This window comes from Pseudomonas marincola (assembly GCF_900682675.2).
GTDB classification, from domain to species: domain Bacteria; phylum Pseudomonadota; class Gammaproteobacteria; order Pseudomonadales; family Pseudomonadaceae; genus Aquipseudomonas; species Aquipseudomonas marincola.
This window is the reverse complement of sequence record NZ_LR215729.2, coordinates 1368834-1596279: the sequence shown is the minus strand read 5'-3', so window position 1 is coordinate 1596279 and position 227446 is coordinate 1368834. Positions and strand designations below refer to the sequence as shown.

Here is a 227446-nt window from a genome sequence, read left to right as displayed (position 1 = left end):
GCTTTGTTTGAGCGCGTTTTTCCAGCTCATCGCCCATTGTTTAGGAAGGCTGCATGTCCACCCCCCCAGTTCGCGAACAATTTCTCGTTATCAGTGCACTTGGTCTCAACGCTATGGAGTTGACCAACGTGCTGTGCCGCGCCAGCAATGAAAACCGCTGCGCCGTGGTGAGCACACGCCTGAGCCGGCATGGCGAGTTCAGCGCCCTGGTGTTACAGATTTCCGGTAACTGGGACGCCCTGGCACGCCTGGAAGTAAGCCTGCCTGGCCTGGCCAAGAAGCACGATTTCACGGTTAACGTGATTCGCAGTGCGCCCACAGACGTGCGCCCGCAAGCGCTGCCGTATGTGGCGTATGTGAGCTCGGTTTACCGCCCGGACATTCTCAACGAGTTGTGCCAGTTTTTCCTCGACCATAACGTCGAGCTCGAAAACCTTACCCTGGACACCTATCAAGCCCCGCAGACCGGCGGCACGATGCTCAATGCCACGCTGACAGTAACCCTGCCCGCCGGCACGCAAATCAGTTGGCTACGTGATCAGTTCCTCGACTTCGCCGATGCGCTGAATCTGGACGCATTGATCGAACCGTGGCGCCCGCAAAATCAGTAGGAGGTTATATGGCTGTAGCAATCGACTCTCCGGTTAGCGACTTTGAAGCACCGGCCACCAGCGGAAAAACCGTGAAACTGTCTGACCTCAAAGGCCAGCAGGTGGTGATTTATTTCTACCCGAAAGACAGCACGCCGGGCTGCACCACCGAAGGTCAGGGCTTTCGTGACCAGTACGCCGAGTTTCAGGCGGCCAACACTCAGGTATTCGGCATCTCGCGTGACGGCATCAAGTCGCACGAGAACTTCAAGGCCAAACAGAGTTTTCCGTTCGAACTGATCAGCGACAAGGACGAGGCCGTGTGCCAGTTGTTCGACGTGATCAAACTGAAGAAACTCTACGGTAAGGAATACATGGGCGTTGACCGCAGCACCTTCCTGATCGACAAGGACGGTGTACTGCGCCAGGAATGGCGTGGCGTTAAAGTGCCGGGCCATGTCGACGCGGTACTGGCTGCCGCACAAGCCTTGAACAAAGGCTAAGCGTCAGCCACACAGCGCTGAGCGAGACACCAACAAAAACCCCGATAACTGCACGCAGGTATCGGGGTTTTGTTTTTTCAGTCAGCGCACAACGCTAGGACCACGCGATTAACGCGGCTCGGGCAACGGCGGGCAGTCTGGTTGCTGAACACCCTCGACCCGCGGCCAGGCATCGAGCAACGCCTTGAACAAGGTTGCCAGCGGAATGGCGAAGAACACACCCCAAAAGCCCCACAGGCCGCCAAACAGCAACACCGCACAGATAATCGCCACTGGGTGCAAATTGACCGCTTCGGAGAACAACAGGGGCACCAGAACGTTGCCGTCCAGCGCCTGAATCACCGAGTACACCAGCATCAGGTAGAGGAACTGATCGCCCCACCCCCACTGGAACAAACCGATCAGCGCCACCGGCACGGTAACCACCACAGCACCGATGTAAGGCACCACCACTGAAAGCCCGACAAACAACGCAAGCAATGCCGCGTAGTTAAGCCCCAGCCAGGCGAACGCGATGTAAGTCACCACGCCGCAAATGATGATTTCGATAACCTTTCCGCGGATGTAGTTGGCGATCTGCCGATTCATCTCGGCCGCCACATGACTGATCAGCGAACGCTGCTGCGGCAGATGGCTGGTAAACCACTCGGCAATCATCTGGCGATCCTTGAGGAAGAAGAACACCAGAATCGGCACCAACACCAGATAGATCATCACGCTGACCAATACCGGCAAGCTCGACAGAGAAAACGACAGCACCCACTGGCCGATCTTGCCCGCCTCGCCCTGCACAGAGGCAATGGCCCGCGCCACCTGATCATTGCTGATCACGCCGGGATAGCGTTCTGGCAGCATCATGAACAGCGACTGCCACTTGCTCAACATGCTCGGCAGCTCATTGAACAGATTGCTCAACTGATGCCAAAGCAAAGGCAGCAACACCAGCAGGATCAGCACCAACGCGCTCATGAACAGTGCAAACACCAGCCATACCGCGAGCGAATGCGGCAGGCGTAGGCGCTCAAGCTTGGCAACCAGGCCCTGCATCAAAAAGGCCAGCACCAAGCCGGTCAGCACCGGCGCCAGCATGCCGCCGAACGTCAGCACCGCAGCAAAACCCAGCACCACCAACAGCGCCAGAATGACCGCTTGCTCATCGGAGAAATAGCGATGCAGCCAGTCACGCAATACTTTAAGCATCAATGTTCCTTAACAGTAGATTGTGGGGCGCTCAGGCCTTGCACAACCAATAACGATACACACCATTATCAACTTCTTCATGAACCAGCTGATGCCCGGCCAGTTTCGCAAACGCACGAAAATCGCGCTGTGAACCAGCATCAGTTGCGATCACTTTGAGCACCGCGCCGCTGGCCAATTGATTGAGGGCGAGCTTGGCCTTGAGCAGCGGCAGCGGGCAACTCAGCCCAGTGGCATCAACCTCATCATCGAAGGCCAGCGCTGGCTGATCGGCAATATTCATTAACAACTTCTCCAAGACACGCGGCTTTCGGGCATTGTCCCACCGTTGCCAGCACATACCAATGGCGGAAGCACTGGCAGAGGCCCACCGCATTTATTGTTCGGGGCCGCGAAACATACGCCAAGCCTGTTAAATCTCCAAACCCAATAGTGCGTTCAATACCGGCCAAGGCGAATTGAATCAGCAACAGTCCTTCCCACACCCGCGTCTGCCCAGCTACAGTAAGCCTTTGTTCGCAAAGAGCCTCGTGCATGAATTTTCTGCGACCCACTCTGCTGTCACTGCTCTGCCTGAGCGCTTTTTCTGTTCAGGCGGCCAGTGAACTGCCGTCTCTAGGCGATGCCAGCTCCTCCATCGTCTCACCACAACAAGAACATCAGCTTGGCCGTGCATGGCTGGGTCTGTTGCGTGGCCAGGTTAGCCAGCTGTCCGACCCGCAACTGAAAGACTTCGTTGAAAGCAGCGTTTATCGCCTCAGCGAAACCAGCCAGGTGCAAGACCGTCGCCTCGAATTCGTATTGCTCAACAGCCCGCAAATCAACGCCTTTGCCGCGCCTGGCGGGATTATCGGCGTCAACGGCGGCCTGTTCCTCTACGCCAAGACCGAAGCTGAATATGCCTCGGTGCTCGCGCACGAATTGGCTCACTTGTCGCAACGCCACTTTGCCCGCGGTGTTGAAGCGCAACAGCGCATGCAGTTGCCGGTAATGGCCGCCATGCTGGCAGGTATTGTCGCCGCCGCAGCGGGTGCAGGCGATGCCGGCATTGCCGCTATCGCCTCGACTCAGGCTGCCGCGATCCAGGAGCAGCAACGCTTCTCACGGCAGAACGAACAAGAAGCCGACCGCATCGGCCTGCTCAACCTGGAGAGAGCCGGATACGACCCGCTGGCCATGCCGCAGATGTTCGAGAGCCTGATGCGCCAGTATCGCTACGACCGCATGCCGCCCGAATTCCTCCTCACTCACCCGGTTACTGAGTCGCGTATTGCCGACACCCGCAACCGCGCCGTGCAGTACAAAAGTGATCAGAAGCTGATTGAGGACACCCTGCGTTATCAGTTGATGCGCGCCCGCGTGCAACTGATTTATGAAGACACCCCCGGCCTTGCCGCCAAGCGCTTTCGCGCCATGCTTGATGAAGACCCGGGCAACGACGCTGCGCTGTATGGTCTGGCCATCGCACAGATTCGCAGCGGCCAGCAACGGAGCGCCGGCCAGGCACTGCAAACGCTGCTGAAAAAAGCGCCAAACGATATCACCTACAACCTTGCCCAGTTTGATCTGGACGTCGCCGCCAGACGCCTGGACGCCGCACAGGCAAGAATCGACCGCATGCTCCAGCTGTACCCGAAAAACTACCCGCTGAATCAGGCCCGGGTAGACCTGCTGATGAAGCAAGGCAGCAAGGATAACGCCAAGCGCGCACTGGATGACCTGCTCAAGAGCCGGCCAAAAGACCCGGACGTGTGGAACCAGGTCGCCGAAGTTCGCGGTCTTACGGGCGATACCATCGGCCTGCATCAGGCGCGCGCCGAGTATTTTGCATTGGTCGGTGATTACAAGCAGGCCATTCAGCAACTGGACTTCGCCAAACGCCGGGCCGCCAATAACTTCCAGCTGGCTTCACGCATCGACGCCCGCCAACGCGAGATGATCGAAGAAAAGCGAATGATCGACGAGATGCTCAACTAAGCGCGGCGACTAATCAAAGCCGCTGCGCCTGAGGATTGAGAAAATTCAAAGGTTCAGCACATAAACAAAAACGCCCGATGCACATGCATGCATCGGGCGTTTTTGTTTACGGTGCGGTTTAAGCCCGTTAAGCGTTACCCGATTGCGCCAGACGCGCTGCCTGTGTGAAGTCGAGCATGCGCTTGAGCGGCTTGATGGCCTTGGGAATCAACACCGGATCAACGAAAATCTCGTTGCTGCCCTCACGCAGGCACTGCAACGTGCGCTGCAACGTGTTCATGGCCATCCACGGGCAGTGTGCGCAACTGCGGCACGCTGCACCATTGCCGGCAGTAGGCGCCTCGACAAAGACTTTATCCGGGCACAGCTGCTGCATCTTGTAGAAAATGCCGCGGTCGGTGGCCACGATAAAGGTCTTGTTCGGCAGCGTTTGCGCCGCCTTGATCAGTTGGCTGGTGGAACCAACAGCATCGGCCAAGTCGATCACCGCCGTCGGCGATTCCGGGTGCACCAAAACGGCCGCATCCGGATACAGAGCCTTCATGTCTTCAAGCTGCTTGGCCTTGAACTCTTCATGGACGATACACGCGCCATCCCACAGCAGCATATCGGCACCGGTCTTGTTCTGAATGTACCGACCCAGATGCTGATCCGGCGCCCAGATGATGGTTTCGCCGTTGTCCATCAGATGCTCGACAATCTCGACCGCACAGCTTGAGGTCACGACCCAATCCGCTCGCGCCTTCACCGCAGCCGAGGTGTTGGCGTAAACCACCACAGTGCGTTCGGGATGCTGATCGCAGAACGCCGAGAACTCATCAACCGGGCAGCCCAGATCGAGCGAGCAAGTCGCCTCCAGCGTTGGCATCAGCACGCGTTTTTCCGGATTGAGAATTTTCGCCGTCTCGCCCATGAATTTAACGCCGGCTACCAGCACCGTCTGTGCGGAATGCTGATTACCGAAACGGGCCATTTCCAGCGAGTCGGAAACGCAGCCACCGGTTTCTTCTGCCAGCGCCTGCAGCACCGGGTCGCAGTAATAGTGAGCGACCAATACGGCGTTCTGCTTTTTCAATTCAGCCGCAATCTCGGCCCGGTAAAAGGCCTCTTGCTCCGGCGTCAGCGCAACGGGCTGCTTGGCATCTAGATGTGCCTGCACCAGGAGGCGTTCGGAAATCTGTGTCATGTCATCTGGCCTGTAAACGGACTATCAGCACGAAATTCGAGTATACGCGGCGCACAGGCCGCGTGAACGTATTCAGACGGGAAACCACTCACGTGACAGCCCGAGGCGCGAAGGACAAGTTGAAGCGCCTAAAAGATCGCGCATGATAGTTTTTCATAATTAATATGGAAAGCATCATTCACCGCGCAGTGCCCGCTGCGCCAAGCTGGCGTTATCCGGCAACCGCACCACCGCTGCAAACGAGGCGCGACTGCCGTTAAAAGCTGCAGACGAAAAAAAACCTGAAATTCACATTGGCTGTGTATTTCAGGTTTCTTTACCTTCTTGCGAAGGATATCTGGTGGGTCGTGTAGGATTCGAACCTACGACCAATTGGTTAAAAGCCAACTGCTCTACCAACTGAGCTAACGACCCGATGTGCGCGTATAATACTGATTTTTATCAGGATTTCAACACCCAACAAGAAAAAATTTACACATAGCGGGTTGCATCGGCCACACCAGCCGCAGCAAAACCGGCTGCGCGCAGGCTGCAACTGTCGCACTTGCCGCAAGCGCGGCCATCGTCATCGGCCTGGTAGCAGGAAACGGTCTGGGCATAATCAACGCCGAGGGCAATCCCCGCCGCGACGATTTCAGCCTTGCTCATATTCTGCAGTGGCGCCTGAATGCGGAAACCGTTGCCTTCAACACCCGCCTTGGTTGCCAGATTGGCCATGCGCTCGAAGGCCTCGACAAACTCAGGCCGGCAATCGGGATAACCCGAGTAGTCCACCGCATTCACGCCAATGAAAATGTCGCGTGCACCCAGCACTTCTGCCCAACCCAGCGCCAACGACAAAAACACGGTATTGCGCGCCGGTACGTAAGTCACCGGAATGCCGGGAGCTGGTGCGGCGCCTGCTGCGTTCTCGGGCACGGCAATGCTGGCGTCAGTGAGCGCCGAGCCACCCATGCCATTAAGGTTCAGGCCGATCACCTTGTGCTCGACTACGCCCAACTGACGAGCGACTCGTTCTGCCGCTTGCAGTTCGGAACGGTGACGCTGGCCATAATCAAAACTCATGGTGTAACAGCTGTATCCATCGGCCTTGGCCATCGCCACAACAGTGGCCGAGTCGAGCCCGCCCGACAGCAAGATAACGGCTTTTTTATCACTCATGATTTTCCTCGCGTGTTTCACGCCGGCGCAGCGCTTGCTGCACCGGCTAAAAAGAATAGGCAATTAAGCGGGTGGTCACTCGACTAGCCGCTCGCGGCTCAATGGCCGGCAGCATCGTCCCAGAGAATTTTGTGCAGTTGCAGTTGCAGGCGAACCGGCAAATTGTCGGCCACGATCCAGTCTGCAAGATCACGCGCCGAGACCTGCGCGTGGCTGGGCGAGAACAACACCTCGCCTGCCCGCTCGTTCAGCCGGTATTCGATGAGCTTGCTCACCGCCCAGCTGTAGTCTTCACGCGAGCAGATCACGAACTTGACCTGATCGTTACGGCTCAGCCACTGAATGTTGTCGTAGCGATTGCGCGCCACCTCAGCCGAGCCCGGCGTTTTCAGGTCGAGCACTTTGCTAACGCGCGGATCGACTGACGAGACGTCAAGCGCGCCACTGGTCTCCAGCGAGACTTCATAGCCGGCGTCGCACAGCTGTTGCAGCAAGGCAATGCTGTTGGGTTGCGCCAGCGGCTCGCCGCCTGTCACGCAGATATAGCGAGGGTTATAAGCCGCGACGCGGGCGAGGATGTTGTCGAGTGACATGATCTCGCCGCCAGTGAAGGCATAGGCGGTGTCACAGTACTGACAACGCAGGGGGCAGCCGGTCAGGCGCACGAACACAGTCGGTAATCCGGCTGTACGCGTCTCCCCCTGCAACGAGTAAAAAATCTCGGTAATGCGCAGGGTATTTTGCATAAGTGCCACGGGCGTGACGGCTAAACAGGCCATCCGCCTCCGTTGCTGGAAAGAACCGGAACTCTACTGCCGAGCAATAAAGCCCCAATGAAAAGCCCGCGATTCTCGCGGGCTTTGGGAAAACGCTTGAAGCATGGGTTTATTGTAAACGCTGTAAATCACGTTGCGCCAACTGCGCCGCCGAAGTGCCCGGATATTGGGCAATGACTTGCTGCAGAATGCCTTTGGCCTTGTCGGTATTGCCCAGACGTTTCTCGACGTCTGCCAGTTTGAACAGCGAATCCGGCACTTTGCTGTGCTGCGGATACGCCTGACTGACGCGGGCAAATGCCTGACTGGCACCTTGCAGATCGCCCTTGGCAAGATTCACTTCACCCAACCAGTACTGCGCGTTACCGGCGTACTGGCTGTCTGGGTACTTACGCAAAAACGCGGTAAAGGCCTGGCTGGCCTTATCGAAGTCTTTGGTTTTGATCAGGTCGAAGGCAGCGTCGTAAAACAGCTTCTCCTTCTCCGGATCTGCAGGCGCGCTAGCCGCTGACGACGCTTGCCCGGCATTATTGCCAGACGCGGCCTCAGGGGTGCCAGCACTGGCATTACTTGAATTCTGGGTGGCAGCCGGTGCGGCCCCACTGCTCAGTCGCGAATCGAGATCTTTATAACGCTCAAGATTCTCTTGTTTCATGCGACGGATTTCATCTTGCTGTTCTTCAACCATCCCGCGCAAACGCCCGAGTTCATCTTGCATTTGCTGCAACTGGTTGAACAACATGCCTTGCGCTGAGGCCGGGGCCGAAGCCCCGCCCCCAACGTAGGCGCCGCCCGTGTTGTTGCTATCAGATGTATACATGGCGCTGCCGCCATTGTTATCCACCACAGGAATCTCAGCCTGCGCCAGAAGCGGCAAACTGAGTGCAAAAACGGCTACAACACGGCGGCAATTTCGCATGTCGAATTACTTACGCAGTTCTACGCGACGGTTCTGAGCCCACGACTGCTCGTCGTTGCCAGTAGCAACTGGACGCTCTTCGCCGTAGGAAACCAGTTCCAGCTGTGCAGGCGAAACGCCCTGCAGAACCAGGTAACGCTGAACGGCTTTAGCACGACGCTCGCCCAGGGCGATGTTGTATTCGCGGGTACCGCGCTCGTCAGTGTGGCCTTCCAGAGCTACGCGCGAACCGTTAGCTTTCAGGTCTTTGGCGTGAACGTCCAGAGCGCGCATGGCTTCTGGCTTCAGGTCAGAGCTGTCGTATTCGAAGTAGAAAGTAGTGATAGCGCGCAGTGCCGCTTCTTCGCTCAAGCTACCGTCTACGGAACCAGTGTCAGCACCGTAACCAGCGTTCGGGTCTACAGCGCCTTCGCCAGCGGTGTCGCCACCTTTAGACGAACAACCAACGGCTACAGCCAATGCCAGGCTGAGTGCTGCAAACTTGCCAAATTTCAACATATCCATCATGTAACTCCTCAAGAACCCCAGTGTGTTAAGCAAATTGTTTTAAAGCGCCGCATCAGTTCAGGAAAGGGGACCAGGAAGGCTCTCGAACTTCGCCTTGAGCGGTAGGAAGAGGGAGCCTTACGCGACCGTTCACGGACGCTAACATCAAGACTCCCCGACCCTGCTGGCGGGTTGCGAAGATTATCATGGTGCCATTAGGCGCAACAGTAGGCGACTCATCCAAATTTGTATCTGAAAGAATTCGCACATTGCCGCGCTGCAGATCTTGTGCTGCAACTTTAAAGTTGGTGAAACCTTCCTGGCGATGAACCATTACCAGGGTTTTTTCATCAGCAGATAATTGCGGACTGGCGTTGTAGTTTCCTACGAAGCTGACCCGCTCAACCGAACCACTGTTGATGTTTGTTTTGTAGATCTGCGGCTTACCACCACGGTCAGACGTGAAGTAGATCGTCTGCCCATCTTTACCCCAGAACGGTTCGGTATCGATTGCGTAATGGTTGGTCACCCGGCGCAAGCTCTTGGAGCCCATGTCCATTACATAAATTTCAGGATTGCCATCGCGCGACAAGACAAATGCCAGGCGATTACCATTCGGCGACCAGGCCGGAGCACTGTTCAAGCCTTCAAAGCTGGTGATTTGTTCGCGACGACCGGTGTCGATGTGCTGCACGAAAATACGCGGGCGGCGCTGCTCGAACGACACATAGGCGATGCGATTGCCATCCGGTGCAAAGCTTGGCGACAAGATTGGCTCACGCGACTGTAACAACGTCACTGCACGCGCACCGTCGTAGTCCGAACGTTGCAAAGTGTAGCGGGTGTTTTCAGCCGAGAAGCGTTCAGCGGTGACATACAGCAGACGCGTCGAGAACGCGCCCTTGACCCCGGTGAGCTTCTCGAACGACTGATCCGAAATATGGTGCGCCATGTCGCGCAGCTGCTCGGTCGTGCCGCCGACGCTGCCGGTCAGAACCTGCTGCTGGGTGGCCACGTTCAACAGGGCGAACTGCACCTGAATACGGCCACCGCTTGGCACCATATTACCGACCAGCACATATTGCGCGCCCAGCGCTTGCCAGTCGCGGTAGATGACCTCGCCTGCCGTGGTCGGCAAGCTGATCATGTTCTGCTTTGGAATCGGCTCGAACACGCCGGAGTTGCGCAGGTCCTTGCCAATAATTTCGGCAATATCATCGGGCAACACGCTGCCGCCCTGCCATCCAAATGGCACAACGGCGATCGGCGTCGCGCGATCGGTACCCGAGCTGATCACCAGTGGATCAGCTGCCTGAACTGCGCCGACCATCATGGTCAGGCTCAGCAGGACGATACGTATCAGGGTATTCACAGATCTAAATCCTCCGGTTTGAATACAGCACGACGTTTGCGGTAGAGCTTGTCGAACGTCGCACGGTCAAGTTGTTGCATTTCAGAGATACGACCCACGTTACGCACCGCCTGCACGGCTGAGCTGTCGAACGGTCCATCGCCACTTGAGCGAGTAACACTGGCGTTGGTGATAGTGCCATCCGGTAGCATCTCTATCGTGACTTCTACGCTCATCCCGTTACGGGCTGAAGGTGGACGCCGCCATTGCTCACTCACCAGCTTGATTATCAAATCATCCAGATTACCGGCCACCTGATCACCTACGGTATCAGCCATTGCCTGCTGATGGGTTACATCATCCGACAACAATTCGGCCAGTGCCGCTGCCTTCTTGTCTTCCAGCGCTTTGCGCTTGGCCTCTTCGCCTGCCTTTTTCTTGGCGGCCTCATCGGCTTTCTTCTTGGCATCTGCAGCCGCTTTCTTCTTCGCGTCTTCAGCAGCCTTTTTCTTAGCATCTTCAGCCGCTTTCTTCTTGGCGTCCTCAGCTGCTTTCTTTTTAGCGTCTTCAGCGGCCTTTTTCTTGGCCTCTTCTTCGGTTTTCTTCTTGGCTATATCGGCCTGCTTCTTCTGTTCTGCAGCTTTTGCCGCTTCAGCCTTCTTCGCAGCATCAGCTTGCTTTTCGGCTTCTGCCTTTTTAGCCGCTTCGGCTTTTTGAGCCTCATCGGCCTTCTTTTGTTCCGCCGCTTTTGCCGCCGCTACTTTCTGCTGCTCGGCCTTTTTCTGCTCCAGCTGCTCTACCTCGTACTGTGGAGCCGAGGTTTTCTTGGTTTCGCCAGCAATCTTCTGATTCGTTTGCTGGGTGGCCTGGCTTTGCGATTTCAACTGGTACAGGGTCGCCTGCACAATCGGCCGCGCAGGCGGCAGGTCCGGTGCAAAAGCGAAGCTGACAAAGAGCATGCCGAAGATCAATACGTGCAGGGTTATTGCCCACACTACCGGCCAAAAATAGCTCTCTGACGTTGTTGGCTCACGTTGCTCACGCATCAAGGGGCCTCAGTTATCAGCCCGACGTTACCAACGTCAGCCTTCTGCAAGCCGCCCATCGCTGACATCACCGTGCCGTAATCAACAGATTTATCACCGCGTACAAACACCTGCACTGTTTTGCCCTGACGACGGCTTTCGGCAATGATCGCCGTGACCGCTTTGGTCATGTCATCAAGGGTTACCGCCTTATCCTGCACGGTATCAGTATCAACCTCGGTGCCCATATTCCAATAGAAGGTCTTGTCGGCCTTGATCGAAATAGTCAGCACCTGCGAATTATTGTCTTGCGGCAAGGCTTCGCTGCTGACTTTCGGCAGATCGACCTTAACGCCTTGATTGAGCATGGGCGCAGTCACCATGAAAATAACCAGCAGCACCAACATCACGTCGATGTACGGCACCACGTTCATTTCGGCGACTGGCTTGCGTCTGTTACGAATTCTGGCCATGGCTTATAGAACCTTTTGAGTGAGCCAAGGACTTATTCGTCCGATGCGTGAACTTTGCGGTGCAGGATCGCCTGGAACTCATCAGCAAAGGTGTAGTAACGGGCAATGAACATCTCACCGCGCGACGAGAAGCGGTTGTAGGCAATAACGGCCGGGATCGCGGCGAACAGGCCAATCGCGGTGGCGATCAGTGCTTCGGCAATACCTGGCGCTACGGTTGCCAATGTTGCCTGCTGCACGGTGCTCAGGCCGATGAAGGAATTCATGATGCCCCACACGGTGCCGAACAGACCCACATACGGGCTGGTTGAGCCAACGGTGGCGAGGAATGGCAAGCTGGTTTCAAGCTTCTCTTCTTCACGCGAAATGGCTACGCGCATGGCGCGGGCAACGCCGTCCATGACCGCATCGGGATCGACATTGGTTTGCTGACGCAGACGCGAGAACTCTTTGAAGCCGGCGCGGAAAATCTGCTCCAGACCTGAATCCGGGTCCGGGTTGCTGCCCGCCTGACGATACAGCTTGGACAAATCGATACCCGACCAGAAACGCTCCTCGAAGCTGTCGAGTGCGCGCTTGGCGGCACGCAACATGGTGGTACGTTGGAAAATCATCACCCACGAGGTGACCGAAGCCGCCACAAGGGTCAGCATTACCAGCTGTACAACCAGACTGGCATTGGTGATCAAACTCCACATCGACATGTGGTCAACGGCGTTGGCTTCCACGCTTACTCTCCTGCTTCAGGTCGACCCGCGCCACCCTGCTCGGCAAAAGCCTTACGCAGCATGTCCGGAATGGCCCGGGGTTTTAAATTATCGGCGCGCACACAGGCCACCAGAAACTGCCCTTCACAGAGCAGTGCATCATCCACAACCCGCCGAACCTGTTGACGAAAACGCAGGCTTGCACGGTTTAATTCAATAACTTGGGCACTGACCTCAATTTCATCATCCAGCCGTGCCGGTGCGTGGTAACGCACCTCGGTTGAATGCACGACGAATAACAGGCCCTCACCTGCGAGCGTGTGCTGGGAGAAGCCCAGATTACGCAGTCGCTCGGTGCGAGCCCGTTCCATAAACTTGAGGTAATTAACGTAGTAGACGATACCGCCGGCATCGGTGTCTTCATAGTAGATACGACAACGATGAGCGAACGGCGGGACTCCGTTTTGTGCGCGCATACTCTAGTGCTAGCTCCTCAACTTGCCAATGGGTCTGAGCAAGTATTTTTAACTATTTTTTTCGCCGCCTGACGCCGAGGCAGTAAGCCGCAGTTCTGAGACCGACATGTGGCACTTTGATTCACTCAAATGGGAAATTTTTTCATTCCCCGCCGAGCTTAGCGCAAGTTGTGCTTATTCATCCGCCGCATCAAACAGGTCAGCCGTCGGCAAATCGCCCATCCGCTTCGGCGCATTCAAACCAAAGTGTAAATAGGCATGCCGGGTCACGACCCGACCGCGCGGTGTACGCATGATGTAGCCCTGCTGAATCAGGTAAGGCTCCAGCACATCTTCAATGGTGTGACGCTCTTCGCTGATGGCCGCCGCCAAGCTGTCTACACCCACCGGCCCGCCATCGAACTTCTCGATCATGGTCAGCAGCAAACGCCGATCCTGATGATCAAAGCCGCGCTCATCGACATCCAGCAGGTTCAGCGCCAGATTGGCGATCTCCCGGCTGATATCGCCCTTGCCGCGCACTTCGGCAAAGTCGCGAACCCGACGCAACAGGCGATTGGCGATTCGCGGCGTGCCGCGTGCGCGCCGGGCAATCTCGACAGCGCCCTGCTCGACAATCGGCAAGTTCAAAATGCCGGCGGATCGCTGAACAATCGTCGCCAAATCTTCGGTGTTGTAAAACTCTAACCGCTGCACGATGCCGAAGCGATCACGCAGTGGATTGGTCAGCATGCCCGCCCGTGTCGTAGCGCCGACCAGCGTGAACGGCGGCAGATCGAGCTTGATCGAGCGCGCCGCCGGACCTTCACCGATCATGATGTCGAGTTGGAAATCTTCCATCGCCGGATACAGCACTTCCTCGACGATCGGCGAGAGGCGATGAATTTCGTCAATAAACAGCACATCGCCAGGCTCCAGATTGGTCAGCATGGCTGCCAGATCACCTGGCCGCTCCAATACAGGGCCGGATGTGCTCTTGATGGAAACGCCCATTTCTTCGGCGATGATATTGGCCAGCGTGGTTTTACCCAGACCAGGCGGGCCAAAAATCAGCGTGTGATCCAGCGACTCTTTGCGCGCCCGAGCTGCTTCGATGAATAACTCCATCTGCTCGCGCACAATCGGCTGGCCAATGTATTCGGCCAGGCTCAGCGGGCGAATAGCACGGTCAACCTGCTCATCACGGTCACGCGTGCTGGCGGTAATAAGGCGGTCAGCTTCGATCATTTAGCAATCATTCCCTTCAGGGAGGCGCGAATCAATTCTTCACTGCTCATGCCGTCCTGCTTAACGGCCGACACCGCGCGGCTGGCTTCCTGCGGCTTGTAGCCCAATGCAATCAGCGCACTCACGGCGTCATTTTCAGCGCTCGGGGCAAGGCTTGGCATCGCACTCGGCAGCACCAATCCAGCCATTTCCGGCACAGTTTCCCATGCTTTGAAGTGGTCTTTGAGCTCAACCAGCAGCCGCTCGGCGGTTTTCTTGCCAACGCCCGGCACCTTGACCAAGGTGGAGGTATCTTGCGCCTGCACGCAACGCACCAACTCATCGACCTCTAACCCCGACATCAAGGCCAGCGCCAATTTTGGGCCGACACCATTAAGCCGAATCAGCTCGCGAAACAGCTCACGCTCACGACGCTCGAAGAAGCCGTACAACAACTGAGCATCCTCGCGCACCACTAAATGCGTGTGCAGGGTTACCGGCTCGCCCAGCGCGGGCAGGCGATAAAGGGTCGACATGGGGACTTCGAGTTCATAGCCAAGGCCATTTACATCGACGATCAGATGCGGCGGTTGCTTTTCCGCCAAGGTGCCGCGCAAACGTCCAATCACAGCTACATCCTTGAATGTTCAGTCATGCTCAGGCTATCGCCGAGCGCGAATACTTTAAATTTGATCTAAACCCACCATTGCACAGCAACCAATGCCGCGCAATTACAGACGCAATCGCCCGCCCCGGCGCTTGGCCCCCGCCAAACCATGGGGAATAAGGCTCTGGCGATGATGCGCGTGACACAAGGCAATCGCCAGCGCATCCGAGGCGTCGATTTGCGGTTTTTTTACCAGTTTGAGCAAATGCATGACCATCATTTGCACTTGCTCTTTATCCGCCCCGCCGCTGCCCGTAACGGCCTGCTTGACCTGAGTGGCAGTGTACTCAGCCACGTCCAGCCCTGCCTCGACACCCGCCACAATCGCAGCACCCCGCGCCTGGCCCAGCTTGAGCGCCGAGTCGGCATTACGCGCCATGAATACTTGCTCGATGCCCATGGTTACCGGGCCGAATGTTTCGATAACTTCACGCACGCCACGGAAAACGATTTGCAGTCGCTCGGGCAACGGGCCGCTGCCGGTGCGAATACAGCCGGACGCCACGTATTCACAGGTGCGCCCCGTGTCGCGGACAATGCCGTAACCGGTAATACGCGACCCCGGATCAATGCCAAGAATCAGCGTCACGCCCGACTCCCAAACCACTCACGCTGCAACAACCCAACCACGTGGAACTCCTTGCTGACGATGCAGATGAACTCTTTATAAAGCTTAAGCCCAGCTGTTGCGCAGATAAAAAAAACCGGAGCAAGCTCCGGCCTTATTCTTTGGAACATCTGAAGAAGATCGCGAGCGACAAGCGCACTCGGCAAAACCTGCCTTGCGGCGTCCTTCTTCGGCTGCATCAACCCAGCTGAACCATAACTTCTTCAGGAATATCAGCATTGGAGTAGACGTTCTGCACATCGTCGAGATCTTCGAGCATATCGATGAGTTTGAGCACCTTCTGCGCCGTCTCGACCTCGGTCAATTCTGAGTAGATCGACGGGATCATGCTCACCTCAGACTCTTCGGCCTTGTAACCAGCAGCCGTTAACGCCTCACTCACCGCGATAAAATCGGCAAAGCTGGTGAACACATCCACCGAACCGTCGTCGTTGGTGACCACATCATCCGCACCGGCCTCAAGCGCAGCCTCAAGCAATGCCTCTTCATCAACGCCTGAAGCAAAGCTGATCTGCCCTTTGCGGTCGAACATGTAAGCAACCGAACCATCGGTACCGAGATTGCCGCCGCACTTGGTGAACGCATGGCGAACCTCTGCGGCCGTGCGATTGCGGTTATCGGTCATGGCTTCAACGATGATGGCTACGCCATTGGGCGCGTAACCTTCATAGCTGAGCTCCTCGACCTTGTCGCCATCGGTTGAGCCAACACCACGAGCAATGGCGCGATCAATCGTGTCTCGCGTCATGTTCGCCGTCAGGGCTTTATCAACGGCCAGGCGCAAACGTGGATTATCCGCAGGGATACCACCGCCCTGACTGGCCGCAACTGTCAGTTCACGAATGAGTTTGGTGAAAATCTTGCCGCGCTTGGCGTCTTGACGACCCTTGCGGTGCTTGATGTTCGCCCACTTGGAATGACCTGCCATAACAACTCCAACCTTATTACCTGTGAGCGCCGGGAAACCCGGCGCTCAGTCTTGTTGCGGTTTTACTCAGCCTTTGGCTGCTCGCGCAAACGGATGTGCAGCTCGCGCAGGGCCTTGTTATCCACTTCACCCGGCGCTTGCGTCATGACGCAGGCAGCACTCTGGGTTTTCGGGAAGGCGATAACTTCACGAATCGACTGTGCACCAGTCATCAGCATCACCAGACGGTCCAGACCAAATGCCAGGCCACCGTGTGGTGGCGCGCCGAACTTCAGGGCGTCGAGCAGGAAGCCGAACTTCTCTTCCTGTTCAGCCGCTTCAATGCCGAGCAGACGGAAGACCGCTTGCTGCATTTCCTTGCGGTGAATACGGATCGAACCGCCGCCCAGCTCGGTGCCATTGAGCACCATGTCGTAGGCACGCGAGAGCGCGGTGGCCGGATTGGCCTGCAGCTCATCCGGTGTGCACTTCGGTGCGGTGAACGGGTGATGCAGCGCGGTGAAGCTGCCATCTTCGTTCTCTTCGAACATCGGGAAGTCGACAACCCACATCGGCGCCCACTCGCAGGTCAGCAGATCAAGGTCGGTGCCGAGCTTGATACGCAGTGCACCGAGCGCCTCGCAAACGATCTTGGCTTTGTCTGCGCCGAAGAACACGATGTCGCCGTCAACCGCGCCTACGCGATCAAGAATGACATTGAGGTTTTCCAGCGGGATGTTCTTGACGATAGGCGACTGCAAACCTTCAACGCCGCTCGCACGGTCGTTGACCTTGATGTACGCCAGACCGCGGGCACCGTAGATGCTGACAAACTTGGTGTAATCGTCGATCTGCTTGCGCGGCATGCTCGCGCCGCCTGGCACACGCAGAGCCGCAACGCGGCACTTCGGATCGTTGGCCGGGCCGCTGAATACTTTGAATTCAACGTCCTTGAGCTGATCAGCCACATCAACCAGTTCCATCGGGTTACGCAGGTCCGGCTTATCGGAGCCGTAGCGGCGCATGGCCTCTTCGAAGGTCATGTGCGGGAACTCACCGAACTCGACGTTCAGCACTTCCTTGAACAGCTGGCGCACCATCTTCTCGGTAATGCCCATGATCTCGGTTTCGTCGAGGAAGCTGGTCTCGATGTCGATCTGGGTAAATTCCGGCTGGCGATCAGCGCGCAAGTCTTCGTCACGGAAGCATTTGGCGATCTGATAGTAACGGTCGAAACCGGCCACCATCAGCAGTTGCTTGAACAGCTGAGGCGACTGCGGCAATGCGAAGAAGCTGCCCGCATGGGTGCGGCTAGGCACCAGATAGTCACGTGCGCCTTCTGGAGTTGCGCGAGTCAGGATCGGCGTTTCCACGTCGAGGAAGCCGTTTTCATCCAGGTAACGACGAATGCTGGTGGTGATGCTGGAACGCAACTTGAGCTTGGCGGCCATTTCCGGGCGACGCAGATCGATGAAGCGATAGCGCAGACGAGTCTCTTCGCCCACATCGCTGTATTCGTTCAGCGGGAATGGCGGGGTTTCAGCTTCATTGAGCACTTCGAGGTCATAACCCAGCACTTCGATTGCGCCAGAGGCCATGTTCGGGTTTACCGCACCCGCCGGACGCAGACGCACCTTACCGGTGATCTTGACGACATATTCGCTGCGCACCTTATCGGCGGTGGCAAATGTCTCGACACGGTCAGGGTCGAAAACCACCTGCGCCAGACCTTCACGATCACGGATATCAAGGAAGATGACTCCGCCATGGTCGCGGCGACGGTGGACCCAGCCGCAAAGGGTGATTTCTTGACCGTCCAGGCTCTCGTTCAACTGGCCGCAATAGTGGCTGCGCATCATGATAGTAATCGCTTCTCTGAGTCTTGATTTCGTTGGGCCGCGAGCGTCGCGGCGCGCTATATCTGGCGGTACTGCCACGCTCTATTCCCCTGTTAAAGGATGACGCGAAGCAGGTACTGCGATGTTCTTGGTTTACCCGTCACTGCATAAACCGTGGCAAAGGGCGAGATTATATAGCGTTCGGACAACTCTTGCAGCCGCGAGCGTTGCTAGCCGTCACATGCCAGTAATGTACCCGGCAATAAATGGTCTCGACAGCGCCCGGCGCACCATTAACAATAGAGAAATTGCGTGCAGCCATGGCGTTATGTGCAATCATTTTGATAGCTGAGTGAACCAAAACGGACTAAGAAGCCTCTACATATAACGCATCTGGCATAAGCTGAAATCATCCGGCAACGGCTCGCGTGCTAGCCTCGGGCTAACGAACGCAGCAGCCCCGCCCAACGTGAAAGGAGAAGTGGCATGGAAATCAATATCGGTATCAACGAGCAGGATCGTGCCGCCATTGCAGAAGGCCTGTCCCGCCTGCTGGCTGACACTTACACCCTGTACCTGAAGACCCATAATTTTCACTGGAACGTCACCGGCCCGATGTTCAACACCCTGCACCTGATGTTCGAAGGTCAGTACACCGAATTGGCGCTGGCAGTTGACGATATTGCCGAGCGCATCCGCGCTTTGGGCTTCCCGGCTCCCGGTACTTATGCAGCCTACGCGCGCTTGTCTTCTATTAAAGAAGAAGAAGGCGTGCCAAGCGCTGAGGAAATGATCAAGTTGCTGGTTGAAGGTCAGGAAGCTGTCACCCGCACAGCGCGCGGTATTTTCCCGCTGCTGGATAAAGTCAGCGATGAGCCGACTGCCGACCTGCTTACTCAGCGCATGCAAGTGCATGAGAAAACCGCATGGATGCTGCGCAGCCTGCTGGCAAGCTAAGCCTTGCACCCGAAAAGCCCGGCGCCGCCGGGCTTTTTCACATCAAATGGCCACCACTCATCGTATCCACACCCGCAAACCTGTGAAATCACCCCTCAAAAAAGCCCGACACATTTGAGTACCCCCAAGCTTTGCTGTTAAATACGCCGCGTGTCGCTGCCCCTCATTCTACGGGCAACGCATAGGCAGATTTCGCACGTTCTCCAAGCCTTCTTCTCTGTGGCAACACCTGCGAATCCGCTCTTCCTAGTGATCCGTATCTTATAAGTGAGCTGAACCAACATGCTTAAAATCGTCCACCTGGTAACAGGTATCGCCGCGTTACTCCTTTCATTCGTACCCGCTCTGGGCAATACCGCCCCATCAATGCTGCAACATCCTGACGCTCTGTATCTGATCCTCTTTGCCATGACCAGCCTGATTCTGGCTCCGCAACTGCCAATCTGGCATCAGGGCTCCCGTGCTGCATTGCAGAATCTGGTCTCTGTACTGTTAATTCTCGCCACCGCTCTGCAAGCATTGGCTTTGCTGGCCCCACTGACAGAAATCGCCGGCCAGCCAGCAATTCTCTTCAGCCTTGCCATTGCCGCCCTGGGCGTTTTGCTGCACCTGATAATCAATATTCGCTTGCAACCACGCACCAGCAGCAAATCAACAGCTATTGCTGGCGACCGTGAAACAGGCACCGTGAAGTGGTTCAATACATCCAAAGGTTTCGGCTTTATTTCGCGCGACTCCGGCGATGATATTTTCGTCCACTTTCGCGCAATCCGCGGCGAAGGCCATCGTGTTCTGGTCGAAGGCCAGCGCGTAGAGTTCTCGGTCATGCAGCGCGATAAAGGCCTGCAAGCTGAGGATGTTATCGCAGCACTGCCAACTCGCCGCTAAGCGAGACTGGCCATAAAAAAACCCGCAATAGCGGGTTTTTTTATGCTCAAGCGAAACTCACTGATTAGATTTCAATAATGCGGCGGTGGCGCGTCGTCCTGGGAAATACCAGAGCCAGCACTCAACTCCTCCTGACGTTTGGCAAGCATTTCCAGCTGCAAGCGCATACGCTCCAAGACCTTTTGCTGCGCAACCAGCTCATCATTCAACGCCTGGATAGTGTCATCCTGAAATGCCAGACGGCTTTCAAGCTCATTGATACGCTCTTCAGTCGTCACTTAGCCACCTCGGCAAACGTGAAATCGTCTGCCAGCACGCCGCGCAACTTGGCCGTGATCGCGGCTATCTGCTCATCGCTGTAGGGTATGGCCGAATGCTTCCCCCAAACAGGAGCAGGCCATGCCGCATCAGCGCGACGCCGAACAATCACGTGCATGTGCAACTGCGCCACCATGTTGCCCAGCGTCGCAACATTCATTTTATCCGCGGCAAAGGTGTCCTTGAGGGTAGCCGCCAGCTCGCTGGTTTCATTCCACAGCAGCGCCTGATCGGCCGTGTCGAGCTGAAATATCTCACTGACCTCTTCGCGCCTGGGCACCAGAATAAACCAAGGGTAATTGGCATCATTCATCAGCAATAACCGACACAGCGGAAAATCCCCGATCAAGACAGTGTCTTGCTGCAGTCGTGAGTCCAAGGCAAACATAAACTTCTCCGGTATCGCCATTAATAGTGATCATTCTAGCGGCTCAGCCGGCCAACTGCGCCGCCGTCAATAAGACTGCAACAACAATTCAGCAGAATGAACCTGACATAGCCGTAAGTTTACCCGCTTCGCCTCAGCCACGCGCCGTTGCGCTGAAAACCCGAGACTCCATGAAGGGCACCGACGCACCAAAATACGGCGAATTTCATTAACTTAAGCGCAACCCGTGCACCATTTTGTTACCACTTAGCACTTGAAAGCTCAAAAAATGTTACCTGCTGGCCACTTAACAGCATAAGTTGACTTTAAAATCAGAAAAAACGACACCCACAAACAGCTTCACATCGGGACTTATTTTGCACCGTTAAATACAGCGCAAAGCACCGGATTAAAGGGCTCAAACGGTGATCGAGACACTCTAAAAGAGGCTGCATTTGAGGTTTTCAAATATTTATTAGAGCAACTGCGCATTTTGTGCACGACTCTTGCTTTCTGTCACTGCAATGCCAGACGGGTGCCATTCCCACTAGCAAAGCAACTTGTAAATAGTATAAAAATAGCCGAAATGGGTGCTTTAGAAAGCCCATGGGAAACTATAGAATTGCGACACCCTTCAGTTATATTTGCGACACCAAGCTGAAGAAAGCGCAACGTTAACAACGCAAGTATCGCCATAATTAGTCGCGTGTTATAAGTTTAGCGCCGACACAAAAAGAAAGAGCCGCCCATACAACAATTAATTGGGTAGCGCAACTCTTCTAAACCAAAGGAGCAGTCACGATGCAAGTGATGAAGTGGAGCACAATCGCCCTGGCAGTAGCCGCGGGCTCGACGCAGATGGCTTTCGCCTCTAGCCAATCCGAATCGAACGGTTTTATCGAAGACAGCAGCTTCGACATCTTCAACCGCGTTCTGTACATGAACCGTGACTTCCGCAACGGCGCTAGCAACACTGCTGGCTCTGGTAATGGCTACCGCGAAGAAACTGGCTGGGGTCTGCGCACCCTGTTCGAATCTGGCTTCACTCAAGGCACCATCGGTGTAGGCTTTGACGCTCACACTCTGAGCAGCCTGGCACTGGACAGCGGCCGTGGCCGTTTCGGTACTGGCCAGTTCGATCAGTCGAGCGACGGCAGCGCTGAAAAAACCCAGACCGAAGTTGGTGGCGCGATCAAGTTCCGCGTTTCCAACACTGGCCTGAAATACGGTAGCCAGTTTGTTGGCAGCCCAGTGTTCAGCACTGACGACAGCCGCATCCTGCCAGAAGTTGCAACCGGTACTTACCTGGTCAGCAACGAAATCGAAGGTCTTGAGCTGTCTGGCGGTCGTTTCACTGCAATGAGCAGCCAAACTTCGACTGACCGTGACACCTTCGAACTGAAAGCAGCCAACATCTACGGTGCAAACTACGCCTTCACTGATAACCTCAGCGCTGGCCTGCACTACTCTGACGTTGAAGACTACTGGAAAAAGACTTACCTGAACGTCAACTGGAACCTGCCGATCGCAGAAGGCCAGAACCTCAACTTCGACGTTAACGGTTACCACACCAAGGGTGACGGCCAGGAACTGGGCGCTACTGACGACGGTAAAGGCGGCCTGTCTACCGATAACGACCTGTGGAGTATCGCAGCAGCTTACGGTATCGGCGCTCACACCTTCACCGTTGCTTACCAGCGTTCTACTGGTGATGCATCCCTCTACAACTACGGTGTAGACGGCGGCGGCACCATCTGGGTTGCCAACTCGGTTCAGTACTCTGACTTCGTAAGCCGTGACGAGCAGTCTTACCAGGCTCGCTACGACCTGAACATGGCTGAATACGGCGTTCCAGGCCTGAGCTTCATGGCTCGTTACATCTACGGTGACAACATCGACACTGGTGTTGCTGGCGAAGAAGGTAAAGAGCACGAGTTCGACTTCGAAACCAAATACGTGATCCAGAGCGGCGCAGCTAAAGACCTGTCGTTCCGTATCCGTAGCGCGATCTACCGTGCCAACGATGCACAGAATGACTTCTACTCTGCTGACGTGAACGATTTCCGTTTCATCATGGACTACCCGCTGGACGTGATGTAATTCAGTCTTGACTGAATAGCAGCACACAAAAAACCCGGCTTCGGCCGGGTTTTTTATTGCTCAAAATTTAAACAAACAGCAATTAAACAGGATTAAAGCGGCAGTGCATAAGTCCCTGTTACATGCGCCACTAATTCGCCTTCATTGCCTGCGCTGTAAAGCAGAACTTCACAAACTGCCTGACGCTTACTTAAGCGCAAGATGCGTGCATCGGCCAATAAGTCTACCGGCTGAGGCTTGACCAGAAAGTTGATATTCAAATTAGAAGTGACTGCCATTTCGACTCGCCCCAGTCGTCCCATCACGACGGCATACATGGCCGCATCGGCCAGCGCCATCATGGTTGGCCCTGAAACAGTGCCACCGGGGCGCACCAATCGGGTGCTGAATGGCACACGCGCCAACACCCCTTCCGAATCCAGCCGCTCAATGCGTAAATCCAGATCCTGCGCCATCGGCAAACCGGCATGAATTACGTCTTGTACTTCTTGTGCTGTTAACACACGCCCCTCCCTATGCCCATCTATAAGCTGCATCCTATACGCAACCGAATCATCACCGTACAATGCCGACCTAATAAAGTCTTTGCAATCGGTAGACCCGCCAATCATGCGTACCAGTCAATTCCTGCTCTCGACCCTGAAAGAAACCCCTAGCGATGCCGTAGTTATCAGCCACCAGTTGATGCTCCGCGCCGGGATGATCCGCAAACTTGCCTCCGGCCTCTACACATGGCTGCCGATGGGCCTGCGCACCCTGCGCAAGGTCGAGAAAATTGTGCGTGAAGAAATGGACGCAGCAGGCGCATTGGAAGTATTGATGCCCGGCATTCAGCCTGCCGAACTGTGGCAGGAGTCTGGCCGCTGGGAACAGTACGGCCCAGAATTGCTGCGCATGAAAGACCGTCACGGCCGTGATTTTTGTGCAGGCCCAACTCACGAAGAGGTGATTACCGACCTCGCGCGTAACGAGCTGAACAGCTACAAGCAGCTGCCGCTGAACATGTACCAGATTCAGACCAAATTCCGCGACGAAATCCGTCCGCGTTTTGGCCTGATGCGTGGCCGTGAGTTCATCATGAAAGATGCCTACTCTTTCCACGCCGACCAAGCTTCGCTGCAGGTCACCTACGACCGCATGCATCAGGCTTACTGCAACATCTTCAGCCGCCTGGGCCTTGATTTCCGCCCAGTACAGGCCGACACCGGCTCGATCGGCGGCACCGGCTCACACGAATTCCATGTACTCGCAGACTCCGGCGAAGACGACATCGCGTTCAGCGACAGCTCGGATTACGCCGCCAACATCGAGAAAGCCGAGGCCATTCCACGCGAAACCAGCCGCGGCGCAGCAACCGAAACAATGCGCCTGATTGATACGCCGAACACCAAGACCATCAGCGCTCTGGTTGAAGGTTTTGATCTGGCCATCGAAAAAACCATCAAGACATTGGTCGTGCATGGCGCCGAAGAAGGCAAGCTGGTTGCGCTAATTGTGCGTGGCGATCATGAGCTTAACGAAATCAAGGCCGCCAACCTCGAGCAGGTCGCCAGCCCGCTGGTTATGGCCAATGAAGATGAAATTCGTGCAGCGATTGGTGCAGGTCCTGGCTCCCTTGGCCCGGTCAATCTGCCAATTACCTGCATCATTGATCGCTCGGTTGCGATGATGAGCGATTTCGCGGCCGGTGCGAACATCGAAGACAAGCATTACTTCGGCGTTAACTGGGAGCGCGATCTGCCGCTGCCGGAAGTGGCAGACCTGCGCAACGTGCTGGCCGGTGATCCGAGCCCGGACGGCCAGGGCACACTGGTTATCAAGCGCGGCATCGAAGTCGGCCACATCTTCCAGTTGGGTACCAAGTACAGCCAGGCCCTCAACTGCCAGGTGCTGGGCGAAAACGGCAAGCCCGTTACCCTGACCATGGGTTGCTACGGCATCGGTGTTTCCCGCGTGGTCGCGGCGGCTATTGAGCAGAACTTCGACGAGCGCGGCATTCTCTGGAATGACACACTGGCGCCGTTCCAGATCGCGCTTGTGCCACTGCGTTACGAAACCGAAGTGGTACGCGAAGCAACCGATAAGCTGTATGCAGACCTCACCGCAGCCGGCTTTGAAGTTTTGCTCGATGACCGTGACAAAAAGACCAGTCCGGGCATCAAATTCGCAGACATGGAACTGATCGGCATTCCGCATCGCATCGTGGTCAGTGACCGCAGCCTTGCCGAAGGTAACGTGGAGTACAAGAGCCGCACGGAAACCGAGGCTCAGGTGATCCCCGCCGCAGACATCATGGCGTTTATTCAGGCCCGTATCAGCCGCTGATTTCAGCACCATTACCAAGAGTCATCATGCTCAAGCGAAACACCTTGCACCTGGGCGGCGCAGCACTCTGCTGCGCCCTCTTCCTCAGCGGCTGTGCCAACCAGCTCCCGCAACGCAGCGAACACGAGGAACGCATCGAGCGTAAGTTGCTCGATCACAGCCTGCTAATCGATGCCGGCGAACCCAAGACACTGGGTTTGCCGCAACGGCGCGTGCGTGTGCACGAACAAAAAACCTTTGAGGTAACCGCCTTCGAGGTCACCCGCCGTTATGATCGCTACACGCCTTATCAACCGTGGCGCGAACTGTACGAGATCCCTCTCGGTGCGGTAGCAGTCGTGGCCGGCGTGGGCGCCAACGTATTGAATGTGGTGCTGCTCGGCAGCCTGCCGGATACGGTCACCAAGGACTGGATCAGCTACGGCTTTGCCGGGCTCAACCCGTTCATCAATGCCGAATCCAATGGCCGCTCACAGCAGAATCTGGCGAGTATCGACGAGCAACGCCTGGATACGCGCATGGAGTACACCAGCATGCCGTGGGCTGAGCGCCCGGTCACAGTCACCGCTGCCGGCAAGGATCACGAACTGCTCACCGACCGCAACGGTATCTTGCGCATCAACTTGCTCGACAATCCCTTTGCCGATCAGGACAGCGCTCGCCTTGGCACACTGCTGCTCACCGTCACCGACGAGCAGAGTGATACCAGTGCGCACGCCAGCCTGATTGTCAGCCATACCTTGCGCGGCAAATTGGATGAGGCGCACCGCCTGATCTACGACGACCTCGAAGGCGATGACACCGCTGAATGGGTGCATCGGGTGAAGCGGCTATCCGAACTGGGATTGGAAGAAGAAGCCAGCGAGCTTGAACAAAGCCTGATCGAGCTGACACGCAACGACCCTGAACTTCAGGAAGGCTTTCTGAGAGCCCTGACCCAGGATGCCGGCCGCCTGGTTGCGGACCCTGCATCGCTGTAAACAAGCCAACGGCCCGCGTATCCAGCGGGCCGGTCTCGGTATTATCGACGCACAATGAAACCGGCAATGCCTTGCAGCGGTTGCTCTGTAAGGCTGACCTCGCTGACGTCAGCTGCTTGCGGCCCTTGCTTAAGCCACTCGACAAACGCCTCGACAGCGTCCTGCTCGCCCTCACATAAAACCTCAACGCGTGAATCTGCAAGGTTACGCGTCCAGCCGTTAAGCTCAAGTTCTTCCGCCTTTTCAGCGGTTGCCTGGCGATAGCCAACGCCCTGCACAAGACCGCTGACAAACCCATGCATACAGATTTGCGCCATACCTTATCCCTCGTCACGCAGTGCTTGCAGGCGCTTGGTAATGCCCGCAGCGGTTTGCTCACCCAGCAGCCGTTCGCGCATCTGGCCTTTATCGTCGACTATATAGGTGACAGGTAATGCCTCGGCGCGCGGCAATTTGAAGCGTGGCGCCGGATCTTCTTCAAGAACCGTAAACTTGATACCCATTGCATCACTCGCCGTACCTAGCTCTTTACCGCGCAAGGCATCAAAATTAACCCCCACGACCTGCACGGATTCCTTTGCCAGCTGACTGCTCAAGGCATTAAGCTCGGGGATCTCGGTGCGGCAAGGTGCACACCACTCGGCCCAATAATTAATAACCAGCCACTGCCCTTGCAAACGTTCAGCCGCGACCTTCTGACCGTGTTGATCAAGCCCGACATCGTCGCTGCAGGCGATAAGAATAAGACAAGCAAATACCGTTATGGATGAACGTAGAAACGTCTGGAAAGCATTACCCATGCATTCGATCCTCGTGCGCTCGGGGGTGGCATGACACTCGATGCCTTGCGTCTGGAAGTGGCGGAGATAAGTGAGCAAAACGCCGACTCATTGACTGATCTTAGCCTGCAACTGGCGCAAGCTCGGGAGATGCCGATTGAATCGGCCCTCAGCAGCATCACGCGCTTACTGCACCGCCATAATCGCAGCCCGATGACCTTACTAGAAAGGCAAAGGGCACTGCAAAGTTTCAGTGACGCGTTCCGTCACTACTCCAGCCAGAACTCAAGCCAAATCCGGCTTGGCCAGGCCTTCATCCAACTCTGCGAAGAACTGGCTACGGGCTTTAAAAGACTGCTGTTGCAGATACTTCAGAGCAAGCATCCTTCACGCCCTCATCTGGCGTGGTGCCTGTACATGACGCTGCAATTTCTTGCCCAGAAGATGCTGCGTAACCACCAACTGTATCAGGAGCCGCACCCCAACTTATGGCGTGACAGCCACATAATCTACTGGCTTGGCCAGCATCAGCAATGCCTTGACGATCCCATCGCGGCGGCATTCGTACCTACTCCGGCCGATACCTTGCGCGGCCTTTACCAGCAAATGCTGCTTGCCGCGCTGAGCAACCCTTTCCATCTGGCCGAAAACCAGTGTCTGGAACTGTTCAGTGCACTCGCACCGTTAGCTCAACATGCTGTGCTGTTGCCTTGGGAGCGTGAAGACGATCCCAGTGGCCCGACAATTGACCTGACTGAATCACAGCCTTATCTGACGGTCACACAAACGCCAGAGGGCAGCGTCGAGTATTTGCGTCGCTTTGAATTGGGCGCGCTGTTAATCGCCTTGCAGGAGCCTTCCCCCCTGCAAAGCAGCAAAGAGCACGCATTACTGCAGGAGGTTCAGCAGCACTGGCTGGGCCGCCAGCAACGTCGCCACCAACGCCTAGAGCACGAGCAGAGCTGCCATTTGGTCGCCGGACTACAGGCTATTCACGCGCAGCTGTTAGAACAGCGGCCCATGAAAATTCCAGGACTGATTCAGGATGCCAGCCCAGGCGGCGCCCGACTGCTGTGCAGCGCCGAGCAGAAGACCAAGATCAGCGTCGGCCAATTGGTCATTTTACTGACTGACAGCGTGATCCCCACGCTGGCACTGGTGCGCTGGCGTCACATCAACGCCGAGGGCATGCACTTCGGGCTGCGCTACCTAAAAGGGCTGCCCAAGCCCATCTGGCTGCGGCGCACGCCCAGCGCGCAAACCCATCCGGGCATTTTGCAAAGCACACCGGCGCAAGACAGTGCCTGGCATCATGGTTTATGGCTGCCGACCGGGCAATTTGTCGAGGGCGAGAACGTCTGGCTGCAAATGAACAACATGCACCACCAGAAAATACTGCCGCTGCCAACGGCGAACCTCGAAACTGTTTGCGTCACGCGCTATCCCGTAGTGCTTTGAGGCTCACCTTGTAACCAGCTGCTCAGGCTGTCATCAAACAGACGGCCCTGCTCCTCATCAAGCTTGAGCAATGCCTGACGAAATGCCGGATACCAAGGCTCGTCGAGATTTTCCGGCAACTGTTCCGGGCGCGGCAATGGCCACGGGCTGTGGTTAATCAGGCGCTGCATGCTGTAGGTATTGATATCGCGGCTCAACAACCAGCGCCCGGCCCCGATTGGTGCAACCAGATGCTGGCGCTCCAAGTATTCCAAGGCCTCCTCCCATTCATGCTCAGGCAAATTCCAGCCTTGGCGTTGAACATCACGCAACCGCACCTTCAGGCCGGACTGCTGACGATCATGGAAAACCCGCAGGATACCGAGCACAACCAACAGCTTGGGCATGGCCAACTTGCGCCACTGATACGAGGATGACAGGTTGCAGACCAACTCTGCACCGATCAGCACAATCAGCCAGGACAAGTAAATCCACAACAAAAACAACGGCACGGTGGCAAACGCTCCGTAGATGAGCTGATAGCTCGGGAAGATCCGCACATACAAACCAAACAGCGATTTGGCCACTTCGAACAATACTGCCGTGAACAGCCCGCCAATCAGAGCGTGCTTCAACGGCACGCGCGCATTCGGCACCGTGGCGTAAAGCAAGGTGAATGCCGCCGTACTGAACAGCAACGGCATAAAGCGCCAGAGCAACTCGGCGTTGATCAACGCGTCAGGCCCGGAAAGAAGCGCCAACGAACCCACATAGGTACTGATCGCGAACCCGGCACCGAGCAGGATCGGCCCCAGACTCAAGATCGCCCAATACAGCAAAAAACTCGAAACCCCGCGCCGTGGCTGACGCACGCGCCAAATGGTGTTGAAGGTCTTCTCGATGGTGACCAGCATCAAGAACGCCGTGACCGCCAGAAAAATCACCCCGACCCACGTCAGCTGCCTGGCCTGCGTAGTGAAGTCGCGCAGATAGTCCTGCACCATCTCGCCGGCGGACGGTACGAAATTATGGAAAATGAATGTTTGTATTTGCTCGCTCATGCCCTGAAACGCGGGCACGGTTGAAAGCATCGAGAAGGTCACGGTCATCATTGGCACCACCGCAAACAGCGTGGTGTAGGTCAGCGCAGCCGCATTGTTGGCGCCCCGATCCGCCAGAAATCGCTGAATCAGAAACCGCCAGAATTCGATCCAGTTTTTAAAACGCTGAAGCATGCCCTCTCCTTAGCCAACAGCCATAGCGTTTAAGACACGCAATGCGCCGAGGTGTTCAGACTTACACCCCTCATGAGGTTAGAATAGCCGCCACCTGATGCAACATGCGAGCCCTCTCATGACCGATCTGACGCTATATCACAACCCGCGCTGCTCCAAATCCCGCAGCGCCTTGCAGATACTCGAAGAACGCGGCCTGACTCCGACCATCGTGCGCTATCTCGAAACGCCGCCTAGCGCTGATGAACTGACAGCGCTGCTGCGCAAACTCGACATGCCGGCCCGCAGCCTATTGCGCACCGGCGAAGAAGAATACAAAGCCCTTAATTTGGCTGATGCCACGCTCACCGAACAGCAGTTGATTGACGCCATGGCGGCCAATCCCAAGTTGATCGAGCGACCGATTCTTATCGCCGGTGATCGCGCCATTGTCGGCCGACCGCCCGAGCGGGTTCTGGAGATTCTAGCGTGAGCACACCTTACGTACTGGTGCTGTATTACAGCCGCCACGGCGCAACCAGCGAGATGGCTAAGCTAATCGCCCGCGGCATCGAAAAAGCCGGCATGGAAGCCCGCTTGCGCACCGTGCCCGCAATCTCGACCGAATGCGAAGCGGTTGCCCCGGCAATTCCTGAAGAAGGCGCGCTGTATGCAAGCCTCGACGACCTGAAAAACTGCTCAGCTCTGGTGCTCGGCAGCCCTACGCGCTTTGGCAACATGGCTGCGCCACTCAAGTACTTCCTTGATGGCACCAGCAGCCTTTGGCTAACCGGTGAATTAGTCGGCAAACCTGCTGGGGTATTCACCTCAACCGCCAGTCTGCACGGCGGTCAGGAAACAACTCTGCTGTCGATGATGCTGCCGCTGCTGCACCACGGCATGCTGATAACCGGACTTCCTTACAGTGAGTCTGCCCTGCTCAACACCCAAGGGGGCGGCACACCTTACGGTCCGAGCCACTATGCTGGCGCAGACGGCAAGCGCGCGCTGGATGAACACGAGAAAACCCTGTGCCGCGCACTGGGTGAGCGTATAGCCCGTACCGCAATCAAACTGGAGGCCGGTCGTGGCTAAAGCGAAAAAACCACTGCCGAGCCTTGAGTGGCTACAGCCACGTGTGCAAGCCAGCCGCATCATCAGCCTCGTGCTGTTCGTAGCATTGGCGCTGCTCATCGCAGTGTGGAACCTGGGTTTCGCCGATCTACACGGCGCCCGCACCTGGGTGGTCATGTGCATCCAGTTACTGCCATTGCTGCTACTCGCGCCCGGTATGTTTCTGGGCCATGCACGCGGTCATGCGTGGACCTGCTTCGTGATCAACCTGTACTTCATACAGGGCATCCTCGCGGCAATCGACCCAAGCAGGGCCGTGTTTGGCGTGCTGGAAACCATCATCAGCTTCAGCCTGTTTTGCAGCGCCCTTCTATACACCCGCTGGAAATTTCAACAAGATCGAAAGCTTTCTGGTGAGTGATGTAGGAGCCACTGTGAAGGGCTGCGCGGCGCGATTGCGGCGTTAAAAAGCTGCTCAAAATGCTCATTTACTTTACGTAAACTCCGCGTTTGAACAGCTTTTTGCCTTGCACTCCCACCGCTCGTACCTACACAAAGGCTCACCCGAAGGCCGCGTGAAGCTGGAAGCTTAATTAAGGGCAGAGGCTTTGGTTAGAAGCAGAGCTAAAGATGGACGCAGGTGCAGAGCGCGTCCCGCTCCAACCAAAAAATCGCGCTTTTGCCTTAGAAGCCCTTAACCAAAAGCCCTCCCGCTCTCCAGCCCTACGGGGTTTTGTGACGGGGAAAATCTGGTTTTCTGGCGAGGCGAGCGTAGGCTAGGCAAGGCCGATTCGTGGGCGGGGCGCGAAGCTTACTCATGTAAGTGAGCGTTCCGAGCGCTAATCCAACGCAGCATGGCGCAAAGATGGCGCGAGTGCTGCGCCCCCACCAAAAAATCGCGCTTTTGCCTTGAAAGCTCTTAACCAAAAGCCCTCCCGCTCCCCAGCCCTACGGGGTTTTGTGACGGGGAAAATCTGGTTTTCTGGCGAGGCGAGCGTAGGTCAGGCAAGGCGGATTCGTGGGCGGGGCGCGAAGCTTACTCATGTAAGTGAGCGTTTCGAGCGCTAATCCAACGCAGCATGGCCAAGCGCAGCCGCCAGAAAACAGATTTTTACCAGCCGAGGGTTTCTTTTAGGAACGGAATTGTCAGCTTGCGCTGGGCTTGAAGGGAAGCATGGTCCAGGCGCTCGAGCAGATCGAACAGCGAGTTCATGCTGCGCTCACCGCGCGTGAGAATGAAGCGCCCTACTTCATCACTCAGGTGTAGCCCGCGGCGCGATGCACGCAACTGCAGGGCACGCAATTTGTCTTCATCTGAGAGCCCTTGCAGCTGGAACACCAGCGCCAGAGTCAGGCGAGATTTCAGATCGGGTAGTTTGACGGCCAGCTCACGCGGCGAACTGTTCGCGGCCAGCAGCAACTTGCGGCCACTGTCGCGCAGGCGATTGAACAGATGGAACAGCGCTTCTTCCCAATCCTTGCGCCCAACCACACACTCCAGATCGTCAAGGCAGACCAGCTCGCAACGCTCAAGGTTGTCGAGGAGCGACGGGTTGAAGTCATCAACCTGACTGAACGGCAGATACACCGCCAACTCACCACGCTGCTCGAAGCGCAGGCATGCAGCCTGGAGCAAGTGGCTACGGCCAACACCGTTATGCCCCCAGAGATAAATAAGACTTTCCGCCCAGCCGGCTTCAGCCTCACAAAGACGCTCGACATAGCCTAGCGCCGCAGCGTTAGCTCCGGGATAGTAGTTGGCAAAGGTGGCGTCATCACGCAGACGCACACCGAGTGGCAGCTGAATTGGGTTCATGCGGATTTTGGCGGTTCCTCAGAATCGCCAGCAGGCTCTCCATAAAGTAGTCAAAGTTTATAGGCTTCGGAGGGCTGTGTCATTGCTGAATTTTTCTGCTCGATTCAAAGGCTTAGGCTCTCTAGCCCGCTCAAACTTGGACCATAGCCCCCACCGGTTTTAGACGGCCTCCCTCACAAGAAGGCCACCGATCAAGCTGCCTGTCGATACAGCAATGAACCCGCCGAAACTCCTCCTAATCAGTCGATTGGCTCTTCGACTCCATAGGCGCGTGAGTGCTTATAAAAGACATGGGCATGACGTAGCAAAACCATGATAACGGCTGCTGCAGGCAGGGCTAAAAGTACGCCGGTGAAACCAAACAGCTGACCTCCGGCCATAATTGCGAAGATGACCGCCACCGGATGCAGGCCGATACGGTCACCCACCAGCCAAGGCGTGAGCAGCATGCCTTCCAGCATTTGCCCGACAATAAACACGCCCGCGATTGCCAGCAGCGGATAGAGATCAACGCCAAACTGGAATAAACCGGCGGCCATTGCCGCGCTCACGCCGACTGCAACGCCCAGATAAGGCACGATACTGGCCAGACCGGCGAGCACGCCGATCAGTAAGCCAAGCTCCAGGCCGATGCTCATCAGGCCGATCGCATAGATGGTTCCCAGCGCCACCATGACCATTAACTGGCCGCGCAAGAAAGCACCGAGTACTTCGTGACACTCGCCCATCAAGCCAACTATGCGCTTCTCGCTGGAACGTGGCAGCATGCCGCGAAGTTTTGCCATCATCACGTCCCAATCGCGCAGTAGATAAAAACCCACCACCGGAATCAGGAACAGATTTGCTAGCCAGGCGACTACCGCCACGCTAGAGGCAGTGACTTTAGACACGATCAGCCCAACGAAATCGGTGGTCTTGCCAAGATTGCCCGACAACGCCTGCTTGAGTTTGTCGAACTGCCAGAAATCATCGGATAGCCCTAGTTTAAGCTGCAACCACGGCAGTGCGCTGTGCTGAACCCAGTCGATAATCTGGGGAAGTAGTTCGTAAAGGCGCATTAGCTGCTTGCCCAGAAGCGGAATCAGCACCAAAAGAGCCACCATCGTGACCAGCGTGATCAGCGCAAATACCACAACTACGCCCCAGGTACGGGACATTCCCCAGCGTTCGAACCGGTCGACCAGCGGGTCGCCGAGGTAGGCGATAAACATGCCGACGACAAACGGCGACAGGATCGGCAGCAGCAAGTACACCAGCCAAGCCGTCAGTAGCAGCCCAGCCAACCATAGCCAACGTGTTGATTCCTTCATGCAAGCGCCTCAACCGAGTATTAAGAGAAAAGATCATACGACTATAAAAGAAACAAACCGCCAGAGGTTTTCGGGCGGTTTGGGAGAGTCATCACTGATAACAGTGAATTAGCTGGAAACGACTTACCAACTAAAGCGCAGCACATCGGAGCGCGGCACAATTTGCGGCTCCGGCGCTTCAGGTTGACCCTGTTCAGCGGGATCTTGCGACGGCTCTTGCGCTTCGGGAGCCACTTCATCCGCAGAGACTTCGCGCAAATTGAGCAGGCCCAGTTGAGCGCGAAGTTGATCGGCATTGGCCTTGACCCGATAAATCAGACGATCGCCTTCAACCTTGCTCAGCGTAGCGTCGAAAGGCTCAAGGGCCTGTTGCAGTTCGGCATAGCGTGAAAGATTGGCGCCTGATATCTCAACTGTCAGCGAGCTCGAAGCACTGGCAGCCACCGCATAGCGTTTGGCCAGACGCTGACTGACTTCAAGCAGCACAGCATCACTCAACGACGCGAGGTCTTGCCCGCTGGCATTGCCCTGCTCACGCTCAGTGCCGACCCAAAGGCTCCATTCGGCGCTCCACTTCTCGGCACTTTGCGTCGCGGTCACCGCCAGTAGAGAATCGGCACCGTAGCGTTCGGAGATCGGCTCTAAGGCATCGGGCTGACTGGCCGCAAGGTTTTCAGGCGTTGCCACCAGTTGCTCACTCAAGTCAGCCAGCGGCATGCGTACCGGCAAACCGCGATGCTGGGCGGACTGGCGAATCGTTTCAGCGCTCTCTATACCGTCGCCGACCAGGGTGTTGCCGTATTCGTCCTGATTGAGCCACCAGATCAGAATCAGCGGACGGTTACTGCCCCACAGCGAGAGGCCGGCCTGACGCAATTCGCGATCGGTGCTGACCGGGTCGAAATCGACCTGCAGACTGCTGCCCTCATAACCGTAACGGCTGATAATTTGCTGCGGGTCTTTCTTCAGCTCCGCCAGAGCCGGTTTCTGCGCGGCATCGGCCTGGCCGGTCAAGCGCAGAACCAGCGTATCGAATGCACGACCGATGGCTTCATCGCGCTCGGCAGGCTGCTGACTGCTAACCGGCTCAAGGACCTGATAAAGGTCGGTCACCGTTGCAGCAACACCTGTGAGGCTGAACAGCGAACAACTCAGAAGGAGCAAGCGGGCAGTCAGTCGCATGAATAAGGCTCTCAATTGGCGGGTCACGGGTATCACACCGTAATAGAGGATAGTTGGGAACCCGTGAAAAAGTACTGCGTGGGATGTTGGCCTGCGCCGCAACAAGAGCGGCTCAATCTGCACATTGGCATGGGCATGAATCGCAACCGCCTGCTTTACAATCCGTCGCTTGTGACCTTTTCAAGGACTCCATGATTTTTGGCACTTGGCGCGCCGATAAAACTTAAAACAGTATCTGGGCTGCTGATTGACCCTCACAACGGCTTTTTGTTCGAGTCTGCAGAAGTAACGTTAGCGACTAAAATTAACATTTTGCCCGACGATATGCAGGCTAAAGCTAAAACAACCACTCGCCCGCTGGCAACCATAGCTGCGCGTGGGTGGCCGCTAGGGGGCAAGCCTGATAAAATCGCGCGCCTCGAAGAGCGGTAGCATCTGCTGCCTGAGCTTATCCGTATTTTCCTTTAAAGGCCTGGATCTATGAGCAAGCAACCCTCCATCAGCTACAAGGACGCAGGTGTAGACATCGACGCAGGCGAAGCCCTGGTTGAACGCATCAAAAGTGTCGCCAAGCGCACTGCTCGTCCGGAAGTCATGGGTGGCTTGGGCGGCTTTGGCGCCCTTTGCGAGATCCCGGCTGGCTACAAGCAACCGGTGCTGGTTTCGGGCACTGACGGCGTGGGCACCAAGCTGCGCCTGGCACTGAACCTCAACAAGCACGACAGCATCGGCCAGGATCTGGTCGCCATGTGCGTCAATGACTTGGTGGTATGTGGCGCCGAACCTCTGTTTTTCCTCGACTACTACGCCACCGGCAAGCTCAATGTTGACGTTGCCGCGCAAGTGGTTACCGGCATTGGCGCAGGCTGTGAACTGGCGGGTTGCTCGCTGGTGGGCGGCGAAACGGCCGAAATGCCTGGCATGTACGAAGGCGAAGACTACGATCTGGCCGGTTTCTGCGTCGGTGTTGTCGAGAAAGCTGAAATTATCGACGGTTCGAAAGTCGCGACTGGCGATGCGCTGATTGCCCTGCCGTCTTCCGGCCCGCACTCGAACGGCTACTCGCTGATCCGCAAGATCATCGAAGTAGCTGGCGCCGATATCGAAAACATCCAACTCGATGGCAAACCGCTGACTGAGCTGCTGATGGCGCCGACGCGCATCTACGTCAAGCAACTGCTCAAGCTGATCAAGGACACTGGCGCGGTCAAAGCCATGGCCCACATCACCGGTGGCGGCCTGCTCGACAACATTCCGCGCGTTCTGCCGGAAGGTGCTCAGGCCATCATCGATATCGCCAGCTGGAATCGTCCAGCGGTATTCGACTGGCTGCAAGAGCAAGGCAACGTCGACGAGCACGAGATGCACCGCGTACTCAACTGCGGCGTTGGCATGGTCATCTGCGTAGCGCAGGATCAGGTTGAAACCGCACTCAACACCCTGCGCGCTGAAGGTGAGCAACCTTGGGTGATCGGCCAGATCAGCAGCGCAGTTGAAGGCGCTGAGCGCGTTGTTCTGAACAACCTGAAAAGTCATTGATGCCAAGTACCTGTAATGTAGTCGTACTGATATCGGGGTCTGGCAGCAACTTGCAGGCCCTGATTGATGACATCCAAACAGGTGACAACCCAGCCCGAATCAGCGCGGTCATCTCCAACCGCGCTGATGCATACGGCTTGGAGCGAGCCAGGGCGGCGGGAATCCCCGCTTTCTCTCTGGATCACCGCCAGTTTGCCGACCGCGAAGCCTTTGACGCCGCCCTGATCGAGCTGATCGATCAAAACAGCCCGGATCTACTGGTTCTGGCCGGTTTCATGCGGATACTCACCAGCGGTTTCGTGCGTCACTATCAAGGCCGGCTGCTCAACATCCACCCTTCTCTGCTGCCCAAATACAAAGGGTTGCACACGCATCAGCGCGCGCTTGAAGCCGGGGACGGCGAGCACGGCTGCAGCGTTCACTTTGTGACCGAGGAACTCGATGGCGGCCCATTGGTCTTACAATCAGTACTGCTGGTTAATGCCGATGACACCCCGGCCAGCCTTGCAGAGCGTGTACACGTACAAGAGCATGTAATTTATCCGCTTGCAGTTCGTTGGTTTGCACAAGGCCGCTTGCACCTTGGCACGCAAGGGGTAATGCTTGATGATCAGCCACTGCCTGCCAGCGGCCACCAGATTCGAACCTAGGAGACAACATGCTTCGAGCCTTACTGTTCGCCCTCGCACTTTTCAGCACCTCGGTGTTTGCTGGTGAGCTGAAACCTTTCTCTGCCAGCTACACCGCTGACTGGAAGCAGCTGCCCATCAGCGGCTCTGCTGAGCGGAGCCTCAAAACCCGCGATGACGGCACCTGGCAACTCAGCTTCAATGCATCCATGCTGGTGGCCAGTCTGAATGAGGAAAGCACTTTCCGCATGGATGAGGCCGCAATCAAACCGCTGAGCTACACCTTTGAGCGCAGCGGCTTGGGTAAAGGCAAGAAAATCGAACAGACCTTCAATTGGGAAGCCAAGCAAATCACCGGTTCAGATCGTGGCGACCCGATCAAACTGCCGCTCAATGCTGGCCTGCTTGATAAGTCGACCTATCAGATCGCTCTGCAAAATGACGTGGCTGAAGGCAAAAAGACCATGAGTTATCAGGTGATCGACGGCGACGAAGTTGAAACCTATGACTTCCGCGTTCTGGGTCAGGAGGCCGTGAATACCAAGGCTGGCATGATCGACGCGATCAAGGTTGAACGCGTGCGTGACCCGACTCAAAGCAAGCGCAAAACCACCTTATGGTTTGCCAAAGACTGGGGCTATCTGCTGGTCGCACTCAACCAAGTTGAGAAAGACGGCAAGGAATACCAGATCATGCTGCAAGAAGGCACAGTTGAAGGCAAAACGGTCAAAGGCAAATAATCTTTGGCACATTAAAAAACCGTGCATCGCCCGGTTTTTTAATGCCTGAAACTTGAGCTTGAAACACCGTATTAGTCGCCAAAAACACTATCTGGGTGTTCGGCTTGCGGCGGTGTTTGCCATCATCACCCTTACCAGCGCAATGAAACCGCCCAAAAACGCCCCTAACACTAACCCCAATGTGACAATCAACAGTTTCTTGGGCTTGGTCGGTGCAAGCGGCTCGATGGCTGGCTGATCAACGATGACCAAGTCTTGCAACAGCAATTCCGGTTTCAATTCAGTTAGGAAAGAGATTTCCTCGTTCCACTTAGCCAGCTTCTCCAAGAACAGATCATCATTATCACGCTTTAGCAGCGCCTCAACCTGACGGTTTTCCTTGAGCATCCGCAACTTCATCTCAATCTCACCAATACGCTCTCCGGTAAAATCATCGGATTCACGCAGGCTCAATGCTTCACGCTCAGCGCTAAGGGCTTCTGTACCCATGAAATACAACGGAATCCGTTGATTATTGACTTCGGTGCGGATCGTATTGCCCTGCGACTGATTGCGTTCATCGCCCATGGATGAGGGCGTGGCGGGTTTATGTATGCCCAGCTTCTCAGCAATCATGATGGCTTCGCTGAGCTGCTTGATACGATTCTCGCGCTTGAGCTTTAACTCCTCACGCACGCTTGCCAGTTCATCATTCAAATTGGCGCGCATGATGCTGTCAGCCTCCAATAACTCGGCAACCTTCGACTGTTTGGTTGTTTCATAGCCTTTTCGCGCAGAGACGATTTTACTTTGCAGCTTGTTCAGGCGGTTTGCGATTAGCGTATTAATCTCCGAGGCAATACGCTTACGCACATCGGCGGTTGCAAAGCTGATCATGCCATTGACCACAGCCGGCCCATCCACGCCTTGTGGGTAGACAAAGCTCAAGCCGACATAGTTGAACAACGAATCAGGCTTTTTTAAATCCGGCTTTAGTATCGTAAATGCAGTTTTATTCAACTGCTGAAAAGCCTGCTCCAGCGACTCACCTGGCCGCTCAACCGCCTTGAAAAGCTCAGGGTTTTCCTGGAAAAACGCATAGCGCGTGGAATATGACTCTAGCGCTCCACCAATACGCTTGAGCACTTGATCGCGATCAATTTCATGTACACCGGTGAGATTAAGCTGATCGAAGCTTTTCAGAGAGGTGGCTTTGAGCACACTCTGCGTCTGATAAGAAGGCGTGGCTATCTGTACATAAGCAACCGCAGCCAACCCAACCAACCCCATAACGCCGAGAATGATCAGGCGTTGCTTCCATAGATCCTGGACCAGGTCGACTAAATCAATTTCATCGTTTTTATATTCAACATCCTGGCCTGCATTAGCACTCATAAAGCTTCCATACTGTAAGTGACGTAGACATCCTGATCTACAAAGCCTGAGGCAGGATCAGCAATCGCTGATACAAGACACTGAGCCGTCAGGAGACGCCACAAAACATATAGCTAATACTGTTATTCGGCCCGCATAAAAGCTGCTTTTCCGTATGGAAAAATAACTACCAGCAGCTTTCAATACTAAGGGCTGGCGGGGCTGCCCTGCGCGGGAGACTATCGCCATAAAGCAGTTATGGTGAAAGTAAAAACTGATCTCACATGGTAGAAAAGAGTGCATCGCCAGTAGATCGGACCCTGACCTATAGCCGTGCCTGACAAGAAAACTAAATAAAGGGCATTCGGTTCAAAGTGTACTTATTACGACGGAAAGTATCTTCAGAAGATATTACTGGCGCACTCAATCCGAGCGAGAAAACGGACCACGTTTTATATAGGACACTGGAGAATATATCGAATAGACGTAAACCTATAGCCCGGATGGACATTACAAGATTGCCGGACGAGGTCCGGCAATCTGTCTTATATCCAACTTTATACAGGAAGCGGGTTAAGAATCTCAATTGGACGTACGAGTGAACGTTTAACAACAGAACGACACAGGCTAATGAACACACCCAACATACCGCCCAATATCAGACCTAAAGCAATAATCAAAATTTTCTTAGGCTTAATTGGCGAAAGCGGAATTACTGCTGGCTGGTCTACTTCGACGATATCATTGAGCAACAGTTCTGGTTGAAGCTTATTCAAATACGAGATTTCCTCTTCCCAAGATGCCAATTTGCCCATGAAAAGATCGTCATTTTCTCGTTTACGCAGGGCCTCAATCTCACGATTGTTGCGTAACATCCGCAGTTGCTTCTCTATCTCTCCAACATGGGCATCAGTAAAGTCATCAGAACTACGTGCCCGCAATGCTTTGCGCTCAGCCGCCAGCGCAGCTGTGCCCATGAAGTATAGAGGAATCTGCTGATTATTAACTTCTGTTCTAATCAAATTACCTTGGCCGGAACTGTCCATATCACGCATTGATGATGGAGTTGCAGGCTTATGTATACCTAACTGCTCAGCAATCATAATCGCTTCAGATAGCTGCTTAATACGATTCTCTCTGCGCAGCTTGAGCTGCTGCCGCAGCCCATTAAGCTCATCCATGAGATTTGCGCGTTTTACATTATCAGCCTCAAGTAACTTTGCAATCTTTGCTTGCTTGGTAATTTCATAACCTGTACGCGCTGCTGCGATCTTATTTTTCAACTTAGCCAAACGGTTAGTGAGGAGCGTATCAACCTCGGAATATATTAATGCACGCTCTTGCTCAACTACGTATTCTATCAAGCGATTAACCACTTGGACGCCATCCACTCCCTGAGGGTAAACGAAGCTCAAGCCTACATACTTGGAGAGAGAGCTATCCCTTTTGGGATCTGGTTTTAATACGGTAAATGCAGTCTGATTGATTCTTTCAAAAGCCTCATCGAGTGATTCATTCGGATGTTCCAGCGCGCTAAACAACTCCTGATGTGATTGAAAAAAAGCATATCGCGTGGAATATGACTCGAGCGACATCCCTATCCGGCTTAGCACTTCGTCCCTATTAACTTTATAAACACCTGTAAGGTTTAGCTGGTCGAAACTCTTTAGTGAAGTCGGCTTAAGAATACTTTGCGTCTGATAGTAAGGTGTTGCCAGAAATGCATATGCAGCTGCTATCAACCCTACGGCCCCCATAACTCCAGCAATCAACCAACGCTGGCGCCATATATCTTGAAAGATAGCAACCAGATCAATTTCATCATTGCTAAAGCTTGGTCCAGGGCTAACATGCGCGTTCATTTTTCATCCTTTATTTACAGTAGCAATCTTCAACCCAAGCCCAGCACCATGCCGGTAGCGCACGTAGAATGCTTAAAATCTCATACGACCTCTTCGGGCCGCGAGAAGATAGCACTTTGATATCATCCTGACAAACCCTTGATTTAATTGATTTATTCCCTTAGAAGTCCGCAAATCCTGTGAGTAAAAGACGGTCAAAACGCTGTAAGAATGAGAGAACCGCATGAGCTGTCTTGCCAGCTAAAACCCGGCCATCCACTAGGAGCTTTGCCAGCAAGGAGCACAGGAATGGGATAGCTGTTCGGTATAGCAAATACCAGGCAGGCAGCAATGGAGCCGACTAATTGCTCCCCTTAAAAAAACACCCCGCAGGAAATTGAAATTCGTGCGGGGTGTTTTAACCTCAAGCGCTGATTTAGCGCAGGGTCACCACATCAGGTCATCCGGGACTTGGTAGGCCGCGTACGGATCATCGGCGTCTGGTGCTTCGGTTGGGGTGTTGAGCAGGATGATGCGGTGCGGGTCGCGCTCCTGAATTTTCAAAGCGGCTTCGCGCGGGATCACTTCATAGCCGCCACCATGGGTGACGATAGCCAGCGAGCCGCTGCTGAGTTTGTTGCGCATCAGTTCATTTACCGAAATACGTTTTACCTTTTTGTTATCAACAAAATTGTAATAGTCCTCGGTTGTCAGCTTCGGCAAGCGCGACACTTCGATCAACTGTTTGACCTGCGCAGCCTTGGCCTTCTGCTCGGCCTTTTCTTTCTGCTGGCGATTCAGCTCCTGATCGCGAGCCAGCTTTTCCGCTGCAGCCTGCTGGGCGGCGAGCTGCTGAGTCTGGTCTTTTTCTATCTGACCTTTATGCTCCATGCGCTTTTGCTTTTGCTGCTGTTTGCTGACCTGCTTGGCCTGCTTCTCATTGACCAGACCGGCTTTGAGCAACTGGTCGCGTAGTGATAGAGCCATAACCTTCCCATACTCACAATCATTTGATGCGCAGTGACTCGCCACGCGCACCTGCAAAATTCAACTTAACAAGCGGAGGCAGAACCCAGCTTTTCGAGTTTCTTGGCCTCGCCCCAAAGTGCATCCAACTCTTCCAGATCGCAATTTTCAATGGCGCGCCCGGTTTCGCGCAATGCCTGTTCGATAAAACGAAAGCGTCTCTCGAACTTGATGTTGGCAGCACGCAATGCCGACTCAGGCTCAACTTTAAGGTGTCGGGCCAGGTTGGTCACGACAAAAAGCAAATCACCTATCTCTTCGGCAATCGCATCCGGATCATTTTCGCTCATTGCCTCCAGTACTTCATCCAGCTCCTCGCGCACTTTATCCACCACAGGCAATGCCTCGGGCCAGTCAAAACCCACCTGCGCCGCGCGCTTTTGCAGTTTGGCTGCGCGGGTGAGCGCAGGCATTGCCGCTGGCACGTCATCGAGCAATGAGAGCTGTTGCGGCTCACTGGCACGCTCGGCGCGCTCCTCGGCCTTGATCTGCTCCCAGCGCTGCTTCACCTCAACGTCGCTTAACGTCACTGAGCCGGGTGTTGCATACAGATCGCCATCGGGGAACACATGCGGATGACGACGCACCAGCTTGCGGGTAATCGAGTCGACGACATCGGCAAAGCCAAAGCGCCCTTCCTCGCCTGCCAACTGGCAGTAATAAACCACCTGAAACAGCAGATCACCCAATTCGCCGGGTAAGTGCTCGAAGTCAGCGGACTCAATCGCATCGGCGACTTCATAAGCTTCTTCAAGGGTGTGCGGCACAATGCTTGTGTACGACTGCTGCAAATCCCACGGGCAACCATGCTGCGGGTCGCGCAGACGGGCCATGAGGTGAAGCAAGTCAGTTAGTTGATACATCGGTAACTCCGTCATACGGCAAAGGGCTTTCAGCGCGGAAGTTGCGCACTCAGCGGTTGCAATCCGTAGCGCGACAACAAACGAGTCATGCGACCGTCGCGCTGGAAACGCTGTAAACCGGCTTCAAAAATATCACGGTAGCGCTTGCTGGACTCCAGGGCCGGCGAAAATGCCAGATAAATGGGCAGCGAATTTGTCCGACAACCGACCTCTTGCAGTTGCTCATCTGCAGCTCTGTGACTGAGGTAATGCGCCATGACCCAACTGTTCTCAATCGTGGCATCGATACGGCCCATGCGCACTTTATCGACATTGATGGCCAAGGCGTTGTCACCCGAAGCGAGTTGAACCCTGCGCGAGTCTTGCTGATGGCTATGGATATAGCTGTCCAGCTCAGCGCCGTAGCTGTAGCTGTTAATGGCGCCGAACGAAATCGATGCCAATGACTCGACACCGCCATAACGCCAGGCATTGTCTGGGCGGGAGAAAAAGCACATTTGAGAAATGCCGGGCGCGGTTGCGGTGAACACAAAGCCGGGCGCATCTTCCACGCCCGCACCAATCAGCGCATTGAGCTTACCGCGACGCGTGTCGTGCACGGCACGGGCCCAGTTGATCACCCGGTATTCGACTTGAATTCCGGATTCAGCAAAAATCTGCTGCGCCAACTCGACAAACAGTCCGGGCTGTTCGGCATCTTCAGGGCAGTTGATCGGACACCAGACGTCACCCGCGATAACCAGTTTCTCCGGGGCCTCGTCAGCATACGCAGCGCTGCTTAGCAGCAAACCCAACGCCCAGCCGAGGCGAACGGCAGAACGTGTCATCAGCGGTGTTTGTCCATGCTTGGCTCATCCACTCAGTCAAAGGGGCTCGCTACGCACACGGCCGACCGCGTCCAGCCAACCTTTATACAAGCGTTCACGGTGTTCAAGGCTGATTGTCGAGGCGAAACGCTGCTGACAATTCCAGTGTTCAGCAATCTCTTCTAGGCTGCTGTACACGCCCGCCTGCAAACCTGCCAGATACGCCACGCCCAACGCCGTGGTTTCGGTAACCTGCGGGCGCTCAACAGTCACGCCAAGAATATTGGCGAGGAACTGCATCAGCCAGTTATTTTCGACCATGCCGCCATCAACACGCAACGCACTTGGCGCAGCGGCGCCGTCCTGACGCATAGCCACAAGCAGATCCAGGGTTTGATAGCAGACCGATTGCAAACCGGCGGTGACGATCTCTTTGATCCCGGTATCACGCGTCAGGCCGAAAATTGCCCCCCGCGCTTTCGGGTCCCAGTAAGGCGCGCCCAAACCGGTGAAGGCTGGCACCAGATACACCCCGCACGCATCGCCAGTCTGCTCAGCCAGCGCTTCACTCTCGCGGGCATGACTGATCAGTTTGATTCCGTCGCGCAACCACTGCACGGCTGCGCCCGCGACAAAAATACTGCCCTCGACCGCATAAGTGACCTTGCCATCGAGGCGGTAGCCAACCGTGGTCAGCAATCGATGCTGGGAAGCCACGGCCGTGTCGCCGGTGTTCTGAATCATGAAACAGCCGGTGCCGTAAGTGCTCTTGATCATGCCCGGTTTGAAGCACGCCTGACCGAACAACGCTGCCTGTTGATCACCGGCAACCCCGTAAACCGGAATGGCCGCGCCGAACAACCCGGCCTCGGTACTGCCAAAATCAGCCGCGCAATCCAGCACCTCCGGGAGCATATTGCGCGGGATGTCGAACAGTGCCAGCAGGTCTTCGTCCCACTGCTGGGTGTGAACATTGAACAACATGGTGCGCGACGCATTGGTCGCGTCAGTCTTGTGCGACTTGCCGCCTGTGAGATGCCACAGCAGAAAACTGTCCACCGTGCCGAATCGCAACTCGCCGCGCTCTGCCCGCTCACGCGCACCGGGGACGTGCTGCAAAATCCAGCGCAACTTGGTCGCGGAAAAATATGGATCGATCAGCAAACCGGAAGCTGCCGCCACCATGGGCTCATGCCCGGCCTCTTTCAGCTCGGCGCAATAATCCGCCGTGCGCCGGTCTTGCCAGACAATCGCCGGGTAGATCGCCTGACCATTTTCAGCGTCCCAGACCAGTGTGGTTTCACGCTGGTTGGTAATGCCGATGGCAACGATATCCGCCGCATCAACGCCGCCTTGCGAGAGTGCCTTGCGACAAACATCCAGCGTGGTTTGCCAGAGCGCCTGCGGGTCATGCTCGACCCAGCCATCCTCAGGGAAGTACTGTTTGAACTCCTCCTGTGCACTGGCAACGGCCTTGCCCTGCTTGCTGAAAACAATGGCGCGACTGCTGGTCGTGCCCTGATCGATGGCTAGCAGGTACTCAGGCATGTTCATCCCTTATTGTGATTGTTGCAGCGCCAAACGCGCGTCTTACTCGCGGCCAATACTGGCGAAAGCGGCCTGCGTGTATTGCGCGAGAACGGCAGCGGCCAATTCAACCTCAAGCCCACGCCGCCCAGCACTGACATAGATGCTCGGATAATCCTGCGCGGTCTGATCGATAAATGTGCGCAGGCGTTTCTTTTGCCCCAGCGGGCTAATCCCGCCCAGTAAATAACCGGTTGCCCGTTGCGCCGCTTGGGGGTCCGCCATGTCGGCCTTTTTAACACCAGCGGCATGCGCCAAGGCTTTCAAATCCAGGCTACCCGCCACCGGCACGACAGCAACCAGCAACTCGCCCTTTTCACTGGCGGCCAGTAGCGTCTTGAATACTCGTTCCGGCTGCAGGCCGAGCTTTTCAGCTGCCTCAAGCCCATAAGAAGCCGCTTTGGGGTCGTGCTGATAGCTGTGAACCGTGTGCGCGGCCTTGGCCTTTTTCAGGAGATCTATAGCTGGAGTCATGTTCGATTGTGAAAAAGTAAGCTGAAGTATGCTTACATTAGGGTCTGATACGGTTTTAGTGCAAGCCGATATGCAAGCTTCGTGAGGCTGAAATCAGTTTGCAGTCGTCCACAGTGATGCGATCCGAGGGATCATGCGAATGAGTCTGACGCCCCGTCAAAGCGAGATACTCAGGATTACTCAGGCGCAAGGCTACGCCAGCATTGATGAGCTGAGCCAAGCGGTTAGCGTGACCCCGCAAACCATCCGCCGCGACATCAATCAACTGGCCACGCTGGGCCTTTTGCGGCGCACCCACGGTGGCGCGGCCAGTGAAGCCTCAAGTACCGAAAACACGGCGTACACCATGCGCGCCCAGCAGATGCGTGACGAGAAACGTCAGATCGGCGAAGCCCTCGCCGCGCATATTCCCGACCACTGTTCGCTGTTCATCAATATTGGCACCACCACCGAAGCAGTTGCTCGGGCGTTACTCAAACACAAGGGCTTGAAAGTAATCACCAACAACCTGCACGTCGCGGCCCTGATGAGCTGCAAGCCGGATTTCGAAGTATTACTGGCCGGAGGCACGGTGCGCGCAGACGGCGGGGTTGTCGGGCAAGCCACCGTGGATTTCATCCGCCAGTTCAAGGTCGATTACGCCCTGGTTGGAATCAGCGGGATTGATCATGACGGCAGCCTGCTGGACTTCGATTACGAGGAAGTGCGCGCCTCGCAAGCCATTATCAGCAATGCAAGGCATGTGTATCTGGCTGCCGACTCCAGCAAGTTCGGACGCAATGCGCTGGTGCGCCTCGGCGGGATAGAACTGCTGGACCGGATATTCACCGACGCCAAACCCAATACCGAACTAATGAAACGCCTCAAAGCGCAGAACGTACAGGTTGATTGGTAACCATCTTCTGGTATGTATGGGGTTCTGACGGCTGGCCTGGTTAATCACAGAGGGTTCAACTAGGCTAAGTTCGAAAGTGAACATTTAAAGTTCGATTTCGACCACAGGTGTTGCCATGCTCCCGCATTCTCAGCCTCATCCTCCTTTTGCCGAGGTCTACGATCTGGCGGTAATCGGCGGCGGTATCAATGGCGCAGGCATTGCTGCAGATGCAGCGGGCCGCGGGCTGAGCGTTTTTCTGTGCGAGAAAGACGACCTTGGCGAGCACACCTCCTCGGCCAGCAGCAAACTGATCCATGGCGGCCTGCGCTACCTTGAGCACTACGAATTCCGACTGGTGCGTGAAGCGCTGGCGGAGCGTGAAGTGTTATTGGCCAAGGCGCCACATATCATAAAACCCATGCGTTTCATCTTGCCGCACCGGCCTCACCTGCGGCCCGCTTGGATGATTCGCGCCGGTTTGTTTCTGTACGACCATCTGGGCAAGCGAGAGAAACTGGCAGGCTCGAAAGGCCTGCGCTTCGATAGCCAAAGCCCGCTTAAAAGCAGCATCAAACGCGGCTTTGAATACTCCGATTGCTGGGCCGATGACGCCCGCCTGGTCGTTCTCAACGCCATGGACGCCCACGAGCATGGCGCGCACGTGCACACCCAAACCCGTTGCATCAGCGCCCGCCGCACCCGCGGTGTATGGCACATTCACCTGGAACGCAAAGACGGCACGCTGTTTGCGATTCGTGCGCGCGCGCTGGTCAATGCCGCCGGCCCCTGGGTTGCGAGCGTGTTGAGTGAAGAACTGAAACAGCAATCGCCTTACGGTATTCGCCTGATCAAGGGCAGCCACATAATTGTCGAGCGCCAGTTCGAGGGTGATCAGGCCTACATCCTGCAAAATGAAGACCGTCGTATCGTCTTCGCCATTCCTTATCTGGGTGCATTCACGATGATCGGCACCACCGATGAGGAATATCACGGTGACGCCAACCATGTAAGCATCAGCCCCAGCGAGACTCAGTATTTACTCGACGTGGTGAATAATCACTTCAAGCGCCAACTGAGCCCGGAGGACATTCTGCACAGTTTTTCCGGCGTGCGGCCGCTGTGCGATGACGAATCGGATGACCCTTCCGTTGTCACCCGTGACTACACGCTGTCGATATCGGGCAATCCCGGTGAGGCGCCGCTGCTCTCGGTGTTTGGCGGCAAGCTCACGACCTACCGGCGACTCGCCGAATCGGCGCTGGAGTTGCTCGCGCCGTTCTTCCCCAAGGCTGGCCCCGAATGGACCGCCGAGCACCCGCTGCCGGGCGCTGAAAACATCACCGATGCCAACGAACTGGGTGAGCAATTGCAGCGTGAACACGAATGGTTGCCCATCGCGGTGGCCCAGCGCTGGGCGCACAGTTACGGCAGCCGGAGTTACTCACTGCTGAGTAATACCCAAAACATTCGCGACCTCGGCCAGCATTTTGGCGCGGGGTTGTATAAGCGCGAAGTGGACTACTTGTGCGAGCACGAATGGGCAATCACCGCGCCAGACATTCTCTGGCGCCGCAGCAAACTGCAACTGTTCATGAGCCCGCAAGAGCAAGCGCAACTGAGCGCCTACCTTGAGGCCAAGCTGGCAGTCGCCGCCGAGAGCGCGCTGATCAGCTAAGGCGTCGCGAACGATGTTTAGAGATTGGCCAGGTGATCGTCTTCCATGCGTTGCTCTTGCAGATACGGGAGCACCGCCGACAACAGCGGCGCCTTGAAAGCCTCCTGAAAGCGGTGCGCAAGCCCTGGAATCAGACGCAACTGGCTGCCCTTGATATGCGCAGCAACATGCACACCATGCATCACCGGCAGCAGCGGATCGGCAGTGCCGTGCACCACCAGCGTCGGCACCTGGAGTTTGTTGAGCATGTCGACGCGGCTCGGCTCGGCCAGAATGGCCAGTATTTGCCGCTCGACACCTTGCGGATTAAACGCACGGTCGTAAGAAACCTGCGCTTCGTGCAACAACGCCTGACGGTCATCGGTCACCGACGGGCTGCCCAAGGCTGCGAGTAGATCCGCCTGCTGCTCAAGCGCGGCCTCGCGATTGGGCGCTTCACGGCGCGCCAGTAATTCGAGCAACTTCGGGCTGGGTGCCGGTAATCCCGCCGCGCCAGTGCTGGTCATTATCAGGGTCAGGCTCTCGACCCGTTGCGGCGCTATATCAGCCAAATGTTGAGCGATCATGCCGCCCATGCTCGCACCCAGCACATGGAAGCGTTTAACCCCGATGGCATCCATCAGACCCAGTGCATCGCCGGCCATATCACGCAAACTGTAAGGTGACGCCACTGTCAGGCCCAGGCGATATCGCAATGCCTCGTAGGCCAGATTAATGCCCGGCGCTGGCTGACCAATCCAGGCACTCAAACCGACATCGCGATTATCAAAACGGATCACCCGAAAGCCTTGTTCACAAAGCGGTTTTACCACTTCATCGGGCCAGTGGATCAACTGCCCACCCAGGCCCATGACCAACAGCAAAACCGGATCACGTTCGCGACCAATGCTCTGATAGGCAAGGCGCACATCACCAACATCGACCATCTCGGTCGGCACGCTGGTATTGCAACGGTCTGCTGCCTGAACTGAAAAGCCGCAAAAGAGTGCGACCAGAAAAAATACAACACGCATAAAACACCCGAAACGCAGAACCCCATTAGGACGCGAGTTTGATGTTATTCAGGCGAGCGCGCTGCCACACTTCGATGACACTTTAATGAACCCTGCCCAGCGGTCATCGCTTAAACCGAAAAAACCCGCCCTACCGTTAAACGGCGGGCGGGTTTGGGCTTAAGCGCTCAGCGCCGCCCGCAGTTGTCGGGCAGCGGAGACCATGTTGATCAGCGCGGCTTCGGTTTCGGGCCAGGCGCGGGTTTTAAGGCCGCAGTCCGGGTTTACCCACAGCCGCTCGGCGGGAATGCGTTTCACCGCCTTGCTCATGAGTTTGATCATCTCGCGGCTGTCGGGCACGCGTGGCGAGTGAATGTCATACACGCCGGGGCCAATGTCGTTGGGATAGGCGAACGCCTCGAACGCATCCAGCAACTCCATGTCGGAACGCGAGGTTTCGATGGTGATGACATCCGCGTCCATGGCCGCAATCGACTCGATTACGTCATTGAACTCGCTGTAGCACATGTGGGTGTGAATCTGCGTTTCGTCACGCACACCCGAAGCGCACAGGCGAAATGCCTCGGTGGCCCAATCGAGGTAGCCTTGCCACGCAGCCTTGCGCAGCGGCAAGCCTTCGCGGAAGGCCGCTTCATCGATCTGCACGATACGAATGCCGGCCGCTTCCAGATCGACAACCTCATCGCGAATGGCCAGCGCCAACTGTTTGGCCTGCACTTCACGGCTGACATCCTCGCGCGGGAACGACCACATCAGCATGGTGACCGGGCCGGTGAGCATGCCTTTCATCACCTTGTTGGTAAGCCCTTGGGCGTAGCGGATCCAGTCCACTGTCATCGGCTGCGGACGGCTCAGGTCTCCAACAATGATTGCAGGCTTCACGCAGCGCGAGCCGTAGCTTTGCACCCAACCGAAGCGGGTAAATGCATAGCCATCGATTTGCTCGGCAAAGTACTCGACCATGTCGTTGCGCTCGGCTTCACCGTGCACCAGCACATCCAGCCCGAGGTTCTCCTGAATCGTCACGGCGTGGCGGATTTCGCTGTACATGGCCTCGGTGTAGTCACTGCGCGAAAGCTTGCCCTGCTTGAATGCCTGACGCGCCAGGCGAATCGCCGGGGTCTGCGGGAACGAGCCAATGGTTGTGGTCGGGAACGCAGGCAATTGCAAGCGGCTGCGCTGCAACTCGATACGCTCGGCAAACGCCGAAGTACGTTGGCTGTCAGCGGCGGTGATGGCAGCGAGGCGCTGATGCACAGCCTCTTTATGGATACGCGAGGAACTGGCGCGACTGCGCTGAATATCGGCGCTGTGCTCTAGCACACGGATAACTTCAGGCGATTGCGGGTTGTTCAGGGCCTTGGTCAGAACCGCAATCTCTGCGCATTTTTGCACGGCAAACGCCAGCCAGCTTTTCAGCTCATCATCGAGCTGGTCTTCACGGCGCAGATCGACCGGGCTGTGCAGCAACGAGCAAGAGCCTGCCACCCAAAGATTGCCCGCGAAGCGCTGTTCAGCCTGCTGCAATTGCGACAAGGCAGCTTCAAGGTCACAGCCCCAGACGTTGCGACCGTTAACCACGCCCAGCGACAGAACTTTATAGGCTGGCAGACGATCGAGCAGCATCGGCAATTGCTCTGGCGCGCGCACCAGATCGACGTGCAAGCCATCAACCGGCAAGTTGACTGCCAGGCCGAGGTTGTCTTCAAGGCCGCTGAAGTAGCAGGCCACCAGCTTTTTAAGCGGCGCGTGCTGGATCAGGTTATAGGCGCGCTCGAAGGCGTTCTTCCAGTCCTGCGGTAAATCGAGGCCCAGAATCGGCTCGTCGATCTGCACCCATTCCACGCCCTGAGCGGCCAGACGCGTGAGAATTTCACCGTACAGCGGTAACAATCTGTCGAGCAGCTCAAGCTTGTCGAATGCCTCGCCCTTGGCCTTGCCCAGCCACAGATACGTTAACGGACCAATGACCACCGGCTTGACCTTGTGGCCCAGCGCATGGGCTTCGTCCACTTCCTCAAACAGCTGCTCCCAGCTCAGTTGGAACTGCTGATCGGCAGTGAACTCCGGCACCAGATAGTGATAGTTGGTGTCGAACCATTTGGTCATTTCAAGTGCATGTCCGGCACTGTCATGCTGGCCGCAGCAGCGCTGGCTCACTCCACGCGCCATGGCGAACAATGTGTCGAGGCCCGGCGCGCCCGATTGCGGCTTGAAGCGCTCAGGAATAACCCCGAAGCTCAGCGAATGAGTCAGGACCTGGTCGTACCAGGCGAAGTCGCCGACGGGCAGCAGGTCCAACCCGGCGTCTTTTTGCAGCTGCCAATGCGCGGCGCGCAATTGTTTGCCGACCAGGCGCAGGCCAGCTTCGTCCAGTTCACCCTTCCAATGGGCCTCCAGGGCTTTTTTTAACTCTCGGTCAGCACCGATGCGCGGGAATCCGAGGGAATGTGACACGGCCATGTTTAAACGCTCCTGTGTAAGTGATGGCGCTATTGTCGACAAGGCCCCCTCATGAAACAAACTCAAGATATTCGCTTTCATCTGTAATATTATTCATGATTGAATCAATCGCTATTGCGCCACCCGTTCGCTCACCCGCTTTACTGCCGAGGCCACCATGCTTGAATTACGCCACTTGAAAACCCTGCACGCGCTGCGCGAATGCGACAGCCTGGTTGAGGCTGCCGAGCGCTTGCACCTCACTCAGTCGGCGCTTTCGCATCAGTTCAAGGAGCTGGAAGAACGCCTCGGCATGCAGCTGTTCGTGCGCAAGACCAAGCCGGTGCGCTTTACCAGCGCCGGTCTGCGTTTACTGCAATTGTCCGACGCAGTACTGCCCATGCTGCGCAGCGCCGAGCGCGACTTGTCGCGACTGGCCGGCGGCACGGCAGGCCGCCTGCACATGGCGATTGAATGCCACAGTTGCTTTCAGTGGCTGATGCCAACCATCGACCAGTTTCGCGATGCCTGGCCGGAAGTTGAACTGGATCTGGCCTCAGGCTTCTCGTTCGCCCCTTTGCCGGCGCTGGCCCGTGGCGATCTCGATCTGGTTGTAACGTCCGACCCGCTAGAGTTGGCTGGGATTACCTATGTGCCGCTGTTCACTTACGAGGCCATGCTCGCGGTCGCCAACCAGCATGCGCTGGCGGGCAAGCCGTGCATCAACCCGCAAGACCTTGAGAACGAAACCCTGATCACCTACCCCGTCGAACGCGACCGGCTGGATATATTCACCCGTTTTCTGGAGCCAGCAGACGTCGAGCCGGCGCAAGTGCGCACCTCGGAGCTAACGGTGATGATGATGCAACTGGTCGCCAGCGGCCGGGGCGTTTGCGGCCTGCCCAATTGGGCTCTGCATGAATACAGCTCACGTGGCTACGTGACGGCCAAACGTCTGGGCGATAAAGGCCTGTTTGCCACTCTGTACGCTGGGATCCGGACCGACATGCTCGATGCGCCCTTTATGCGCGACTTCCTGCTGACCGCCAAAGACACCTCGTTCTCCAACCTCGAAGGCGTCAGCGTCGCACGTTGATACATGGCGTCTGGCTCGAGGCTGAGCCGATATCTTAATGGCGCGGCCAATGCCGTAAGCCCAACGCGCGCGTGCACTGATGGATGAAGCGAGCGGGCAGCTTGTCTGGGCGGTGAATGCCCGAGCCGAGAATTGAAAAGCGGGTCTGAATCCGTGGATTTGGCTGCGGGCCTTGCTCACCTTGCCCACGGGTCATAAGTGCCAAAGCTCCAGACATGCCCTTCCGGATCGCGGCAGGTGAAACCCCTGCCGCCATAACCTTCATCCTTGATGTCGATAACGATTTCAGCACCTGCGGCCACCGCGCGGCGGTACAGCACATCCGCATCATCCACCAGCAGATACAGGCTTTGTGTGCAACCGCCTGCTTGCTCGGGCGAGCGCATCAGCCGGCCGTATTCAGAGTCCACCATTGAGCCGAGCATCAGCATGCTGTTGCCCAGTGTGAGTTGTGCATGAGCAATGCCGCCGTGGCGATCGCTGACGACCAGATGCCGGGTAAAACCGAAGTTCTCGCACAGCCAGTCGAGCGCAGCGGGGGCATCCCGATAACGTATGCAGGGAATCAAACAGCTCTGTTGCACCATCATTGCCTCCTCGCCCGCCGCAAATAGCTCAACGCAAAACCGCTAATAGACTGCGCTCAGTTGCCGCCGGCAGACTCAAGCAGGAGCAGCAGCGACGCCGGGTGTTCACTGCCTGCAACCTGAGGTTGTCTCAACCAGTGTAGTTGCCAGCCGCTGCCGGCCAATAATTGCAGCCACGATTCGGTTGTTCGGTAGTACCACGGCATGGGCTGCACAAAACCACCGGCCAGGCTTGCGAATGTCTCAATCTGCCAACCGTCGCTATAGCCCCAGGCTGGCATTGCCGCTTTTGGATGCAAGGTCTGAATCAGCAACTTGCCCTGCTTCGCCGTCAGCCCGTGCAAGGCCTGTAACAAGGGGCCCAATTGTTCTTCGAGCAATGCAAAGTTAGCCACCAGCAGGTCAAACCGGCCTAACTGGGGCATGCCCGCTGCAAGCTCGGCATAACTGCACAGCTGATAACGGCCAGTATTGGGATCTGCACGGCGCGCCGCCTCGATCAGGGCGTGCGAACCATCGATGCCGACCGCCTCAATGCCTTGCTGGCTCATCGCGCGGCACAGCCAACCCTCGCCGCACCCGATGTCGAGTGCGCGCTGCGGCTGCACTTCGCCAATGGCCTGAACAATTGCTGCATCGGTGGCCAAACGCCGGCTGGCAATGCGTTGCCCGCGCACCGCATCAGTCCACGCCTGCGCATTGGCTTGCCAGCTCGTCTGCAACTGCAAGGGATAGTGTTCGGGGGGTTGTTTGGGCATTTATCCACCACCCAGCGCCAGGTTATTTTGCAGCTATTATTGGCTCATGGGTTGGCGGCTGCCACTGCTTAATGCGCTGCCTGCGCTGGACCAATTAGCGCCTGACGGATGAAGCACAAGGGGCAGTCATGTTATCGTTCGCTATTGGCTGAAGCAGCCCTGTGGAGCGGTCCATGAAATTTATACACCAGCGTGAGCATTTGAATGAGGATGACATCGTCGTCATTGAATGCTCGCAAACCTGCAACATCCGCCTGATGAGCGATGCCAACTTCCGCAGCTTTAAAAATGGCGGTCGCCACAGCTATCACGGCGGTGCGTTCGACAAGTTTCCGGTGAAGATCAATGTGCCCAGCACTGGCTTCTGGAACATCACGATCGATACGGTCACGCGCAAAGCCATTAGCGTAACGCGCAAACCGACACTCACGCACTCGATCAAGTTTGTGCGTCGCTCACCCTCGAAAATGAGCTAAAGCCGAACCCAGCTCGCAGACCTTCGTGATCCGCAGGCTGTTCAAGCTTGCAGTTCTACACGCAAATTCATCACTGTTTGCCGCGCTCTGGCGGCGAGCCCATCACCCTTCGCCAGCACCGAATCGCCCCTGCGCGAGGTTTTCGGTTGTTGGCTGCAACTCAGGTATGCAACTGACCCAATGAACAGCGACGCCATCAGCACTTTGCAGCAGCAACTCAGCAGCGCCTTGAGCAACCCGCCCAGCGAAACCCGCCGGATATTCCATGGCCGCGGTTTATGTTGGCCAGGCCTTGAACATGTCACCGCAGACTGGCTGCAAGGTATCGTATTGGTAGCGTTGTTTCGCGAGCCTGCTCCCAGTGAAATGGCGGCGCTCAAGCGCATGCTCAGTGCATTGATCGAAGCGCCCGAATGGCAGCACAGTGGTGCTCATACGCTGTTATTGCAGCATCGTTACCTGCCCGACAGCGCCACCGAGTGGATCTGTGGTGAGCTGACAGACACCTGGCAGATCACTGAAAGCGGCTTGCGCTACCAGCTCGATATCGGCAAGAAGCAAAACAGCGGGCTGTTTCTCGACATGCGCTATGGCCGTCAGTGGGTTCAGCAGCAGGCCAGCGGCAAGCGCATTCTCAACTTGTTTGCCTACACCTGCGGTTTCTCGGTCGCCGCCATCGAAGGCGGTGCAGAGCATGTGGTGAATCTGGACATGGCGCGCTCAGCCCTGAGCCGTGGGCGTGACAATCACCGGCTTAACGGCCACGACCTGAGCAAGGTCAGCTTTCTTGGCCATGAGCTGTTCAAGTCGTGGGGCAAGGTTAAAAAGTACGGCCCGTATGATCTGATCATCATAGACCCGCCCTCTTTCCAGAAAGGCAGCTTCGCACTGACCCGCGACTATCAGAAGATCCTGCGCAAGTTGCCAGAGCTGCTCAGCGCAAACGGCACTGTGCTGGCCTGTGTAAACGATCCGGGTATCGGCCCGGACTTCCTGATTGAGGGCATGGCGAATGATGCGCCAGCGCTGCGCTATGTCGAGCGTCTGGAAAACCAGCCTGAATTCAATGAGAGCGACCCGCAAGGTGGCCTCAAGGCGCTGGTATTCAAACTCGGGGCTTAAACAACAACGGCGCTGTTTGCAATCTGCAAGCAGCGCCGCTGAGCCAACCGGGTGAAGTCAGAAGCTCACCGCCAGCCCCAGCGAGTAGCCGGACACGTTGTCACCCAGAACGTGACGCAAAACCAGACGGGTGCGGGTGATGAACAGGTCGTAGGCGCTCGAGTCGAATTCAATGCCAAGGCCCACTGTTGAAAGCCGGTCAAAGCCCAATGCGCCGCGCTGATCGCCCAGATACTCTGAGTGCGAAAACTCCAACACATAACGCAACGGGCGCTGCATCACCACAAAGCCGGTCGGGGCGCGATAGCGTGACCACAGGTTAGCGGTTTCAGCGTTAGCCTCCCCGTCAACCACATCATCGCCAGACAGCGTTTTCAGGTGCACGTAGCTGTAGCGCAGCTCGACATCGGCCTCGTAATCCGGCCGCACCCGCTCCCAGTCCAGCATCAGCGAGCCGCCTAAACCACCGGCCGCCAAATGACCGCCGTCGAGAAAATCAATTTGCCGATCGAGTTTGCGCTCAATCAGCAACCTCCCGGCGTTGATATCACTGGTCATGTAGCCTAATGCAAAGTTGGCTATCGGCCGGATCACCACCTCTTCGCTCAAAGGAAAATCCCAGCCGATGCCACCTGTGGCCGAGATCGTGTTCCACTTCACCGGCAACACCCGTGACTCGTTACCGCCACTGGCAACAAATTTCGGGTCATAACGGCTGTATCCCAACGCCCCTTCAAGATACAGCGGTATCTCTTTGCTCAGGGTAGCGCCGCCGCCTAACTGGGTCATGCTCAGATCGGGATTACCGCCCTGCTTGTCGTTAATCTGCAACGAGCTGGAGGCCAGATCCGGAGTGATCGAGTACGCCATCAGGGCCAGTACGCCGTTGGTTCGCTCTTCAAGATCAACATCCTGAAGCACCAGCGGCAAGGCGTAAGCCGAATTAACGCCACACAAAGACAGCAGCAAAAACGAGGATGTTTTGAGCATTTTGCGTCGTTCAGTAGTTGGACGAGAGCAGTCTAGCGTGCCGCGCACATTTGCGTCAGTGGCTTTTTCTGTGCCAATTGCGCACCCCGAAAACTGTTTAACGGCGCTGTTGCTGCACATACAACGCCTCGACTTTTTCCCTGGCCCAAGGCGTGCGGCGCAAGAAGGTCAGACTGGACTTGATACTCGGGTCGCTCTTGAAGCAGCGAATATCAATGCGCTGGGCAAGGCCGTGCCAGCCAAATTGCTCGACCAGCTGATTCAAGATGGCTTCAAGTGTTACGCCATGCAGTGGGTTTTTCGGTGTTTGCGTCATGGCGAACCTGATAATCAAAGAAATAAACAGCGCCACATTAGCCAAGTGCGCCGATAAGCGGAAGACCGGGTATTACCCGGTCACGAAAAAAAACCGGCCCACATCAGCGACATGGACCGGCTAAAAAATCGTGCTTAAGCTGTTTCGGTGTGAGTGCAAGCGTGTTCAGCACCCGCACCGAATGGCGTTGATGAGTTGATCAGGCGTCCTGATACTCTTTCTCAGCTTGGGCGAAACGCGCCTGCATGGTCTGCGACGGGCCTTTGCCCATCAGGCTGAAGACCACAATTGCCAGCGTTGCGAGAATGAAGCCAGGAATGATCTCGTAAATGCCCAGACCAACGTAGTTCTTCCACAGAATCACGGTCAGAGCACCGACCAGCATACCGGCCAGCGCGCCGTTGCGAGTCATGCGGCTCCAGGTAACCGAGAGCAGGACAACCGGGCCGAATGCAGCGCCGAAACCAGCCCAGGCGTAAGACACCAGACCCAGTACGCGGTTTTCCGGATTGGCCGCCAGCGCGATAGCAATCAATGCCACCAGCAGAACCATGCCACGACCTACCCAGACCAGCTCAGTCTGCGAAGCGTCTTTACGCAGGAAGGCTTTGTAGAAGTCTTCGGTCAGGGCGCTCGAGCAGACCAACAGTTGGCAGCTCAAGGTACTCATTACAGCAGCCAGAATGGCCGACAGCAGAACACCGGCAACCCACGGGTTGAACAGCAGCTTGGCCAGTTCAATGAACACGCGCTCCGGGTTTTCAGTCACAGGACCGGCAACTTCCGGGTGAGCGGCGAAGTAGGCAATACCGAAGAAACCAACAGAAACGGTACCGATCAGGCACAGGATCATCCAGGCCATCGAAATGCGACGGGCTGCAGGAATGGTTTTCACCGAATCAGCCGCCATGAAGCGCGCCAGAATGTGCGGCTGGCCGAAGTAGCCCAAGCCCCAGGCCATCAGCGAGATGACGCTGATGAAAGTCATGCCCTTGAGCATGTCGAAATTGGTCGGATCTTGCAGTTCGATGGCCGCAAAGGTCGCATCAGCACCGCCAGTCGCGATCATCACCATGACTGGGGTGAGGATCAGGGCGAAGATCATCAGAGTGGCCTGTACGGTGTCAGTCCAGCTGACCGCCAGGAAGCCACCGATAAAGGTGTAGGCGATGGTTGCCGCAGCGCCAGCCCAGAGTGCGGTGCTGTAATCCATGCCAAAGGTGCTTTCGAACAGGCGTGCACCGGCTACCACACCAGAGGCGCAATAGATGGTGAAGAACACCAGAATTACCAGTGCCGAGAAGATACGCAGCACGCGGCTGTTGTCTTCAAAACGGTTGGTGAAATAGTCCGGCAGGGTCAGTGCATTGCCGTTGTACTCGGTTTGCACACGCAGGCGACCGGCAACAAACAGCCAGTTGAGGTACGCACCGATAACCAGACCAATTGCGATCCAGCTTTCGGAAAGACCTGACATATAAACAGCGCCAGGCAAACCCATGAGCAGCCAGCCGCTCATATCGGAAGCACCAGCCGACAACGCGGTTACGTAACTGCCGAGGCTACGGCCACCGAGGATGTAGTCAGAAAGGTTCTTGGTTCGCAGGTAGGCGAATAGGCCGATGCCTATCATGAGCGCGATGTACACCACGAAGGTGACAAGCATTGGAGTGTTAGCGGTCATTGGGGTGTTCCCCTTCGGTTGTTGTTTTTTCGGCAACGGGTTGTGCCCGTGCCCTGCGTGGCAGTTGGCAACTCAGGTGTCAGTCGCCAGATAATCCATGGTACCAAACAACCTGCGCGCACTCGTTTAGAGAGCTGGCGCGAGGTTGAAGTGCAGTGTACGGCTCACACATTGATGGAGCGCAAAGCCCTGCACAGTCAAATGGATGGCGGAATTTAGTGGCAGAACCCCCCACACTTCTTATCTGAACCTCTGGAGTTTTTACAAAATACTACGATCCATGGAACTACCTGCTGGGTAAAAAGTCGCTGAAATCTTCTGAATATCAGTTAGAGGCCCGAACTAGAAGGCTTGCTGAAACACGCGCAAGCGTAAACCTGACTGAACCGACAATTGCTGATATTCAGCAAATCCCATGCTTTAACCCTAGACGACCACCCACTGATCGCCCAATTGAATCAACGGGCCAGCACATGGGCAGTCGCAAAACCCTAATATTGATGGGGGTTTCAAGCTAATTAGTGGCGTGATGATGGTGCGCAGGGTCATGCTCCATGGCCGACATTTCGGCCTCTTTAGTTGGCAGAGGCTGCACCCGTTGTGTCTCGTCCTCCAGGTATCCCAGCAACGCTGCAATCGCCTCGTCGCCAAGGCGCAGGTTGGGCATCGCGACTTGGTTGTACTGCTGATAAAGCTCAGTGGCGATTGGATCTGACTCGGCAAGCATTGTGTCCGGTTCTCTCAACCAGCGCTGCAACCACTGCGGGTCACGTTTGCGGGTTACGCCGATAAGATCCGGGCCAATTTCACGCAAACCTGCTGCCACGCTATCGGCACCGCCAAGCGTGTGGCATGCGGCGCAGCGGGTACGGAAAATTTCCTCGCCGGTTGATGGCGGACGCACCTGCGGCGCATCTGCATAGTCGGTGGTTTTGGTGCTGTGCTTCCAGTTGTGCAGGGTATTACCCAGTTGATAGGCCAGAATGTAGGGATTTTCGAAGGGCGATGTTTTCATCCAGCGTCCAGTCTGTTGATTGCCCACAATCAAGCTGAGGTTATGATCTTTATTACCCTGATCATCGACCCCTTTGAGAAACAGCCCGAGCTTTTCGCGCAACGCATCAATCTCATCCTTGTTGCCCGTGAGAAACAGCCAGCCGGGCGCTACGTGGAACTTCTCCGCGTAGTGTTTGAGTACCTCTGGAGTGTCGGTTTGGGGGTCAATACTGATCGAGTAGAAGAACACATCTTTGCCGACCCGGTCGCCCAGCAACTGCTGCACCCGACGCAACCGCGCAGTCTCCAGCGGGCAGGAGTCGGTGCAGGAGGTGAAAATAAAATTGATCGCGACGACCTTGTCCTTTATCAGGTCATCATAGAAATGCACGGTCTTGCCGTCCTGGGTAATCAACTCGGTATTGGGGAAGTAATCCTGTGCCCAAGGCGAACCACTGTCGTCAGCGCTTGCAGCGTGAAACCAGCACGCCACGCTCAGCGCACCCGCGCAGCGCAGTAGATGATTGGCAAATCTATTACAGGTGATCATGGTCGGGACTCCTGATCATATCTTTCGGGCTATGAGAGTGAGGGAGCCGCACAGCGGCAGGCTCCCTGCATTGGGTTCAACGGTTTTTACCGCTGCCCTTTCCTCCACCACTGCTGCCTCCTCCACTGGCGCCGCTGCCTCCACTGCCACCCGAGGTACCGCTGCCGCCAGTGTTGGTGACCACAACGCTGAGCGGACCTGTGCCATCTCCGTCGCGGAAAGTCGGCAGCGCCGCAGACGCCACATACTCGACACCATCCCAGGTCGGTAGCGGGGTTGGCATGAGTTGGAACTGCCCCGGATGCTCGATATCCCAGCGCAGCAGCATGGCGTTGTCTTCATGCTGAGTGTTGTGACAGTGCTCCATATAGGTGCCGGCAAACTCGCGGAAGCGTACGGCCACCTCAACGTTATCGAGGCTCTCGTCATCTGAGCCGATGCGATAAACATCCTTGCGCGCCCACTTTTCCCACTCGGGCGGCGCCTTGCCGCCACGACTCAGAATCACCCCTTCCTCGAAATGCACATGCACCGGGTGGCTCCAGCCATTGCCGCCGTTCTGGATTTTCCAGACTTCCAGCGTACCCAGGCCCTGCCACCCAGCATCGGTCGGGCCATTAGCCAGTTGGATCGAGCTGGATATCCTGCGGGGATCCATGTTGTAGCCAAACCCGCCATCCGTCTTCACCGTCCATGGGGCTGAGTCTGTGCCATCCGAACGCCCGAAGATGAACGAGCGGTGACGAGCCTGGCTGAGCGCCAGTTTGTCAGTCGCATTGTCCAGGTGAATAGTCAGCGGGATCATGGTTTTGCCCGCAGCTTTGCCCGGTTTTGCAGGTTCATAGGCCACCGGGTCCATGCTCAGATCCTGACCAGTGTATGGCTGCACGTTAAGCTGCATGAACGCCCCGACAACAGGATCGCCCTTGTCCCATGCCGGGCCTTTGCTGGTTTGCTTGATTACCGGCTTGTAGGTTTCGCTGAGCACATCGGCCAGGGCTATGTCGCCTTTTGGGCCTTTACCTGTGTCGTGCGCCATGACGTTGACGAAGTAAATCTTGTCGCCCGGTTTGATACCGTTCTTGGCAAAGTTGATGATGATGTCGTAGCGCTCGGCAATCCCCTGCATCGGCAGAATCGCGAAGTTGTCCTTGGTGTCACCATCGGCATCAAGATCCAGGGTGCCGTCGAACGGAACGGCGTGCTCCATGATGTTGCCGTCGTTGGCGATCATGTGAAACGGAACCCGTGCGTAGGAAATATTGGAGTTTTTCGGCCCCTGAAACTCCCCGCCCTTACCCTTGATCTCACGTACCACGGCAAATTTGAAGTAGCGAGAAACCGAGCCGTTGAGGATGCGAAAACGATAACTGCGTGCCCGCACATTCATCGTGGGTTTGTACTGCCAGTTGACGAGTATCTGATCTCCCAGAAAACCATCGGTATTGAACGGGTTGAACCACAACTGGCCGTTCTGATCCCAGGCCTTATCGGCGATAAGCAGGTTGACGTCATAGTCGCGATTGCCCCAGGACATGTCTGCACCACTGGGAAAACGCAGGTTAACGCCATCATCGATGGCCTCATTACCCCGATCAATCGCGCTGTAGTAGTTCATCATCGCGGCGTTGCCCTTGTAGACATTCTGCGCGGTGAAATCGAGCATATGATCGTGGAACCAGTGGGTGCTCATGGTTTCGTGCCAGTCGCCACGAATCTTGATCGTGCCGTTGTCACAGGTTTTCAAACCGGGATTGCGATCATTCACCCACAGGGTTTCACCTGGCGAACAGGGAAATGCCGCGCGCGGGTCTTCAGCCGCCGTATTAATGGTGTCGTAGCCGGCCAACTGCATTGGCCAGCGGTAGTCGTAATACTGGCCCGGGAAGAAATACGCATTGGCGTAGCCGTCACTTTCAGCGGGTGTGTGGCCGTTGTGCTCATGCGTACTGATGGTGTGCAAACCGAAACCATGGTTGGCCGCGGGATCAATCGGCAACGCATTGTAATGACGCATAAGCACCGGTTGACCATAACGCACCATGAGCAACTTTGGCGGCATGGTGCCGTCGAAGGTCCAGACCGAATTGTGGTCCTGTATGGGCATGCTCGGGTGGAAGCGTACATCGATGCCTTTAGTGCTGGCTGTCGACGCGTCATGGCCATCGGGATGGTAGTAAAGGCCGCCTGGCCCATACTCGCCATGGCCGTACTCATGGTGTTGCCAACTGTCACGCAAACCAGAGTTGGTTCTTGCCCCGGCCTGCACGGTTTTGTAGGCCACTTGCGGGTAGAACTCATTCCAGCGCTGATGCGACCAGCCTTTGCCGCCAGGCCGTCCCTCAGCAGGTGAATCGACCCGGCGATTGAGAAATGCCTCGATCAAGCTCTGCCACGGATTATGGTCCAGCACATTGGCATACTGGCTGGGGAATGGCGTCAGCCCCGGCTGCTTGAGGAAGGCATCCAGCTCGGCCCCGTCCGGGCCACTGCGTGCCACATTATCAGGGTCCTGCGCAGGCGCTGGCCCGACTTTGGCAAGCGGGAACATCATCGGCGCGGGTGGAGTCGCAGGGTCCAGCTTGACTGGGCCAAATTCCTCGAACATCAACAGTTGCTGGGTGTAGGGCTGCGCGCCGAATAAAGGGCTCGGCAAGCCGTTGGTGGGGTAGTTGAACGAGGTTTGCTGCGCGGGTTGCAGAATATTCTCAACCAACGGCGTCGACTTATCGCCCTTCACCTCGTCAGGCAAGTCAAATGAGCCCTCGTTGGCGTCCGGCATTGTCAGCAGGTCGCTCAGGGCCTGGACCGGATCATCAGCTGGATCGGTATACGCGGATGGATCAGTTACCGGCGGTTGGTCCACATCATCGATGGGGCTTGCGTGCGCACCGGTGATGCCCAATATCAGGCATAGGGCCGAGGCAATTCTGGTCAGTTTGAAGGGCTGCCCGCAGATGGCTTTGTACGGTGTTAGCGTGTTCATTTTGATCACCGTAAACACAATTAATGAAGGGTCTTATCGTGTTATCGGAGTCACCCAGCGGACCGTATAACCTTGATTGCGAGACAGCAAAAACCCATCGAACCCTGGCTACGGTCGAATACATGCGCAAAGAACAGCGCTGGACTGAATCCGTGATTAAGCCGGATCGCTTGAAGTGGGTGGCCCGCAGCAATGCCAGCCGGCGTGAATCGGCTGAAAGAGATGCAGCGTTTGAATATGGGCCAGAACAACTGACTTCTGAGGCACGCTGCAAAGGCGGAACGAGTTGCCGTTTGGGCTCGATGTTGATCGACTCATTCGGTTAGCCCTCAGCTGGTGCTGAATTGAACCCGCAAGCGGGGTTAATCAGTAATCAGCAAGGGCCATGCCAAAATGTTTCAATACATTTCAAGAACAAAGATACTGGCCTCTAGCCATATTTAATGGCACTTCAACGTGTCATTTGCCCTGCCACCGGCTTGCTATTAAGCCTTGCGGGGATACGTCCCCACTATCGGGTGGGGCCATCACCCCGGGACTGGGCGCGCCTATTGACGACCCTGGATGGTCTGAACAGGAAGCCGGGCGTTACTGGTCGATAACTTCGCCGCGCATTGGCGCCAATTGCGCGAGTAAACGGTTCTGGGCTCGCACCGGAACGTCCAGCGTATCCATTGCGTCTTGCAGGTCTTCGACCAGCGCGTTGAAATCACTCGGCGTCAGATTCTGGCCTTTGTGGCTCTCGGCCATGCTGTCCCCGGTGTACTCGCATGGCCCGCCGGCCTCAACACAGAATTGCTCGATGAGCTTTTCGCGCAGGCGTTCGATATCGACGTTTTCAAAGTGCTCAACAATGCGTGAGTCGCGGGCAATATTGAGCAGCATGCCCTCAACGATCCGGGTAATGCCTGGCAATTCACCCAAGTCTCGATAGAGGCTGTCATCCTTGACCGGTGACTGCACGCAACCAGCCAGCAACAACACGGCGACCCAACCGCTTAGACGTCTCATCAAAAACTCCCCTGAACCGACAGGTACACCGCATCCTGATTATCCAGCGTGGCAATCTCGCCCAGTCGCGCATAAGCCAGCACAACGGCCGCATGCTTGCTGGGGAAATAGCCGACGAAGACATCGGCCCAGTCGCTCTCACCGGCAAAACTCAGGTTGTCCGGTTTCTCCCGGTACTCCACGCCTACCGCCCAATGGCGATCCGGCAGCACGGCCACCGAGCCTTCTTTGAGCACCGAGCGACGGTCGCGGCGATCACCGCCAAAGCCGAGAATCCCCAATTCATTGGCCCGGCTGTAGCGCAGGCCACCATTCAGCAGCAGGTTGTAGCCAAATGCGCCACCGAGAATCAGCCGGCTGGCGGTGAGATAACCTTCTACATCTTCATCGCGCTGCGCGCCGATCAGTTGCGGAATCAGAAAATCGCGGTTCTTTTTGTACTGCACACCCAGCGCTACTTGCGGGAGCTGGTCGTAGATCAGGTCCCCGAAGAGACGCACTTTTAGGCCGAAAATATCCTGGCTCAGGCTGTTCTCCGGCAAGTTCAGATCGCGCGCCAAAGTGCCAAGATCAAAGCGCTGGCGGGCGTACGACAACTCCACACGGTTATCAAACGAAGCCGCCACACCGACAGCGTCGAGCCGGTAGTCGGCCGTTTCAACCCGGCTGGCAAATACATCCGCGCCCCACTCGCCGCGCTCACCGTAGCCAGCCAACACTGCCCAAGGCGTAATCCCGCCGCCTGCTGCGCCCTCCAGATTTGTTGCGCCACCCGTTGCGAGTAAACGCCCAGCATCTGCCGTGGCCAATGCCGGCGCCAACGCAATGCAGGCTGCGCCAAGAAACTGCTTAACACCCATGACTCAGAGAACCGTTTCAGCGGATTGAATAGGCGCCTGCTCAAGCCACGCCACGAAGGCCTGCGCGGTCAGGGGCTTGCTGATCAGATACCCCTGAATCACATCGCATCCCCAGCGCTTGAGCAGATTGAAACTACGTTGATGCTCCACCCCTTCGGCCACAACCTTGAGGCCGAGGCTGTGACTCATCTCGATGGTTGAACGGACGATTACAGCATCCTCGCTCATGTCGTTGAGTTCGCGGATAAACGACTGATCGATTTTCAGCTCCTGCACCGGCATACGCTTAAGCTGCGCCAAAGAGGAATAGCCGGTGCCGAAGTCATCCACCGACAGCGATACGCCACAATCGCGCAATCCGTAGAGGACTTGCAGCGCCACCTGTGGATTGAGCATCACCCCGCTTTCGGTGATTTCAAAGGTCAGCTGTGCCGGGTCTAGCGCATGCTGCACCAGCAGGGATTTAATCCGTGCCGGCAGTTGCGGATCGAGCAAATCTTCAGTCGAAATGTTCAAGGACAAATCAACCTTCAGTCCCTGCTGCTGCCATTCGGCCAATTGACGCATCGCCTCGCCGATCACCCAATTGGTGAGCAATTGAATGCTGCCGCTGCGCTCAGCCAGTGGAATAAATTCTCCGGGAGAAACCATGCCGAACTGCGGGTGTTGCCAGCGCAACAGCGCCTCAGCCTGGATGATCGAGCGATTGGCAATGTGGATCTTGGGCTGAAAGTGCAGGCACAACTCGCCCTGTTCGGAGGCGTGGCGCAGGTCGCGAATCAGCTGCATCTGGCGCTGATGCGCGGTATCACGACCGCGCTCATAAACCTGAATCCAGCCGGGCGACTGCCCTGCATCGGTACAGGCAAGACGCGCCCGGCGAATCAGCTCATCGGGCGTGTTGCCATCGCCCGGATAGCTGGCGATGCCGATGCGCAGCGCCAGCGAGACTTCATTACCGCCCAGCACCAGCAGGTTTTTCAGCTGTGGCTGAATACGGTCTGCAAACGCCACCGCACTCTCACTGTTGGCGTTTTCCAGCAACAGCAAAAACTCATCAGCAACAATTCTTGCCAGGCTGTCGCCCGGGCGTAACACCGCGCTCAACCGCTGCCCCAATTGCTGCAAGACTTTATCGGCGTTCGCCGGGCCTTGCGTTTCATTGAGGGTGCGAAACTCGACGATGCTCAGGTACAACAATGACACCGGACGCTCGGCAGTTAGGGCGCTGCCAAGGCGCTCTGCGGCCAGAGTCCGGTTGGGTAAGCCGGTTAAACCATCGTGCAGAGCATTGTGCGCAAGCTGGCGTTCTCGCTCAGCGATGCCGGACTGCATCTGCTGGAACGACTTTGCCAATCGGCCCAGCTCATCGCTGCGCTGCACCTGCAGCGGCACCTGATAATCGCCACGCCCAATGCGCTCGGACACCTCGACCAACTCACGGACCGGCCGCGAGATATTGCGCGCCAACAACAGCGCTCCCACCAGCGAGGCCAGCAAGGCGGCCGAGGCAATCAGCAATATGTGATTATCCAGCGGGACAAACGCCTGCTGAGCATGGCTCAGGGATTTATACAGCAGGGCTTGCACCGCATAGCCGTCACCGCGGGCCAAGACCAACTGCTGGCGGAGAAAATGCTGGCCATCGAGCATGACCCGGTCTTCGCGGCTGGCCGCGCTTGCCAGTGAATCCGCCGGGGAAAAGTCATGCATCGCATCTGGCAAGGTACTCACCCAAATATCCGGCAAGCCGTCCTGACTGCCTATAAGCGACAGATCAAGGTGGGTGAGCGCTTGCAAATCGCGGGTAAAGTTTTCATCGACCCGAAAACCCATCAGCACATTGGCAATCGGCACGGGCGCTTTGACCACTGTCTCGACCAGCAGGTAGATCTGCCCCGCAAGCGGCATCAGATAAGTGCGCAAGGCTTCATGCATCTGCACCGCGCTGTTGGTGCTTAAACGCCGACTCATCGCCTCGTTGAGCTCAGGCTGGGTACTGACCTGAATCGCGCCGTCGAGGTCGAGCAACATCACCACTTCTGCGTGAATGCGTGCACCGTGATTGGCCAAAGCCGAGCGGATGGTGGCAGCGTCTTCACTGGCCACCGCCTGTTTGAAGCCAAAATCGGCGGTGAGCACGTTGACCGCATCACTAAGCTGCTGCTCACGCACCTCAAGTAACTGCTGGAAAACTCGCGAGCCAATTTCCAATTGCTCACTTGCCTGAGCGCGCACGGCCACACCTGTGGCTTTTTGCACGGCCAGATACAACGAGCCAATGACCACCAGCAACAGCAGGACCAATACGCTGGCGATACGCGCCTGAAAACTACTGCGCAGCATTGCGTTTGGCTTTATTGAATGCATCGCCGAAGCTGCTGACGGGCGCTTCAGGAGCAACTGCGGCCGAAGCGGCAACATCAAAGTTAAAGGTTTGGCTAAGCCCCTTCGCCCCCAGCTCTAGCTCGCCTCCCGCCACCGGCAGCATCTTGGCGTTCTGCGGATGCCACAGCGTGGCCTCGTAACGGCCCTCGGGCAGGTTCTCAAGGCTGAGCTTGCCCTGTGCATCACTGACCGCGAACCACGGGTCATCAGTGATGTAGACATAGCCCACCATCCAGTCATGAATGTTGCAGCCCAGCACCACAACGCCTGGCGTATCAAACACCACCGGCTCGCTTGGCGTGCCCTGATAGAGGCGCAACTCAAAGCGCTTGGCCGGCGAGAAACTGTAAACGTGATGGCGGATGTTATCGCTGTTGGGGAACTTGACCGCCTCGCCCGTGCGCACCACCAGCACGTTGGGCATAAACTGCCGGTCGACCTGATCCATGACATCGGTTGAGACCGAGTGCGCAGCACCAGCAGAACCGCGCAGCGTCAGCACCGCATTGGCCAACGGCTTGCCCGCTGCGTCCAGCATTTGCGCCTGCAGGGTTGCCGCGGCCGCAGAGTTAACGCTCAGGCACGCGCAAGCCGCCAGCAATACCGGCAATTTAAAGGCAGATACAACGCAGTGATTAAAAACTCTGAGCAGGTGCAAACCTGTTTTCCCCCAAACAATCCCGGTACTCACCGAAGTTAGTCCCCCGATGAGGGCTGATCTCGTCACCCAAGCAACTGCGTCTGAACAGTGAATATCGACTGGCGGAGGGAAAACTTGAGGGGCGTCAGGCTTCGTCTGTGCGCAGGCGTTTTGGGGTCAGGCCCATGTACCGGCGCATGGCGGTGGTCAGGGCGCTTTGTGATGAGAAGCCGCATTCTTCGGCGATTCGGATCAGCGGCAAGTTGGAACTGCGCAGCAATCGCGCCGCACGATCAAGGCGGTTCTTCAACAGGTACTGATGCGGGCTCATGCCCACAGCGTCCTTGAACTGCACATGGAAGTGACTCGGGCTCAGGCAGGCGACCTGCGCCAGTTCGGCAACGCTGATACGCCGGGCCAGATGGGTACTGATGTAGGCATCGATTTTCTGCATATCCAGCGCCGCATGCACCCGCGTGCGCTGCTCGCCGAACACGCGCAAATGCAGGGCGCGCAGCAACACACCGCCCAATGAACGCGTGAGCATTGGATCACTGCCGTAGCGTTCAAGCTCGGCGCCGGCGTAACTCAAGAGGTTCTGGAAATCGGGGTCGAGCTGCGGATAACGCGGCGCATCGAACAGATGCGTGAGCAGTTGCAGGTCGTTGGCGCTGATTTCCGACTCGTGCAGGTCAACGATCAACATGCGGTTGTCACCCACCCCGGCAAACTGATGATCCGCATCACCGGGCACCAGACAGGCGCGCATGCGGCACACCTCACCGCCACACCCATTAACCTCGAACTCAGCACGCCCAGAGAGCGACAACACCAGTTGATGGTGGTCGTGGGTGTGTTCATGCGCTTGGTTATCGAGGCAGGTAAGACGGGCGTTAAACATGGGCACAAAAAGGTAATAATCTGCAAAAGCGGAGTTTAACCGTTTGCAGGCGCAAACAGCAGTACCTGCGATCAGCAGAGTTGGGTTTGCAGGTGTTATGCCGAGCCCCCGATTGAAAACGGCAAAGTCGTCCCCCATGTTGTTTCTATACAGAAATCACAGGTGCCGCATGAACGATCAACCCGATATCGAAATCGTTGAAGAGCAAGACGCCCAGTCAAGCAACAGCCTGGCCCTGCCGCAGCACCGCTTGCCCGACAAGCTTTATGTCATCCCGATTCATAATCGCCCGCTGTTTCCGGCGCAGGCGCTGCCGATTATCGTCAACAAAGAGCCCTGGGCCGAAACGCTGCAGCGTGTGGGCAATACCGAGCATAAAAGTCTGGCGTTGTTCTTTATCGACAATCCGCCCACCGACGGCAGCCTGCTCGACCCCGATGCCCTGCCCGAGCACGGCACGCTGGTGCGCATTCATCATGTCGCCGAAGAGGCAGACAAGCTGCAATTTGTTGCCCAAGGCGTCACCCGTGTTCGCGTGCGCGGCTGGTTAAGCCGCAAACCGCCGTATCTGGCCGAGGTCGAGTACCCCAAGATCAACCTCGACTCGCGTGACGAGATCAAGGCCTACGGCATGGCGCTGATCAACGCGATCAAGGAACTGCTGCCGCTTAACCCGCTGTACAACGAAGAGTTGAAGAACTACCTCAATCGTTTCAGCCCGAATGATCCGTCGCCGCTGACCGACTTTGCCGCCGCGCTGACCACAGCGCCAGGTGTGGAGTTACAAGGCGTGCTGGATACCGTGCCAATGCTCAAGCGCATGGAAAAGGTGCTGCCGTTGCTGCGCAAAGAGGTTGAAGTAGCGCGGCTGCAGAAAGAAATCTCCGCCGAGGTCAATCGCAAGATCGCCGACCATCAACGCGAGTTCTTCCTCAAGGAGCAGTTGAAGATCATTCAACAGGAACTGGGCCTGAGCAAAGATGACCGCAGCGCCGACATCGAGCAGTTCAATCAACGCCTTGAAGGCAAGACCGTGCCGGACGCGGCGCGCAAACGCATCGATGAAGAACTTGGCAAGCTGGCCATTCTTGAAACGGGCTCACCCGAGTACGCCGTGACCCGCAATTATCTGGACTGGGCAACCGCGCTGCCCTGGGGCATTTACAGCGAAGACCAGCTGGACCTCAATCATGCCCGCCAAGTGCTGGATAACCACCACGCGGGCATGGATGACATTAAATCGCGGATCACCGAGTTCCTCGCTGTCGGCGCGTTCAAGGGCCAGATTGCCGGCTCAATCGTGCTGCTGGTCGGCCCGCCCGGCGTGGGTAAAACCAGTATCGGTAAATCGATTGCCGAGTCGCTTGGCCGGCGGTTTTACCGTTTCAGTGTCGGCGGCATGCGCGATGAAGCCGAGATCAAGGGCCATCGCCGCACCTACATCGGCGCCATGCCGGGTAAATTGGTGCAGGCGCTGAAAGATGTAGAGGTGATGAACCCGGTCATCATGCTCGATGAAATCGACAAGATCGGCGCCAGCCATCAGGGCGATCCGGCCTCGGCGCTGCTCGAAACCCTGGACCCTGAACAGAACGTCGAATTTCTCGACCACTACCTCGACCTGCGCCTCGATTTATCCAAGGTACTGTTCGTGTGCACGGCCAACACCCTCGACTCGATCCCCGGCCCACTGCTGGACCGCATGGAAGTGATTCGCCTGTCCGGCTATATCGCCGAAGAAAAACTGGCGATTGCCAAGCGTCACCTGTGGCCCAAGCAGCTTGAAAAAGCCGGCGTGCCGAAAAATCGCCTGAGCATCACCGACTCGGCCTTGCGCGGCGTCATCGAAGGTTATGCCCGCGAAGCCGGTGTGCGTCAGCTGGAAAAGCAGCTGGGCAAATTGGTGCGCAAGGCAGTGGTGAAACTGCTGGAATCGCCAGACAGTAAAGTGAAAATCGGCAGCAAGGAGCTTGAAGAGGCGCTGGGCAAACCGATGTTCCGTAAGGAGCGGGTGCTTGCCGGCGAAGGCGTCGTGACCGGTCTGGCCTGGACCAGCATGGGCGGCGCGACGTTACCGATTGAAGCCACCCGCATTCACACGCTCAATCGCGGCCTGAAATTGACCGGGCAATTGGGTGAAGTGATGAAGGAGTCGGCCGAAATTGCCTACAGCTACATCAACTCGCACCTCAAGCAATTTGGCGGCAAGTCCGGCTACTTCGATGATGCCTTTGTCCACCTGCATGTGCCTGAGGGCGCGACCCCGAAAGATGGCCCGAGCGCAGGCGTGACCATGGCCACAGCCCTGCTCTCTCTGGCTCGTCAGCAGGCACCGAAAAAAGGCGTGGCCATGACCGGCGAATTAACCCTCACCGGGCAAGTGCTGCCGATTGGTGGTGTGCGCGAAAAAGTCATTGCGGCGCGTCGTCAGAAAATCAGCGAGCTGATCCTTCCGCAAGCCAATCAGGGCGACTATGAAGAGCTGCCCGAATACCTGCGTGAAGGCCTGACCGTGCACTTCGCCACACGCTTCAGTGATGTCGCCAAGGTCATGTTCAAGTAACCACCCGCCGGTTGCTGCAACCGCGACACCGCATGTGCGCGGCTTGCAGCAATCACCGAGATAAATCCACTGAGGGCTTACTTTCAGCCCCAATCACCCGCTATGCTGCTGGCCATTGCCAATTGTCGGAGTTGCCAATGTCCGCGCCAAATCGCCTGTTAATGCCCGTAGTCCTTGCGATGCTCGCAGGGTGTGCAAGCCAGCCGAGCAGTATCAATCTGCAAAAAAGCAGCCAGTGCCCAATCGAGTTGAACAGCAATCAGCAACTCATCCTGACGCTGCCCAGCAACCCAACCACCGGTTTCCGCTGGGTCGTCCAAGATGCTGCGCCAAGCGTACTCAAAAGCCTCGGCCCTGAGGTTTACAGCAACCCGGAAGAAGCCGGTCTGGTCGGCAGCGCCGGTCAATCGACCTGGCGCTTTAGCGTTCTGCAGTCGGGCACAGGCCGTCTGCTGCTCACTTATCAACGTCCGTGGGAAGCCGACGTAGCCCCGGAAAAAACCTTCGACTGCGAAATACAGACTCGCTGATACTGGCCGCGCGCCGCTAATGCGCGCAGCAACGTCTATCGCTCTGCAAGGTGGCTGCCATGCGTTGGTTAGTACTCGGTCTGATTGCCAGTGTTGTGTTCATTGTCGCCCGGGCAACCGGTTCGGCTGAGCTTGCGCTGCTCAGCAAAGGCGTCCCGGTCATTGCCATGCTCTTCTGGCTGGCAAACGCACCGGCGGGCCGTTACCGGCGCTGGATTCGTATTGGCCTGCTGTGTTCGCTCGCGGGCGACGTGCTGCTCGAATGGCCGCACGATCTTTTTGTGTTCGGTCTGGGCGCCTTTCTGCTGGCTCATCTGGCCTATTTGCGCGCCTACCTGACTGACTGCAAACAGCCTGCGTGGCTGGCACTATTACTCGCGTTGGCAGTGGGCGGCTCGATGTTCAGCGTACTGGCGAGTGCAGGGCTGGGGCCGATGCTGATTCCGGTTGCCTGCTACGCAACGGCGATTGGCGCTATGCTCTGGCGCGCACTGGCACGCCTGACAATGCAGCCCAAAAACCGCAACAACGCCCTGCTCGCTGCGGTCGGCGCCTTGTTGTTTGTGTTCTCCGACAGCCTTATCGGCATCAACCGTTTCGTCGCCCCGTTCGACTCCGCCGGTTACTGGATCATTGTCAGCTATTGGCTGGGGCAATGGGCAATCAGTGCGTCTGCACTTCACATCTCTGCGCAGAATCCGCAGCAAACCTGCGCAACTTCGACTATAGAAACTAGGCAGGCCTGAGTCTTTAAACGCCGACCTGTAGAACCTCTGGAAAAATGCCAACTAAAACAACAAAAGGGCAATAGCGCCTGCGCTTGAATTGCCTGCAACCTCATCGACGACGTGTGGTTGATTATGAAAAAACTGCAATTGTTGTTAGCGCTGGTCCTGCTCGGTTTATTCAGTGGCTGCGGCAGCATGCTTCCCAGTGAACGTTCCGAGGCGCGTTCACCATTCACCGATTATCTCGACGCGGAAGCGAGATACAACCAGGCCGTTACCGGCAAGACAACCCGCAGCGAGCTGTTCGCCCTGGGCTTCGATCCGCTGGCGCAAGGTAACGGCAAAATGCTCTCGTTCATCGACATCCGCCAACTCTTTGTGCAGGCCAACATCCCGATTGAGTACCTGCCCGAAGGCCTGGTCGAATGTCTGGAGGCCAAAGACCGCTGCATTGGCTACTCATTCGATTTCACCAAAACTGACTCGGCGCGCGTTGGCAGCTTCTGGGCAGACGTTTTGAACTTCAAGAAAGAACGGGAAATTCAGGGCTGGTCGTTTCGCGCAATCTTTGTGTTGATCGACGACACGCTGGTGCACAAGGTCAGCAATGGCGAGCCGAACATTCGCCGCCTGGAGGTCAAACGCAATCCTCTGGGGCCGCTGCAGGGTGCAGGCGAGTACTTTTCCGACCAGTTGAAGTAGCCATGCGTCGCCTGTACAGACGCGCAAGCGCTGCAAACAGCGGCTTTACGACGCAGTAACACGCGGTGCAGTACTTTTTCACAGCCTGCTTCGCTAAAATGTCCGGCTTTGCAGACCTTTATCGGTATCGCCGTGAACAAACAGCCAGATCGCATCTTTGCCCAGCCCTTGGAACAGGTGCCCGATTTCACCTTCAATGAAGACGTGGTTCGGGTTTTTCCTGACATGATCAAGCGCTCGGTGCCCGGCTACCCGACGATTGTCGAAAACCTGGGTGTAATGGCCAGCCAGTTCGCCCAACCGCACAGCGTGCTTTACGACCTGGGCTGCTCACTGGGCGCCGTCACTCAGGCGCTGCGCCGGCATGTGCAGATTGAAGATTGCCAGGTAATTGCGGTCGATAACTCCAGCGCGATGGTTGAGCGTTGCAGCGAGTATCTGCATGCACAAGACTCGATGTTTCAGGAGCTGCTGCCAGTCGATGTGATCGAGGCGGATATTCTCAATCTCGATTTTCAGCCGACTTCACTGGTGGCGCTGAACTTCACCTTGCAGTTCATCAAGCCGGAACAGCGCCTGGAGCTGCTGACCCGGATTCGCCAGGCGCTGATGCCCGGCGGCGCCCTGCTGCTGTCGGAGAAGCTGTGCTTTGCCGATGCCGAACAACAGCAACTGCTGACCGATCTGCATATCGCCTTTAAACGTGCCAATGGCTACAGCGAACTGGAGATTGCGCAGAAACGCAGCGCAATCGAAAACGTGATGATTCCCGACAGCCTTGAACAGCACCGCGAACGCTTACTGGCGGCCGGTTTCAGCAAAGTCATTCCCTGGTTTCAATGCCTTAATTTCGCCTCGATGATTGCCCTGCCATGATCCGCAAACTTGACCTAGACGCGCTGCAACAACACCTTGCCGGCACCCCGTTACAAGAGTGGAGCGCTGATCTTCCGGGGCAAATAGACGCCAAGCTGGCCATTGGTCACGGCGACTTGCAGCGCTGGCATAACGCCGTGGAGGCCTTGCCCGCACTCAGCGTTGAGCAACTTGAGCTGGTGAAAAATTTCAGCTTCAACGGCCCCTGTGACGAGCCAACCCGTGCACAGCTAAAAAGCGCCCTGCAGGGTTTGATTCCCTGGCGCAAAGGCCCCTTCCACCTGTTCGATGTGCATGTCGATACCGAATGGCGCTCAGACTGGAAGTGGCAGCGTGTGGCGCCGTATCTCGACCTCACCGGCAAACGCGTGCTGGATGTCGGGTGCGGCAATGGCTACTACATGTGGCGCATGCTTGGCGCGGGTGCGGCCAGCGTGGTCGGGATCGATCCGAACTGGCTGTTTCTGTGCCAGTTTCTGGCGATGAAAAACTATTTGCCAGACCAACCCGTGTGGCATCTTCCGCTGGGTTTCGAGGAGCTTCCGGCCAAGCTGCAAGGCTTTGATACAGTGTTCTCGATGGGCATTCTGTATCACCGTCGCTCGCCGATTGATCACCTGTTCGACCTCAAGGATTGCCTGGTCAAAGGTGGCGAGTTGGTGCTGGAAACGCTGGTGGTTGAAGGCGATGCGCAGCAAGTGTTGCTGCCTGAAGACCGTTACCAGCAAATGCGCAACGTCTGGTTCCTGCCCTCGGTACCGGCACTCGAATTGTGGCTGCGCCGCGCCGGCTTTACCGATGTGCAGTGCGTGGATGTCAGCACCACCTCGGTTGCCGAACAACGCTCGACCGAATGGATGCGTTATCAGTCGCTGCCCGAGTTTCTCGACCCGGCCGACCATAGCCGAACCATCGAAGGCCTGCCTGCGCCCATGCGCGCCGTTATCACCGCGCGCAAGCCGTAACTGCAAGCAGGTGCGTGGCAATCGCGCGCACCTGCACACGCCACGAGTCGATAAAAACCGACAATCTGTAGCTGTCCGCCGTCTGCCAGCATTTGCTTGGCCGGACGATTGCGGTAGGCTCTACGCTTCATTGAAAGGAGGTATTTCCCCATGGCTAAAGCCACTGCCCGCCACATCCTGGTTGCAAGCGAAGACAAGTGCAACGAACTGAAAGCAGCCATTGAAGGCGGCGCTGATTTCGCTCAGATCGCCAAAGAAAACTCCACCTGCCCATCCAGCCGTGATGGCGGCAACCTGGGCTCTTTCGGCCCTGGCCAGATGGTTAAAGAATTCGACACCGTGGTCTTCAGCGCTCCGGTAAATGTCGTTCAGGGTCCGGTGAAGACTCAGTTCGGTTATCACCTGCTGGAAGTTACCAGCCGTCAGGACTAAGCCTGTCGCGTGGCGCATAGCCATGCACGGACTCGCTCCAGACTAAAAAACCCCGGTTTGCTCACCTTGCAGCGTTGCCAAGACGCCAGGTGAACAACCGGGGTTTTCTTTTGACTGTGTTGCGCACTAATGCTGGCGGCCGGGTCGGGTCAGCCCCAGACGCTCGATGCGATAGCGCAACATGTCGCGGCTCAAACCGAGAATTCTCGCCGACTTGGTGACATTCCAGTCGGTTTTGTTGAGGGTTTTAATCACCATGTCGCGCTCGACTTCAGGCAGATTGAAGCCATCCATTTCCTCCTCACCCGCCTCATTGTGCGCGGCCTGAGCCACAGGCTCGCGGCACTCCGGCTCCATCAGGCTCGAACAGATAACCAACTGGCTGGGGCCGATAATCGTGCTCTGCGCCAACAGCACACTTTGCTCAAGCATATTGCGTAGCTCGCGCACATTGCCCGGCCAGCTGTATCGCTTGAGCAGGCTCTCGGCCTCGGCGCTGAATTGCAGCCCCGGCTTGCCGTAGCGCTTGCAATGCATGGCCAGGAAGTGGCGTGCCAACAACAGCACATCATCGCCACGCGCGTACAGACGCGGCACTTTGATGGAAATGATGCGCAGCCGGAAGAACAGATCACGACGGAACTTGCCCTGCTGAACCATCTGTTCAAGGTTGCAGTTGGTCGCACTGATGATGCGCAGATTGACCTTGCGCTCCTTGACCGAGCCCACACGGCGAATGGTGCGGTCCTCAAGCAGCTTGAGCAATTTGGCTTGCAGGCTCAGGTCCATCTCACCAATTTCATCAAGAAACAGCGTGCCGCCATCTGCCGCTTCGACCAAACCCAGCCTGCGTTCCTTGGCGTCGGTAAATGCGCCTTTCTCGTGACCAAACAATTCGGCCTCGATCAGATGAGCCGGAATCGAGGCGCAGTTGAATTCGATAAACGGCCCGCTGCTGCGGCCGCCGCCAAAATGCAGTGCTCTGGCGATCAACTCCTTACCCGTGCCGGTTTCACCTTCAACCAGAACCGCAGGCAACTCGGCATCGGTCATGCGGCTTTCGGCGTCGAGCAATTGCTGGATAATCGACTTCAAGGCCTTCATCGGCTCTGAATTACCGATAAGCGCCTGCTTGCTCGACTCCTGAGAATCACGCAGCTGATAAAAAGACAGCTTGTGTTCGAGCCGCTGCGCATCGAGGGCCTTCTCGATAAGCAGTTTCAGCTCTACCAGCGCGACAGGCTTGGTCAGGTAATGAAATGCACCGGCCTTCATTGCCTCAACCGCGTCATCAATATTGCCGTAGCCGGTCATCATGATCAGTTTGATCTGCGGCGCACTGGCGTGCACCTTGGCCAGCAACTCGATGCCGCTGATGCCGGGCAATGAATGGTCGGTGAGCATGACATCGGGTTGCAGCGTGGGCAGAAGCTCAAGCGCCTCTTCGGCTGAATGACAGACATGCGCCTCAAAATTCTTGCGCTGCAAAAATGTCTGGATATTTTCTGCCAACATCTCATCGTCTTCGACGATCAAAATGCAATGTTCCATATCGCCTCCCCAGGCTCAAATTGATTCATCTCAATGGGCGACCTGCGACTACCCGCGGCGTCACGCGTTCAAGCCCGCCTGCCTGAATAACGCCCGCATCCAAACTGCAAATCCGCGCTTGTGCGTACTCTGTTTACTGGTTAAGTATCTCTCACGCCGCCTCAGCAGCCCGATGCTGCTGACCCTGCGAGGCAACCTTGAAGTCGAGCACCACGGTCGTGCCGTGCTGCTCTTTGCTCGACAACGAAATCTTGCCGCCAAAGCGTTCCATGATTCGTTTGGCCATCACCAGACCCACCCCCAAGCCGCCTTGTTTGGTGGTGTAGAAGGGTTTAAAGGCCATTAACTCCTGCTGGCGCGACATGCCTTTGCCGGAGTCACTCACGGTCAGAGTCAGCCGACGACCCAACTCGACCACCTCAACCTTGGCGCGGAGCACCCCGCCCTTGAGCATGGCCTCTATCGCGTTGGAAATAAGGCTATTAAGCACTTGCCGCAGCATCATCCGATGACTGACCACAAAAGCGGATGAGTCGATCGTGATCTCTGCCTGAATATTGGCCTGACGTAATTGCAGCTCAAAGCTGCTCAGGCAATCCTTGAGCACCGCTGCAGGATCAACCACCTCGATTTCACCGCTCAGCGGGCGTGAAGAAATCAGCAAATCGCGCACCCAGTTCGACATCCGGTCGACCTGGCCAATAATGTCGGCGAGATTTTTCGGCGGTTTGCCGTCATACATTTCCTGCGCCAATTCCGCACTCGAACGAATAGTCGCCAGCGGATTGCGCAGGCTGTGGGCCAATGCCGAAGACATTTCGCCCAGTGCCACAAATGACTCATTGGAAACCAGTTGTTGGCGCTGCGAGTCGAGCAAGATCGCGGCGCGGCGCACAATCCAGAACAAACCAAAGTAAATCAGCGCGCCGCCAATCGCTGTTGATATCCAGATGACCCGGTAGCCGCGCTGCAAACGGGCGATCAGGTCTTGCGGCTCCTTGTAGACCTCGACCATCGTAACAACGGAGCCATTGTGATCCAGCATCGGCACGTAGTTCTCGATAAATAACTCTTGCGGGGCGTGAGGAAACTGTTGCTCGGCATGCGATTCGTCCGCGTGATTGTAGCTGGAAACGACTGACTCACGCGTGGCAAAGGCCTTGTCTAAATCTTGGTTAATAATGGTCTGGCCAATCAGTGAGGGATTGCTCGACCAGATGACCACATGGTCAGCAGCATAAATATTGGCTAAGAGGGCGTCGGGGAGATTGGCGATATGGTCGAAGAACTCGGATCGAGCCCGCTGTCGCTTTTCGGCCACAGCTTGCGAGTAGTTTTTGTCGTTGCGTGGATCAATCACCTCGGACATCACCATATTACCCAGCCCGTGATGGCGGATTTCGGTGGCCCCAATTGCGCGGATGAATTGGGCTGTGAGCATGGCGTCACGCTCAATGCTCTCTTTAACCACGAACTGAGTAGAGATAATCCCTAATCCAACCGCCACTGTTCCGACGATGACCAGACTGATCAGGGAAAACCAGCGCAGCAAATTGAATGAGCGACTGCTCAGTTTCTCATCCCTCCAGGGCGTTAATTTGCTCAGATCGAAGGCAACGCACATGGGGAATTCCGGCTGTTTTTTATTGTCCTGAGTTGTTTATAGCTCATGTTTTGAGAAATATTTAAATCATTATTTGGTATTAGGCTTTAAGTAGATATAACCGGCTCTGGAACAGTTGATCGCCGGTTTTTTAACGCCAAATAATCCTTCAGTTTTCCCAGTCATCCGCGCCCCGCCAAAACCCAACTTTGGGGAAAGCCCCCCTATTCCCCAGCCCGACAAAATTCGCCGCCTGCAAACATCAACGCCTTACAACCACCGTTTTAGAGCGGTCAATCGTTGTTTTTTGATACATGGTATGGATGTTGCGGTACGGCTTGCAGCGTGTCGGTGGCCCCATCAAGCCGCAAGAGACACGACACACTGCAAGAGGACGCACTCATGCACACCAAACTGAAGGTACCTGTGTCTGCTCTATGCCTTGCCTTAGCTGCAAGTCAGGCAGCGCAAGCTGATTTGTTTGCAGTAGATCCTGGCGCTCCTGCCGGGGAGTACTTGGCGGAAAATGGCTTTTTCGCAGCTTGGTATCAAGACACTCACGGTCGAACCCTTGACCTGTGTTTATCCAAAAATCTCAGTTCACGCGTACCGTCAACGCCGGACGCGCCCTCTTATATGTGCTCGCTATTGCCCAACCCGGGCATTTTCGATGACACCCAACCGATGGTGTTTCCGAATAATTTCCCGGATGAAGCATTCTGGTTCACCGGCGATGCCGCAATCGTCGACGCCGCATCCGGCATAGACCTGGCCTACATTTCGGCAGTTGAGGCGGCATTTGGTGGCGGCGACCCCGCGCCTGGCGACCAGATCAGCTTTGCCCGTATCCGGATACGGGTCGATGTGCCCACGCCCGGCACATACACCATTACCCACCCCTACGGCGTCGACATTTTCGATGTGACGGCTGACGACTTCGGCACCGACGGTAATCGCGCCATCAACATGACCCGCGATGTCGGTATTGGCGCCCCCCAAACCTACACTGGCGCGCTGGGCGGTGATATCGGCCCGTTCCTGCGCAGCGTCAACGGCCCTTACACCGAGGTCAACCCGGACACTGGCGCTATGGAAACCTTCATTGGTGACCCTAACTTGCTTGAAGCGGTAACCGGCAGCCCGTTCAACACCAACTTCGTTCGCATTGAAGGCCCGGGCGGGATTGACCTGAGCACCACCGACTTTGCCATTTCCGGCAAATTATCCAGCGTGGTTCGCCCAACTCCGGCACTCGTAGACCGGGCAACCTACTCGCGCAGCAACAGCCAGCAAGGACCGCTGAACGCCCAACAGGACGTCTTCCTCAAAGCGCCACCGCCTCCCGCCAAAGCCAGCTATGTGGATACCGGCGGTGCAACCGTGACCATGACCGAGGCGGACTCGACCGGCAACTGGTACGGCCAATCCAGCGTCAACCCGAGCTTGCCGGCAAACGTTGAGCTGACCGTCGACAACAGCTTGGCGATCGCCAGCAGCACGCCCGCAACGCTGGTCCAGCCATTGGTCGATCACGTGACGATCAGCACGGCGACCTATGGGTTGAGCTCCGGCCAGTTGATTGTTCAGGCCAGTAGCAGCGACCAGGTCAGCCCGCCAACGCTGTCGGTGTTTAACAGCAGTGGCGACTTCATTGCCACGTTAAGCAACGGTTCGACCCAGACCGGTATCAGCCCAATTCCACCGGCGAGCATCACCGTTCGCTCATCAAATGGCGGCTCGGATACCGAAGAAGTGGTCATCCTTCCATGACGGTTGCGCATCAGAATTTGCGCCAGGAGGCATCATGAACAAGTTGCCCTGCATGTTTATCTCATCCCTGAGCCTGATCGCTCTTGCCATCAGCAATGCTCAGGCTGAGTTGGGTGCGGTCGCCCCGCCACCCTACACCCCGGCAACCGGCGGCTACCCCGCATGGTATGAAGATACCAGTGAGCCGGAGGCCGAGCGCCTCGATCTCTGCCTGTCCAAGGCCGAGCTCACACCGGGAGCAGGTTACCTCTGCATCCTGCTGCCCAACCCGGGTATCTTCGATGACACCAAACCCATAGTCTTCCCCGACAACTGGCCAGACGAGTCATTCTGGTTCCTGGCCGAAACCACCATCCCGGAAGGTGCGGTGGCAGGCTATGAAATGGACGCCTATGTGGCCGGTATTGAAGCCGCGTTTGGTGGTGGTGATCCATTACCTGGCGATCAGGTGAGCTTTGCGCGGATTCGTATACGCATCAGCGTGCCAGTCGCCGGAACTTACACCGTGACTCACCCGTATGGCGTCGACACCTTCAATGTGACCACGCCAGGACGTCGCGCCATCAACATGACCCGCGACATCGGCATCGGAGCGCCCGGCGACTTCAGCGGCGCACTGGGCGGTGACATTGGCCCGTTCCTGCATGGAGTGGGTGGGCCATATCTGGCGCAGAACCCGGAAACGGGGCAGACCGAGACATTTATCGGTAACCCCAACATTACCGAAGCCGTCACCGGCAGCCCGTTCAACACCAACTTCGTCAGAATTGAAGGCCCGGCCGGGGTGCTCGAAACCAGCCTGTTCAGCGTGTCGGGCAAACTGTCTGATCCGCGTGATCCGCTGCCGCTGGAAATCGAACGTGCAACCTACCGGCGCACCACGAGTGGCACCCAGATAAGTGTGTTCGCAGATTCGGCGTCCAACAGTGACGTTTGCTTCCGCGAAACCCTCGATCTGGTGGATGGCCTGCCGCCTTCTCCTTGCCTGACCGACATGACGGCCAATAACAGCGGCAAGTACTTTGGCCATAATTCGGCGGCAACAACGCTGCCACCCTTTATTGTGGCCACGAGCGTGGACCCGAGCGGCGCCAAGCAGCAGACATCGCTCTCAAGCAAACTGGCTGACGTCGTTAAAATCAGCACTGCAACCTACTCGTGGGATGACCAAACGCTGCGCGTCACGGCCACGTCCAGTGACGAGGTACAGGTGCCAGATCTGGCCGCGCCCGGCTTCGGCAGGCTGTCGAAATCGGGGACTCAGCAAACCCTCGAAGTCAGCGACCTCAGCCAGCCGCCTGCCACCGTCACGGTCAAATCGGCAGCTGGCGGCAGCGATACCGAAATGGTCAGGGTCGTGGGTACGGCGCCAGCACCAACCGACAATGAGTTGCCGGTTGCAGTGGATGATGCGGCGGCGACCTCATCAGGCGTGCCAATTTCAATCAACCTGCTGGCCAATGACAGCGACCCGGACGACAACACGCCGTTGACCATTGTCGACCTGGGTCAGCCCGCCACCGGTTTGGGCAGTGTTGCGCTGAATGGCACAACCTCGGTGTTGTATACCCCGCCGTTAAACGTCACCACGCCACTCACCGTGACGTTCAGCTACTCCGTGCAGGATGCACTCGGCGACAAGTCGGCAACACCGGCGACCGTGACCGTTACCGTCAGCCCGAACCTGCCGCCAACTGTGGTCAACGACGCTGTAACCACACTCAATGCGCCGATCACCATTGATGTGCTGGCCAACGACACCGACCCGGAAGGCAACGTGCCGCTTAGCATTAACGGCTTCGGCCAACCCGCCGCCGGCCAGGGCAGCGTGACCAGCAATGGCACAACGCTGACCTACACCCCGCCGGCCACGGTAACGACGGCGTTCACCACGACATTCAGCTACACCGCCCGCGATTCACTGGGCGCGGTATCAGTGCCGGCGTCGGTCAGCGTCACGGTTAATCCGCCACTGCCACCGGCCGTTGTGGAAAACCTGACGGTCACCACCGCACAGGTCACCCCGCGCTCGAACAATCGCTTCACGTGGGACATCCGCGGCCAGACGTCGATCACCAATGGCAACGTGATGACTATCAGCGTGACCACCGCCAATGGCCTGCAGGAACTGGGCACGACGGCTGTTCCGGGCACCGGCCGCTGGCGGCTATCGCTGACCTCGACAGAAGTAGTGCCAAGCGCCAATCCGGTGATCTCGGTCAGGTCTTCAGTCGGCACGGTGGTTCAGCAAGCATTGGATGTGCGTTAAGCAGTCGCTCAGTGGTTGAGGTGCGTCTTACCGCGCACCGCAACAGCCGGGCAAAACAGCAGGAGGGTTGAGCATGCAAAGGCCAAGATTAGCAAGCCAACTCTCCGCCATTTTACTGGGGTTTTGCGGGCAGCTTAACGCGGTACAGGCCGCCGACCTCGCCGACAACTTTGACCTGGCTGACAGCTCGAGCGATATCGCCACGCCCAGCCAGTTAACTGCAAACCAGCTCGCGTTGATCAGCCAGGACGGCCAGAACAATGTGGCGCTGATTGCACAGCATGGCCAGTCGATACTGGGCGAGATCGTGCAATCGGGCAGTAATCAGGAAGCCTACATCCTGCAGGAAGGCATTGGGCAAATGGCTTCAATCACACAGCAGGGTTATGCCAACGAGGCTTATATCAGCCAAAGCGGTGCCTATAACCAGGCGCAGATCAGCCAAAACGGTGCCTACAACAGCGCACTGATCGAACAAACAGGCACTGGGCAAGCCAGCAGTATCGCCCAGTATGGAAACAACCAGAGCGTGAAGCTCTACCAGTACCGTTGAAAGTGCTTAATCGATCCTATTGCTCGAAGAGCACGCTAAAACCAGGAGGCAATGCCATGTTCCAGTTCAAACCACTTGCTGTCGCAGTTCTGGCCATCGTGAGCCTGCCTGCACTCGCAAACAACAGCACTTCAACCCAGACTCAAGAGGGCGAAGATCATATCGCCGATGTGTTCCAGACTCAGGCCGGTCGCAGCCAGGCTACTCAGACCCAGGACGGCAGCGGGCAGATCGGCTGGATCGAGCAAGAGTTTGGCCGCAACCGCGCTGAGCAAACCCAGTCGGGTGATACCAACGACAGCTTTGTACTGCAAAGTGGCGAAAGCCGCAGCCGCTCGGTGCAGGTCCAGAATGGCTCCCTTCAGGGATCAGCGAATTTCCAGGAGGGCGGTAGTGACAACTTGATCCGCTCCAATCAGGGCGGCTCGTCGCACTTTGGCAGTGGCACGCAGTTATTCGAAACCAACAGTGAGATGCACCTAAGGCAGCGCGGCAATGCCAACGAGGCCGATCAGTATCAAGCCGACGGTGAGCGCAACAACGCCACTATCGACCAGCGCGGCAGCGGCAACATGGCCTCCACGGACAGCTTTCTTCAGCGTGACAGCCAGATGACCATCAATCAAAACGGCGATGCAAACGAGGCGTTCATTTATCAGGACGAAGGCGACTTCACCACGGCCACAGTGGATCAAGTTGGCGCGCAGAACGTGGTCGATGCCTTTCAAAGTGCTCAAATGAATAGTCATTACACGTTGACTCAGACCGGCAACTTGAACGGTGCTCAAATCGATCAGACTGCGGGCACCGACAACCTACTGACCATCACCCAGATTGGTAATGGCAACGAACTGGCGGCCGAGCAATACAATGCAAGCATGATGACGGCGTCACTGACGCAAAACGGCAGCGTCAACTACGCCGAAGCCTATCAGGAAGGCACTGGACACGTGCTGACCGTCAACTCGACTGGTACTGGTAACGAGGTCTACGCCGGCATCGTCTCAGGCTCAAATGGCCAATATGGTACTGGACAAACTGCAACCCTGACCCAAAACGGCGAATTCAACGCCATCACCCTGACTCAAGACGGCCTCCAGCAACTCGCAGTGCTGAATCAGACAGGCAGTGAAAACTCGATGGAAACCAGCCAGGGAGGCACATCGAATGAGCTGTATTTCTCCCAGGACGGTGAAGGCAACCAACTGTTGGTTGACCAGACTGGCACCGACAACTTGGTAGACGGCACCTCGACGGCTGATTTCAGCAGCGTCGAAATTACCCAGTCGGGGGCCAATAACCAGTCGCTCACCGAGCAATCGATTGGCAGTGATAACAGCATCGTGGTCAGCCAGACTGACAACGCCAACCTCTCGTCAGTCTTCCAGGCAGGCTCATTCAACAGCGCCACGGTGACTCAGTCGGGCAATAACATGATCTCCACCATTACCCAGAACGGTAACGGCAACACCGCTAACGCGGTTCAGCAATAACCATCCACCTCGCGTGTTGAGGTGTTAAAGACTGCCGCCACTTTGGCGGCAGTCTTGTGTTCAGCCCATGGATTTAACGCCTTCCCTGCCCCGCCCTTTAATAACGCTTAACTTCTGTGGCTGAGGCCCACGGCCGTGGGTGTTTAACTTTGATTACGGCGCGGCGCAGGCGAGGCAACGGCCCTGCACAAGATGCGGCCGGTAACTAAGAAGTCAGTTATTAAGCGAACGCAGATATATTCACTGCATCGGGTCGCGTTTGCGCCGGGCGAAGATCGCCAGACGCAAAGGTTATGCGTGCTATTGCACTTGGGTGAGGTACTTGTCCAGCGAGGTTTGATCGAGCTTTTGACCGTCTGCCATCTGCCACAGGTTGCTGTTAACGCCTTGCACGACGATATGCGCAACCGCCGCTTCAATGGCCGACAACACACACAGCTGCGCTGGCTCATTGGTGGTGTATCCGGCCTCGGCTTCGAGTAGTTTCTTGAACTCGACAAACTTGAAGACCCCGGCATTGCGCGCCACTGAGTAGATGGTTTTCGAGGTCATCACATTGGCCAAAACCATGCCGGTGCGCACATCGACTGCGCGCAGGTTCACCGACACCTGATCGACCCGGTATTCGCGGCCCAGACTGATGCCCAGATACGCCGCGCCCTCGCCCCCCGACCGCACGTTGGTGTCGTAGGCAATAATGCCGCCCTCCAGCAAAATGTTGGCCGCTTGCAGCGGCGGCAACTCGTTCTGGATATTCACCGGGGTATTGGGTTTGTTCTGCGAGGCGCGGATGATCTTGCGTTCAGTCAGCACGTTTTGCAGTCCTTCGCGTTCCAGCACACGGAACCAGCCGCTGGCTTGCAAGGCATCCACCAGCATGCTGCCCGCACCTTGGGTGACACTGGTTGAAAATGAGCTGGCCGGGGTCGGTTTGTACTGCCCGGTCTGATCGCGAAAACCATAAACCGCTGCGACCAAACGGCCTCTTGGCCGGGGCAGCGCCAGCAGATCGTAATAAGTCGAGGCGCGTGGGGTCAGGGTCGGCGTGTCTTCCTCCACCTCGGCGGGCATTGGCTCGCGAACGGCACAACCGTGTAATGCAGCTACCATCATGACCAACAGCATTGTTTTTTTCATGGTCCGGGCATCCTTGGGCACGCTGAACTTAGTTGGCGTTGAGGCCGTTGACTTCGATGACTGAAATTTCACCGGTCAACTTGTCGGTGATCTGCACGCTCAAAGCGCCATCAACATCCACAAAGTCGATAAGGAATGAATCAGTCGAAAGGCTGCCGGTATTGCCAGCTTCAATGTTGGTGAGCAGTTGCGAAAGCAGGCGCGACTCCAACTGACTGCTGAACCGTTCAAGCGCCGTGGTGCCGGTGAACGATGAGCGATCTATCGCGTCGGGGTCGTCGTAATCGTTCTGCGCCTGTGCCCGGTTCAGCAGCCAGGTGCCGTTTAACGGGTTGCCACCAAAGGTCGGGTTCACCGGCGTATAAACCAACTCGGTGGCCAGCGCCGCAGCACTCGATACCAGGATGCTGAAGCTGGCACTCAAGGCTATATGCTTACTGTTCATAGCTCGTCCTTATCCATGTCGATGGTGTCTTGCAGCAGGTATTCGATTTTCTGCCGGGTAATTTCTTCCTGAATAAAATCGGCCGCTTCATAAGCTGTGGGCTGCAACTCGGCGGTATTCGGCGCAAGGAAACGCCGGTAAAGGATGCGCCCTTCATATTCGATCCAGATCAGGCTGCCCCAGCGTGCGGAAGGTCGCTCGCGTACCACCAGATTGAAATCCATGCGGCTGGTATCGCGCAGGCGTTCGGTGAAGAAGCGGTAAAACTCATGACCAATGTTGGAAATACTGTTATCGACAATGAAGCCCTTGAGTTCGTCTTCACTGCTGGCTTGCGCAGGCGTCAACAGGCCCAGGCTCAAGCAGACAATAAGGCCGCTGTTCAACAGACACTGATGCGCCAATGGCGAACGGAACATCGTCAGCCCCTCAAGGCAGTTGCGCCTTATTCGGGTTTGCCGGGGTGTTCTGGCTGAGCCCCTGCATGAATGACTTATCGGCGACAAACTGCCAGTCCGAATAGTGTTTCATCCCTTCAAAATCGACCCACTGCGCCGGGAATTGCGCTTGCTTCATCGGCGCCTGTTCCGAGCGGCTGTACACGCCGGCAATCCGCCCATCAAACGACTGGATCAAGCCCCAGTCGTTGCTGCCAGTTATCGGGTCGGCATAGAGCTTGCGCAAATGCCGCTGGCGAGACGGAAAACGCGGGTCTTCAATCAGCTCGTCAAGGGTTTGCGGGTACTGGGCAACGCCTGGCGATACTTGATAATAGTGGCGCAGCGCCTGGGCATATTGGCTGCCCACCCAAAGCAAATCCTGTTCACGCAGGCGCTGGCTGGTGGTTGACCAGAGTTGCCCGGCACCAGCCAGCGCAGTGCCCATAAGCACGATCAGAAACAGCACGGCAAAGTAGCTGAAGCCCTGTTGCCGCCGGCCAAAATCACCACTGCGCATACAAGCTCCCATCCCGCGCCTTGCCACTCGCGCCGCTTTTAATATCGCCAACTGAGCCGCTCACGCCTTCTGGCGGCGGCACAATCACCCACAAATCGCTGCGTTCGGTGATCGGATCGAGCGGCATGTTGCGCAAGTAACGCTGCTCGACCAACTCCTCAATCGACTCAGGGTAATGACCTTTGTCGCCGTAATACTGATCCAGCGAGTCACGCATCACCGCCAGGCTTTGGCGCAGCGTGGTTTCCTTGGAGTTATCGAAACTGGAAAAGTAACGTGGCACCGCAATCGTCATCAGCATCGCGATGATCGACATCACCACCAGCAGTTCTATAAGGGTGAAACCTGCATGCCTGCGCATCGCATTACCACTCCGAATAGGGAATCGAATTGAGCCCGACCAGCCGGGACTGCGAATAAACATCGAACACATCCTCGCCGGAGCGCGGATCATCCGCCGGGCTGTCGTAGGACCGCAGCCCCCAGACCTCGGCGATGTCCTGTTGTGGCGGGGCGAATGGATCACGCGGAATGCGCCGCAAAAAATAGATCTTGCCGCCCTTCACATCGCGCAGATCACGCACCCCGTCGACCAGAACGCTGAGGTTTTCGGGGTAGCCCGAACTGGACAGCGACTTCTCGATATGACCGGCATCGGCGGCCATCTTGTAGGCGTCCAGTGCATCGCGTAGCTGGTGCAGCGCGGTTTTCAGCTCCTGCTCCTTGCCCCGGCGTACCACTGTCTCGGTGAGAGGAGCGGCAATACTGGCGAGCAACGCGATCAGGGCCATGGTGATGACCACTTCGATCAGGGTGAACCCGCGAGTTGCTCGTTTCATGGCAGCCGCCTCAAGGTTTCACAGTGACAAACTGCTGCGTTGGCAGCGTGGCGGCAATCAAGCGTTTGTCCTGACCGATGCCGGAAAATTTGATCACTTGCATCGAGGCCTGCTGATCCTGCGCATCCGCGCTTTGCAGGGCCCGCACCCGCACTTGCAACAGGCCGCCGGAACCGGTCGCACCTGCCGCGCCGCTGCGAATTTGCGAGACAGAAACCACACCGGCCTGCTCATCAAGCCGTGGCGTGAATGATGTTTGTGCGCTGTCGTGCTGGAGCAAGCCGCCTTCAAGCACCTCAAGTACCTTCAACCGCGCGGGGTCGTAAGACAATTGCAAGGAAGAACTGTGCAGCGGTTGCCCGGCTTGCGCCTGGAGCACGAACACCGCTTCCTCGCCGGCGTGCATCTCGCTCGGCATGACCCAGCTCAAGCGCAGATCTTCGCTGGCAGCCTTGACCGGCACGACTAGCGGTTGCGCCTTGGCAGGCACTGCCGGTGTGCTAACTGGAGCCGGTGTTACGTATGCCGGCGCACTCGGCGGTGCGCTGTAATCGGCCATCTGTCCGAACCGCGAAGCCGACTGCACACGCATGCTGCTCTCAGTGCCGGTGGCAAACTCCATGTCGCTGGGGCTCTGATACGGCAGATTGCGCACGATGCGCGGGCGAATCGACAGCACCAGCTCCGACTTGTTGTTGGTGTCTTTATTGCTGCCAAACAAGCGACCAACTCCCGGCACATCACCCAGCCCCGGAATCTTGTTGCCGGTGGAGAACTGGTCATTGCGCATCAACCCGGCGAGTACCTGGGTTTCACCGTCACGCAGGCGCAAGGTGGTGGTCGCGTTGCGGGTATCGACCTGAACCGGGATGGTGCCCTGGCGCGTGGCTTCAAGCGGTGTGGCGTTACTCACTTCAAGGGCAATCTTGATCGCCACTTCATCGTTGAGGTAAACCGTTGGCTGCACTTCAAGTTTAAGGCCGACGTCCAGATAAGTGATGCTCTCAGTAATCACCGGCCCTTGTGTGGACGGCACCGACGTGGCGCTGATAATCGGCACCCGCTGACCAATGTGGATGCGCGCCTGCTCGTTGTTGCTGACGCGAATGACCGGGCTGGCCAGGGTATTGATGTCGTTATCCTGCGCATTGATACGCAACTGCGGCGACGGCGAAATGCTGATCCGCCCCGAATCAATGCCGCGCAGTTGATCAAGAATGCTCACGGCCGAACCGTCATCGTTGATCACGCCGAAGGTGTTCGGCCATTGCAAACCGAGATCGAGAATACGCTGGGTGGCGACTTCCATGACCTCGACTTCCAGCACCACTTCCGGGTTGGACTGGTCCTGTGCCTGGAACAGCTTTTCAGCCATGCGCACGGCATCAATGGTGTCACGCATGGTTAAGGTATTGAGGCGCTCATCAATAAACACATCGCGGGTTTTGAGCATGGTCTTGACCATATTCAACGCACTGTTGGCGTCGATATTGGTCAGGTAGAACGTGCGCATCACCAGATCCTGATAATCCTTGAGCTTTTGCGGAGAATCCGGGTAGATCAAAATGGTGGTGTCGTTAACCACTTTCTGGTGCAGCTGGCTCTGCTGCAGGAGCAAGTCGATTGCCGACTCTATCGGCACCTGCCGCACGAAAATGGTGGCTTTGGCATCGGGCCGCACATCCTTGTCGAAGATGAAGTTCAGCCCCGAGGTTTTCGCCAGCACCTCGAAGATGACCTTGAGATTGGCGTCGCGAAACTCAAGATTGATCGGCCGGCTCAACTGCGAACGCAACTGCGGATAAGGCGCCTCTGAGCGGCGCTGGAGCAGTTCGATGTCACGCTGCAATTGCTGAGCGCCTTGGTGCTGCGGGTCGAGCGCGTAAATGTTTCTGACCTGATGCTGCGCACCGGTAATATCGCCCCGGCGCAGCGAGGTCTGGCCCTGCACCAGCATCGCGTCAATCGACTTCAACGCTGCAATCTGACGCAGCCCCTCAGCCGCTCTGGAGTTCTGCGGGTCGATGCCCATCACGCGCTGATAACCCTGAAACGCCATGGTGTAATTGCGCTGGGTGTAGTCCTGATCGGCCTGACTCAGCAGCGTCTCGATAATTCGCGCGCGCTGGGTGGTCAGGGTCATCTGGATGCGGGTATCTCGCGGTGCTTCGCGGGCGGCCTCCTCCAGCCGGGCGAGGCCTGCCTCGTACTGACCAGCCTCGATCATCTGCATGCCATCATCATGGGCCTTGTTAGTCGCGCAACCGACCAGAATCAGCGCCAGACACAAGCTTTTGCAAGCCAGACGTGTAGCCTTCATAAGGTGCTCCCAACAGCCAGAGACTGGGAAATTTTCAAGGGCAGATACAGCAGGGTCATTTGCTCCTGCGTGATCCTTTGCACTTTGTAGGTACCGCCAATCACATCGCCAACCCGCACCACATGCACTTGCTCGCCCTCCTGCAAAAACACCTGCAAACGGGAGTGGTCTTCAAGTTTGCCGATGAAGTGAAAAGGTAAAGGTGGCGCACTGGGGCGGTAGACCACAGGCGCGACTGGCGCGACAGCCACCGGCTTGAACTGGGGAACAACTCGCCAGCTGCGCACGGCAAATAAATCCGCCTGCGGAACACTCGCAGGCGCGCTTTTAGCCCCGGAACCTGCGCCGTTTTGCTCGCCCTGCTGCGCCGCAACGGATGGTTTCTGCAGGCGCGAGGCCGGGTCTGTTGGTTGAACGGCCAACTCGTCATCACCGGCAAAAAAGTACTCGGGGATCAGCGCAACCAATGCTGCTGCGCCGAGAAAGATCGCCCAGTAAAGCCCGCGACGGCTGTTCATATGCGCCTCGACAAATAAAGCGTCATGCGCACCCGTCCATCGAGCTGAACGTCGGCAATCTGCTTGCGTTTGATGTCTACGTTCTCCAGCACCAGCGCCGGCACCTGACTCAGTACAGCGTGCAAAAAGCGCCGTAACTGCGGATAACTGCCACTGACCGGAAGCAGAATCTGGTAGCGCGCCATGCGTGTTTTGGGATCGACGCCGAGTGAGTATTCGCCGCGGGCCAGGGCAATGTTCTGCAATTGCGCCTGGGTGTAGATCTGGTCAATCGCCCGTGTTGCTTCGGCCTGCTGCGGAAGCATGCCGAGAAAGGTTTCAAGCTCACTGCCTTCAGCGGTGGGCGGCGGCAAAATGCCGTCTTTGATCTGGTTCAGGTACTGCTGGGTTTGCACCACTTGCAGGCTGATGTGCTGGAGGTTTTCGCGGGCCGGTAACAGCGCCAACAACGCATACAGCAGCGCCACCAGCATCAGGGCAATACCCGCCAGGCCCGGCCAACCCAGACGCTGCATGTATTCGTAGGCGATGAGCTTATTGATAGCCATGACTATTCCACCAGCCAGGTTGCGGACAGGCTGAAACGCACCGGGCGCTCAGGCATCTGGGTCAGGGTTTCGTGGCTTAACAGCGAGACATCACGTAATTGTTGGGTGTTCTCCAGGCTGCGGTGAAAGGCCAGCATGGCCTCCAGATTGCGCGCCTCGGCGGTTAAGCGCAGTTGCTGCTTGCGCGCATCCGGCGCTATCGAGAGCAGCGCGATGTCGTCACGCGGCATGCTTTCGAGGCTGTTGAACAAGGCATTCCAGGGCAGGTTCATCTCTGCAGAGATACGCCGCATCTCGGCGATACTGACATCGCTACCCTGCCTGCCCTTGCTGGCGACGGAGGCTTTCGCCGGCTTGCCGCCGTTCAACTGTTGCTGCATATAACTCAACTTGGCCGACTCCACGTCGCCAGCCTTGCTCACCAGCAGGTGGGTGACCAGCATCGCTGCCGCCAGCGCGCCACCCAATGCCAGCAAAGACCAGCCCAGCCTGGATGCAATCGCCTGCGGTTGAAAATCGAGCTGAAGTTCGCGCATTTCAGTCCACCGCCCGGGCCATGTTGAACAACGCATCTTCACGCTCGCCCGTTGGCAGCGGCAGCGTCAGCGCATGCGTACTCACGCCGCATACCGGGTGTGGCGGCTTGCTGTTGCGCGCCGGGGCATGCAGGTAAACCGAGTCGAAATCGAGGTTTTCCAGCATCTTCAGTTCATGCTCACGGGCGATCAGCGCACTCAGGCTGGCGTCGGAGTCATCACTGCTTATCGAGCGAACGCTTACCCAGTGGCCACCGTGGGCCTGGATCAAATTGCTGCGGTGGGGCTCGGCCAGGAGAAACACGAAATCATCTTTACGCAACGAATGGCGGAAATGATTGAACGCGGCCATCAGATAAGGCTGCAAGCTGATCAGTCGCATGCCTTCATGGCTGACGATCGTGCGCAGTTGCTCAACCATGGTGTCGGCCATCACAGCGGCCAGACGCGATTGACCCGCAGGCTCCGGCGAAAGAGTCAGGCTCCAGCCCTCGCCCAGTTGGCCGTAGATTTCTTCAAAGCAAATCCGCGCATAACCCTGCAGCTCCTGCGGGGTGCTGATGTGCTCGCTCCACGGCACCAGGCAAAAACGGATGAACTGATTGGACAACAACACGGTGATTTCAGCGCGCTTGCGGCTGTGCACATGCAGTATCAGTTGCAGCGCATTGAGCGCATCGGGCCATTCGGCCGCCCGCCCGTCGGCAGGCTGCACATCCTTGCGTTCAAGCATGCGCAGTTCACGGCCGTGACGGCGAAAAAGGGCAGCCTGCTCCAGGGTTACCACCGCGACAAAGGAATCACGCGCTAAAAGTGACACGATTGATCTCCTCCAAGGTGGTTTTGCCCTCACGCACCAACTCCAGTGCAGTTGTGCGCAGCAACCGCAGCCCGCGCTTGCACGCCTGCTCCTTGAGCTTGGCGATGGGCTCACGGTCAATAATCAGTTGGCGGATTTCATCGTCGAGTTGCAGCAGTTCGGCAATCGCTGTGCGCCCGCGATAGCCCGTGCCACGGCAGCGCCCGCAGCCGGTGCCGTGGACAAAGTGGTAATGCGGGGCATCTTCAGGATTGATCCCGGAAGCTTGCAGCTCCTCAATTGAAGGCGTTACCGCTTGCGCGCAGGTCGGGCACACCAGACGGATCAGCCGCTGCGCCAGCACCGCGTTGAGTGCGGCGACAAAACTGTAGGGGTCGACTTCCATCTGAGTGAAGCGGCCAATCACATCGAACACGTTGTTGGCGTGGATGGTGGTAAATACAAGGTGGCCGGTGAGCGCGGATTGCACGGCGATTTGCGCGGTGTCGGGGTCACGGATTTCACCGACCATGATCTTGTCCGGGTCGTGGCGCAGTATCGAGCGCAGGCCACGGGCAAACGTCAGGCCCTTTTTCTCGTTCACCGGAATCTGCAACACCCCTGGCAGTACATACTCAACCGGGTCTTCGATGGTGATGATTTTATCCACGCCGTGATTGATCTCGGTGATCATCGCGTACAAGGTGGTGGTCTTGCCGCTACCAGTAGGCCCGGTCACCAGCACCATGCCGTAAGGCTCAGCCGCCAGACGCCGGAGTTTCTTCATGATGCCGGCTTCAAAGCCCAGTGCCTCCAGGCTTACACCGTGCACCTGATCGGCCAGATCCTGTTTGTCGAGCACCCGCAAAACGGCATCTTCACCAAAGATGCTGGGCATGATCGACACCCGAAAATCGATTTGGCGGCCATTGATCGACACCTTGAAGCGACCATCCTGCGGCACGCGCTTTTCACCGATATCCAGCTCGGCCATCACCTTGACCCGGGAAATAACCTGCTCGGCAGTTTCGATACCCTGCACCCGGCTGATGCTGTTGAGTACGCCGTCAATCCGGTATTTGATCACCAGACCGCTGCCGGTCATGCCCAGATGAATATCGCTGGCGTGGATTTTCAGCGCATCGTAGAGCGTGGAGTTCACCAGCTTGACCACCACACTTGAATCTTCGCTGATGCGCGCCAGCGACAGCGTTTCAACATCTTCAAGCTCGCTTACGTCGCTGTCTTGCGCGTCGAGCGAATCGACCGCGTGGTAGCTCTCTTCCTGACGCGCCAGATACCCGCTCAAATCCGCAGGGTGCACCAGATACAGCGGCGCGCCATTGAGGCACTCGTCAATCCAGGCCAGGCGGGCATTATCGAAGGGGTCGGCAAATACGCCCACCAGCGTGTTGCCCAGATGCACCATGACAAAATCACGTTTGAGTGCCTGCGCCAGCGGCACCCGGTCGAAGGCAGGAATGCAGGCGAACAAGGCGTCGCAGGTCAAAACCGGATAGTGCAGCGTGGCGCCAAGGCGCCGGACAAACTGCGCCGACTCAAGCCCGGCCAATGCTTCAAGCGTATCGACAGTGCGTTGCTGCCCAGCCGATTCCTCGCGCGCCCGAGCCAGTAACGCCGCCTCGAAACGCGTTTCAATTGGCAGCGGGTCAGCAACCGGTGATGCCTCTACAGCGAGGGAAAGCCTGTCCATACCGCACCCTCCAAGTTCCACAGCGCAAACCACAAACCCGTTGCATTGCCAGGCACTTAACCTGGCGGGCTTGAACCTGTTACGGCCACATTTGCGTCCTTGCAGCGGAGGGTGTTCGTCTGCCAGCAACGATTCAGCGGTGAGTGCTGTCACCTCTATCGATCAAGTTTTTCACTGCACGACCGAGGTCTTTCAGTGGAAACGGCTTGAACAATATCTGCTCGATACCATGTTGCAGGGCCTTGGCACTGACTTCCCCGAGCGGCTGCGCTGTCACCAGCACACATTTACGCCCCCAGCCATTGCCAATCGCATCGAGCACCTGAAAACCCTCCATATCCGGCAGGCGAAAATCCAGGACGATTGCCGCGGGCTCATAGATTCGGGCGAAGCTGATGGCTGTCAGGCCGTCATCCGAAACCAATACTTCAAGGCCCATCAACTCCAGATAATCCTTGAAGTTCTGCGCGAGTACATGCTCGTCCTCAACCACCAGAATCCTGTTGTTCAACGGTGTTGCTCCTAGCACTGAATTCTCGGGAAGTGCCTGATGCGGAATAAAGTGCTCACCTGAAATCAGGGATTGCACGCTTCATGCCAGCCACTGCTCTTTTGAGTATTGCTGTAGTCAGCTGATTTCACTGAATTTTTTTCGAAAGCGCGCGCCCACCCAGCACCCCCAATAATGGGGCAAATGGTTTTTAGGTGAAGCAGCGCCCCCAGAAACGGGGATTGGTTGGAGCATTACAAACCGCTGACGACCTCAATCTTGCCGGTGGCGGTCAGTTGCTTGAGTGCGGCCTCGCGCGCCTCTTTGCGCCGCTGATCATGGAGAAAATCACGTACCAGTTGCATGCCCTGCTCTTTGGGGAGCGGGCTGGGAGGCAGGTAACTTTCCAGTTTGATCAGGTGCCAGCCGAACACGGTTCTCACCGGCTGGCTGACCTCGCCGGGCTTGAGCGCAAAGGCGGCGTTCTCAAAGGCGGGCACCATCGTGCCCCGCGAGAAGTAACCGAGGTCACCACCCGCCGCTGCTGTGGAGTCCTGCGAGTGTTGCTCGGCCACTTCGGAAAAGTCCGCCCCGGCCTCTATCTGCTCGCGCAAAGCCAGCAACTCCTGACGCGACGCTTCATCTGCTTCGGGGTCTGCCGGGTCACTGGCTTTTAACAACAGATGCCGGGCCCAGACCTGCTCGGGTTTTTGCAGGTGCTGGCGATTGGCGTCATACACCGTTTGCACCTCGGATTCAGCGGCCGGATCTACCTCGCTGAGGGCTTCTAGCATCCGGCTGGCGACTAATTCATGGCGCAAGTAGTCGGTGAAGCTCTGGGTATCAAATCCGGCATTGTTCAGCTCGCGCGCGAACGCCTCTTCACCGCCGAGGCCCTGCTTGAGCATGGCCAGCTGCTTGTCGATTTCCGCATCGCTGACACTGATGCCGCGGCGCTGCGCCTCCTGCCAGAGCAGCTCCTTGGCAATCATCTGGTCGAGGGCTTCACGTTTCAGCCGCTTGTAGGTGTCGGGATTGCGGATCCCGCCCACGCTACGGCCCTGCGCTTGCAAGTATTCGCTGAAATATCGCTCCAGCCGGAAATTAGTGATTTCAGCGCCGTTCACTCGCGCCGCAATGCCGGTTTCCCCGCCCTGAACGGTGCCCGCCAGCAACAGCATCAACACCCCAACACGGCCCAATATGCGCATGACGGCGCCCTCTAAAAATCCGAATCTACCGAGATGTACTGCCCTAACGCCTGAAACCGTTGCGCCTGACTGTCGACCATGACGATATGAGCGCCCGAGGCACCCACTCGCTGGCCAGGCCCGAAGCTCAACTGGGGCGTGAGGCCGGTGCGAAAGTTGTGCAGGTTTTCCAGCGCGCTCACCAGCTTTTCCCGGCTGGCATCGCGCCCAGCGCGCTTAAGCCCCTCGCTCAGTAGCAACGCGGCACAGTAGGCACTGACTTGCAGCGCGCCATGCTGGTTGCCCAGACCGCTTTGCTCGCGAATCGCTTCAAGCGCCTTTAGCCCTTCTGGCGTCCAGTCTGATGGCACAAAGGGATACGCCAGAAACACCCGCTGACTAAAGCCTTCGGCAATCCCCAAAGCCCCGCCCGCCACCTGCGCGGAAACTGCCAACAGATAAGGGTGGCGCTCGGCCTGATTAAGCCGCGCTGATAGCTCGCTGAAGGTGTTCGATAACCCGAGGAAAAACACCGTGCTGGCATCCGCCAACTGCGCTGCCGTGTCACTGAGTCGCTCGGTTTGGTAGGCCTGTAGCTGCACGTTGGGCCAGCCATCATGCTGCAAGCGCTGCTGTAACCGTTGCGCCAGCTGTTGCTGGGACGCTTGTTGCTCATAAACAATCAATACAGTGCCAGGCGCGGGGGTGAGCGACTGGCTGGCAAACTTGCCCAGCGCCTGCAACTGCTCGACCACGCCGGGCAGAGGCGCAAATATCAAGCGGCTTTTCGGCCCTTCGGTTTTCAGCTCCAGCGGCCCAATCAGCGGCACCCCCGTGGGTTCCAGCAACTCGGCATATTGCCCATCCAGCGCGGGAGCCAAGGGCGATAACAAGGCAAACACCTGATCATCCTCAAGCAATGCGCGCAGGCCACGCTCAGCGCTCTGCCGGTCGCTGCCCGCGTCGGCCACCAGCAGTTGCAACTGGCGGCCGTGAATACCGCCGGCCTGATTAACCTGATTCACAGCACCTTCAAGCACCTCGCCGACAACCTTGCCCAGTTCGGCTAACGGGCCTTGCTGTGGCAGCAGCGTACCGATGCGCAGCACATCATTCTGCACACCGGGATCGCGTTGCTCTTCGAGACGTTTGAGGTAGGCGGTGAGATTACTCATGTCGCGCATCGACATGATGAACCGTGGCATCGCCGGGTCGAGCTTATTGCCCCCCGGATCAATCCCCTCGCTGACGGCCCGCGCCAACGATGCATCGGTATAGGCCGGGTGAGTGCGGCCATTACTGGCTAACGTGGAAAAGCCCATGGTCAGTCGACGCCAGGTAATATCTGGCGGCCGCACGCCGCCTTCCGGCCGTCCGCGTCCATCTGCACCGTGACAATTGGCGCAAGGCACAACCGCTGCCGGAACCTGCGCACCGGAGGCGCCAACCCTCGCAATGACTTCACCGCCCCCCGCGCTTATGCCTTGGGTAAAGAGTTGTTGACCCGCAGCCTCGCGCTCGGTCAGCTCCAGCGCCACGGCCAAAGTGCTGGTGAGCCAAAGGCTGCAAAGCAGCCCGATAAATTTGCCCACGGCAGGCTCCTTGTCTAACGCCCGGCAATCGGCATTGAGAGCAGCTGCAAGCGCTGAGCGATTGCATCAACCGGTGCGTCCGGGCGGATCTTGCTCCATTGCTTGTGCGCCACATCGCCCGCAATCAGTTGGGTCGAATGCTGCTCTGGGTTCTCGATAAAATGACCCAGACGCTTAAGCACCAAGTCCATATTGGCCTGCGTGCCGGTAAGGAAAACCCAGTTCGGTGAATCAGCCCCTTGCTTGCGGGCGTACTCGGCGAGCACTTCGGGGGTGTCACGCTGCGGGTCACTGGTGAGCGAGATGAAGGTGATTTTGCTGGCCTTCTCCTCGCCCATGGCCTCGCGCACTTCCCTGAGCTTGCGGGTAATCAGCGGGCAGGCGTCTTCGCAGTGGGTGAAGATCACGTTGAGCATGACAATACGGTCTTTCATCACATCGCTGTAAAACCGTACTTCCTCGCCATGCTGATTAAGCAGGACGGTATCGGTGAAGTAGGTTTGTGCATCATGCGTGCCGCTGACTTTCACCCCCTGCACGGCTGGAGTCTTGTTCTCGGCCGCGCCCTGGGCGTGGTTTTCATGGTCTTCGTGAGCCAGCGCCAGACCACTGGCCAAGGCCAGCCCTAGTGCCAGCAGCAATGCGTTTCTCATGGTTGCACTCCACTGTTGCCCGCGATGTGCTGGGCTTCGTACTCGACGCGACTGAGCTGGATTTCCTGAATTTTTGCGGCCAGCGTATTAGGGTCGGCAAAGCCGTAGAAACGTGTCCATTTACCGGTGCGGCCATCGCCCACCATGATCAGCGCCGGATGCTCCTTCAAATCAGGCGACCAGGCGCCTAATTGCTTGAGCGTGTCGGTGATCGCCTGAGGCTTGCCGGTTAGCCAGCTCCAGTTATCCCCGGCACTGTAATTTTGCGCATAACGGCGCAGCTGTTCCGGCGTGTCGCGCAACGGATCAACGCTGATCGAGACCAGCTGCACCTCTGGTCCACCGTTGGCTTGCAACTGCTTTTCGGTTTTTTTCATGATCGCTGAAACGACCGGGCACACTGTTGTGCAACTGGTGTAGATAAAGCCCATGAGCACGATCTTGTCCGCCACCAGATCCTGCTCGAGGTGCACGGTCTCGCCGTTCTGATTGAGCAGCGGCACGTCAGCGAAGGTTACGCTGGCACTCTCTTGTTTAACGGCTGCCTTTTGCGCCGCCATGTGCTCAGCATGGCCGTCCATATCATGCCCGGCGTGCTCATCCATGCTGTGCGCAAACGCCGGTGCAGCGTTCAGCGACAGCGCCAACAGACTTGCAGTAAAACCTGTGAGAAACCCTTGCATGGCTCTATCCTCATCCAGCTCTGATCAATTGCTTGCAGTGGACTGCGGTTTAACGGCTTGCACGCGCAGGCTGCTGTACGCCTGTGCGCCGAAAGGCAAGTGCAGAGAGTCAGAGCCGACATGCACGAAGTAGACACCGGCTTTACTGATTGCCAACGGCGCTTCATAAACGCCATCACCCAACTCGGTCGCGACAACCTCATGCGACTGCGACGAAGGCGCCATGAAGTAACGCACGCGCAGGTCGGTGACGCCGGTGCGCGGGCTGTTGTCCCGGCCCTGAGTGACTCTGAAGCGCGCAACGGCGGGAGCGCCAAGCGTAATGACCGGACTCTGTTTCAGGTATTCGATGCGCGCCTTGGCGTAGACTTGCTGCAACTGCGGATTGGGCTGCACGTCGGTGGTGAAACAGTGAGTCAGTTCGGGCTGATTGATCATGAAAGCAATATCCAGTGGCCCGGATGCCGGCAGCTTGATGCGTGTGCTGTACAGGCCCGGTTCAACCTCACGCAGGCTGCGGTCAACCACTGTCACCGCGCGCGCACTGTGGCCGCGATTGAGGTAGCCAAACATGGGCGCATTCATGCCTTCCATGTAGAAATAGGTGGTGTTGTCGACGGGGTTCACCACAAACACGGCATTGTCGTCCTGGCCCTGCCCCATGCTTTCAGCCAAGGGCAAATCACCGGCCAGCTTGGGCGCTGAAGGACCTGCCTCGAAGCTTTGCAGAATCGGTTTCTGGCCCTCACCCAGGCTCGACAGATTGACCATGCTCACCCGTGAAGTTGCCAGCCCGCGGATATAGGCATAAGCCTTGGTGAACACCAGTTGATAAGGCTCGGCGACAACCTCAAGCGAGTGCATGACCTTATCGCTTGCGGCATCGATCACCACGGCGCGGTCTTGCATGGTGTTGAGCACAAAACCGTAGCGCCCTTCCTGACTGAATTGCAGAGGCCCGATACCCTGGCCAACCTCGATGACTGTGCGCACTTTCAGGCTCTTGGCATCAATCACGGTGATTTCACCTTGCTTGCCGTCCGTCACATACACCGCTTGTGACAGCGGCGAATAGCTCAGCGCCAGCGGTGCAGGGCCCGTTTCGAGCGTGGCGAGCAGTTTCAGGCTGGCGATGTCGATAACACTGACGGTGCCCGATTGGCGGTTGCTGACAAAGGCGTGGCGCGAATCATCGCTGAAAGCGATCTCGTGATGGCCTTTGCCAGTGGCCAGACTCAGGGCGATTTTGCGGGTCTGCATATCAATCACCGTGACCCCGCTGCTGGCCTCATCGGCACTGTTATTGCCGACCCAGAGATAGCGCTCGTCTGGTTGCAGCGCCACCCGAAACGGCTCCACGCCCGCCGGTACGCTGGCCTCCACCTGAAACTTTTCGGTGTCGACGATTGCCACTTCACCGGCACTCGGCATGCTCACGAACAAGCGCTTGTCGTCACTGCTTACGGCCCAGTCCATGGCCGGCTTTTTCAGCATGATCACCGCCATGGTGCTGGTTATTCCGCCCAGCGAGGTGTTCGGGTCGATCACCGTGATGCTGGCATCCTTGTTCAGCACCATCAGGTAATAGCTGTTCAGGTCCATCAGCGGCTTGGCATTGAGCACGCCTTTCAAATACAGGCCAATGCGCGATTTGCACTGCATCTTCTGGCCTTCGGCTGAAATGCCGGCCTGGCCCTGATCCAACCACGCGCCTGGCGCTATGGCGGATAACGGTTGTCCGGAGGCCACATCGCTGACGCGAAATTGCACATCTGCCAGCGCGCCCTCGATCAGACCCATGCCGGGGCTGACCGGTTGCAGATTGAAGGTCACGGCGACGCCATCCCGTTCAATCCGATTGGCATCGGCAGCTTGCGCCTTAAGATCAGCTTTCGGCGCCGCGCCAGCTTGCGAGGAGGCGCGGGCTTCGCTGATGTATGCCGCGCCGCCAGCGATGGCAAACACGACCAGCAGCATGCATGAGGCTTTTCTTATATTGTCCACGGCTACTTCACTCCTTGGCCCTGCCTAATCCCCAGCTGGAACCTCCGCAAAGAGGCTCCAGCGCTGCATGCCTTGCTCAGGGAGCCGGGGTTTGATCGGGTTCATCGCTGACCCGCAAAATGCCCCACAGCCCATTGGCATTGCCCTGCCCTGCATAGTCGCGATACAGGTAGTCACCCGGGATCGCGTTACCGCCGCCGGCACTCGGGAACAGCATGCTGAAATGCGCGGCCGGCAATACGCTTTCCTGGGCACCGATAAAGGTGCTTTCCGGGTTCCAGCCAAAGCGCACGGAACCCACGCCCGGGTATTTGGTGGGGTAGCCGTACTCATCGCGGTATTCCGACTGGAACGGCGAACGTGCCCAGTCATGCCCGGTGAGCTGGAAAATACTGCCGCGGCTGCCACCGGTTGGCAGCACCACATGGGTACGGAATGGCTGGCCCGGTTTTACCCGCAGAATCGGAGTGACCGGATCGCTGCCCACCAGCGCATTGCTGTAAGCCATGTGCGCATTCAGCGTGTCGCCCCAGCCACCGCCATTGGCGCGGCCAAACGGTGCGTTGGGCGGCAGTTGCAGGCGATACCAAAGCGGCTCGGTCTGGTAGTTGATGGCCATGCCCGAGTTATCCTGCGGGTCGCCGCCGACACCAAAGCCTTCCGACGCAATATTTTCCAGCGGCCTGCCACTGGCCCAGCGCGGGTTCAGCGATTTCTGCCAGACCAGCGCAAAGTCGCGGTACGACGAACCCTCCAGTTGTTTCACCGTTGCAGCAGCGCGCATGCCCGGGTCTTCTGTCCAGGTAGCGCCTTGCGGCACGATGCTCATGGCGCCGCCGAGGCCTTTCTGGCCTTGTTTGATCGGGTCTGCCGGGGTGATGGCCAGCCCGCCAAACTCGATTGGCGTGGCGTTGATGTTATCGACCGCACGGCCGAGACGAACCAGTGGCCGGCCTTCCCGCTCAAGGTGCCCGGCGTAGAACTGATAGGTTTTAGTCGGGTACTCTGCCGCGCTCGAGGTTCTCGGCGCCACGGTCTGCACCGGGTTGATCCCGACATTGGCGCCGTCGGAACGGGTGATGTCGTAGCTCAGCAGTTGTGCGTGGATGCCAACGTGGCTCGACGGTTTGATCAGGTTATTGCTGAACGTGGTGGCGCCGTTCGAGCTGTTGCGGTCACGCTTGACCACACCCGCCATGATCGCGGTTTGCGGCAGGTCTGGCATGTCCACCGGCAAGCGGTTTTCGAGGATCACGCTGATGCACTCGCCCGCCGCGGCGCGCAATACGATCGGCTCGATTGGCACGTTGTTTTTCAGCTTGCCGTTTTTGTTCAGGTCATCCTTGCGCACATACATGATCGCGGTCGGGTCATGCAGCGGCCCGCTCTGGCCGCCAATGGTCGAGATTGTGCCATCCTCTTCGCTGATCACCGTGACTTGCGCAATGCTCACCTCGCGGGGGTTGTACACCAGCGTGCCGCCGTTGGGTTTGAGCGCGCCCCCGACATGCATGCCAGCACCTTGCGGATCATCGATGCTCAGGTTCAGCGGATTTTTGAGGATGTCGTTGGCCAGCGCCGCGACAATCTCATACTCGCGCTTGACGGTTGGCCGCTGCCCCACTCCATTCGGATTCGGGGTATAGCGCGGGCAAATACCGTCAAATGAAGAGGTGTTGCGCGCCGACACCGGATGCGGATTGTTCGGCAGGGCAAACAGATCCGTACGCGGCTCACTGTAGTTGCGCATCACACCCCACATGCCGTTCCAGTAACCTTCAATCGAGGCGTCCATCGAATACAGGTAATCACCTGTCGCACTGGCCGAACCCGAGCTCAGGGAAACCGGTGCGGCAAAGCCCATCTGCTCGGAGATACCGACCATTTGCGAGGCGCGCCATCCCGAGTTGGAGCTGCTGCCATAACCAGTCCCGGTGTGCAGCCACTTGACGCCATGCAGAGTCACGTTGTGCTCCTCTTCGTGGCCACCGGCGTGCACCCGCAGCCGCACGTTGTCGCCCGAATAGGTGCGCAGCAGCGGTGTAAACGGATCACCCGGCAGGTCGCCCGCCTTGTTGATATGCGGCGGGAACAGCGTGGTTCCGCCAGTCGGGCCCACTGCGCTGGTGATAGCGCTCGGCGCCATGTTCATGGCGGCGATGGCGCGGTCGGTACGGGTTTGCAAGGCGTACGCAAGGTCGCCTCCCAGCCCGGCAGCCTGCATGCCAGGTTTGCCATCCGGCGCCATCCGGTTCGGGTCGTAAACCCGCAGAGCCACCGGTTCGTTGCGGTAATTGACCACGAAGATTCCCGGATCATCCACCGAAATGGCTTGCGGGCAAGGCCGGCTTGGGCAGCCCGGACTCACACCGCCAGGCAACTCGACAGTCTGCTCCAACTCCGTGCTGGCAACTCCCCGTGCAGGCGGGTTGATGGCGTAGCGGAAGGTGTCTGCGGTGGCCGGATAGCTGCCCGGATTAGGCACGCCATCAGGCCCGGCGCCCACATAAACCCCGGCTTCATAGGCATGCTGGAAGTCGCTGTATTCCAGGAAGAACTCACGGAAGGTGTCGTTCGAACCGTCGCCATTGACATCGTTGGTGGCGATCACCGCCTGCCATGAAGTCGGCCCGCCATCCTGACGACCAGCGGCATACAACGGCTGGCCGGTTTCAGCGTGATACCAGGTCGAACCTGCAGGTTCGGTGAGCACGGTGGCGTAAAGACCGACCTGCTGGTGAGTCGATGGGCCAAGGTGGTCGTGGGTGAAGATATTGCCCAGACCGCGATCGACGTTGTGCACGTTGACCACCGGATCGGCGAACCAGCGCTGCATGGCCGTACGCGCGCCGATCCAGTCGGGCCGGTTGTACTGGCCGAAGAACGGGTGCGCCTTGGCAATCGGGCAGTCCGCGCTGCCGTCACGCGGATCACCGGCGTGGCAGGCATTGAACTCACGGATGGCTTCAATGCGCTCAACCACACTGGACGGGGCCAGCAAGCCGTCTTCATAGTTCCAGCCATTGGCTGAACCATCGGCAGCGGTAAGGTCCCACTTTGGCAGGTGGATATGTTGGCCGATCACATCAGTCGGGGTGCGCACCTGATAATCATCAAGTTCATAGGTGCCGGGAATCAGGTTGGTCTGCTGATACATGGTGCAGTCAAAGGTGTTCATGCGCATCACGAACGGTTCAGGCGGACGCTGCTTGTTGATCACGCCCCAGGCATCTTCCCAGAGCGCCAGCATGCGAGTTTGCGGGAAGTGATAGCCGACCTTGTTGAACACCGCATCGAACTGGATATTGGCTGCTTTGTAGAGCCGCGGCTTGTCGGCAGTAAAGGTCGAGCCGCCGGTAAAGCTCATGCCATCGAGCCGCTCACCACTGTTGAACTGGCCAATGCCGTTAGCGGCAGTCAGCCGTTTCTGATTATCGTCAATGCACGGCTCGTAGTAAGGCGCGCCGGCCACAGGCAGCGAGCCATTGGTTTTAAACACCTTGGGCACGACTTGCATATCGGCCATTACGGCAAAGCTCGGGTGGCTGGGCTTGGCGTGATAAGCCATCGCAGCCTGCTCGACATCAGTGCCCTGCTCCGGATAGAAAACCGGCTTGGCGCGGGTGATGGTTTTCGAGAAATCCAGCGCATTGGTGACCACTGTGGCCTCCCCGCCAGCGGCTTCACCTTCGAGTGAATGGCGCGGCAAGCCACCATCCCAACCTCCGGATTGGGCCGGGTCAAGATTGCTCCACAAGGCGTTACCGGTGTCGCGCAGCTGTTGCGCCAGCGTCGCGTCGAGCATGTCCAGTGGCGGGGTTGGCGGCCGCTGGCCTACGGTGCTTTCCATACCGGCAATCCAGAATGGGAAGCCCGGGTTTTTCAGATTGCCATCGGCGTTGTAGTTAGCCGGGCTGCGATCAACCAGCGCCACCGAGCCAATAATCTGGCTGTGCGCGACGTTGTCGTCATCGCCTTCATGCTCCTCGTCATCATCCGTTTCGGCCAGCAAACGCTCGCTGACTTTCGGCACCACAGCCACCTTGCCAGGCATGGGCGGCATGGCTTTACCGGGCAGTGGTACAACGGCCGGAATCGGTGTACCGGCGATTATCTCTCCGTCTGGCAGCGCCCGTGATCCGGCGGCTGGCAAGCCACTGCGCAAGGCGAAAGGCTCGCTGTGAAAACCATTCTCGCCCTGGGCCGAAACGTCGAGTACGGTGCCCTCTTCAAGCACGTCGTGAATGCGCCACATCGCCCACATGCCTTGAGCAAAGTGCGGGTAGAAATGGCAATGGTAGATGGCATCACCCGCCACCCGATTACGGTTGCCAGAACCGCCGTTGGCGATTTCGTAGGTATATCCGGCGCCCGAACCAATACCCTGCGCATCGACATAATCGGAGTCATCGTCATTCGGGTTGAACAGCCACTGATGCCCGTGCAGGTGGAAAATATGCTGTTCGGAGCCAACATGGGTGTTGCGGAATTTGACGAAATCGCCGGTGTAGCTGTGGCTTACATTTGAAGGTTCGGCCGGATACAGCGCCATGTTCGCCTTGATGCCAGTGGCTTCTGGCGGAGGGATTTCACCGGGACGAATATTTTCCAAACCAACGTTGGCCGGCACATCCACCAGCATGGCGACATCGCCCACGGTATGCGCACTGAGGAAGAACTCCTCATAGGCACAGGACAAGCAGTCATGCATCGGCCCGACGCCCAGGCGGTTAGCCACAACCTCCGCGCCCATGCCGCCCGAACCGTAGTTGATCATGAAGCTGTCGCGGGTCGGCTCCAGTACATGCTGGAACACCGGATCGGCCCAGTAACCGGGAAACGCCTGCGCGGCGGCGGCTTCATCGTGGAAAGCGCTGGCAAAGTCGCGGAACGGTTCCAGTCGGTTAGGCAGGGCCGGATTGCGCTTGCCGATGCTCTCCAGCGGGTAGGTTGCAGCCGGGAAGCTGCCGTCTGCATTTGGCCCCAGCACAATCGCATCGGCGTCGGATGAAATGATCTCGTTGTTATCAATCATCGCCAGCACCGGACGCCCGGCCTTGCCCTCGCTGGCCCAGGGTTCGCCCATTGGAAAGCGCGCCTGATAATCGACGATTGGCTGGCCGGCTGGCGTACGTCCGGTAGTGGCCAGACGCAGCTCTTCTTCGGTCACCACGTTGCGGTAAGTACGCCCGCCTTTGGGCACGACCACGACCTGGGCAAACAAACCATTGGCATTGTTGCCAGACGAAGCTTCACCGCCGAAGGTTGCCCCTTGGCTGGTGGCCACAAATGCACCTTCATGTTGTGCGTAAAGGGTGTAGGAGCGGCTGCCTCCCGGCGCAATCAGCGAGCTCTGGTTGCGCCCCACGTTGGTTGAGGTGTCGTCGATTGAATTGACCGGCTGCAGGCCGTTAACCTGAAAACCAACGTGGCGATCCGCTACCTGATCGTCAATCTTCATTGGGTTGAGCGGGTCAAACTCCGCCTCGTTGGCTTCGTTTTCTTCCTCTTCTGGCCCGTCAAATTCGCCGTCGCTGCGCGGATTGGAATGCGCGGTCAGCAGATTTTGCAGGTTGATCGTGATGCAATCACCCTCAGCCACCCGCAGAACCAGAGGCCGTGGGCGTTTATCAGGACGCAGGGTCACCTCGCCCGGCACGACCATGCCGCCCTGTGTGAGCGGCACCTGATTGGCATCGACGACATCGCTGCGCAACGCGAACATCATGCCGTTGATATTTTGCGCACCGAGACGGTTGAACATTAACGGCTGGTCGATGGCGACGATGTTGGCGACCAGATTGCGCTCACAGCTGATTGCAGCCTGAGCCGTCTGCTCGAGCCCGCCAACACCCACTGCCAGCGCGATAGCCAGCAGCGGATGGTTGAATGTAAAGGATGAGCGGCTACGACCCAGACTGCTGCCATTGTGTTGGGACTTACTCGAAAATATCCGTTTCATCTTGGCTGACCTCAAGATCGGTTCATCGTCGCCAATAGGCCTACAACCGTTGAGCAATCCCTATGCCAATAAAAAATCCGTTATTTTTCATGTACTTGTAAACCAACATCAGGTGTCTTGGGGGATTTGCCCCAGCAACCACCCCCAAAACCCCAGTTGTGCTGGCTGAAAAACAAGAACAATCCATGGCGTGGTGATTAATTAAAAAGTATTAATGAGCAGAAATGGCGCCTCCCCGGATCTGGGGAAAATCGCCCACATGCGGGCAGAGCAAGGCTTACATCGGCGCGGCTGTGACCGCCGCCTGCAAGCGCTGAAAACGTTCGAGAACAGTGGGTACGTACCGCTGGGTTTCCGGGTACGGCGGGATCACGCCGCCGCGTTTGAGCACAGCACCGGGGCCGGCATTGTAAGCAGCCAGCGCCAGCGACATATCGTCATTGAACAGGCTCATCAGGCTTTTCAGGTAGCGTGCGCCGCCGCGAATATTGGCGGCCGGATCCCATACATCGGCGACGCCCATGTCACGCGCAGTCCCCGGCATTAGCTGCATCAAACCTGCAGCGCCCTGACGTGAAAGTGCGTTGGGATCGTAGTTCGACTCGGCGCTGATAACCGCATGAATCAAGGCCTCAGGCAGCTGATTCTCACTGGCTGCAGCGCTCACTAAGGCGTTGTATTGCTCACCGCTGGCGCGCATAACGGTGGCCGCTGGGGCCGCCGGTTTGGCCAGCTCGATCTTGGGTTCTCGAGCCACCCGCTGGTAGTTCGAATTGGCTTTATAGATGTTGGTCAGAGTAATGCTGCCGTCCTTATCGGTGACCATGTAGACGTCTGCCTGCGCCCCTTGAATGCTGATACCAACCCACAGCACGAACCCTGCAAACCAGCCGACATTGCTCATATTTCACCCTCCGTTGCGAGCCATAAGCAGCGCGCCCCACAAGCCGCGATTGCTCACTTGCAGCGACGCTACACGCAAAGCACGTGCCGAAATCGCCGCAACCAACCACAAGCCACTGCGCTTGCACGCCTCTTGCATAGCTGCACAAAAGCGTTTGCACATGCACCCAACTTCAATGGGTAAAGGGAGATCGCAATGATGAAACGGGATACTAATTTCCGGCCTGCTCGCACCCAGGGTTTCACGCTGCTGGAACTGCTGGTGGTGTTGGTGGTTCTCGGGCTGCTTGCCGGCATTGTGGCGCCTAAATACTTCAGCCAGCTGGGACGTTCCGAGGTCAAGGTAGCCAAGACCCAGATTGAGGGGCTGGGCAAGGCGCTGGATATTTACCGGCTTGAAACCGGCCACTACCCCACGACTGAACAAGGCCTGGCAGCGCTCAATGTTGCCCCCAGCGACGAGCCGAAATGGGCCGGACCTTACCTGCACAAAGGCATCCCGCAAGATCCCTGGGGCCGGGATTACGTGTACCGCTCGCCCGGCGAAAATGGTGAGTTCGACCTGCTCTCAATGGGCAAGGATGGCCAGCCCGGCGGCGAAGGTGATAACGCTGAAATAACCAGCTGGCAATAGCAGGCGACGATCATGCGCATTCTGGTTAAAGGTGTCGGCAAGCAAGCGACCATCATCTCGCAAGTCTTCGAGGCGCCGAGCCTGCTGGATGCACGCAGGCTGGCGGAGGAGCAAGGCATCAAGGTTCTCGCCGTGCGCGGCGAACAACGCCTGCGCCTGCCCGGCCTTAAACCGCGAGAGAGTTTTTCCTTGCTGTTGTTCAGTCAGGAACTGACGACGCTGCTCAATGCGGGACTGGCCCTGATCGATGCGCTGGAAAGCCTCGCCGAGAAGGAATCGGCGCCACAGGCACGGCGCATTCTGAATGATCTGGTGCGCCTGCTTTATGAGGGCAAGTCACTGTCGCAGGCACTCGCCCAGTTTCCCGAGGTTTTCCCATCCTTGTACGTCGCGCTGGTTCAGTCCAGCGAGAAAACCGGAGCGGTGGGTGAAGCATTAGGCCGCTATGTGTCTTATCGCAGCCGCATGGATGAAGTTCGGCAGAAAGTGATCAGCGCATCGATTTATCCGGCCCTGTTGTTCATTGTCGGCTGCGGGGTTTTACTGTTTTTGATCGGCTATGTGGTGCCGCGCTTCAGTCTGGTGTTCGAAAGCGTTGGCAGCAACATGCCCTGGCTCTCGCAAGCGCTGCTCAGGTCCGGGCAGTTTTTGCACGAGCATCAAAGCGCGTTGATCAGTGCGTCATTGGCGCTTTTGCTACTGAGCGTTTTTTTACTGCGTCAGGACCGTGTACGACTAGCGCTCAGTCGCCTGATTGAGCGAGTACCGACAATCCGCAATCGCATCTTCATTTATGAGCTGGCGCGCTTTTACCGCTCGCTGGGAATACTGCTGCAAGGCGGGATTCCAATCCTCACGGCAATGGCCATGGTGCGCGGTTTGCTCGGCGTCAGTTCAAAGGTCAGGCTCGACCACGCCAGCGAACAAATCCGTGAGGGCCATTCGTTGTCGAGTGCTTTCGAGAACAATCAGCTGTCTACACCGGTGTCCATTCGCATGCTTCGCGCGGGCGAGCAGTCGGGCAATCTCGGGGAAATGATGGAGCGAACCGCGAACTTCTATGACGAGGAAACGGGCCGCTGGATAGAGTGGTTCGTGCGTTTGTTCGAGCCGATTCTGATGACATTTATCGGCCTGATCATCGGCGTTATCGTGATTCTCATGTACATCCCGATTTTCGAGCTGGCCTCGAGCATCCAGTGAAAATCAGCCGCTCAAACCAGACTCTGATTGACCCCACCAACAGAAAACCGGCAGCCTTGCAGCCAAATGACGGGCAACAGGCTGCCAATGAACAAGTCCACAGTAAGCGAAGACATCTACTCCAAGCTGGTCAACGAAGAAGACGCGCGCGTTTGCAGCGAGATCAGCGAAAGCCAATGCAGCAACCTTCCGGCAAATTTTTTGCTGATGGTGATCAGCCACTTTTTCTCCAAACTCGGTGACGCGCTCGCCAGCCCCAAGGTGGTTTTGCCCTGGGTGATGCAAAGCATCAATGCACCGCTGTACCTGATCGGTTTTTTGGTACCGATTCGCGAATCCGGCTCACTGATCCCGCAACTGTTGATTGCCAGCTACATTCGCCGGGTGCAAGTGCGCAAGTGGATCTGGGTCGCGGGGAGCCTGATTCAGGCGGCCGCGATCAGCAGTATTGGTCTGGTGGCATGGCAGCTCGAAGGCAGTTCCGCTGGTTGGTCGATTATTGCCCTGATAACTCTGTTCAGTCTGGCGCGCGGCCTGTGCTCGGTCGCCTCAAAAGATGTGATTGGCAAGACCATCCCGAAAACCCGCCGTGGCCAGGTCAATGGCTGGTCGGCCAGTGCCGCAGGTTTGGTCACGGTTGGCGTGGCTGGCGTCTTGCTGCTCAGCGGCGAAAGCCAGCCGACCACGCTGATGTATGCCCTGCTCATCGGCGGTGCAGGCTTGCTCTGGATTATTGCCGCGCTGTTTTATGCACAGATAAAGGAGCAGCCCGGGGCAACGGAAGGCGGTGGTAATGCATTGCGCGAAGCCATCCAGCGCTTATCGATTATGCGCGACGACAAACCCTTCCGGCGTTTTGTAATCACCCGTTCACTGTTGCTCTGCTCGGCACTGAGCGCGCCCTACTACGTGGTTCTGGGGCAAAAAAATATCGGCACCGCCGCCTCGCTATTGGGACTGTTCATGCTCGCCAGCGGCGCTGCGAGCTTGTTTTCGGCACCGATTTGGGGGCGTTTTGCCGATGTCTCGAGCCGGCAAGTAATGATCATCGCGGCGCTGATGACCTCAGCACTGGGCCTGGCTGTTTATCTGTTGCAAACCCTGCACAGCGACTGGCTGGCTGTAAGCTGGGTACTGCCAGCGCTGTACTTCATGCTCAGCATCGCCCATCAGGGTGTGCGCATTGGCCGCAAGACCTACGTTGTGGACTTGGCCGAAGGCAACAAACGCACCGATTACGTTGCTGTCAGCAACACCTTGATAGGCCTGATTCTGCTGCTGATGGGCTTTCTGGGCGCACTCGGCGCAGTGCTCGATGTGAGTGAAATCATCTTGCTGCTTTCAGTGCTCGGCGCCATTGGCGCGGCCATGGCCATGACCCTGCCACAAGCCGAATAAACCAGCGCGCAGGTCGGCGCAAACCCTCGGAATAGAAGGCTTGCGCACCGTTGATGCGGACAAAATCAACCCGTCCGCCGCGTTGACAAAGACTAGTAATGCATAATTTGCCGCGCTTTTAGAGTGCCATCGGCGGCCGAAGGGATTAAAATACGCGTTTTCGTCGCGCGCGCGTATTAATGCCTCGGCCCTGAGCCTTGAGGTTACCGGCCGCGCCTAATCTTCATTCATTTAGAGCAAGAGAATCAGCCATGGGTGCACAGTGGAAAGCCAAGCCTAAAGAAGCCGCGGCGAATGCCAGGGGAAAAATTTTCGGGCGTCTGGTCAAAGAGATCATGATTGCTGCGCGTAACGGCGCTGATCCGGACACCAACCCCAAGCTGCGTCTGGCGATCCATCAGGCCAAGAAAGCCTCGATGCCCAAGGAAACGCTCGAACGTGCGATCAAGAAAGGCGCGGGCCTGCTGGGTGACACCATCAGCTACGAAAAAACCACCTACGAAGGTTTTGCACCGCATCGCGTGCCGGTCATCGTCGAATGCCTGACCGACAACGTAAACCGCACCGTTGCCGAAATCCGCGTACTGTTCCGTAAAGGCCAGCTTGGCGCATCCGGCTCCGTGGCCTGGGATTTTGACTATCTGGGCCTGGTCGAAGCCTCGCCAGCATCCGATGACGCGGATGCCGAATTGGCAGCCATCGAAGCCGGTGCTCAGGACTTCGAAGATGCCGAAGAAGGCGCCACTCTGTTCATGACAGACCCAACCGACATGGACACTGTGTGCAAAGCCCTGCCTGAATTTGGCTTCACCGTGAACTCGGCGGTGCTCGGCTACCGCGCCAAGAATCCGGTCACGGTCAGCGGCACGGAGCTGGAAGAAGTTGAAGCGTTTCTTGAAGCCCTCGACGGCCACGACGACGTACAGAACGTTTACGTCGGTTTAGCGGTCTGATCACTGCAAACAACCCTAATACGGCGCAGTAACCCGTACTTCCCGATCATCCTGTCGGCGCATACCCAACAGGATGGGGACTAGGTTGTAATCATCAGCGCGTGTTCCTGCGCTAAGCGCTGCTGGCCTGCACGGTAATTTCACCGTGCAGCAAGGCTGGCATGCATACATGGACGTATGCTCAAAAGGAGTTCTACCTTGCGTAACGTCATTCTTATTGCCGCGTGCCTGCTGGTCGGCGCCTGCAGCAGCCCTGCCCACAACGACCATCCGCAACGGCTTGTCGACGGCAGCAACCCGATTGCCAAAAGCAATATCGAAGCCATCCACAACGCCGATGTGATCCCGCTGCCGCTGCATACCGATGCAACCGACTCCATCTGGAAAATTGGCGAAGAGCAACCGCGCATGGACTTCGGCAGCTCAATCTCGAACTACCGGGTCTTCTCGATCAAGCTCAAACAAGGCGAACACTACAACCTCAACGTCAGCTCCAGCTGCCTTGATGACTGCCTTGGCGTGAGCAAGTATGCGCTGAAACCAAGAGCCATGCTGATGGATGCATACGGCATTGTGATTGCGGGCAAGCCCTCTCGCGCCGCCAGCGAAGTCGGTTCAGTGTCTTTGGGCTGGGAAGGCGAAGCCCCTGAAGACGGCACTTACTACCTGTTGGTTGCCGCCGACAACGAAGACACCGGCAAAGCCATTGTCATCGACAACATCTGGCTGAACAATTCACCGCTGATGTCCGTTCAGGTTGGCATGAACAGCCCATCATTCAGTGAAATGAACGCCTACGCGACTGAAAGCAACTAAGACGCCCCGCCGTACTTCAACGTGGCCCCAAACCTTGGGGCCACGCGACATTCCCCCCTGAATCTGCAGCATCGGCCTGACGATAATCACTATCATGGCTAATGATTTCTGCCGCCCACAGTTTCTCAATACGCTAAGCGCACTAAAAGAAGCTATTGACGCCTGGGTGCCCAATGAAACGTATCGTGACTATCGCCTTGCTGGCATTAACCGTGTTGCTTGCTGGTTGTTCGTCTCAGCCAGAAAAGGTCGAGCGCGCCTATACCGATGCCGAGATCAAAGAGTTTGCGCTGGAGATGCTCAGCCGCAGCGGCCTGCCTTATGAAGAGTATGAAAAGCTGCGCCGGGCCATCGAGAACCCGCAGCACCGCATGAGCAGAACCAGCCGCGAACTCGATGCACTGCGTGATAGCGCCACACGCGGCGAATCACGCAGCTAGCCGCGCAACCTTGCCAATGCCTCTGTGCATCGGGGCGATGGATAAAGCCAATTAACCACCGGCCGCATTGCGCGTTATCCTCAACGCATCAACTTGAGGGAACGCACATGAACAACGACGCCGCCAACACCGATAACGCAGCCGAACTGGATGACCAGACCCTGGCATTCGCCGAGCGGGTATTCGATCTCGCCCGCCACGGTGACACGCAAACGCTGGCCGAGATGCTGGCTCAGGGCCTACCCGTCAACTTGCGCAACCACAAAGGTGACAGCCTGCTGATGCTGGCCTGTTATCACGGCCACTTGGAAACTGCGCAGCTGTTGCTAAATCATCAGGCTGATCCGGAGCAGCGCAACCTCAATGGTCAGTCGCCACTTGCCGGGGTGATTTTCAAAGCCGACATGGCGATGATGACGCTGCTGCTCGACCACGGCGCCGATGTTGAGAGCCCGACCAGCGACGGCAAAACGGCCTTGATGATGGCCGCCATGTTCAACAACATCCCGGCCATTGAACTGCTGATTAGCCGCGGCGCCAATCCGCTGAGAGCCGACGACAGCGGGACAACCGCCCTGCAAGTCGCCCAACGCATGGGTGCAACCCAAGCCGCAGAGGCTCTGGCTGGCAAAGCCTGAAACGCACTAATGAACCTCGCCGGTGCAGCCTATTGATCCGGAGCAATATCACTGGCGCGCCGACGCCTTAGCCTTGTGCGCTTGCTGCTGCGCGGCAGCAGACACCCTTTCGGCTAATGGCGAGGCATCACAATGAGCATCACATCAAGCAGCATTTGCGCGGCAGCGGATCAACTGCAGGGTTTTGTCGGCTTCAACCGCAAAACCTCAGCCTATATCGTTCGGTTCAGCGAAGATGCCTTCGGCATGGACATCCCGGACGACAGCATCACCCCAACCCATGAGTTTGTCTGGCAAGCGCTTACCGGTGGGGTTATGCAGCTCAAGCGCGAGCGCCTGCAAATGCTCCTCGACTTGCACCTCGACGACCGGATCAACATCACTGAACCCTTACGGGTGTATCTCAGTCGCGAAGACCTGCCTGAAATCAGCGCACAGCGGCATATCTGCAAGAGCAATGGCTGAAATCTGCTGAAAGCCCCCAACACTCAAGCCGGCAGTGGCCTAGACTGAACAGTGATCCTCATGCAAATCAGGAGGTGCAGATGCCGCACGACTGCATGGCAACACCGAGCCACTATTCAACCATTTGAATTGCCGAGGTGAGTATCATGAGTAAAAGTCTCGATGCGAAAAAGCAGGCGAAGAAAAAGCCGCTGAAAACCGCACACGAAAAACGCCTGGCCAAAAAGCAACGCCATTCCGGCACCACACTGCTGGGTAATCACTCCCCGAATCAATAAGCCTGTTTACCTGTGCGGGCAAAGGCTCGCACAGGTAATATCCGCGCATGAAACCGCCGCACATTCGTTGCCTACCCACCGCATTAACGCCTCTGGCCGACAAATTCTATCGCGCCCAGCGCTCGCCCATGCGCACCAAGCAAGCAGATCAGGTTTGGGTCGCCGAGAGCGACGAGATTGTTGGCGCGCTGTGTTTACGCACGGTCGCCGACGGCTTCTGGCTGACCAGCCTGTTGGTCGCAGCAACCCGGCGCAATCAGGGAATCGCCAGCCACTTGCTGGATCGCGCTTTGGCTGAGGTTGAGGCACCCGTCTGGTTATTCTGCGGCCCGGCGCTGGCCGATTTTTATGCCCGATTACACTTCAAGCCAGCAGCCGACCTCCCTGTGGAACTGGCCGAGCGACTGAGTCGCTACCAGCGCACCAAGTCACTCATCGCCCTGCGCTACCGCTAATCACAGCGCCATGCTTTCCACCTGAGGCGAGATGCAGCGCAACTCATCTCAGGCGTCGGTTATATTGAGCCTATGCCCGCGCCGTCGAACGCTAAAATCACGGTTGGACGAGCATATCTGCCCTGAAAATCATAAATTCTCGGCATGAAGGCCCTGTAACATTTACCCAAAAGTCTCGTCTATTAACCAAGCCCTCAATGAGACTGCAGTCATGAAGCGACGTGCACTGATCCAATCCATTGCGCTACTGCCCGCTGTGTCCCTGCTCGGCAATTTCGCGCAGGCGGCCGAAACCGATCCGGCCAGAACGCCGACCGTGAAAATGCTCGATAAAGACCATGAACAATGGCGCGAGCAGGTTTCTGCCGAAGCCTACGATGTGCTGTTTGAGGAAAACACCGAACGCCCCGGCAGCAGCCCGCTGAACCATGAAGAGCGTGAGGGCACATATATCTGCGCTGCCTGCTATTTGCCGCTGTTTGAGAGCAGCAACAAATTCGACAGCGGCACCGGCTGGCCGAGCTTTACCCAGCCGATAGCAGGCCACATGGCCACCAAACGCGACTTCAAATTGATACTCCCGCGCACCGAATATCACTGCGCGCGCTGCGAAGGTCATCAAGGTCACGTATTCGATGACGGACCGCCGCCGCGTGGCGAGCGCTGGTGCAATAACGGCCTGGCACTGAAATTCATCGTCGCGGGCGAAACCTTACCGCCACTCAGGAGCTGAACATGACTCTGTCGCTAACGCATTGCTGCAAACCCATCGCAGGCACCCTGCTGTGGGCTGCATTAAGCACTGTATTGATGGCTTGCGGCGCGGGCTCTTCACAAGCCGAGCAAGCGGCTGAGCCCGTGACCAATGCCGCGCCTGCCGAGTTTCAGGGCAAAGCCGTGTTTGCTGGCGGCTGCTTCTGGTGCACCGAGTCCGACTTCGACAAGATGCCTGGCGTTATCTCGACCACATCTGGCTACACCGGCGGTGAGGTGAAGAACCCAACCTACGAGCAAGTTTCAGCCGGCGGCACCGGGCACATTGAATCGGTGCAGGTGGTCTACGACACCCGCAAAACCAGCTACGCCAAGTTGCTCGAAGCATTCTGGCCAACCATTGACCCGATCACTGCCAACGCTCAGTTCTGTGACCATGGCACCCAGTACCGCAGTGCGATCTTCTACGCCAACGAGAAGGAGAAGGAACTAGCAGTTGCCTCCAAGGAAGCGCTGGACGCATCGGGGCGATTCAAGCAACCCGTAGTTACCGAAATTCTTCCCGCCACCACCTTCTATCCGGCCGAGGAATACCATCAGAACTACCACAGCAAAAATCCCCTGCGCTACAACTACTACCGCAGCGGCTGCGGCCGTGATGACCGCCTGGAACAACTGTGGGGGAAGAAAGGCTGAGGGTTGAATCGCCCAAAGCCGTGTAGGCATCTATGCTATCTACCTTGAGCGCCCCAACCTTGCAACCAATGCAGTTGCAAGGTTGAGGCCTGAAGCCAAGCAACTGAACCGATAATTAAAGCGTCAGGCTGCATAGGACTTACGGCCTGCATCACCACGAGTAGATACATCATGTCCAAGTATCTGATTTCGTTTCCGAGCGCCGCAATGGTTGTCCCGGAAGGTGAGTGGGAAGCCGTGACCCGGGATTCGCACGCGGTGATTCAAGAGGCGAAAGCCGCCGGTGTTTACGTATTCGCTGGCGGTATCAACGATGCTGAACCCACCCTGCTCGTCTCAGCCGACGGCTCGACCACAATCGGCGGCTATCCAGAAGCACCAGCACTAAACGGCGGCTTCGCCGTGCTCGAATTGCCCTCCCGCGACGCTGCCATCAAATGGGCCGCACGTCTCGCCCAAGCTTGTCGATGCGACCAGGAACTGCGCGTGTTTGGGTTTGATCCAGAATCTTGATATTTGATCGTAGAACCGTGCCATGCCACGGTTTGAAGCTGTAGATTTCTAGCCAGCTGCTGGATGCGACTGGCAGGAACCGGCCAAAAGCGGACGCTCCTGCTAGTAATGACCGATACGACAAAACTTAGCTCTTCAAACACAAAACTTACCGGCGCACATCAAACGGTTTCCACCCACCGTCGATATTGACGAGTGCGAAGTGCCATACCGAGCTGTTGCAGGATAAGCGCACGCAGCGGTGAAACGTTCGGATCGGGCTTTTTCGCGCGACTCAGCTTGCGCAACTGAAACTTCACTACCGCCATGTTTGCCAAGGATGCGATGGCTTTATTTTTCCAGGTAATCGGCGGCAATTGCGGAGCATTGTCTTTGCCCAGCAGCCAGTCCCGAGGCAAGTTGGGATCGATGGCTAACGCTGTTCCGATCCCAACCATATTAACGCCGCTCTGCACGACGTTTTCCGCCACCGCGCGGCGACGTATACCACCGGTCACCATTACCGGCATTCTGGCAACTGTTTGGATATCACGGGCGAACTCGACGAAGTAGGCTTCGCGAGCCAGCGTGCGACCATCGCGCGCCTCCCCCTGCATAGCGGGCGCTTCATAACTGCCTCCGGATAATTCCACCAAATCCACACCAAGGCCATTGAGCAGCTCAACGACCTTCTTCGCATCATCGGCGGTAAACCCTCCCCGCTGGAAATCGGCGGAGTTGAGCTTGACCGCCACTGCGAAATCCGCAGAAACCACAGCCCTGACCGCCTTGACGATTTCGAGTAACAGGCGCGCCCGATTTTCTAGGGAACCGCCCCATTCGTCCGTCCTTTGGTTGGTCAACGGCGAAAGGAACTGGCTCAACAAATAGCCATGGGCAGCGTGGATTTCCACGCCGGTGAATCCGGCTTGTTCGCCGAGGCGCGCGGTGTTCGCAAAGCGTTGGATAACTTCCTTAATCACGCCGGAGGTCATCGCGTGAGGCATGGCGAAACGCTTGGACAGTTTGCCCAAATCCAGCGGCACGGCCGACGGTGCCCATGTTTTTTGCCCAAGATTGGACTGCATCTGCCGCCCTGGGTGGTTGATCTGCAACCAGAACTGCGCACCGCCGGATCGACCAATACGTGCCCAACGCTTGAACTTGGCCAGTTGCTGATCGTCCTGCAAAACTACGCCACCCGGTCCGGTCATGGCGCGGCCGTCGACCATCACGTTGCCGGTGATGATCAGGCCTGCACCACCATCGGCCCACGCTTGGTAGAGACGCATCAGTTCTTCGGAGGGTGCCTGATCGGCGTCCGCCATGTTCTCTTCCATGGCGGCTTTGGCGATTCGGTTCTTGATAGACGAACCGTTTGGAAGCATCAGGGTGTCGAACACATTCATGGGGCAGTCCTCAACTGGATATGAGGCTACCTTAAGATTGAAGTCAACTTTAAGGTCAACATCTTTTTTCCGAATCATTCGATGTTCATCGCGCCAGATCCTGGCAATTGCGTCACCAGCTCAGCACCTAACAACAGTGCGGGTGTGTAAGCCCCGCCAGTCGGACGCATTTGCAACAGGTAATCAACCACCGCCAATGCAGCGTCGATGGTCAGGCTGTAGACGTTCGCGGTATGCAGGCGCGCGGTTCTGCACTCACCGCGGGCGTTGCGAGCCTCGCCCCAAACATAGGTGCCTTGATCTGCGCGTTTTTCCTGATCTGGGCCGACCACGGTTTTTCCAATTCGTGCTTTGAGCAACCGCTGCACGAACGACAAACCCAGCAACGGACGAATCCAATTAGCAAACCGGGCGCAGCGGATCATGCCTGCGGAACCAGGGATGAAAACTTCGATGTTGGCAATACCGGTGGTGTGCCAAGCAGTGGAAACGTCGCCCCATGGAATAGTCATTGCCAGCTTTTCTCCGGCACCAAAGTCGATGCGACGCACTCGGTAGGCCAGCGGCACCGAGGTGATTTTGCCGTCACGGCGAACCTTGCCACCCTGCGCCATACCCTCAATTGAAGTCTTAGCAGTACCGGGCGAAAAACTTGAGCGCGAATCAAAACCCAATGCCAGATGCGTAGCATCCGGCATCGCATTTTTCAATGCAGCGGCTACACAGTCCGTAGGGACCACATCGAAACCGACGCCTGGGCAAATGACCACGCCCGCCGCCCGCGCACGTTCATTCAGGGATTGAGCGTGCTCGAATACGGCAATCTCGCCGGTGATATCCAAATAATGTGCATTGGCACGCAAGCATGCTTCCATCATCGGAACGGCGGTCGCTGAGAACGGCCCTGCACAATGCAGAACCAAGCCATGGCCTTTGATCTGAGCAAGTAAACGTACTTCGTCTTCGAGTCCAAACACCCGAGCCTCAAGACCCAACTCCCGAGCCAGGGCTTCAACTTTGTCTCGGCTACGTCCCGCCAGTACAGGTTTAAGCCCACGTTTTACAGCATCACGAGCGATCAACTCGCCGGTGTAGCCGTTGGCTCCATAAATCATCCATTTCATTTGCGTATCAAAGTTGTCTAGCTGACTCATGCATGGCTCCCGAGTGGATTAGTGACGAGCGTTATTGCCTTGCTCATTGAGCATCAGACGCTAGCGTTAAAGTCAGGTTGAGGGTCAAGTTGAAGCGAGCAGCTACCAGTGGAAATTATTTGCAGAGGCGGGGGTTGACCTTAAAGCGAGGTTTAAGGTTAGCATGCGCCGACCTGCTTGATTGATGGAACCCGGATGATGCTCAAGACCTTTGTTTCTTATGCGTTGGTACTGATAGGTAGCGCTTTCATGACATTTGCAAATGCTGACACCGCCCCTTCCACAATGACTGCCAAAAATCGCCAAATTCTGGTGATTCTGACCAACCACTCCAGCTATCCCTCACGAACCGATACGACGGGGTTGTGGCTGACTGAGCTGACGCATTTCACCGACGTAGTGGAGGCAGCTGGCTACAGCACAGTTTTTGCCAGTCCCAAAGGCGGTGCGGTGCCTCTAGATGAGCGCAGCCTCGGTTGGTTGTACATGGACAAGGCCGCCCGAGAGCATTTGCAGTCCCCTGCCTTTCGCGCTCGCCTGCAAAACACACTGCCGATCGCCGATGTCGATCCGTCCCAGTTCAGCGTCATCTACTTCACCGGGGGCCATGGGGTGATGTGGGACTTCCCCAATAATCCTGACCTGCGGCGTGTCGCCGAAACCATCTACAACCAAGGTGGCATCGTCTCCGCAGTCTGCCATGGCGTAGCGGGTCTGTTGGATCTGAAGGATGAACAAGGCCAATTGATCATCAAGGGTAAGAACATCACCGGTTTCTCTGATCGCGAAGAACTGCTCTCTGGCATGAAAAGCCAGGTGCCCTTCTTCCTTGAGGACAAGTTGGTGAGCCAAGGGGCGCGGTACCGCAAAGGCTGGCTGCCATTCACGTCATTCGCCATCACTGATGGAAGGCTTGTCACCGGCCAAAACCCTCAATCGCCCAAAGCCGTAGCTGAAGCCGTGATGGCGGTGCTCTCAGGCGACAACGTAGCTCGCTGAACCCTCAAGTAGTTCCCACCACCCGGAGAAAGACCGATTGAAACTCGCAAGCGCCGTATTAACAGGATTGCTGTTCAGCTCAATTGCCAACCATGCGTTGGCGGGGACGCCTGAAATGCTCAGCCCGACTGAAACCAACACAATCGATATCGCAGGCCACACAGTGCCGGTCGTCAAGGGCGGCTTGTACGACCGTTATCGCTCGAATCCTCCCTTGTCGGTGATTGCAGCAGAACTGCCGGGTGTTGATTTGAGCTGGTTCAAAGGACTGGAAAAGCACAAGGTAGACATTGGCTTCGAGTCATACTCTCCGAACTTTTATTACCAGAACAGTCGGGTAACGGCTGTTTACACGGCCGACCTGGACGCACTTCGGGCATTGATGCCGCCGGAAGTATTGGCAACCGTACACCCCCTGCAAATCTGGCCGGGTCGCGGCTTGATTGCGTTTACCGCGTACACCTATGAGCATTGTGATAACGACGCCTATAACGAAGTGGCCGTGTCGATCATTACCAACAAGCCAGGCAAAGCCAATCTGGGCCCGTTCACACTGATTGGCCAGTCGATGTCTGGCGACTTCTGGGGCTATGTGCTCAAGCTGCCGGTCAATACCGAGCTTGCACGGGTGCGCGGTGTCGTCGGTTACAACCTGCCTAAATGGCTGACCGGTATTGACCGCAAAGAAGATGCCCAATCTGTGGTCTATGACATCACCGACAGCCAGACCGGAAAAGTCGACGTGTCCTTCAAAGCGAAGAAACTCGACAACCTCTCTCGCGATGTCGACATCGTCACCAGCAGCTTCACCAATCTCGATCATCAGGGCCAACTGGCATACGGGTATGCGGTTTCCCGCCAGCTCAGTCACGGCTCCAGCCGCGACGCTGATTCGGTCACCCTCACGCTGGGCGACGGCAGTCTGTCGAATTACCTCCGTGCCATGAAGCTGGGGAAAATGATGAAGTACGAATACGTGCCAGAGTTCCAGAGTGCGCTTTATGCGCCCAAGCCACTCGCCAGCCTGATTGGCGAGCGCTGAGACCTTTTGCGCCTGTCAGGCTCCGGAAGCCTGACGGGTGTGTTTTTTTGTAGAAGACGTTACCGCGGGCCTATCTGAAGCTTTGCCAACCCCCTCTTCACGCAGACGATTTATCAGCATTTGAGCATTATCCCCACACGCCATGCCGTCGGGTTTATCTTCGATGCCCTTGATGACGACCAGAAGTTGAGCTTTGTTTTGCGCTAGCCGCTCCTGCAGAACGCTGATTTCTTCCACCTTTTGCTTAAGTCCAGTGAGCAACTCGTCGTGCCGCCAGCCACTGGCATTCATCGGCATCAGTTGCCGAATCTCCTCCAATGAGAAACCTGCCGCTTGTGCGCCGGTGATGAGTTCCAGTACCCATTCGGTATCGGGCGCGTAGTCCCGGTAGCCATTAGCCTTGCGCTCAACGGAGCTGATCAAGCCACTGGCCTCATAGAAACGGATGCGTGACGGTGCCAGTCCGCTAATTTTCGCCAGTTCGCCTATTCTCATACATCACCCTGAAAAATCTATTGACCTTAAAGTTGACTTTAAACCTAAAGTCATCGAGCGGCCAAGCGCAACGTGTGACTTGGTCGTCATGGCGTTCGTGAGTAAGCGCAGGCTAATCCAGCAACGCACTCTGAACTGCCACCGGAAGGGCTGCATGCTATTAACTCAAGGCCATGATCGGAACGCGATTCGATGAAGGCCTCCACTTCATTCAGGAGATACGAACATGGGGTATGTCACTACAAGAGATGGTGTTGAAATCTTCTACAAAGACTGGGGGCCACGCGATGCCCAGGTCATCTTCTTTCACCACGGATGGCCACTGAGCGCGGATGATTGGGACGCGCAAATGCTCTTTTTCCTGGGTGCCGGTTACCGGGTTGTAGCACACGATCGGCGCGGTCACGGGCGATCCAGCCAGGTCTGGGATGGACACGACATGGACCACTACGCCGACGACGTCGCGGCCGTAGTTGATCACCTGGGTGTACAAGGCGCAGTTCACGTCGGGCACTCCACCGGCGGCGGTGAAGTCGTTCACTATATCGCTCGCCATGGCGAAGACCGCGTCTCGAAAGCGGCCATCATCAGTGCCGTGCCACCGCTGATGGTCCAGACACCGACCAATCCTGGCGGCCTGCCGAAGTCAGTGTTCGACGACTTGCAGGCACAACTGAAAGCCAACCGGGCACAGTTTTACCACGACGTTCCTGCAGGGCCTTTCTATGGCTATAACCGCCCGGGTGCAAAGACCTCCGAGGGCATTGTCTTGAACTGGTGGCGACAAGGCATGATGGGATGTGCACAAGCACACTATGACGGGATAGTGGCGTTTTCTCAGACCGACTTCACCGAAGATTTGAAGAGCATCAAGATCCCCGTCCTGGTAATGCATGGTGATGATGACCAGATCGTGCCTTATGAAAATGCAGGGGTTTTGTCGGCCAAACTTCTGCAAAACAGTACGTTGAAAATCTACCCGGGCTTCCCTCATGGAATGCCGACAACCAACGCCGAGACGATTAACGCAGATCTGCTGGCATTCGTGCGGAGCTAAAAAATGGGGCGGGTTAATCCCGCCCTTTTTCCCCTTGCGACTCCAAGATCAGATTTTGAATTCCGCAAAGTGCATAAGAAATGCGTTAACTGATTGTCCGCTATTGGCCGATTTCGGACCACCGCGGCCAACTGCTCCCGAAACAGACAAACGACCCTGTCAATACAAAGAATTATCATTTATATTCGCATCTAAATCGCATTGCCTCAGGCCCCGCATGTCGCTGGAGTCCGCTAAATCCTCTCTTATCAGCACGCTGGTGCGTCATTACGACGAGCTGGTCGAGCGCGTTCGCCGGCGTTTTGGTGACGGTGGTTTTGCCCATGAGGTGATCCACGATGTTTGTGTTCAACTCCTCGAAAAGCAGCAAAAGGAGCAACCGCGAACGCCTTTGGCTCTGCTGCACAAGATTTCTCACGATCAGGCTATCAGCCGTTACCGCAGTGAACGCCGGCGCCAGGCGTGGATTGTCACCCTGCCCGATCTGCCTGAGCGCGAATCTGAGGCACCCTGCGCTGTTCGGCAATACGCCGCGAGCGAGGAGCTGGAGTTGCTCACCCAGGCCATTGAAGCACTGCCGCCGCGCTGCCAAATGGTTTTTGTTATGCATAAAATCCATGAACTGCCGCAAGCGGAAGTTGCCAGACAAATGGGAATTTCCTTGAAGACAGTGGAGAAACACCTGCGGCTGGGGCTGGCGGCTTGCCGCGCGCACCTTGGTCGCACGACGTTAGAACCATGAACAAAGCCAAGTCAGCCATGCCCAAACAATCGCCGGACGATGAGCTGCTGGCCCGTCATCGTGACGCGCTGCGCAATCGTTTTCCGCTGCCTACGCCCAAGCCCCGAAAAAAGGCCAAATCAGCAAGCGCTGCGGCCTGTGTTCTGTTGCTGGCGGCGGGCTTGGTGTGGCTGGATCCGGCTTATCACCGCGAGCAGTTCCGCGCGCCCCAGGGCGAGCACCTGCAGGTGCAGTTATCCGATGGCAGCCAGATAATGCTGGAGCGCAATAGCCGCATCACGGTTGAGTGGCACTTACGTTCCCGGCGCGTGCAGCTTGAGCAGGGACAGGCAATGTTCGATGTCGCTAAAACGGTTGTCCGGCCGTTCCAGGTGACTGCTGGTGAGGCCCGTGTTCAGGTGCTGGGCACGCTTTTCAGCGTTGCTGACTTCAACCAAAACGTGCGTGTCACGCTGGTACGCGGGCGTGTTTCGGTAAGCACTCGCGACGATCCAGAGCACAGTGTGACGCTGCTGCCTGATCAACAGATAGACGTGTCGAAAAACCAATTACAGCAAGCAGTGCCTGTCGATGTGAACGCTGCGAACGCCTGGCAAAACGACCAACTGGTGTTTGATCACACGCCACTGGCAGAGGTGCTGATGCTAATTCAGCGCTACTCCCCTCGCCCGGTCATTCTTGATGAACCAAGCCTGGCCAACCTTACACTGAGCGGTGTGTTCGATACGCGTAACGTTGACGCGCTGCTCAGCGCCCTGCCCGAAGTTTTGCCAATCGCCCTCAACAGCGCAGCCGATGGCGAGATTCACGTCGTGGGCAAGGCTAAATAATAATATTTTCGGTTGGAGGTAGGGTTTTGGTCTGCCCATGACGGCTTATAGGTCAGACCCTACATTCCAAGGAAAATAATTAATGAAGCACCGCCTGCCCTTGCAGTTGTCAGCACTCACCTTCAGCTTACTGCTCGCCATCTCGGCGCAGGCTCAGGAGGCTGTCGAGCTGGACTTGCCCAGCGCCTCTCTGGACCAAGCCCTGAATACTCTGGCCCGCCAAACATCGGTACAGATCCTGTTCGCCAGTGACATTACCGCAGGTAAAACCGCACCCGCCATCAAGGGCCGCTACACACCCGAGCAAGCACTGGAGCAGCTGTTGAATAACAGTGGCCTGCAATCAAATGCGCGCGGCGAGCAGACATTCATCATTGCCCCGGCAGAATCGGCGACTGCGCATAACCCCACTGAAACTACGCAACTTGGCAGCATGGTAATCAAGGGCGATGTTCTCGGCGGCGCGACCGACTCTGAAATTTTAAGCTACTCAGGCAGCCGCTCCAGCGTCAAATCTGCCGACCTGACAAAGGCCAGTGTGCGCGGCGTCGATGACGCATTGCAGCGTGTACCCGGAGTCAAGATATTCGATGAAACCGGGACCGGCGCACTGCCACAAATAGCGGTACGCGGGCTGTATGAAAGTCGCAGTGGGCGGGTGCAAGCGTTGTCCGACGGCGTACCACTCGCTCTCGCACCTTACGGCCAAACAGGGCTTTCGCTGTTCCCGGTCACCCTGGCGACCGTCGACAGACTAGATGTTGTGCGCGGCGGTGCAGCCGTCCAGTACGGCCCAAACAACGTGGGCGGGGTGATTAATTTCATCAGCAAACCTATTCCACGCCAAACAGAAACGACCCTGCAGGAGAGAATCACCTTTAACGCGGGGGGCCGTCAGCTTTGGGATTCCTACCTGGGCACCGGCGGTTACCTCACCGACAACTTCGGTTTACAGCTCGACCTGAACACCATCAACGGAGAAACCGGCCGCGAGCATTCGGATACCGATATCCAGAACTACCGTCTGCGCGGCCAGTGGGATATCAATGACAACAGCGACTTGAGCTTCGGCTTACAGCACTACAAAGCCGACATGGATCTGGCCGGTGCTCTGAGTGTTGAGGACTATAAAGACGACCCACGGCAGTCAACGCGGCCACTGGATCGCTTTGAAGGTGATACCGACCGGGTATGGGGAACCTACACCCAACAATTTGGCGCAGCGGGCCCTTTCGATTCGATTGAATTCAGCTGGACCAACTTCGCGCACAACAGCTATCGCAACTTCATCATTGGCCTGCCCTTCACCCCGGACGGTACAGCCGCAACCAAGCAGGACGCTCCGCGCGACTTCAAAGTATGGGGCAGTGAGCCGCGCCTGAGCATGACCATGGACGGTGAAAGCGTCAGCCAAACCTGGCTATTGGGCGCGCGCTACGTCAAGGAAGACATCGACTACGAAGTCAACCGACAGAGCCTCGCGACCGGCCAAACTCAGGCCTTCCGGGACTGGACTTTCAATGATGACGCCAAAGCCTTTTACCTGAGTAACGCCATCAGCCTGTTCGACAACCAGCTCACCATCACACCCGGCGTTCGGTACGAGCACGCCACCATGAATTACGACGATGGCATCACCGGCTTCAAAAACGAAAACGTCGCCAAGGAGTGGCTACCCGGCTTGACCCTTGGCTGGCAGGCCAGTGAGGAATGGTTCATCTACGCCAATGCGCAAAAATCCCTGCGCCCGCCGCAGGTTACCCAAATCGTCAAGGAAGGCGACGTTGGCGCTGAACTGGCGTGGAATTATGAAACGGGTGTGCGCTACACGCCATGGCAAGGCTTGCGCGTTGACATGGGCCTCTACCGCATCGACTTCGATGACCAGATCTCCTACAACGCCACCACAGACCGCTTCGAAAACCTTGGCAGCACCCGTCATCAAGGTCTCGAAACAGAAGTGTTCTGGACGCCAAGCGCCCTGCCGCAACTGGATCTGCATGCCAGCTATGCCTATCTGGACGCCGAGCAGCGCAACGGCAGTTTCAAGGGCAACGACGTGCCCTTCGCCTCCAAAAATCAATTCTCCATCGACGGCCGCTACCGCTTCGCCGAATACTGGACCTACAGCCTCGACGGACTTTACGTCAGCAGCGCCTACACCGATGCCGCGAACACCACCGATGAAAACAGCATCGCCTCGGTAGGGGAACTGCCCGCCTATTGGCTGTGGAACACGGCTATTGAGCGTGAGTTCAAGCTTCAGGACCAGAGTGTTCTAACGGCGTCTGCGGGCGTGAGCAACTTGTTCAACCGCGAGTATTACTTCCGCGGCATCGACACCAGCCCTTGGGGCCGCCAACCGGCGCCCGAGCGTTCGTTGACGCTCGGCGTTAATTATCGTTTCTGAGGGGGGAAAAGTTTGCAGGAGACAGGGAGTAATTGGGGCAAGCCTCAATTGCTCCCTGTCTAATCAGTGGCGCAACCTATACAGCCTCCCGGATGCATTGGGAAGCTCTGCTGCAGGCGTAGATTCAAATCACACAGTCATTCAATCAGCTATATAGGTCGGGATTATTCATCCCGGTCATTTTACGATGCCAATGGTGTCGCCCAGAAAACTGCCTTTCACCTCACGGTCAACGAACTCGCGCATATGCGAGACGAAACTCTGCTGGATGTTTGAGAGCCGGCCCTGAGAAGGCATTAGCATATTGAAATCAACCTCAATGGACGGCGCAAAAGGACGAAACACAACCCCCTGCCCCTTGTACTCCAGCGCACTGATCGCATCGACCAACGCCAAGCCAGCGCCCAGTTCAACAAATGCGCACATGGGCGCAGACAATTGCGTTTCCAACTGAAGCCTGCGCGACACGCCATGCGCTGAAAATATGGCATCGATGTGGTGTCTGGAGCCGACCGCGCTCGGATAGGAGATAAAGGCCTCGCCTTCAAGGTCTTCCGGAACCACAACAGATTTCTCTTGCAGTCGATGCCCGGCAGGCATTGCACAGAGCAAATTCGATCGCAGCAGTTGTTCGCCGCGCGGGCACAGATAAGTACTGGGCTCCGCAATAAAACCCAGATCACAACGTTGCCCGATCACCTGATCCACAACTTCTTCAGACGACTGCACGACCAGACACACCTGCGCATGGGGATGTTGCTCGACAAACGCGCAAATGGCCCGCGGTAAAAATGAAAGACCCAGTGCCGGCGCGCAGACGATGCGCAGCGACCCGCGGGTGAGGCTGCAGATTTCTCTCGCCGCGCGGGCGATACGCTCAACACCGACCAGAGAGCGCTGAACCTCTTCATACAACACCAGTGCTTCCGGAGTCGGTCGCAGTCGGCCCTTGATGCGGTCGAAGAGCGGGAAGCCAATATCTTCCTCAAGCGCTGAAATCAACCGAGTCGCGGCCGGTTGAGAAATGTGCAGCGCTTCTGCCGCACGCGTCACCGTCTCTCCCACGATGACTGCCCGGAACGCTTCAAGCTGACGAAGGTTCATTCAGCAACCCATAACAAATAAACATAGGCTTCATAAAATAAAGCATTTTTCAGTTACCGATAAGCCCCATAGGATTGATCTAAACCAATAGAGCCTCCGCGATCAGTGGCCTATATGAATCTTAGCGCCATAAAATAATGAGCAATCAACCTATGCACAAATCGCAAACAGTTGTCGTCGGTGGCGGCCTTTTGGGCATGACCATCGCTTACGGGCTTGCGCTCAAAGGGCAACAGGTTTGCGTTTTGGACGAGGGCGACAGCGCTTTTCGGGCGTCCAGAGGCAACTTCGGCTTGATCTGGGTGCAAAGCAAAGGTTACGGCATGACCCCTTATGCCCACTGGACCCGACAAGCAGCTGCACTATGGCCTGAATTGGCTGGCAAGCTCTTGGCCGATACCGGCATTAATGTGCACCTGCGCCAGAATGGCGGGTATCAGTTGTGTTTGTCGCAAGCCGAGCTCACTGAAGAAGTTCACCGCTTGCAGTGGCTGCAATCTGCTTTAGGTGACTACCCCTTTGAGGTGCTCGAACCGAATGAATTGCAGAAACGCCTCCCACGGATCGGCCCGGACGTTATCGGCGCCTGCTTCTCCCCCATGGACGGCCACGTTAATCCCCTCAAGCTGTTCAGTGCCTTGCACCACGCCTGCCAAGCACGCGGCGTGCACGTTCTACACAACTATGCCGTCGATGGAATTGAAGCTTTCGGCAACGATTTTCTGATCACATCGAACGCTCGCGAGCTGCGTTGTGAGCAACTGATACTGGCTGCAGGACTGGGAAACAAAACGCTCGGAGCCCACCTTGGGCATGACGTACCAGTAGCCCCTAGCCGTGGACAAATTCTGATTACCGAACGAGTTGAGCCATTCCTTGATATTCCCACATCAACCGTCCGGCAAACCGATGAAGGCACCGTCCAGCTCGGCGACTCGGCCGAGTCCGTCGGTTTCGATGACCGCACCAGCACAGCGGTGATCGCTGACATTGCGGATCGTGCAGTGCGCAGCTTTCCGTGTCTGGCCAACGTCAATCTGGTGCGGGCGTGGGGGGCTTTGCGCGTGATGACCCCGGATGGCGGGCCGATCTATCAAGAGCTGTCACATGCGCCCGGCGCGCACTTGGTGTCCTGCCACAGCGGTGTAACGCTTGCTGCCATGCATGCCCTGCGACTCGCACCGTCAATAGCCACAGGCACTGCGCTGCCGGAACTGGCGTCTTTCGGACTCGGACGATTTAGCGCCAACGCAGAGGTTCATCATGCCCACTGAAAGCTTGTTTACCCCATTAGCCAATGCTCAGTCTTGGGTAACCATCGACTACGAAGGGCATCAGCTCAGGGTTCCGCAAGGTATTTCCATCGCCGCCGCCTTGCTCGCCAGTGGCGTGCGCCACTCGCGTACCACGCCTGTTCAGGGCGCTAACCGTGCACCATTTTGCATGATGGGCGTGTGTTTCGAGTGTCTGGTCGAGGTAAATGGTGTGCCCAACCGCCAAGGCTGTATGACGCTGGTAAGCGACGGCCTCAGGGTTCGACGTCAGCTCGGGGCGCGCAAGCTGGCGCCACTTTGTGCCGAAGGTGACTGCGATGAAAACTAAAGCCGTGGATCTGTTGATTATCGGTGCGGGGCCAGCCGGTATGAGTGCCGCTGTCGAGGCGCGCAACAACGGCTTATCGGTACTGGTGCTGGATGAGCAGCCAGGTCCTGGCGGGCAAATCTACCGCAACATTAGCAACACCGACGCCCAACGTTCACAGATACTCGGCGCTGACTACAGCCATGGGCGTCATTTGGCACAGGCGTTTTTGGCCAGTGATGTCGAGTATGTCGCGCAAGCCTCGGTGTGGCAGGTCACTGATCAGAACCAAGTGCATTATTTGCATCAAGGGCAATCGCGAGTAGCCCAGGGCCAAAGGTTGCTCATCGCAACGGGCGCATACGAGCGTCCAATGCCGATTCCGGGCTGGACCCTGCCTGGCGTCATGACTGCTGGCGCGGGTCAGATATTGCTCAAGAGTGCGGCTATGGTACCTGCCGGCCCTGTCGTTCTTGCAGGGTGCGGGCCTCTGCTCTACCTGCTGGCCGTTCAGTATTTGCAGGCTGGTATTTCCCTTGCAGCACTGGTCGATACCAGTAGACACAGCGACGTGCTCAGTGGTTTGCGCCATATACCTAAAGCCTTGAAGGGCTGGCCGGATCTGCAAAAAGGCCTGTCACTACTCGCAACATTACGTAAAGCCAAAGTTAAGCATTACAGGGGCGCAACAGCGCTGCGTATTGAAGGCAGCGCACAAGCCGAAGCCCTGAGTTTCAGCAGCGGCGGTGATGAATATCGCATTGCCTGCAACCTCGTCATGTTGCATCAGGGCGTAGTGCCTAATACCCAAATCAGCTGGTCTCTGCGTCTGCAGCACCATTGGCAGAACGAGCAATTGTGCTGGCAAGCTGAGCGCAATGCATGGGGCGAAACCAGCACGTCCGGGATATTCATAGCCGGCGATGGCGGCTCCATTGGCGGTGCAATGGCGGCTCAGGCACAAGGACGAATCGCAGCACTGGCTATCGCCTGTCAGCTCGGCCGACTAGACAGCTCCAGCCGGGACAAGCTTGTAAAACCCTACCGGAAGGCGTTGCACCGCTACATGGCGGTGCGCCCTCTCATCGATGCGCTATATCGCCCGCGCGACGAGAACCGCATTCCTGAAGACAACGTAATTGTTTGTCGTTGCGAAGAGGTCACCGCCGGCACCGTACGCAGCCATGTGCGTCTCGGTTGCCTGGGCCCAAATCAGATTAAAGCCTTCAGCCGCTGCGGCATGGGCCCCTGCCAAGGGCGCCAGTGCGGCTTGACCGTAACCGAGATTATTGCCGCCTCCGGCAACGTTAGCGCAAGTGAAGTGGGTTATTACCGCATACGCGCGCCTTTGAAGCCCATCACCCTGAAACAGCTTGCACAACAGCCCAACAAAAACCTCAACCAGGAGTTGTCATGAGCAATATTGAGCATTTCGACAGTAACCCGAAACTAAGCCGGGTTGTTGTTCACCAGGGCGTCGCATGGCTCAGCGGCATCGTCGCCGACGACTGCGGCCAGGACATCAGCGGCCAGACACGACAGGTACTTGCACGACTTGAAGCCCTGCTGGCTTCAGTCGGTAGCGACAAGTCACGCGTGCTCAGTGCCCAGATCTGGATGAAGGAAATGAAGGCCGATGTTGATGCAATGAATGCCGAATGGATCGAATGGTGCGAGACGCCTCCTCCGGCACGCGCTACATGCCAGGTCAGCTTCGACGATCCCGATATTCGCATCGAGCTCATCGCCACCGCCGCCGTCTGAACAATCCAGCAATCCCTAAGCAATAACAACAACACTCTGGAGTTTTCATGAACACGAAAAATATAGTCCGCACGCTGGGCCTGATGACACTGATCGCTATGGGAAGCAATGCTTACGCTGAGAACGGCACCATGCGCGTCGGCATTGAAGCGGCTTACCCGCCCTTCGCGTACAAAACCCCGGACAATAAAATCCAAGGGTTTGATTACGACATTGGCGAAGCCATTTGCGCTGAAATGAAGGTCAAATGCGAATGGGTAGAGGTTGAGTTCGACGGGCTGATTCCTTCACTCAAAGTCCGCAAGATTGATGCAGCCATCTCATCGGTTTCAATCACACCGGACCGCCTTAAATCAGTCGATTTCACCAACAGCTACTACCGCCTTCCCGCGAAGATTGCGGTTCGCAAAGACAGCGCCATCAAAGCAATTCCAGAAGACCTGGCGGGTAAACGCATTGGTGTTCAGCGCTCAACCAACTTCGACCGTTACGCCACAGAACACTTCCAAACAGCAGGTGCCGAAATCATTCGCTACGGCAATCAGGCCGAGATCTTCCTCGACATGCTGGCTGGGCGCCTAGACGCCACCATGGCAGGCTCGATTGCCATTGAAGAAGGCTTGCTGAACAAGCCTGACGGCGAGACGTTCGGGTTCGTAGGCCCCGACTACACCGACACCAAATACTTCGGAATGGGCGCGGGGATTGCCGTGCGCAAAAACAATCCACTGACACAAGAAATCAACCAGGCGCTGACAACCATACGTGCCAATGGGACATACGACTCCATTCGCAAAAAATACTTCTCTTACGATATCTACTGAGAACGGCCGTGCTGCTTTCGCCCCTGGAAATGTTTGCGTTAGAAAAGCTTCTTGAGCAGACAGGCACAAGCGGCCTGGAATTATCGCCCAGTCATTTCAGCGCGCTTGGCCGGGAGTTCACTGCAGCCGGCTTTTACACCCTCATCAAATGCCATGAGCAGCATGAACTCATGCTGCTCGGCAAAGAACTGAGTGTGGCGTTTACCCATCACGCCTTGAAGCGTGGTGGGTACTTTATCTGCTGGCTTGAGGACAACTTCACACTTTGCCTAGAAGGTGTGGCGAACCACCAGGATTGGTCTTCCGAGGTATCACCAGAAAGCCTCGCCATTCTCTGGCGCCAGCCCTAGCCGACCTGTTGCTGCCACTGCCCTGTCGGGCCCTATACGCGCAGCGTCTACGGCCAATTCTTTCCCCTGAATATCGCGCGCTACTCTTTCGGCACCACTGCATTTACTTCTGGCAATTGCCCACTCATGCGGTGCAGGAAGTCGATGAGTACCTCGACCTCGGATTCACTGAAGTTTGCCAGCAGTAACCGCTCCCTTTCGAGGGCTGTTTCCAGCACCCGGTCGTGTAATTCACGCCCTGAAGGGGTGAGCGTTACGGTGTGCCGCCGGGCATCTTTGCTATCGACTTCGGTAGACACAAAGCCTTCGCGCTCGAGCATCTGCAGCGAGCGACTCACAGCACCTTTGTCGAGCCCAATCACCTGAACAATCCGGTTGGCGCTGATGTGATCCTCCACAGCAAGCATTGCCAGCACCCGCCACTCAACGATGCCAATGCCAAAGTGCTTGCGATAGCAGGCGGATGCCCCGCTGGACATGTTGTTGGTGAGGAATGTGAGCAGAGCGGGAACGTAACGTTCGAGATTAAGTGGGGGCTGCGCCATGACAAACGGATCCGCTGATTTATTTTAATTGGTTGACATCGCAACTAAAATTACTAAGATTAGAGTCACTCAAAGATATCGCGTCGGCATCATAGCCCAGGCGCCAGAACAATAAAATTATGAGGCTCATCGCCATGAACAGCCCGCATTGGCTCCCTCCTCCCTGAGCTGAGTCGCGTTTATCACGCGGTCGCTGAAACCGCCTAAATCCATTTTATTTTTCAAACACTGCATTACTGCGGTGGCGGGTACGCTCATGCTCGACGTTTATGTGTCACGTAAAACCACTGAAGCTGAAGATGTTTGCAGCTTCGAATTGACGGCTGCCAATGGCGCGCAATTACCGGCCTTCACCGCGGGCTCGCACATCGATGTGCAAGTTGCGCCAGGGCTGACCCGGCAGTATTCACTGTGCAACCCGCCGCATGAGCGCGAGCGGTATCTGATTGCGGTGCTCAACGAGCCGGCATCTCGTGGTGGCTCCAAGGGCATGCATGTCGACATACCTCAGGGCGCACAGCTGAAGATCGGCGAGCCACGCAACCTTTTCGAGCTCGACCTGACAGCGGAGCATTACGTGCTGTTCGCCGGCGGGATCGGTATTACCCCCATTCTTGCCATGGCGCACGATTTATTGGCAGCCGGAAAGCGTTTCGACCTGCATTACTGCGGCAGATCTAAAGAGCGCCTGGCCTTCCTTGATTTGTTAAGCACGACGCCTTTCGCCAAGCACGTGCATGTTCATGTAGACAACGGCCCAGCCGAACAGCGTCTGGATGCAGCGCAGATACTGCAATCGCCCACAGCAGGCGAGCAACTTTATGTCTGCGGCCCATCCGGGTTTATGGCCCACATTGAGTCAACTGCCAAAGCCTGTGGCTGGCACGATCAGCAGATTCATCGCGAAGATTTTGCGGCCCCTGTGCAGGTGCTTGAGGGGGATCAGCCGTTCGAAGTTGAGTTGACGCGTTCCGGGCAGATCCTGGTGATACCGGCAGAAAAGACCGTACTCGACGTGCTGTTAGAGAACGATATCGAGATCGAAAGCTCCTGCGAGCAAGGCATCTGCGGATCATGCATTACACGGGTTTTAGCCGGTGAGCCGGATCATCGCGATCAATACATGAATGCCAAGGAGCATGCCCTCAACGATTGCTTTACCCCGTGCTGCTCGCGCTCGCTCAGCCCCCGGCTGGTGCTCGATCTGTAACCCCTGACAACAATAAGCCTGATAGTTGGAGAGCCTGATGAATACCTCACACGCCCAGTCGCAAGCCATCGAAATAGGTGCGCCCTCTGAAACGCTACCAAAATTTCCATTGAACCAATGGTACGTAGCAGGCTTTGCCTGGGAGTTGAAAGACAAGCCACTGGGCAGAACCCTGCTTTGCAAACCGATTGTTTTGTTTCGGACTGCCGATGGCCAGGCTGCAGCGCTGGAGGATCGTTGCTGTCACCGCGCTTTACCTCTGTCGCACGGCACGCTTGAGGAACAGGGGCTGCGTTGCGGTTATCACGGTTTGCTGTTCAACGGCTCAGGCCAGTGCCTGGAAGTGCCGGGGCAAGCCAAAATCCCTTCAAAAGCCAAGGTGCCAGCGTTCCACGTAAGAGAACGTGACCAGATTATCTGGATCTGGTTTGGCAGCCCAAATCAGCCAGAGCCGACAAGCGAGCCGCCAGCGTATGACATTCATAGCAGTGGTGAGTATCTCTTTGACGGCGACGTCTATCACTACGATGCGCCTTACCAGCTCATCCACGACAACCTGCTGGACTTGAGCCATCTGGGTTACGTGCACCTGCGCACTATTGGGGGTAATGCAAGCGTGCACATGAATGCGCAAATGAACGTTGAAAGCACCGACACCAGCGTGACGGTGACCCGCCATATGCCGGGCTCGGTTCCGCCGCCGACCTATTCGGCGGCCTACCCCTTCAAAGATAAAATTGATCGCTGGCAGGAGATCGAGTTTCACGTATCGCACCTGCGTATCTGGACCGGCGCCATCGATGCGGGCACAGACTCACTGGACAATCCCCAGCGCGAAGGCTTTCACATGCGCGGTTTCCATGGCGTAACGCCCGAAACGGAAACGACCAGCCACTACTTCTGGACGATGGCGACCAACCCAAAGAGCAATGAGCAGGAAATCAAGGCAAAAGTCATTGAGCAGACGGCCATGACCTTCGATGAAGACAAGGTTGTGATCGAAGCCCAGTACCGCAACATGCTTGAGTTTGGCCCAAAGCCGATGGTCGACATTCACGTTGATGTCGGTGCAAACCGCGCGCGCAAGATTATCGAGCAACTGCGTAAGGCAGCTTGCTGATCGGCAGTCGAGGCGGCTCAAACCGCCTCGACTCCGGGCTGGGCGCCGGGGTTGACTCAATTGGTGCCGTTGAGAGGAATTGAACCTCCGACCTACTGATTACGAATCAGTTGCTCTACCAACTGAGCTACAACGGCGCAGAGTGCGGCGCTGGGGTTTGGCGGAGCTTTTTCGCGGCGCTCCCCTGCCTTTGCCAATGGCACTCAAAGACAAGGGAAATTCTAGCAGCGCCCGGGCCAACGGCCAGAGGGATTACTTGCGCAGCAATTCCAGATAGTCGGCATGAATAGCGATATGGCCGTCTTTATACAGACCGCCAATGGCCTTCTTGAAGTTGCCCTTGCTCACGCGGAACATGGCGCTGATGGCCTCGGGGGAGCTCTTGTCGCTGAGGTCCAGACGGCCATCGTTTTCGCGCAGTTTGCTGAGAATCTGCTGGGCCAGGCTGCCGGCTGCTTCTTCACCGATTGGCTGCAGGCTCAGGCTGATCTTGCCGTCGCCGCGCATCTCCTTGATGAAGCCTTTTTCCTGCATGCCACTGCGCACAAACTTGAACAGTTCGTTCTTGTGGATCAGGCCCCAGTGCTTGCCGTTGATAATGGCCTTGAAGCCCATGTCGGTCTGGTCGGCCACCAGCAAATCGACTTCCTGGCCCGGCTTGTAATTGGCCGGTTCTTTATCCAGATAGCGATCAAGGCGCGCAGTCGCGGTGATGCGTTTGCTGCGTTTATCGAGAAATACGTGCACAACGCAGTAATCGCCCACTTGCAGCGGGCGCTTTTCTTCGGAATGCGGCAGTAGGAGATCTTTCGGTAAACCCCAGTCGAGAAAAAGCCCGACGCGGTTGATATCGACAACCTTGAGGCTGGCAAAACCGCCCACCTGCACTTTCGGCTTCTCGGTGGTGGCGATGTATTTATCTTCACTGTCGAGGTAGACGAATACATTCAGCCAGTCTTCCACCTCGCTCGGTGTGTCGCTGGGGATGTAGCGTTTCGGCAGAAGGATTTCACCTTCCGCGCCACCATCCAGATACAAGCCAAAGTCAGTGTGTTTTACCACCTGCAAGCTATTCATTCGTCCAATCAGGGCCATGCTCATCTACCTCGTTGCAAGGGCGTCATTCTAGCTGATATGGCGTTTATTTTGTTATTTCAAATCAGCGCAAGCCACCAGCCAGCCCAGGTTTAAACGCGACCAGACCGGCGGTTTAAAATAAACCAAGGGTCAAACCGCAGCTCATCTATAATTACAAATAACCATAAATAACAACGACTTATATAAATATAATGATTTTATAAATGCAATATAAACTGAATTTAAAAAAGCCTGCATTTAATTTCGGAGTGTATTTATAAAGATATTGTCAAGTATTTAGTGTACAATCTTCGGCCAAATTAATTTTTAAACAGGTTAATGGCCGTCATGCGCGTAAAAGCATCCAACAGCAAGCCCAAGCCCGCCCCAGCAGTAGAAACCAGCGCTTCGATCGACGCGCAGATTGCTAACTTCCTCAAGGCCGGCGGTGAAATCCAGCAGATCGCCAAAGGCGTCAGCGGCCAGGTCTACGGCGCTAGCAAGCAAATCACCATCGGCAAGAAATAAGCCCGCTCACGCCGACTTATTTACAGCTGATTATTAGGGAGCCTCTGAAAAAGCTAGCGAGCGACGGGAACGCACCGCATGAAAGCTGCACATAGCTGCACTTTCAATCGCCAACCCGAGCGCAGTACTTTTCCAGAGGTTCCTTAGCGTTTTGCTCGCAACGACAAAGCGCTGACTACCGCTCCAGCCCACGACCCCACCGCCCCACATATATTTGCAACGGCTACTGGCAGTTGGCTCGCGCATGTTTCAAAATTATGGCAACCCACCTTCGTGGTAAATCTGGCATTGCCGACAATCTGCAGGCCATGTCATTGGAGTTTCCGTGCGTTTTCTCAGCCGCTGGCTGCAACAGCCTATCAGTGCATCGCTGGCCTTAGCCTCCCTGCTCCTGCTAATCCCTATGCTCAGCCGTTATTTCTTCGGCTGGACGCAACCCTTCGGCTATCTGTCGGACCTTACAATCGGCAGCGCACTGCTGATTCTGCTGGCGCGCCGCAGCCTTTGGCTGAGTGTGCCGATTGCGCTGTTCTGGAGTGTGCTGACCTTAAGCAGTGCTGAGCTGATCAGCGCTGTCGGGCGCATGCCCGAAGTCGGTGATCTGCATTATCTGACAGATGCCCAGTTTGTCAGCCGCTCGACTGAAGGCAACGGGCTCAATCACCCTGTGCTGGCGGGCGTCTTGCTGCTCAATCTACTGGTTTTTGCGCTGCTACAATTTCGCCAACGCAAAGCAGGCGTTCAACCGGTGCGCCTGCGCTGGTTACTGCTGCCGCTAACGCTGTTTATCAGCCATAACCTGTTGCAGGCGCGAATCCCCAGCGACGCTGCGCAGTGGGCTCAATTCAACTTGCCGCACAAGCTGCTGGTCGCCGGTATCAACAGCGCGAGCGCGCAGCTCGACTCGATGTTGAATGGCGATCAACCACCCGTTGCGGTGGATATCAGCGCCCTGTCGCGCCTTGACCTCAACGGCGCACCGTTGCTCAGCGGGCCGGGTAAAGCGCGCAACGTATTGATTGTCACGCTGGAGGGCATACCCGGCGCGTATATCGAACCGAGCCGCCATGCATTGCGCAGCCGTTATCACGAAGACCTGATGCCGCGCCTCAGCGCTTGGGCGCATCGCGGCATGCTCACCAGCGATTATGTACTGCACAGTCATCAGACTATTCGCGGCCTCTACGCGATGCTCTGCGGTGATTACGCCAAGCTCGACTCGGGCACCCCCAAAGGCGTCGAGTTACTGGGCCAGGCCCAACGCAGTGAACACTGCCTGCCCGCCCAGTTGCGCGCGAACGGTTTCAGCACCCACTACTTGCAAGGCGCAGGCCTGCGCTTCATGGCCAAAGATCAGATCATGCCGCGCATGGGCTTTGAGAAGACGCTGGGCCGCGACTGGTTCAAGAATGATGCGTACCTGGAATTTCCCTGGGGCATGGATGACAAGGCCTACTTCGAAGGCGCCCTGAACTACATCGAGCAACTGCGCCAAACGCCAGATAAACCCTGGATGCTGACGCTGCTGACGGTGGGCACGCACCAGCCCTATTCGGCGCCAGCAGACTACCTGCAACGCTACAGCACGCCCAAACAAGCGGCGGTGGCCTACCTCGATGACGCCATTAGCGACTTCCTCGACGGTCTCAAAGCCCGTGGCGTACTCAAGGACACGCTGGTTATCGTCACCTCGGATGAATCGCACGGCATCGAAAATGTCCGTCTTGCCTCAGCCTGGGGTTTCAACCTGATTCTGGCGCCCGAGCAAGAACAATTACCCGCGCTTAAAACCGGAACCTATGGCCACGTCGACCTGACTGTCTCGATACTCGACTATCTGGGCCTGGCGCCGCCACAAGACTTGATTGGTCGCTCCATGTTGCGCGACTACAGCACGGGCCGCTCGATCATTTCCTACACCAATGGGCTCCTGCGCGAACATGACGGCACGGTCCTGACCGAGTGCGACTTTCAGAATGTCTGCCGGCGCTACGCCAGCACGCGGTTCATCAGCGACCGCGCTGAGTATCTGGGCCGCTTTACCGGTGTACAAGCGCAGGCATTGAGCCAACGGGCAGCCTTGCTGGATCAATCGCTGCAGCACAATCAAAGCAGCCTGAGCTACCAGTTCGCCAACAACCGGCCAATCAAATTAAGCGTTGAGCCCGGCAATGACTGGGCCGACAATCTGGTTGGCGCACAATACCTGCTGCTTCCCAAAGGCAGCCACACTCAGGTTACCTTGCGCATTCGTGCGGTAGGCCTCGACGCCGCAGGCGCTCACCTGCAACTCAAGGCCAAGGAATACGAACGCGATGTAAGCCTGCCGATTCCCGAGTTGCCAATTCTCACCGCCGACCAGCCACTGGAAGTCGAGTTTGCGTTCGACAATCTGGATGCTCGCAAGGCGTTCTCGTTTCATCTGCTCGGCCAGGGCAATGGCGCCATCGAGATCATCGACTTCAGTGTCGACACGGTGCCGCTCAACGCCAAGCTGCTGGCGGCGCAGCAAGAAGATGGCGCCCCCGAAATTGAACCCGAAGCATTGCTCGACGACCCTAAACCGGGCAACCCCTAAGCCGCTAGCGGTTTGTGCAGGCAATAAAAAACCCGCTGCGATGCGGGTTTTCTATTGCCTGCGCGCGTGATTACTCGGCGCCTGGCTCGGCCGGTTTGCGGCGCTTGAGCGGGGCCAAGCCGTCTTTACTCACCAATACTGGCGCGTCGGACTTTGGCTTGTTGATCGTGTTGCGCTTGCTTGGCGACTTGGCTGCCGGTTTTTTCGCAGCGGCCTTCTTGCCGGTTTTAGCGTCGGTCTTTTTCTTCTTGGTGCCGGCCGCCTTGCCAGACGCCTTGAGGTTCTTAGGACCCTGATACAGGCCTTTGTGCTCCTTGATGTTACGACGCTCGAAACGCTGCTTGAGGTAGCGCTCAATGCTCGACATCAGGTTCCAGTCGTTGTGGCAGATCAACGAGATTGCCAGACCTTCGCCACCGGCACGGCCGGTACGACCGATTCGATGCACGTATTCATCGCCCGAGCGCGGCATGTCGAAGTTGATCACCAGATCCAGCCCGTCAACGTCCAGACCACGGGCGGCGACGTCGGTTGCCACCAGAATCTTCACCGCGCCCTGACGCAAGCGATCAATCGCCAGCTTGCGGTCTTTCTGATCCTTTTCACCATGCAAGACGAACGCTTTGTAATCGCGCGCAACCAGTTTGCCGTACAGACGATCAGCCTGTACGCGGGTATTGGTGAAGATAATCGCCTTGTCGTAAGTCTCGTTGGCCAGCAACCAGTCGACCAGCAATTCCTTGTGGTAGTTATGGTCGGCGGTGATGATTTGCTGGCGCGTGCCTTCATTGAGCTGGCTGACGCTGTTGAGCTGCAAATGAGTTGGATCTTTCAGCACCTTGCTGACCATCTCACGCAGCCCTGCACCGCCACTGGTGGCAGAGAACAACAGCGTCTGGTGCTCACCGTTGCACAGCCCGGCCAGACGTTCGACATCTTCGGCAAAACCCATGTCGAGCATGCGATCGGCTTCGTCTAGCACCAGCACTTCAACTTCATCGAGCAACAGGTTGCCGGCGTTGGCATGTTCGATCAGGCGACCAGGGGTGCCGATCAGAATATCCACACGACGCAACATCGCTGCCTGCTGTTTGAAGTCTTCACCGCCGGTGATCAGGCCAGCCTTGAGGAAGGTGAACTGAGCAAAGCGCTCAACTTCCTTGAGGGTTTGTTGCGCCAGCTCGCGGGTTGGCAGCAGGATCATCGCGCGCAGGCACACACGCGGCTGCGAGCCACCGTCGCCGAGCAGGCGGCTGAGCATCGGCAATACAAAGGCGGCGGTCTTGCCGCTGCCAGTCTGTGCAATTACCCGCAGGTCATTGCCTTGCAGGGCAGCCGGAATAGCCGCCACCTGCACCGGAGTAGGCTCGACAAATTTAAGCTCGGCCACGGCTTTAAGCAGGCGTTCATGCAGGGCGAATTGGGAAAACACGGGGTAACCTCGACAAAAAAACTGGACTCAGCCGTATAGCGTAACGTTTTCCTGAGCGTTGGCCGAGTTTCTTTACAGATTTGCCGTAATTATTCATGGATATACACTGATATTTGCTTGTCGAAGATCGTACAAGACAATTTCTGGAGATATTTATGCTCGGGTCATCAAGCCTGTTCGTTACTGTCAGCCTCGCAATCGCGCTGGGTGCTCAGCCTGTATTGGCCGCCCCCAAGCACGACAAGCATGGCGGCAACCATGACAGCGACATCAGCATCAACCTTAATGGGCCGTCCATCGATATTGGCCGCGTGCGCGTCATTCTGGGTGATAACCGCGACCTGATCGGCCCGGCCAGTTCGCTGCCGCCCGGCATTGCCAAGAACCTTGCGCGTGGTAAACCGCTGCCGCCGGGCATCGCCAAGAAGTTTGATAATCGCCTGATCGGCAAGCTGCCGCGCTATGACGGCTACGAATGGCGCCAGGCCGGTACCGACGTGGTGCTGGTCACGCTGGCGACCGGGGTGATTTACGAAGTACTGAGAAACGTACTCGACTGATCCGCAGCGGGCGTCTCAATGAGATGCCCGACCTTCACGTAAATCAGGCAGCCTTCAGTTGAATACGGCGTGTGCACAGAGCCATGCGGATTACGCAGCCAGGTGCCCGCCGGATAATCACCGAACTCGTCCTGAAATACCCCTTCGAGCACCAGAATTTCCTCGCCGCCCATGTGCCGGTGCGCCTTGAATTGAGTGCCTGGCGCCCAGCGCACCAAGGCCGTGTGCACGGTGGCGAAGCTGTCGAGCGGCAACACGCTCAAACCCGGCACCAGCCCCGGTTGAAACTCGGCGCTGCGGGTATCAATGCGCTTTACCGCTTGATCATCGGGTTGCTGGTAGCAGAGTTTGACCAACAGCAAACAGCCGTCTGGGCTCGCCGGTGCATGCTGGCTGCCCGGTGGATTCTTGATCCAGAAACCGCGCGGATACTCGCCAAACTCATCGGTAAACGTGCCGTCGAGCACCAGAATCTCCTCGCCCGCAGGATGACTGTGGCTGCGAAAGCTTGAGCCGGGCGCGTACCGTACGATTGAGGTGGCCTTACCGCTCTCGGCAGCAAAGCGCTCCAGCGGGCGCCGCTCTACACCGGCAAGGGGTGAAGGCAGCCACTCCAGCGTGTTGCTGTCGACGACCACACGCTTGTTGATATCGGCATTTACCTGCACCGCATTACTCCTTGAGAATCAGTCTTCAGATCAGTTTCTTGCGCTGCTGTTTAATCAGCAGACGCGTACTATCAAGTGCAACCAGAATCACCGCAATCCAGATCGGCACATAGGTGATGAGTTGCTGGCTATCAATACTTTCGCCCAGAAACAACAACGAAACAGCGAATAACAGCACCGGCTCGACGTAACCGAGAATTCCGAATAGCCCCATCGGCAGCAGTCGGCTGGCAACCAACATGGCCGCGAAGGCCAACGTTCCGAGTAATCCCAGCCCCGGCAGCAGCAACCACAATTGCGGCGCTTCGGTGAAAGCCGCCTCAGGCCCGAAAGCGACAATGATCCAGATGGCCAACGGCGCCAGCACCAGCATTTCGAGGATGAAGCCGGACAAAGAATCCAGCGCCATCCAGCGACGCAGCATGAAGTAAGGCGGATAACCCAAAGCAGTCACCAGCGTTACCCAAGAAAATGCCTGCGTACGCCACAGCTCATGTGCCACGCCGCAGGCGGCAAAGAACACGGCAATCTTGATCAGCGGCCGCAAGCGCTCACCGTAGAAAACCCGCCCGGACAACACCATGGCCAGTGGCAGGAGAAAATAGCCCATCGACACATCGAGCATTTTGCCGGACAGCGGCGCCCAGACAAACAAGCCCCACTGAATGCCAATAAGAATGGCGGCAACCGGCAACGCCAACATCAGCTTGGGTTCACGCCTTAATCGCGTGAAAGCGCCGCGCAACAGCGGCCACTGGCGGGTCAACAGCACCAGCAACAGAATCGCCGGTATTGACCACAACACCCGCTGCGCAAAAACCTGCACACCGTCCAGCGGTGCCAGCCATTGCACATAGCCAGGAATAAGCGCAAATAAAATGGAGGCGCCGACCGAAAACGTCACCCCACGACCCGAAAGATTCATCCGCTAACCTTGGCGCCAGGCATCATGCCTTGGCGGGTTATGAACAGGGAAAGTGCAATCACCGCGCCGCCGATGCTCAACCGGAGTAAATCGGCATCGCGGTTCCACAGCAACAGGTTGACCAGCAATCCAGCCGGCACCAGCGCATTATTCATCACAGCCAACGTGCCACCGTCGACCAGACTCGCACCTTTATTCCACCAGTAAAGACCAAGACCCGACGCCACGAGGCCAAGCCACGACAAAACCGTCCATTGCGTGACCGTGTGCGGCAGCTTTTCGCTGTTGCCGAACAGCAGGAATGCCGGCAACGCGACGGCCAACGCACCGAGGTAGAAATAACCGAAACGCCGATGCTGAGGAATCGGCGACGGGAAGCGCTGCAGCAGGTGCTTGTAGAAAACCTGCCCGGCAGCAAAGGTGGCATTGGCGATTTGCAGCAAGAAGAAGCCGTAATAGAAATCCGCACTGATGTGGTCGAAGCGAATAATCGCCGCCCCGAATACCGCAACCACAGCGGCGAGCAGCGCCCACGGATTGAAACGCCGATTAATCGCATCCTCAATCAGGGTCACATGCAGCGGCGTAAGAATGGTGAACAGCAAGACTTCGGGCACGCTGAGCACACTGAAACTCAGGTACAGGCACACGTAGGTGATACCGAACTGCAGGGCGCCAATCACCAACATGCCCTGAATAAAACGCGGCTCGACGCCACGCCAGCGCGTCATCGGCAGAAACACCAAGCCGGCAATGACGATGCGGGTCAGCACGGCAAAATAACTGTCGACCTGACCGGCCAGATATTCGCCGATCAAACTGAATGAAAACGCCCACAGCACGGTTACAAAAACTAGATATCGCATGGCCACCCCTTTTGCAGGCGGCGACCTTAGCGTGTCCGTGGCAATTGAACAATCGTGAGGCGCTGCGAAAAAAATCGCCGATAAAAAACCGGGCAAGCCGACTCAACCTCCCTGCAGGAGTTGAAGCGCCTTGCCCGGTTTGCAAATCAGCTTGCGACGAAAGCTAGCTGATGTGTGCAGCTGTCAGCGTGAAGGCTTGGCTCAAGCCACTTCAGCCATTTTCGCCTTGGCCGCAGAGATACCTTTTTGCTGATGCTCTTCACCCAGATTCAAGCCTTCGGCGTGAATGAAGCTGACATCGTGGATGCCGATAAAGCCCAGCGCCTGACGCAGATAGGGTTCCTGATGATCCAGTGCGCTGCCAGCGTAAACGCCACCGCGTGCGGTCAGCACAAAGGCGCGCTTGCCAGTCAACAGACCTTGCGGGCCGTTCTCGGTGTACTTAAAGGTCACACCGGCGCGCAACACGTGGTCGAGCCAGGACTTGAGGGTGCTCGGAATGGCGAAGTTGTACATCGGCGCAGCCAGCACCAGCACATCGGCGGCCAATACTTCATCCGTCAGGGTATTGGAAAGCTTCAGCGCAGCCTGTTCGGCAGCGCTTTGCTGATCCGCCGGAGTCATCCAGCCGCCCAGCAGGTTGCTGTCCAGGTGCGGAACCTGATCAACCGCCAGATCACGAACGGTGATTTGATCCGCCGGATTAGCGGCTTGCCACTGCGCAACGAAGTCTGCGGTCAGTTGACGAGAGATAGAACCTTGCTTGCGCGCACTGCTTTCGATTACCAGAACATTAGCCATACTGTTTGACTCCATCGAGGGATGTTTGTTGTCGATGGAGCTAAGACTAATCAGGTTAAAATCGATTAAAAAGCGCAATATATTGCTTTAACCAATCGACAATATTGATTTATAAGCGAGCGGGCTCTAGTCTGGCTTAAGCCAATTTACGCGCACATTTCAGCCGTTTCTCTCAACTTCACAGACGACGCTTACGCGCAGCTTGATAATTTTACGAGAGAATTTGATCGATAAATTGGTGTCTTCGCCACCAGACAACGCGGCGCTGCGGGTACGCGGGGCTTCTGGTCCGTTGCGGAAGGTGGCTTTGCACTTGGCGTCAGCCTGGCCGTAGTTGTAAAGAACAACCGCGCCCATGCTGTCGTCGATCTCAAGGCCGGTCACTGAAACCTCGGCACCGTTGAGTTTTTTATCAATTTCGATCGGGTAGGCGAAGGCCGTTAGCGGTAAAAGTGCAATCAGTGCGCAACAAATTTTTTTCATGTTCTGGCTCCTGGAAGTAGCCGCCAGTGTAGAGCGAGATGCTCCCGGTGTGCACCCGAGCTGATCTATAAACCCGAATTAGCCTGCTGAATAAGGAACACACGACCCATGAAAGCGCCGCGCGTAACCCTCGATCAATGGCGAACATTACAAGCGGTAGTCGATCAGGGTGGATTTGCCCAGGCGGCGGAAATCCTCCATCGCTCGCAATCATCTGTCAGCTACACCGTCGCACGAATGCAGGACCAGCTCGGCGTACCGTTGCTGCGCATCGATGGCCGTAAAGCGGTGCTGACCGAGGCCGGCGATGTTTTGCTGCGCCGCTCGCGGCAACTGGTCAAACAAGCCAGCCAGTTGGAAGACCTGGCCCATCACATGGAGCAAGGCTGGGAAGCCGAAGTCCGTCTGGTTGTGGATGCGGCCTACCCCAACGCCAAACTGGTTCGCGCCCTCACCGCCTTCATGCCACAAAGCCGTGGCTGCCGGGTTCGTCTGCGCGAAGAAGTGCTTTCGGGAGTCGAGGAAATTCTCAAGGAAGGCACAGCCGATCTGGCCATTTGCGGCTTCAACATTCAGGGTTATCTGGGCGCAGAACTGGGCTCAGTCGAATTCATCGCCGTCGCCCACCCGGATCACCCATTACATCGCCTCGGCCGGCAACTGACCTTTCAGGACCTCGAATCGCAAATGCAGGTGGTCATTCGTGACTCGGGCCGCTTGCAGCCACGCGACGTTGGCTGGCTGGGCGCCGAACAACGCTGGACGGTCGGCAGCCTGGCCACCGCCGCCGCCTTCGTTAGCAGCGGGCTGGGGTTTGCCTGGCTGCCGCGCCACGTCATTGCACGTGAACTCAACGACGGTCAGCTGAAACCATTACCGCTGGATCAGGGCGGCAACCGCAACCCGACATTCTTTCTCTATTCGGACAAGGAGAAGCCGCTGGGTCCGGCAACGCAGATTCTTGTCGAACTGATTCAAAAATTCGACGCGGCGCCGCTCAACGCAGAATTTGCATCCCCACCCTCCCCAGTCTGAAGGAACAGACCCCATGTCCTATTTCGATAATGATGGTTGCCAGCTGCACTACGAAGAATACGGTGAAGGCAAACCCCTGCTGCTGGTGCACGGGCTGGGCTCCAGCACACTGGACTGGGAATACCAGATAGGCGAGTTGGCCCGTCACTATCATGTTTTCGCTATCGATCTGCGCGGCCATGGCCGCTCAGACAAACCCCGCGAAGCCTACAGCATGGAAATTTTCGCAGCCGATGTGGTGGCGCTGATCGAACACCTGAACTTGCCGCCCGTGCATCTGGTTGGGATTTCCATGGGCGGCATGATCGGCTTTCAAATCGCCAGCCAGAACGTCGAACTGCTCAGCAGCCTGACCATTATCAACAGCAGCCCCGAGGTCAAAGCCAAGAAGCCGGCGGATTACATTCAGATCGCCAAGCGCTGGACGCTGGCTCGGGTCATGAGCCTGGAAACTCTGGGCAAGGCGCTGGGCAAGCTGCTGTTTCCCAAGCCGGAACAAGCCGACCTGCGCAGAAAGGTCGAGGAACGCTGGCCGCGCAACGACAAGCGCGCTTATCTGGCCAGTCTCAACGCCATTATTGGCTGGGGCGTCAGGGAACACCTTGCACGAATCACCTGTCCTACGCTGGTGATCAGCGCTGACAAAGACTACACGCCAGTCGCACTGAAACAGGCCTACGTCAGCGAGATGCCTAATGCACGCCTCGAAGTCATCAGCGACTCGCGCCACGCAACGCCGATGGATCAGCCACTGGAATTCAATAAACGCTTGCTTGCCTTTCTTTCGGAAGTCGACACAATCAACAAAAACCCCGCATAAGGATCTACCCGAATGTTGAAAAGACTCGTCCTTGCTGCCTGCTCCATGCTCCTGGCGACTAGCCTGCTGGCCGCTGAAAATCCCAAGGTGCTGATGACCACCAGCCTGGGTGAAATCGAGATTGAACTGAATCAGGAAAAAGCGCCGTTGAGCGTGAAGAACTTCCTCAACTACGTGGATACCGGGTACTACCGTAACACCCAATTTCACCGGGTCATCCCCGGCTTCATGATTCAGGGCGGCGGTTTCGATGCCAACATGAAACAAAAGCAAACCCAGCCATCGATCAAGAACGAGGCCAATAACGGTCTGCACAACGTGCGCGGCACCATCTCCATGGCCCGCACTCAGGTTGTCGACTCGGCCACCAGTCAGTTCTTCATCAACCACAAGGACAACGCCTTCCTCGACAACGGCTCGCGTGACTTTGGCTACGCCGTATTCGGCAAGGTAACCAAAGGCATGGAAGTGGTCGACAAGATCGCCCAAGTCCCGACTGGCACCCGTGCCGGCATGCCCAACGTGCCGCAAACGCCAGTGATGATCGTCGACATCAAGCGCCTGTAAATCTTCGTTGCACCCTTCTGACCGGGCACATTCAATTGCCCGGCCAGATTCCCGCCACAAACGACTACTCCCTGATAGGCTAAAGCCCATTCCCTTCAGCCAGGACGGCGCTGATGCTATTTCGTTTTTTCGAGTCGCGGGTCGATGTCTTCAAGAACACGGCTGATGAAGCGCCGCCGCGCAGCATTGCGGGTTTCTACTGGCACTATTTGAAGCAGGTCTGGCCACTCTTCCTCGCCTTGCTCATCGTCGGTGTCTTCGGTGCGCTTATCGAAGTTTCGCTGCTTAACTTTGTAGCGCAACTAATCGACATGGCCCAGGCCACGCCAAGCAGCGAATTTTTCAGCCGCTATCGCAACGAATTGCTGTGGATGCTCTGCGTGGTGATGATCATCCGCCCCGTGGTATTTGGCCTGCACGATCTACTCGGCAATCAGGCGATTACGCCCAACCTGACCAACCTGGTTCGCTGGCAAAGCCATCGCTACGTACTCAAGCAAAGCCTGCGTTTCTTTCAGAACGACTTTGCCGGGCGTATCGCTCAACGCATCATGCAGACAGGGCCGTCGTTGCGCGACTCGGCAATGCAGGTGATCGAGGCGCTGTGGCATGTGGTGATCTATGCCGCCGGCGCGCTTTATCTGTTTGCCGAAGCGGACTGGCGGCTGATGGTGCCGTTGCTTGTGTGGATTTTGGCCTACTGCTTATTGCTGACCTATTTCGTCCCGCGTATCAAGCAGCGCTCAGCCACCGCCTCGGCCGCGCGCTCCAAACTGATGGGCCGTGTGGTCGACGGCTACAGCAATATCAGCACCCTCAAGCTGTTTGCCCACACCCGTGAAGAGCAAAACTATGCGCGCTCAGCGATGCAAGAGTTGCTCGACAAGGTGCGCATTCAAACCCGCACGGTGACCGCCTTGGATGTCAGCGTCACGGCCATCAATGGGCTGCTGATCGGTGCGACCGGCGCCCTCGCCTTGTGGCTGTGGAGCAATCAGTTAATCAGCACAGGCGCAATCGCCCTGGCGCTGGGACTGGTGATCCGCATCAACAGCATGGCGGAGTGGATCATGTGGGTGGTCAATGGCATTTTCGAGAACGTCGGCACCGTGCAAGACGGCATGAAAGCGATTGTGCAGCCCCGCGAGGTACAGGATCGCGAAGACGCTCAACCACTCAACGTGCGCCACGGCAGTGTGCAGTTCGACAGCATCGGCTTTCACTACGGCAAAACCGCAGGGGTCATCAGCGACCTGAGTTTGCACATTGAGGCCGGTGAAAAGATCGGCCTTATCGGCCCCTCTGGGGCAGGCAAGTCAACCTTGGTCAGCTTGCTGTTGCGCCTCTACGACCTGCAAACCGGACGCATTCTGATCGACGGCCAGGACATCGCCAATGTGACCCAGGAAAGCCTGCGCGCACAAATTGGCGTAGTCACTCAGGACACCGCCCTGCTGCATCGTTCTATTCGCGACAACCTGCGTTACGGCCGTCCCGCGGCCAGCGACAGCGAGCTGGACGCAGCAATGCGTCAGGCCCACGCCGAGGACTTCATCAAGGCACTTGATGACAATCAGGGCGGCAAAGGCCTCGATGCTCAGGTTGGCGAGCGCGGGGTCAAGCTCTCAGGCGGCCAGCGCCAGCGCATTGCAATCGCCCGGGTGTTGCTCAAAGACGCGCCGATTCTGGTGCTGGATGAAGCCACTTCGGCGCTGGACTCAGAAATTGAAGTGGCCATTCAGGAAAGCCTCGACACGTTAATGCAGGGAAAAACGGTAATCGCCATTGCCCACAGGCTGTCGACTATCGCCCGCATGGATCGCCTTGTGGTGATTGATCAGGGCCACATTGTCGAAACCGGCACTCATGCCGAGTTGATCGCCAAAGGTGGGCTGTACGCGCGACTCTGGCAGCATCAAACCGGCGGATTTGTCGGCGTTGAATAAGCCGCTGAGCATGCCAGTCGACGATTAGACAAATAGCTAGCTTGCTTTGTAACCAAACATTGCATAATCTCGGGCTCAGGGTGTGACAAATGGTCGCGACCAGCTTAACCCCTCTTGCTTGAGCCTTCGGGCTTTGCTCGTGCTTTTGAATCTGAGGCTTCTGAATCAATCCTTCAGACCCACTCGATGACAATTGCGAGTTTCAGTTGATGTGTTACTTCCAGAATTAAGGAAAGGCCATTATGAAAATTGCGTCAGTCGTTACAGCGTTCATCACCAGCCTTGCACCTGCTGCATTTGCGGCAGAAGTAGACCGCGAGCCCGGCTCAGGGATTCCGGCAGTTAAATATCAATACGGCATGCAAGTAGACATCAGCAAAGTCCTGTACCGCACGGACAACTCGAAGAAAGTAGGCGTTGTACCGGTCAATGTTGTGTATGAGGACAGCAAAGGCGAAATCCACAAAATTCAATTCCTGGAGTGGGGCAACGGCCCGCACAACGTATAACGCCTTGCCCTGACCTGCCGCAGGTACAGGTCAGGGCTAACGCGACCTCAGTCGCTGGTTTGCTGGCGATAAGGCAGCAGGCTACACGCCTCTTTCGCATACTGGCTCACACCCTCCCGCTCTTCCTGTAAGAAATCCGCAACCGCATTGCGCAGCCCCGGATGGCACAGGTAGTGCCAGGAACGGGTGATCACCGGTTCAAACCCGCGAATCAATTTATGCTCACCTTGCGCACCCGCATCGAAGCGCTTGATGCCGTGGGCGATGGCGTAATCCATGCCCTGATAAAAGCACGTCTCGAAGTGCAACCGGTCAAACTCGCCAAGGCATCCCCAGTAACGGCCATACAGGCTATCGCCATCGATCAGGCTGAATGCCATCGCAATCGGCTGGTTGTTCTGAACAGCCATGACCACGCGAATACTCTCTGGCATGTTTTGCGCCAGCAGGCTGAAAAATGACCGCGTCAGATACGGCAACTGACTGCGCACCCGATAGGTGTTGGCGTAGCAGGTATATACGAAATCCCATTCCAGCTCAGACAACTGACTGCCGGTACGCCAGTCAAAATCGAGGTTCTGTGCGGCCACCTGCTCACGCTCCTTACGCATTTGTTTGCGCTTGCGTGAACTGAGGGTGTCGAGGAAATCCTGAAAGTCGCGATAACCGCGATTGTGCCAATGGAACTGACAACCGTAGCGCTCCAACCAACCTTCACGCCCTTGCAGCAGCCCATCAGCCTTGGGATCGGTGAAGTTGATATGCGCGCTGGATAAACCACGCTCAGCCAAGGTTTCTGGCAGCACATCGAGCATGTTGCTCAATGCTTCAGGCGTACCGAGCAAACGTGCACCAGAGACGGGCGAAAACGGAATCGCGCAGAGCAGTTTGGGATAGTACTGAATACCGGCCCGGGCGCAGGCATCGGCCCAGCCGTGATCAAACACATACTCGCCATAGGAGTGGCTTTTCAGGTAGCCGGGAATGGCCGCGCAGAGCGTGCCTTGTGCATCAAACCACGACTGATGCGCAGGGCTCCAGCCCGAGCGCCCTCCCACACTGCCGCTGAGTTCCAGCGCTTGCAAAAAGGCATGGCGCAGAAATGGCTGACCGGCTGGCACCAGTGCGTCCCACTGGCCCGGATCTAGATCGTCGATGGAACAAGGCTGTGATGTTTTCATGGCCGCAGTCTGGCCTTTTGCGCAGATGAAAAAAAGCCCCGCTTGAGAGCGAGGCTTAAAAAGAGCACCAATTGTTGCTCTGCGTCGAGACCTGCGCAGGCAGTCGTTACGCAGGTCAACATGAGCCGCAGGGGCTCATGCGTCGATCACTCGTACTAACGTGTCTTAGAACACGTATTGCATGCGCATTACGAACGCATCGCCATCATCGTCGCCAGCGGCGTTTTCGATGTTGTCGGTGTTGAGCATTACGTAGTTAGCAGCAACTTTGACCGCTTCAGTGGCGTACCAGTTAAGGCCCACAGTGTGGATGCTGGCTTCGGTATCGCCGACCTGGCGGGTAGCAGTCGAGGTCACTACGTTGCCATCATCGACATTGATGTGGTCGTAACGGTAGAACACTTCCCAGGCACCGAGTTGCTTGTCTTCAGGCTTAACGATGTCGAACTTGGCGCCATCGAGCTTGTAGCCGCGAGACTCACCAGTAAGGGTGTATGCCACCTGACCGTAGTAGCCGTCGGTGTCGATGTCTTTGTAAATCGCGTTATCGGCTTTCAGGGTGCGGGTCAGGTATTCACCCTGAGCCGAGAAAGGACCCATTGCCCAGGCCAGTTCAGCGCCCCAGACCGAATCACTTTCGAAGTCACCAGCAACGCCCTGGAAGCCACCGAATACAGCGCGGTTGCCATTGGTACCGGCATCGTTACCGCCGTTGGTGGAGACACCGCGCACGGTCAGACGTGGACGAATACGGCCATCGACAGCTGTGTCTTCAAGGTCACGGCTGGCGTAGTTGACACCCACATGCAGGACATTACCCGCTTCAGCCATCGGCGCGAATACACCGCGCAAGTTGAACTGCTTAACGCTGTCGCCATCGGTATCGTTGGCGTCTTTGGCGCTGATACCGCCCGACAACCAGAACATGTCACCGGCAACGCCACTGGCTTGAGCACCAAGGCCGTTCTCGTGGCCGTTCACCCAGTCAGCCACTTCATAGGCTGCGTTACGCTCGATAGCGGTGATCGACTTGGAGCTGGTGGCTTTTTCCAGACCAAAGTCCGGATCGAAACGGCCAAACTTCAAGTTAAATGGTTTGAAACCGGTGTAGGCAATCGACGCTTCATCGAAGTAGCCGTCATCCGAGTTGCCGGCGTTGTGCGCGAAATCGTAGCTGATTGCGTACTTCCAGTCGGTGTAAGCAACACCGCTGATTTCCAGGAATGCGCGACGGAAGTAGGCTGCGTCTGCGGTTTCACCGTTTTTGGTGTAGAAACCATCGAAGCGGCTGTAGTCGGCTTGCAAACGGCCGCCCAGCTTGAAGCTGAATTCTTTGTCGGTAGTGGCTACTTCAAGACCGCCTTTGGTTTTGACAACAATGTCAGCCCCATCAGAAGTCACAGTGCCGGCGAATACTTGCGTGGAAACAGCCATTGCCAGAGCGGTGGCAGCGACACCGGCGAAGTGCTTACAGATCATCGAAAAATTCCCCTATGGACTTTTAGTCGTAAAACACACGAGTGTTTGAGCTCGTTTGTGTGGGGGAATCTTGGCGGTGAGATATGTCAGCTCGGTTGCTGATATATAAAGATTTTGTGACAACGGAACTTTTTTTACTTCGAATACTTATAAGCAGCTATAAGCACCCGCGACTGCAACCCGCGAGCAGTCGGGACTATCGAGGAGTGGCACAGATTAACTCTGATGATTACCGCGCTGCTTTCCTTGTCGGATTTCAGACAAGCGAGCAGCCAGCGAATCAAGTGCGGCAGACTCCTCAACAGGGAGCCTGCGCACAACAGCCTGAGAAAGGCGCATGTGTTTGATGAAGCGGCGACAGTTGATGCACATGAGCAAATGCGTGCGCATGGAAATCCGCGTTCGCAGACTCATTCTGTTGTCGAGCAAGTCGCCCGAACGCTCAACCAGTTGCTTGCAAGTCAGCATTTACCTGTTTCCTCAAAATGCTCCAGGGTCGCGAACACTTTAAGGCGCGCCCGGTGTAGTAGTACCCGAACATTTGAGAGCGATATATCAAGAAGATTACAAATTTCTTCCAACTCCAAGCCCTGCCGTTCACGCAGCAACAACACACTGCCCTGAGAGGCCGACAGACTTACCAATGTTTTTTCCAGGCACTCGCGGAGTTCGACCTCCATGAGCAGCTTCTCGGGAGTATCCTGATGCCACGCATGCGGGGCCAGTAACCAGTGGCCATCATCCGCGAAATGTTCATCGCCGATGGTGCCATGCGGGCCGGGCAGGTCGTCAATCAGAACCTCCCGGCGATTATGCTTCAACCGAGTTTTAGCTGTATTGGCGGTGATGGTCAGCAACCAGGTTTTGAGGCTCGAACGCACCTGAAAACCATCGAGATTATTGACCACAGCCAGCCATGCATCCTGGACGACTTCATCCGCATTACGGCTGCCCACAATAGCAAACGCAACCGCACGCATTGCCCCCTGATAGGTGGCAACCAACTCCCTGTATGCTTTTTGCTCGCCCGACAGAAGCCGTGCGAGTAAAGCGCTATCGTCCGGATAATTCATCAAATTTTGCGCAAAATCACACTGCCAATCGAGTAGCCTGCGCCAAACGAGCTCAGCACACCCAGCGACCCGACCGGCAGATCATCCTGATATTTATGCAGAGCAATCACTGAGCCTGCAGAGCTGGTGTTGGCATAGGTGTCGAGAATAACCGGCGCCTCACCTGGCTCGGCGTCACGGCCCAGCAACTTGCGCGCAATCAGCAGGTTCATGTTGAGGTTGGCCTGGTGCAGCCAGAAGCGCTTAACGTCATTGACGCTCAACTTGTTCTCTTCAAGGTGGGCAGCAATCAGTTCGGCCACCATCGGGCAGACATCTTTGAATACCTTACGGCCTTCCTGCACGAACAGTTTGTCGCGGGCGCCCTGGCCCTCTTCTGCTGCGCGGTTGAGGAAGCCAAAGTTGTTGCGGATGTTGTTGGAGAACTGAGTCAGCAATTTGGTGCCGACAATATCGAACTGGTAGGCGGAGGTCGCCTGATCCTTGCGCTCGATAATCACGGCAGTCGCCGCGTCACCAAAAATGAAGTGGCTGTCGCGGTCGCGGAAGTTCAGATGTCCGGTGCAGATCTCCGGGTTAACCATCAGGATCGCGCGAGCCTGCCCCAACTGAACACTGTTGGTCGCAGCCTGAATGCCGAACGTTGCCGACGAGCAGGCCACGTTCATGTCATAACCGAAGCCCTGAATGCCCAGCGCCGCCTGAACTTCGATGGCAACAGCCGGATAAGCACGCTGCAGGTTCGAGCAGGCGACAATCACGCCGTCGATGTCGGCAGCGGTTTTACCCGCACGCGCCATAGCTTCCTGAGCGGCGCCAATGGCCATCTCGCAAAGAACGCCCCACTCATCATTTGTGCGCTCGGCAATCCGCGGCACCATGCGCTGCGGATCAAGGATGCCGTCTTTGTCCATGACGAAGCGGCTCTTGATGCCCGATGCTTTCTCGATGAATGCACTGCTCGATTCAGTGAGTGGCTGCAATTCACCGCGGGCAATGGCATCGCTATTGTCCGCGTTGTATTGGCTTACATACGTATTGAATGATTCAACCAGCTCGTCGTTGGAGATGCTATTAGCCGGGGTATAAAGGCCGGTACCGCTAATGACGACGTTATGCACGGTCATTCCTCTAGTTCACTGCCGCTCAGGCGGCCAATTATGCATACACCCGCAGTTGGCAGACCGCAGGTACTGTATTTTTCATGCTGGCCAAATTGTTGGTTCCAGCGCTATACAACAGAGTGTGCCACAGCCAGAGCCTTGAAGCCTCGTAGCCTGTAGAGCAAATATGACAATTACGCGCATTTCAGGCCCCCGCCCCGCTCAACCTGAGCAGGACCAAGCCGTGTCAACTTCCCAGCAACTCGGCGGCAAAGAGCTGAACCTGTGTGTTCAGGGCACGCTCACACCTGAAGCAGGGTACTTATATGATCACTTTAGCCAACAACTATCAGCGCCGAGCCCTGAGATTTATCAGGCCCATAAATTGCGGGCATAACGCCAGCACTTAAAAGCTGTCTAGTTTTATCCATACAGGGTGCAAGGTCAAATTAACCCGACGGGCCATCGAGCAGGCCAATGCGGACTTATACCGAACTATCAGTTGGTCATCTGCTGCAACAAGCCCTGAATGCTGGCACTCCAAAAGGCCTGATTTTGCCCACGGGATAACCTGAGCGCTTATTTCGGGTTACATTCAGGGCCATGAGCCGCTATCAGGAAACCAGCATGAATTTTTCACTACTCAGCCGTTACTCATTCTTTGCATCCTGCGTTTTATTCACCCTTATCAGCCTGGCATTTTTGGATCACCACTGGATGTGGCCACTGACGCTGATCGGCGCTGCATTGAGTGCGGTGGGCATCGTGGATTTGCTGCAAACGCGTCAGGCGGTTCGCCGCAACTATCCCATTCTGGGCAATATTCGTTATCTGGTCGAAACCATTCGCCCCGAGATTCGCCAATACCTGCTGGAAGCGGACAACGACCAATTACCCTTCTCGCGCTCGCAGCGCTCACTGGTCTATGCACGCGCCAAGAATCAGGGGGCCGATAAGCCTTTTGGTACGCTACTGGATGTATACGAGACCGGCTTTGAATTTATCAGCCACTCGATGCGCCCTGCTCCGCTCGTGGACCCGAACAATTTTCGCATCGACATTGGCGGCCCGCAGTGCACTCAGCCCTACTCGGCCTCGCTGCTGAATATCTCTGCCATGAGTTTCGGCTCGCTCAGCGCCAACGCCATTCGCGCACTGAACAAGGGTGCAAAGCTCGGTAATTTCGCCCACGACACCGGTGAGGGCAGTATCAGTGCCTATCACCGTGCCCACGATGGCGACCTGATCTGGGAGCTCGGCAGTGGCTACTTTGGTTGCCGCAGCAGCGACGGTCAATTCGACCCGGAGCGGTTTGCCGCTCAAGCCACCTCGCCACAGGTTAGGATGATCGAGATCAAGCTCAGCCAGGGTGCTAAACCGGGCCATGGCGGTATTCTGCCGAAGCACAAGATCACTGTTGAGATATCCGAAACCAGGGGTATTCCAATGGATGAGGACTGCATTTCCCCTTCTCGTCACAGCGCGTTTTCGACGCCTGTCGAGTTGCTGGAGTTCATCGCCAAACTGCGCGATCTTTCAGGTGGCAAACCGGTCGGCTTCAAGCTTTGTCTGGGGCACGCATGGGAATTCATGGGCATCGCCAAAGCCATGCTCGAAACCGGAATCCTGCCTGACTTCATTGTGGTCGATGGCAAGGAAGGCGGCACCGGCGCGGCCCCCGTGGAGTTCACTAACCATATTGGCTTGCCGCTGCGTGAAGGCCTGTTGTTCGTGCACAACACACTGGTCGGCATCGGCCTGCGCGACAAGATCAAGATAGGCGCCAGCGGTAAAATCATCAGCGCCTTCGACATCGCCCGCGTACTGGCGTACGGCGCCGACTGGGCCAACTCGGCGCGCGGTTTCATGTTTGCCATCGGCTGTATCCAGAGCCAGTCGTGCCACACCAACAAATGCCCGACAGGTGTCGCTACGCAGGATCCACTGCGCCAGCGCGCTCTGGTTGTCGAAGACAAAGCCGAACGCGTGCACAGTTTCCATCGCAATACCCTGCACGCCTTTGCCGAGATGCTGGCGGCGGCAGGCCTTGATCATCCGGCGCAACTCGAAGCACGCCACTTGGTGCAACGTATGTCGGCGAACGAAATCAAGCTACTATCGCAACAGCACCTGTTCCTCAAGCCAAACGAACTGCTCGGCGAGCAAAATTGCGGCGAGTTCTACCAGCGCATGTGGCAACTGGCCCGCGCCGACAGCTTTGAGGCAGCAAACGTTTAAGACGGAGTCACGACGATGGCATTGCATGTTTGGCTGATTTATCTGGCGGCCGTTACCGGATTATCACTCACTCCCGGCCCGAACGGCCTGTTGGCGCTGACTCATGGCGCACTCTATGGCCATCGTCGAACCCTGTGGACCATCAGCGGCGGCGTGATCGGTTTTGTCGCGCTGATGGCCCTCTCTATGTTTGGCATCGGCGCCCTGCTGAACGCGTCGGCCAATGCCCTGATCATTCTTAAATGGATTGGCGGCGCTTACCTGATCTGGCTCGGTATCGGACTGTGGCGGGCGCCAGCAATCAATCTGCAGGCTCCTCAGGGCCAAGCGTTGAAAAGCTCGAATGCCTTGTTCCGTCAGGGCCTGTTTTCGGCGGTATCCAACCCGAAAGTGATTCTGTTCTTCGGCGCGTTCCTGCCGCAATTCATTCAACCCAACGAAGACTTGCTGCTGCAATTCGCCGTTATGGCGCTGACGTTCGCAGTGGTAGAAGGCTGCATCGAGTATGTGCTGGCCCATGCCGCTCACCGCATCCGCCCCTGGTTGCAGCGCCGTGGCAAAGCCTTCAATCGTTGCTGTGGCGGCCTGTTTGCGGCAATGGGTGCGGCGCTGCCGCTGACTCGTTAATGGCAAAGAGCGGCCAGTTCGGTTGCTGCAGGCGTTAGTCAAGTCAAGATCACTAATAACGTATAACAACGTAAAGCATGGTCCTAGAGCGGTTCTGCACTTACTTTCAGGGATAAAGCGGCCGATAATGCCGCGCCCGAAAAAGCCGTCTGCGGAAACCTGTTTATGTCCCAAGTCTCACCCGAATCCCCGTCGCGCCTCAGCACACGCGCCATCATATTAATTGAGTTAGCGCTCGCGCTCGGTGGCTTCGCGATCGGCACCGGGGAGTTTTCGATCATGGGCTTAATGCCCAATGTCGCGCAGGACTTATCGATCACCGAACCGCAGGTCGGCAACGTCATTAGCGCCTATGCGCTGGGTGTTGTGGTTGGCGCGCCGATTCTGGCAATTGTCGGCTCGCGCTTGTTGCGCAAACATCTGTTACTGCTATTGATGGGCATCTTTGCGGTCGGCAACTTTGCCAGCGCCTTCGCGCCCGACTATCACTCGCTGATGATTGTGCGCTTCTTTGCCGGCTTGCCGCACGGCGCCTACTTTGGCGTCGCCATGCTGGTCGCGGCCTCAATGGCGCCACCGCATAAACGCGCCAAGGCCGTCAGCCGTGTACTCATGGGCCTGACCATTGCCATATTGGTTGGCAACCCCATCGCGACCTGGTTGGGCCAAGTACTCAGTTGGCGGTATGCGTTTGCGCTGGTCGGCTTGATCGCCCTTATGACCGTCATCATGGTCGCGATCTTCATGCCGCTGGACAAACAACAAGCGCGCAGCAATCCGCTGTCGGAAATGCGCGCGTTTAACCGCCCGCAAGTCTGGCTCGCGTTGGCCATTGGCTCCGTCGGATTTGCCGGCATGTTCTGCGTGTTCAGCTACATGGCGCCAACGCTGCTCGAAGTCACCCATCTCAGCGCCAACTGGATTCCCTTCGCGCTAGCCGCGTTTGGCTTGGGCGGGATTGTGGGCAACATTGCCGGCGGCTGGCTGTTCGATAAGCTGCAATTCAAAGCCGTGGCCTGGCTGTTGCTGTGGAGTGCATTGGTGCTGATGCTGTTCCCGTTTGCCGCGCATTCGGTGTGGACTGTATTCCCGGCCGTGTTTGCTGTCGGCACCATGGTGTCGCTGTCTCCAGCGCTGCAAACTCACCTGATGGACGTCGCGCATGGCGCACAAACGCTGGCAGCCGCCTCCAACCATGCGGCATTCAATATCGCCAATGCCCTTGGCCCATGGCTCGGCGGCCTGGCGATCAGCGCCGGTTACGGTTGGACCTCAACCGGTTACATAGGCGCCGCCACGGCACTGGCCGGTTTGCTGATATTTTTCTGGGCATGGAAAGTTGAAAAGGATGTCGCTCAGGCCAAGGCCTGAGCGCTCCAGACCGCGACTTAGCCGCTCGTGTAAGCAGTGGCTAAGGAGCGCGATTTTACCATTTGAGTCACAACCGTTGCGGTTTGCTCTGGCTGGCAGGCCAATAATCATCGGCAATTAGCCGCTGTTGGCAAACTGCCAACGCGACAAATAGATCAGGCTTCGCGAATCAGGCTGTTCAGCCCAGCGACGCGCTCGTTGATCTGCGCTTCCAACGCCTCGATCTGCGCCTGATGTTGCGCTTGCAGTTCGATTTGCTGGGCACACAGTTTCAACGCGGCGAGCACCAACAGTTTCTCGCCCACCAGAGTGGGTGACGCCTGCTTGGTTTCGGCCAGTAGCTTCTTCAGCATCAGTGCCGATTCGCTAAGCGCCTCAGCTTTGCCTTCTGCTGTTTTGATGCTGTATTCACGCCCCAGAATATTGATTACCGAGACGTTCTCTTCGCGCATGCGATTCATTGATTAGGCGCAGCCTCTGCTGATTGACCGGCGCGGGCCAACTCGACCAGCGCCTGAATCCGCGCGGCTGTGGCTCCGTGTAATTCTTCTTGCTCAAGGGCGGCTAGCTGCAACGTCTCGTTTTCTTCCTTGAGGGTCTGCAACTCTTTGGTCAGCGTCGCATTGCTGCCCTGAAGCGTTTTATTCTCTTGCAAAAGAGCACCGACAAGCTGTTCCAACTGACTTAAATTGTTTTCTAACATAATGATTACTCAGGTCTTTTGCACGGGCCGCGACAATAAAGAAAACTCGCCGAAGAAGCCATACACCTGCGGCCCTTTGACCCTATAAAAACAGATGAATGCCCTCGCGTTGCTCAGCGCTTGCTGAAATCATCGCCGGTGAGTCAGTTAACGAGTCTGCTCCGACCCGCCGCCTGCCCCCGAGTTCAATTGCAACAAACGCCAGTTGCTGCTCAGCCTTGATCGGTGCGGTTATCAGGTAAAAAGGCCATCAAGTCGCGGCAATCGATTTGTTCCGTGGCCAGGAACCGATCTGCGTAACGCATACACGCGCCAGAGCGAATGAATATACTCAGCAAATTGGCGTCCAGATGCCCATCCGCGCACATCCCCGACATGATACGCAGCGCTTGCGACAAGGTTTTGCTCGGTTTGTAAGGCCGGTCACGCGCGGTCAACGCTTCAAAGACATCGGCAATCGCCATCATCTTGGCCTGCGGGCTGAGTTGTTCGCCGGTTAAACCGCAGGGATAGCCCTTGCCATCGATGCGTTCGTGATGGCCGCCCGCAATCTCCGGAACCTGTTCAAGCCCATGCGGAAACGGCAAGGCGTTGAGCATCTTGATGGTTTGGATGATGTGCTCGTTAATCTTGTAGCGCTCTTCCTCGGTCAAGGTGCCACGGCGTATCGACAGGTTTTTCAGCTCGCCCCGGTCATACAAATACTCGGGCACCTGCATGTTGAAACCGAAGCGGTTGTCAGGATCGAGACAATCAGCCGCCGGCCGGGCAATTTTGTGTTCCGGCCGATCCGCCAGCAAATCCTCCCACACCGGCAACTCGACCACGGGTTGCGCCTCTTTACGGACGCGCTCTTCGCCGGAAATGCCCAGACGATCATCCAGCGTGCGCAGCCAGCGGCGCTTGGCGATGGCCTGCAACCGCTGCAATTGTTCCTCACCCAAAAATTCGCTACCGGTGTTGCAGCGAGCAATAAACGCAAACTCCTCATCCAGTTGCTGCCACTGCGCATCTCGCGCGGCGATGGCCTCGGCACGGTCAGCGCCAGCGTTCAACGCCTCCAGATAATCGATCTGCGCATCGCGCTTGAGCACCTCGAAACGCAGGCGTATTTCATGAATCCGGTCGTAGATTGTCTCAAGCTTGGTGGCCTTATCGACCACATATTCCGGCGTCGTCACCTTGCCGCAATCGTGCAGCCACGCGCCGATGTGCAGCGCATGCCAGTCATCATCGCTCATATCAAATTGCGCATACGGCCCTTGCGTCTCGGCACAGGCCGCCTCGGCCAACAACTTGGCGGCCTCCGGCACACGCTCGCAATGGCCGCCGGTGTAAGGGCTCTTGGCATCGATTGCGCTGGCGACCAACTGAATCAATGACTCGAACAACGCCTTCTGCTGCCCGATCAAACCCCGCGTTTCAAGGGCCACGGCAGCAAACCCGGCTAACGCCTCGATGAAGCTGATATGCGCATTATCCAAGGCCTGCTCAAGGAACAGCACCAGCGCTCCAACGGCCTGCCCCTTGCGGTTGAACAGCGGCACCGTCAGTGAGGCGCTGGCCGGCAAGCCGAGTTGGCGGCAGTGCTCGGCATTTGCCTGGGAGTGGATCGATTGCTTGCGAGCAATGGCATCCGTCACCGAAAACATCAGCACAGCGCTGTCCAGCTTATAAAACTTCAGCGGGCAGGTTTCCCAGAGCCCATCGGCCAGGCGCAATGATTCAACGCCATCAACCGCCGTGCGCACATAGAGCAAACCGCCGCGCGCATGCGAGGCCTCGGTCGTTGCGCGCAACAGCGTTGCCATTAAATGCTCGAAATCGGCATCGCCGTTCAGGCGGGTAATGATGTCAATGAACCCGGCCAATGTATCGCGACTGGCGGAGAGCGCAGTATTGAGCTGCTGCATCTCGTAGATTTCGCTTTTAACATCATCCGCACGGGCAAAATCGAAGAAACGCAGGCGTTCAGCCCGGCGGGTCAACCTGATAATCGGCTCGGTAACGGCACGTGACAGCCAAATGGCCAACGGAATGCTTAGCAGCAAGATCGCCAGGGTTTCCAGAAACATCCGATCACGAACCGAGCGCACCTCAGAGAGCAGATCATCCTTGGGCACTGCAGCGCCAAGGTAAATGTTTGAAGTGCCGGTATTAGGCAACCGAACCAACTCAACCCGCCATTCCTTATCGTTTTGCACAAGCTCTTCGAGGGCGACTTCTTGCTCCTGCTTCGCCTCCAGCTGGTCGAGCAAACGCGAAAAGGTGCTCATTACAGGTTTTTTCAGGGTACTCAAACGCGGCGCGTGAGCGGGCCTGCGGTCATACAGATCGGGGTCGTTACTGGCCAATATCTGGCCCTGACGGTTGACCAGCACCATCCTTGCATTAGGCGTTAGCTGGCTGCGGATCAGGCTTTCATCCAGCAGCCTGTAGTTCAGGTCGGCGCCCACCACCAACTGGTCATCATCGGACGCCTTGGCGATCGTGATACCCGCTGTATCCTTCAGATAAAACCGGTAAGGCCGCGTGCGAATCATCTGGTCGACGCTTATCGCCTGCTTAAACCAGGGGCGCTCACGCGGGTCATAATTCTCGACGTCGCGCGCGGGCACACGCATTATTTCGCTGAGGTCGGCACGCAAATAGACGGTTTGCAGATTCGGTACATCGGCCTTGCGCACAAAGTTCTGCGAAACATACACAGTCCCGGGCGGGGCCGTTTCTCGCGCCGGCGGATCGGCATGGGCCAATTCAGCCAGCGACAGGTAATTTCCCTGGTTGTCTGCGTAGTAGAAAGAAATCGCCGCGGGAGCTGCCCGCAACGCGGCCTGCAGCATGGGCAGCGCGCGCATACGAGCGGTCTCGTCGGGGGTCCGCAAAAAATCGGTGAGTACCAACAGGCTCAAGCCTTCGCGCACCGTCGACAGCAGGTAATGGAACTCGACAGCGGTGTCTTCCGCGGCGTTATAGGTTTGTTCGAGGGATTTATCGTAGACAGTCTGAACCGTGCGCTCATACGAACGCACGGCAATGGTCGCACCCACCGCGCTAACCAGCACGACCATTGCACACACAGCATAAGTGCGCAGCGACCATCCTCTGAACTTGAGCATACATATCCCTTGTTAGCCTTGCGGCTGAGCGTGTGCCCCGGAGTATAAGTATCCGAAGCGGCTGGATTGATCGCGCCCTGTTACAGCCCCGGCAACAACCAGCGTGTTGCTGCTAGAACAATAGACAAACTTCAGGCAACTGTTCAGACGAGGTGACGATACAAGCAGCAATGTTGCTGCCTGCATCGAAGGATAGCCTCAGAGGGCGCCGATACGCTGCTGCAATCGCGCCTGCAGCGCTTCCAGCTCAGCCTTGTCGGCCATCTTGCTGGCATGAATAGCCAGGTCTTCGCCGGCAAATCTTGGAATCACGTGAAAGTGCAGATGGAAAACCGTTTGTCCGGCTGGCGCCCCGTTGAACTGGGCAATCTGAACCCCCGCGGGCTCAAGCTCGTCGGTGAGTACCTGCGCGAGGCGCTGAACCACGGTAATCAACTGGCTGAGTTTTTCCGGCTCGATATCCAGCAGATTACGCGCTTCGACGTGCTTCGGAAGCACCAGGGTATGGCCGTATGACTGCGGGAACAGATCCAGGAACGCCAACACATCATCATCTTCGTAAATCTTGTAGCACGGTGCATCGCCACGAATGATTTTGGCAAAAATGTTTTCTGAATCGTAACTGCCATGCAAGCTCATTTAGGCGCTCCTTAATCGATGGATGGAGATTCAAACATACCGGTTTGGACACAACGGCCCAAGCCTATTAATGGGTCAGACATGTCTGCCTGATTGCTCAGGCCTCGACATTGTTCCATTGCTTGCTCAGGCGCTTATCAGACACCGGAATCTTGGTTCCCAGTTGTTGGGCAAACAGCGAGACACGGTATTCCTCCAGCATCCAGCGATAGAGCAGCAATTGCTCGTCGCGCTTGCCCTCCTGCAGATGCTTGGCCAGCCGGGCACTGTATTGCTGCCAACATTGCGCAAGCTCGCCACTCCAGACCCGGTCGCGCTGCACTTGCGAGCCGAGTTTATCCAGGCGCTGCTCTATCGCCCGCAAGTAGCGCGGCAGCTCTTTAAGCCACACCGCCGGAGTTTCGCGAACAAAACCCGGATACACCAGATTGGCCAGCTGCTGCTTGATATCGTTCAGGGCAATGGCCTGGGCCAGATCAATCTTGCCCTTAAAGCGCTTTTGCAGGCTGTGGTAAAGCTTGAGAATTTCCAGCACCAGCCTGGCCAAACGCTCGGCATGCTCGACCCAGTCGCCGCGTTTGCTGGCCAATGCAGCCAGCGCCGCACCGTCACGCGGTAAAGGTTGCTGCCCTTCAAGCATGCAGCTGTCGAGACTGGCTAAGAGGATATCTTCAACCAACGCATCAACCCGACCCAGCTCGCGGTACAACAACCCCAGCTCGGTCAGCCCGGGCAATTTGCCGCGCAGGAACTTGGCCGGTTCTGCCAGTTGCTGCAGGAGCAAGCGTTGCAGTGCACGCCGGTGCTGAAACTCAGCTTCGGCGGCTGTCGAGAAACGCCCTTCCTTGACGCTGCCGGCCTCTTCGACCAGTGCTGGATACACCGTCATGGTCAACCCGGCAACTTGATGCTGAGTCTTTTCGGCGACCTCGGCAAAGCCCTTGGCCTCGATAGGCTTGTCGGCTGTTTTGCTTTGCGGAATCGCCAATGCAGCCTGGCTGGCTTCACTGAAGCGCGCCGTCAGCTCGGCCAGATCACGGCCTTCGCCGAGCAACTTGCCACGGGTGTCCACCACCTCGATATTCATTCGCAGGTGGCTTTCAACAGCGCCAGCAGACTCGGCCCACGCCTCATCCGGCACGCGCGCGCCGGTCATGCGTTGTAACTCGCGGCCCAACGATTGCGGCAGGCTGCCCTCGCCAAAGGTGATCTTGCTGAGAGCGGCCGCCACAAAGTCCGGCACCGGCACAAAATTCTTGCGCAGCGCCTTTGGCAAACCCCGCACCAGCGCCATGCATTTGGCCTCAAGCAGACCCGGCACCAGCCATTCGAGACGCTCGGGCTGCAACTGCGGTAGCAACGGCGCAGGCACCCGTACCGTGACACCGTCACGCGGGTGGTTAGGCTCGAAGTGGTAACTCATGGGTAACTGCAAATCGCCCAATTGCAGGGTATCCGGATACAGGCTGGCCGTGACCTCCTTGGCATCACGCGCGAGCACATCTTCCTCGCGCATGATCAACAACTGCGGGTTCTTCGCGCTTTCGCGCTTGTACCAGGACTCAAAGCTGGCGGTCTGATAGATATCCGCCGGAATGCGCGCATCGTAGAACGCGAACATCGCCTCTTCGTCCGCCAGAATATCCCGGCGCCGCGCCTTGGCTTCCAGTTCGTCGAGCTTTTCCAGCAGTTGGCGATTGGCGGACAAACAACGCGCCCGCGAATTGATTTCGCCACCGACCAGACCTTCGCGGATAAACAGCTCACGCGATACCACCGGCTCAATCGGGCCAAAGTGCACAGGCCTGCGCCCGACCACGATCATGCCGTACAGGGTGATTTGCTCGTAAGCCACCACCTGCCCGCGCTTCTTTTCCCAGTGCGGTTCAAAGTGATTTTTCTTGATCAGATGACCTGCCAGCGGCTCGATCCAGTCCGGTTCGATCTTGGCGACCATGCGCGCAAACAGCTTGGTGGTTTCGACCAATTCTGAGGCCATCAACCACTGCGGACGCTTGCGGCCAATGCCAGACGAGGGATGAATCCAGAAGCGCCGTTGCCGCGCGCCCAGGTAATCGCCATCTTCGGTCTTCTGCCCGATCTGGCTGAGCAAGCCTGCCAGAATCGCCTTGTGCAGCGTTTGATAGCCCACCGATTTCTCAGCTGCCGAAAGCTCCTCGCCCTCAGCAGCCTTGGCCTTGGCGGCAGCGGGTTTGTTCGCCGCCGGCTTGGCATTCAATTGCAGGTCGCGGCTGATCAACACCAACTGGCGATGAGCATCGCGCCATTCACGCAAGCGCAAATAGTTGAGGAAGTTCTTCCGGCACCAACTGCGCAGCGCACTCGAGCCCAACGCCTGACGCTGCTCCTCAAAGCCTCGCCACAGGTTGACCAGCGCGGCGAAGTCCGAGTCCACGTCCTTCCATTGCGCATGGGCCTGATCCGCTGCTTGCTGGCGGTCCGATGGGCGTTCGCGAGGGTCTTGCACTGATAGATTACTGGCAATAATCAGCACTTCATCGAGGCTACCCAACCGCGCGCCCTCAAGCACCATCCGGCCCAGACGCGGGTCAATCGGCAGGCGCGCCAACTGGCGTCCGAGCGCTGTCAGCTGGCCTTCACGGCTAACCGCCGAGAGCTCCTGAAGCAGGTTGAAACCGTCACTGATGGCCTTGCCATCTGGCGGTTCAATAAACGGGAACTGGTTAATCTCACCCAGTCGCAGATGCAGCATCTGCAGGATTACCGCCGCCAGATTGGTCCGCAGAATCTCGGGATCAGTAAACTCAGGACGCGAGTTGAAATCTTCTTCGCTGTAGAGGCGGATACAAATCCCCGGCTCCACCCGCCCGCAACGGCCTTTACGCTGATTGGCACTGGCTTGCGAGATTGCCTCAACCGGCAATCGCTGGACCTTGGCGCGGTAGCTGTAGCGGCTGATCCGCGCCGTGCCGCTGTCGATCACATAGCGAATACCGGGCACGGTGAGCGAAGTTTCGGCGACGTTGGTGGCCAGAACGATTTTGCGCGCAGGCATCGGCTGGAAAATTTTCTGTTGCTCGGCCGGCGTCAGGCGCGCATAGAGCGGCAACACCTCGGTGTGTTTCAAATTGGCCTTGCGCAGCCAGTCGGCCGCTTCGCGGATCTCGCGTTCACCGGGGAGAAACACCAGCACATCGCCGGGCAATTTGCCTTCACTGCGCTCGAACGCAGCAATCTCATCAATGCTGGCGAGCAGCGCCTGATCGACAGACAAGTCTTCCTCGACCTGATTGCCCTCTTCGTCCTGCTCGGCGGCCAGCGGGCGGTACCAGGTTTCAACCGGATAAGTACGCCCAGACACTTCAACAATCGGCGCGTCGTTGAAGTGCTTGGAAAAGCGCTGCAGGTCGATGGTCGCCGAGGTGATGATCAGCTTCAGATCGGGCCGACGCGACAACAGGGTTTTCAGGTAACCAAGCAGGAAGTCGATGTTCAGGCTGCGCTCGTGCGCCTCGTCGACAATGATCGTGTCGTACTTTTCGAGATAGCGGTCATGCTGGGTTTCGGCCAGCAAGATACCGTCGGTCATCAGCTTGATCAGGCTGCGCTCGTTGCTCTGGTCTTCAAAGCGCACCTGATAACCGACCAACTCGCCCAGCGGCGTGCCGATCTCTTCAGCTACGCGGGTTGCCACACTTCTGGCGGCCAATCGGCGTGGCTGAGTATGGCCAATCAAACCATGCGTGCCGCGCCCCAGTTCCAGGCAAATCTTCGGCAGCTGAGTGGTCTTGCCCGAGCCGGTTTCGCCGGCAATCACCACCACTTGGTGTTTACTGATTGCCTGCTTGATCTCGTCGCGCTTGGCTGCAATCGGCAGCGCGTCGTCGTAACGCATCGGCGGCACGCTGAGCTTGCGTGCCTCAACCTTGGCACACGACTTCTGAAAACGCTCAAGCCACTGGGCCTGCTTCTGCTCATCGGGCTGCTTGCGCAACTCGTGCAATTGCCGGCGCAAACGATGCCTGTCGGCAATCATCGCCTGATCAAGGTTTTTCAGTAATGAGTCATAAGTCGGTGTGACGTCGGTCATCGGGCTATCGCGGCTGTCGTGTCTAGCCGTCAATTGTCGCAGATTTCCAGAGTTGGGTCAGGCCGCGATGGCACACAGGTTTTGGATGCCCGATGTTGCGCAAACCAGCGCCTGCGTGATTGCGTTCAGCACAAGCCCGCGTATCGATTTGGCGTCAGATCAGTGGGCTGGCCCGGTAGCCGGGTGTGAATGGGCCGACAACAGCTCGTCAAGAACGCCCAAATTGAAATGCCGCTGCAGGGTCACAGCGAAGAACTGCTCAGCGATCTGCGGAATTTCAGTGTAAAGCTCGAGCGCCCCTGCGCGTAATTCGTCCTGCACCACAACGGCCGGCAACAGCGCCACGTCACCGGAGTCCCGCGCCAGAAGGCGGAGCATGGCCATGTCGTCGACCTCGGCGCAGATCTGCGGGCGCAAACCGCGACTGTCGCAAAACAACTCGAACTGGCTGCGAATATCACTGCTGCGCCCCGGCACGATGAGCCGCACATGCTGCAAATCGCGTTTCAAATCGAAAGGCTGCGCGCCGCTGCGGGGTGGGCCGACCAGGCAAACCGTTTGCCGGTCCAGCACCTGACAACGCCAGGAACGCTGGGCGTCTGAACTGACGGCGGTGTTGCTCAATACAATGTCCAGCTTATGCAGCGCCAGACGCTCCAACAACTCGCCAAGACTGCCCGACTCCAGCGTTATGAGCACATCACTGCGCCCCAAAAACGGCCGTAGTAAGTTCTCCTGAAAGTTACGCGATAGGGTCGCAACCGCACCGATGCGTAGCTTCTGGTTGGCCTGCTGAGCGCCCTGTAAGGTCATCTGCAATTCGTTGCCAAGAGCAAAAATGCTTTCTGCGTAATCCAGCGCCAGCTGACCAGCCTCGGTAAGCAACAGGTTTCGGCCCGAGCGAATGAACAAGGCGTAGCCAAGTTGCTCCTCAAGGGCACGAATTTGCGTCGACAATGCCGACTGCGCGACATGCAGTGACTGCGCGGCGCGGGTCAGGTTGCCTTCCTTGGCGACGGCCCAGAAGTAATGCAGATGATGGAAATTCAGGCGGCGCATGATTCGTTCTTTATTAAAGATGAATATGTTCTATTCAATCTATTTTAATTAAAAATGCAACTACTGGAAACTGAACCTGCCGATCACCCGCGGAGGTTTCCCGATGCAACACTTGCTCCCCCAATTGAGCGCCCTGCTCCCCTGGATTTACCTGCTGGCCATGTTGCCCGTGGCCTTGAGCCCGGCGCGCCTGGCGATTAACCACCTCTGGTGGCCCGCACGGCTGGCCGGTTACGCGGGATTTCTCGTGGTGCTCGCAGCTCTTTTTCAGGCGCTGTTGAACGAGCGAGAAAGCGACCGTCTGGGCCTGGCCATGGCCACGCTGATCAGCCTTTTGGCATTGGTCATCGTTGAATATTCGCGGCGCTATCTGGACGGCGAGCAAGGGCAGAAACGCTATATTCTGGCGCTGCTCGGCACATTGACGGCGGTGGCCGTGGTCGTCACTACTCACGATGTGTACGTGTTAATCGCGGCCTGGATCATTTCCAGCCTGTGCCTGCATCAACTCCTGACCTTCTACCGCGACCGTCCCATGGCTCAGGTTGTGGCCCACAAGAAGTTTCTCGCCAGCCGCCTGGCTGATCTCTGCCTGATCGCGGCAACCGTGCTGCTGGTGAACGCCAGCGGCGACAGTGCAATTGCCGTGATCCTCGATGAAGTCGCCGCACGCCTGCAAACAAGCGGCGCGCTGGGCTGGGATTTGCAGCTGGCGAGCGTGTTATTGGTTCTGGCGGTAATACTCAAGTCCGCACAACTGCCGGTTCACGGCTGGTTGATTCAGGTGATGGAAGCGCCAACGCCGGTGTCGGCCCTGCTCCATGCCGGAGTGGTTAACCTTGGCGGTTTTGTCCTGCTGCGATTCGCGCCGTTGCTGTCCGCCGCGCCCGTCGCACACACTTTGCTCGTGGTTGTCGGCGGTCTGACCGCGGTGCTCGCTGGCCTGGTGATGATGACCCGCATCAGCATCAAGGTACGCCTGGCTTGGTCGACCTGCGCGCAGATGGGCTTGATGCTCTTGGAGTGCGGTCTGGGGCTGTACGAACTGGTGCTGGTCCACCTGCTGGCACACTCGCTGTACAAGGCTTATGCGTTCCTCGAAGCGGGCGACACAGTTAGCCGTGCGCGGCAACAGTCGCTGCAGCCGCGCAGCTCACCCGCAAAACCAAAGATCGCGCTTGTGGCGCTGGTTGTGGCTGGGGCTTGGTTGGCGCTGCTGCACGGCCTTTGGAGCATGCTGCTCCCTGCGCATCAGTTGCCGCTGATCGCGCTGGGCATTCTCACCATTGGCCTTGCTCCTTGGTGTATGCGCCTCTGCGGAGCGCTTTACAGCCTGACGACGCTGACGCTCTTACTCGGCTGCTACCTGCTGTGGCACTCGGCCGCCGCGCACATTTTGGGCGCGAGCCCGGCGACGAGCGCGCTGCAACAATACCTCGGCGTGTTTGCACTGCTGCTGTTTCTGGGCCTTTACGTGCTGCAAGCCTTGATTATGAGCCAACCCGACAGCGTGCTGGCTCGGCGACTCTATCCCTGGGCGTTTGCCGGCTTCTATCTGGATGAGCACTTTACCCGCCTGACCTTCCGCCTGTGGCCGATTAAAAACCCACAGCCTGCTAAACCTGCAACTGGAGAAAGCCAATGACCGCGTTCGAACCGACTCCCTGCTCTAACAAGGCGGCGCTGCATGAAATTGCCCGGCAGGCCTGCGAACGCATTGCGCCGACCTGGCCGCTGGACCAGATGATTGCCGTCAACCCACTGTGGGAGCGGCGCGACCAGCCTTGGGCGCAAGTCGCTGAACAACTCTGGCGCCGCGCGGGTTCACGCCTGACCCTGAGTGCGGCCGACTACCGCGCTGCCTGGCAAAATGGCCAGATCAATCAACAGCACCTGACGCGGGCGCTGGCTGAAACGGCGCATACCTGGTCGCCTGAGCAGCTGTTGCAGTTTCTTGATCAGCCGGCTGAGTCCGCCCAAACCTTGCCACTGCTGGAAGACATGGCCAAAGCCGAGATCGCAGTGCCGGGCTGGCCCGCCTTGATCACCCAGCAAATCGGTCAAAGTTGCGCCGCCTGGTTCGACGAGAATCAGGCCGACTGGCATCCGCCGAAGAAGACCAGCCTGTACCACGCCTGGCGTGAATCGATGCTGCAGGACCGTGGCTTGAGCGTGCTCAGCGCTTGCCGATCTCTGGGCGCGCGAATTGCCGAGTTGCCAGAGGAGCCACAGGCTGCCCTTGAATCGGCGGTTGAACATTTGGGCATAGCTGAGCATGAGCTGAGCGAGTGGTTTGACTGCCTGTTGCTGCGCAACCTCGGCTGGGCGTCGTGGTGCGCGTACAAGCGCTGGCAAGCCCGCCTCGAAGGGGGTGACGATCCTGTTTTGCTAGACCTGCTGGCTATTCGCGCCGCTTGGGAATGGCTGGTTGACGACCGCCAGCGCGACGCTGACAGCGGCTGGAGCCAATGGCGCACTGCATGGCAAGCCGCACGCAAACAGCCACTTACAGCACAGTGGCAAGCGCTGCAAGTGTGGCAGCGGGCAGAAGAACTGGCCTGGCAAGAGCAGCTCCACGGCATGTTGCTGACCCCCGTGAAACCTTCGAGTGTGGCTGCGCCAATCGCCAAGGTGTATTTCTGCATAGATGTGCGCTCAGAGGTATTTCGCCGGGCCCTTGAACAAGCTTGCCCGCAAGTACAGACCGGCGGTTTCGCCGGCTTCTTTGGCCTGCCTGTCGCCTATACCCCCCTGGGCACGCAAGCGACACGTCCACAACTGCCGGGATTGCTGGCGGCGCAATTCAGCGTGACAGACAGCAGCGGCGACACCGACCGTGACGCGGGTCTGGCCCGTCAGCGCAATTCGCGCCTGCAACGTGGCGGACGCTGGCAACTGTTTGAGCGCCTGCCCGCCTCGACATTCTCCCTGGTAGAAACATTGGGCCTGGGTTACGCCGGCGCTCTGCTCGGGCGCACAGGGGGTTTCCTGTCGCGCTCAGCCGCACCGGACAGCCACGCTTTGCGGCCACGCGAGTGGCAACAGTTAAAGCCGTCGTTGCCGGTCATTCCACTGGAGCAGCGCACGAACGTGGCGGCGCGCATTTTGCGCGCGATGAGCCTCACGCAAAACTTTGCGCCACTGATCGTGCTGCTGGGGCACGCCAGCCAAAGCACCAACAACCCACAGGCCGCTGGCTTGGATTGCGGTGCCTGCTGCGGCCAAAGCGGCGAGGTTAACGCCCGTTTGCTGGCGGACTTGCTGAATGATCCGCAGGTGCGCAAGGGTTTGCTCGACGAAGGCATTGAACTGCCAGACGACTGCCGCTTTCTGGCAGGGGTGCATAACACCACCACCGATGAGATTCGGGTGTTTGACAGCGAAACGCTGACCCAGCGTTTACAACCTAACTGGCAGACACTGCGCCGGGCTTTGGATGATGCCGGCGCACGTGCGCGGCGCGAACGGGCTGGCCTGTTAGGGCTTGAGGGCCTCAGCGAAAAACCGGCAAAGCTGCTGGGCAGCGTGCGCCGGCGTGGCACGGATTGGGCGCAGACCCGCCCAGAGTGGGGCCTGGCCGGCAATGCCGCGTTTATCGCTGCGCCGCGCTCACGAACCCTTGGGCAGAACTTGAAGGGCCGCGCCTTCCTGCACGATTACGACTGGCAGCAGGACCCCAGCGGCAAGGTACTGGAATTGATCATGACCGCGCCGATGGTGGTCGCTAACTGGATCAACCTGCAGTACTTCACCTCCACCACCGACAACCTGCGCTTTGGTTGCGGCAACAAGGTACTGCACAACGTAGTCGGCGGGCGAATCGGGGTATTCGAAGGCAATGGCGGCGACTTGCGCACCGGCCTGTCACTCCAGTCATTGCATGACGGCAAGCGCTGGATCCATCGCCCATTGCGCTTGACGGTGGTGATCGACGCGCCGCAGCGCATGATCGACAAGGTCATCGCCGAGCATGCCGTCGTCCGCGATCTGGTGATCAATGGCTGGCTGCATCTGCAGCGAATAGACAGCTATCGCAGCGACATCTGGGAACGTCGCACGGCTGAAGGCTGGCAGCCGATGCCTCGTTGAGAAAACAGGACCGCGCCGGCCTGCGCGGTCCTTTTCAGACGTAAACCGATACTGCCGCGATTTCCCTTTCGTCGTTTTACTCAAAGCCCATGATCCGGTCTCAGGAGCTTGAGTCTTGCTGCTTCTCTGCGATTGAGAGAGAACGAGCTGTGCCCGAATGGCGCAACAAACCAATCAGGCAAGCGAATGGCAGGCCCGCGACAAGCGGTCGTGAACAGCGGCCCAACTGTCCAGTTGCGGTGGCGTCTGGATATAGATGTACTCAAGGCCCAAAGCATCCAGCTGATAAAGCGCCGCATAAAAGCCGGCAGCGTAGTGCTCGGGATCAGAGCCGAGATTGATTGCCGGGCCAGTGCTGGCGTGTACCTGATCGCACCAGATCCAGCCATTTGCCTGATTGCTCAGCGCATCGAAAGGAAGCTGGGTAAAGCGCTGCGCCGGGGTTGTTGGCGCATAGTGACGCAGGTGCTGGCCCGGAGCCCGGATACCGCCAGCGGCCTCTTCAAGCGGCTCGCTCAGTATTTGCTGCAATTGCATACGGCTGAGCATGCCGCTGCGCAACAAGCGTGGGCTGTCATCCGCTAGCAGGCTGACAATGCTCGACTCCAGACCAACCTGGCAGGGGCCTCCGTCGAGAATAGTCAGCTCGCTGTGATGAAACTGCTTAGCCACATGCTCGGCACAGGTCGGGCTGATTGACATGTAGCGGTTGGCCGATGGCGCCACCAGACCACTGCCAAAGCTGCGCAATAACGCTTGGGCCATTGGGTGCGCCGGCACACGAAGCGCCACGCTGTTCTGCCCGGCGGTCACACAGCGCAATACATCATCGCGCGCTGGCAGTACCAGCGTTAACGGGCCAGGCCAAAAAGCCTCCATCAGGCGCTGGGCTTGCGGGGTAACCTCTGCGGCCCATCGACTCGCTTGCCCGGCATTCTCAATATGCACGATCAAGGGGTTGCTGCTGGGGCGCCCTTTCAAGGCAAAGACTTGGTTGACGGCGCGCTCTTGCAGTGCGTCAGCCGCCAGACCGTATACCGTTTCAGTAGGCATGGCGACCAAATGGCCGTCCCGCAGATGCTCTGCGCACAGTTCGATGTCTTGGGTGATGGTTGGCATGGCTGAAAGGGTTCTGCGTGTAAGTATTGCCCGCTCAGCAGGAGGCTGTGCGTGGCACATATAAGGGTTTGAGATCGTATTTTATTGGCGGTTTCGGGTTTACCGCGAGTATTAATGCTGCAAAAACTAAAAAACCCGCCGAAGCGGGTTTTTCCAACAATCAGAATCAGGCCTTGGCCATCTTCTTCATTTCTTCGTCACGCAGTTCGCGACGCAGAATCTTGCCGACGTTGGTCATTGGCAAAGCATCACGGAACTCGACAGCGCGCGGAACCTTGTAGCCGGTGACGTTGGCACGCATGTGCTCCATCACGGTTTCCTTGGTCAGCGTTACGCCTGGTTTGACCACGACAAATACCTTGATCGCCTCACCCGACTTCTCGTCCGGTACGCCGATGGCAGCGCATTGCAGCACGCCCGGAATCATCGCCAGCACGTCTTCCAGCTCGTTCGGGTAAACGTTGAAGCCCGACACCAGAATCATGTCTTTCTTGCGATCGACAATCTTCAGGTAGCCGTCTTCCTGAATCAGACCAATGTCACCGGTCTTCAGCCAGCCTTGCGCATCGAGAATTTCAGCCGTAGCTTCCTGGCGCTGCCAGTAGCCCTTCATGACTTGCGGGCCTTTGACGCAGATCTCGCCGATCTCGCCAACGTCCAGGTCTTTGCCATCGTCATTGATGACTTTGCACAGCGTTGAAGGCAGCGGGATACCGATGGTGCCCAACTGGATCGCGCTGAACGGGTTAACCGTCGCAACCGGGCTGGTCTCGGTCATGCCGAAGCCCTCACAGATTGGGCAGTTGGTCACTTCTTGCCAACGCTCAGCAGTCGCCAGTTGCAACGCCATGCCGCCAGAAACAGTGAGTTTCAGCGAGGAGAAATCCAGCGCGCGGAAACCTTCGTTATTGCTCAGCGCGACAAACAAGGTATTCAGACCTACAAATACGCTGAACTTGTAGGGTTTGATTTCCTTGATCATCGCCGGCAAGTCACGCGGGTTGGTGACCAGCAGGTTGTGCGCGCCGATGAGCATCATCGCCATGCAGTTAAAGGTGAACGCGTAAATGTGATACAGCGGCAGCGGGCTCACCGCGACCTCACAACCTTCGTTGAGGTTTGCACCCATCAGGGCACGCACCTGCAGCATGTTGGCGACCAGATTGCGGTGCGTCAGCATTGCACCCTTGGCAACACCAGTAGTGCCGCCGGTGTATTGCAGCACGGCAATGTCTTCACCTTTCGGCGCGGACTCACGCAGGATCTTGCCGCGACCTTTGTCCAGTGCATCGAGGAAGCTGATGGCCTGAGGCAGGTGATACGGTGGCACCATCTTCTTCACGCGCTTGACGACGGTGTTAACCAGAATGCGCTTGAAGGTTGGCAGCATGTCGCCAACTTCGGTGATGATGACCGTTTTTACCCCAGTTTTCGGCACAACTTGCTCAGCAAGGTGGGCCATGTTCGCGAGGCAAACCAGTGCCTTGGCACCGGAGTCGTTGAACTGATGCTCCATTTCGCGCGCGGTGTACAGCGGGTTGGTGTTGACCACCACCAGACCTGCACGAATGGCGCCGAAAATAGCGACTGGGTATTGCAAGATGTTCGGCATTTGCAGGGCGATACGGTCGCCGGGCTGCAAATCCGTGTGATTCTGCAAGTAAGCTGCGAAGGTACCGGAGAGCTCGTACAGCTCGCCGTACGTGAGCGTTTTACCCAGATTGGTGAAAGCCGGCTTGTCAGCAAAACGTTGGCAGGATTGCTTCAGTACCGTTTGAACATTCGGGTACTGATCAGGGTCGATTTCGGCAGAAACCCCGACTGGATACTTATCCTTCCAGAAGTTTTCGATCATGGAAGCCCACTCCTCAGCAACAGCTTTAATCTAGACCGCGCATAACATGACGGTTGTTTGTTGTTAATATTTCGGCTCGTTGAGCCTAAAAGCGCGCCGAGATTATCAGCTTTACCAGAAAGCGACTAGCACCAAAAGCAGGCTAAAGAGTCATAAAAATGACCAGCATGACAATACTGGTCATTTTTTGAGGTTCTTCACAAACCCAGCCACACGAGACCCAGCAGGGCCGCGCCTTAGCTGATGTCGCGAAGCTCACGACGTAGGATTTTTCCTACCGGGGACATGGGCAAAGCATCTTTGAAGACGATCTGTTTAGGCACTTTGTAGCCGGTGAAGTTCTCCCGGCAGAACGCCTTGACCTCTGCTTCGGTGAGGCTCGAATCACGTGCAACGATGAACAATTTCACCGCCTCGCCGGATTTTTCATCGGGCACGCCCACCGCGGCACAACTCGCCACTTTGCTGTTGGTCAGCATCACGTCTTCAATTTCGTTCGGGTAAACGTTGAAGCCCGAGACGATGATCATGTCTTTCTTACGATCGACAATACGCGTGAAGCCGTCCTCGTCGATTATCGCAATGTCACCGGTCTTGAACCAACCATCGGCATCGAGCACTTCGGCGGTGGCCTCTTCACGCTGCCAGTAGCCTTTCATCACTTGCGGCCCTTTAACGCACAATTCGCCGCGCTCACCCAGTCCCAGGTCTTGGCCTTCGTCATCGATCACCTTGAACGCGGTGCCTGGCACGGGAATGCCCACGGTGCCCAGACGCGCCCGCTCACCATAGGCGTTGGTGCTGGCGACCGGCGAAGTTTCAGTCAGGCCGTAGCCTTCAACCACGGTGCAACCGGTGATTTCTTTCCAGCGCTCCGCGGTCGCTTTGACCAGCGCGGTGCCGCCCGAGTTGGTCAGCTTGAGGCCAGAGAAATCCAGTGACTTGAAGTCCGGATGGTCCATCAGCGCGACAAACAGGGTGTTGAGCCCCAGCAATGCAGTGAAGCGCCACTTGGACAACTCTTTGATGAAGCCCGGAATATCGCGTGGATTGGTGATCAGTACGTTGTGGTTGCCATTGACCATCATGCACATGCAATTCGCGGTGAAGGCATAGATATGATATAGCGGCAGCGGCGCGATCATCACCTCTTGCCCCTGCTTCATCAGTGGCTGGCCGGCATCGTCCAGCTGGGACATGCAGGCATCAACCTGCAGCATGTTTGCCACCAGATTACCGTGGGTCAGCATGGCCCCTTTGGCAACGCCAGTCGTGCCGCCGGTGTATTGCAGCACGGCAATATCATCCAGCCCGGCTTCGACCGCCTTGACGCCCTGCCCCATCCCCTTGCTCAGGGCGCTTTTAAAGGAAATAGCCTGCGGCAGATGGTAGTCCGGCACCATCTTCTTGACCTTCTTGACCACGGTGTTGACCAGCCAGCCTTTCATCGCCGGCAGCATGTCACCCATGCGCGCTTCAATCAGGTATTCAATTTGCGTATCGGGCAGAACTTCCTGCACCAGCTTGCCGAACATGTTCAGGTAAACCAGCGCACGCACGCCAGCATCCTTGAACTGATGGCGCATTTCGCGGGCGGTGTACAGCGGGTTGGTGTTCACCACGATCAGCCCGGCGCGCATCGCCCCGAACACCGCGACCGGGTACTGCAGGACGTTGGGCATTTGCACGGCGATGCGATCGCCCGGCTTCAAATCCGTGTGTTTCTGCAGGTAGGCGGCGAAGGCTGCCGACTGGCGCTCAAGATCAGCGTAGGTCAGGGTAACGCCCATATTGCTGAACGCGGGGCGGTCAGCGAAGCGCTTGCAAGAACGCTCGAACACCTCGACGACCGACTTGTAAGTGTCGAGGTCAATTGTGTTGGGCACTCCCGGTGCGCGTTTATCATTCCAGAAATCGGGCTGCATTATTTTTATCCTCTCCCCTGAATTTCGCCCTGCCTGAGGGCACTCATCCGAACTTAACAGCTATGCAGATTAGCGCCTATATATATGAGCCTTAAATCATTACTGTGAATCTTTGTAACTGGCCCAACGTATTGCTACATCACGATGCTCTATTTCGGCCCATCCGGCCGATCAGGTGCAAAGTCGGGAACTCGGCGGGAATAACCTTGAACATTCCCAGATGCGCATTTCTAGTCCTACAATGGCGATTCCATGCAGGCTAAGGAATCGCCATGCAGCACCAATCCTTCTGGCTCAACAGCAGTGACTCTCAGCCGATTTACGTGAACCACTGGTTCAGCCAGCAGCCGCCCAAGGCGGTGGTGATGGTCGCTCACGGCATGGCCGAGCACAGCGGCCGCTATGCAAGGCTGGGCGAGGCATTGGTTAATGCGGGCTATGAACTCTACGCCCACGACCAACGCGGCCACGGCCAAACAGCAAGCAAAGGCACGCAAGGCCATTACGCCGATGCCAACGGCTGGGAGTTGGTCATTGACGATATCGCCCGCCTCAACCACACCATTCGCCAGACTCACCCCACCGCGCCGATTTTTTTGCTCGGGCACAGCATGGGCAGCTACATTGCCCAGGCCTACCTGATGAGCCACAGCGCCAGCTTGCAGGGTGCAGTGTTGAGCGGTTCAAACTACCAGCCGGCAATGCTGTACAAGGCTGCACAGACCATCGCCCGAATCGAGCGCAAACGCCAAGGCCCGAAAGGCCTTAGTGCCTTGATCGATAAGCTGTCATTCGGCTCGTTCAACAAAGCCTTCAAGCCTAATCGCACCGAGTTCGACTGGCTAAGCCGCGATCCCGATGAGGTCGATCGTTACGTGAACGATCCGCTTTGTGGTTTTCGCTGCACCAATCAGCTGTGGATAGACCTGCTCGGCGGCTTGCAGCACATCAGCTCGGTCAAAAACCTGGCAAAAATAGACAGCAGCCTGCCGCTTCTGGTGATCGGCGGCAGTGACGACCCGGTCAGCCAGGGCAAACGACTCGATGATTTAGCGGTCGCATTGCGCATGGCCGGCAACCGTTATGTGCAACTGCAGGTCTACCCGCAAGCACGCCATGAATTATTCAATGAAACCAACCGTGACGAGGTCAGTGCATTTCTGATCCAGTGGCTTGATCAGGCGCTTAGCCTGCCCCGCCACTCACACCCCTCACTTCAGGAGATTCTGTCATGAGTCAACTCAGCAACACCCCTTACGAAGAACTCACCGTAGGCCAGACCGCCAGCTACAGCAAAACTGTCGAAGAGCGTGATGTGCAATTGTTCGCCGCTGTTTCGGGCGATAACAATCCCGTGCACCTGGACCCGGAATTTGCCGCCGAGAGCATGTTCAAGGAGCGCATTGCCCACGGCATGTTCAGTGGCGCCCTGATCAGCGCCGCCGTCGCCTGTGAGTTGCCAGGCCCGGGCACTATCTATCTTGGCCAGACCATGCGTTTCACCTTGCCGGTGAAGCTTGGCGACACCCTCACCGTGCGTCTTGAAATTCTCGAAAAGCTGCCAAAATTCCGCGTTCGCATCGCCACTCAGGTGTTCAATCAGCGCGACGAGATGGTTGTCGACGGCGAAGCTGAAATCCTTGCGCCACGCAAAGCCCAGACCGTGACCATGCCGACAATGCCGCAAGTCACTGTCAACTAAGCATTCCTGCCAGCGTACGTGATACGCCGCTGGCAGCGTTCAAGCTGGTGCATAACTAAAAAGCTACGCACCAGACTTGACCACGCCTGTTTATCATTCACAATAAACCCCGTTAAAACTGTCTACTTTGCAACTTCTGTTGTGCAAGCAGCACAAACCGCTTTGTAACTATCACCCAGCGTGAAGTGCATTTTCGCGAATACGCAGTCTGGCACGCCGCCTGCTATGAAGAATACTTCACTGACCCTGTGGAGTTCCGCGCATGACCCCTTCCAAGATCGACAGCGACTACCCGCTCAGCGAGGTTCCGCAAGGTGCTCGCAAAGGCCTGTTTTCGACCTCAATTCTGCTCTTCGGCTTCACCTTCTTCACCGCCACCATGTTTGCCGGCGGCAAGATCGGCATGGCCTTTGATTTCACCTCGCTGATCTGGGCCGCCGTTATCGGCAACCTGCTGCTCGGGCTGTACGCCGCCGTGCTCGGTTACATCGCCTGCCGCAGCGGCTTGAATTCGGTACTGATGGGCCGCTTCTGCTTCGGCGAAGTCGGCAGCAAGCTGTCTGATGTGCTGCTCGGTTTCACCCAGATCGGCTGGTATGCGTGGGGCACAGCCACCATCGCCATTGTGCTGGTAAAAATCCTCGGCTTGCCGCAAGGATTGACCATACCGCTGATGGTGCTGTTCGGTTTCGGCTTCTGCATCACCGCGTTCATCGGCTACAAAGGCCTGGACATGCTCTCTCGCGTGGCCGTTCCGGCGATGATGATTCTGCTCGGCTGCTCACTCTGGATTGCCACGCGCGATGCCGGCGGCATGACCGCGCTGATGGCCATTGAACCGAAAGAAAGCATGACCCTGAGCGTGGCCATCACCATGGTTTTCGGTACTTTCGTCAGCGGCGCAACACAGGCCACCAACTGGACGCGCTTTGCCAAGAGCGGCCGCGTGGCCATGCTTTCGAGCCTGCTCGGGTTCTTTATCGGCAACGGTCTGATGATTATTGCCGGTGCCTACGGCGCAATCGTTTATCAGCAGCCCGACGTAGTCGAGGTGCTGGTATTGCAAGGTTTGTCGATGGCCGCTGTGGTCATGCTGTTCCTCAACCTCTGGACCACTCAGGACAACACCATCTACAACTTCGCCGCTGCGGGCTGCAATTTGCTGCGTACCAATCGCCGCAAGTTGGTGACTCTGGTTGGCGCTGGCATTGGCACCTTGCTGGCGATTGCCGGCATGTATGAAATGCTGATTCCGTTCCTGATTCTGCTCGGCTCGATCATTCCCCCAATTGGCGGCGTGATCATGGCGGACTTCTTCTATGGCCACAAAGGCCATTACCCGAAACTGCAGGAAACCCAACTGCCGGCATTCAACTGGATCGGCCTCAGCGCCTACACCATTGGCGCCGTGTGCGCCTACCTGTCGCCATGGATCGCACCGATTGTCGGGATTGCAGTGGCTGCGCTGGCCTATATCGTTCTGAGCAAACTGCTGAGCGGTGCCACCAACGGCGCAACCAGCGCATCAGGCCCGGCCAACTAATGAGCCTTACGGTCGCGGATGTTCTGGCCCTGCCCGGCCTGGAAAGCATGCGCCTGCGCGCTGGCCAAATCGCACAAAGCAATCCGGTGCGCTGGCCATATGTTGCCGAGAACACCGATATCGCCGAATGGATCATGGGCGGCGAATTGGTGTTTGTCACCGGCATCAACCATCCGCGCACCGAGCAAAACCTGTTGTCACTGGTGCAGCAGGCGCATGAGCGGGCGGCCGCCGGGCTGGTGATATTGACGGGCCCGGAATACATCCGCCAAATCCCGCCCAGCGTGATCGATGCCGCGCAGCAACTCGACGTGCCGCTGATTGAGCAGCCCTACGCGCTGAAAATGGTCATCGTCACCCAGGCGATTGGAACCGCGCTGGTGCAAGCGCAAATGCTCGGCCGCTCGCGCCAGCATTTGCTCGAACAACTGCTCGAAGGCGACGTGCAGTCTCTCGAGGCGCTGCGCCAGCGCGCGCAAAGCCTTGGTTTGCCATTGGCAACCCCGAGGCAGGTGGCGCTGTTCAAGCTTGAGGGCAGTGAACGCCTGCTTGAACAACTCTCTGCGGAAGACGCCGAACTGCGCTTGCAAGACTGTCGTGAGCGCCTGCAACAGAGCCTGCTGCAACAGTTGCAGGCGCTGGGCGACACGCTCTCGCCAGTCTGTCAGGGCGAACATTGGATTGCCCTGCTCCCGGCCACCAACAGCCTCGATCAGCAACACAACCGTGAGGCAATGTTGGCCTTGCTCAATCAACTCAATCCGAGCCTGGCTCCGCTGCGCCTGTATCTGGGCCTCAGCACGGGCGGTCACGGCCCCGAACGCTTCGCGCACGCATTGAATGAGGCCCGTCAGGCACTGGTTGCCGCGCAGTCTTTTCCAGAGCGTCTGGGTGTTTGCAGCTTTAATGAACTGGGCGCACTTGAATTGCTCGGGGCGATTCGTGACCGCAGTTTGCTCGACCAGTTCGTCGACAAGGTACTCGGCCCGATCATCAGTGATGACGCGCGTCATGAGCCGGTGCTGATGCCAACGCTTGAGGCCTGGTTTCAGGAAAACGGCAATCTGGCGCTGGCCGCACAACGCCTTGGCGTCCACCGTAATACCTTGAGTTACCGCACCCAGCGCATCGAATCGCTGAGCGGCAACTCGTTCAGCAATCCTCACGACCGCCTGAATATCAGCCTCGCCTTGCTGATTTGGCGCTTGTCCTCTTCCCGCCCTGCCAGGAGTACCGCATGAATATCATTAACGCCCGCCTTCGGGGCCGCGACGGCCTGTTTCGGATTACCCTTGAGCAGGATCGAATCAAAGAGATCAGCGCGCAAACCCCAACCATCAGCAGCAACCCTGGCGACTTGGATGCGACGGGCAATCTGGTTATCGCGCCATTCATCGAGCCGCATATTCACCTCGACGCCACGCTGACCGCCGGTGATCCATCGTGGAACATGAGCGGCACGCTGTTCGAGGGCATTGAGCTGTGGGGTAAACGCAAAGCCACAGTCACCCACGAAGACACCAAACAGCGTGCGAAGAAGACCATTGGCATGCTGGTCGAGCACGGCATCCAGCATGTGCGCACCCATGTTGACGTTACAGACCCAACCTTGAGCGCACTCAAATCGATGCTTGAGGTGCGCGAAGAAACCCGCCATCTGGTCGACATGCAAATCGTCGCGTTCCCGCAGGAAGGCATTGAATCGTTCAAAAATGGCCGGGCGTTGATGGAGCAGGCTGTCGAGTTGGGCGCGGATGTGGTCGGCGGCATTCCGCACTTCGAGAACACCCGCGATCAGGGCGTTAGCTCGATCAAGTTTCTGATGGATCTGGCCGAACGCACCGGCTGTCTGGTGGATGTGCACTGCGACGAAACCGACGACCCGCACTCGCGCTTCCTTGAAGTGCTGGCCGAAGAGGCCCGCGTGCGTGGCATGGGCAGCCGGGTAACCGCCAGCCACACCACGGCGATGGGCTCTTACGACAACGCTTACTGCTCGAAGCTGTTTCGCCTTTTGAAGATGTCCGGCATCAACTTTGTGTCCTGCCCGACCGAAAGTATTCACTTGCAAGGGCGCTTCGACACCTACCCGAAACGCCGCGGCCTGACCCGCGTCGCCGAAATCGACCGCGCCGGCATGAACATCTGCTTCGCTCAGGACTCAATCGTCGACCCGTGGTATCCGCTGGGCAACGGCAACATCATGCGTATTCTTGAAGCTGGCCTGCATATTTGCCACATGCTCGGCTACGCCGACCTGCAACGTGCGCTGGACCTGATCACCGACAACAGCGCCCGCACCCTGAACCTTGGCGACCGTTACGGCATTGAAGTGGGCCGCCCAGCCAACCTGTTGATTCTCTCGGCGCCTAACGACTACGAGATGATCCGCAGCCAGGGCCACGCGCTGACGTCGATCCGTGCAGGCAAGGTACTGATGCAACGCACCCCGGCGCGCATCGAGCGTTTTTAAGGCGCGGGTTTATCCGGTGCTGGCTTGGCCAGCACCTTCACGCTGGCGGTCATGCCGGCGCTGAGTTCGAAGTCTTCGGGCATTTCCAGCAACTTGATGCGCACGGGAATCCGCTGCGCCAACCGCACCCAGTTGAATGTCGGCTCGACATTAGCCAGCAACTGCCCATCCGGGTTGGAGTTACGGTCGGTAATCCCGCGACTGATGCTCTGGACCTCGCCTTTAAGCGGCTTGCCCGAGCCCATCAACCAGATTTCAACCGGCGCGCCAACGCTGATTTTCGACAGTTTGGTCTCCTCGAAATAGGCCTGCACGTAGAACGAAGAGTCAGCGATCAGCGCCATGATCGACTGCCCGGCGGTGACGTAATTACCCTGCGCCAGCTGCAAATTGGTGACATGCCCGCTGCGCGGCGCGAGCAGCTTGCTGCGGGTCAGGTTGAGCTGGGCTTGTTTCACCGCCGCTTGCGCTTCGTGGTATTCGCCACGGGCAATCTGCGCAGTGATCTGAGCGTTCTCGCGCACCTCGGCGCTGATCGCCTGCGGGCCAAGGCGCATCCGCCGTGAGGCCTCATGCTCGCGCAAATTGAGCTGCTGCTTACGCGTTTCCTGCACAGCCTTGGCTTGTTCCAGCGCCACGGCATAACGCTCGGGATCAATGCTCACCAGCAGGTCGCCGGCTTTGACCGTCTGGTTGTCACTCACCGGCATCGACACCACAGCGCCGGAAACATCGGGAGCAATGGTCACAACATCGGCGCGCACGCGGGCATCACGGGTCCATGGCGAGTACATGTAGTACTGCCATACCCAATTGCCGGCGAATAACGCGGCCACCACCAACGCCAACGTTATGCCAACTCGAATCGTTGAACCCATGAACTTCTCCCCTGCTTCGGCAACGCCGCAGCGTTGCTTCCTGGTTGACCAATACTAGTGCCCGAGCACCGCTACAACCGCGGCCAGCACGCAAATAAATAATGCGAAATCAAACAGTGCTTCGTGCCAAATCCAGCGGGTAAACCCCACACGCTGCAACAGCCACCGCAGCAAGCCGGTCAATAGCAGCGCCAGCACCGCGTAAATCAAAAAGGGGCTGAGCAGCACGCCACCCACCGACCATTCATGCAACCCCATAAGCCTCCCCTTGTATGGCGCGCCAGTGCCGCCAGCCACCGCGCAATTGCAAAAGTGCAGCTTGCGCCAGACGCAATTCAATCCGCGATGGCTGACTGCGAATAGCGGCCAGCAGTCGCTCACCAGCCTGCTCCAGTGCGTCTTCACGGCCATTGTTCGGGCCATCGAGCAAGAACTCTTCGAGACACGCCATGAAGTCGCTCTCGACCGCTTCCAGCCCGGAACCCGCAGCCGCGAGGCAGCCGCGCAGGTGGATTAACTCATCCCCCAGATCAAGGCTGGCGACACCATCATCCCAGCGACTGCGTGTTGCATCCGGCAGCGCCGGGTAATGCCGCGCCAACTGCAACAAGCGGTCAGCCATGCGCCCACCAAACCAGTTCTCGGCATCGACCAGGCGGCGATTGGTCAGCCGCGCCAAATCCGCGCGAATGGCCTTGAGCAAGCGCTGCCCATGCCATACCGGATTACGCAGCGTCACCAGATTGAACGCCAATACCGCAAAACCGACCCCGATCAGCATGGCCAATGCACTGTTGAGGAAGTAGTCGACATCGTAGGCCATGCTGTTTTGCGGCGAGATCAGCACAATGAAATGCAGGCAGAACGAGGTCGCCGTGGCGCCAATTTTCGGGTTGGCCATGCCCAGTGCGCCGAAGAACAAAGGAGCGCCCATGACGATACACAGCATGGGGAAACCGGTGACCTGCGGCAACAACAACTCGCCGGCCACAAATGCCACGGGGATCGCCAGGAGAATACCGCGCAGAAACATCATGCCGATTTGCGCCGCGTTATCACGGCTGGCAAACAGGCTGCAAACCACCGCGCATAACAACAGTGCGCCGGATGCCGCTGTCCAGGCTGTTGCGATCCAGAATGCCGACAGCGACAAGAAAGCCAGCGCACTGCGTGCCCCGTAAACCGCCGAAGTCTGCCAGTCGCGGTGCCATGACAAAGGCTCCGGCGCATCATCGGGGGCGACGCCCACCTCAACGGCGTGCAACGACTCGCTCGCGGTTTGCACCCGGTGCATCAACAGCGCCAGACGCTCCAGACAAAATTGCTGCTCGGCGCTCCAGTGCGGCTCCAGCGCCTCTTTCGAGAGCTTTTCCGCCAGCACCTGAAATTGCTCAACCTGCGTTTGCTGGAGCACCTCACTCACTTGCGAACGCCAGGTTTGCAAGGCATCGGCCTGCTCAGACGACAATTGCCGCCATTGACGCGCCACACCCCGGGCCAGGCGCAAGACCCCGAGCAGGTCACGACTCAACACCCGCAGTGCCGCCGCCCGTTGGCGGCCGCGATTGCCTTCGAACCAGGCGTGTTCTCGCTGCGAGTCCACGGCCACCAACCGGCCCAGGACCTCGAGCAAGCCCCTGCGGGCGTGCGCTTCGCCGTTAAGCGCAAGACGCGCCGCGTTGATCCCCGACTGCCAGGCAACCTGGGCTTGCTGGGCGAGTTGGTGCTCAACCCTTTGCGGCCAGAGAATGGCGCTGACCAACGTAGCGCAGATAATGCCCAGACAAATTTCGGTGCTGCGCGCCACGGCCTGATCAAACACAGTCAAAGGCACCGAGATCGCAGGCAAGGCAATAATTGCCACCGTGTAGCCCGAGAGCAAAAATGAATACGACCAGGCACTGCGCAGCATGGTGGCGGCAGCGGTACACAGCGCCAACCACAAGCCCAAGGCCCCCAGAAACAACCATGGGGTTTGCGCAAACAGCGCGATGAACACCACTGAAACCGATGTACCGATCAGCGTGCCAACCAAACGCGCCAAGCCCTTCTGCACCACCATGCCGGATAACGGTTGGGCCACGATGAAAGCAGTCATCAGCGACCATGAGGGTTCTTCGAGCCCAAGGCGCATGGCCAGCCAAAGCGCCAGTAAACCGCCAAGCACAGTCTTGATCGCGAATTGCACCGCTTGAGTTCTTGGCGCGAAAAGCGCCAACAAGGTATCGCGCATGGCGGGAACCAATAGGATTACACAATAAGAAGGTAGCGGATCACGGCCAGAACGACAGTGATAGCAAGCAAACCATTAGCCTGCTAACTATATACAATGAAGTATATGAAGGGAAAGATGCCGCCGCAGGCTTTTTGTTCTGCCACGGCGAAATGCCACTACTTCATGGCGAAGAGTGCTGAAAAAAGCCAAAAAAATAGGCGACTTAATGAAGTCGCCCAAACTGCCTTGCGTGCTCTTGATCGGAAGAACCAGACCCTATTTGTGGTCGTGAGCGTCCTTCCAGATGAAATATCCGACACCGCCGAAGAAGACGAACATGAGCGCTACCACGGCAACACCAGCGAAAACGACATGATCAAAAAACATAAAAGCCTCCTAAGGACTAACCTTGTCTCGATGGCTTAAAGTTAAAGGATCAGCGCAAAGCAAAACTTGACTTGGATCAACAGGCCGCAGGCATTGGCGAGAGCAAGCTATAGACACTGATCTGGATCAAGAAAATCAGCGGTAGATGAGGGAGTTAGCGCTTCTTGGGTTTCTTGCCCGGCTTCTTTTTAGCCTTGCTAAGAGGCAGCACCTGCTCGAAGACCTTGCGCATGTCATCGAGTTTTTTGTCGTGCAGGTCATGGATGCGCTTGCTGCGCTCGGTCGAAAAGTCGATCAGATTATCGTCGCCACTCATGCTGGTAACCGTAATAAACGAAAGGTCAAATTCAGGCGAGGCTCGCACGCACTGCGGGTTTTCGCCACCTGATGCTGCCAATGATGCTGTGTTGGGCCGCGCATGACCAGTAGCGAGCCGTGTTCAAGTGCAAGCGAATGTTCAATTCGGCTCTGGCCTTTGCGGCGCAGATCGAAGCGCCGCGTGCCGCCGAGGCTCAACGAGGCGATCACCGGATTGCGCCCCAGCACGGCCTCATCATCGCTGTGCCAGCCCATTGAGTCCTGTCCATCGCGGTAATAATTCAGCAGCAGCCCATTGAATGGCTGGCCTGCGGCGGCCTCCACTTGCTGGCGAATCTCACTGAGCAGCGGCGTCCATGGAAACGGCACATGGGTGTAACCGCTGTAGCGGTAACTGGCCTCGGCATCGCCATACCAAGCCTCCAGGCGGGGCACGAGGTGGCGCTTGCCGTACAGCTGCAGTTCGGGTTGCTGCCAGGGCGTCTGTTCGATCAGTTGCTGCAATAGCTGACTCGCACGCTCCGCGTCCAACCAGTGCGCGTGCCATTCAAGCTCGCCATCGGCTAACGGCAGAGTGCTCTGGTCAAACAAACTCATGGGTGTTCCCGGCAATTGCAGGTGATTTGAGATAATTGCAGGCCTCAAACTTCAATATCAACCCACACGCCCTGACGCGGCAAGTCGTCCTCGATTAGTGGATGCTCAGCTACAGGTTCAGCCGACTCGGCCTCTTCCTCGCCGTCCGGCGCAGCGTCCATAACCTGACGCTGGCGGCGACGCTGTTCTTCGCGCAATAAGTCCTGAACATCCTGAGGATGGCGCTTATCGAGATTCAACGCGCTCTCGCTCGACGTCTCGGCAGCCGGCGTCACGGCGGCAACCACCGGTTTGGGTTTATTGACATCTTGCTGCGCCGTTACGGGCGGCAGGCTCTGCGGTATCGGCGGCAACATGCATTGATTCTCCTTTTGTCAGACTGTCGGCCCCGGTGATCACTACTTGAGTCGAGCCTCGCTACACTTTTGCCATTAATCATAAGCGGAATCTGATAATGCGCCTTGGGTCTTGGGTCTCGGTTCCGTTACCATAGTCGGCTTTTTCACGCACAGGAGACAGGCATGGCGCAGTTTGAACCGGGGCAACGCTGGATTAGTGACAGCGAAGCGGAGCTGGGCTTGGGAACCATCCTCATGCAGGAAGGCCGCATGCTCACTGTGCTCTTCCCGGCGACGGGCGAAACACGCCAATACGCGGCGCGCAATGCACCGCTGACCCGCGTGCGCTTTTCTCCTGGTGACGAGATCACTCATTTCGAAGGCTGGAAACTGACCGTACAGGAAGTCGACGATATCGACGGCCTGCTGGTTTATCACGGCCTCAATGAGCAGCATCAGAGCATTACGCTGCCGGAGACTCAGCTCTCCAACTTCATCCAGTTCCGTCTTGCCAGCGACCGCCTGTTTGCCGGGCAGATTGATCCACTGGCCTGGTTCGGCCTGCGTTATCGCACGCTCGAATTCACCAGCAAACAACTGCAGTCGAAACTGTGGGGCTTGGGCGGCGTGCGTGCCCAACCGATCGCGCACCAGCTGCACATCGCCCGCGAAGTAGCCGACCGGGTTGCGCCGCGCGTACTGCTGGCAGACGAAGTGGGTCTGGGTAAAACCATCGAAGCCGGTCTGGTTATTCACCGCCAACTGCTTTCGGGCCGTGCCAGCCGCATCCTGATTCTGGTGCCGGAAAACCTCCAGCACCAGTGGCTGGTCGAAATGCGCCGCCGCTTCAACCTCGACGTCGCCCTGTTTGACGCCGAACGTTTCATCGAAAGCGATGCCAGCAACCCGTTTGAAGATTGCCAGCTGGCGCTGGTCGCGCTCGAGTGGCTGCGTGAAGACGAGAAAGCTCAAGACGCATTGTTCGCTGCCGGCTGGGATTTGATGGTCGTCGACGAGGCCCATCACCTGGTTTGGCATCCGGAAAAAAGCAGCCCGGAATATGCGCTGGTCGAACAGCTTGCCGAGGTTATCCCAGGCGTCCTGCTGCTCACCGCAACGCCAGAGCAATTGGGACAAGACAGCCACTTTGCGCGCTTGCGCCTGCTCGACCCGCACCGTTTCCATGACCTTGAAGCGTTCCGCGCCGAAAGCGCCAACTACCGCCCGGTTGCCGAAGCTGTTCAAGAACTGCTCGACCACGGCCAGCTCTCTGCCGGTGCGCATAAAACCGTGCATGACTTCCTCGGCGCCGAAGGCGAAGAGCTGCTGGATGCGGTGAACAAGGGTGACGCCGAGGCGTCTGCGCGACTGGTGCGCGAGCTGCTCGACCGCCACGGCACCGGCCGCCTGCTTTTCCGTAACACCCGCGCGGCGGTACAAGGCTTCACCGAGCGCGAACTGCACCCCTACCCGCTGCCGAGCCCGGACGAATACCTGGAGCTGCCAATTGGCGAGCACCCGGATCTTTATCCCGAGGTCAGCTATCAGGCCCAGCCTGAGGTTGAGGACGAGCAGCGCTGGTGGCGCATCGACCCACGCGTAGAGTGGTTGATCGACACCCTGAAGATGCTCAAGAAGTTCAAGGTGCTGGTGATTTGTGCGCACGCCGAAACGGCCATGGATCTCGAAGACGCCCTGCGTGTTCGCTCCGGCATCCCGGCGACTGTGTTCCATGAAGGCATGAGCATTCTTGAGCGCGACCGGGCAGCGGCATACTTTGCGGACGAAGAGTTTGGCGCTCAGGTACTGATCTGTTCGGAAATCGGCAGCGAAGGTCGCAACTTCCAGTTTGCCCATCATTTGGTGCTGTTCGATCTGCCGGCTCACCCGGATCTGCTTGAGCAGCGCATTGGCCGTCTCGACCGTATTGGCCAGAAGCACCGCATTCAACTGCACGTGCCGTATCTGGAAAACAGCCCGCAAGAGCGCCTGTTCCAGTGGTATCACGAAGCGCTGAACGCGTTCCTCGCAACTTGCCCGACCGGCAACGCGCTGCAGCATAAGTTCGGCAGCCGCATGCTGCCACTGCTTGAAGGCGGTGATGACGGCCAATGGCAAGAACTGGCTGACGAATGCAAAGCAGAGCGTCTGCGCCTTGAAGATGAACTGCACGCTGGCCGCGACCGCCTGCTGGAACTCAACTCGGGCGGTGCTGGCGAAGGCGAGCAGCTGGTCGAGGAAATTCTCGAACAGGACGACCAATTCGCCCTGCCGATCTACATGGAACAGTTGTTCAACGCTTTCGGTATCGACAGCGAAGACCATTCCGACAATGCCCTGATCCTGCGCCCGAGCGAGAAAATGCTCGATGCCAGCTTCCCGCTGGGCAGCGACGAAGGCGTGACCATCACTTATGACCGCGACCTGGCATTGGCCCGCGAAGACATGCAGTTCCTCACGTGGGAGCACCCAATGGTTCAAGGCGGCATGGATCTGGTGCGTTCAGGCTCAATGGGCAACACCGGCGTCGCGCTGATCAAAAACAAGGCCCTCAAGCCAGGTACCGTTCTGCTTGAGCTGCTTTACGTCAGTGAAGTAGTAGCGCCACGCGCACTGCAATTGGGTCGCTACTTGCCACCCGCTGCATTGCGTTGCCTGCTCGACGCCAATGGCAATGATCTGGCCAGCAAGGTGGCGTTCGAAACCCTCAACGACCAGCTCGAAAGCGTGCCACGCGCCAGCGCCAACAAGTTTGTGCAGGCGCAGCGTGATGCGCTCAACCCGCAGATCAGTGTCGGCGAAGACAAGGTTTCACCGCGCCATCTGGAGCGTGTTGCCGACGCTAAACATCGTCTGGCGGCTGATCTCGATGAAGAGCTTGCCCGCTTGACCGCCCTGCAGGCAGTCAACCCGAGTGTGCGCGACAGCGAACTGGAAACCTTGCGCCAAATCCGCAGCAAAGGCCTGGCAGCACTGGACAAGGCAGCGCTGCGCCTGGAAGCCATTCGGGTGTTGGTCGCGGGATAAAGAACAGTCCAGGGTGCCCGAGTAACCTTGTTTTTTTCAGGGTTTTAGGGCACTAATGGAGACTGTCTCTTTACAAGGTTCAAGCAAACGGACTCGAGTACAGGCGCGGGTGTTCTACACTTGGCTTTCAGATGATGCCCATTTGATGGCACACTGCACACCAGTACTCGACACTCGCCGATTGCGAAAGGAATCCATGAGCGCGATACGCCGCTTCTGCCGAGCGACCAAGCTCGGGAATCTGCTGATTATCACAACAGTCCTGCTCTGTTGTCTGACATCGCCTCTCGCCGCTGCAGAACCTATTCGCCTGCAACTCCGCTGGCTGCACCAATTTCAGTTTGCCGGCTATTACATGGCCAAGGAAAAAGGCTTCTATCGCGAGGCCGGCATGGATGTGGATATCGTTGAGGGTGGGCCGAATGCGCCCAAGGCCATCGACAGCATGCTCTCCGGCGAAAGCGACTTTGCCGTCGCCAACAGTGGATTGGTGATCGCGCACATGCAAGGCAAGCCGGTGGTTGCACTGGCGGCGATCATGCAAAGCTCACCCAGCGCCTGGATTGTGCTGGCGGACTCAAATATTTTCACGCCGCTGGACCTTGCCGATAAGCGCCTGATGCTGCTGCCCTTGCCGGAAAGTGCCGAGCTGCGCCTGACCCTGTTGCGCGAAGGGATAAGCCTCAACAACCTGAACATCACCAACGCCAGTTTCAATCCACAGGACCTTATCGATCACAAGATTGATGCCTACGACGGCTACAGCACCAACGAGCCCTTCTGGCTCGAGCAACAAGGTGTGCCGTACCGGCTGATCCGGCCCCGCGAATACGGGGTCAACTTCTACAACGACATCCTTACCACGCGCACAACCCTGATCGAGCAACGCCCGGAGATGGTCGACGCCTTTGTTCGTGCGAGCTTGCAGGGCTGGCAATACGCGCTGGATCATATCGAAGAAACGGTTGCGGTTATCCACGCGCAATACGCGCCAAACAAGAGCCTTGAGCACCTGCGCTTTGAAGCCGAGGCAATCCGCGAGCTGGTGATGCCGGAACTGGTGCAAATCGGCCACATGAACCCGGGACGCTGGAAAACCATCGCCGCCAGCTATAAAGAGCTGGGCATGGCCGATGGTCCGCTCGACCTTGAGCAATTCATTTATCACCACAAAGAACCCGTCGATTACAGCCGCTTGTATGCCTTGCTCGCTGCCAGCCTGCTGGTGTTATTGTTGGTGGGCGCATTTGCCTTGCGTCTGGCGCGACTGACACGCCGCCTGCGCCGAGAGGTGTCCGCGCGGATAGAGGTTGAGCACGAACTGCTGAAAACCAACCAGCAATTGGAAAAACTGGCCAATACCGATCGCCTTACCGGCTTGTGGAATCGCCTTAAGCTGGAGGAAGTCGCCAACATCGAAATCCGCCGTGCCGAGCGCTACGACTTTGCTCTGAGCCTGCTGTTTTTTGATATCGATCACTTCAAGGCCATTAACGACCAATACGGTCACGAGGTTGGCGATCAAACCCTGGCCTGCCTCAGCGAGCTGCTCCAGCAGCACCTGCGCGAAGCGGACAGCCTCTGCCGCTGGGGCGGTGAGGAGTTCCTGTTATTGATGCCGCACACCGATCTTTCGCAAGCCAGCAGCATGGCTGAAAAACTGCGCAGCCTGATCGCCAATACGCCGATCACGCCTGAGGTGTCGTTCACCGCAAGCTTCGGGGTGGCCCAATGGCAAAAGGGGCAAAACCTTGACGAACTGATCCAGCAGGCCGACCAGCGCCTGTATCGCGCCAAGGCGCTGGGACGTAATCGGGTCGAGGCCGGCAATGTGACCGTGGTCGCCTCAACCCAATAACCGCAGCAGGCTTAGCTGACGAGGGTTTTGCGCCACTCAGCTAACCAGCCCAGACTCGCCGCCGTGCCCGCATCGCCGGGACGATATTCCGCCGCGATCCAACCCTGATAAGCACTGGCTTTCAGCGCCGCCATTGCCGGTGCAAAATCGACCTCACCGGTCCCAGGTGCCCCGCGTCCCGGACAATCGGCAAATTGCACGTGGCCAATTCGCCCGGCCAACAAGGCAACTCCGGCGTCCAGCGCAATGCCCTGCCGCGCCATGTGATAAAGGTCGTACTGGGCCATGAAGTTGGGATGATCAACCAGACGAATCAACTCATCCAGATGCTCCGGCGTGTTGATCAGAAAGCCTGGCATATCCAGCGGATTGATCGCCTCTGCGACCAGTTTAATGCCCAGCTGTGCAAACGCTTCTGCGCTCTTGCGCAGGTTGGCGCCCAGAGTGGCCAGCGCCTGCTCACGACTGACGCCCTGAGCAAGACGTCCCGGCAAGATATTCACCGAGGCCGGACGCACCATCGCGGCGTAGCTGAGCGTCTGCTCCAGCGCCGCATCGAACTCGGCCTGGCGTGCCGGCACGGCGGCAAGACCAGCGCCGCCATCCATGAAATCACCGGCTGGCAAGTTGATCAGCACCAGCGGCATGTCTGCACGCTCCAGCGCCTCCTTGAAGCGAATCGCCGGGACTTCATACGGGAACTGCACTTCGACACCGTCAAAGCCAGCCACGCGAGCGGCCAGAATGCGCTCGATCAGCGGGACTTCGGTAAACATCATCGACAGGTTTGCAGCGATTTTCATGCCTTCGGCTCCCGGTACATTTCAATCAGGGTGGATGGGTCTCGCGCCGCGTTGCCCTGACTGGCATGCAGGCGCATCAGTTGCGCAGCCAGGCCAGTCGCGGGCGTAGACGACGCGGTTTCGCGGGATAGTTTGACCGCTGTATCGAGGTCTTTGAGAAGTGTACGCACATGCCACTTGATCGGCTCAAACTCGCTGCTGGCCATCTGCGGTGCGAGAATCTGCAGTGGCTTGGAGTCGGCGAAACCGCCGGCCAACGCCGAGGCAATCAGCGTGGCATCGACACCCGATTTTTCCGCCAAGGCCACGACCTCGGCGATCACCAGCGCGTTGCAGGCGACGATCATCTGGTTGCAGACCTTGGTCACCTGCCCGGCGCCAACATCGCCCATGCGCGTGAGGCGCTGACCTAAATTATCGAGCAGCGGCCGCACCCGTTCGATGTCCTCCACGCGGCCACCGGCCATGATCGCCAGCGTGCCGTTTTCAGCGCCCGGCGTACCGCCGGATACTGGCGCATCCACCCAGCGCATGCCGGTGCGCTGCTCAAGCTCGGCGGCCATCTGCCGGGTTGCGCTGGGCTCAAGGCTGGAAAAGTCCACCAGCAACTGGCCGGGCCTGGCATTCTCGACAATGCCGCCCGGGCCAAATACCACCTCGCGCACCACGCTTGTATCGGCCAGACACAGCATGATGATCTCGGCATCGTCACACAGCTGGGCCGGGCTGTTGACGGCGCGGGCACCGGCATCGAGCAGCGGCTGGCATTTGTCCGGCGAGCGATTCCACACCGTCAACGGATAGCCCGCCGCAAGCAAGCGGCGGGTCATTGGCAGGCCCATCAGGCCTATTCCGGCAAAAGCTACAGCAGGCAGCGACCCAGACATAAATGACTCCATGGTTGGCGAGGGCTTATCTTAAACCCAAAGCCGGTTCGTCATTCACCCTGTTTGCCGATTAGACTAGGGGCTCGCAGGCCTGCAGAATACTGGTGTAAATCGCCATCTGTGGCCTTGATTGACCCTGCTTAAAAATAAGGAATCCCATGAACATCAGCCGTCACGAAACCTCTGCCCGCATGAGCCGCGTAGTTGTCCACAACAACACTGCCTATCTCTGCGGCCAGGTTGCAGAAGACCGCACGGCGGGCATTGAGGAACAAACCCGGACCATGCTGGCCAAGGTCGATGCGCTGCTGGAATCGGTTGGCAGCAGCCGCAAGCACATCCTTTCCGCCACTCTGTACATCAAGGACATGAGCTTGTTCGCCGGAATGAACAGCGTATGGGACAGCTGGGTTCCAGAAGGCTTCGCGCCAGCCCGCGCCTGTGTCGAGGCGAGCATGGCCAGCCCGGAACTGCTGGTTGAAGTGTCGGTTATTGCCGCGATTGCCGAGTAAGCGCCATGAGCCTGACCGTGCCGACATTCTGGCGAGCCGCAGCGCTGCCCTTTATCGAGGCGCGGTCAATTCTCGATGGCCGCAAGGTCTGTTATGCGCGCCACGCGCATGCGCACTTTTCAATCGGCGCCATCACCTCGGGCCAGTGCACCTACATTAGCGGTGACCAGCAGCAAGTGATCAGCGAAGGCTGCGTGGTGTTGATGAATCCGCAGGTGGTGCATGCCTGCAATCCGATTGATGGCGAGCCTTGGTCGTACCGGATGTTCTACGTCGACTGCCAATGGCTGGCCGCCATACAGGCGCAGCTCGACTCATCGGCCGCGCACTGTTTTCAACCTTACAAGCCGATTCTTACTCACTCACAACAGCTGTTTAGCGCGCTGAACCAGCTGTATATGCAGTTAACTGACGCGGCGCTGAGCACAGCGCAAAAACACACCGCCGCCGAGCAATTCTTTGTGCAAATGCACGGCGAACTGACGGCAAATGAGCCTGACGCTGAACTCACATCTGCCGTGCATGCAAAGCTGCAATGCGCCGCCGACTATATCCAGGCCCATTGCGCCGAGCCGCTGAGCCTTGAGCAAATCTGTGCTGTCGCGGGGCTTTCACGCTCGTACCTGATCCGCGCCTTTGCCCAGCATTTCGGGATGACTCCGCACGCGTATCTGACCAATCAGCGCGTGCAACTGGCGCAGCGTTTACTGCAACGCGGCGAGGTGATTGCCGAAGCGGCGCTGGCCGCCGGTTTTGCCGATCAGGCGCACCTGCAACGCACCTTCAAACAGCACCTGGCGGCGACGCCCGGGCAATATCGCGGCTGAATCAGCTCAGCAGCAAATACACGCAGCAAGCCACCAACAGCGCTGCCATCAGCCGGTTGAACAGGCGCATTGCCGCCGGTGTTTCAAGCACGCCGCGCAAGTAACTGCCCGCCACTGCCCAACAGGCAATCGAGACGTAACAGACCGCGAAGTAAATCAGGCTGAACTCGGCAACCTGACGCAAATTTCCCTCTTCAACAAACAAGCCCATGCCGGCAACGCAGGCCATCCATGCCTTGGGGTTGAGCCACTGCAACGTCGCGCCATAGAGCATTGAGGGCGCACTCGCCTTCTCGTCACGCCTGATCTGTCCATCATCGACCGCAAGTTTGTAGGCCATGAACAGCAAGAAAGCCACGCCGCCCAATTGAATGAACCGGGTCAGCGGCGGCCAGGCGCGCAATACCTCGTGCAGCCCCAAACCGATCAACACCAGCAACAGGCAGAAGCCAACCGTGGCGCCGGTTACATGGCGCAAGCTGGCCCGCAGTCCAAACTGCACGCCCGCGCTCAGTGCGACGATATTCACCGGCCCCGGTGTGATTGATGAGGCCAGCGCAAATGCGGCCATCGACACCCAGATACTCATACACTCCCCTCACTCGTGGTTATCAGGCGCTCACGGTAACGGCCTTGCGCGCGTGCGGATTGAAGGAAAATACCCTTTACTGACAAGACCTTCATACGCTCAGCCAAAGGAGCTGAAATGCCCAGCCACGAGACAATCAATTACGTCGAGTTTGCCGCGCGCGATCTTGAAGCAACCAAAGCCTTCTTCAATCGCGCATTCGGCTGGACCTTCGATGATTACGGCCCGGACTATTGCGCGTTCTCAGGACGCGGCCTGGACGGTGGCTTTTATCGCGCCGATATGGCCGCCACCACCGCCAACGGCAGCGCGCTGGTAGTGCTGTACAGCGATGACCTGGAAGCGACACTGAACAAGGTCAGCACTTCTGGCGGGCAGATCAACAAAGCCATTTACAGCTTCCCCGGTGGCCGCCGTTTTCACTTCATCGAACCCAGCGGTAATGAATTTGCGGTGTGGGGGCAGGCGCTGGAGCAGTAGCCCGCAGCAATGCACGTCAACTAAGCAGCTGGTATCCAACAAGGCACATTCTCCGCGCATTAACTGCGGCCTCAGCCGCGCATGCGCGGTTTTGCTAAACATTTATCACCGATAAACCTGCAACACGGTATGCTGCGCGCGCCCATTGCATGGCAATTACCTCTATAATTCGCCCGCTTTCCCCGCTATTGAACCGGAGAACCCGTCATGATCAAGCGTACTTTTGTACTCGCTGCAGGCATCGCCCTGTCGCTCTCTGCTGTTTTCGCCAACGCTGCTGATGTTTTGCGCGTCTCGGCCATCCCCGATGAAGCCCCGACCGAACTGCTGCGCAAGTTCAAACCACTGGGCGCCTACCTTGAGCAACAACTTGGCATGAAGGTCGAGTTTGTGCCGGTAGCCGATTACGCCGCAGTGGTTGAGTCGCTGGCATCTGATCGCCTCGACATGGCCTGGCTGGGTGGTTTCACCTTCGTGCAGACTCGCCTGAAAACCGGCAACGCCGTGCCACTGGTGCAGCGTGAGCAGGACGCCGAATTCACCAGCAAATTCATCAGCGCCGACCCTGCCGTGAAATCGGTTAAAGACCTCAAAGGCAAAACCTTCGCCTTCGGTTCGGTTTCCTCGACTTCCGGCAGCCTGATGCCGCGCTACTTCATGCTCAAAGACGGGATCAAACCGGAAGAATTCTTCAGCCGCGTTGCCTACTCGGGCGCTCACGATGCCACCGCTGCCTGGGTACAAGCTGGCAAGGCCGATGGCGGCGTGCTCAACGCATCGGTGTGGGACAAACTGGTTGCGACTGGCAAGGTCGACACCACTAAAGTCAAAGTGATCGCCACGACCCCGACTTACTACGACTACAACTGGACCGTTCGCGGCACTCTCGATCCGGCCCTACAAGCCAAAATCAAGGCCGCGTTCCTTGCACTGGATCCGGCTAACCCCGAGCAGAAAGCCATTCTGGATCTGCAGGCCGCCAGCCGCTTTATCGAAACCAAGCCTGAGAACTATGCAGGCATTGAGGAAGCAGCGCGCGCAGCTGGCCTGTTGAAGTGAATTTAACGCTTGAAGGCGTGGGTGTTACCCACGCCAATGGTCACGTTGCGCTCAGTGATATTGATTTACGGGTAAAACCGGCTGAGCGCGTCGCGATTATCGGCCCCTCCGGTGCGGGTAAAACCACTCTGCTGCGTTTGCTTGCCACCAGCTTGCAGCCCACCAGCGGCGCAATCAGCCTGCTCGAACAACAGCCCTGGCAAATCGGCACTCGCCAACGCCAGCGCCTGCGTGCGCGTATCGGCCTGATCCATCAGGCGCCACCTTTGCCGCCGCGCCAACGCGTGGTAACGGCGATTCTTGCCGGCAAACTCGGTGAGTGGTCGGCCTTCAAAAGCTTGCTCAACCTGCTCTATCCAGTCGACATCAGCGGCGCCAAAGCGGCGCTGGCACGGCTGGATCTGGCAGACAAACTGTTTGAGCGTTGCGACCAGCTTTCCGGTGGGCAATTACAACGTGTCGGCATCGCCCGCGTGCTTTACCAAAGCCCGCAAATCATCCTTGCCGATGAGCCCGTGTCGGCAATGGACCCGGTTCTGGCCGGCCATACACTCAGCGTGCTCAGCAGTGAAGCAGCCGCCCGCGGCGTCACCCTGCTCGCCAGCCTGCATGCGGTGGACCTGGCCATGGCGCATTTCCCACGGGTAATCGGCGTGCGCGCCGGACGCATTGTTTTTGACCTGCCAAGCGAGCAAGTCAGCCAGGCGCAACTCGACGCACTGTACGCCAATGAACAGCTGCAGCCCGAGCCGAGCATTACTGTGCAGACACCCACCGTGATTCAGATTCCACGATGCTGAAAGCCCACGATCGCGATCCGGCTGCACTGCCCCGGTTAGGCCTGACGCTGCTGGCAATTGTGCTGCTGTGGCCGGGTATCAGGCTCAGTGAAGTTGATCTGGGGGTGTTGTTCGATCCTGAAAACAGCAAAACCATGGGCCAGTTCCTCAGCGGTTTCTGGCCGCCGGCGCATGATCCCGAGTTCCTGCAGATTCTGCTCAAGGCCACACTCGAAACCCTGGCTATCGCCACTGCCGGCATGGCGCTGGCTTTGCTGCTCGCCATTCCATGCTCACTGCTTGCCAGCCGCGCGCTGTCGTTGTCTGCTGCGCACCGTAACGGGCGTCCGGCGTGGTGGTCGCAGGCGTTGCGCTGGCCAGTACGTGGCGTACTTATCTTGCTGCGCAGCGTGCCAGAGGTGGTGTGGGCATTGCTTTTCGTGCGCGCCGTTGGCCTGGGTCCGACTGCTGGGGTGCTGGCGATTGCGATTACCTACAGCGGCATGCTTGGCAAGGTTTACGCGGAAATTTTCGAGTCGGTCGACCCGCGCCCAAGCCGGGCCTTGCTGGTCGCCGGCAGCCCGCGTCTGCTGGCGTTCACCTACGGCGTGCTGCCCAATGCCTCTGCCGAAATGCTTTCGTACACCGTGTATCGCTGGGAATGCGCGGTGCGCGCCTCGGTCGTCATGGGTTTTGTCGGAGCCGGCGGGCTGGGCCAGCAAATTGATTTGTCGTTGCGCATGTTTGCCGGCGGTGAAGTTGCCAGTATGTTGCTGACCTTCCTGCTGCTGGTGTTACTCGCCGATCAACTGAGCCGTGTGCTGCGGGCGAGGCTGCAATGAAGTACGCAGTCAATTATGGCCTGATCGCCGTGCTGTTGATTGCAGTGGTGGCGTCGTTCCAATACCTCAACATTGATCTGCGCCTGCTGTTCGCTGCTGATGGTCTGAGCCAGATGGCCAGTTACGCCAACGGCTTTTTCAGCCCTGATTTTTCAGCCGAACACTGGCGCGCCATCGGCAAAGGCGCGCTGGAAACTCTGGCCATGTCATCCATCGGCACCTTGCTTGCGGCAGTTCTTGGGCTGTTGTTGGCACTGCCTGCGGCGGGACGCTTTGGCTGGCTGGCGCTCAATGGCAGCCGGCTGCTGCTGAACGCACTGCGGGCGATTCCGGAATTGGTCTGGGCCGCGCTGGTCGTGCTCGCGGCCGGCCTTGGCCCCAATGCCGGCACCCTGGCATTGGCCCTGCACACGGCGGGCGTACTGGGCCGGCTGTTTGCCGAAGCACTGGAGAACACACCGGATGAACCGGCACAGGCAATCCGCCTGGCGGGTGGTTCGAAGCTGGTCGCGTTCTGTTATGGGACGTTGCCGGAGGTGTGGCCACAACTCATCGCCTACACCCTGTACCGCTGGGAAAATAATATCCGCATGGCCAGCGTGCTCGGCTTTGTCGGCGCAGGTGGCCTAGGCCAGATGCTCTACTTCCACCTCAGCCTGTTTCAGGAAGCACAGGCTTCAAGCGTAATCATCGCCATGCTGATTCTGGTGCTTGGCGTCGATGCGTTCAGTGGCTGGATACGTCAACGCTGGGTCAGCAACTAAGGCCAACCCAGCATCAGGCGATCAGAGTCCGTCGCTGTCCAGATGATCGAGATTGATCGGATCGCCTGCGTGCAAATCCAGGCGCTTGCGAATGTCGGCAAACATCAGGTCGTATTCCTTGTGATTACGCATGATCAGGCTCTGGTTCACCGGAATCCCGTGCTTGTGCGCGGCGCGGGTAATCACGCTGGCAAAGTTGTATGCCGTATCGCTATGCAGCTTGAACGACTCTTCAAATGAGGTGCCCGACACCTGACCGATCAATTCGATATGCAGCATCTTGCCTTCCGCCGGGTCTTGCACCACATCGTAATAAATATCGACGTTGAATGCCGGCCGGTCTTTGGTCGCCACCAGATTCACCCGATGCAAGTGGCCGGGAATGTAACGATCCACGGTCATGGCGGGTGCAGCGCTGACCGGTAAAGGCTCCGGCGCTTCTAGTTTTGAGCGAATGTCGGCGAACATCTGATCGTATTCATCATGGTTCTTGGCGATCAGACCTGTCTGGGTCGGCAAGCCGTACTTTTGCGCGATCCGGCTGGCGACACTGCCAAAATTGGGGGCTTCTTCCTTGCTCAGCTCGAACTCTTCCTGAAAGGCCTCGCCAGCAACATTGCCCAACATGGTCATGACCAACTTACGATTGCCATCCGGCAAAAACTTGATGTGGTAGTACAAGTCGACGCTGTAAACAGGCTGGCCGTCGGCCTCGTCGCGGTTAACGCGATGCAAATGTCCCGGCTTGAACATGTTCGAACTCCCTAACTAAGTTTTTGACGCGGCCACAAAAGAGACCGTCAACGCACCGCTTTAGTGCGCAGTAGACGCTTGCGCGCGCTCTTGCACCAACACCCATGGGACTATGACCACCGCCCAAAGTTGCGGGTCGCGCGTGGCCAGATCTTCTGCACAACTGTCTTCCATCTTGCTCAGAACACCACTTTCAAGCCATTGGCGAACCTTGCCATGCTCGTTCTCGGCCACCGCCTCGGCGACGGCCACCAAGTCCGCTGAGCCATCCACCCAGAGTAGAACACCCTTGGCAAAATAGGGCTGTAATTCTTGCCAACTGATAGATGCAGTTTCAGTGAGCAGTTTGGCATAGAGGGTGCTAGGTTGTTCAGTCATGGTGGGCCTTGAATTGTTTGCCGAAATTGATCGGCATCATGATAACGTCGACCAAGTCGCCTGACGTCCAATCTGCGCATCAGGACACGCCGTTTTTCTATACATTTATTGCATTAAAGCGACATCTTCTCGTTTTGCCCCCAAAACCTAGCTTTTCAAGGCGCGAACTCGCGCTCTACACTGTACCGGTACAGTTGCCGGGGGTATGGCCGGGGAGTTCAACCCGGTTCTGCAGCTTTGGCCGCAAGAACTACAACAACGACAAACATAAGAGTGGAGCATTATGAACAAGGCAACTAAGCAAATTACCAAGCTGTTCGCAGCAATGGCACTGGCTGGCGCAGCTAGCTACTCCATGGCTGCCGACACCATTAAAATCGGTCTGGCGGGTCCGGTTACTGGTGCCGTTGCTCAATACGGGGAAATGCAGTTCATTGGCGCTAAAATGGCCATCGAACAAATCAACAAGGCTGGCGGCGTAAACGGCGCTCAACTCGAAGGCGTGGTTTACGACGACGCTTGCGACCCGAAACAAGCCGTTGCTGTTGCTAACAAAATCGTCAACGACGAAGTCAAGTTCGTGGTTGGCCACCTGTGCTCCAGCTCCACTCAGCCAGCGTCTGACATCTACGAAGACGAAGGCATCCTGATGATCACCGCGGCTTCGACCAGCCCGGACATCACCTCGCGTGGCTATCAGCTGATCTTCCGCACCATCGGTCTCGACAGCCTGCAAGGCCCGACTGCTGGTAACTTCATCGCTGATCACATCAAGCCGAAGAACGTTGCAGTAATCCACGACAAGCAGCAGTACGGTGAAGGCATCGCCACTGCCGTTAAGCAGACGCTTGAAAGCAAAGGCGTGAAGGTTTCTGTGTTCGAAGGCATCAACGCCGGCGACAAAGACTTCTCTTCGATGATCTCCAAGCTCAAGCAAGCGGGCGTGGACTTCGTTTACTACGGTGGTTACCACCCAGAACTGGGCCTGCTGCTGCGTCAGTCGGCAGAGAAAGGCCTGAAGGTCAAGTTCATGGGTCCGGAAGGCGTGGGCAACAAGGAAATCTCGGCCATCGCTGGCCCGGCTTCCGAAGGCCTGCTGGTTACCCTGCCGAAGTCTTTCGACCAGGACCCAGCCAACAAGGCATTGGTTGAAGCCTTCAAAGCCAAGAACGAAGACCCAAGCGGCCCATTCGTATTCCCAGCTTACGCTGCGGTACAAGTGATCGCTGGCGGTATCGAGAAAGCCGGTAGCACTGACACCGACAAGGTTGCAGCTGCTCTGCGCGCCAACAGCTTCAAGACCCCAACCGGCGACCTTTCCTTCGACGAGAAGGGCGATCTGAAGGATTTCAGCTTCGTGGTTTACGAATGGCACCAGGACGGTACAAAAACCGAAGCTAAATAAGCCTCACCTGTCCGAACCCAAAGCCCACTGCATCCGCAGTGGGCTTTGTTTATTAGAAGAATCCCGGTCTTGCGCGGCGCCACAAGCGATGCTTTACGCAACGACCCAGGAGTTAGGCAATGCCTGATCTGTATCACTACCTGCAACAGCTGGTTAATGGCCTGACCATTGGCAGCACCTATGCTCTGATCGCCATCGGCTACACCATGGTCTACGGCATCATCGGCATGATCAACTTCGCCCACGGCGAGGTTTACATGATTGGCTCCTACGTGGTGTTCATCGTAGTTGCCGGTCTTGCCATGTTTGGCATCCATAGTCTGCCCGTTGTGCTGATCGCAGGATTTGCTGCCAGCATTATCGTGGCCAGTGCCTATGGCTACAGTATTGAACGAGTCGCCTACCGGCCCTTGCGCGGTGGCAACCGTTTGATTCCCCTGATTTCCGCGATTGGTATGTCGATATTCCTGCAAAACGAAGTACTTCTGGCGCAGGACTCCAAAGACAAAGCCATCCCCAACTTGCTGCCCGGTAACTTCGTGTTCGGTGAAAACAGCATGAACGGCGTGGTTATCTCCTATATGCAGGTGCTGATCTTCATCGTCACATTCCTGGTGATGGTTGGCCTGACCTGGTTCATCTCCCGCTCCCGCCTGGGCCGTGCGTGCCGCGCCTGCGCTGAAGATTTGAAGATGGCCAACCTGTTAGGCATCAACACCAACAACATCATCGCCCTGACCTTCGTGATTGGTGCGGCGCTGGCTGCTGTAGCCGCCATGCTGCTGGGCTTGCAATACGGTGTGATCAACCCGCACCTGGGCTTCCTGGCCGGTATCAAAGCCTTCACCGCAGCGGTATTGGGCGGTATCGGCAGTATTCCTGGCGCAGTGCTCGGCGGCTTGGTACTCGGTGTTGCTGAGGCCTTTGGTGCCGATATTTTCGGTGACCAATACAAAGACGTTGTGGCATTCAGCCTGTTAGTGCTGGTGTTGCTGTTCCGCCCGACTGGCATTTTGGGTCGTCCGGAGGTTGAAAAGGTATGAGTTCGGCAATCACAAAAAACCTCAAGACGGCATTCTTCAGTGCCCTGCTGGTGGTGGCCGTGGCCTATCCGGTGCTGGGACTGAAACTGACCACCGTCGGCATCAAGCTTGAAGTGCACAATGCCAGCCCTGCGGTTCTCTGGACCATCGCCGGTTGCGCCATTGCCATGTTCTTCTGGCAGTTGTTCCGCGATCAGATCAGCTCCGCCTGGTCACATGCACCGAAGTTGCCGGCTGTTCCAAGCAAGGCGACCAACTTCCTGACCCTGCCTTCGACCCAACGCTGGATCATTCTTGGCTTGGTGGTAGTGGCGCTGGCGTGGCCGTTCTTCGGTTCGCGTGGCGCGGTGGACATCGCTACCCTGATCCTGATCTACGTCATGCTCGGCCTCGGCCTGAACATCGTGGTGGGTCTGGCGGGTCTGCTCGACCTCGGTTACGTTGGTTTCTACGCCGTGGGCGCCTACAGCTACGCGCTGCTGTCGCACTATTACGGCCTGGGCTTCTGGGTATGTTTGCCAATCGCCGGCCTGATGGCAGCGTTCTTCGGCTTCATTCTCGGTTTCCCGGTACTGCGTTTACGCGGCGACTATCTGGCGATTGTGACGCTGGGCTTCGGTGAAATTATCCGTATCCTGCTGCGCAACATGACCGAGCTTACCGGCGGCCCGAACGGCATCAGCAACATCGACAAACCAACACTGTTTGGCCTGTCGTTCGAGCGTAAAGCCGCTGAAGGCATGCAAACCTTTCACGAATTCTTCGGCACCGCATACCAGTCGATCAACAAGGTAATTTTCCTGTACTTGATCGCCCTGCTGCTGGTGTTGGTGACCCTGTTCGTGATCAACCGTTTGCTGCGCATGCCAATCGGCCGCGCGTGGGAAGCTCTGCGTGAAGATGAAATCGCTTGCCGCGCATTGGGCATGAACCCGACCGTGATCAAGCTTTCAGCCTTCACCCTCGGCGCCAGCTTCGCAGGTTTTGCCGGCAGCTTCTTCGCCGCCCGCCAAGGCCTGGTGACACCGGAATCGTTCACCTTCATTGAATCGGCAATCATCCTCGCCATCGTGGTTCTTGGCGGCATGGGCTCACAACTCGGGGTCATTCTGGCCGCGATCGTGATGATCCTCCTGCCGGAACTGATGCGTGAGTTCAGCGAGTACCGCATGTTGTTCTTCGGTGCCCTGATGGTAATGATGATGATTTGGCGTCCGCAGGGCCTGTTGCCCATGCAGCGCCCGCACCTGGAGCTGAAACAATGAGCCGCCCGATTCTTGAAGTAAGCGGCTTATCCATGCGTTTTGGCGGCCTGCTGGCCGTCAACGGCGTGAATCTGTCCGTGCAAGAAAAACAAGTGGTGTCGATGATCGGCCCTAACGGCGCTGGCAAAACCACGGTATTCAACTGCCTCACCGGTTTTTATCAGCCCACCAGCGGCAGCATCCGCCTCAATGGCGAGCAAATCGAAGGCCTGCCGGGCCACAAGATTGCGCGCAAGGGCGTGGTGCGTACGTTCCAGAACGTGCGTCTGTTCAAGGACATGACCGCCGTTGAAAACTTGCTGGTGGCGCAACACCGCCACCTCAACACCAACTTTCTGGCTGGCCTGTTCAAGACCCCGGCGTTTCGCAAGAGCGAACGTGAGGCGATGGACTATGCCGCGCATTGGCTGGAGCAGGTCAACCTGACCGAGTTTGCCAACCGCCCTGCCGGCACCCTCGCCTACGGCCAACAGCGTCGCCTGGAAATCGCCCGCTGCATGATGACGCGCCCCAGCATCCTCATGCTCGACGAACCGGCGGCGGGCCTCAACCCACGCGAAACCGACGACCTCAAAGCCCTGATCGGCGTGCTGCGTGATCAGCACAACGTGACGGTGCTTTTGATCGAACACGACATGAAGTTGGTGATGAGCATCTCCGACCACATTTTCGTGATCAATCAGGGCACGCCTTTGGCAGACGGAACCCCGGAGCAGATCCGCGATAACCCGGACGTAATCAAAGCCTATCTGGGGGAAGCGTAATGCTCTATTTCGAAAACGTCTCGACCTTCTACGGCAAGATCCAGGCACTGCACGACGTCAATGTTGAAGTGCGTCAAGGTGAAATCGTCACCCTGATCGGCGCCAACGGCGCAGGCAAGTCGACACTGCTGATGACCCTTTGTGGTAATCCGCAGGCCACCAGCGGCAGCATCCGTTATCAGGGTGAAGAACTGGTTGGCATGGACACCCCGAACATCATGCGCAAGAGTATTGCCGTGGTGCCTGAGGGTCGCCGTGTGTTTGCCCGTCTGACCGTTGAAGAAAACCTCGCCATGGGCGGTTTCTTCACTGAAAAAGAAGACTTCCAAAGGCAAATGGACAAGGTGCTGCACCTGTTCCCGCGCCTTAAGGAACGCTTCGAGCAACGCGCTGGCACCATGTCCGGTGGTGAGCAGCAAATGCTGGCGATTGGCCGCGCGCTGATGAGCAAACCCAAGCTGTTGCTGCTTGACGAGCCATCACTGGGCCTGGCACCGATCATCATTCAGCAGATCTTCGACATCATCGAACAACTGCGCAAGGACGGTGTAACGGTGTTCCTGGTCGAGCAAAATGCCAACCAGGCATTGAAACTCGCCGATCGTGGCTACGTTCTGGAGAACGGCCGTATTGTCATGGAAGGCAGTGGCCAGGAGCTGCTGACCAACCCAAAAGTACGGGACGCGTACCTGGGCGGTTAACCTCAGTGCTGCATCCAAAAGCCGCTGTGATCAGCGGCTTTTTTTGTTAGGGTGGCAAAGCCCCAGCTTACAAGGATGAAAGACTGATGCGCATCGAGGACCTGAAACTGTTCATGCTCGTCGCCAAATTAGGCAGCTTCACCGCTGCGGCCGACGCCCTGAACTTGCCTCGCTCGAATATCAGCAGGCGCATCAACGACCTCGAATCCGCACTGCAGGGCAAACTCTTCACCCGCACGACCCGCCGTCTGACCCTCACCCCGATTGGCCAGGGCTACCTGACCAGCCTGCAGGAAATCATCCCGGGGCTTGAACACGCCAACGACTCGATCCGCACTCAAAATCAAAACCCGACCGGCAAGATCAAGATCGGCCTTCTCACCGAATCAGACATTCTGATTCACTGGGTGCTACAAGACTTTCTCACGCGCTACCCGAACATCAGCATCGAAACCCACCTGAGTAATCTGGGTTACTACGACATCATGAATTACGGCCTCGACATGGCGATTCATGTCGGCCCGATCAGCGACACAAGCTTCATAGCCCGTCCTATCGCCTCGTTCATCCGCAAGCTTTACGCAAGCCCCGACTACATTGCACGTTACGGAGCGCCGCGGTCACTCGAGGACCTGCACCAGCACAACCTGATCATGCTGCGCTGGCCAAGTGGTCAGCTGGAAAACCTCTGGCGGTTCAAACAGGCAGAAATCAGTATCGAAAGCCGACTGATCTCGAACAACTCCAACTACATCCGCCACGCGGTTTTCCAGGGTGCGGGTATCGCGCTGCTGCCGGAAATAATCGCGCACAAGCACGTGGCTGAAGGAGAGTTAGTCGAAGTGCTGCCCGCCTACGAAATGCAGCTGGAAAATATCTGGCTGGTGTATCCAAGCCGGACCGGCCAATCCTTTGCCTCCCGCCTGCTGACCGAATACCTGCTCGAACAAATTCCGATGATCAAGTGATTGTCCTGTTTTTCAGGACACTGTTCGGAATCCTAGCCGGATTATCCAACGATTAATCTCCATTAGGCTGTTGTTCCATAAACATACAGACTCAGGGAGATGTAGCTATGTGCAGTTCGCACTCGAAAATATCCTTATTAGTGCTCCTAACGTGCGGACTGTCTCTCACCGGTTGCGGCTCTGGCGACGAAGCCGCAGACACCTCCCCCGGCCGCCCGGTCAATGTGGTCAAGCTTTCCGATCAGAACTCCAACCAATCGCTGCAATTCAATGGCGTAATCGAAGCCCAGCAAATGGCTAATCTGGCCTTTCGGGTGCCCGGCACAGTCGACAAAATTCTGTTCAAGGAAGGCGATGCCGTTAAACAGGGCCAGGTTATTGCGCAGCTCGACCCACACGATTTTAAAGTCAGTGTTGACGAGCTGAAGGCCCGTCTCAGCGAAGCCAAAGCCAGTGCCCGGCTTGCCAATGTAGAGCTGAGCAGAACCCGTTCAGCTGTCAAGGACCACTCGATAGCGGCAATCAATCTGGACCGCGCCATCAGTGCGCAAGCGCGAGCTGCCGCGGGCGTTAATGTCACGGCGCAAGCACTGAAGAAGGCCGAAGACGCACTGCGTTACTCACAGCTCAAGGCTCCGTTCGATGGCGTCGTGGGTCAGCGCCTGATTGATGAGCACGAACAAACCCGCCCTGGTATTACGGTAATGACCGTGCACCAGCCGAAACGTCTCAAGGCAATTGTCGACGTGCCCGAGAGCAAGATCGGCCTCATCAGCAAGGGCATGGCCGGGTTGGTGAGCTGGTACGGCAACCCCGCCGGAATCAAGGCGCAAAGCACCGAGATCGCCAGCCTGCCCGATGCGCTCAAACGCACCTACTCGGTAACCTTCAAGCTCGACCCGACGCAACTCACCACCGTGTTTCCGGGCAAGGCTGTGAATGTGCAGGTAGACCTGAGTACCCAGCTGGAAAAAGCCTTCTGCCTGCAACCCAGCGCCATCAAGAGCACCGAAGGCCAGACCCAAGTCGTCAAACTGGTGAGTGCCCATGCCAGGCATGTTGCGGTGAAGGTCGTTAGCCAACGGCATAATCAGGTTTGCGTCACTGGCGAGCTCGACACGGGCGATACCATCGTCACGGCGGGAAGCGCCTTTCTCAAGGAAGGAGACGCCGTGGGCAATCTGCTGGAGGCTCAGCAGTGATAAATTTATCGACCTTTGCCCTGCGCCAGAAAACCTTCGTCATCTTTTTCAGCTCCTTGTGCCTGCTTGCCGGAATCTTTTCGTACTTCCAACTGGGCAAGCTCGAAGACCCGTCCTTTACCGTCAAGAGCGCCGTTGTGGTCACGCTATATCCGGGCGCGACCGCAAAGGAAGTTGAAGAGCTGGTGACCGACAAAATCGAAACCCGCCTGCAGGAAATGAGCAGCCAGTGGAAGTTGCGCTCGCTGTCGCGCCCCGGCAGCTCGATGATTTTTATCGACCTCAAGGAAAGCATTTCCTCCGAAGAACTGCCCCAGCAATGGGACTTGCTGCGGCGCAAGGTCGAGGACGTCAAGCTGGAGCTGCCGGCCGAAGCGCAGATCAGTATCGTTCAGGATGAGTTCTCGGAAGTGTACGGCATGGTCTTCGCGGTGTACGGCGACGACATTCCGATGCACGACATGAAGAACTATGCGCGGGAACTGCAACGTCGCATCAAGGCCGTCAACGGCATCAAGAAAGTCCAGCTGCATGGTGTTCACGAGCAAGTGGTCAACATCAGCGTGTCTGACGAACGCACAGCCGACACCAATATTTCGGTCGCGGAGCTTTCCAACCAGCTCAACAGTCAGAACCTGCCCGTGCGCTCTGGTGACTTCGACCTCGGCAACAGCAATTTGCGGGTCGAACAGACCGGTAATTTCAGCTCGCTGGAAGACATCAAGAACCTGCTGATTCACACCGGCGTCAACGGCAGTGAATCGGGGATCATCCGCCTTGGCGATGTCGCCGAAGTGACCATGGATTATCAGGACCCGGCATTCACCCTGAGCCGGTATAACGGCCAGAAAGCGGTAACGCTGGCGGTCAGCCCCGAGTCCGGGATCAACGTGGTGGACATTGGCGATGACTTGAAAGCCGTGCTTGCCGAGTTTCAGGCAGAGCTGCCGCTCGGCGCCAATGTCGGCGTCATCGCCTACCAGCCCGACGAAGTCGACAAGTCGATCAATAACTTCGGCCTCAACCTGATCGAAAGTATCGTCATTGTCTTCGCTGTTCTGCTGATATTCATGGGCTGGCGCAGCGCCATGATTGTCGGCATCAGCTTGCTGTTGAACATCGTATTCACCCTGATCTACATGAATATCAACGATGTCGACTTGCAGCGCGTGTCGCTCGGCTCGTTCATTCTGGCACTGGGCATGCTGGTGGATAACGCCATCGTCATCACCGATCTGTTTCAGGCCAAGGTTCGCGCGGGCATTGAACGCAGCGAGGCGGTAAGCCAAAGCATCAAGGAAATGGCTACCCCGCTGCTCGCCGCCACACTCATCGCCATGCTCGGCACCACACCCGTGCTGTTCTCCAAGACCGACTCGGCAGAGTTCTCGCTGTCGATCGTGCAGGTGCTGTGCAGTTCACTGCTGCTGTCGTGGGTGATTGCCATGATCATCACCCCATTGATGTGCTGGATGTTTATCAAACCGGATGCGGATACGACGCCCAAACCACCTGGCAAAGCAGCGCTGGCCTATGAGAAAGCGGTGGGCTGGACGGTTGATAACCCTAAACGAGCCATCCTTTATGTGATGCCCTTTCTGCTGGTAACCGCGCTGGCGTACCCGCTGATGAGTGTCAATTTCATGCCCTCCTCGGATCGCTCGATCGTATTTCTCGACTATTGGCTGCCCAATGGGGGACGGATCGGAAAAACCTCGGAAGACATGCTGAAAATCGAGCAGTGGCTGCTCAAGCAACCCCAAGTCAGCAGCATCTCCAGCTATGTTGGCGAAAGTGCCCCGCGCTTTTCGGTGACTGTCGAGCCGGAGCCGCTCGATCCGAGTTACGGCCAGATACTCATCAACACCAAAACCTTCGAAGACATCGCGCCCCTTATCGTCGCCGGTGATAAATGGCTGGCCAAGGAGTTCCCGTATGCAGAGCCACGCTTTCGTGATTTGAAGCTGGCGACCAAAGACAAATACAGCATCGAGGCCCGTTTCAGCGGCTCCGATCCAAAGGTTCTGCATACGCTTTCGGAGCAGGCACAAGACATCTTTCGCGCGCATGAACACACCAAATATGTGCGCGACAACTGGCGTCAGGAAAGTAAATTGATGCGCCCTGTAATCAACCAGGAAGAAGCCCGCCTCGCAGGCGTGACCCGCACGGACATAGCCCTGGCCATTTCACGGGTAACCGAAGGCGTCGATATCGGCATCTTGCGCCATGAAGATGATCTGGTGCCGATTAAATTGCGCAGCACCAATGCATCGCTCGAGCACTTCAAGAACATTCCGGTACGCTCTTTGATCGCCACGCACAGCGTGCCTTTGGGGCAAGTGGTGGATGACATCGAAATAGTCGGTGAGCAATCGCTGATCTGGCGCTACAACCGGCTCCCAGCCATCACCGCGCAAGCCGGCGTGAGTGGCGACACGGCCTCGAATGTGCGCAATACGCTCAAGGATGAAATCGAGGCGATCGAGTTGCCGGATGGCTACACCATGGAATGGGGCGGCGAGTATTACGACGAGAATCGCTCGATCAACGACCTGATGACGCAGACACCGAAAGCCTCGATGCTGATGCTGATTATTCTGGTCGCCATGTTTGGCGCTTACCGCCAGCCCATCATCATTCTGATCACCCTGCCGCTAGCCCTCATCGGCATCATCTGGAGCTTGCTGCTACTCGACAAACCCTTCGGCTTCATGGCGATTGTCGGCATGATTTGCCTCTCAGGCATGATCATCAAAAACGGCATCGTGCTGATGGATCAGATCGAGCTTGAGCGAAGCATTGGTACGCCCTTGAGCGAGGCCATCAAGAGCGCCACGCTGAACCGCACCATGGCGATATCGATGGCGGCACTGACCACGGCACTGGGCATGATTCCACTGCTCACAGACCGGCTGTTTGACCAGATGGCCGCCACCATCATTGGCGGACTCTCGGCGGCATCGGTGCTCTCGTTGTTCATCATGCCCGCTCTCTACAAACTGTTTTTCGGTCGCGACCCTGATGCCGAGAAAGACACGCGCCAGGTGATTACCCATGACTAAATTAGCGCTGACCACACTGACCACCGCCCTGCTGCTGAGTGGCTGTTCGATGACTCCAACTTACGAGAAGCCGAGCGTGCCGGTGAGCGAGTTGTACCTCAATCAGAACACCGCCGGTGTGACAACTGCGCCCGCCAACAGCAATAGCTGGTGGACCCAGTTCAATGACCCCCAACTCAATCAACTGGTGATTCGCGCGCAAAACCAGAACGTCAGCTTGCAGATTGTCAGCCAGCGAATTCAAGCGGCGCAGGCCTATCACAAGGTCATTTCCTCGATGAAAGTGCCGACCATTGCGTTAACGGCTGGCTACTACGATCTGCGCATCAGTGAGAATGATCCGTTACTGGGTGACGCGGTGAGTGGCGTGCAATTGCCCGCCCAGTTTGGTGGCGGTGAAGTCAAAGTTGCTGATCGCGACCCGGACGCTTTTACCGTCGGCCTCAGTGCCAGCTGGGAGATGGATCTGTTCGGCCGCGTAGACAGCCTGAGCAAGGCCAGCAGCATCCGGCTGGAACAGGCGCGGATTATGAAAACCGCAATGAACACGCTGATCACCGCAGACGTGGTGAACAACTACCTGCAATACCGCGGGGCGGTTGAGCGCATCAATATCGCCAAGCGCAATATCAGCGAGCAACAGGAAACCCTTAAACTGGTGCAGTCGCTTGAGCGCAACGGCTACGGCTCATCCATGGATGTGGCCAACGCCAAGTCGGCGCTGGCTGCAACCCAGGCCACGCTGCCGATGCTGGACACGGCCAAGAGTGTGCACATGGGCAGGCTGGCGATTCTGCTGGGTGAGAACATCGGCGAGACTGAAAAGCACTTCAGCCCAGAACGCTTGCCGCAAATGAACGCCCTGATTCCCACCGGCCTGCCATCTGATCTGCTAAAAAGACGCCCGGACATCGCCATGGCCGAACGTGAAATGGCGGCCAAGAATGAAGAGGTCGGCGCCGCCATCGCCGCCAAGTACCCGAAGATTTTCCTCACCGGCTCCCCCGCCCTGCTCTCCAGCGACTTCAATGATCTGTTCAAGTCCAGCTCAGAAGCCTGGATGCTCGGCGCGGGTATCAGTTGGAATCTGTATGACGGCGGGCGCAGCCAGGCGCTGGTAGAAATGCAGGAAGCCGGTTTCAAGCAATCGGCGCTGAGCTATCAGCAAACAGTCAACTCGGCCTTCAACGAGGTCGAAACCACCCTGACGGCGTACGGCAACAGCCAGAAGTATCACGCGTTGATTCAGCAGGCCAGCGAGCAAGCACAGATCGCTTCGAACAAGGCGGACTCGTTGTATCGCTCGGGCATGATCAATCACCTTAACGTGCTCGACACCCAGCGCCAGAAGAACGCGATAGAAGATGCCGAAGTTGTCGCCCGCCTGAATACCGCCACTCAGGTCGTGCTGCTGCACAAGGCCCTGGGTGGCGATTGGTCGGTCGCGGCGGCCGGGCAAACCGATGAATCCTCCAAGCCAATGTAAGGCGCTTTACTTGCTGGTAAACGGATTAACTGCTGGGTATTTGCTGCCACCCGCCAGCTGATCCGTACACAACCGTCGCGGGCAGTTACAATAGGTGGATTAATTTGCCGATGACTGCCTGATGACCGACCCAATACGCCTTTCCAAACGCCTGATCGAACTGGTCGGCTGCTCCCGCCGCGAAGCCGAGTTGTATATTGAGGGAGGCTGGGTGACGGTTAATGGCGAGGTGGTCGATGTACCGCACGTCAAAGTCACCGACGAGTTGGTGGAGTTACTGCCCGATGCTGTGGCCACGCCGGTAGATCCGGTCACGCTGCTGGTTCACATCCCGGCCGGGCATAACAATGCAGAGCGTTTTGTTGAAGAACTCAGCCAGGCCAATCACTGGGCCGAAGACGCCTCGAAAATCCGCCCTCTGAAAGCCCACCTGATCAACTTAACGTCCTGCATACCCTTGCAAGCCGGTGCAGAAGGCCTGCACGTGATGACTCAGGACTGGCGTATCGAACGCAAACTGCGCGACGACATCGTCAAGATGGAACAGGAATACGTGGTTGAAGTGAGCGGCCAGCTCAGCGAGCGCGACCTTAAGCGTCTCAATCATGGCTTGGTCTTCAATAACTACGCGTTGCCGCCCTGCAAGGTCAGCTGGCAGAACGAGACTCGCTTGCGCTTTGCCCTGAAAAATCCGATTCCGGGACAAATCGTGTTCATGTGCAATGAAGTCGGGCTGAAAGTCCTGAGCTTCAAGCGCATCCGTGTGGGCGGTGTACCCATGTCCAAAGTCCCGCCGGGCCAATGGCGCTATCTGGCAGCCAAAGAGCGCTTCTAAACGCAGTCATGTCAATTTACTGCTCTCCCATTATCAGGAACCCTAATGCTCAATAACGACGTACTGCGTAGCCTGCGCTACACGCTTAACATCAATGATGAAGAGCTGGCCGAAATCTTTCAGCTGAGCAACAAGACCATCACCGCCGATGAGGTCAGCCTGCTGCTGAAGAAAGAAGACGAGGAAGGTTTCGTCCTCTGTGATGACGAGCTGATGGCGCACTTTCTCGATGGCTTGGTGTACTTCAAGCGTGGCAAGGATGACAGTCGCCCGGCGCAACCTTTCGAGCTGCCAATCACCAACAACATCATCCTGAAGAAACTGCGCGTTGCCTTCGAGCTCAAGGAAGATGACATGAACCAGATCATGCAGAGTGTCGACTTCCCGGTTTCGAAGCCGGAAATGAGCGCGCTGTTTCGCAAGTTCGGCCACAGCAACTACCGCACCTGCGGCGACCAGTTCCTGCGCAATTTCCTCAAGGGCCTGGCACTGCGCGAGCAGAACTAGGTTCTGTATAACCCTGCATTTACGTGCGCAATAGTGCCTCCCTTGGTGGCCGCGCACGTTTAGGGTAATGGCTCTCTCCTCCTTCAAGGATTCGCCATGCACCCGTACTTCTCGCTGCAAGGCCGCACCGCGCTGGTTACTGGCGGTACTCGCGGCATCGGTAAAATGATCGCCAAGGCCTACCTCGAAGCAGGTGCCAAGGTGATCATTTGCGCCCGCGACGCACAAGCCTGCACAGATACAGCGGCAGAGCTGAGCGTTCTCGGCGAATGCCACGCTATCGCGGCCAATCTTGCAACCGAGGAAGGCATTCAGGCTTTTGCCGCTGCCATTGGCGAAATAACCCCACAACTGGACATTCTGGTGAATAACGCCGGAACCACATGGGGTGCGCCACTGGAAAGTTATCCGGCCAAAGGCTGGGATAAGGTCATGCAACTCAACGTGACCTCGGTGTTCGGCTGCATCCAGCAGTTGTTGCCGCTGCTGCGCAAAGCCGGCTGCAGTGATAACCCGGCCCGCATCATCAATATCGGCTCGGTGGCCGGCATCAGCTCGTTTGGCGAAGATGCCTGGGCGTATGGGCCGAGCAAGGCGGCGCTGCATCAAATGTCACGCATGCTGGCGCGCGAACTGGTCAGCGAACACATCAACGTCAACGTGATTGCACCCGGACGCTTCCCGAGCAAGATGACCAAACACATCGCACAGGACAGCGCCGCCATGGCCGCCGATGTTGACGTCATCCCGATGAAACGCTGGGGCCGCGAAGAGGAAATGGCAGCGTTGGCGATTAGTCTGGCGAGTGCCGCCGGTGCCTATATGACCGGCAACGTCATCCCACTGGACGGCGGTTTCAGCCTCTGAGGCGCCACCCCCGCCAGCACCGATGCGCAACGCAGCGGCACGCCGGATTTAACCTGCCGCTGCGTTGCGGTTACCATAGCCGACCTATCTTCCTCGACTCGCCTCCATGACTTACTCAGTATCGCCCATCGGCTTTGTGCGCTCCTGCTTCAAAGAGAAGTTCGCCATTCCGCGCCAGCCGCAACTGGCGCCTGCCGCGCGCGGGGTGCTGGAACTGGTGGCGCCGTTTGATCAGCCCGAAGCGATTCAGGGGCTTGAGCAGGTCAGTCATGTCTGGCTGCTGTTTGTCTTCCATCAGGCCCTTGAAGACAAGCCGCGCCTCAAAGTCCGGCCGCCGCGCTTGGGCGGCAATCAAAGCATGGGCGTTTTTGCGACGCGGGCCACGCACCGCCCGAACGGCATCGGCCAATCGGTGGTGGCGCTGGAGAAAATCGAGCCGGGCAAATTGTGGCTGTCGGGCATCGACTTGCTTGATGGCACGCCGGTGCTAGACATCAAGCCGTATGTACCCTACGCAGACCAAGTGCCCGGCGCATTCAATCACATGGCTGCGGCGGCCCCCCGTCTCCTGCCCGTGAGTTGGAGTCAGCCCGCGCTTGAGCAGGCAGAGCTGCATGCACAGCGCTTGAGTGAACCGCTGGTTGCGCTGATCGAACAATGCCTGGCACAGGACCCGCGCCCCGCTTATCAGACGCCGGAACCCGAACGCCGCTACGGGGCGAAATTCTGGGACCTCGATGTGCACTGGCATTACCCGACACCGGCAGAGATTCGCATACTGGACGTAGTTCTGGCAAACGACTGAGAACCAGGCGAATAGTCAGGATCGGCTCAGGGCTAGCGAAAGATTAACTTACAGTTCACCACGTTACAGTCCATTCGATCTATTTAGGACTGAAGAGTCCTATATTAGACTCCAGCAGTATTCTCATTGGAGCGCTGATCGCCATGAAACACTGGACGTTATTACTGTTACGCATCTCACTCGGCTGGCTGTTGGTTATCTGGGGAGCCGATAAGCTATTCAATGTTGCGCACAGCGTTGCCGTCGCCAATAAGTTCTATTTCGGTCTGCTCACGGCTGAAAGTGCGATGCAGGTGTTGGGGGTGATTCAGATCGCCATAGGCGTGCTGATCGTCATTGGGCTGCTATGCCGCTGGACCTACCCGCTTCAAGCGCTGCTCAATGGCCTGACGTTGCTGGCCGTTCTGGGCTCGGTGATAGACCCGTGGGGCTGGTTTTTGCAGGGTTCCAACGCGCTGTTCTACCCATCGTTGATTATTTTTGCGGCCAGCTTGCTGCTGATTGCCTTCCGCGATGACGAGCGCTGGGCACTCGACATCAAGCGTGCTGCTGCTCACTAAGCCAAACGACGGACACAAAAAAACCACCTGAATCGGTGGTTTTTTTGTGTGTTGATTTAACTTGCCAGCTAAAACTTACTTCTCGACGAATGCGCGCTCAATCAGGTAATCACCCGGGTCGCCCATACGCGGGGAAACCTTGAGGCCGAAGCTTTCCAGCACTTCGCTGGTCTCGTCGAGCATGCTTGGGCTGCCGCAGATCATGGCGCGGTCATCTTGAGGATTGATCGGCGGCAGGCCGATATCCGCAAACAACTTGCCGCTGCGCATCAGGTCCGTCAGACGGCCCTGATTCTCGAACTCTTCACGGGTTACGGTCGGATAGTAAATCAGCTTTTCCTTGAGCGAATCACCAAAGTATTCATTCTGCGGCAGGTGCTCGGTAATGAACTCGCGATAAGCGACTTCGTTTACGTAGCGCACACCGTGAACCAGAATGACTTTCTCGTAACGCTCGTAGGTTTCCGGGTCCTGGATTACGCTCATAAACGGCGCCAGGCCGGTGCCCGTGCTCAGCAAATACAGGTGCTTGCCCGGCAACAAGTCGTCCAGCACCAGAGTGCCGGTAGGCTTGCGACTGACCATCAACTCATCACCCGGCTTGAGGTGCTGCAGACGCGAGGTCAGCGGACCGTCTTGCACCTTGATGCTGAAGAACTCAAGGTGTTCTTCGTAGTTAGGGCTGGCGATTGAATAGGCACGCATCAGCGGCCGACCGTTTTCCTGCTGCAAGCCGATCATCACGAACTGGCCGTTCTCGAAACGCAAACCCTGGCTGCGGGTCGTGCGGAAACTGAACAGGGTATCGTTCCAGTGATGGACGCTAAGCACGCGCTCGACGTTCAGGTTGCTCATGCAGGTTACCTCAAAGGTCAAAATTGGTGATTGCGCGGCATTCTAGTGGGGCGCAGAATATCTGTTAAGCGAATAATTAAGATATAGGTTATCGGTTATATAGATATGCGATTTACTCTCAGACAACTGCAAGTGTTTGTCGCCGTGGCGCAGCAGGAAAGCGTTTCGCGCGCGGCCGAGTCGCTGGCCCTCTCGCAATCGGCTACCAGCACCTCCCTTACCGAGCTGGAACGCCAGACCGACAGCCAATTATTCGACCGTGCAGGCAAGCGGCTTAACCTCAATGCGCTGGGCCGCGAATTACTGCCCCAGGCTATCGCCCTGCTCGATCAGGTCAAAACCATTGAGCGGCTGCTGAAAAGTGAGAGCGGTTTGGGGTCTCTTAGCGTAGGCGCCACGCTGACGGTCGGTAACTATCTGGCGACATTGCTGATCGGCAACTTCATGCAGTTGCATCCGGAGTGCAAGGTGAAACTGCAAGTGCACAACACCGCACATGTGGTTCAGCAAATCGCTCACTATGAACTGGATCTGGGCATGATCGAAGGCGACTGCCAGGACCCGAATATTGAAGTATTGCCTTGGATCGAGGATGAACTGGTGGTGTTCTGCGCCCCGCAACATCCGCTGGCAAAACGCGGTGAGGCAAACCTTGATGACCTCACGCGGGAGGCGTGGATCTTACGAGAAAAGGGCTCCGGCACCCGCCTCACCTTCGACCGGGCGATGCGTCATCACCCCACATCGCTGAACATCCGCCTGGAACTTGAACATACCGAAGCGATCAAGCGCGCGGTCGAGTCGGGGCTGGGCATTGGTTGTATTTCGCGCCTGGCGCTGCGCGATGCATTCCGCCGCGGCAGCCTGGTAGCCGTCGAAACACCGACGCTGGACTTACGCCGGCAGTTCTATTTCATCTGGCACAAGCAGAAATACCGTACGGCGGCCATGCGCGAGTTTGTCGAGCTGTGCCAGACACTGACGCACGGGATCAAGCGCAGCGACCAGATTGTGCTGCCAAATATTGCCTGATCTCAGCCCAGCAGGATGATCAGCCAGACGCTGCCAATCAGCGACAGTGAGACGAACTGGGCAGCACTGCCCATGTCTTTGGCATTTTTCGACAACGGATGCAAATCCAGCGAGATGCGGTCGATCGCCGCCTCGACGGCTGAATTGAGCAGTTCGACGATCAGCGCGAGCAGGCACACGCCGACCATCAGGGCCCGCTCACCCTTGCTGACCTCGAAACAAAAGGCCAGCGGGATCAATACAATGTTGAGCAAAACCAGTTGGCGAAAAGCCGCCTCACCGAGAAATGCGGCGCGCAAGCCATCGAACGAATAGCCGGTCGCATTGAGGACGCGCCTAAAACCGGTTTTACCTTTGAATGGGGACATCTGGAACGACTCAAAAAATAAACGACGACAAGGCAACAGCGTGCCTTGTTATTGAGAGAGCTGCGCAGGTATTTGATTTCTAGGCTGAAGGAATGCTTTCCAAGTGCTGTAACAACAGTGCAGCCTGAGTTCGGGTACGCACTCCCAGCTTACGGAAGATAGCCGTCACGTGAGCCTTCACAGTGGCCTCAGACACACTCAGCTCATAGGCAATTTGCTTGTTGAGCAAACCATCACAGACCATGGTCAGAACGCGGAACTGCTGAGGCGTCAAACTCGCAAGGCCGGCACTCGCAGCTTTAGCTTCGCTGGAAACAGCAGCCTCTTCCTCATTGGTCTGCGGCCACCACACATCACCATCGAGTACCTGACGCGTCGCTTGCTGAATAACTTCAAGTGAGCTCGACTTGGGAATGAAACCACTGGCACCAAATTCACGGCTTCGCGTGACCACGGCCGCCTCTTCCTGTGCAGACACCATGACGACGGGGATCTGCGGGTATTGACCGCGCAACAGGATCAACCCTGAAAAGCCATAAGCGCCAGGCATATTAAGATCGAGCAAGACCAGATCCCAGTCAGACTTTTCAGCCAGATGGGCTTCCAGCTCGGCAATGCTTGCCGCTTCTACCAACCGAACACCACTGCCCAGCCCGAGTGTCAGCGCTTGTTGTAATGCACTGCGAAACAGCGGGTGGTCATCTGCAATCAGGATTTCATAAGCAGCCATTGCGGATCCTGTTCTTCTTATAGGGGCTTCGTTTGCAAGCATCGCTCACAACGCATAGTTAGTTACCGGGTAACGCACAGGTTTATGCGCACTGCAATGCGCTGGAGCTGATTATAAATCAGCTCCAAGTTACCACTTTGAGCTATTGGCGAGTACGCAAAAAACGCTCGGTAGTCTATCAATCCGATGTTTATACGCGGCTGGCGGTGCCCAGCATGCCGAGCGAACTCGGGGTGGTCAAGTTGATTACTTTACGGCAAAGTCTGCGCCCTTAATCCTGCCGAGATTTTTCTATGCAACGCAACGCCTTACGGGCCGATTTGATGATGCTGCTCACGGCCATGATCTGGGGCTCGGCTTTTGTCGCCCAGCGTCTGGGCATGGACTCCATCGGCCCGTTTTATTACAGCGGTCTGCGCTTTGCGCTCGCGACCGTCATTTTGCTGCCAGTGCTTTCCCTGCTTGAACGGCGCACCCCTGCGAGCAAGCCAGAGCCTGTTAATCGCGGCCTGTTAATTGGCGGCGGGCTGATGGGCTTGGCGCTGGCAATCGGCATCAACTTGCAGCAGGTTGGCTTGCTGTTCACCACCGTGACCAACTCGGGCTTTATTACCGGGCTGTACGTGATCATCGTGCCGATTCTGGGTTTGTTTATCGGCCAGAAAAGCGGCCTGGGCATTTGGCTCGGCGCCGTACTCGCGGTGGTCGGCATGTTCCTGCTCAGTGTTGGCGAAGGTTTCCATGTCGCTTCGGGCGACTGGCTGCAACTGGCAGGCGCATTCGTTTGGGGTATTCATGTATTACTGGTGGGTCACTTTGCCAGCCGTCACGATCCACTGCGCCTGGCGGTCATCCAGTTTGCGACCTGCGCGATCATCAGCCTGGTTTGCGGCGCACTGTTTGAAACCATCTCCCTGGAGGCGGTTATCGCAGCTGGCCCGGCAGTGCTTTACGGCGGCATCTTCGGTGTTGCGGTCGGCTTCACCCTGCAAGTGGTTGCACAGAAAAGCGCAATCGCCTCGCATGCGGCCATTATCCTGTCGCTTGAGGCGGTATTTGCCGCCATTGCCGGCGCGCTGTTGCTCGGTGAATCGCTGCACGCCCGGGGTTACCTGGGTTGCGCGCTAATGCTGGGCGGGATGTTGATTGCTCAACTATGGCCGCAAAAGCCGCAGGCCAAGGTCGAAGCGCTGGCTCAACACTAAGCATGCCGAGCGTTGCGCAGTACCGAGTGCTGCGCAACGATATTCTGGCTTAGAGAAAGGTGCGCAGCTGGTTGTGCAGCTCATCGTTGAGGTCCACTGCACGCGGACCTTTGGCGGCGATATAGTGCTCGCTGAACACATCGAAATAGGTGTTCAGCGCATCTGCTGCACGTTGATCACCGGCCAACTCCAGGCACAGTGCGGCCACTTCCGCGGTACACAAGTGATCATCACGCTTGGAACGGCGCAACCGATAACGTGAAACCTGCTCCGGCTGCAAACCCAACACCGGCAGATTTGCCAGATAAGGGCTCTTGCGGAACATCTTGCGCGCCTCGGTCCAGGTTGCATCCAGCAGGATAAACAGCGGCCTCTTGCCAGCCACAGGCTGCACTTCACTGACTACGCGTTCTGGCGCGGCGTACTCCCCCGGAAACACCAGAAAGGGCTGCCAGGCAGGATCAGCCAGCAAGGCCAACAGCGCCTCGTCGACGACTGTTCGCTGCCATCCGAAAGCACAGGTGTCTGCCACCACATCGGCAATCAACCAACCGGTGTTGCTCGGTTTGAGGGCCTCGATATCATGCATCAACAGACACATCCCCGAATGCGCCTGAACATTTGGCCGCAATGCGCATATGCAGTGAGACAGTGCGATGCGGCAGGACTCACATCGAATCGAACGCGAGCCACGGGCAATAAATGGTTTCTCACTGCGGGCAAGCCGCGCAGTGCGCAGACGCGCTACGGCATGGCTCATCAGTGAATAACTCGTACAGTTAAGCGGCGCATGACATCACTCAAATTCAGGGTTCGGCATTCTAGCAAACCTGCGTGCCAACAGCGGAGCTAACGACTGAAGGTACAAAGCGCCCGCTTATAGGTATTATGATTGCACGCTGAACCTATGCAGACCCAAGCCTGTCGAAGGTTCCAAATGATTGCGGAGACCCTGATGTTTCGATTAATTGCCCTTTCCATCGCACTCACCTTGCCAGTGGTTGCTCATGCATCGTCACTGAAAGACTTTGAACTGACCAAGCTCCTGCAGCAGGTTGCCAAGCAAAGCAGTGTTGGCACTCCACGCGCCATCAATGGCGACATCTTGGATCAGGGCTACACCGTTGATGGCCACGTGCTAATCAATCACTTGAGTGTCCGCGAGGCCCATGCCACACAAATGCGCGCCAACCCGGATGCAATGCGTGCGCAACTTGCTGCCAGCGTGTGCAACAACAATGGTTTCCGCCAACTGCTTTCACGCGGCGCAGTGTTGCGCTACGAGTTCACCGAATACAAAAGCAACCGCCCGGTTGCCAATGAGAACTACGACAAAACCGACTGCAACATCCAGTAAGTCGCACGTCCCTCTCGCTTTGCCTGTCCAGCGCCTCAGCGCACTGCACAGGCGACTGCGCATCTAGGCTGCCCCACGCATTACGCTGCATCACTTTAGCTGCGTGCAAATTAGCACTGCGTAACGCCGCAAAACGTCATCCTGCAGCCATACTCTCTCTGTAGAACCGTAACAGCACGGATGCCTGGCGATACGGTTACGCTCAACAGGAGACTCTTTATGCCTTATGAAGCTGACGACTACCTGTCTCGTCATGTGCAAACCACCAGCATTGATGTGGCGTCATATCTGGATCAACTGACGGCACTGATCACCCCGCCCGACAGCCCTAATCAGTCTCTGTATCGTGAAATGCTCACCACCGTTGTGCGCATGGCGCAGGCCGATCGCAATCGCTGGGATGCCAAGATCATGTTGCAGACACTGCGTGAGATGGAGCATGCATTCTGCGCGCTCGAGCGGTTCAAGCGTCGACGCAAAGTCACTGTGTTCGGCTCAGCGCGCACCCCAGCCGACCATCCGGTGTATGGCCTGGCCCGTGATCTTGGGCAAACGCTGGCGCGTTATGACCTCATGGTAATCACCGGTGCCGGTGGCGGCATCATGGCTGCCGCGCATGAGGGTGCAGGCCGTGAAAACAGCTTGGGGTTCAATATCACCCTGCCGTTCGAACAAACCGCCAACCCGACCATGAAAGGCTCGGACAACCTGTTGTCGTTCCATTTCTTTTTCCTGCGCAAACTGTTCTTCGTCAAGGAAGCAGACGCGCTGGTCTTATGTCCCGGCGGCTTTGGCACACTGGATGAAGCGCTGGAAGTATTGACCCTGATTCAAACCGGCAAAAGCCCGTTAGTGCCGATCGTCCTGCTTGATCAGCCAGGCGGTACTTACTGGCAACGTGCGCTGGAATTTATCGAGGCTGAATTGCGCGACAACGCCTACATCCTGCCGAGCGACATGCACCTGATGCGTCTGGTTTATAGCGTCGAGGATGCGGCCACCGAGATCGCCCGCTTCTACGCCAACTTCCACTCAAGCCGCTGGCTTAAAGGGCGGTTTGTTATCCGCATCAATCATCCACTCAACTCAACGGCCATGCAGTTGCTGCATGAGCAATTCAGCGATTTATGCATCAGCGGTGGTTTCGAGCAGTTGGCTAGCGGGGTGGCAGAAATGGATGAGCCCGAACTTGCTCACCTCGCCCGCCTGGCTTTTGCTTTCACCGGACGCCACTTGGGGCGTTTACGGGAGCTACTGAACTTCATCAATCAACCGCAACACTGGCAAGCCTGACTGCGCCACATGCACTGCTACGGACTACTGCGCACAGTAGGCGAAAGTGACGGCGCAGTATGTTGCAGGCATTAAGCTTTGCAGGCCGTGCGAAAACTTGCGGCCTGTGAGCGGGTTCAACGGATGAGTATTGAGGACGGTGAAAGACGCGTGCGAACTAATCGTCCAGCGCGCCGCGCAAGAGTTTGCTGATCAAATCCTGGGGATAGCCACGGTAGCTGAGAAAGCGCTGCTGCTTGGCACGCTCGCGCATGTCTGCGGGCAATTCACCGGCAAACTTGCGTTGCCAGGTATCAAGCAGTAATTCGGCCCAGTTGATGCCAGAGTCGCGTAAGGCCTGTTCGATGTCGCTGCGTGCCAGTCCGCGCTGGTTTAGCTCTTCACGAATCCGCAAAGGGCCGTAACCTGCGCGTGCACGGTAGCTGACAAAACTTTCGAGGTAGCGCGCCTCAGACAACAAACCCTCTTCCGCCAGGCGGTCGAGGGTTGGTTCGATCAATTCTGGGGTAGCGCCGCGCAAACGTAATTTGCGCGTCAACTCGACTCGACCATGTTCACGCCGCGCCAACAAATCCATTGCCGTGCGGCGTACAGCGGTCAAATTGTCGAGTATGACGGCCATCCTCACTAACCTATCGGTTTAAGCGTCTACTTCGGCGCTATCAACCGACTCTGCCGCAGCCTTGGCGGGAGTTGCCGGCGTCAGCAGTTTTTCACGGATCAGGTTTTGCAGAGTGGCGGCGACTTCCGGGTTATCTTCCAGATACTTAGCCGAGTTGGCCTTGCCCTGACCGATCTTACTGCCCTGGTAGCTGTACCAAGCGCCAGACTTCTCCAGGAAACCGTGCAGTACGCCCAGATCAATGATTTCACCGTTACGGTAGATGCCCTTGCCGTAAAGGATCTGGAACTCAGCCTGACGGAACGGCGGTGCGACCTTGTTCTTGACGACTTTAACCCGGGTTTCACTGCCCACAACCTCGTCACCCTCTTTAACCGCACCTGTACGGCGGATATCGAGACGAACCGATGCGTAGAACTTCAGCGCGTTACCACCGGTAGTGGTTTCTGGGCTGCCGAACATTACGCCGATCTTCATACGGATCTGGTTGATGAAGATAACCAGGCAGTTGGCGTTCTTGATGTTACCGGTGATTTTACGCAGCGCCTGCGACATCAAACGGGCTTGCAGGCCGACGTGCATGTCGCCCATCTCACCTTCGATTTCCGCTTTCGGCACCAGTGCAGCCACGGAGTCGACAACGATTACGTCAATGGCATTGGAGCGCACCAACATGTCGGTGATTTCCAGCGCCTGCTCGCCGGTATCCGGTTGCGATACCAGCAGATCATCAACATTAACGCCCAGCTTGCCGGCATACTCAGGGTCGAGTGCGTGCTCGGCATCGACGAATGCACAGGTCGCACCGGCTTTCTGGGCTTCAGCGATAACAGAGAGAGTCAGGGTAGTTTTACCTGACGACTCAGGGCCGTAGATTTCGACGATACGGCCTTTCGGCAAACCACCAATGCCCAAGGCAATGTCCAGCCCGAGCGAGCCGGTAGAGATCGCTGGAATAGCCTGGCGATCATGGTCGCCCATGCGCATGACTGCGCCTTTACCGAATTGCTTTTCGATCTGGCCCAAGGCAGCAGCCAAAGCGCGCTTCTTATTCTCGTCCATTGAAATCCCCACGTGATTAAGAGGGCCTGACGGCCGCCAACAACTGTATAAGTAGACAGTATTATTCCATAGGCTAGGCCGCACGCCTACCCCACAATTGGATTTTCTTTTGCGAGCAGACGAAGCAACCCCTCTAGCGCGGTATAAACCGTTTGTCGGCGGACCTGCTCACGGTCTCCTGCAAACAAACAACGGTGGGTGAACACCTTCGAACTTTCAGCCCAGGCCACCCAGACAGTCCCCACGGGCTTATCCGCCGAGCCGCCATCCGGGCCTGCAACACCGCTAACCGCGACCGCATAGCGAGCACCGCTATTAGCCTGTGCGCCACGGACCATCTCGACAACGACCTCTTCACTGACAGCTCCGACGCTGCCAAACAGCTCTGGACTAACCCCCAACTGCTGAGTCTTCTGTGCATTGGAGTAGGTCACATAGCCGGCTTCAAACCAGGCAGAGCTGCCGGGAATTCGGGTTATCGCCTCAGCAATACCGCCCCCCGTACAGGACTCGGCGGTTGTAACCTGTGCCTGCACACTGACTAGCTGCTCGCCCAACTCGGCAGCCAGACGAGTCAAATCCTGATCATTAGCGCTCATTTCAACTCCGCGACTGATGTAACACCCAAGCTACCGTACACCAGACGCGAACACGATTCAGCCTGATCGTTATCAGTCGCTACAAGGCAGGCGTCTAATGGCGATTTAACCGTGCGCATAGTTTTCTACAGCCAAAAAGAAACCCCAGATCATCTGCATGATCTGGGGTTTCGGTATAGATGCTTGACGATGACCTACTCTC

Annotated in this window: 216 protein-coding genes, 2 tRNA genes, 1 rRNA gene and 2 pseudogenes (1 of these 221 running past the window's edge); 104 read left to right on the top strand and 117 right to left on the bottom strand. The window is 57.2% G+C overall.

Annotation, left to right across the window (positions count from 1 at the left end; genetic code table 11):
• Window positions 1–53: 53 nt before the first annotated feature.
• Together PMYSY11_RS07385 and PMYSY11_RS07380 are read left to right on the top strand one after the other, a co-directional pair.
• Window positions 54–611, top strand: a complete 558-nt coding sequence (locus PMYSY11_RS07385; protein ID WP_069901641.1) for a glycine cleavage system transcriptional repressor — start codon at window positions 54–56, stop codon at window positions 609–611.
• An 8-nt stretch (window positions 612–619) separates the two neighbouring features.
• A complete protein-coding gene (locus PMYSY11_RS07380; protein WP_069901640.1) occupies window positions 620–1093 on the top strand; it encodes a peroxiredoxin in 474 nt (157 codons plus the stop codon).
• Window positions 1094–1201: 108 nt separating this feature from the next.
• Here the strand turns inward: PMYSY11_RS07380 and PMYSY11_RS07375 are convergent, their stop codons facing one another.
• Window positions 1202–2293, bottom strand: coding sequence for an AI-2E family transporter (locus PMYSY11_RS07375; RefSeq protein ID WP_069901639.1), 1092 nt, complete (start codon window positions 2291–2293; stop codon window positions 1202–1204).
• Window positions 2294–2324: 31 nt separating this feature from the next.
• Window positions 2325–2576 (bottom strand): sulfurtransferase TusA family protein, encoded by a 252-nt coding sequence (locus PMYSY11_RS07370; RefSeq protein WP_069901638.1) that lies wholly within the window; start codon window positions 2574–2576, stop codon window positions 2325–2327.
• Window positions 2577–2827: 251 nt separating this feature from the next.
• Here PMYSY11_RS07370 and PMYSY11_RS07365 point away from each other — a divergent pair, with 251 nt between their 5' ends.
• Complete coding sequence (locus PMYSY11_RS07365; protein ID WP_150548742.1) at window positions 2828–4270, top strand: M48 family metalloprotease; 1443 nt, start codon at window positions 2828–2830, stop codon at window positions 4268–4270.
• Window positions 4271–4397: 127 nt separating this feature from the next.
• Here PMYSY11_RS07365 and nadA read toward each other — a convergent pair whose 3' ends face one another.
• The 16 genes from nadA to aspS all read right to left on the bottom strand — a co-directional run bounded on the left by nadA (window position 4398) and on the right by aspS (window position 18097).
• A complete protein-coding gene (nadA, locus tag PMYSY11_RS07360; RefSeq protein ID WP_150548741.1) occupies window positions 4398–5456 on the bottom strand; it encodes a quinolinate synthase NadA in 1059 nt (352 codons plus the stop codon).
• A 338-nt stretch (window positions 5457–5794) separates the two neighbouring features.
• Window positions 5795–5870: transfer RNA gene (locus PMYSY11_RS07355), tRNA-Lys, on the bottom strand.
• Between the two features lie 57 nt (window positions 5871–5927).
• Entirely contained in the window at window positions 5928–6617 is a 690-nt protein-coding gene (gene queC / locus PMYSY11_RS07350) for a 7-cyano-7-deazaguanine synthase QueC (RefSeq protein ID WP_069901635.1), read from the bottom strand.
• Between the two features lie 98 nt (window positions 6618–6715).
• Window positions 6716–7363 (bottom strand): 7-carboxy-7-deazaguanine synthase QueE, encoded by a 648-nt coding sequence (gene queE, locus PMYSY11_RS07345; RefSeq protein WP_150549667.1) that lies wholly within the window; start codon window positions 7361–7363, stop codon window positions 6716–6718.
• 139 nt (window positions 7364–7502) lie between these two features.
• On the bottom strand, window positions 7503–8312 hold the full coding sequence (gene ybgF / locus PMYSY11_RS07340; RefSeq protein WP_069901634.1) for a tol-pal system protein YbgF: 810 nt from the start codon (window positions 8310–8312) through the stop codon (window positions 7503–7505).
• A 6-nt stretch (window positions 8313–8318) separates the two neighbouring features.
• Complete coding sequence (gene pal / locus PMYSY11_RS07335; protein ID WP_069901633.1) at window positions 8319–8816, bottom strand: peptidoglycan-associated lipoprotein Pal; 498 nt, start codon at window positions 8814–8816, stop codon at window positions 8319–8321.
• A gap of 55 nt (window positions 8817–8871) precedes the next feature.
• Window positions 8872–10170, bottom strand: coding sequence for a Tol-Pal system beta propeller repeat protein TolB (gene tolB / locus PMYSY11_RS07330; protein WP_069901632.1), 1299 nt, complete (start codon window positions 10168–10170; stop codon window positions 8872–8874).
• On the bottom strand, window positions 10167–11195 hold the full coding sequence (gene tolA / locus PMYSY11_RS07325) for a cell envelope integrity protein TolA (RefSeq protein ID WP_090515809.1): 1029 nt from the start codon (window positions 11193–11195) through the stop codon (window positions 10167–10169). The genes tolB and tolA overlap by 4 nt, the downstream gene beginning before the upstream one ends.
• The gene (tolR, locus tag PMYSY11_RS07320; protein WP_090515807.1) at window positions 11195–11647 is read right to left on the bottom strand and encodes a protein TolR; all 453 of its coding nucleotides are present in this window, start codon (window positions 11645–11647) and stop codon (window positions 11195–11197) included. The genes tolA and tolR overlap by 1 nt, the downstream gene beginning before the upstream one ends.
• Before the next feature lie 32 nt (window positions 11648–11679).
• Window positions 11680–12375, bottom strand: coding sequence for a protein TolQ (tolQ, locus tag PMYSY11_RS07315; protein WP_069901629.1), 696 nt, complete (start codon window positions 12373–12375; stop codon window positions 11680–11682).
• Between the two features lie 2 nt (window positions 12376–12377).
• Window positions 12378–12830 (bottom strand): tol-pal system-associated acyl-CoA thioesterase, encoded by a 453-nt coding sequence (ybgC, locus tag PMYSY11_RS07310; protein ID WP_069901628.1) that lies wholly within the window; start codon window positions 12828–12830, stop codon window positions 12378–12380.
• Between the two features lie 174 nt (window positions 12831–13004).
• Window positions 13005–14057 carry a Holliday junction branch migration DNA helicase RuvB gene (gene ruvB, locus PMYSY11_RS07305; RefSeq protein WP_069901627.1) on the bottom strand — a complete coding sequence of 351 codons (1053 nt, stop codon included), beginning with the start codon at window positions 14055–14057 and terminating at the stop codon, window positions 13005–13007.
• A complete protein-coding gene (gene ruvA / locus PMYSY11_RS07300; protein WP_150548740.1) occupies window positions 14054–14665 on the bottom strand; it encodes a Holliday junction branch migration protein RuvA in 612 nt (203 codons plus the stop codon). The genes ruvB and ruvA overlap by 4 nt, the downstream gene beginning before the upstream one ends.
• Before the next feature lie 102 nt (window positions 14666–14767).
• Window positions 14768–15292 (bottom strand): crossover junction endodeoxyribonuclease RuvC, encoded by a 525-nt coding sequence (gene ruvC / locus PMYSY11_RS07295; RefSeq protein ID WP_069901625.1) that lies wholly within the window; start codon window positions 15290–15292, stop codon window positions 14768–14770.
• Window positions 15293–15509: 217 nt separating this feature from the next.
• Window positions 15510–16259: a YebC/PmpR family DNA-binding transcriptional regulator gene (locus tag PMYSY11_RS07290; protein WP_069901623.1), complete on the bottom strand. Its 750-nt coding sequence runs from the start codon at window positions 16257–16259 to the stop codon at window positions 15510–15512.
• 62 nt (window positions 16260–16321) lie between these two features.
• Window positions 16322–18097 (bottom strand): aspartate--tRNA ligase, encoded by a 1776-nt coding sequence (gene aspS / locus PMYSY11_RS07285; RefSeq protein ID WP_069901622.1) that lies wholly within the window; start codon window positions 18095–18097, stop codon window positions 16322–16324.
• A gap of 465 nt (window positions 18098–18562) precedes the next feature.
• Here aspS and PMYSY11_RS07280 point away from each other — a divergent pair, with 465 nt between their 5' ends.
• The 3 genes and pseudogenes from PMYSY11_RS07280 to PMYSY11_RS21865 all read left to right on the top strand — a co-directional run bounded on the left by PMYSY11_RS07280 (window position 18563) and on the right by PMYSY11_RS21865 (window position 19921).
• Complete coding sequence (locus tag PMYSY11_RS07280; RefSeq protein ID WP_069901621.1) at window positions 18563–19033, top strand: Dps family protein; 471 nt, start codon at window positions 18563–18565, stop codon at window positions 19031–19033.
• Between the two features lie 282 nt (window positions 19034–19315).
• Window positions 19316–19636, top strand: a pseudogene (locus tag PMYSY11_RS22030) (cold shock domain-containing protein membrane protein); the annotation flags it as partial.
• 57 nt (window positions 19637–19693) lie between these two features.
• Window positions 19694–19921 carry a cold-shock protein gene (locus tag PMYSY11_RS21865; RefSeq protein ID WP_239655588.1) on the top strand — a complete coding sequence of 76 codons (228 nt, stop codon included), beginning with the start codon at window positions 19694–19696 and terminating at the stop codon, window positions 19919–19921.
• A 71-nt stretch (window positions 19922–19992) separates the two neighbouring features.
• On the opposite strand, the gene PMYSY11_RS07270 is transcribed toward PMYSY11_RS21865, so the two are convergent.
• Both PMYSY11_RS07270 and PMYSY11_RS07265 read right to left on the bottom strand, forming a co-directional pair.
• A complete protein-coding gene (locus PMYSY11_RS07270) occupies window positions 19993–20199 on the bottom strand; it encodes a SlyX family protein (RefSeq protein WP_069901619.1) in 207 nt (68 codons plus the stop codon).
• Window positions 20196–20627: an HIT family protein gene (locus PMYSY11_RS07265; protein ID WP_069901618.1), complete on the bottom strand. Its 432-nt coding sequence runs from the start codon at window positions 20625–20627 to the stop codon at window positions 20196–20198. The genes PMYSY11_RS07270 and PMYSY11_RS07265 overlap by 4 nt, the downstream gene beginning before the upstream one ends.
• Window positions 20628–21407: 780 nt before the next feature.
• On the opposite strand from PMYSY11_RS07265, the gene PMYSY11_RS07260 reads away from it, so the two are divergent.
• Window positions 21408–22706 carry an OprD family porin gene (locus tag PMYSY11_RS07260; RefSeq protein ID WP_150548738.1) on the top strand — a complete coding sequence of 433 codons (1299 nt, stop codon included), beginning with the start codon at window positions 21408–21410 and terminating at the stop codon, window positions 22704–22706.
• 92 nt (window positions 22707–22798) lie between these two features.
• Here PMYSY11_RS07260 and PMYSY11_RS07255 read toward each other — a convergent pair whose 3' ends face one another.
• On the bottom strand, window positions 22799–23242 hold the full coding sequence (locus PMYSY11_RS07255; protein ID WP_090513204.1) for a PaaI family thioesterase: 444 nt from the start codon (window positions 23240–23242) through the stop codon (window positions 22799–22801).
• A gap of 73 nt (window positions 23243–23315) precedes the next feature.
• On the opposite strand from PMYSY11_RS07255, the gene PMYSY11_RS07250 reads away from it, so the two are divergent.
• Together PMYSY11_RS07250 and PMYSY11_RS07245 are read left to right on the top strand one after the other, a co-directional pair.
• Window positions 23316–25031: a proline--tRNA ligase gene (locus tag PMYSY11_RS07250; protein ID WP_150548737.1), complete on the top strand. Its 1716-nt coding sequence runs from the start codon at window positions 23316–23318 to the stop codon at window positions 25029–25031.
• 26 nt (window positions 25032–25057) lie between these two features.
• Window positions 25058–26011 (top strand): hypothetical protein, encoded by a 954-nt coding sequence (locus PMYSY11_RS07245; protein ID WP_090513209.1) that lies wholly within the window; start codon window positions 25058–25060, stop codon window positions 26009–26011.
• A 41-nt stretch (window positions 26012–26052) separates the two neighbouring features.
• Here PMYSY11_RS07245 and PMYSY11_RS07240 read toward each other — a convergent pair whose 3' ends face one another.
• The gene (locus tag PMYSY11_RS07240) at window positions 26053–26328 is read right to left on the bottom strand and encodes an acylphosphatase (RefSeq protein WP_150548736.1); all 276 of its coding nucleotides are present in this window, start codon (window positions 26326–26328) and stop codon (window positions 26053–26055) included.
• 3 nt (window positions 26329–26331) lie between these two features.
• Window positions 26332–26811: a TlpA disulfide reductase family protein gene (locus PMYSY11_RS07235; RefSeq protein ID WP_090513212.1), complete on the bottom strand. Its 480-nt coding sequence runs from the start codon at window positions 26809–26811 to the stop codon at window positions 26332–26334.
• A gap of 30 nt (window positions 26812–26841) precedes the next feature.
• On the opposite strand from PMYSY11_RS07235, the gene PMYSY11_RS07230 reads away from it, so the two are divergent.
• Window positions 26842–28248, top strand: a complete 1407-nt coding sequence (locus PMYSY11_RS07230) for a PilZ domain-containing protein (protein ID WP_150548735.1) — start codon at window positions 26842–26844, stop codon at window positions 28246–28248.
• On the opposite strand, the gene PMYSY11_RS07225 is transcribed toward PMYSY11_RS07230, so the two are convergent.
• Complete coding sequence (locus tag PMYSY11_RS07225; protein WP_090513218.1) at window positions 28230–29462, bottom strand: virulence factor BrkB family protein; 1233 nt, start codon at window positions 29460–29462, stop codon at window positions 28230–28232. The genes PMYSY11_RS07230 and PMYSY11_RS07225 overlap by 19 nt on opposite strands.
• A gap of 118 nt (window positions 29463–29580) precedes the next feature.
• On the opposite strand from PMYSY11_RS07225, the gene arsC reads away from it, so the two are divergent.
• The 3 genes from arsC to PMYSY11_RS07210 are packed head-to-tail and all read left to right on the top strand — an operon-like array spanning window position 29581 to window position 30936.
• Window positions 29581–29934: an arsenate reductase (glutaredoxin) gene (gene arsC, locus PMYSY11_RS07220; RefSeq protein ID WP_069901610.1), complete on the top strand. Its 354-nt coding sequence runs from the start codon at window positions 29581–29583 to the stop codon at window positions 29932–29934.
• Window positions 29931–30536 carry an NAD(P)H:quinone oxidoreductase gene (gene wrbA, locus PMYSY11_RS07215; RefSeq protein ID WP_069901609.1) on the top strand — a complete coding sequence of 202 codons (606 nt, stop codon included), beginning with the start codon at window positions 29931–29933 and terminating at the stop codon, window positions 30534–30536. The genes arsC and wrbA overlap by 4 nt, the downstream gene beginning before the upstream one ends.
• Window positions 30529–30936, top strand: coding sequence for a DUF2069 domain-containing protein (locus PMYSY11_RS07210; protein WP_069901608.1), 408 nt, complete (start codon window positions 30529–30531; stop codon window positions 30934–30936). Before wrbA ends, PMYSY11_RS07210 begins: the two co-directional genes overlap by 8 nt.
• Before the next feature lie 690 nt (window positions 30937–31626).
• Here PMYSY11_RS07210 and hda read toward each other — a convergent pair.
• The 3 genes from hda to PMYSY11_RS07195 all read right to left on the bottom strand — a co-directional run bounded on the left by hda (window position 31627) and on the right by PMYSY11_RS07195 (window position 34823).
• Complete coding sequence (gene hda / locus PMYSY11_RS07205) at window positions 31627–32331, bottom strand: DnaA regulatory inactivator Hda (protein WP_069901607.1); 705 nt, start codon at window positions 32329–32331, stop codon at window positions 31627–31629.
• Window positions 32332–32570: 239 nt separating this feature from the next.
• The gene (locus tag PMYSY11_RS07200; protein WP_150548734.1) at window positions 32571–33641 is read right to left on the bottom strand and encodes an AI-2E family transporter; all 1071 of its coding nucleotides are present in this window, start codon (window positions 33639–33641) and stop codon (window positions 32571–32573) included.
• 123 nt (window positions 33642–33764) lie between these two features.
• Window positions 33765–34823 (bottom strand): DUF2066 domain-containing protein, encoded by a 1059-nt coding sequence (locus PMYSY11_RS07195; RefSeq protein ID WP_150548733.1) that lies wholly within the window; start codon window positions 34821–34823, stop codon window positions 33765–33767.
• 480 nt (window positions 34824–35303) lie between these two features.
• On the opposite strand from PMYSY11_RS07195, the gene purM reads away from it, so the two are divergent.
• The 3 genes from purM to PMYSY11_RS07180 are packed head-to-tail and all read left to right on the top strand — an operon-like array spanning window position 35304 to window position 37731.
• Entirely contained in the window at window positions 35304–36362 is a 1059-nt protein-coding gene (gene purM / locus PMYSY11_RS07190; protein ID WP_150548732.1) for a phosphoribosylformylglycinamidine cyclo-ligase, read from the top strand.
• Window positions 36362–37012, top strand: a complete 651-nt coding sequence (gene purN / locus PMYSY11_RS07185) for a phosphoribosylglycinamide formyltransferase (protein ID WP_150548731.1) — start codon at window positions 36362–36364, stop codon at window positions 37010–37012. Before purM ends, purN begins: the two co-directional genes overlap by 1 nt.
• 8 nt (window positions 37013–37020) lie before the next feature.
• The gene (locus PMYSY11_RS07180) at window positions 37021–37731 is read left to right on the top strand and encodes a DUF3108 domain-containing protein (protein ID WP_150548730.1); all 711 of its coding nucleotides are present in this window, start codon (window positions 37021–37023) and stop codon (window positions 37729–37731) included.
• Window positions 37732–37818: 87 nt separating this feature from the next.
• Here the strand turns inward: PMYSY11_RS07180 and PMYSY11_RS07175 are convergent, their stop codons facing one another.
• The 7 genes from PMYSY11_RS07175 to ybaK form a co-directional block, all read right to left on the bottom strand.
• Complete coding sequence (locus tag PMYSY11_RS07175) at window positions 37819–39105, bottom strand: Wzz/FepE/Etk N-terminal domain-containing protein (protein WP_150548729.1); 1287 nt, start codon at window positions 39103–39105, stop codon at window positions 37819–37821.
• A 536-nt stretch (window positions 39106–39641) separates the two neighbouring features.
• On the bottom strand, window positions 39642–40946 hold the full coding sequence (locus tag PMYSY11_RS07170; RefSeq protein ID WP_150548728.1) for a Wzz/FepE/Etk N-terminal domain-containing protein: 1305 nt from the start codon (window positions 40944–40946) through the stop codon (window positions 39642–39644).
• Between the two features lie 426 nt (window positions 40947–41372).
• Window positions 41373–41912, bottom strand: coding sequence for a DUF2058 domain-containing protein (locus tag PMYSY11_RS07165; protein WP_150548727.1), 540 nt, complete (start codon window positions 41910–41912; stop codon window positions 41373–41375).
• A gap of 65 nt (window positions 41913–41977) precedes the next feature.
• Window positions 41978–42814, bottom strand: coding sequence for a nucleoside triphosphate pyrophosphohydrolase (gene mazG, locus PMYSY11_RS07160; RefSeq protein ID WP_150548726.1), 837 nt, complete (start codon window positions 42812–42814; stop codon window positions 41978–41980).
• Window positions 42815–42843: 29 nt separating this feature from the next.
• The gene (locus PMYSY11_RS07155; RefSeq protein WP_150548725.1) at window positions 42844–43641 is read right to left on the bottom strand and encodes a substrate-binding periplasmic protein; all 798 of its coding nucleotides are present in this window, start codon (window positions 43639–43641) and stop codon (window positions 42844–42846) included.
• A 36-nt stretch (window positions 43642–43677) separates the two neighbouring features.
• Window positions 43678–45168 carry a glycerol kinase GlpK gene (gene glpK / locus PMYSY11_RS07150; RefSeq protein ID WP_150548724.1) on the bottom strand — a complete coding sequence of 497 codons (1491 nt, stop codon included), beginning with the start codon at window positions 45166–45168 and terminating at the stop codon, window positions 43678–43680.
• Between the two features lie 42 nt (window positions 45169–45210).
• Window positions 45211–45681: a Cys-tRNA(Pro) deacylase gene (ybaK, locus tag PMYSY11_RS07145; RefSeq protein ID WP_069901596.1), complete on the bottom strand. Its 471-nt coding sequence runs from the start codon at window positions 45679–45681 to the stop codon at window positions 45211–45213.
• A gap of 139 nt (window positions 45682–45820) precedes the next feature.
• Between ybaK and PMYSY11_RS07140 the strand changes: the two genes are divergently transcribed.
• Window positions 45821–46576, top strand: coding sequence for a DeoR/GlpR family DNA-binding transcription regulator (locus PMYSY11_RS07140; protein ID WP_150548723.1), 756 nt, complete (start codon window positions 45821–45823; stop codon window positions 46574–46576).
• Between the two features lie 115 nt (window positions 46577–46691).
• On the top strand, window positions 46692–48233 hold the full coding sequence (gene glpD, locus PMYSY11_RS07135) for a glycerol-3-phosphate dehydrogenase (protein ID WP_150548722.1): 1542 nt from the start codon (window positions 46692–46694) through the stop codon (window positions 48231–48233).
• A 17-nt stretch (window positions 48234–48250) separates the two neighbouring features.
• On the opposite strand, the gene PMYSY11_RS07130 is transcribed toward glpD, so the two are convergent.
• Complete coding sequence (locus PMYSY11_RS07130) at window positions 48251–49246, bottom strand: alpha/beta fold hydrolase (protein ID WP_069901593.1); 996 nt, start codon at window positions 49244–49246, stop codon at window positions 48251–48253.
• A gap of 159 nt (window positions 49247–49405) precedes the next feature.
• Window positions 49406–51709 (bottom strand): 5-methyltetrahydropteroyltriglutamate--homocysteine S-methyltransferase, encoded by a 2304-nt coding sequence (metE, locus tag PMYSY11_RS07125; RefSeq protein WP_150548721.1) that lies wholly within the window; start codon window positions 51707–51709, stop codon window positions 49406–49408.
• A 157-nt stretch (window positions 51710–51866) separates the two neighbouring features.
• Between metE and metR the strand changes: the two genes are divergently transcribed.
• Window positions 51867–52784 (top strand): transcriptional regulator MetR, encoded by a 918-nt coding sequence (gene metR / locus PMYSY11_RS07120; RefSeq protein WP_150548720.1) that lies wholly within the window; start codon window positions 51867–51869, stop codon window positions 52782–52784.
• A 176-nt stretch (window positions 52785–52960) separates the two neighbouring features.
• Here the strand turns inward: metR and PMYSY11_RS07115 are convergent, their stop codons facing one another.
• Window positions 52961–53374, bottom strand: a complete 414-nt coding sequence (locus PMYSY11_RS07115) for a VOC family protein (protein ID WP_172970673.1) — start codon at window positions 53372–53374, stop codon at window positions 52961–52963.
• A gap of 53 nt (window positions 53375–53427) precedes the next feature.
• On the bottom strand, window positions 53428–54129 hold the full coding sequence (locus PMYSY11_RS07110) for a class I SAM-dependent methyltransferase (protein ID WP_150548719.1): 702 nt from the start codon (window positions 54127–54129) through the stop codon (window positions 53428–53430).
• A gap of 173 nt (window positions 54130–54302) precedes the next feature.
• On the opposite strand from PMYSY11_RS07110, the gene PMYSY11_RS07105 reads away from it, so the two are divergent.
• Both PMYSY11_RS07105 and PMYSY11_RS07100 read left to right on the top strand, forming a co-directional pair.
• Window positions 54303–54605 carry a DUF1883 domain-containing protein gene (locus PMYSY11_RS07105; RefSeq protein WP_069901588.1) on the top strand — a complete coding sequence of 101 codons (303 nt, stop codon included), beginning with the start codon at window positions 54303–54305 and terminating at the stop codon, window positions 54603–54605.
• Between the two features lie 180 nt (window positions 54606–54785).
• Complete coding sequence (locus tag PMYSY11_RS07100) at window positions 54786–55727, top strand: class I SAM-dependent methyltransferase (protein WP_150548718.1); 942 nt, start codon at window positions 54786–54788, stop codon at window positions 55725–55727.
• A 57-nt stretch (window positions 55728–55784) separates the two neighbouring features.
• Here PMYSY11_RS07100 and PMYSY11_RS07095 read toward each other — a convergent pair whose 3' ends face one another.
• From PMYSY11_RS07095 to PMYSY11_RS07050, 10 genes are all read right to left on the bottom strand, one after another.
• On the bottom strand, window positions 55785–56717 hold the full coding sequence (locus PMYSY11_RS07095) for an autotransporter domain-containing protein (RefSeq protein ID WP_150548717.1): 933 nt from the start codon (window positions 56715–56717) through the stop codon (window positions 55785–55787).
• Between the two features lie 97 nt (window positions 56718–56814).
• Entirely contained in the window at window positions 56815–57033 is a 219-nt protein-coding gene (locus PMYSY11_RS07090; RefSeq protein WP_150548716.1) for a VF530 family protein, read from the bottom strand.
• A 199-nt stretch (window positions 57034–57232) separates the two neighbouring features.
• On the bottom strand, window positions 57233–58717 hold the full coding sequence (putP, locus tag PMYSY11_RS07085) for a sodium/proline symporter PutP (protein WP_090513269.1): 1485 nt from the start codon (window positions 58715–58717) through the stop codon (window positions 57233–57235).
• Window positions 58718–59231: 514 nt separating this feature from the next.
• Window positions 59232–60263 (bottom strand): SCO family protein, encoded by a 1032-nt coding sequence (locus tag PMYSY11_RS07080; protein WP_150548715.1) that lies wholly within the window; start codon window positions 60261–60263, stop codon window positions 59232–59234.
• Window positions 60264–60339: 76 nt separating this feature from the next.
• On the bottom strand, window positions 60340–63249 hold the full coding sequence (locus PMYSY11_RS07075) for a multicopper oxidase domain-containing protein (protein WP_150548714.1): 2910 nt from the start codon (window positions 63247–63249) through the stop codon (window positions 60340–60342).
• Between the two features lie 588 nt (window positions 63250–63837).
• Window positions 63838–64260, bottom strand: a complete 423-nt coding sequence (locus PMYSY11_RS07070) for a group I truncated hemoglobin (RefSeq protein WP_069901581.1) — start codon at window positions 64258–64260, stop codon at window positions 63838–63840.
• Window positions 64260–65120, bottom strand: a complete 861-nt coding sequence (locus tag PMYSY11_RS07065) for a DUF3034 family protein (protein WP_150548713.1) — start codon at window positions 65118–65120, stop codon at window positions 64260–64262. The genes PMYSY11_RS07070 and PMYSY11_RS07065 overlap by 1 nt, the downstream gene beginning before the upstream one ends.
• A gap of 3 nt (window positions 65121–65123) precedes the next feature.
• Window positions 65124–67466: a putative bifunctional diguanylate cyclase/phosphodiesterase gene (locus tag PMYSY11_RS07060; RefSeq protein ID WP_150548712.1), complete on the bottom strand. Its 2343-nt coding sequence runs from the start codon at window positions 67464–67466 to the stop codon at window positions 65124–65126.
• Window positions 67453–68046 (bottom strand): methylamine utilization protein, encoded by a 594-nt coding sequence (locus tag PMYSY11_RS07055; protein WP_239655545.1) that lies wholly within the window; start codon window positions 68044–68046, stop codon window positions 67453–67455. The genes PMYSY11_RS07060 and PMYSY11_RS07055 overlap by 14 nt, the downstream gene beginning before the upstream one ends.
• A gap of 247 nt (window positions 68047–68293) precedes the next feature.
• Entirely contained in the window at window positions 68294–69049 is a 756-nt protein-coding gene (locus tag PMYSY11_RS07050; protein WP_069901905.1) for an AraC family transcriptional regulator, read from the bottom strand.
• Between the two features lie 169 nt (window positions 69050–69218).
• On the opposite strand from PMYSY11_RS07050, the gene lon reads away from it, so the two are divergent.
• The 7 genes from lon to PMYSY11_RS07015 all read left to right on the top strand — a co-directional run bounded on the left by lon (window position 69219) and on the right by PMYSY11_RS07015 (window position 75845).
• Window positions 69219–71612 carry an endopeptidase La gene (gene lon / locus PMYSY11_RS07045; protein ID WP_150548711.1) on the top strand — a complete coding sequence of 798 codons (2394 nt, stop codon included), beginning with the start codon at window positions 69219–69221 and terminating at the stop codon, window positions 71610–71612.
• Window positions 71613–71749: 137 nt separating this feature from the next.
• Window positions 71750–72142 (top strand): protease inhibitor I42 family protein, encoded by a 393-nt coding sequence (locus tag PMYSY11_RS07040; protein WP_150548710.1) that lies wholly within the window; start codon window positions 71750–71752, stop codon window positions 72140–72142.
• Window positions 72143–72201: 59 nt separating this feature from the next.
• Entirely contained in the window at window positions 72202–72888 is a 687-nt protein-coding gene (locus PMYSY11_RS07035; protein ID WP_150548709.1) for a lysoplasmalogenase, read from the top strand.
• Window positions 72889–73002: 114 nt separating this feature from the next.
• Window positions 73003–73572 (top strand): hypothetical protein, encoded by a 570-nt coding sequence (locus PMYSY11_RS07030; protein ID WP_150548708.1) that lies wholly within the window; start codon window positions 73003–73005, stop codon window positions 73570–73572.
• Between the two features lie 132 nt (window positions 73573–73704).
• Window positions 73705–74448, top strand: a complete 744-nt coding sequence (gene cmoA / locus PMYSY11_RS07025) for a carboxy-S-adenosyl-L-methionine synthase CmoA (protein WP_150548707.1) — start codon at window positions 73705–73707, stop codon at window positions 74446–74448.
• On the top strand, window positions 74445–75413 hold the full coding sequence (cmoB, locus tag PMYSY11_RS07020) for a tRNA 5-methoxyuridine(34)/uridine 5-oxyacetic acid(34) synthase CmoB (protein ID WP_150548706.1): 969 nt from the start codon (window positions 74445–74447) through the stop codon (window positions 75411–75413). The genes cmoA and cmoB overlap by 4 nt, the downstream gene beginning before the upstream one ends.
• 150 nt (window positions 75414–75563) lie before the next feature.
• Complete coding sequence (locus tag PMYSY11_RS07015) at window positions 75564–75845, top strand: peptidylprolyl isomerase (RefSeq protein WP_069901573.1); 282 nt, start codon at window positions 75564–75566, stop codon at window positions 75843–75845.
• 126 nt (window positions 75846–75971) lie between these two features.
• On the opposite strand, the gene PMYSY11_RS07010 is transcribed toward PMYSY11_RS07015, so the two are convergent.
• Together PMYSY11_RS07010 and PMYSY11_RS07005 are read right to left on the bottom strand one after the other, a co-directional pair.
• A complete protein-coding gene (locus PMYSY11_RS07010; RefSeq protein ID WP_069901572.1) occupies window positions 75972–77396 on the bottom strand; it encodes a sigma-54-dependent transcriptional regulator in 1425 nt (474 codons plus the stop codon).
• A gap of 151 nt (window positions 77397–77547) precedes the next feature.
• Window positions 77548–79020, bottom strand: a complete 1473-nt coding sequence (locus PMYSY11_RS07005) for a sensor histidine kinase (RefSeq protein ID WP_090513299.1) — start codon at window positions 79018–79020, stop codon at window positions 77548–77550.
• A gap of 381 nt (window positions 79021–79401) precedes the next feature.
• On the opposite strand from PMYSY11_RS07005, the gene PMYSY11_RS07000 reads away from it, so the two are divergent.
• From PMYSY11_RS07000 to PMYSY11_RS06985, 4 genes are all read left to right on the top strand, one after another.
• Entirely contained in the window at window positions 79402–80769 is a 1368-nt protein-coding gene (locus PMYSY11_RS07000; RefSeq protein ID WP_150548705.1) for a hypothetical protein, read from the top strand.
• Window positions 80770–80803: 34 nt separating this feature from the next.
• Window positions 80804–83038, top strand: coding sequence for an Ig-like domain-containing protein (locus tag PMYSY11_RS06995; RefSeq protein ID WP_150548704.1), 2235 nt, complete (start codon window positions 80804–80806; stop codon window positions 83036–83038).
• Window positions 83039–83111: 73 nt separating this feature from the next.
• A complete protein-coding gene (locus PMYSY11_RS06990; RefSeq protein WP_150548703.1) occupies window positions 83112–83591 on the top strand; it encodes a curlin in 480 nt (159 codons plus the stop codon).
• Window positions 83592–83647: 56 nt separating this feature from the next.
• On the top strand, window positions 83648–85084 hold the full coding sequence (locus tag PMYSY11_RS06985; RefSeq protein ID WP_150548702.1) for a hypothetical protein: 1437 nt from the start codon (window positions 83648–83650) through the stop codon (window positions 85082–85084).
• A gap of 300 nt (window positions 85085–85384) precedes the next feature.
• Here PMYSY11_RS06985 and PMYSY11_RS06980 read toward each other — a convergent pair whose 3' ends face one another.
• From PMYSY11_RS06980 to PMYSY11_RS06885, 20 genes and pseudogenes are all read right to left on the bottom strand, one after another.
• The gene (locus PMYSY11_RS06980) at window positions 85385–86221 is read right to left on the bottom strand and encodes a CsgG/HfaB family protein (RefSeq protein ID WP_090513314.1); all 837 of its coding nucleotides are present in this window, start codon (window positions 86219–86221) and stop codon (window positions 85385–85387) included.
• Window positions 86222–86249: 28 nt separating this feature from the next.
• Complete coding sequence (locus PMYSY11_RS06975; protein WP_069901565.1) at window positions 86250–86666, bottom strand: curli assembly protein CsgF; 417 nt, start codon at window positions 86664–86666, stop codon at window positions 86250–86252.
• A complete protein-coding gene (gene csgE, locus PMYSY11_RS06970) occupies window positions 86663–87085 on the bottom strand; it encodes a curli production assembly/transport protein CsgE (RefSeq protein ID WP_150548701.1) in 423 nt (140 codons plus the stop codon). The genes PMYSY11_RS06975 and csgE overlap by 4 nt, the downstream gene beginning before the upstream one ends.
• A 10-nt stretch (window positions 87086–87095) precedes the next feature.
• Window positions 87096–87623: a type II secretion system protein gene (locus PMYSY11_RS06965; RefSeq protein ID WP_150548700.1), complete on the bottom strand. Its 528-nt coding sequence runs from the start codon at window positions 87621–87623 to the stop codon at window positions 87096–87098.
• The gene (locus PMYSY11_RS06960) at window positions 87610–87984 is read right to left on the bottom strand and encodes a type II secretion system protein (protein ID WP_069901562.1); all 375 of its coding nucleotides are present in this window, start codon (window positions 87982–87984) and stop codon (window positions 87610–87612) included. Before PMYSY11_RS06960 ends, PMYSY11_RS06965 begins: the two co-directional genes overlap by 14 nt.
• 4 nt (window positions 87985–87988) lie before the next feature.
• Complete coding sequence (locus PMYSY11_RS06955; RefSeq protein WP_069901561.1) at window positions 87989–88462, bottom strand: type II secretion system protein; 474 nt, start codon at window positions 88460–88462, stop codon at window positions 87989–87991.
• 469 nt (window positions 88463–88931) lie between these two features.
• Window positions 88932–90782: pseudogene (locus PMYSY11_RS06950) on the bottom strand (secretin and TonB N-terminal domain-containing protein); the annotation flags it as partial.
• Window positions 90779–91300 (bottom strand): hypothetical protein, encoded by a 522-nt coding sequence (locus PMYSY11_RS06945; protein WP_150548699.1) that lies wholly within the window; start codon window positions 91298–91300, stop codon window positions 90779–90781. The pseudogene PMYSY11_RS06950 and the gene PMYSY11_RS06945, both read right to left, overlap by 4 nt.
• Window positions 91297–91848 carry a pilus assembly protein PilO gene (locus PMYSY11_RS06940; RefSeq protein ID WP_150548698.1) on the bottom strand — a complete coding sequence of 184 codons (552 nt, stop codon included), beginning with the start codon at window positions 91846–91848 and terminating at the stop codon, window positions 91297–91299. Before PMYSY11_RS06940 ends, PMYSY11_RS06945 begins: the two co-directional genes overlap by 4 nt.
• 2 nt (window positions 91849–91850) lie before the next feature.
• Window positions 91851–92384: a PilN domain-containing protein gene (locus PMYSY11_RS06935; RefSeq protein WP_150548697.1), complete on the bottom strand. Its 534-nt coding sequence runs from the start codon at window positions 92382–92384 to the stop codon at window positions 91851–91853.
• A gap of 1 nt (window position 92385) precedes the next feature.
• Window positions 92386–93204, bottom strand: coding sequence for a hypothetical protein (locus PMYSY11_RS06930; protein ID WP_150548696.1), 819 nt, complete (start codon window positions 93202–93204; stop codon window positions 92386–92388).
• Complete coding sequence (locus tag PMYSY11_RS06925; RefSeq protein ID WP_150548695.1) at window positions 93185–94897, bottom strand: GspE/PulE family protein; 1713 nt, start codon at window positions 94895–94897, stop codon at window positions 93185–93187. The genes PMYSY11_RS06930 and PMYSY11_RS06925 overlap by 20 nt, the downstream gene beginning before the upstream one ends.
• Window positions 94898–95030: 133 nt before the next feature.
• Complete coding sequence (locus PMYSY11_RS06920) at window positions 95031–95408, bottom strand: response regulator (RefSeq protein WP_069901555.1); 378 nt, start codon at window positions 95406–95408, stop codon at window positions 95031–95033.
• Window positions 95409–95641: 233 nt separating this feature from the next.
• Window positions 95642–96598, bottom strand: coding sequence for a peptidylprolyl isomerase (locus PMYSY11_RS06915; protein WP_150548694.1), 957 nt, complete (start codon window positions 96596–96598; stop codon window positions 95642–95644).
• An 11-nt stretch (window positions 96599–96609) separates the two neighbouring features.
• Window positions 96610–98169: a cytochrome c/ABC transporter substrate-binding protein gene (locus tag PMYSY11_RS06910; RefSeq protein ID WP_150548693.1), complete on the bottom strand. Its 1560-nt coding sequence runs from the start codon at window positions 98167–98169 to the stop codon at window positions 96610–96612.
• Between the two features lie 14 nt (window positions 98170–98183).
• The gene (locus PMYSY11_RS06905; RefSeq protein WP_150548692.1) at window positions 98184–98822 is read right to left on the bottom strand and encodes an SCO family protein; all 639 of its coding nucleotides are present in this window, start codon (window positions 98820–98822) and stop codon (window positions 98184–98186) included.
• The gene (locus PMYSY11_RS06900) at window positions 98819–99505 is read right to left on the bottom strand and encodes an SCO family protein (protein WP_172970671.1); all 687 of its coding nucleotides are present in this window, start codon (window positions 99503–99505) and stop codon (window positions 98819–98821) included. The genes PMYSY11_RS06905 and PMYSY11_RS06900 overlap by 4 nt, the downstream gene beginning before the upstream one ends.
• Window positions 99506–99529: 24 nt before the next feature.
• Window positions 99530–101482, bottom strand: coding sequence for a YncE family protein (locus tag PMYSY11_RS06895; RefSeq protein WP_150549663.1), 1953 nt, complete (start codon window positions 101480–101482; stop codon window positions 99530–99532).
• A 103-nt stretch (window positions 101483–101585) separates the two neighbouring features.
• Entirely contained in the window at window positions 101586–107471 is a 5886-nt protein-coding gene (gene mnxG / locus PMYSY11_RS06890) for a manganese-oxidizing multicopper oxidase MnxG (protein WP_239655544.1), read from the bottom strand.
• A 277-nt stretch (window positions 107472–107748) separates the two neighbouring features.
• Entirely contained in the window at window positions 107749–108375 is a 627-nt protein-coding gene (locus tag PMYSY11_RS06885) for a lytic transglycosylase domain-containing protein (RefSeq protein ID WP_150548691.1), read from the bottom strand.
• A 198-nt stretch (window positions 108376–108573) separates the two neighbouring features.
• On the opposite strand from PMYSY11_RS06885, the gene gspG reads away from it, so the two are divergent.
• The 13 genes from gspG (at window position 108574) to PMYSY11_RS06825 (ending at window position 117577) form a co-directional block, all read left to right on the top strand.
• Window positions 108574–109008: a type II secretion system major pseudopilin GspG gene (gene gspG / locus PMYSY11_RS06880; RefSeq protein WP_069901902.1), complete on the top strand. Its 435-nt coding sequence runs from the start codon at window positions 108574–108576 to the stop codon at window positions 109006–109008.
• Window positions 109009–109020: 12 nt separating this feature from the next.
• Window positions 109021–110211: a type II secretion system F family protein gene (locus tag PMYSY11_RS06875; RefSeq protein WP_150548690.1), complete on the top strand. Its 1191-nt coding sequence runs from the start codon at window positions 109021–109023 to the stop codon at window positions 110209–110211.
• Between the two features lie 87 nt (window positions 110212–110298).
• Complete coding sequence (locus PMYSY11_RS06870) at window positions 110299–111609, top strand: MFS transporter (protein ID WP_150548689.1); 1311 nt, start codon at window positions 110299–110301, stop codon at window positions 111607–111609.
• 251 nt (window positions 111610–111860) lie between these two features.
• Entirely contained in the window at window positions 111861–112562 is a 702-nt protein-coding gene (locus tag PMYSY11_RS06865; RefSeq protein WP_090513361.1) for a YebC/PmpR family DNA-binding transcriptional regulator, read from the top strand.
• A gap of 198 nt (window positions 112563–112760) precedes the next feature.
• Window positions 112761–113378 (top strand): hypothetical protein, encoded by a 618-nt coding sequence (locus PMYSY11_RS06860; protein ID WP_150548688.1) that lies wholly within the window; start codon window positions 112761–112763, stop codon window positions 113376–113378.
• Window positions 113379–113551: 173 nt separating this feature from the next.
• A complete protein-coding gene (locus PMYSY11_RS06855; RefSeq protein WP_150548687.1) occupies window positions 113552–113818 on the top strand; it encodes a hypothetical protein in 267 nt (88 codons plus the stop codon).
• A gap of 107 nt (window positions 113819–113925) precedes the next feature.
• On the top strand, window positions 113926–114456 hold the full coding sequence (locus PMYSY11_RS06850; protein WP_150548686.1) for an ankyrin repeat domain-containing protein: 531 nt from the start codon (window positions 113926–113928) through the stop codon (window positions 114454–114456).
• 132 nt (window positions 114457–114588) lie between these two features.
• Window positions 114589–114921 carry a DUF2025 family protein gene (locus PMYSY11_RS06845; protein WP_150548685.1) on the top strand — a complete coding sequence of 111 codons (333 nt, stop codon included), beginning with the start codon at window positions 114589–114591 and terminating at the stop codon, window positions 114919–114921.
• Window positions 114922–115067: 146 nt separating this feature from the next.
• Window positions 115068–115199: a hypothetical protein gene (locus tag PMYSY11_RS21975; RefSeq protein ID WP_256547038.1), complete on the top strand. Its 132-nt coding sequence runs from the start codon at window positions 115068–115070 to the stop codon at window positions 115197–115199.
• Between the two features lie 47 nt (window positions 115200–115246).
• A complete protein-coding gene (locus PMYSY11_RS06840) occupies window positions 115247–115654 on the top strand; it encodes a GNAT family N-acetyltransferase (RefSeq protein WP_150548684.1) in 408 nt (135 codons plus the stop codon).
• A gap of 211 nt (window positions 115655–115865) precedes the next feature.
• Window positions 115866–116387: a peptide-methionine (R)-S-oxide reductase MsrB gene (gene msrB / locus PMYSY11_RS06835; RefSeq protein WP_069901540.1), complete on the top strand. Its 522-nt coding sequence runs from the start codon at window positions 115866–115868 to the stop codon at window positions 116385–116387.
• 2 nt (window positions 116388–116389) lie between these two features.
• Window positions 116390–117064, top strand: coding sequence for a peptide-methionine (S)-S-oxide reductase MsrA (gene msrA, locus PMYSY11_RS06830; protein WP_197737971.1), 675 nt, complete (start codon window positions 116390–116392; stop codon window positions 117062–117064).
• Window positions 117065–117235: 171 nt separating this feature from the next.
• On the top strand, window positions 117236–117577 hold the full coding sequence (locus PMYSY11_RS06825) for a YciI family protein (protein WP_090513379.1): 342 nt from the start codon (window positions 117236–117238) through the stop codon (window positions 117575–117577).
• A 161-nt stretch (window positions 117578–117738) separates the two neighbouring features.
• On the opposite strand, the gene PMYSY11_RS06820 is transcribed toward PMYSY11_RS06825, so the two are convergent.
• Window positions 117739–118965, bottom strand: coding sequence for an NADH:flavin oxidoreductase/NADH oxidase family protein (locus PMYSY11_RS06820; protein WP_048390100.1), 1227 nt, complete (start codon window positions 118963–118965; stop codon window positions 117739–117741).
• A gap of 74 nt (window positions 118966–119039) precedes the next feature.
• The gene (locus PMYSY11_RS06815) at window positions 119040–120119 is read right to left on the bottom strand and encodes a saccharopine dehydrogenase family protein (RefSeq protein ID WP_090513382.1); all 1080 of its coding nucleotides are present in this window, start codon (window positions 120117–120119) and stop codon (window positions 119040–119042) included.
• A gap of 195 nt (window positions 120120–120314) precedes the next feature.
• Here PMYSY11_RS06815 and PMYSY11_RS06810 point away from each other — a divergent pair, with 195 nt between their 5' ends.
• Together PMYSY11_RS06810 and PMYSY11_RS06805 are read left to right on the top strand one after the other, a co-directional pair.
• Window positions 120315–121118 carry a type 1 glutamine amidotransferase domain-containing protein gene (locus PMYSY11_RS06810; RefSeq protein ID WP_069901536.1) on the top strand — a complete coding sequence of 268 codons (804 nt, stop codon included), beginning with the start codon at window positions 120315–120317 and terminating at the stop codon, window positions 121116–121118.
• Between the two features lie 115 nt (window positions 121119–121233).
• Complete coding sequence (locus tag PMYSY11_RS06805) at window positions 121234–122160, top strand: acetoacetate decarboxylase (ADC) (RefSeq protein ID WP_069901901.1); 927 nt, start codon at window positions 121234–121236, stop codon at window positions 122158–122160.
• Window positions 122161–122175: 15 nt separating this feature from the next.
• On the opposite strand, the gene PMYSY11_RS06800 is transcribed toward PMYSY11_RS06805, so the two are convergent.
• On the bottom strand, window positions 122176–122655 hold the full coding sequence (locus PMYSY11_RS06800; protein WP_048390106.1) for a MerR family transcriptional regulator: 480 nt from the start codon (window positions 122653–122655) through the stop codon (window positions 122176–122178).
• Between the two features lie 226 nt (window positions 122656–122881).
• On the opposite strand from PMYSY11_RS06800, the gene PMYSY11_RS06795 reads away from it, so the two are divergent.
• From PMYSY11_RS06795 to PMYSY11_RS06780, 4 genes are all read left to right on the top strand, one after another.
• Window positions 122882–123712, top strand: a complete 831-nt coding sequence (locus PMYSY11_RS06795) for an alpha/beta fold hydrolase (protein ID WP_048390108.1) — start codon at window positions 122882–122884, stop codon at window positions 123710–123712.
• Between the two features lie 217 nt (window positions 123713–123929).
• On the top strand, window positions 123930–124454 hold the full coding sequence (locus tag PMYSY11_RS06790; RefSeq protein WP_150549661.1) for an RNA polymerase sigma factor: 525 nt from the start codon (window positions 123930–123932) through the stop codon (window positions 124452–124454).
• The gene (locus PMYSY11_RS06785; protein WP_150548683.1) at window positions 124451–125284 is read left to right on the top strand and encodes a FecR family protein; all 834 of its coding nucleotides are present in this window, start codon (window positions 124451–124453) and stop codon (window positions 125282–125284) included. Before PMYSY11_RS06790 ends, PMYSY11_RS06785 begins: the two co-directional genes overlap by 4 nt.
• Before the next feature lie 82 nt (window positions 125285–125366).
• Window positions 125367–127694, top strand: coding sequence for a TonB-dependent siderophore receptor (locus PMYSY11_RS06780; RefSeq protein ID WP_150548682.1), 2328 nt, complete (start codon window positions 125367–125369; stop codon window positions 127692–127694).
• Between the two features lie 177 nt (window positions 127695–127871).
• Here PMYSY11_RS06780 and PMYSY11_RS06775 read toward each other — a convergent pair whose 3' ends face one another.
• The gene (locus PMYSY11_RS06775) at window positions 127872–128798 is read right to left on the bottom strand and encodes a LysR substrate-binding domain-containing protein (protein ID WP_069901534.1); all 927 of its coding nucleotides are present in this window, start codon (window positions 128796–128798) and stop codon (window positions 127872–127874) included.
• A 152-nt stretch (window positions 128799–128950) separates the two neighbouring features.
• Here PMYSY11_RS06775 and PMYSY11_RS06770 point away from each other — a divergent pair, with 152 nt between their 5' ends.
• Genes PMYSY11_RS06770 through PMYSY11_RS06745 form a run of 6 tightly spaced genes read left to right on the top strand, consistent with a single transcriptional unit; the run spans window position 128951 to window position 133317 of the window.
• Entirely contained in the window at window positions 128951–130072 is a 1122-nt protein-coding gene (locus PMYSY11_RS06770; protein WP_150548681.1) for an NAD(P)/FAD-dependent oxidoreductase, read from the top strand.
• A complete protein-coding gene (locus tag PMYSY11_RS06765; protein ID WP_150548680.1) occupies window positions 130062–130400 on the top strand; it encodes a (2Fe-2S)-binding protein in 339 nt (112 codons plus the stop codon). Before PMYSY11_RS06770 ends, PMYSY11_RS06765 begins: the two co-directional genes overlap by 11 nt.
• Entirely contained in the window at window positions 130390–131796 is a 1407-nt protein-coding gene (locus PMYSY11_RS06760) for an NAD(P)/FAD-dependent oxidoreductase (protein WP_150548679.1), read from the top strand. Before PMYSY11_RS06765 ends, PMYSY11_RS06760 begins: the two co-directional genes overlap by 11 nt.
• Window positions 131793–132143 carry a RidA family protein gene (locus PMYSY11_RS06755; RefSeq protein WP_150548678.1) on the top strand — a complete coding sequence of 117 codons (351 nt, stop codon included), beginning with the start codon at window positions 131793–131795 and terminating at the stop codon, window positions 132141–132143. Before PMYSY11_RS06760 ends, PMYSY11_RS06755 begins: the two co-directional genes overlap by 4 nt.
• A gap of 47 nt (window positions 132144–132190) precedes the next feature.
• Entirely contained in the window at window positions 132191–132967 is a 777-nt protein-coding gene (locus PMYSY11_RS06750; RefSeq protein ID WP_079235628.1) for an ABC transporter substrate-binding protein, read from the top strand.
• 8 nt (window positions 132968–132975) lie between these two features.
• Window positions 132976–133317 (top strand): hypothetical protein, encoded by a 342-nt coding sequence (locus tag PMYSY11_RS06745; protein WP_069901529.1) that lies wholly within the window; start codon window positions 132976–132978, stop codon window positions 133315–133317.
• 80 nt (window positions 133318–133397) lie between these two features.
• Here the strand turns inward: PMYSY11_RS06745 and PMYSY11_RS06740 are convergent, their stop codons facing one another.
• The gene (locus PMYSY11_RS06740; RefSeq protein ID WP_090513399.1) at window positions 133398–133862 is read right to left on the bottom strand and encodes a MarR family winged helix-turn-helix transcriptional regulator; all 465 of its coding nucleotides are present in this window, start codon (window positions 133860–133862) and stop codon (window positions 133398–133400) included.
• A gap of 256 nt (window positions 133863–134118) precedes the next feature.
• On the opposite strand from PMYSY11_RS06740, the gene PMYSY11_RS06735 reads away from it, so the two are divergent.
• Together PMYSY11_RS06735 and PMYSY11_RS06730 are read left to right on the top strand one after the other, a co-directional pair.
• Window positions 134119–135072 (top strand): PDR/VanB family oxidoreductase, encoded by a 954-nt coding sequence (locus PMYSY11_RS06735; RefSeq protein WP_150548677.1) that lies wholly within the window; start codon window positions 134119–134121, stop codon window positions 135070–135072.
• Window positions 135073–135109: 37 nt separating this feature from the next.
• Window positions 135110–136192 (top strand): aromatic ring-hydroxylating oxygenase subunit alpha, encoded by a 1083-nt coding sequence (locus PMYSY11_RS06730; RefSeq protein WP_150548676.1) that lies wholly within the window; start codon window positions 135110–135112, stop codon window positions 136190–136192.
• 61 nt (window positions 136193–136253) lie between these two features.
• On the opposite strand, the gene PMYSY11_RS06725 is transcribed toward PMYSY11_RS06730, so the two are convergent.
• Window positions 136254–136329, bottom strand: a tRNA-Thr gene (locus tag PMYSY11_RS06725).
• A 115-nt stretch (window positions 136330–136444) separates the two neighbouring features.
• The gene (locus tag PMYSY11_RS06720) at window positions 136445–137287 is read right to left on the bottom strand and encodes a CvfB family protein (protein ID WP_090513595.1); all 843 of its coding nucleotides are present in this window, start codon (window positions 137285–137287) and stop codon (window positions 136445–136447) included.
• A gap of 321 nt (window positions 137288–137608) precedes the next feature.
• Between PMYSY11_RS06720 and PMYSY11_RS06715 the strand changes: the two genes are divergently transcribed.
• Window positions 137609–137797 (top strand): hypothetical protein, encoded by a 189-nt coding sequence (locus PMYSY11_RS06715; protein WP_170827792.1) that lies wholly within the window; start codon window positions 137609–137611, stop codon window positions 137795–137797.
• A 325-nt stretch (window positions 137798–138122) separates the two neighbouring features.
• A complete protein-coding gene (locus PMYSY11_RS06710; RefSeq protein WP_150548675.1) occupies window positions 138123–140375 on the top strand; it encodes an LTA synthase family protein in 2253 nt (750 codons plus the stop codon).
• A gap of 70 nt (window positions 140376–140445) precedes the next feature.
• Here PMYSY11_RS06710 and PMYSY11_RS06705 read toward each other — a convergent pair whose 3' ends face one another.
• On the bottom strand, window positions 140446–141807 hold the full coding sequence (locus PMYSY11_RS06705) for a DEAD/DEAH box helicase (RefSeq protein ID WP_069901524.1): 1362 nt from the start codon (window positions 141805–141807) through the stop codon (window positions 140446–140448).
• A 155-nt stretch (window positions 141808–141962) separates the two neighbouring features.
• Between PMYSY11_RS06705 and PMYSY11_RS06700 the strand changes: the two genes are divergently transcribed.
• The gene (locus PMYSY11_RS06700) at window positions 141963–142367 is read left to right on the top strand and encodes an anti-virulence regulator CigR family protein (RefSeq protein ID WP_150548674.1); all 405 of its coding nucleotides are present in this window, start codon (window positions 141963–141965) and stop codon (window positions 142365–142367) included.
• Here the strand turns inward: PMYSY11_RS06700 and PMYSY11_RS06695 are convergent.
• From PMYSY11_RS06695 to PMYSY11_RS06675, 5 genes are all read right to left on the bottom strand, one after another.
• Complete coding sequence (locus PMYSY11_RS06695) at window positions 142337–143035, bottom strand: cupin domain-containing protein (protein ID WP_150548673.1); 699 nt, start codon at window positions 143033–143035, stop codon at window positions 142337–142339. The two genes, PMYSY11_RS06700 and PMYSY11_RS06695, sit on opposite strands and share 31 nt — an antisense overlap.
• Window positions 143036–143060: 25 nt before the next feature.
• Complete coding sequence (gene rarD / locus PMYSY11_RS06690) at window positions 143061–143960, bottom strand: EamA family transporter RarD (RefSeq protein WP_069901521.1); 900 nt, start codon at window positions 143958–143960, stop codon at window positions 143061–143063.
• The gene (locus tag PMYSY11_RS06685) at window positions 143957–144826 is read right to left on the bottom strand and encodes a carboxylate/amino acid/amine transporter (RefSeq protein WP_150548672.1); all 870 of its coding nucleotides are present in this window, start codon (window positions 144824–144826) and stop codon (window positions 143957–143959) included. Before PMYSY11_RS06685 ends, rarD begins: the two co-directional genes overlap by 4 nt.
• A 201-nt stretch (window positions 144827–145027) precedes the next feature.
• Window positions 145028–145627, bottom strand: coding sequence for an FMN-dependent NADH-azoreductase (locus PMYSY11_RS06680; RefSeq protein ID WP_150548671.1), 600 nt, complete (start codon window positions 145625–145627; stop codon window positions 145028–145030).
• Between the two features lie 159 nt (window positions 145628–145786).
• Window positions 145787–146110, bottom strand: coding sequence for a 3-phosphoglycerate kinase (locus tag PMYSY11_RS06675; RefSeq protein ID WP_150548670.1), 324 nt, complete (start codon window positions 146108–146110; stop codon window positions 145787–145789).
• A gap of 108 nt (window positions 146111–146218) precedes the next feature.
• On the opposite strand from PMYSY11_RS06675, the gene PMYSY11_RS06670 reads away from it, so the two are divergent.
• The 5 genes from PMYSY11_RS06670 (at window position 146219) to PMYSY11_RS06650 (ending at window position 150987) form a co-directional block, all read left to right on the top strand.
• Entirely contained in the window at window positions 146219–147145 is a 927-nt protein-coding gene (locus PMYSY11_RS06670) for a LysR family transcriptional regulator (RefSeq protein ID WP_069901517.1), read from the top strand.
• A 13-nt stretch (window positions 147146–147158) separates the two neighbouring features.
• Window positions 147159–147965, top strand: a complete 807-nt coding sequence (locus PMYSY11_RS06665; protein WP_069901516.1) for an alpha/beta fold hydrolase — start codon at window positions 147159–147161, stop codon at window positions 147963–147965.
• 12 nt (window positions 147966–147977) lie between these two features.
• Window positions 147978–148532 (top strand): peptidylprolyl isomerase, encoded by a 555-nt coding sequence (locus PMYSY11_RS06660; RefSeq protein ID WP_069901515.1) that lies wholly within the window; start codon window positions 147978–147980, stop codon window positions 148530–148532.
• A 113-nt stretch (window positions 148533–148645) separates the two neighbouring features.
• On the top strand, window positions 148646–150478 hold the full coding sequence (locus tag PMYSY11_RS06655) for an ABC transporter ATP-binding protein (RefSeq protein ID WP_150548669.1): 1833 nt from the start codon (window positions 148646–148648) through the stop codon (window positions 150476–150478).
• A 242-nt stretch (window positions 150479–150720) separates the two neighbouring features.
• Window positions 150721–150987 carry a DUF2790 domain-containing protein gene (locus PMYSY11_RS06650; RefSeq protein WP_069901513.1) on the top strand — a complete coding sequence of 89 codons (267 nt, stop codon included), beginning with the start codon at window positions 150721–150723 and terminating at the stop codon, window positions 150985–150987.
• A 47-nt stretch (window positions 150988–151034) separates the two neighbouring features.
• Here PMYSY11_RS06650 and PMYSY11_RS06645 read toward each other — a convergent pair whose 3' ends face one another.
• The 5 genes from PMYSY11_RS06645 to PMYSY11_RS06625 all read right to left on the bottom strand — a co-directional run bounded on the left by PMYSY11_RS06645 (window position 151035) and on the right by PMYSY11_RS06625 (window position 155841).
• On the bottom strand, window positions 151035–152168 hold the full coding sequence (locus tag PMYSY11_RS06645) for a GNAT family N-acetyltransferase (RefSeq protein WP_150548668.1): 1134 nt from the start codon (window positions 152166–152168) through the stop codon (window positions 151035–151037).
• Window positions 152169–152333: 165 nt separating this feature from the next.
• The gene (locus PMYSY11_RS06640; RefSeq protein ID WP_150548667.1) at window positions 152334–153647 is read right to left on the bottom strand and encodes an OprO/OprP family phosphate-selective porin; all 1314 of its coding nucleotides are present in this window, start codon (window positions 153645–153647) and stop codon (window positions 152334–152336) included.
• A gap of 216 nt (window positions 153648–153863) precedes the next feature.
• Window positions 153864–154115, bottom strand: a complete 252-nt coding sequence (locus tag PMYSY11_RS06635; RefSeq protein ID WP_069901510.1) for a zf-HC2 domain-containing protein — start codon at window positions 154113–154115, stop codon at window positions 153864–153866.
• Window positions 154109–154720, bottom strand: coding sequence for an RNA polymerase sigma factor (locus PMYSY11_RS06630; protein ID WP_150548666.1), 612 nt, complete (start codon window positions 154718–154720; stop codon window positions 154109–154111). Before PMYSY11_RS06630 ends, PMYSY11_RS06635 begins: the two co-directional genes overlap by 7 nt.
• Window positions 154720–155841, bottom strand: a complete 1122-nt coding sequence (locus PMYSY11_RS06625) for a beta-ketoacyl-ACP synthase III (protein ID WP_069901895.1) — start codon at window positions 155839–155841, stop codon at window positions 154720–154722. The genes PMYSY11_RS06630 and PMYSY11_RS06625 overlap by 1 nt, the downstream gene beginning before the upstream one ends.
• 609 nt (window positions 155842–156450) lie before the next feature.
• Here PMYSY11_RS06625 and PMYSY11_RS06620 point away from each other — a divergent pair.
• The 3 genes from PMYSY11_RS06620 (at window position 156451) to PMYSY11_RS06610 (ending at window position 160059) form a co-directional block, all read left to right on the top strand.
• Window positions 156451–158061 carry an FMN-binding glutamate synthase family protein gene (locus tag PMYSY11_RS06620; RefSeq protein WP_150548665.1) on the top strand — a complete coding sequence of 537 codons (1611 nt, stop codon included), beginning with the start codon at window positions 156451–156453 and terminating at the stop codon, window positions 158059–158061.
• 15 nt (window positions 158062–158076) lie between these two features.
• Complete coding sequence (locus tag PMYSY11_RS06615) at window positions 158077–158688, top strand: LysE family translocator (RefSeq protein WP_069901508.1); 612 nt, start codon at window positions 158077–158079, stop codon at window positions 158686–158688.
• A 165-nt stretch (window positions 158689–158853) separates the two neighbouring features.
• Window positions 158854–160059 carry an MFS transporter gene (locus PMYSY11_RS06610; protein WP_150548664.1) on the top strand — a complete coding sequence of 402 codons (1206 nt, stop codon included), beginning with the start codon at window positions 158854–158856 and terminating at the stop codon, window positions 160057–160059.
• A gap of 155 nt (window positions 160060–160214) precedes the next feature.
• On the opposite strand, the gene zapA is transcribed toward PMYSY11_RS06610, so the two are convergent.
• The 6 genes from zapA to PMYSY11_RS06580 all read right to left on the bottom strand — a co-directional run bounded on the left by zapA (window position 160215) and on the right by PMYSY11_RS06580 (window position 169651).
• Complete coding sequence (gene zapA, locus PMYSY11_RS06605) at window positions 160215–160520, bottom strand: cell division protein ZapA (RefSeq protein WP_069901506.1); 306 nt, start codon at window positions 160518–160520, stop codon at window positions 160215–160217.
• The gene (locus PMYSY11_RS06600) at window positions 160517–160762 is read right to left on the bottom strand and encodes a hypothetical protein (protein ID WP_069901505.1); all 246 of its coding nucleotides are present in this window, start codon (window positions 160760–160762) and stop codon (window positions 160517–160519) included. The genes zapA and PMYSY11_RS06600 overlap by 4 nt, the downstream gene beginning before the upstream one ends.
• Window positions 160763–160974: 212 nt before the next feature.
• Window positions 160975–163881 (bottom strand): HD domain-containing phosphohydrolase, encoded by a 2907-nt coding sequence (locus PMYSY11_RS06595; protein WP_150548663.1) that lies wholly within the window; start codon window positions 163879–163881, stop codon window positions 160975–160977.
• Between the two features lie 198 nt (window positions 163882–164079).
• Window positions 164080–164520, bottom strand: coding sequence for an HIT family protein (locus PMYSY11_RS06590; protein ID WP_150548662.1), 441 nt, complete (start codon window positions 164518–164520; stop codon window positions 164080–164082).
• Between the two features lie 97 nt (window positions 164521–164617).
• Window positions 164618–168592: an ATP-dependent RNA helicase HrpA gene (gene hrpA / locus PMYSY11_RS06585; RefSeq protein ID WP_090513449.1), complete on the bottom strand. Its 3975-nt coding sequence runs from the start codon at window positions 168590–168592 to the stop codon at window positions 164618–164620.
• 159 nt (window positions 168593–168751) lie between these two features.
• Complete coding sequence (locus tag PMYSY11_RS06580) at window positions 168752–169651, bottom strand: LysR family transcriptional regulator (RefSeq protein WP_150548661.1); 900 nt, start codon at window positions 169649–169651, stop codon at window positions 168752–168754.
• Window positions 169652–169754: 103 nt separating this feature from the next.
• Between PMYSY11_RS06580 and PMYSY11_RS06575 the strand changes: the two genes are divergently transcribed.
• Together PMYSY11_RS06575 and PMYSY11_RS06570 are read left to right on the top strand one after the other, a co-directional pair.
• Entirely contained in the window at window positions 169755–171296 is a 1542-nt protein-coding gene (locus PMYSY11_RS06575; protein ID WP_150548660.1) for an NADH-quinone oxidoreductase subunit L, read from the top strand.
• Window positions 171293–173740 carry a YbcC family protein gene (locus PMYSY11_RS06570; RefSeq protein ID WP_150548659.1) on the top strand — a complete coding sequence of 816 codons (2448 nt, stop codon included), beginning with the start codon at window positions 171293–171295 and terminating at the stop codon, window positions 173738–173740. The genes PMYSY11_RS06575 and PMYSY11_RS06570 overlap by 4 nt, the downstream gene beginning before the upstream one ends.
• 174 nt (window positions 173741–173914) lie before the next feature.
• On the opposite strand, the gene PMYSY11_RS06565 is transcribed toward PMYSY11_RS06570, so the two are convergent.
• The 3 genes from PMYSY11_RS06565 to fadD2 form a co-directional block, all read right to left on the bottom strand.
• The gene (locus PMYSY11_RS06565; protein ID WP_150548658.1) at window positions 173915–174859 is read right to left on the bottom strand and encodes an L-threonylcarbamoyladenylate synthase; all 945 of its coding nucleotides are present in this window, start codon (window positions 174857–174859) and stop codon (window positions 173915–173917) included.
• Between the two features lie 166 nt (window positions 174860–175025).
• Complete coding sequence (fadD1, locus tag PMYSY11_RS06560; RefSeq protein WP_150548657.1) at window positions 175026–176714, bottom strand: long-chain-fatty-acid--CoA ligase FadD1; 1689 nt, start codon at window positions 176712–176714, stop codon at window positions 175026–175028.
• Between the two features lie 236 nt (window positions 176715–176950).
• On the bottom strand, window positions 176951–178639 hold the full coding sequence (gene fadD2 / locus PMYSY11_RS06555; RefSeq protein ID WP_150548656.1) for a long-chain-fatty-acid--CoA ligase FadD2: 1689 nt from the start codon (window positions 178637–178639) through the stop codon (window positions 176951–176953).
• 272 nt (window positions 178640–178911) lie between these two features.
• Between fadD2 and PMYSY11_RS06550 the strand changes: the two genes are divergently transcribed.
• The 5 genes from PMYSY11_RS06550 (at window position 178912) to codA (ending at window position 184357) form a co-directional block, all read left to right on the top strand.
• Window positions 178912–179874: an alpha/beta hydrolase gene (locus tag PMYSY11_RS06550; RefSeq protein ID WP_150548655.1), complete on the top strand. Its 963-nt coding sequence runs from the start codon at window positions 178912–178914 to the stop codon at window positions 179872–179874.
• Window positions 179871–180341 (top strand): MaoC family dehydratase, encoded by a 471-nt coding sequence (locus PMYSY11_RS06545; protein ID WP_150548654.1) that lies wholly within the window; start codon window positions 179871–179873, stop codon window positions 180339–180341. Before PMYSY11_RS06550 ends, PMYSY11_RS06545 begins: the two co-directional genes overlap by 4 nt.
• A gap of 262 nt (window positions 180342–180603) precedes the next feature.
• Window positions 180604–181884 carry a cytosine permease gene (gene codB, locus PMYSY11_RS06540; RefSeq protein WP_150548653.1) on the top strand — a complete coding sequence of 427 codons (1281 nt, stop codon included), beginning with the start codon at window positions 180604–180606 and terminating at the stop codon, window positions 181882–181884.
• Entirely contained in the window at window positions 181884–183125 is a 1242-nt protein-coding gene (locus tag PMYSY11_RS06535) for a PucR family transcriptional regulator (protein ID WP_150548652.1), read from the top strand. Before codB ends, PMYSY11_RS06535 begins: the two co-directional genes overlap by 1 nt.
• Window positions 183122–184357: a cytosine deaminase gene (gene codA / locus PMYSY11_RS06530; RefSeq protein ID WP_150548651.1), complete on the top strand. Its 1236-nt coding sequence runs from the start codon at window positions 183122–183124 to the stop codon at window positions 184355–184357. Before PMYSY11_RS06535 ends, codA begins: the two co-directional genes overlap by 4 nt.
• Here the strand turns inward: codA and PMYSY11_RS06525 are convergent.
• The 7 genes from PMYSY11_RS06525 to PMYSY11_RS06495 all read right to left on the bottom strand — a co-directional run bounded on the left by PMYSY11_RS06525 (window position 184354) and on the right by PMYSY11_RS06495 (window position 189108).
• Window positions 184354–185235 (bottom strand): efflux RND transporter periplasmic adaptor subunit, encoded by an 882-nt coding sequence (locus PMYSY11_RS06525; RefSeq protein WP_069901490.1) that lies wholly within the window; start codon window positions 185233–185235, stop codon window positions 184354–184356. The genes codA and PMYSY11_RS06525 overlap by 4 nt on opposite strands.
• Before the next feature lie 54 nt (window positions 185236–185289).
• Complete coding sequence (locus PMYSY11_RS06520) at window positions 185290–185493, bottom strand: DUF1656 domain-containing protein (RefSeq protein WP_069901489.1); 204 nt, start codon at window positions 185491–185493, stop codon at window positions 185290–185292.
• Window positions 185480–187468, bottom strand: a complete 1989-nt coding sequence (locus tag PMYSY11_RS06515; protein ID WP_150548650.1) for an FUSC family protein — start codon at window positions 187466–187468, stop codon at window positions 185480–185482. Before PMYSY11_RS06515 ends, PMYSY11_RS06520 begins: the two co-directional genes overlap by 14 nt.
• A 258-nt stretch (window positions 187469–187726) precedes the next feature.
• Window positions 187727–187837 carry a cytochrome c oxidase subunit CcoM gene (gene ccoM / locus PMYSY11_RS22025; protein WP_275941849.1) on the bottom strand — a complete coding sequence of 37 codons (111 nt, stop codon included), beginning with the start codon at window positions 187835–187837 and terminating at the stop codon, window positions 187727–187729.
• Between the two features lie 154 nt (window positions 187838–187991).
• Window positions 187992–188153, bottom strand: coding sequence for a hypothetical protein (locus PMYSY11_RS06505; protein WP_090513485.1), 162 nt, complete (start codon window positions 188151–188153; stop codon window positions 187992–187994).
• Entirely contained in the window at window positions 188150–188752 is a 603-nt protein-coding gene (locus tag PMYSY11_RS06500; protein ID WP_150548649.1) for an alpha-ketoglutarate-dependent dioxygenase AlkB family protein, read from the bottom strand. The genes PMYSY11_RS06505 and PMYSY11_RS06500 overlap by 4 nt, the downstream gene beginning before the upstream one ends.
• 44 nt (window positions 188753–188796) lie before the next feature.
• Entirely contained in the window at window positions 188797–189108 is a 312-nt protein-coding gene (locus PMYSY11_RS06495; protein WP_150548648.1) for an aspartate-semialdehyde dehydrogenase, read from the bottom strand.
• Between the two features lie 165 nt (window positions 189109–189273).
• On the opposite strand from PMYSY11_RS06495, the gene rapA reads away from it, so the two are divergent.
• A complete protein-coding gene (gene rapA / locus PMYSY11_RS06490; protein ID WP_150548647.1) occupies window positions 189274–192117 on the top strand; it encodes an RNA polymerase-associated protein RapA in 2844 nt (947 codons plus the stop codon).
• A 196-nt stretch (window positions 192118–192313) separates the two neighbouring features.
• On the top strand, window positions 192314–193975 hold the full coding sequence (locus tag PMYSY11_RS06485) for a GGDEF domain-containing protein (protein WP_172970670.1): 1662 nt from the start codon (window positions 192314–192316) through the stop codon (window positions 193973–193975).
• A gap of 11 nt (window positions 193976–193986) precedes the next feature.
• Here PMYSY11_RS06485 and PMYSY11_RS06480 read toward each other — a convergent pair whose 3' ends face one another.
• Window positions 193987–194778 carry a hydroxypyruvate isomerase family protein gene (locus tag PMYSY11_RS06480; protein WP_150548645.1) on the bottom strand — a complete coding sequence of 264 codons (792 nt, stop codon included), beginning with the start codon at window positions 194776–194778 and terminating at the stop codon, window positions 193987–193989.
• Window positions 194775–195665 carry an NAD(P)-dependent oxidoreductase gene (locus tag PMYSY11_RS06475; RefSeq protein ID WP_150548644.1) on the bottom strand — a complete coding sequence of 297 codons (891 nt, stop codon included), beginning with the start codon at window positions 195663–195665 and terminating at the stop codon, window positions 194775–194777. Before PMYSY11_RS06475 ends, PMYSY11_RS06480 begins: the two co-directional genes overlap by 4 nt.
• Before the next feature lie 158 nt (window positions 195666–195823).
• On the opposite strand from PMYSY11_RS06475, the gene PMYSY11_RS06470 reads away from it, so the two are divergent.
• Window positions 195824–196177 carry a RidA family protein gene (locus tag PMYSY11_RS06470; protein WP_069901480.1) on the top strand — a complete coding sequence of 118 codons (354 nt, stop codon included), beginning with the start codon at window positions 195824–195826 and terminating at the stop codon, window positions 196175–196177.
• Window positions 196178–196182: 5 nt separating this feature from the next.
• Window positions 196183–197004 (top strand): AraC family transcriptional regulator, encoded by an 822-nt coding sequence (locus PMYSY11_RS06465; protein WP_150548643.1) that lies wholly within the window; start codon window positions 196183–196185, stop codon window positions 197002–197004.
• A gap of 1 nt (window position 197005) precedes the next feature.
• On the opposite strand, the gene PMYSY11_RS06460 is transcribed toward PMYSY11_RS06465, so the two are convergent.
• Window positions 197006–197593, bottom strand: a complete 588-nt coding sequence (locus PMYSY11_RS06460; protein WP_069901478.1) for a LysE family translocator — start codon at window positions 197591–197593, stop codon at window positions 197006–197008.
• Between the two features lie 117 nt (window positions 197594–197710).
• On the opposite strand from PMYSY11_RS06460, the gene PMYSY11_RS06455 reads away from it, so the two are divergent.
• The 5 genes from PMYSY11_RS06455 to phnE all read left to right on the top strand — a co-directional run bounded on the left by PMYSY11_RS06455 (window position 197711) and on the right by phnE (window position 201517).
• Window positions 197711–198073 carry a VOC family protein gene (locus tag PMYSY11_RS06455; RefSeq protein ID WP_150548642.1) on the top strand — a complete coding sequence of 121 codons (363 nt, stop codon included), beginning with the start codon at window positions 197711–197713 and terminating at the stop codon, window positions 198071–198073.
• Between the two features lie 207 nt (window positions 198074–198280).
• The gene (locus PMYSY11_RS06450) at window positions 198281–199132 is read left to right on the top strand and encodes a putative selenate ABC transporter substrate-binding protein (protein ID WP_069901476.1); all 852 of its coding nucleotides are present in this window, start codon (window positions 198281–198283) and stop codon (window positions 199130–199132) included.
• A complete protein-coding gene (locus tag PMYSY11_RS06445; RefSeq protein ID WP_090513519.1) occupies window positions 199129–199932 on the top strand; it encodes a phosphonate ABC transporter ATP-binding protein in 804 nt (267 codons plus the stop codon). The genes PMYSY11_RS06450 and PMYSY11_RS06445 overlap by 4 nt, the downstream gene beginning before the upstream one ends.
• Window positions 199926–200753 carry a PhnE/PtxC family ABC transporter permease gene (locus PMYSY11_RS06440; RefSeq protein ID WP_090513522.1) on the top strand — a complete coding sequence of 276 codons (828 nt, stop codon included), beginning with the start codon at window positions 199926–199928 and terminating at the stop codon, window positions 200751–200753. The genes PMYSY11_RS06445 and PMYSY11_RS06440 overlap by 7 nt, the downstream gene beginning before the upstream one ends.
• Window positions 200750–201517, top strand: a complete 768-nt coding sequence (phnE, locus tag PMYSY11_RS06435) for a phosphonate ABC transporter, permease protein PhnE (RefSeq protein WP_150548641.1) — start codon at window positions 200750–200752, stop codon at window positions 201515–201517. Before PMYSY11_RS06440 ends, phnE begins: the two co-directional genes overlap by 4 nt.
• Window positions 201518–201538: 21 nt before the next feature.
• On the opposite strand, the gene PMYSY11_RS22020 is transcribed toward phnE, so the two are convergent.
• On the bottom strand, window positions 201539–202270 hold the full coding sequence (locus PMYSY11_RS22020; protein WP_335722231.1) for a DUF5064 family protein: 732 nt from the start codon (window positions 202268–202270) through the stop codon (window positions 201539–201541).
• 60 nt (window positions 202271–202330) lie between these two features.
• Entirely contained in the window at window positions 202331–202648 is a 318-nt protein-coding gene (locus PMYSY11_RS06420) for a DUF2288 domain-containing protein (protein WP_150548640.1), read from the bottom strand.
• Window positions 202649–202931: 283 nt separating this feature from the next.
• On the opposite strand from PMYSY11_RS06420, the gene PMYSY11_RS06415 reads away from it, so the two are divergent.
• The 14 genes from PMYSY11_RS06415 to PMYSY11_RS06350 all read left to right on the top strand — a co-directional run bounded on the left by PMYSY11_RS06415 (window position 202932) and on the right by PMYSY11_RS06350 (window position 218121).
• Entirely contained in the window at window positions 202932–204053 is a 1122-nt protein-coding gene (locus tag PMYSY11_RS06415) for a branched-chain amino acid ABC transporter substrate-binding protein (RefSeq protein ID WP_150548639.1), read from the top strand.
• Between the two features lie 119 nt (window positions 204054–204172).
• A complete protein-coding gene (gene livH, locus PMYSY11_RS06410; RefSeq protein ID WP_069901470.1) occupies window positions 204173–205096 on the top strand; it encodes a high-affinity branched-chain amino acid ABC transporter permease LivH in 924 nt (307 codons plus the stop codon).
• Window positions 205093–206361, top strand: coding sequence for a high-affinity branched-chain amino acid ABC transporter permease LivM (locus tag PMYSY11_RS06405; protein ID WP_371850774.1), 1269 nt, complete (start codon window positions 205093–205095; stop codon window positions 206359–206361). Before livH ends, PMYSY11_RS06405 begins: the two co-directional genes overlap by 4 nt.
• Window positions 206358–207125 carry a high-affinity branched-chain amino acid ABC transporter ATP-binding protein LivG gene (livG, locus tag PMYSY11_RS06400; protein WP_069901469.1) on the top strand — a complete coding sequence of 256 codons (768 nt, stop codon included), beginning with the start codon at window positions 206358–206360 and terminating at the stop codon, window positions 207123–207125. The genes PMYSY11_RS06405 and livG overlap by 4 nt, the downstream gene beginning before the upstream one ends.
• Window positions 207125–207826, top strand: a complete 702-nt coding sequence (locus tag PMYSY11_RS06395; protein ID WP_150548638.1) for an ABC transporter ATP-binding protein — start codon at window positions 207125–207127, stop codon at window positions 207824–207826. Before livG ends, PMYSY11_RS06395 begins: the two co-directional genes overlap by 1 nt.
• An 86-nt stretch (window positions 207827–207912) precedes the next feature.
• Window positions 207913–208794, top strand: a complete 882-nt coding sequence (locus tag PMYSY11_RS06390; protein ID WP_150548637.1) for a LysR substrate-binding domain-containing protein — start codon at window positions 207913–207915, stop codon at window positions 208792–208794.
• A 107-nt stretch (window positions 208795–208901) separates the two neighbouring features.
• Window positions 208902–209996 (top strand): efflux RND transporter periplasmic adaptor subunit, encoded by a 1095-nt coding sequence (locus PMYSY11_RS06385; protein WP_150548636.1) that lies wholly within the window; start codon window positions 208902–208904, stop codon window positions 209994–209996.
• A complete protein-coding gene (locus PMYSY11_RS06380) occupies window positions 209993–213061 on the top strand; it encodes an efflux RND transporter permease subunit (protein ID WP_197737970.1) in 3069 nt (1022 codons plus the stop codon). The genes PMYSY11_RS06385 and PMYSY11_RS06380 overlap by 4 nt, the downstream gene beginning before the upstream one ends.
• Entirely contained in the window at window positions 213054–214547 is a 1494-nt protein-coding gene (locus PMYSY11_RS06375) for an efflux transporter outer membrane subunit (protein ID WP_150548635.1), read from the top strand. The genes PMYSY11_RS06380 and PMYSY11_RS06375 overlap by 8 nt, the downstream gene beginning before the upstream one ends.
• Window positions 214548–214668: 121 nt before the next feature.
• Window positions 214669–215382: an rRNA pseudouridine synthase gene (locus PMYSY11_RS06370; protein ID WP_150548634.1), complete on the top strand. Its 714-nt coding sequence runs from the start codon at window positions 214669–214671 to the stop codon at window positions 215380–215382.
• Between the two features lie 45 nt (window positions 215383–215427).
• Window positions 215428–215889 carry a YehS family protein gene (locus tag PMYSY11_RS06365; RefSeq protein WP_150548633.1) on the top strand — a complete coding sequence of 154 codons (462 nt, stop codon included), beginning with the start codon at window positions 215428–215430 and terminating at the stop codon, window positions 215887–215889.
• A 96-nt stretch (window positions 215890–215985) separates the two neighbouring features.
• Window positions 215986–216756, top strand: coding sequence for an SDR family oxidoreductase (locus PMYSY11_RS06360; RefSeq protein ID WP_090513551.1), 771 nt, complete (start codon window positions 215986–215988; stop codon window positions 216754–216756).
• Between the two features lie 106 nt (window positions 216757–216862).
• Complete coding sequence (tsaA, locus tag PMYSY11_RS06355; protein ID WP_150548632.1) at window positions 216863–217561, top strand: tRNA (N6-threonylcarbamoyladenosine(37)-N6)-methyltransferase TrmO; 699 nt, start codon at window positions 216863–216865, stop codon at window positions 217559–217561.
• Between the two features lie 143 nt (window positions 217562–217704).
• Complete coding sequence (locus PMYSY11_RS06350) at window positions 217705–218121, top strand: DoxX family protein (RefSeq protein WP_150548631.1); 417 nt, start codon at window positions 217705–217707, stop codon at window positions 218119–218121.
• Window positions 218122–218196: 75 nt separating this feature from the next.
• Here the strand turns inward: PMYSY11_RS06350 and fpr are convergent, their stop codons facing one another.
• Window positions 218197–218976: a ferredoxin-NADP reductase gene (gene fpr, locus PMYSY11_RS06345; RefSeq protein ID WP_069901458.1), complete on the bottom strand. Its 780-nt coding sequence runs from the start codon at window positions 218974–218976 to the stop codon at window positions 218197–218199.
• Window positions 218977–219081: 105 nt separating this feature from the next.
• Here fpr and PMYSY11_RS06340 point away from each other — a divergent pair, with 105 nt between their 5' ends.
• Window positions 219082–220008, top strand: coding sequence for a LysR family transcriptional regulator (locus tag PMYSY11_RS06340; protein ID WP_069901457.1), 927 nt, complete (start codon window positions 219082–219084; stop codon window positions 220006–220008).
• A gap of 2 nt (window positions 220009–220010) precedes the next feature.
• Here the strand turns inward: PMYSY11_RS06340 and PMYSY11_RS06335 are convergent, their stop codons facing one another.
• Window positions 220011–220376, bottom strand: a complete 366-nt coding sequence (locus tag PMYSY11_RS06335; RefSeq protein WP_150548630.1) for a diacylglycerol kinase — start codon at window positions 220374–220376, stop codon at window positions 220011–220013.
• A 79-nt stretch (window positions 220377–220455) separates the two neighbouring features.
• Window positions 220456–221106: a response regulator transcription factor ErdR gene (gene erdR, locus PMYSY11_RS06330; protein WP_069901455.1), complete on the bottom strand. Its 651-nt coding sequence runs from the start codon at window positions 221104–221106 to the stop codon at window positions 220456–220458.
• Window positions 221107–221399: 293 nt separating this feature from the next.
• Here erdR and PMYSY11_RS06325 point away from each other — a divergent pair, with 293 nt between their 5' ends.
• Entirely contained in the window at window positions 221400–222311 is a 912-nt protein-coding gene (locus tag PMYSY11_RS06325) for a DMT family transporter (protein WP_069901454.1), read from the top strand.
• Window positions 222312–222360: 49 nt separating this feature from the next.
• Here PMYSY11_RS06325 and PMYSY11_RS06320 read toward each other — a convergent pair whose 3' ends face one another.
• Window positions 222361–223071 carry a tRNA-uridine aminocarboxypropyltransferase gene (locus PMYSY11_RS06320; RefSeq protein ID WP_069901453.1) on the bottom strand — a complete coding sequence of 237 codons (711 nt, stop codon included), beginning with the start codon at window positions 223069–223071 and terminating at the stop codon, window positions 222361–222363.
• A gap of 195 nt (window positions 223072–223266) precedes the next feature.
• Here PMYSY11_RS06320 and PMYSY11_RS06315 point away from each other — a divergent pair, with 195 nt between their 5' ends.
• Window positions 223267–223668: a quorum-sensing-regulated virulence factor family protein gene (locus PMYSY11_RS06315; RefSeq protein WP_069901891.1), complete on the top strand. Its 402-nt coding sequence runs from the start codon at window positions 223267–223269 to the stop codon at window positions 223666–223668.
• Window positions 223669–223887: 219 nt separating this feature from the next.
• Window positions 223888–224961 carry an LOG family protein gene (locus PMYSY11_RS06310; RefSeq protein WP_150548629.1) on the top strand — a complete coding sequence of 358 codons (1074 nt, stop codon included), beginning with the start codon at window positions 223888–223890 and terminating at the stop codon, window positions 224959–224961.
• A gap of 157 nt (window positions 224962–225118) precedes the next feature.
• Here PMYSY11_RS06310 and recX read toward each other — a convergent pair whose 3' ends face one another.
• The 4 genes from recX to rrf all read right to left on the bottom strand — a co-directional run.
• Window positions 225119–225583 (bottom strand): recombination regulator RecX, encoded by a 465-nt coding sequence (gene recX, locus PMYSY11_RS06305; RefSeq protein WP_069901451.1) that lies wholly within the window; start codon window positions 225581–225583, stop codon window positions 225119–225121.
• 18 nt (window positions 225584–225601) lie between these two features.
• The gene (gene recA, locus PMYSY11_RS06300; RefSeq protein WP_069901450.1) at window positions 225602–226645 is read right to left on the bottom strand and encodes a recombinase RecA; all 1044 of its coding nucleotides are present in this window, start codon (window positions 226643–226645) and stop codon (window positions 225602–225604) included.
• Between the two features lie 86 nt (window positions 226646–226731).
• On the bottom strand, window positions 226732–227244 hold the full coding sequence (locus PMYSY11_RS06295; protein ID WP_150548628.1) for a CinA family protein: 513 nt from the start codon (window positions 227242–227244) through the stop codon (window positions 226732–226734).
• Between the two features lie 181 nt (window positions 227245–227425).
• A 5S ribosomal RNA gene (rrf, locus tag PMYSY11_RS06290) occupies window positions 227426–227446 on the bottom strand; it runs 95 nt beyond the window's last position.

Excerpts from the sequence above, each read along its gene's own strand:
- PMYSY11_RS07385 (WP_069901641.1), top strand. The coding sequence starts at position 54 with ATGTCCACCCCCCCAGTTCGCGAACAATTTCTCGTTATCAGTGCACTT.
- PMYSY11_RS07380 (WP_069901640.1), top strand. The coding sequence starts at position 620 with ATGGCTGTAGCAATCGACTCTCCGGTTAGCGACTTTGAAGCACCGGCC.
- PMYSY11_RS07375 (WP_069901639.1), bottom strand. The coding sequence starts at position 2,293 with ATGCTTAAAGTATTGCGTGACTGGCTGCATCGCTATTTCTCCGATGAG.
- PMYSY11_RS07370 (WP_069901638.1), bottom strand. The coding sequence starts at position 2,576 with ATGAATATTGCCGATCAGCCAGCGCTGGCCTTCGATGATGAGGTTGAT.
- PMYSY11_RS07365 (WP_150548742.1), top strand. The coding sequence starts at position 2,828 with ATGAATTTTCTGCGACCCACTCTGCTGTCACTGCTCTGCCTGAGCGCT.
- nadA (WP_150548741.1), bottom strand. The coding sequence starts at position 5,456 with ATGACACAGATTTCCGAACGCCTCCTGGTGCAGGCACATCTAGATGCC.
- queC (WP_069901635.1), bottom strand. The coding sequence starts at position 6,617 with ATGAGTGATAAAAAAGCCGTTATCTTGCTGTCGGGCGGGCTCGACTCG.
- queE (WP_150549667.1), bottom strand. The coding sequence starts at position 7,363 with ATGCAAAATACCCTGCGCATTACCGAGATTTTTTACTCGTTGCAGGGG.
- ybgF (WP_069901634.1), bottom strand. The coding sequence starts at position 8,312 with ATGCGAAATTGCCGCCGTGTTGTAGCCGTTTTTGCACTCAGTTTGCCG.
- pal (WP_069901633.1), bottom strand. The coding sequence starts at position 8,816 with ATGGATATGTTGAAATTTGGCAAGTTTGCAGCACTCAGCCTGGCATTG.
- tolA (WP_090515809.1), bottom strand. The coding sequence starts at position 11,195 with ATGCGTGAGCAACGTGAGCCAACAACGTCAGAGAGCTATTTTTGGCCG.
- tolR (WP_090515807.1), bottom strand. The coding sequence starts at position 11,647 with ATGGCCAGAATTCGTAACAGACGCAAGCCAGTCGCCGAAATGAACGTG.
- ybgC (WP_069901628.1), bottom strand. The coding sequence starts at position 12,830 with ATGCGCGCACAAAACGGAGTCCCGCCGTTCGCTCATCGTTGTCGTATC.
- ruvB (WP_069901627.1), bottom strand. The coding sequence starts at position 14,057 with ATGATCGAAGCTGACCGCCTTATTACCGCCAGCACGCGTGACCGTGAT.
- PMYSY11_RS07290 (WP_069901623.1), bottom strand. The coding sequence starts at position 16,259 with ATGGCAGGTCATTCCAAGTGGGCGAACATCAAGCACCGCAAGGGTCGT.
- aspS (WP_069901622.1), bottom strand. The coding sequence starts at position 18,097 with ATGATGCGCAGCCACTATTGCGGCCAGTTGAACGAGAGCCTGGACGGT.
- PMYSY11_RS07280 (WP_069901621.1), top strand. The coding sequence starts at position 18,563 with ATGGAAATCAATATCGGTATCAACGAGCAGGATCGTGCCGCCATTGCA.
- PMYSY11_RS07265 (WP_069901618.1), bottom strand. The coding sequence starts at position 20,627 with ATGTTTGCCTTGGACTCACGACTGCAGCAAGACACTGTCTTGATCGGG.
- PMYSY11_RS07260 (WP_150548738.1), top strand. The coding sequence starts at position 21,408 with ATGCAAGTGATGAAGTGGAGCACAATCGCCCTGGCAGTAGCCGCGGGC.
- PMYSY11_RS07255 (WP_090513204.1), bottom strand. The coding sequence starts at position 23,242 with ATGCAGCTTATAGATGGGCATAGGGAGGGGCGTGTGTTAACAGCACAA.
- PMYSY11_RS07250 (WP_150548737.1), top strand. The coding sequence starts at position 23,316 with ATGCGTACCAGTCAATTCCTGCTCTCGACCCTGAAAGAAACCCCTAGC.
- PMYSY11_RS07245 (WP_090513209.1), top strand. The coding sequence starts at position 25,058 with ATGCTCAAGCGAAACACCTTGCACCTGGGCGGCGCAGCACTCTGCTGC.
- PMYSY11_RS07240 (WP_150548736.1), bottom strand. The coding sequence starts at position 26,328 with ATGGCGCAAATCTGTATGCATGGGTTTGTCAGCGGTCTTGTGCAGGGC.
- PMYSY11_RS07235 (WP_090513212.1), bottom strand. The coding sequence starts at position 26,811 with ATGGGTAATGCTTTCCAGACGTTTCTACGTTCATCCATAACGGTATTT.
- PMYSY11_RS07230 (WP_150548735.1), top strand. The coding sequence starts at position 26,842 with ATGACACTCGATGCCTTGCGTCTGGAAGTGGCGGAGATAAGTGAGCAA.
- PMYSY11_RS07225 (WP_090513218.1), bottom strand. The coding sequence starts at position 29,462 with ATGCTTCAGCGTTTTAAAAACTGGATCGAATTCTGGCGGTTTCTGATT.
- arsC (WP_069901610.1), top strand. The coding sequence starts at position 29,581 with ATGACCGATCTGACGCTATATCACAACCCGCGCTGCTCCAAATCCCGC.
- hda (WP_069901607.1), bottom strand. The coding sequence starts at position 32,331 with ATGAACCCAATTCAGCTGCCACTCGGTGTGCGTCTGCGTGATGACGCC.
- PMYSY11_RS07200 (WP_150548734.1), bottom strand. The coding sequence starts at position 33,641 with ATGAAGGAATCAACACGTTGGCTATGGTTGGCTGGGCTGCTACTGACG.
- PMYSY11_RS07195 (WP_150548733.1), bottom strand. The coding sequence starts at position 34,823 with ATGCGACTGACTGCCCGCTTGCTCCTTCTGAGTTGTTCGCTGTTCAGC.
- purM (WP_150548732.1), top strand. The coding sequence starts at position 35,304 with ATGAGCAAGCAACCCTCCATCAGCTACAAGGACGCAGGTGTAGACATC.
- purN (WP_150548731.1), top strand. The coding sequence starts at position 36,362 with ATGCCAAGTACCTGTAATGTAGTCGTACTGATATCGGGGTCTGGCAGC.
- PMYSY11_RS07180 (WP_150548730.1), top strand. The coding sequence starts at position 37,021 with ATGCTTCGAGCCTTACTGTTCGCCCTCGCACTTTTCAGCACCTCGGTG.
- PMYSY11_RS07175 (WP_150548729.1), bottom strand. The coding sequence starts at position 39,105 with ATGAGTGCTAATGCAGGCCAGGATGTTGAATATAAAAACGATGAAATT.
- PMYSY11_RS07170 (WP_150548728.1), bottom strand. The coding sequence starts at position 40,946 with ATGAACGCGCATGTTAGCCCTGGACCAAGCTTTAGCAATGATGAAATT.
- PMYSY11_RS07165 (WP_150548727.1), bottom strand. The coding sequence starts at position 41,912 with ATGGCTCTATCACTACGCGACCAGTTGCTCAAAGCCGGTCTGGTCAAT.
- mazG (WP_150548726.1), bottom strand. The coding sequence starts at position 42,814 with ATGTATCAACTAACTGACTTGCTTCACCTCATGGCCCGTCTGCGCGAC.
- PMYSY11_RS07155 (WP_150548725.1), bottom strand. The coding sequence starts at position 43,641 with ATGACACGTTCTGCCGTTCGCCTCGGCTGGGCGTTGGGTTTGCTGCTA.
- glpK (WP_150548724.1), bottom strand. The coding sequence starts at position 45,168 with ATGCCTGAGTACCTGCTAGCCATCGATCAGGGCACGACCAGCAGTCGC.
- ybaK (WP_069901596.1), bottom strand. The coding sequence starts at position 45,681 with ATGACTCCAGCTATAGATCTCCTGAAAAAGGCCAAGGCCGCGCACACG.
- PMYSY11_RS07140 (WP_150548723.1), top strand. The coding sequence starts at position 45,821 with ATGAGTCTGACGCCCCGTCAAAGCGAGATACTCAGGATTACTCAGGCG.
- glpD (WP_150548722.1), top strand. The coding sequence starts at position 46,692 with ATGCTCCCGCATTCTCAGCCTCATCCTCCTTTTGCCGAGGTCTACGAT.
- PMYSY11_RS07130 (WP_069901593.1), bottom strand. The coding sequence starts at position 49,246 with ATGCGTGTTGTATTTTTTCTGGTCGCACTCTTTTGCGGCTTTTCAGTT.
- metE (WP_150548721.1), bottom strand. The coding sequence starts at position 51,709 with ATGGCCGTGTCACATTCCCTCGGATTCCCGCGCATCGGTGCTGACCGA.
- metR (WP_150548720.1), top strand. The coding sequence starts at position 51,867 with ATGCTTGAATTACGCCACTTGAAAACCCTGCACGCGCTGCGCGAATGC.
- PMYSY11_RS07115 (WP_172970673.1), bottom strand. The coding sequence starts at position 53,374 with ATGATGGTGCAACAGAGCTGTTTGATTCCCTGCATACGTTATCGGGAT.
- PMYSY11_RS07110 (WP_150548719.1), bottom strand. The coding sequence starts at position 54,129 with ATGCCCAAACAACCCCCCGAACACTATCCCTTGCAGTTGCAGACGAGC.
- PMYSY11_RS07105 (WP_069901588.1), top strand. The coding sequence starts at position 54,303 with ATGAAATTTATACACCAGCGTGAGCATTTGAATGAGGATGACATCGTC.
- PMYSY11_RS07100 (WP_150548718.1), top strand. The coding sequence starts at position 54,786 with ATGAACAGCGACGCCATCAGCACTTTGCAGCAGCAACTCAGCAGCGCC.
- PMYSY11_RS07095 (WP_150548717.1), bottom strand. The coding sequence starts at position 56,717 with ATGCTCAAAACATCCTCGTTTTTGCTGCTGTCTTTGTGTGGCGTTAAT.
- PMYSY11_RS07090 (WP_150548716.1), bottom strand. The coding sequence starts at position 57,033 with ATGACGCAAACACCGAAAAACCCACTGCATGGCGTAACACTTGAAGCC.
- putP (WP_090513269.1), bottom strand. The coding sequence starts at position 58,717 with ATGACCGCTAACACTCCAATGCTTGTCACCTTCGTGGTGTACATCGCG.
- PMYSY11_RS07080 (WP_150548715.1), bottom strand. The coding sequence starts at position 60,263 with ATGATCACCTGTAATAGATTTGCCAATCATCTACTGCGCTGCGCGGGT.
- PMYSY11_RS07075 (WP_150548714.1), bottom strand. The coding sequence starts at position 63,249 with ATGAACACGCTAACACCGTACAAAGCCATCTGCGGGCAGCCCTTCAAA.
- PMYSY11_RS07070 (WP_069901581.1), bottom strand. The coding sequence starts at position 64,260 with ATGAGACGTCTAAGCGGTTGGGTCGCCGTGTTGTTGCTGGCTGGTTGC.
- PMYSY11_RS07065 (WP_150548713.1), bottom strand. The coding sequence starts at position 65,120 with ATGGGTGTTAAGCAGTTTCTTGGCGCAGCCTGCATTGCGTTGGCGCCG.
- PMYSY11_RS07060 (WP_150548712.1), bottom strand. The coding sequence starts at position 67,466 with ATGCTGCGCAGTAGTTTTCAGGCGCGTATCGCCAGCGTATTGGTCCTG.
- PMYSY11_RS07055 (WP_239655545.1), bottom strand. The coding sequence starts at position 68,046 with ATGCTGGACGCAGCGGGCAAGCCGTTGGCCAATGCGGTGCTGACGCTG.
- PMYSY11_RS07050 (WP_069901905.1), bottom strand. The coding sequence starts at position 69,049 with ATGTTTAACGCCCGTCTTACCTGCCTCGATAACCAAGCGCATGAACAC.
- lon (WP_150548711.1), top strand. The coding sequence starts at position 69,219 with ATGAACGATCAACCCGATATCGAAATCGTTGAAGAGCAAGACGCCCAG.
- PMYSY11_RS07040 (WP_150548710.1), top strand. The coding sequence starts at position 71,750 with ATGTCCGCGCCAAATCGCCTGTTAATGCCCGTAGTCCTTGCGATGCTC.
- PMYSY11_RS07035 (WP_150548709.1), top strand. The coding sequence starts at position 72,202 with ATGCGTTGGTTAGTACTCGGTCTGATTGCCAGTGTTGTGTTCATTGTC.
- PMYSY11_RS07030 (WP_150548708.1), top strand. The coding sequence starts at position 73,003 with ATGAAAAAACTGCAATTGTTGTTAGCGCTGGTCCTGCTCGGTTTATTC.
- cmoB (WP_150548706.1), top strand. The coding sequence starts at position 74,445 with ATGATCCGCAAACTTGACCTAGACGCGCTGCAACAACACCTTGCCGGC.
- PMYSY11_RS07015 (WP_069901573.1), top strand. The coding sequence starts at position 75,564 with ATGGCTAAAGCCACTGCCCGCCACATCCTGGTTGCAAGCGAAGACAAG.
- PMYSY11_RS07010 (WP_069901572.1), bottom strand. The coding sequence starts at position 77,396 with ATGGAACATTGCATTTTGATCGTCGAAGACGATGAGATGTTGGCAGAA.
- PMYSY11_RS07005 (WP_090513299.1), bottom strand. The coding sequence starts at position 79,020 with ATGTGCGTTGCCTTCGATCTGAGCAAATTAACGCCCTGGAGGGATGAG.
- PMYSY11_RS07000 (WP_150548705.1), top strand. The coding sequence starts at position 79,402 with ATGCACACCAAACTGAAGGTACCTGTGTCTGCTCTATGCCTTGCCTTA.
- PMYSY11_RS06995 (WP_150548704.1), top strand. The coding sequence starts at position 80,804 with ATGAACAAGTTGCCCTGCATGTTTATCTCATCCCTGAGCCTGATCGCT.
- PMYSY11_RS06990 (WP_150548703.1), top strand. The coding sequence starts at position 83,112 with ATGCAAAGGCCAAGATTAGCAAGCCAACTCTCCGCCATTTTACTGGGG.
- PMYSY11_RS06985 (WP_150548702.1), top strand. The coding sequence starts at position 83,648 with ATGTTCCAGTTCAAACCACTTGCTGTCGCAGTTCTGGCCATCGTGAGC.
- PMYSY11_RS06980 (WP_090513314.1), bottom strand. The coding sequence starts at position 86,221 with ATGAAAAAAACAATGCTGTTGGTCATGATGGTAGCTGCATTACACGGT.
- PMYSY11_RS06975 (WP_069901565.1), bottom strand. The coding sequence starts at position 86,666 with ATGAACAGTAAGCATATAGCCTTGAGTGCCAGCTTCAGCATCCTGGTA.
- csgE (WP_150548701.1), bottom strand. The coding sequence starts at position 87,085 with ATGTTCCGTTCGCCATTGGCGCATCAGTGTCTGTTGAACAGCGGCCTT.
- PMYSY11_RS06965 (WP_150548700.1), bottom strand. The coding sequence starts at position 87,623 with ATGCGCAGTGGTGATTTTGGCCGGCGGCAACAGGGCTTCAGCTACTTT.
- PMYSY11_RS06960 (WP_069901562.1), bottom strand. The coding sequence starts at position 87,984 with ATGCGCAGGCATGCAGGTTTCACCCTTATAGAACTGCTGGTGGTGATG.
- PMYSY11_RS06955 (WP_069901561.1), bottom strand. The coding sequence starts at position 88,462 with ATGAAACGAGCAACTCGCGGGTTCACCCTGATCGAAGTGGTCATCACC.
- PMYSY11_RS06945 (WP_150548699.1), bottom strand. The coding sequence starts at position 91,300 with ATGAACAGCCGTCGCGGGCTTTACTGGGCGATCTTTCTCGGCGCAGCA.
- PMYSY11_RS06940 (WP_150548698.1), bottom strand. The coding sequence starts at position 91,848 with ATGGCTATCAATAAGCTCATCGCCTACGAATACATGCAGCGTCTGGGT.
- PMYSY11_RS06935 (WP_150548697.1), bottom strand. The coding sequence starts at position 92,384 with ATGCGCGAACTTCAGCTCGATTTTCAACCGCAGGCGATTGCATCCAGG.
- PMYSY11_RS06925 (WP_150548695.1), bottom strand. The coding sequence starts at position 94,897 with ATGGACAGGCTTTCCCTCGCTGTAGAGGCATCACCGGTTGCTGACCCG.
- PMYSY11_RS06915 (WP_150548694.1), bottom strand. The coding sequence starts at position 96,598 with ATGCGCATATTGGGCCGTGTTGGGGTGTTGATGCTGTTGCTGGCGGGC.
- PMYSY11_RS06905 (WP_150548692.1), bottom strand. The coding sequence starts at position 98,822 with ATGAGAAACGCATTGCTGCTGGCACTAGGGCTGGCCTTGGCCAGTGGT.
- PMYSY11_RS06900 (WP_172970671.1), bottom strand. The coding sequence starts at position 99,505 with ATGCAAGGGTTTCTCACAGGTTTTACTGCAAGTCTGTTGGCGCTGTCG.
- PMYSY11_RS06895 (WP_150549663.1), bottom strand. The coding sequence starts at position 101,482 with ATGCTGCTGGTCGTGTTTGCCATCGCTGGCGGCGCGGCATACATCAGC.
- mnxG (WP_239655544.1), bottom strand. The coding sequence starts at position 107,471 with ATGAAACGGATATTTTCGAGTAAGTCCCAACACAATGGCAGCAGTCTG.
- PMYSY11_RS06885 (WP_150548691.1), bottom strand. The coding sequence starts at position 108,375 with ATGAGCAATGTCGGCTGGTTTGCAGGGTTCGTGCTGTGGGTTGGTATC.
- gspG (WP_069901902.1), top strand. The coding sequence starts at position 108,574 with ATGAAACGGGATACTAATTTCCGGCCTGCTCGCACCCAGGGTTTCACG.
- PMYSY11_RS06875 (WP_150548690.1), top strand. The coding sequence starts at position 109,021 with ATGCGCATTCTGGTTAAAGGTGTCGGCAAGCAAGCGACCATCATCTCG.
- PMYSY11_RS06870 (WP_150548689.1), top strand. The coding sequence starts at position 110,299 with ATGAACAAGTCCACAGTAAGCGAAGACATCTACTCCAAGCTGGTCAAC.
- PMYSY11_RS06865 (WP_090513361.1), top strand. The coding sequence starts at position 111,861 with ATGGGTGCACAGTGGAAAGCCAAGCCTAAAGAAGCCGCGGCGAATGCC.
- PMYSY11_RS06855 (WP_150548687.1), top strand. The coding sequence starts at position 113,552 with ATGAAACGTATCGTGACTATCGCCTTGCTGGCATTAACCGTGTTGCTT.
- PMYSY11_RS06850 (WP_150548686.1), top strand. The coding sequence starts at position 113,926 with ATGAACAACGACGCCGCCAACACCGATAACGCAGCCGAACTGGATGAC.
- PMYSY11_RS06845 (WP_150548685.1), top strand. The coding sequence starts at position 114,589 with ATGAGCATCACATCAAGCAGCATTTGCGCGGCAGCGGATCAACTGCAG.
- PMYSY11_RS21975 (WP_256547038.1), top strand. The coding sequence starts at position 115,068 with ATGAGTAAAAGTCTCGATGCGAAAAAGCAGGCGAAGAAAAAGCCGCTG.
- PMYSY11_RS06840 (WP_150548684.1), top strand. The coding sequence starts at position 115,247 with ATGAAACCGCCGCACATTCGTTGCCTACCCACCGCATTAACGCCTCTG.
- msrB (WP_069901540.1), top strand. The coding sequence starts at position 115,866 with ATGAAGCGACGTGCACTGATCCAATCCATTGCGCTACTGCCCGCTGTG.
- msrA (WP_197737971.1), top strand. The coding sequence starts at position 116,390 with ATGACTCTGTCGCTAACGCATTGCTGCAAACCCATCGCAGGCACCCTG.
- PMYSY11_RS06825 (WP_090513379.1), top strand. The coding sequence starts at position 117,236 with ATGTCCAAGTATCTGATTTCGTTTCCGAGCGCCGCAATGGTTGTCCCG.
- PMYSY11_RS06820 (WP_048390100.1), bottom strand. The coding sequence starts at position 118,965 with ATGAATGTGTTCGACACCCTGATGCTTCCAAACGGTTCGTCTATCAAG.
- PMYSY11_RS06815 (WP_090513382.1), bottom strand. The coding sequence starts at position 120,119 with ATGAGTCAGCTAGACAACTTTGATACGCAAATGAAATGGATGATTTAT.
- PMYSY11_RS06810 (WP_069901536.1), top strand. The coding sequence starts at position 120,315 with ATGATGCTCAAGACCTTTGTTTCTTATGCGTTGGTACTGATAGGTAGC.
- PMYSY11_RS06805 (WP_069901901.1), top strand. The coding sequence starts at position 121,234 with ATGCTCAGCCCGACTGAAACCAACACAATCGATATCGCAGGCCACACA.
- PMYSY11_RS06800 (WP_048390106.1), bottom strand. The coding sequence starts at position 122,655 with ATGAGAATAGGCGAACTGGCGAAAATTAGCGGACTGGCACCGTCACGC.
- PMYSY11_RS06795 (WP_048390108.1), top strand. The coding sequence starts at position 122,882 with ATGGGGTATGTCACTACAAGAGATGGTGTTGAAATCTTCTACAAAGAC.
- PMYSY11_RS06790 (WP_150549661.1), top strand. The coding sequence starts at position 123,930 with ATGTCGCTGGAGTCCGCTAAATCCTCTCTTATCAGCACGCTGGTGCGT.
- PMYSY11_RS06785 (WP_150548683.1), top strand. The coding sequence starts at position 124,451 with ATGAACAAAGCCAAGTCAGCCATGCCCAAACAATCGCCGGACGATGAG.
- PMYSY11_RS06780 (WP_150548682.1), top strand. The coding sequence starts at position 125,367 with ATGAAGCACCGCCTGCCCTTGCAGTTGTCAGCACTCACCTTCAGCTTA.
- PMYSY11_RS06775 (WP_069901534.1), bottom strand. The coding sequence starts at position 128,798 with ATGAACCTTCGTCAGCTTGAAGCGTTCCGGGCAGTCATCGTGGGAGAG.
- PMYSY11_RS06770 (WP_150548681.1), top strand. The coding sequence starts at position 128,951 with ATGCACAAATCGCAAACAGTTGTCGTCGGTGGCGGCCTTTTGGGCATG.
- PMYSY11_RS06765 (WP_150548680.1), top strand. The coding sequence starts at position 130,062 with ATGCCCACTGAAAGCTTGTTTACCCCATTAGCCAATGCTCAGTCTTGG.
- PMYSY11_RS06760 (WP_150548679.1), top strand. The coding sequence starts at position 130,390 with ATGAAAACTAAAGCCGTGGATCTGTTGATTATCGGTGCGGGGCCAGCC.
- PMYSY11_RS06755 (WP_150548678.1), top strand. The coding sequence starts at position 131,793 with ATGAGCAATATTGAGCATTTCGACAGTAACCCGAAACTAAGCCGGGTT.
- PMYSY11_RS06750 (WP_079235628.1), top strand. The coding sequence starts at position 132,191 with ATGAACACGAAAAATATAGTCCGCACGCTGGGCCTGATGACACTGATC.
- PMYSY11_RS06740 (WP_090513399.1), bottom strand. The coding sequence starts at position 133,862 with ATGGCGCAGCCCCCACTTAATCTCGAACGTTACGTTCCCGCTCTGCTC.
- PMYSY11_RS06735 (WP_150548677.1), top strand. The coding sequence starts at position 134,119 with ATGCTCGACGTTTATGTGTCACGTAAAACCACTGAAGCTGAAGATGTT.
- PMYSY11_RS06730 (WP_150548676.1), top strand. The coding sequence starts at position 135,110 with ATGAATACCTCACACGCCCAGTCGCAAGCCATCGAAATAGGTGCGCCC.
- PMYSY11_RS06720 (WP_090513595.1), bottom strand. The coding sequence starts at position 137,287 with ATGGCCCTGATTGGACGAATGAATAGCTTGCAGGTGGTAAAACACACT.
- PMYSY11_RS06715 (WP_170827792.1), top strand. The coding sequence starts at position 137,609 with ATGGCCGTCATGCGCGTAAAAGCATCCAACAGCAAGCCCAAGCCCGCC.
- PMYSY11_RS06700 (WP_150548674.1), top strand. The coding sequence starts at position 141,963 with ATGCTCGGGTCATCAAGCCTGTTCGTTACTGTCAGCCTCGCAATCGCG.
- rarD (WP_069901521.1), bottom strand. The coding sequence starts at position 143,960 with ATGAATCTTTCGGGTCGTGGGGTGACGTTTTCGGTCGGCGCCTCCATT.
- PMYSY11_RS06685 (WP_150548672.1), bottom strand. The coding sequence starts at position 144,826 with ATGCGATATCTAGTTTTTGTAACCGTGCTGTGGGCGTTTTCATTCAGT.
- PMYSY11_RS06680 (WP_150548671.1), bottom strand. The coding sequence starts at position 145,627 with ATGGCTAATGTTCTGGTAATCGAAAGCAGTGCGCGCAAGCAAGGTTCT.
- PMYSY11_RS06675 (WP_150548670.1), bottom strand. The coding sequence starts at position 146,110 with ATGAAAAAAATTTGTTGCGCACTGATTGCACTTTTACCGCTAACGGCC.
- PMYSY11_RS06670 (WP_069901517.1), top strand. The coding sequence starts at position 146,219 with ATGAAAGCGCCGCGCGTAACCCTCGATCAATGGCGAACATTACAAGCG.
- PMYSY11_RS06665 (WP_069901516.1), top strand. The coding sequence starts at position 147,159 with ATGTCCTATTTCGATAATGATGGTTGCCAGCTGCACTACGAAGAATAC.
- PMYSY11_RS06660 (WP_069901515.1), top strand. The coding sequence starts at position 147,978 with ATGTTGAAAAGACTCGTCCTTGCTGCCTGCTCCATGCTCCTGGCGACT.
- PMYSY11_RS06655 (WP_150548669.1), top strand. The coding sequence starts at position 148,646 with ATGCTATTTCGTTTTTTCGAGTCGCGGGTCGATGTCTTCAAGAACACG.
- PMYSY11_RS06650 (WP_069901513.1), top strand. The coding sequence starts at position 150,721 with ATGAAAATTGCGTCAGTCGTTACAGCGTTCATCACCAGCCTTGCACCT.
- PMYSY11_RS06645 (WP_150548668.1), bottom strand. The coding sequence starts at position 152,168 with ATGAAAACATCACAGCCTTGTTCCATCGACGATCTAGATCCGGGCCAG.
- PMYSY11_RS06640 (WP_150548667.1), bottom strand. The coding sequence starts at position 153,647 with ATGATCTGTAAGCACTTCGCCGGTGTCGCTGCCACCGCTCTGGCAATG.
- PMYSY11_RS06635 (WP_069901510.1), bottom strand. The coding sequence starts at position 154,115 with ATGCTGACTTGCAAGCAACTGGTTGAGCGTTCGGGCGACTTGCTCGAC.
- PMYSY11_RS06630 (WP_150548666.1), bottom strand. The coding sequence starts at position 154,720 with ATGAATTATCCGGACGATAGCGCTTTACTCGCACGGCTTCTGTCGGGC.
- PMYSY11_RS06620 (WP_150548665.1), top strand. The coding sequence starts at position 156,451 with ATGAATTTTTCACTACTCAGCCGTTACTCATTCTTTGCATCCTGCGTT.
- PMYSY11_RS06615 (WP_069901508.1), top strand. The coding sequence starts at position 158,077 with ATGGCATTGCATGTTTGGCTGATTTATCTGGCGGCCGTTACCGGATTA.
- PMYSY11_RS06610 (WP_150548664.1), top strand. The coding sequence starts at position 158,854 with ATGTCCCAAGTCTCACCCGAATCCCCGTCGCGCCTCAGCACACGCGCC.
- zapA (WP_069901506.1), bottom strand. The coding sequence starts at position 160,520 with ATGAATCGCATGCGCGAAGAGAACGTCTCGGTAATCAATATTCTGGGG.
- PMYSY11_RS06600 (WP_069901505.1), bottom strand. The coding sequence starts at position 160,762 with ATGTTAGAAAACAATTTAAGTCAGTTGGAACAGCTTGTCGGTGCTCTT.
- PMYSY11_RS06595 (WP_150548663.1), bottom strand. The coding sequence starts at position 163,881 with ATGCTCAAGTTCAGAGGATGGTCGCTGCGCACTTATGCTGTGTGTGCA.
- PMYSY11_RS06590 (WP_150548662.1), bottom strand. The coding sequence starts at position 164,520 with ATGAGCTTGCATGGCAGTTACGATTCAGAAAACATTTTTGCCAAAATC.
- hrpA (WP_090513449.1), bottom strand. The coding sequence starts at position 168,592 with ATGACCGACGTCACACCGACTTATGACTCATTACTGAAAAACCTTGAT.
- PMYSY11_RS06580 (WP_150548661.1), bottom strand. The coding sequence starts at position 169,651 with ATGCGCCGCCTGAATTTCCATCATCTGCATTACTTCTGGGCCGTCGCC.
- PMYSY11_RS06575 (WP_150548660.1), top strand. The coding sequence starts at position 169,755 with ATGCAACACTTGCTCCCCCAATTGAGCGCCCTGCTCCCCTGGATTTAC.
- PMYSY11_RS06570 (WP_150548659.1), top strand. The coding sequence starts at position 171,293 with ATGACCGCGTTCGAACCGACTCCCTGCTCTAACAAGGCGGCGCTGCAT.
- PMYSY11_RS06565 (WP_150548658.1), bottom strand. The coding sequence starts at position 174,859 with ATGCCAACCATCACCCAAGACATCGAACTGTGCGCAGAGCATCTGCGG.
- fadD1 (WP_150548657.1), bottom strand. The coding sequence starts at position 176,714 with ATGATCGAAAACTTCTGGAAGGATAAGTATCCAGTCGGGGTTTCTGCC.
- fadD2 (WP_150548656.1), bottom strand. The coding sequence starts at position 178,639 with ATGCAGCCCGATTTCTGGAATGATAAACGCGCACCGGGAGTGCCCAAC.
- PMYSY11_RS06550 (WP_150548655.1), top strand. The coding sequence starts at position 178,912 with ATGCAGCACCAATCCTTCTGGCTCAACAGCAGTGACTCTCAGCCGATT.
- PMYSY11_RS06545 (WP_150548654.1), top strand. The coding sequence starts at position 179,871 with ATGAGTCAACTCAGCAACACCCCTTACGAAGAACTCACCGTAGGCCAG.
- codB (WP_150548653.1), top strand. The coding sequence starts at position 180,604 with ATGACCCCTTCCAAGATCGACAGCGACTACCCGCTCAGCGAGGTTCCG.
- PMYSY11_RS06535 (WP_150548652.1), top strand. The coding sequence starts at position 181,884 with ATGAGCCTTACGGTCGCGGATGTTCTGGCCCTGCCCGGCCTGGAAAGC.
- codA (WP_150548651.1), top strand. The coding sequence starts at position 183,122 with ATGAATATCATTAACGCCCGCCTTCGGGGCCGCGACGGCCTGTTTCGG.
- PMYSY11_RS06525 (WP_069901490.1), bottom strand. The coding sequence starts at position 185,235 with ATGGGTTCAACGATTCGAGTTGGCATAACGTTGGCGTTGGTGGTGGCC.
- PMYSY11_RS06520 (WP_069901489.1), bottom strand. The coding sequence starts at position 185,493 with ATGGGGTTGCATGAATGGTCGGTGGGTGGCGTGCTGCTCAGCCCCTTT.
- PMYSY11_RS06515 (WP_150548650.1), bottom strand. The coding sequence starts at position 187,468 with ATGCGCGATACCTTGTTGGCGCTTTTCGCGCCAAGAACTCAAGCGGTG.
- ccoM (WP_275941849.1), bottom strand. The coding sequence starts at position 187,837 with ATGTTTTTTGATCATGTCGTTTTCGCTGGTGTTGCCGTGGTAGCGCTC.
- PMYSY11_RS06505 (WP_090513485.1), bottom strand. The coding sequence starts at position 188,153 with ATGAGTGGCGACGATAATCTGATCGACTTTTCGACCGAGCGCAGCAAG.
- PMYSY11_RS06500 (WP_150548649.1), bottom strand. The coding sequence starts at position 188,752 with ATGAGTTTGTTTGACCAGAGCACTCTGCCGTTAGCCGATGGCGAGCTT.
- PMYSY11_RS06495 (WP_150548648.1), bottom strand. The coding sequence starts at position 189,108 with ATGTTGCCGCCGATACCGCAGAGCCTGCCGCCCGTAACGGCGCAGCAA.
- rapA (WP_150548647.1), top strand. The coding sequence starts at position 189,274 with ATGGCGCAGTTTGAACCGGGGCAACGCTGGATTAGTGACAGCGAAGCG.
- PMYSY11_RS06485 (WP_172970670.1), top strand. The coding sequence starts at position 192,314 with ATGAGCGCGATACGCCGCTTCTGCCGAGCGACCAAGCTCGGGAATCTG.
- PMYSY11_RS06480 (WP_150548645.1), bottom strand. The coding sequence starts at position 194,778 with ATGAAAATCGCTGCAAACCTGTCGATGATGTTTACCGAAGTCCCGCTG.
- PMYSY11_RS06475 (WP_150548644.1), bottom strand. The coding sequence starts at position 195,665 with ATGTCTGGGTCGCTGCCTGCTGTAGCTTTTGCCGGAATAGGCCTGATG.
- PMYSY11_RS06470 (WP_069901480.1), top strand. The coding sequence starts at position 195,824 with ATGAACATCAGCCGTCACGAAACCTCTGCCCGCATGAGCCGCGTAGTT.
- PMYSY11_RS06465 (WP_150548643.1), top strand. The coding sequence starts at position 196,183 with ATGAGCCTGACCGTGCCGACATTCTGGCGAGCCGCAGCGCTGCCCTTT.
- PMYSY11_RS06460 (WP_069901478.1), bottom strand. The coding sequence starts at position 197,593 with ATGAGTATCTGGGTGTCGATGGCCGCATTTGCGCTGGCCTCATCAATC.
- PMYSY11_RS06455 (WP_150548642.1), top strand. The coding sequence starts at position 197,711 with ATGCCCAGCCACGAGACAATCAATTACGTCGAGTTTGCCGCGCGCGAT.
- PMYSY11_RS06450 (WP_069901476.1), top strand. The coding sequence starts at position 198,281 with ATGATCAAGCGTACTTTTGTACTCGCTGCAGGCATCGCCCTGTCGCTC.
- PMYSY11_RS06440 (WP_090513522.1), top strand. The coding sequence starts at position 199,926 with ATGCTGAAAGCCCACGATCGCGATCCGGCTGCACTGCCCCGGTTAGGC.
- phnE (WP_150548641.1), top strand. The coding sequence starts at position 200,750 with ATGAAGTACGCAGTCAATTATGGCCTGATCGCCGTGCTGTTGATTGCA.
- PMYSY11_RS22020 (WP_335722231.1), bottom strand. The coding sequence starts at position 202,270 with ATGTTCAAGCCGGGACATTTGCATCGCGTTAACCGCGACGAGGCCGAC.
- PMYSY11_RS06420 (WP_150548640.1), bottom strand. The coding sequence starts at position 202,648 with ATGACTGAACAACCTAGCACCCTCTATGCCAAACTGCTCACTGAAACT.
- PMYSY11_RS06415 (WP_150548639.1), top strand. The coding sequence starts at position 202,932 with ATGAACAAGGCAACTAAGCAAATTACCAAGCTGTTCGCAGCAATGGCA.
- livH (WP_069901470.1), top strand. The coding sequence starts at position 204,173 with ATGCCTGATCTGTATCACTACCTGCAACAGCTGGTTAATGGCCTGACC.
- PMYSY11_RS06405 (WP_371850774.1), top strand. The coding sequence starts at position 205,093 with ATGAGTTCGGCAATCACAAAAAACCTCAAGACGGCATTCTTCAGTGCC.
- livG (WP_069901469.1), top strand. The coding sequence starts at position 206,358 with ATGAGCCGCCCGATTCTTGAAGTAAGCGGCTTATCCATGCGTTTTGGC.
- PMYSY11_RS06395 (WP_150548638.1), top strand. The coding sequence starts at position 207,125 with ATGCTCTATTTCGAAAACGTCTCGACCTTCTACGGCAAGATCCAGGCA.
- PMYSY11_RS06390 (WP_150548637.1), top strand. The coding sequence starts at position 207,913 with ATGCGCATCGAGGACCTGAAACTGTTCATGCTCGTCGCCAAATTAGGC.
- PMYSY11_RS06385 (WP_150548636.1), top strand. The coding sequence starts at position 208,902 with ATGTGCAGTTCGCACTCGAAAATATCCTTATTAGTGCTCCTAACGTGC.
- PMYSY11_RS06375 (WP_150548635.1), top strand. The coding sequence starts at position 213,054 with ATGACTAAATTAGCGCTGACCACACTGACCACCGCCCTGCTGCTGAGT.
- PMYSY11_RS06370 (WP_150548634.1), top strand. The coding sequence starts at position 214,669 with ATGACCGACCCAATACGCCTTTCCAAACGCCTGATCGAACTGGTCGGC.
- PMYSY11_RS06365 (WP_150548633.1), top strand. The coding sequence starts at position 215,428 with ATGCTCAATAACGACGTACTGCGTAGCCTGCGCTACACGCTTAACATC.
- PMYSY11_RS06360 (WP_090513551.1), top strand. The coding sequence starts at position 215,986 with ATGCACCCGTACTTCTCGCTGCAAGGCCGCACCGCGCTGGTTACTGGC.
- tsaA (WP_150548632.1), top strand. The coding sequence starts at position 216,863 with ATGACTTACTCAGTATCGCCCATCGGCTTTGTGCGCTCCTGCTTCAAA.
- PMYSY11_RS06350 (WP_150548631.1), top strand. The coding sequence starts at position 217,705 with ATGAAACACTGGACGTTATTACTGTTACGCATCTCACTCGGCTGGCTG.
- fpr (WP_069901458.1), bottom strand. The coding sequence starts at position 218,976 with ATGAGCAACCTGAACGTCGAGCGCGTGCTTAGCGTCCATCACTGGAAC.
- PMYSY11_RS06340 (WP_069901457.1), top strand. The coding sequence starts at position 219,082 with ATGCGATTTACTCTCAGACAACTGCAAGTGTTTGTCGCCGTGGCGCAG.
- PMYSY11_RS06335 (WP_150548630.1), bottom strand. The coding sequence starts at position 220,376 with ATGTCCCCATTCAAAGGTAAAACCGGTTTTAGGCGCGTCCTCAATGCG.
- erdR (WP_069901455.1), bottom strand. The coding sequence starts at position 221,106 with ATGGCTGCTTATGAAATCCTGATTGCAGATGACCACCCGCTGTTTCGC.
- PMYSY11_RS06325 (WP_069901454.1), top strand. The coding sequence starts at position 221,400 with ATGCAACGCAACGCCTTACGGGCCGATTTGATGATGCTGCTCACGGCC.
- PMYSY11_RS06320 (WP_069901453.1), bottom strand. The coding sequence starts at position 223,071 with ATGAGCCATGCCGTAGCGCGTCTGCGCACTGCGCGGCTTGCCCGCAGT.
- PMYSY11_RS06315 (WP_069901891.1), top strand. The coding sequence starts at position 223,267 with ATGTTTCGATTAATTGCCCTTTCCATCGCACTCACCTTGCCAGTGGTT.
- PMYSY11_RS06310 (WP_150548629.1), top strand. The coding sequence starts at position 223,888 with ATGCCTTATGAAGCTGACGACTACCTGTCTCGTCATGTGCAAACCACC.
- recX (WP_069901451.1), bottom strand. The coding sequence starts at position 225,583 with ATGGCCGTCATACTCGACAATTTGACCGCTGTACGCCGCACGGCAATG.
- recA (WP_069901450.1), bottom strand. The coding sequence starts at position 226,645 with ATGGACGAGAATAAGAAGCGCGCTTTGGCTGCTGCCTTGGGCCAGATC.
- PMYSY11_RS06295 (WP_150548628.1), bottom strand. The coding sequence starts at position 227,244 with ATGAGCGCTAATGATCAGGATTTGACTCGTCTGGCTGCCGAGTTGGGC.